The 230,686-nt window shown below is 67.3% G+C and carries 165 protein-coding genes, 14 tRNA genes and 1 other RNA gene (1 of these 180 cut by a window edge); 96 read left to right on the forward strand and 84 right to left on the reverse strand.

What is annotated here, in order from left to right:
* From pssA to AC57B5_RS27800, 4 genes are all read left to right on the forward strand, one after another.
* On the forward strand, nt 1–490 hold the 3' portion of the coding sequence (gene pssA, locus AC57B5_RS27785; RefSeq protein WP_012206663.1) for a CDP-diacylglycerol--serine O-phosphatidyltransferase. Its footprint begins 344 nt before the window's first position; 490 of the gene's 834 nt are visible here — the last part of the coding sequence; its start codon lies off the left edge, out of view; the stop codon is at nt 488–490.
* A 226-nt stretch (nt 491–716) separates the two neighbouring features.
* The gene (gene leuA / locus AC57B5_RS27790; RefSeq protein WP_492386617.1) at nt 717–2,408 is read left to right on the forward strand and encodes a 2-isopropylmalate synthase; all 1,692 of its coding nucleotides are present in this window, start codon (nt 717–719) and stop codon (nt 2,406–2,408) included.
* A gap of 99 nt (nt 2,409–2,507) precedes the next feature.
* Entirely contained in the window at nt 2,508–4,046 is a 1,539-nt protein-coding gene (locus AC57B5_RS27795; RefSeq protein ID WP_034396043.1) for a 2-isopropylmalate synthase, read from the forward strand.
* A 119-nt stretch (nt 4,047–4,165) separates the two neighbouring features.
* On the forward strand, nt 4,166–5,263 hold the full coding sequence (locus tag AC57B5_RS27800) for a serine hydrolase (RefSeq protein WP_013801508.1): 1,098 nt from the start codon (nt 4,166–4,168) through the stop codon (nt 5,261–5,263).
* Nucleotides 5,264–5,374: 111 nt separating this feature from the next.
* Here the strand turns inward: AC57B5_RS27800 and AC57B5_RS27805 are convergent, their stop codons facing one another.
* The 3 genes from AC57B5_RS27805 to aat all read right to left on the reverse strand — a co-directional run bounded on the left by AC57B5_RS27805 (nt 5,375) and on the right by aat (nt 7,859).
* Entirely contained in the window at nt 5,375–6,199 is an 825-nt protein-coding gene (locus AC57B5_RS27805) for an IclR family transcriptional regulator (protein ID WP_013801509.1), read from the reverse strand.
* 128 nt (nt 6,200–6,327) lie between these two features.
* The gene (locus AC57B5_RS27810; RefSeq protein WP_012206658.1) at nt 6,328–7,077 is read right to left on the reverse strand and encodes an arginyltransferase; all 750 of its coding nucleotides are present in this window, start codon (nt 7,075–7,077) and stop codon (nt 6,328–6,330) included.
* Nucleotides 7,074–7,859 carry a leucyl/phenylalanyl-tRNA--protein transferase gene (gene aat, locus AC57B5_RS27815; RefSeq protein ID WP_180319091.1) on the reverse strand — a complete coding sequence of 262 codons (786 nt, stop codon included), beginning with the start codon at nt 7,857–7,859 and terminating at the stop codon, nt 7,074–7,076. Before aat ends, AC57B5_RS27810 begins: the two co-directional genes overlap by 4 nt.
* A gap of 235 nt (nt 7,860–8,094) precedes the next feature.
* On the opposite strand from aat, the gene AC57B5_RS27820 reads away from it, so the two are divergent.
* Complete coding sequence (locus tag AC57B5_RS27820) at nt 8,095–8,421, forward strand: hypothetical protein (protein WP_496400710.1); 327 nt, start codon at nt 8,095–8,097, stop codon at nt 8,419–8,421.
* A 45-nt stretch (nt 8,422–8,466) separates the two neighbouring features.
* On the opposite strand, the gene AC57B5_RS27825 is transcribed toward AC57B5_RS27820, so the two are convergent.
* From AC57B5_RS27825 to AC57B5_RS27840, 4 genes are all read right to left on the reverse strand, one after another.
* A tRNA-Asn gene (locus AC57B5_RS27825) sits at nt 8,467–8,542 on the reverse strand.
* Nucleotides 8,543–8,587: 45 nt separating this feature from the next.
* Nucleotides 8,588–8,663: transfer RNA gene (locus AC57B5_RS27830), tRNA-Asn, on the reverse strand.
* A 53-nt stretch (nt 8,664–8,716) separates the two neighbouring features.
* Nucleotides 8,717–8,792 (reverse strand) — tRNA-Asn (locus tag AC57B5_RS27835).
* Between the two features lie 87 nt (nt 8,793–8,879).
* Nucleotides 8,880–9,248, reverse strand: a complete 369-nt coding sequence (locus AC57B5_RS27840) for a YbaN family protein (RefSeq protein WP_049801494.1) — start codon at nt 9,246–9,248, stop codon at nt 8,880–8,882.
* A gap of 277 nt (nt 9,249–9,525) precedes the next feature.
* On the opposite strand from AC57B5_RS27840, the gene def reads away from it, so the two are divergent.
* Nucleotides 9,526–10,065, forward strand: a complete 540-nt coding sequence (gene def, locus AC57B5_RS27845) for a peptide deformylase (RefSeq protein WP_013801513.1) — start codon at nt 9,526–9,528, stop codon at nt 10,063–10,065.
* 289 nt (nt 10,066–10,354) lie between these two features.
* Nucleotides 10,355–11,848: a nucleobase:cation symporter-2 family protein gene (locus AC57B5_RS27850; protein WP_012206653.1), complete on the forward strand. Its 1,494-nt coding sequence runs from the start codon at nt 10,355–10,357 to the stop codon at nt 11,846–11,848.
* A 76-nt stretch (nt 11,849–11,924) separates the two neighbouring features.
* Here the strand turns inward: AC57B5_RS27850 and AC57B5_RS27855 are convergent, their stop codons facing one another.
* Nucleotides 11,925–14,558, reverse strand: a complete 2,634-nt coding sequence (locus AC57B5_RS27855) for a [protein-PII] uridylyltransferase (protein ID WP_013801514.1) — start codon at nt 14,556–14,558, stop codon at nt 11,925–11,927.
* A gap of 89 nt (nt 14,559–14,647) precedes the next feature.
* Entirely contained in the window at nt 14,648–15,463 is an 816-nt protein-coding gene (gene map, locus AC57B5_RS27860; protein WP_034396030.1) for a type I methionyl aminopeptidase, read from the reverse strand.
* A 177-nt stretch (nt 15,464–15,640) separates the two neighbouring features.
* Between map and purL the strand changes: the two genes are divergently transcribed.
* Nucleotides 15,641–19,675 carry a phosphoribosylformylglycinamidine synthase gene (gene purL / locus AC57B5_RS27865; protein WP_013801515.1) on the forward strand — a complete coding sequence of 1,345 codons (4,035 nt, stop codon included), beginning with the start codon at nt 15,641–15,643 and terminating at the stop codon, nt 19,673–19,675.
* A 77-nt stretch (nt 19,676–19,752) separates the two neighbouring features.
* Here the strand turns inward: purL and AC57B5_RS27870 are convergent, their stop codons facing one another.
* Both AC57B5_RS27870 and AC57B5_RS27875 read right to left on the reverse strand, forming a co-directional pair.
* The gene (locus tag AC57B5_RS27870) at nt 19,753–20,592 is read right to left on the reverse strand and encodes a TIGR03915 family putative DNA repair protein (protein ID WP_496400711.1); all 840 of its coding nucleotides are present in this window, start codon (nt 20,590–20,592) and stop codon (nt 19,753–19,755) included.
* 15 nt (nt 20,593–20,607) lie between these two features.
* On the reverse strand, nt 20,608–21,927 hold the full coding sequence (locus tag AC57B5_RS27875; RefSeq protein WP_017404179.1) for a putative DNA modification/repair radical SAM protein: 1,320 nt from the start codon (nt 21,925–21,927) through the stop codon (nt 20,608–20,610).
* A gap of 479 nt (nt 21,928–22,406) precedes the next feature.
* Between AC57B5_RS27875 and AC57B5_RS27880 the strand changes: the two genes are divergently transcribed.
* The 8 genes from AC57B5_RS27880 (at nt 22,407) to AC57B5_RS27915 (ending at nt 33,512) form a co-directional block, all read left to right on the forward strand.
* A complete protein-coding gene (locus tag AC57B5_RS27880; protein ID WP_492386620.1) occupies nt 22,407–23,852 on the forward strand; it encodes an SWIM zinc finger family protein in 1,446 nt (481 codons plus the stop codon).
* On the forward strand, nt 23,849–25,621 hold the full coding sequence (locus AC57B5_RS27885) for a DUF5691 domain-containing protein (protein ID WP_496400712.1): 1,773 nt from the start codon (nt 23,849–23,851) through the stop codon (nt 25,619–25,621). The genes AC57B5_RS27880 and AC57B5_RS27885 overlap by 4 nt, the downstream gene beginning before the upstream one ends.
* A gap of 70 nt (nt 25,622–25,691) precedes the next feature.
* Nucleotides 25,692–26,774: an AAA family ATPase gene (locus AC57B5_RS27890; protein WP_012206645.1), complete on the forward strand. Its 1,083-nt coding sequence runs from the start codon at nt 25,692–25,694 to the stop codon at nt 26,772–26,774.
* A 62-nt stretch (nt 26,775–26,836) separates the two neighbouring features.
* A complete protein-coding gene (locus AC57B5_RS27895; RefSeq protein WP_496400713.1) occupies nt 26,837–29,422 on the forward strand; it encodes a DUF5682 family protein in 2,586 nt (861 codons plus the stop codon).
* Nucleotides 29,419–30,651, forward strand: coding sequence for a VWA domain-containing protein (locus AC57B5_RS27900; protein WP_012206643.1), 1,233 nt, complete (start codon nt 29,419–29,421; stop codon nt 30,649–30,651). Before AC57B5_RS27895 ends, AC57B5_RS27900 begins: the two co-directional genes overlap by 4 nt.
* A gap of 128 nt (nt 30,652–30,779) precedes the next feature.
* Complete coding sequence (locus AC57B5_RS27905) at nt 30,780–31,757, forward strand: DUF808 domain-containing protein (RefSeq protein WP_278535782.1); 978 nt, start codon at nt 30,780–30,782, stop codon at nt 31,755–31,757.
* A gap of 307 nt (nt 31,758–32,064) precedes the next feature.
* Complete coding sequence (locus tag AC57B5_RS27910) at nt 32,065–32,673, forward strand: hypothetical protein (RefSeq protein ID WP_013801522.1); 609 nt, start codon at nt 32,065–32,067, stop codon at nt 32,671–32,673.
* 32 nt (nt 32,674–32,705) lie between these two features.
* Nucleotides 32,706–33,512: a tetratricopeptide repeat protein gene (locus AC57B5_RS27915; RefSeq protein ID WP_496400714.1), complete on the forward strand. Its 807-nt coding sequence runs from the start codon at nt 32,706–32,708 to the stop codon at nt 33,510–33,512.
* Between the two features lie 34 nt (nt 33,513–33,546).
* Here the strand turns inward: AC57B5_RS27915 and AC57B5_RS27920 are convergent, their stop codons facing one another.
* Complete coding sequence (locus AC57B5_RS27920; protein ID WP_012206639.1) at nt 33,547–33,801, reverse strand: hypothetical protein; 255 nt, start codon at nt 33,799–33,801, stop codon at nt 33,547–33,549.
* A gap of 292 nt (nt 33,802–34,093) precedes the next feature.
* Here AC57B5_RS27920 and AC57B5_RS27925 point away from each other — a divergent pair, with 292 nt between their 5' ends.
* The gene (locus AC57B5_RS27925; protein ID WP_373861121.1) at nt 34,094–34,468 is read left to right on the forward strand and encodes a hypothetical protein; all 375 of its coding nucleotides are present in this window, start codon (nt 34,094–34,096) and stop codon (nt 34,466–34,468) included.
* Here AC57B5_RS27925 and AC57B5_RS27930 read toward each other — a convergent pair.
* From AC57B5_RS27930 to AC57B5_RS27950, 5 genes are all read right to left on the reverse strand, one after another.
* Complete coding sequence (locus tag AC57B5_RS27930; RefSeq protein ID WP_034396003.1) at nt 34,419–35,039, reverse strand: glutathione S-transferase family protein; 621 nt, start codon at nt 35,037–35,039, stop codon at nt 34,419–34,421. The two genes, AC57B5_RS27925 and AC57B5_RS27930, sit on opposite strands and share 50 nt — an antisense overlap.
* Nucleotides 35,040–35,156: 117 nt before the next feature.
* Nucleotides 35,157–36,671 (reverse strand): hypothetical protein, encoded by a 1,515-nt coding sequence (locus tag AC57B5_RS27935; protein ID WP_496400715.1) that lies wholly within the window; start codon nt 36,669–36,671, stop codon nt 35,157–35,159.
* Between the two features lie 279 nt (nt 36,672–36,950).
* Nucleotides 36,951–39,422: a TonB-dependent siderophore receptor gene (locus AC57B5_RS27940; protein WP_496400716.1), complete on the reverse strand. Its 2,472-nt coding sequence runs from the start codon at nt 39,420–39,422 to the stop codon at nt 36,951–36,953.
* 103 nt (nt 39,423–39,525) lie between these two features.
* Nucleotides 39,526–40,563 carry a FecR family protein gene (locus tag AC57B5_RS27945; RefSeq protein ID WP_496400717.1) on the reverse strand — a complete coding sequence of 346 codons (1,038 nt, stop codon included), beginning with the start codon at nt 40,561–40,563 and terminating at the stop codon, nt 39,526–39,528.
* The gene (locus AC57B5_RS27950) at nt 40,560–41,075 is read right to left on the reverse strand and encodes a sigma-70 family RNA polymerase sigma factor (protein WP_013801529.1); all 516 of its coding nucleotides are present in this window, start codon (nt 41,073–41,075) and stop codon (nt 40,560–40,562) included. Before AC57B5_RS27950 ends, AC57B5_RS27945 begins: the two co-directional genes overlap by 4 nt.
* Nucleotides 41,076–41,305: 230 nt before the next feature.
* Here AC57B5_RS27950 and AC57B5_RS27955 point away from each other — a divergent pair, with 230 nt between their 5' ends.
* The 4 genes from AC57B5_RS27955 (at nt 41,306) to AC57B5_RS27970 (ending at nt 45,791) form a co-directional block, all read left to right on the forward strand.
* Nucleotides 41,306–41,920 carry an OmpW/AlkL family protein gene (locus AC57B5_RS27955; RefSeq protein ID WP_496400718.1) on the forward strand — a complete coding sequence of 205 codons (615 nt, stop codon included), beginning with the start codon at nt 41,306–41,308 and terminating at the stop codon, nt 41,918–41,920.
* 388 nt (nt 41,921–42,308) lie between these two features.
* On the forward strand, nt 42,309–43,367 hold the full coding sequence (egtD, locus tag AC57B5_RS27960; RefSeq protein ID WP_496400719.1) for an L-histidine N(alpha)-methyltransferase: 1,059 nt from the start codon (nt 42,309–42,311) through the stop codon (nt 43,365–43,367).
* Entirely contained in the window at nt 43,354–44,652 is a 1,299-nt protein-coding gene (gene egtB, locus AC57B5_RS27965; RefSeq protein WP_496400720.1) for an ergothioneine biosynthesis protein EgtB, read from the forward strand. Before egtD ends, egtB begins: the two co-directional genes overlap by 14 nt.
* Nucleotides 44,653–44,738: 86 nt before the next feature.
* Nucleotides 44,739–45,791: a hypothetical protein gene (locus AC57B5_RS27970; protein ID WP_496400721.1), complete on the forward strand. Its 1,053-nt coding sequence runs from the start codon at nt 44,739–44,741 to the stop codon at nt 45,789–45,791.
* Between the two features lie 64 nt (nt 45,792–45,855).
* Here the strand turns inward: AC57B5_RS27970 and AC57B5_RS27975 are convergent, their stop codons facing one another.
* Nucleotides 45,856–47,145 carry an O-acetylhomoserine aminocarboxypropyltransferase/cysteine synthase family protein gene (locus AC57B5_RS27975; protein ID WP_496400722.1) on the reverse strand — a complete coding sequence of 430 codons (1,290 nt, stop codon included), beginning with the start codon at nt 47,143–47,145 and terminating at the stop codon, nt 45,856–45,858.
* A gap of 315 nt (nt 47,146–47,460) precedes the next feature.
* On the opposite strand from AC57B5_RS27975, the gene AC57B5_RS27980 reads away from it, so the two are divergent.
* A complete protein-coding gene (locus AC57B5_RS27980) occupies nt 47,461–48,639 on the forward strand; it encodes a GGDEF domain-containing protein (protein ID WP_097201730.1) in 1,179 nt (392 codons plus the stop codon).
* On the opposite strand, the gene AC57B5_RS27985 is transcribed toward AC57B5_RS27980, so the two are convergent.
* The 15 genes from AC57B5_RS27985 to AC57B5_RS28055 all read right to left on the reverse strand — a co-directional run bounded on the left by AC57B5_RS27985 (nt 48,636) and on the right by AC57B5_RS28055 (nt 65,183).
* Nucleotides 48,636–49,529 carry a 3'-5' exonuclease gene (locus AC57B5_RS27985; protein ID WP_496400723.1) on the reverse strand — a complete coding sequence of 298 codons (894 nt, stop codon included), beginning with the start codon at nt 49,527–49,529 and terminating at the stop codon, nt 48,636–48,638. The two genes, AC57B5_RS27980 and AC57B5_RS27985, sit on opposite strands and share 4 nt — an antisense overlap.
* 260 nt (nt 49,530–49,789) lie before the next feature.
* Nucleotides 49,790–50,602, reverse strand: a complete 813-nt coding sequence (locus AC57B5_RS27990; RefSeq protein ID WP_013801537.1) for a crotonase/enoyl-CoA hydratase family protein — start codon at nt 50,600–50,602, stop codon at nt 49,790–49,792.
* Between the two features lie 17 nt (nt 50,603–50,619).
* Nucleotides 50,620–51,510, reverse strand: a complete 891-nt coding sequence (locus AC57B5_RS27995; protein ID WP_496400724.1) for an SDR family oxidoreductase — start codon at nt 51,508–51,510, stop codon at nt 50,620–50,622.
* A gap of 78 nt (nt 51,511–51,588) precedes the next feature.
* Nucleotides 51,589–52,737, reverse strand: coding sequence for an acyl-CoA dehydrogenase family protein (locus AC57B5_RS28000; protein WP_013801539.1), 1,149 nt, complete (start codon nt 52,735–52,737; stop codon nt 51,589–51,591).
* 25 nt (nt 52,738–52,762) lie between these two features.
* Nucleotides 52,763–54,325, reverse strand: coding sequence for a long-chain-fatty-acid--CoA ligase (locus tag AC57B5_RS28005; protein WP_496400725.1), 1,563 nt, complete (start codon nt 54,323–54,325; stop codon nt 52,763–52,765).
* Between the two features lie 9 nt (nt 54,326–54,334).
* Nucleotides 54,335–55,417, reverse strand: coding sequence for a CaiB/BaiF CoA transferase family protein (locus tag AC57B5_RS28010; protein ID WP_099733154.1), 1,083 nt, complete (start codon nt 55,415–55,417; stop codon nt 54,335–54,337).
* Nucleotides 55,418–55,429: 12 nt separating this feature from the next.
* On the reverse strand, nt 55,430–57,085 hold the full coding sequence (locus tag AC57B5_RS28015; RefSeq protein WP_496400726.1) for a long-chain-fatty-acid--CoA ligase: 1,656 nt from the start codon (nt 57,083–57,085) through the stop codon (nt 55,430–55,432).
* 34 nt (nt 57,086–57,119) lie between these two features.
* Entirely contained in the window at nt 57,120–58,352 is a 1,233-nt protein-coding gene (locus AC57B5_RS28020; protein ID WP_496400727.1) for an ABC transporter substrate-binding protein, read from the reverse strand.
* 156 nt (nt 58,353–58,508) lie between these two features.
* Nucleotides 58,509–59,366, reverse strand: a complete 858-nt coding sequence (locus tag AC57B5_RS28025; protein WP_496400728.1) for an enoyl-CoA hydratase-related protein — start codon at nt 59,364–59,366, stop codon at nt 58,509–58,511.
* Between the two features lie 29 nt (nt 59,367–59,395).
* Nucleotides 59,396–60,424 carry a branched-chain amino acid ABC transporter permease gene (locus tag AC57B5_RS28030; RefSeq protein WP_496400729.1) on the reverse strand — a complete coding sequence of 343 codons (1,029 nt, stop codon included), beginning with the start codon at nt 60,422–60,424 and terminating at the stop codon, nt 59,396–59,398.
* Nucleotides 60,425–60,600: 176 nt separating this feature from the next.
* Nucleotides 60,601–61,473, reverse strand: a complete 873-nt coding sequence (locus AC57B5_RS28035) for a branched-chain amino acid ABC transporter permease (protein ID WP_012206619.1) — start codon at nt 61,471–61,473, stop codon at nt 60,601–60,603.
* Between the two features lie 5 nt (nt 61,474–61,478).
* On the reverse strand, nt 61,479–62,204 hold the full coding sequence (locus AC57B5_RS28040) for an ABC transporter ATP-binding protein (RefSeq protein ID WP_496400730.1): 726 nt from the start codon (nt 62,202–62,204) through the stop codon (nt 61,479–61,481).
* Nucleotides 62,188–63,012, reverse strand: coding sequence for an ABC transporter ATP-binding protein (locus tag AC57B5_RS28045; RefSeq protein WP_496400731.1), 825 nt, complete (start codon nt 63,010–63,012; stop codon nt 62,188–62,190). Before AC57B5_RS28045 ends, AC57B5_RS28040 begins: the two co-directional genes overlap by 17 nt.
* A 69-nt stretch (nt 63,013–63,081) precedes the next feature.
* On the reverse strand, nt 63,082–64,266 hold the full coding sequence (locus tag AC57B5_RS28050) for an acetyl-CoA C-acetyltransferase (RefSeq protein ID WP_012206616.1): 1,185 nt from the start codon (nt 64,264–64,266) through the stop codon (nt 63,082–63,084).
* 134 nt (nt 64,267–64,400) lie between these two features.
* Nucleotides 64,401–65,183, reverse strand: coding sequence for an SDR family NAD(P)-dependent oxidoreductase (locus AC57B5_RS28055; RefSeq protein WP_034395951.1), 783 nt, complete (start codon nt 65,181–65,183; stop codon nt 64,401–64,403).
* A 181-nt stretch (nt 65,184–65,364) separates the two neighbouring features.
* Here AC57B5_RS28055 and AC57B5_RS28060 point away from each other — a divergent pair, with 181 nt between their 5' ends.
* Together AC57B5_RS28060 and AC57B5_RS28065 are read left to right on the forward strand one after the other, a co-directional pair.
* The gene (locus AC57B5_RS28060) at nt 65,365–68,139 is read left to right on the forward strand and encodes a winged helix-turn-helix domain-containing protein (RefSeq protein WP_496400732.1); all 2,775 of its coding nucleotides are present in this window, start codon (nt 65,365–65,367) and stop codon (nt 68,137–68,139) included.
* Between the two features lie 40 nt (nt 68,140–68,179).
* Entirely contained in the window at nt 68,180–68,908 is a 729-nt protein-coding gene (locus AC57B5_RS28065; protein ID WP_043819670.1) for an alpha/beta fold hydrolase, read from the forward strand.
* Nucleotides 68,909–68,955: 47 nt separating this feature from the next.
* On the opposite strand, the gene AC57B5_RS28070 is transcribed toward AC57B5_RS28065, so the two are convergent.
* Nucleotides 68,956–69,420 (reverse strand): GNAT family N-acetyltransferase, encoded by a 465-nt coding sequence (locus AC57B5_RS28070; RefSeq protein ID WP_447915305.1) that lies wholly within the window; start codon nt 69,418–69,420, stop codon nt 68,956–68,958.
* A gap of 128 nt (nt 69,421–69,548) precedes the next feature.
* Here AC57B5_RS28070 and AC57B5_RS28075 point away from each other — a divergent pair, with 128 nt between their 5' ends.
* Together AC57B5_RS28075 and AC57B5_RS28080 are read left to right on the forward strand one after the other, a co-directional pair.
* On the forward strand, nt 69,549–71,891 hold the full coding sequence (locus AC57B5_RS28075; protein WP_496400733.1) for an FdhF/YdeP family oxidoreductase: 2,343 nt from the start codon (nt 69,549–69,551) through the stop codon (nt 71,889–71,891).
* Between the two features lie 10 nt (nt 71,892–71,901).
* Nucleotides 71,902–72,183: a hypothetical protein gene (locus AC57B5_RS28080; protein WP_012206611.1), complete on the forward strand. Its 282-nt coding sequence runs from the start codon at nt 71,902–71,904 to the stop codon at nt 72,181–72,183.
* Here AC57B5_RS28080 and AC57B5_RS28085 read toward each other — a convergent pair.
* Entirely contained in the window at nt 72,147–74,153 is a 2,007-nt protein-coding gene (locus AC57B5_RS28085) for a peptidase U32 family protein (RefSeq protein ID WP_197943911.1), read from the reverse strand. The genes AC57B5_RS28080 and AC57B5_RS28085 overlap by 37 nt on opposite strands.
* A gap of 503 nt (nt 74,154–74,656) precedes the next feature.
* Between AC57B5_RS28085 and AC57B5_RS28090 the strand changes: the two genes are divergently transcribed.
* From AC57B5_RS28090 to AC57B5_RS28105, 4 genes are all read left to right on the forward strand, one after another.
* Nucleotides 74,657–75,907 (forward strand): branched-chain amino acid ABC transporter substrate-binding protein, encoded by a 1,251-nt coding sequence (locus AC57B5_RS28090; protein ID WP_496400734.1) that lies wholly within the window; start codon nt 74,657–74,659, stop codon nt 75,905–75,907.
* Entirely contained in the window at nt 75,876–77,303 is a 1,428-nt protein-coding gene (gene tadA / locus AC57B5_RS28095) for a tRNA adenosine(34) deaminase TadA (protein ID WP_496400735.1), read from the forward strand. Before AC57B5_RS28090 ends, tadA begins: the two co-directional genes overlap by 32 nt.
* A gap of 358 nt (nt 77,304–77,661) precedes the next feature.
* Nucleotides 77,662–78,654, forward strand: coding sequence for an LD-carboxypeptidase (locus tag AC57B5_RS28100; RefSeq protein ID WP_065348046.1), 993 nt, complete (start codon nt 77,662–77,664; stop codon nt 78,652–78,654).
* Nucleotides 78,655–78,673: 19 nt separating this feature from the next.
* The gene (locus AC57B5_RS28105) at nt 78,674–79,423 is read left to right on the forward strand and encodes a sterol desaturase family protein (protein WP_197943909.1); all 750 of its coding nucleotides are present in this window, start codon (nt 78,674–78,676) and stop codon (nt 79,421–79,423) included.
* A gap of 151 nt (nt 79,424–79,574) precedes the next feature.
* On the opposite strand, the gene AC57B5_RS28110 is transcribed toward AC57B5_RS28105, so the two are convergent.
* Nucleotides 79,575–79,955: a hypothetical protein gene (locus AC57B5_RS28110; RefSeq protein WP_099733165.1), complete on the reverse strand. Its 381-nt coding sequence runs from the start codon at nt 79,953–79,955 to the stop codon at nt 79,575–79,577.
* Between the two features lie 185 nt (nt 79,956–80,140).
* On the opposite strand from AC57B5_RS28110, the gene AC57B5_RS28115 reads away from it, so the two are divergent.
* Nucleotides 80,141–82,675 carry a penicillin acylase family protein gene (locus AC57B5_RS28115; protein ID WP_496400736.1) on the forward strand — a complete coding sequence of 845 codons (2,535 nt, stop codon included), beginning with the start codon at nt 80,141–80,143 and terminating at the stop codon, nt 82,673–82,675.
* Nucleotides 82,676–82,710: 35 nt separating this feature from the next.
* Here the strand turns inward: AC57B5_RS28115 and AC57B5_RS28120 are convergent, their stop codons facing one another.
* From AC57B5_RS28120 to AC57B5_RS28130, 3 genes are all read right to left on the reverse strand, one after another.
* Nucleotides 82,711–83,688 (reverse strand): alpha/beta fold hydrolase, encoded by a 978-nt coding sequence (locus tag AC57B5_RS28120; RefSeq protein WP_496400737.1) that lies wholly within the window; start codon nt 83,686–83,688, stop codon nt 82,711–82,713.
* 103 nt (nt 83,689–83,791) lie between these two features.
* Nucleotides 83,792–84,184 (reverse strand): helix-turn-helix domain-containing protein, encoded by a 393-nt coding sequence (locus AC57B5_RS28125; protein WP_172642952.1) that lies wholly within the window; start codon nt 84,182–84,184, stop codon nt 83,792–83,794.
* 5 nt (nt 84,185–84,189) lie between these two features.
* Entirely contained in the window at nt 84,190–84,504 is a 315-nt protein-coding gene (locus tag AC57B5_RS28130; protein ID WP_013801561.1) for a type II toxin-antitoxin system HigB family toxin, read from the reverse strand.
* Between the two features lie 201 nt (nt 84,505–84,705).
* Here AC57B5_RS28130 and AC57B5_RS28135 point away from each other — a divergent pair, with 201 nt between their 5' ends.
* The 4 genes from AC57B5_RS28135 to AC57B5_RS28150 all read left to right on the forward strand — a co-directional run bounded on the left by AC57B5_RS28135 (nt 84,706) and on the right by AC57B5_RS28150 (nt 89,961).
* Nucleotides 84,706–86,034: an ABC transporter substrate-binding protein gene (locus tag AC57B5_RS28135; protein WP_016451409.1), complete on the forward strand. Its 1,329-nt coding sequence runs from the start codon at nt 84,706–84,708 to the stop codon at nt 86,032–86,034.
* A 97-nt stretch (nt 86,035–86,131) separates the two neighbouring features.
* Nucleotides 86,132–87,871, forward strand: a complete 1,740-nt coding sequence (locus AC57B5_RS28140; RefSeq protein WP_197943905.1) for an ABC transporter permease — start codon at nt 86,132–86,134, stop codon at nt 87,869–87,871.
* A gap of 6 nt (nt 87,872–87,877) precedes the next feature.
* Nucleotides 87,878–88,969 (forward strand): ABC transporter ATP-binding protein, encoded by a 1,092-nt coding sequence (locus AC57B5_RS28145; RefSeq protein ID WP_141834729.1) that lies wholly within the window; start codon nt 87,878–87,880, stop codon nt 88,967–88,969.
* Between the two features lie 83 nt (nt 88,970–89,052).
* Nucleotides 89,053–89,961 (forward strand): LysR family transcriptional regulator, encoded by a 909-nt coding sequence (locus AC57B5_RS28150; protein ID WP_496400738.1) that lies wholly within the window; start codon nt 89,053–89,055, stop codon nt 89,959–89,961.
* On the opposite strand, the gene AC57B5_RS28155 is transcribed toward AC57B5_RS28150, so the two are convergent.
* Nucleotides 89,937–90,581 (reverse strand): TetR/AcrR family transcriptional regulator, encoded by a 645-nt coding sequence (locus AC57B5_RS28155; protein WP_496400739.1) that lies wholly within the window; start codon nt 90,579–90,581, stop codon nt 89,937–89,939. The genes AC57B5_RS28150 and AC57B5_RS28155 overlap by 25 nt on opposite strands.
* A 320-nt stretch (nt 90,582–90,901) precedes the next feature.
* Here AC57B5_RS28155 and AC57B5_RS28160 point away from each other — a divergent pair, with 320 nt between their 5' ends.
* The 3 genes from AC57B5_RS28160 (at nt 90,902) to AC57B5_RS28170 (ending at nt 94,608) form a co-directional block, all read left to right on the forward strand.
* Nucleotides 90,902–92,326, forward strand: a complete 1,425-nt coding sequence (locus AC57B5_RS28160; protein ID WP_065348041.1) for an amino acid permease — start codon at nt 90,902–90,904, stop codon at nt 92,324–92,326.
* A 21-nt stretch (nt 92,327–92,347) separates the two neighbouring features.
* Nucleotides 92,348–93,442, forward strand: a complete 1,095-nt coding sequence (gene hppD / locus AC57B5_RS28165) for a 4-hydroxyphenylpyruvate dioxygenase (protein WP_063325866.1) — start codon at nt 92,348–92,350, stop codon at nt 93,440–93,442.
* A 104-nt stretch (nt 93,443–93,546) separates the two neighbouring features.
* The gene (locus AC57B5_RS28170) at nt 93,547–94,608 is read left to right on the forward strand and encodes an aldo/keto reductase (RefSeq protein ID WP_026062059.1); all 1,062 of its coding nucleotides are present in this window, start codon (nt 93,547–93,549) and stop codon (nt 94,606–94,608) included.
* A gap of 17 nt (nt 94,609–94,625) precedes the next feature.
* Here AC57B5_RS28170 and AC57B5_RS28175 read toward each other — a convergent pair whose 3' ends face one another.
* From AC57B5_RS28175 to AC57B5_RS28185, 3 genes are read right to left on the reverse strand one after another with little or no spacing between them, the layout of a single operon-like run.
* Nucleotides 94,626–95,255 (reverse strand): hypothetical protein, encoded by a 630-nt coding sequence (locus tag AC57B5_RS28175; protein ID WP_123690993.1) that lies wholly within the window; start codon nt 95,253–95,255, stop codon nt 94,626–94,628.
* Nucleotides 95,252–95,467, reverse strand: coding sequence for a helix-turn-helix domain-containing protein (locus AC57B5_RS28180; protein ID WP_013801570.1), 216 nt, complete (start codon nt 95,465–95,467; stop codon nt 95,252–95,254). Before AC57B5_RS28180 ends, AC57B5_RS28175 begins: the two co-directional genes overlap by 4 nt.
* A gap of 2 nt (nt 95,468–95,469) precedes the next feature.
* The gene (locus AC57B5_RS28185) at nt 95,470–96,018 is read right to left on the reverse strand and encodes a DUF2975 domain-containing protein (RefSeq protein WP_013801571.1); all 549 of its coding nucleotides are present in this window, start codon (nt 96,016–96,018) and stop codon (nt 95,470–95,472) included.
* Nucleotides 96,019–96,075: 57 nt separating this feature from the next.
* Between AC57B5_RS28185 and ybaK the strand changes: the two genes are divergently transcribed.
* The 9 genes from ybaK to AC57B5_RS28230 all read left to right on the forward strand — a co-directional run bounded on the left by ybaK (nt 96,076) and on the right by AC57B5_RS28230 (nt 107,311).
* Complete coding sequence (gene ybaK, locus AC57B5_RS28190) at nt 96,076–96,570, forward strand: Cys-tRNA(Pro) deacylase (protein WP_012206589.1); 495 nt, start codon at nt 96,076–96,078, stop codon at nt 96,568–96,570.
* 168 nt (nt 96,571–96,738) lie between these two features.
* Nucleotides 96,739–97,419, forward strand: coding sequence for a glycerol-3-phosphate 1-O-acyltransferase PlsY (plsY, locus tag AC57B5_RS28195; RefSeq protein WP_013801572.1), 681 nt, complete (start codon nt 96,739–96,741; stop codon nt 97,417–97,419).
* Nucleotides 97,420–97,517: 98 nt separating this feature from the next.
* A complete protein-coding gene (locus tag AC57B5_RS28200; RefSeq protein ID WP_496400740.1) occupies nt 97,518–99,050 on the forward strand; it encodes a DUF4178 domain-containing protein in 1,533 nt (510 codons plus the stop codon).
* Nucleotides 99,051–99,068: 18 nt separating this feature from the next.
* A complete protein-coding gene (locus tag AC57B5_RS28205; protein ID WP_013801574.1) occupies nt 99,069–99,287 on the forward strand; it encodes a DUF350 domain-containing protein in 219 nt (72 codons plus the stop codon).
* A 193-nt stretch (nt 99,288–99,480) separates the two neighbouring features.
* Nucleotides 99,481–101,652, forward strand: a complete 2,172-nt coding sequence (locus AC57B5_RS28210; protein ID WP_496400741.1) for a TonB-dependent receptor — start codon at nt 99,481–99,483, stop codon at nt 101,650–101,652.
* A gap of 87 nt (nt 101,653–101,739) precedes the next feature.
* Nucleotides 101,740–103,284 (forward strand): polyamine aminopropyltransferase, encoded by a 1,545-nt coding sequence (locus AC57B5_RS28215; protein WP_034395892.1) that lies wholly within the window; start codon nt 101,740–101,742, stop codon nt 103,282–103,284.
* On the forward strand, nt 103,263–105,023 hold the full coding sequence (locus AC57B5_RS28220; protein ID WP_496400742.1) for an FAD-dependent oxidoreductase: 1,761 nt from the start codon (nt 103,263–103,265) through the stop codon (nt 105,021–105,023). The genes AC57B5_RS28215 and AC57B5_RS28220 overlap by 22 nt, the downstream gene beginning before the upstream one ends.
* 180 nt (nt 105,024–105,203) lie before the next feature.
* Complete coding sequence (locus AC57B5_RS28225) at nt 105,204–106,241, forward strand: amidohydrolase family protein (RefSeq protein ID WP_496400743.1); 1,038 nt, start codon at nt 105,204–105,206, stop codon at nt 106,239–106,241.
* Between the two features lie 101 nt (nt 106,242–106,342).
* Nucleotides 106,343–107,311 (forward strand): Bug family tripartite tricarboxylate transporter substrate binding protein, encoded by a 969-nt coding sequence (locus AC57B5_RS28230; RefSeq protein ID WP_496400744.1) that lies wholly within the window; start codon nt 106,343–106,345, stop codon nt 107,309–107,311.
* A 47-nt stretch (nt 107,312–107,358) separates the two neighbouring features.
* Here AC57B5_RS28230 and AC57B5_RS28235 read toward each other — a convergent pair whose 3' ends face one another.
* The 3 genes from AC57B5_RS28235 to AC57B5_RS28245 are packed head-to-tail and all read right to left on the reverse strand — an operon-like array spanning nt 107,359 to nt 109,573.
* Nucleotides 107,359–108,348, reverse strand: coding sequence for an HD-GYP domain-containing protein (locus AC57B5_RS28235; protein ID WP_034395880.1), 990 nt, complete (start codon nt 108,346–108,348; stop codon nt 107,359–107,361).
* Nucleotides 108,349–108,388: 40 nt separating this feature from the next.
* On the reverse strand, nt 108,389–109,054 hold the full coding sequence (locus AC57B5_RS28240) for a retropepsin-like aspartic protease family protein (RefSeq protein WP_088164175.1): 666 nt from the start codon (nt 109,052–109,054) through the stop codon (nt 108,389–108,391).
* 33 nt (nt 109,055–109,087) lie between these two features.
* Entirely contained in the window at nt 109,088–109,573 is a 486-nt protein-coding gene (locus AC57B5_RS28245) for a YajQ family cyclic di-GMP-binding protein (RefSeq protein WP_012206580.1), read from the reverse strand.
* Between the two features lie 104 nt (nt 109,574–109,677).
* Here AC57B5_RS28245 and murB point away from each other — a divergent pair, with 104 nt between their 5' ends.
* Entirely contained in the window at nt 109,678–110,778 is a 1,101-nt protein-coding gene (gene murB, locus AC57B5_RS28250) for a UDP-N-acetylmuramate dehydrogenase (protein ID WP_496400745.1), read from the forward strand.
* A gap of 96 nt (nt 110,779–110,874) precedes the next feature.
* On the opposite strand, the gene AC57B5_RS28255 is transcribed toward murB, so the two are convergent.
* Together AC57B5_RS28255 and AC57B5_RS28260 are read right to left on the reverse strand one after the other, a co-directional pair.
* Complete coding sequence (locus AC57B5_RS28255) at nt 110,875–111,240, reverse strand: SPW repeat protein (RefSeq protein WP_034395872.1); 366 nt, start codon at nt 111,238–111,240, stop codon at nt 110,875–110,877.
* A gap of 98 nt (nt 111,241–111,338) precedes the next feature.
* Nucleotides 111,339–112,208: an MBL fold metallo-hydrolase gene (locus AC57B5_RS28260; protein WP_496400746.1), complete on the reverse strand. Its 870-nt coding sequence runs from the start codon at nt 112,206–112,208 to the stop codon at nt 111,339–111,341.
* 138 nt (nt 112,209–112,346) lie between these two features.
* Here AC57B5_RS28260 and AC57B5_RS28265 point away from each other — a divergent pair, with 138 nt between their 5' ends.
* On the forward strand, nt 112,347–113,246 hold the full coding sequence (locus tag AC57B5_RS28265) for a LysR family transcriptional regulator (protein WP_012206576.1): 900 nt from the start codon (nt 112,347–112,349) through the stop codon (nt 113,244–113,246).
* Between the two features lie 66 nt (nt 113,247–113,312).
* On the opposite strand, the gene argG is transcribed toward AC57B5_RS28265, so the two are convergent.
* From argG to AC57B5_RS28285, 4 genes are all read right to left on the reverse strand, one after another.
* A complete protein-coding gene (argG, locus tag AC57B5_RS28270) occupies nt 113,313–114,647 on the reverse strand; it encodes an argininosuccinate synthase (protein ID WP_012206575.1) in 1,335 nt (444 codons plus the stop codon).
* Between the two features lie 118 nt (nt 114,648–114,765).
* Nucleotides 114,766–115,083, reverse strand: coding sequence for a pyrimidine/purine nucleoside phosphorylase (gene ppnP, locus AC57B5_RS28275; protein WP_012206574.1), 318 nt, complete (start codon nt 115,081–115,083; stop codon nt 114,766–114,768).
* Nucleotides 115,084–115,210: 127 nt separating this feature from the next.
* Nucleotides 115,211–115,954: a glycine zipper 2TM domain-containing protein gene (locus tag AC57B5_RS28280; RefSeq protein ID WP_013801584.1), complete on the reverse strand. Its 744-nt coding sequence runs from the start codon at nt 115,952–115,954 to the stop codon at nt 115,211–115,213.
* Between the two features lie 127 nt (nt 115,955–116,081).
* Entirely contained in the window at nt 116,082–116,459 is a 378-nt protein-coding gene (locus AC57B5_RS28285) for an ArsC family reductase (RefSeq protein WP_063325854.1), read from the reverse strand.
* 79 nt (nt 116,460–116,538) lie between these two features.
* Here AC57B5_RS28285 and folC point away from each other — a divergent pair, with 79 nt between their 5' ends.
* From folC to AC57B5_RS28445, 32 genes are all read left to right on the forward strand, one after another.
* Nucleotides 116,539–117,861, forward strand: coding sequence for a bifunctional tetrahydrofolate synthase/dihydrofolate synthase (gene folC, locus AC57B5_RS28290; RefSeq protein ID WP_016449256.1), 1,323 nt, complete (start codon nt 116,539–116,541; stop codon nt 117,859–117,861).
* 70 nt (nt 117,862–117,931) lie between these two features.
* Nucleotides 117,932–118,855 carry an SPOR domain-containing protein gene (locus tag AC57B5_RS28295; RefSeq protein ID WP_496400747.1) on the forward strand — a complete coding sequence of 308 codons (924 nt, stop codon included), beginning with the start codon at nt 117,932–117,934 and terminating at the stop codon, nt 118,853–118,855.
* A gap of 49 nt (nt 118,856–118,904) precedes the next feature.
* Nucleotides 118,905–119,396, forward strand: a complete 492-nt coding sequence (locus tag AC57B5_RS28300; RefSeq protein ID WP_012206569.1) for a CvpA family protein — start codon at nt 118,905–118,907, stop codon at nt 119,394–119,396.
* A gap of 133 nt (nt 119,397–119,529) precedes the next feature.
* Complete coding sequence (gene purF / locus AC57B5_RS28305) at nt 119,530–121,038, forward strand: amidophosphoribosyltransferase (RefSeq protein WP_496400748.1); 1,509 nt, start codon at nt 119,530–119,532, stop codon at nt 121,036–121,038.
* Between the two features lie 219 nt (nt 121,039–121,257).
* On the forward strand, nt 121,258–122,472 hold the full coding sequence (locus tag AC57B5_RS28310; protein WP_063325851.1) for an O-succinylhomoserine sulfhydrylase: 1,215 nt from the start codon (nt 121,258–121,260) through the stop codon (nt 122,470–122,472).
* Nucleotides 122,469–123,875, forward strand: a complete 1,407-nt coding sequence (gltX, locus tag AC57B5_RS28315) for a glutamate--tRNA ligase (protein ID WP_333905499.1) — start codon at nt 122,469–122,471, stop codon at nt 123,873–123,875. Before AC57B5_RS28310 ends, gltX begins: the two co-directional genes overlap by 4 nt.
* Before the next feature lie 70 nt (nt 123,876–123,945).
* Nucleotides 123,946–124,021: transfer RNA gene (locus AC57B5_RS28320), tRNA-Ala, on the forward strand.
* 37 nt (nt 124,022–124,058) lie between these two features.
* Nucleotides 124,059–124,134 (forward strand) — tRNA-Glu (locus AC57B5_RS28325).
* Between the two features lie 44 nt (nt 124,135–124,178).
* Nucleotides 124,179–124,255 (forward strand) — tRNA-Asp (locus AC57B5_RS28330).
* A 71-nt stretch (nt 124,256–124,326) separates the two neighbouring features.
* Nucleotides 124,327–124,402: transfer RNA gene (locus AC57B5_RS28335), tRNA-Glu, on the forward strand.
* 44 nt (nt 124,403–124,446) lie between these two features.
* Nucleotides 124,447–124,523, forward strand: a tRNA-Asp gene (locus AC57B5_RS28340).
* Between the two features lie 13 nt (nt 124,524–124,536).
* A tRNA-Ala gene (locus AC57B5_RS28345) sits at nt 124,537–124,612 on the forward strand.
* A gap of 37 nt (nt 124,613–124,649) precedes the next feature.
* Nucleotides 124,650–124,725: transfer RNA gene (locus tag AC57B5_RS28350), tRNA-Glu, on the forward strand.
* A gap of 44 nt (nt 124,726–124,769) precedes the next feature.
* Nucleotides 124,770–124,846: transfer RNA gene (locus tag AC57B5_RS28355), tRNA-Asp, on the forward strand.
* Nucleotides 124,847–125,130: 284 nt separating this feature from the next.
* Nucleotides 125,131–125,499 (forward strand): hypothetical protein, encoded by a 369-nt coding sequence (locus AC57B5_RS28360; protein ID WP_224986538.1) that lies wholly within the window; start codon nt 125,131–125,133, stop codon nt 125,497–125,499.
* Nucleotides 125,500–125,716: 217 nt separating this feature from the next.
* Entirely contained in the window at nt 125,717–127,147 is a 1,431-nt protein-coding gene (locus AC57B5_RS28365; RefSeq protein WP_496400749.1) for a TolC family protein, read from the forward strand.
* 41 nt (nt 127,148–127,188) lie between these two features.
* The gene (locus AC57B5_RS28370; RefSeq protein ID WP_043824398.1) at nt 127,189–128,406 is read left to right on the forward strand and encodes an efflux RND transporter periplasmic adaptor subunit; all 1,218 of its coding nucleotides are present in this window, start codon (nt 127,189–127,191) and stop codon (nt 128,404–128,406) included.
* Nucleotides 128,407–128,410: 4 nt separating this feature from the next.
* Nucleotides 128,411–131,500: an efflux RND transporter permease subunit gene (locus AC57B5_RS28375; protein ID WP_065348134.1), complete on the forward strand. Its 3,090-nt coding sequence runs from the start codon at nt 128,411–128,413 to the stop codon at nt 131,498–131,500.
* Nucleotides 131,501–131,516: 16 nt separating this feature from the next.
* Nucleotides 131,517–131,852 carry a P-II family nitrogen regulator gene (locus AC57B5_RS28380; protein WP_012206561.1) on the forward strand — a complete coding sequence of 112 codons (336 nt, stop codon included), beginning with the start codon at nt 131,517–131,519 and terminating at the stop codon, nt 131,850–131,852.
* Between the two features lie 126 nt (nt 131,853–131,978).
* Nucleotides 131,979–132,054, forward strand: a tRNA-Ala gene (locus AC57B5_RS28385).
* A 38-nt stretch (nt 132,055–132,092) separates the two neighbouring features.
* A tRNA-Glu gene (locus AC57B5_RS28390) sits at nt 132,093–132,168 on the forward strand.
* 44 nt (nt 132,169–132,212) lie between these two features.
* Nucleotides 132,213–132,289 (forward strand) — tRNA-Asp (locus tag AC57B5_RS28395).
* 718 nt (nt 132,290–133,007) lie between these two features.
* Entirely contained in the window at nt 133,008–133,532 is a 525-nt protein-coding gene (locus tag AC57B5_RS28400) for a sigma-70 family RNA polymerase sigma factor (protein WP_043824402.1), read from the forward strand.
* Between the two features lie 151 nt (nt 133,533–133,683).
* Nucleotides 133,684–133,968, forward strand: coding sequence for an MbtH family protein (locus AC57B5_RS28405; RefSeq protein WP_034395838.1), 285 nt, complete (start codon nt 133,684–133,686; stop codon nt 133,966–133,968).
* A gap of 5 nt (nt 133,969–133,973) precedes the next feature.
* Nucleotides 133,974–134,717, forward strand: a complete 744-nt coding sequence (locus AC57B5_RS28410; RefSeq protein ID WP_319074701.1) for a thioesterase II family protein — start codon at nt 133,974–133,976, stop codon at nt 134,715–134,717.
* The gene (locus AC57B5_RS28415) at nt 134,695–135,384 is read left to right on the forward strand and encodes a 4'-phosphopantetheinyl transferase family protein (protein WP_012206557.1); all 690 of its coding nucleotides are present in this window, start codon (nt 134,695–134,697) and stop codon (nt 135,382–135,384) included. Before AC57B5_RS28410 ends, AC57B5_RS28415 begins: the two co-directional genes overlap by 23 nt.
* On the forward strand, nt 135,381–136,370 hold the full coding sequence (locus AC57B5_RS28420) for a TauD/TfdA family dioxygenase (RefSeq protein ID WP_016450666.1): 990 nt from the start codon (nt 135,381–135,383) through the stop codon (nt 136,368–136,370). Before AC57B5_RS28415 ends, AC57B5_RS28420 begins: the two co-directional genes overlap by 4 nt.
* A 20-nt stretch (nt 136,371–136,390) precedes the next feature.
* Nucleotides 136,391–141,736, forward strand: coding sequence for an amino acid adenylation domain-containing protein (locus AC57B5_RS28425; protein ID WP_496400750.1), 5,346 nt, complete (start codon nt 136,391–136,393; stop codon nt 141,734–141,736).
* Nucleotides 141,736–146,406, forward strand: a complete 4,671-nt coding sequence (locus AC57B5_RS28430; protein WP_496400751.1) for a type I polyketide synthase — start codon at nt 141,736–141,738, stop codon at nt 146,404–146,406. The genes AC57B5_RS28425 and AC57B5_RS28430 overlap by 1 nt, the downstream gene beginning before the upstream one ends.
* 8 nt (nt 146,407–146,414) lie before the next feature.
* A complete protein-coding gene (locus AC57B5_RS28435; RefSeq protein ID WP_496400752.1) occupies nt 146,415–157,487 on the forward strand; it encodes an amino acid adenylation domain-containing protein in 11,073 nt (3,690 codons plus the stop codon).
* Entirely contained in the window at nt 157,487–174,586 is a 17,100-nt protein-coding gene (locus AC57B5_RS28440) for a non-ribosomal peptide synthase/polyketide synthase (RefSeq protein WP_496400753.1), read from the forward strand. Before AC57B5_RS28435 ends, AC57B5_RS28440 begins: the two co-directional genes overlap by 1 nt.
* Before the next feature lie 210 nt (nt 174,587–174,796).
* Nucleotides 174,797–177,202 (forward strand): TonB-dependent siderophore receptor, encoded by a 2,406-nt coding sequence (locus tag AC57B5_RS28445; RefSeq protein ID WP_349614607.1) that lies wholly within the window; start codon nt 174,797–174,799, stop codon nt 177,200–177,202.
* 76 nt (nt 177,203–177,278) lie between these two features.
* On the opposite strand, the gene AC57B5_RS28450 is transcribed toward AC57B5_RS28445, so the two are convergent.
* From AC57B5_RS28450 to AC57B5_RS28470, 5 genes are all read right to left on the reverse strand, one after another.
* Nucleotides 177,279–178,313 (reverse strand): FecR family protein, encoded by a 1,035-nt coding sequence (locus tag AC57B5_RS28450; RefSeq protein ID WP_310637888.1) that lies wholly within the window; start codon nt 178,311–178,313, stop codon nt 177,279–177,281.
* Nucleotides 178,314–178,325: 12 nt separating this feature from the next.
* Nucleotides 178,326–178,925, reverse strand: coding sequence for an RNA polymerase sigma factor (locus AC57B5_RS28455; protein WP_012206549.1), 600 nt, complete (start codon nt 178,923–178,925; stop codon nt 178,326–178,328).
* A gap of 214 nt (nt 178,926–179,139) precedes the next feature.
* Entirely contained in the window at nt 179,140–180,438 is a 1,299-nt protein-coding gene (locus AC57B5_RS28460) for a lysine N(6)-hydroxylase/L-ornithine N(5)-oxygenase family protein (protein ID WP_496400754.1), read from the reverse strand.
* Nucleotides 180,439–180,449: 11 nt separating this feature from the next.
* Nucleotides 180,450–181,562, reverse strand: coding sequence for a GNAT family N-acetyltransferase (locus AC57B5_RS28465; protein ID WP_496400755.1), 1,113 nt, complete (start codon nt 181,560–181,562; stop codon nt 180,450–180,452).
* Between the two features lie 149 nt (nt 181,563–181,711).
* Nucleotides 181,712–182,677: an alpha/beta hydrolase gene (locus AC57B5_RS28470; protein ID WP_496400756.1), complete on the reverse strand. Its 966-nt coding sequence runs from the start codon at nt 182,675–182,677 to the stop codon at nt 181,712–181,714.
* Nucleotides 182,678–182,922: 245 nt separating this feature from the next.
* Here AC57B5_RS28470 and AC57B5_RS28475 point away from each other — a divergent pair, with 245 nt between their 5' ends.
* Nucleotides 182,923–184,638, forward strand: coding sequence for a cyclic peptide export ABC transporter (locus AC57B5_RS28475; RefSeq protein WP_496400757.1), 1,716 nt, complete (start codon nt 182,923–182,925; stop codon nt 184,636–184,638).
* A 21-nt stretch (nt 184,639–184,659) separates the two neighbouring features.
* A complete protein-coding gene (locus AC57B5_RS28480) occupies nt 184,660–185,514 on the forward strand; it encodes a N(5)-hydroxyornithine transformylase PvdF (protein ID WP_496400758.1) in 855 nt (284 codons plus the stop codon).
* Between the two features lie 153 nt (nt 185,515–185,667).
* Here the strand turns inward: AC57B5_RS28480 and AC57B5_RS28485 are convergent, their stop codons facing one another.
* The 3 genes from AC57B5_RS28485 to AC57B5_RS28495 form a co-directional block, all read right to left on the reverse strand.
* Entirely contained in the window at nt 185,668–186,426 is a 759-nt protein-coding gene (locus AC57B5_RS28485) for a 3-hydroxyacyl-CoA dehydrogenase (protein WP_013801611.1), read from the reverse strand.
* A gap of 131 nt (nt 186,427–186,557) precedes the next feature.
* Nucleotides 186,558–187,604, reverse strand: coding sequence for an extracellular solute-binding protein (locus AC57B5_RS28490; RefSeq protein WP_496400759.1), 1,047 nt, complete (start codon nt 187,602–187,604; stop codon nt 186,558–186,560).
* A gap of 300 nt (nt 187,605–187,904) precedes the next feature.
* Nucleotides 187,905–188,453, reverse strand: coding sequence for a phasin family protein (locus AC57B5_RS28495; protein ID WP_013801612.1), 549 nt, complete (start codon nt 188,451–188,453; stop codon nt 187,905–187,907).
* A gap of 323 nt (nt 188,454–188,776) precedes the next feature.
* Here AC57B5_RS28495 and AC57B5_RS28500 point away from each other — a divergent pair, with 323 nt between their 5' ends.
* The 6 genes from AC57B5_RS28500 (at nt 188,777) to AC57B5_RS28525 (ending at nt 195,892) form a co-directional block, all read left to right on the forward strand.
* Nucleotides 188,777–189,238 (forward strand): acyl-CoA thioesterase, encoded by a 462-nt coding sequence (locus AC57B5_RS28500; protein WP_034394994.1) that lies wholly within the window; start codon nt 188,777–188,779, stop codon nt 189,236–189,238.
* A gap of 115 nt (nt 189,239–189,353) precedes the next feature.
* Nucleotides 189,354–190,574 (forward strand): nicotinate phosphoribosyltransferase, encoded by a 1,221-nt coding sequence (gene pncB / locus AC57B5_RS28505; RefSeq protein WP_012206539.1) that lies wholly within the window; start codon nt 189,354–189,356, stop codon nt 190,572–190,574.
* A 61-nt stretch (nt 190,575–190,635) separates the two neighbouring features.
* Nucleotides 190,636–192,063, forward strand: a complete 1,428-nt coding sequence (locus tag AC57B5_RS28510) for a sodium:proton antiporter (protein ID WP_496400760.1) — start codon at nt 190,636–190,638, stop codon at nt 192,061–192,063.
* A gap of 37 nt (nt 192,064–192,100) precedes the next feature.
* The gene (locus AC57B5_RS28515; protein WP_034394999.1) at nt 192,101–193,108 is read left to right on the forward strand and encodes a 2-hydroxyacid dehydrogenase; all 1,008 of its coding nucleotides are present in this window, start codon (nt 192,101–192,103) and stop codon (nt 193,106–193,108) included.
* A 110-nt stretch (nt 193,109–193,218) separates the two neighbouring features.
* Entirely contained in the window at nt 193,219–194,709 is a 1,491-nt protein-coding gene (locus AC57B5_RS28520; protein WP_034398730.1) for a DNA recombination protein RmuC, read from the forward strand.
* Between the two features lies 1 nt (nt 194,710).
* The gene (locus tag AC57B5_RS28525) at nt 194,711–195,892 is read left to right on the forward strand and encodes an MFS transporter (protein WP_013801618.1); all 1,182 of its coding nucleotides are present in this window, start codon (nt 194,711–194,713) and stop codon (nt 195,890–195,892) included.
* Nucleotides 195,893–195,961: 69 nt separating this feature from the next.
* Here the strand turns inward: AC57B5_RS28525 and AC57B5_RS28530 are convergent, their stop codons facing one another.
* The 17 genes from AC57B5_RS28530 to gyrA form a co-directional block, all read right to left on the reverse strand.
* Entirely contained in the window at nt 195,962–196,831 is an 870-nt protein-coding gene (locus AC57B5_RS28530) for an LOG family protein (protein WP_013801619.1), read from the reverse strand.
* 243 nt (nt 196,832–197,074) lie between these two features.
* A complete protein-coding gene (locus AC57B5_RS28535) occupies nt 197,075–197,458 on the reverse strand; it encodes a monovalent cation/H(+) antiporter subunit G (protein ID WP_012206533.1) in 384 nt (127 codons plus the stop codon).
* Nucleotides 197,455–197,733, reverse strand: coding sequence for a K+/H+ antiporter subunit F (locus AC57B5_RS28540; protein ID WP_012206532.1), 279 nt, complete (start codon nt 197,731–197,733; stop codon nt 197,455–197,457). The genes AC57B5_RS28535 and AC57B5_RS28540 overlap by 4 nt, the downstream gene beginning before the upstream one ends.
* Nucleotides 197,730–198,221, reverse strand: coding sequence for a Na+/H+ antiporter subunit E (locus AC57B5_RS28545; RefSeq protein WP_013801620.1), 492 nt, complete (start codon nt 198,219–198,221; stop codon nt 197,730–197,732). The genes AC57B5_RS28540 and AC57B5_RS28545 overlap by 4 nt, the downstream gene beginning before the upstream one ends.
* Complete coding sequence (locus tag AC57B5_RS28550) at nt 198,218–200,014, reverse strand: monovalent cation/H+ antiporter subunit D (protein WP_496400761.1); 1,797 nt, start codon at nt 200,012–200,014, stop codon at nt 198,218–198,220. Before AC57B5_RS28550 ends, AC57B5_RS28545 begins: the two co-directional genes overlap by 4 nt.
* The gene (locus tag AC57B5_RS28555) at nt 200,011–200,376 is read right to left on the reverse strand and encodes a Na+/H+ antiporter subunit C (RefSeq protein WP_012206529.1); all 366 of its coding nucleotides are present in this window, start codon (nt 200,374–200,376) and stop codon (nt 200,011–200,013) included. Before AC57B5_RS28555 ends, AC57B5_RS28550 begins: the two co-directional genes overlap by 4 nt.
* The gene (locus tag AC57B5_RS28560; protein ID WP_034395005.1) at nt 200,376–203,354 is read right to left on the reverse strand and encodes a monovalent cation/H+ antiporter subunit A; all 2,979 of its coding nucleotides are present in this window, start codon (nt 203,352–203,354) and stop codon (nt 200,376–200,378) included. The genes AC57B5_RS28555 and AC57B5_RS28560 overlap by 1 nt, the downstream gene beginning before the upstream one ends.
* A 139-nt stretch (nt 203,355–203,493) precedes the next feature.
* Nucleotides 203,494–203,895, reverse strand: coding sequence for a ComEA family DNA-binding protein (locus AC57B5_RS28565; protein WP_496400762.1), 402 nt, complete (start codon nt 203,893–203,895; stop codon nt 203,494–203,496).
* A gap of 257 nt (nt 203,896–204,152) precedes the next feature.
* Nucleotides 204,153–205,328 (reverse strand): lipopolysaccharide assembly protein LapB, encoded by a 1,176-nt coding sequence (gene lapB, locus AC57B5_RS28570; protein ID WP_349614600.1) that lies wholly within the window; start codon nt 205,326–205,328, stop codon nt 204,153–204,155.
* Nucleotides 205,318–205,638: a LapA family protein gene (locus tag AC57B5_RS28575; RefSeq protein WP_199962179.1), complete on the reverse strand. Its 321-nt coding sequence runs from the start codon at nt 205,636–205,638 to the stop codon at nt 205,318–205,320. The genes lapB and AC57B5_RS28575 overlap by 11 nt, the downstream gene beginning before the upstream one ends.
* An 80-nt stretch (nt 205,639–205,718) precedes the next feature.
* Nucleotides 205,719–206,060, reverse strand: coding sequence for an integration host factor subunit beta (locus tag AC57B5_RS28580; RefSeq protein ID WP_013801626.1), 342 nt, complete (start codon nt 206,058–206,060; stop codon nt 205,719–205,721).
* Between the two features lie 90 nt (nt 206,061–206,150).
* On the reverse strand, nt 206,151–207,854 hold the full coding sequence (gene rpsA / locus AC57B5_RS28585; RefSeq protein WP_288124655.1) for a 30S ribosomal protein S1: 1,704 nt from the start codon (nt 207,852–207,854) through the stop codon (nt 206,151–206,153).
* Between the two features lie 167 nt (nt 207,855–208,021).
* On the reverse strand, nt 208,022–210,049 hold the full coding sequence (locus AC57B5_RS28590) for a bifunctional 3-phosphoshikimate 1-carboxyvinyltransferase/cytidylate kinase (RefSeq protein WP_496400763.1): 2,028 nt from the start codon (nt 210,047–210,049) through the stop codon (nt 208,022–208,024).
* A 114-nt stretch (nt 210,050–210,163) separates the two neighbouring features.
* Nucleotides 210,164–211,042, reverse strand: coding sequence for a prephenate dehydrogenase (locus AC57B5_RS28595; RefSeq protein WP_088164206.1), 879 nt, complete (start codon nt 211,040–211,042; stop codon nt 210,164–210,166).
* Nucleotides 211,042–212,142 carry a prephenate dehydratase gene (pheA, locus tag AC57B5_RS28600; RefSeq protein ID WP_013801628.1) on the reverse strand — a complete coding sequence of 367 codons (1,101 nt, stop codon included), beginning with the start codon at nt 212,140–212,142 and terminating at the stop codon, nt 211,042–211,044. Before pheA ends, AC57B5_RS28595 begins: the two co-directional genes overlap by 1 nt.
* An 18-nt stretch (nt 212,143–212,160) precedes the next feature.
* Entirely contained in the window at nt 212,161–213,270 is a 1,110-nt protein-coding gene (serC, locus tag AC57B5_RS28605; RefSeq protein ID WP_063325831.1) for a 3-phosphoserine/phosphohydroxythreonine transaminase, read from the reverse strand.
* Between the two features lie 123 nt (nt 213,271–213,393).
* On the reverse strand, nt 213,394–216,060 hold the full coding sequence (gyrA, locus tag AC57B5_RS28610) for a DNA gyrase subunit A (protein WP_034395021.1): 2,667 nt from the start codon (nt 216,058–216,060) through the stop codon (nt 213,394–213,396).
* A 229-nt stretch (nt 216,061–216,289) separates the two neighbouring features.
* On the opposite strand from gyrA, the gene ompA reads away from it, so the two are divergent.
* The 4 genes from ompA to ssrA all read left to right on the forward strand — a co-directional run bounded on the left by ompA (nt 216,290) and on the right by ssrA (nt 218,817).
* Nucleotides 216,290–216,949, forward strand: a complete 660-nt coding sequence (ompA, locus tag AC57B5_RS28615; RefSeq protein ID WP_192366470.1) for an outer membrane protein OmpA — start codon at nt 216,290–216,292, stop codon at nt 216,947–216,949.
* Nucleotides 216,950–217,033: 84 nt separating this feature from the next.
* A complete protein-coding gene (gene ubiG / locus AC57B5_RS28620) occupies nt 217,034–217,756 on the forward strand; it encodes a bifunctional 2-polyprenyl-6-hydroxyphenol methylase/3-demethylubiquinol 3-O-methyltransferase UbiG (RefSeq protein WP_043820619.1) in 723 nt (240 codons plus the stop codon).
* Between the two features lie 5 nt (nt 217,757–217,761).
* Nucleotides 217,762–218,427 (forward strand): HAD family hydrolase, encoded by a 666-nt coding sequence (locus AC57B5_RS28625; protein ID WP_013801633.1) that lies wholly within the window; start codon nt 217,762–217,764, stop codon nt 218,425–218,427.
* 12 nt (nt 218,428–218,439) lie between these two features.
* Nucleotides 218,440–218,817, forward strand: a transfer-messenger RNA (tmRNA) gene (gene ssrA, locus AC57B5_RS28630).
* A gap of 143 nt (nt 218,818–218,960) precedes the next feature.
* Here the strand turns inward: ssrA and AC57B5_RS28635 are convergent.
* Both AC57B5_RS28635 and AC57B5_RS28640 read right to left on the reverse strand, forming a co-directional pair.
* Nucleotides 218,961–219,179, reverse strand: a complete 219-nt coding sequence (locus tag AC57B5_RS28635) for a hypothetical protein (RefSeq protein WP_013801634.1) — start codon at nt 219,177–219,179, stop codon at nt 218,961–218,963.
* A gap of 97 nt (nt 219,180–219,276) precedes the next feature.
* Nucleotides 219,277–219,573 (reverse strand): H-NS histone family protein, encoded by a 297-nt coding sequence (locus AC57B5_RS28640; protein ID WP_496400764.1) that lies wholly within the window; start codon nt 219,571–219,573, stop codon nt 219,277–219,279.
* Nucleotides 219,574–220,030: 457 nt separating this feature from the next.
* On the opposite strand from AC57B5_RS28640, the gene AC57B5_RS28645 reads away from it, so the two are divergent.
* The gene (locus tag AC57B5_RS28645; protein ID WP_496400765.1) at nt 220,031–223,849 is read left to right on the forward strand and encodes an ExeM/NucH family extracellular endonuclease; all 3,819 of its coding nucleotides are present in this window, start codon (nt 220,031–220,033) and stop codon (nt 223,847–223,849) included.
* A gap of 984 nt (nt 223,850–224,833) precedes the next feature.
* On the forward strand, nt 224,834–225,160 hold the full coding sequence (locus tag AC57B5_RS28650; protein WP_496400883.1) for a tetratricopeptide repeat protein: 327 nt from the start codon (nt 224,834–224,836) through the stop codon (nt 225,158–225,160).
* A 49-nt stretch (nt 225,161–225,209) separates the two neighbouring features.
* Here the strand turns inward: AC57B5_RS28650 and AC57B5_RS28655 are convergent, their stop codons facing one another.
* Nucleotides 225,210–225,674, reverse strand: coding sequence for a ribonuclease HI family protein (locus AC57B5_RS28655; RefSeq protein ID WP_496400766.1), 465 nt, complete (start codon nt 225,672–225,674; stop codon nt 225,210–225,212).
* A 101-nt stretch (nt 225,675–225,775) separates the two neighbouring features.
* Here AC57B5_RS28655 and AC57B5_RS28660 point away from each other — a divergent pair, with 101 nt between their 5' ends.
* On the forward strand, nt 225,776–226,399 hold the full coding sequence (locus AC57B5_RS28660) for a glutathione S-transferase family protein (RefSeq protein WP_496400767.1): 624 nt from the start codon (nt 225,776–225,778) through the stop codon (nt 226,397–226,399).
* A 72-nt stretch (nt 226,400–226,471) separates the two neighbouring features.
* On the opposite strand, the gene AC57B5_RS28665 is transcribed toward AC57B5_RS28660, so the two are convergent.
* From AC57B5_RS28665 to AC57B5_RS28680, 4 genes are all read right to left on the reverse strand, one after another.
* Nucleotides 226,472–226,906 (reverse strand): YbaY family lipoprotein, encoded by a 435-nt coding sequence (locus tag AC57B5_RS28665; protein ID WP_496400768.1) that lies wholly within the window; start codon nt 226,904–226,906, stop codon nt 226,472–226,474.
* A 413-nt stretch (nt 226,907–227,319) separates the two neighbouring features.
* On the reverse strand, nt 227,320–228,348 hold the full coding sequence (locus AC57B5_RS28670; RefSeq protein WP_496400769.1) for a tyrosine-type recombinase/integrase: 1,029 nt from the start codon (nt 228,346–228,348) through the stop codon (nt 227,320–227,322).
* The gene (locus tag AC57B5_RS28675; RefSeq protein WP_141836289.1) at nt 228,345–228,575 is read right to left on the reverse strand and encodes a DUF4224 domain-containing protein; all 231 of its coding nucleotides are present in this window, start codon (nt 228,573–228,575) and stop codon (nt 228,345–228,347) included. The genes AC57B5_RS28670 and AC57B5_RS28675 overlap by 4 nt, the downstream gene beginning before the upstream one ends.
* Nucleotides 228,576–228,644: 69 nt before the next feature.
* A complete protein-coding gene (locus AC57B5_RS28680; RefSeq protein WP_496400770.1) occupies nt 228,645–230,483 on the reverse strand; it encodes a DNA cytosine methyltransferase in 1,839 nt (612 codons plus the stop codon).
* Between the last annotated feature and the right edge of the window lie 203 nt (nt 230,484–230,686).

A 230,686-nucleotide genomic window follows, 5' to 3' on the forward strand; every position in this document is an offset into this window, starting at 1 on the left:
CGCCTTTGTCTATTGCGCCTGCGCTGCACTGCGGCTGGCGCGTTTCAACGTGAATACCGGCACGGTGGACAAGCGCTGGTTCCAGGGCCTGCCTTCGCCTGCGGCGGCGGCGCTGGTCACGGGCTTCATCTGGCTGCTGGACGAGGCGGGCCTGCTGCGCGGGCAGGATGCATGGCTGAGCTGGACGCAGATCACCTGGATCATGTTCTTCCTGACGCTGTACGCGGGCCTGACCATGGTTACCAATGTGCCGTTCTACAGCTTCAAGGACGTGCACTTCAAAAAGAGCGTGCCGTTTGCCGCCATCGTGCTGATTGCGCTGGGCATTGCCATCATCAACATCCACCCGCCCATCGTGCTGTTCGGCGTGTTCCTGCTCTACGGGTTCTCGGGCTATGGCGTCTACGCCTGGCGCAAGGCCAAGGGCCAGCGCACCAGCGTCATCAGCACCTCGACCGACGAGCCCGAGGAGCGCGGCCTGCACAAGTGATGCGGCGCAGCATCTTCACAGCCTTTGTGAACCTGTGCTAAAGTCGTCCGAATGCAATACCTGTCGCTAGCTCTACTACTGATGTCCAACGGGCAGAGACAGTAGCGCGCGCGTACATACCTACTTTCACGGCCCGTTTGCACCAGCGACGGGCCGTTTTGCATTTGTGGGGTCGCTGGAGCAGGTGGGTCTTGTTTTTACCTAGACGATAGAAAGCACTTCAGCCATGTTGCAAAACCCTTCGACCAAGTACCGTCCGTTCGCTTTCGCTCCCGTGCGTCTGCAAAATCGCAGCTGGCCCGACGCGACGATTACCAAGGCTCCGATCTGGTGCAGCGTGGATCTGCGCGATGGCAACCAGGCGTTGATCGAGCCCATGGACATCGATCGCAAGATGCGCATGTTCGAGCAACTGGTGAAGATCGGCTTCAAGGAGATCGAGGTCGGTTTTCCCTCCGCTTCGCAGGTGGAGTTCGACTTCATGCGCAAGCTCATCGAGGAAAACCGCATTCCCGATGACGTGACCATCCAGGTGCTGACCCAGGCGCGCGAGCACCTCATCCGCCGTACCTTCGAAGCGCTTGAAGGCGTGCCCCGTGCCATCGTCCATCTCTACAACGCCACCGCGCCCGTGATGCGCCGCGTGGTGTTGAACATGAGTGAAGACGAGATCGTCGAGCTGGCCACCACCAATGCCCGCATGTTCAACGAGATCGCTGCTGGCTACCCCCAGACGCAGTGGACCTTCCAGTATTCGCCCGAGATGTATTCGGACACCGAACTGGAGTTTTCCAAGCGCGTCATCGATGCCGTCACCGATGTATGGCAGCCCACGCCCGAGCGCAAGTGCATCATCAACCTGCCCACCACGGTGGAGCATTCCACGCCCAATCTGTTTGCTGACATGGTGGAGTGGACGCACCGCCACATCCAGCGCCGTGATTCCATCGTGCTGTCCGTCCATCCCCACAACGATCGCGGCACGGGCACGGCCACGGCCGAGCTCGCGCTGATGGCCGGTGCCGACCGCCTCGAAGGCTGCCTGTTCGGCAACGGCGAGCGCACGGGCAACCTCGACGTGGTCAACGTGGCGCTGAACATGTACATCCAGGGCGTGTCGCCCGGGCTGGATTTCTCCGATATCGACGGCATCCGCAGCACGGTCGAGCATTGCAACCAGTTGCCCGTGCACCCGCGCCATCCCTACGTGGGCGATCTGGTCTACACCTCGTTCTCTGGCTCGCACCAGGATGCGATCAAGAAGGCCTTCGCCGACCGCAAGGAAGGCGACATCTGGGACATGCCCTATCTGCCCATCGATCCCAAGGACCTGGGTCGCAGCTATGAGGCCGTGATCCGCGTCAACAGCCAGTCGGGCAAGGGCGGCATCGCCTATCTGCTTGAAAGCGAATATGGCCTCCAGTTGCCGCGCCGCCTGCAGATCGAGTTCAGCCAGGTCGTGCAGCGCGAGATGGATGCCAGTGGCAAGGAATTGGCTGCGGCCGACCTGTGGAATCTGTTTCAGCGCGAATACGGCCTGCAATCCGTGCAGGCGCCGCACTATCGGCTGAGCGAGAACGATGGTGTGGTCAGCCTGTCGGCCGACTTGGCCGTCGAGGGCGGCAAGCGCACGATTGAGGCCGAGGGCACGGGCCCGATCGACGCCTTCGTGCAGGCGCTGAGCGAGCACAGCGGCCGCGCGGTGCGCGTGCTGGACTATGCCGAGCACGCCATTGGCGAAGGCGCCAACGCCAAGGCCATCGCCTATGTGGAACTGCGCGTGGACGAGTCCCACGTGTGCTACGGCGTGGGGGTCGATGCGAATATCGTCTCTGCCTCGTTCCGGGCCATCATGTCGGGCTTGCAGCGTGTTCCCTCCGCCGAGAATGCGGTGGCGCAGGAGGCGGTCGCCGCCTGAATTTCGTTCCCGAGCCGGTGCAGCCACAAGCGCACCGGCTTTTTTCATCGCCTGCCCGTGGGCAGGGGCTTCGCATCCACAAGAAAGACGAGACTCCCCATGACCGACCAATTGATCATTTTCGACACCACCTTGCGTGACGGCGAGCAGTCGCCCGGTGCCTCCATGACCCGCGACGAGAAGCTGCGCATCGCGCGCCAGCTCGAACGGCTGAAGGTCGATGTGATCGAGGCCGGTTTTGCGGCGAGCTCCAACGGTGACTTCGAGTCGGTGCAGGCCATTGCGCGCGCCATCAAGGACTCCACCATCTGTTCGCTGGCGCGGGCCAATGATCGTGACATCGCCCGTGCGGCCGAAGCCCTCAAGGACGCCAACCGCGCGCGCATCCACACCTTCATTGCGACCAGCGCGCTGCACATGGAGAAAAAGCTGCGCATGACGCCCGATCAGGTGCTGGAGCAGGCGCGCCAATCCGTGCGCTTTGCGCGCAACCTGATTGCCGACATTGAGTTCAGCCCGGAGGACGGCTACCGCAGCGACCCGGATTTCCTGTGCCGCGTCATCGAGACCGTGATCGCCGAGGGCGCAACCACGATCAACGTGCCCGACACCGTGGGCTATGCTATTCCCGAGCTCTACGGCGCCTTCATCAAGAACCTGCGCGAGCGCGTGCCCAACAGCGACAAGGCGGTCTGGAGCGTGCACTGCCACAACGACCTGGGCATGGCCGTGGCCAACTCGCTGGCCGGCGTCAAGCTCGGCGGCGCCCGCCAGATCGAATGCACCATCAATGGCCTGGGTGAGCGCGCCGGCAACTGCTCGCTGGAAGAGGTGGTGATGGCCATCAAGACGCGCAAGGACTACTTTGGCCTGGACGTCAACATCGACGCCCTGCACATCGTGGCCGCCAGCCGCATGGTCAGCCAGACCACCGGCTTCGTGGTGCAGCCCAACAAGGCCGTGGTGGGAGCCAACGCCTTCGCCCATGCCTCCGGCATTCACCAGGACGGCGTGCTCAAGGCGCGCGACACCTACGAGATCATGCGTGCCGAGGACGTGGGCTGGAGCGCCAACAAGATCGTGCTGGGCAAGCTCAGCGGCCGCAACGCCTTCAAGCAGCGCCTGCACGAGCTGGGCGTGGAGCTGGACAGCGAAGCCGCGATCAATACCGCCTTCGCCGCCTTCAAGGAGCTGGCCGACCGCAAGAGCGAGATCTTCGACGAGGACATCCTGGCCCTGGTGACCGAGCAGGACGCGCATCAGCAGGCCGACCCCTTCCAGTTCATCTCGCTGGCTCAGCAAAGCGAGACAGGTGAGCGCCCACACGCGTCAGTGGTGTTCAGCCGCGACGGCCGAGAGATCAAGGCCCAGTCCGACGGCAATGGCCCGGTCGATGCCTCGTTCAAGGCCATCGAGTCCGAGGTGAAGAGCGGTGCCGAGATGCTGCTGTACTCGGTCAACGCCATCAGCGGCTCCACCGAAAGCCAGGGCGAAGTGACCGTTCGCCTGCAGCGCAGCGGGCGCGTGGTCAACGGCGTGGGCGCCGACCCTGACATCGTCGTGGCTTCTGCCAAGGCCTATCTGAGCGCGTTGAACAAATTACACAGCAATGCAGAGATCGTGGCTGCGCAGGGGTAAGCACTCGCCTTATAATTTCACTTAAATTATCGAAAAGTCGCACAAGTTATTGTCACAGTGCGACTTTTTCGATTAATGTAAGGTCTAGTCACAAATTCTTGCTGCTTGGAGCATTTCTCATGCCCACCCTACGCCGTGCCCGCCTCGGTCGATTTGCTCAGGTCATGTCCTTTCTGGCCCTGAGTTGTGCTCTTGCTGCTCCGGGCGCATATGCCGCGCCCGCCAAGAAAGTTGCCAAGAAACAGGTGGCCGTGGCCCCTGTCAAGAAGAAGGCGGTGAAGGAGCGCGCCACGGCCGCTCCCCAGGGCAAGCGCGTTGCCAAGAGCGCGCGCCAGCCCAGCCGCGTAGCTGCACGCAGCGTAGCCAGCCCCATTCGCGCCGTTGCCTACGAGCCACGCCTGTCCTTCGGCCAGATGGCCGGTCTGCATGCGGTGGCCGATCCTCTGGATCTCAAGAGCAGCGTGGCCCTGGTCCTGGACCAGGACACCCATGAGGTGCTGCTGAGCAAGAACGACCATGCCGTCTTGCCCATCGCCTCGTTGACCAAGCTGATGACCGGCTTGCTGATTTCCCAGGCCCATCTGCCGATGGATGAAACCATCACCATCACGCAGGACGACGTGGATACCGAAAAGGGCAGCAGCTCGCGTCTGGCCGTCGGCACCACGCTCACGCGCGGTGAAATGCTGCACCTGGCTCTGATGTCCAGCGAAAACCGCGCTGCCCACGCCCTGGGCCGCACTTTCCCTGGTGGCCTTGATGCCTTTGTCCAGCAGATGAATGCCAAGGCCCGTCTGCTGGGCATGACCGATACCCGCTACGTGGAGCCCACCGGGCTGTCCAGCCGCAACCAGTCCAGCGCCCGTGATCTGGCCGTGCTCGTCAATGTGGCGCACAGCGATCCGCTGGTGCGCGAGTACACCACCTCGCCCGGCTATGAGGTGGCCGTGGGCCGCCGCACGCTGCAGTACAACAACACCAACCGCCTGGTGATGAGCCCCACCTGGGACATCGGTCTGCAAAAGACCGGCTACATCTCCGAGGCGGGCCGCTGCCTGGTCATGCAGGCGCAGGTGGCTGGCCGCAAGATCATCATGGTCTTCCTGGATTCGGCTGGAAAGTTCAGCCGCCTCGGCGATGCCGAGCGCGTGCGCCACTGGGTGGAGTCCATGGGGCAGGTGGCTGGAGATCCCATGATCCACAAGGTCAAGGGCTGAGTTTTCTTTCCCCTCACGACAAAGGCGCCGATGGCGCCTTTGTTGTTTCTGGTGGGCAGAGGTCTGTGTTGCCAATGGCCCCTGGCCAATGCCAACGGGGCCGACGGCTGTTCAGTGGCTGCTGCGCGCGTAGGGGTTGGGTGGCGGTGCCGCCGGGCGGGTTGCGTTGAAGCCCAGGGCGCCCGAGATCTCCTGTGCGGTGGATTGGAGCTTGGACATCCAGCTTTCGTCCAGCCGGTCGGCGGGAGCGGAGATGGACAGGCCGGCCACCAGCTTGCCCTGGTCGTCGTAGATGCCGGCAGCCATGCAGCGCACGCCCAGCTCCAGCTCTTCGTTGTCGCGGGCCACGCCATGGTGGCGTACCTTGTCCAGCTCGTTTTCCATGTCGGCCAGCCGCGTGATGCTGAAGTGCGTCTTGCCGGGCAGGCCGGTGCGCGTGGCGTAGGCGCGGACTTGTTGCGCATCGTCGGCCGCCAGGAACAGCTTGCCGTTGGATGTCAGGTGCAGCGGCGCATGGCCGCCGATGGCGCGAACCACCTGCATGCCGGAGCGCTCGCTGTAGGCGCGTTCCACATAGACGATTTCATCGCCCTGGCGCACGCTGAGGCTGACCGGCTGCTGGATCTGCTTGTGCAGCTGGCGCATGGGGATCAGGGCCGCTTCGCGCACGCTCAGGCGGGCCTTGACCAGATTGCCGAGTTCCAGGAAGCGCATGCCCAGGCGGTAGCTGCCCGATTCGGGGCGATCGACAAAGCGGCCAATGGCCAGATCGTTGAGGATGCGGTGCGTGGTGGAGGGGTGCAGGCCGGTGCGCTCGCTGATCTCCTTGAGCGATACCGCTTCCTCGCGCGAGGCCAACACGTCGATCAACGTGAACATGCGTTCCAGGACCTGGACGCTGGGCTTGGGGGAGGCCGCGTTATCGTTTTTTTTCATGAGGCGGAGTGGAGTTTCGGCATTCGGTCATTCTAGCGGCGGCCATGGCATGGCGGCATATGTGCCGCCAGCAAACAGCGGCTATGCGCATAAGAAATGTCGCTGAAAAGGCGTGGAGTGACGCTGTATCAGCGCGGCAGCTGATCCACGCGCTGCCAGCGCTCGTCAACGCGCACTTCATGGGGCAGGAAGCGCGCCTTGTAATTCATCTTCTGGCTGTCGGCGATCCAGTAGCCCAGGTAGACATAGGGTAGGCTCATGGACCGGGCCTGGTCGATCTGCCACAGCACATTGAAGGTGCCGTAGCTGGCGGGGTCGTTGGGTTCGTAGAAGGTGTAGACGGCAGACAGCCCGTCTTCCAGCACATCGAGGATGGAGACCATCTTCAGCGTGCCGATGCCGCCATCGGCTGCGGGCGTGCGGAACTCCACAAGGCGCGAGTTGACGCGGCTTTGCAGCAGGAACTGGGTGTACTGGTCCACGCTGTCATGGTCCATGCCTCCGCCGCTGTGGCGGCTTTGCTGGTAGCGCAGGTACAGCTGGTAGTGCTCGTTCGAGTAGTGCAGGCGCTGGATCGATGCCGTGAGGTCGGCATGGCGCGCGGCGGCGCGGCGCTGGCTCCGGTCGGGACGGAAGTCGTGGACCAGGATGCGCATCGGCACGCAGGCTCGGCATCCGTCGCAATACGGCCGGTAGGTGAACATTCCGCTGCGGCGAAAACCCAGTGAAACCAGCTCCGAATAGGCGCTGTTCTGGATCAGGTGGCTGGGCGTGGCCACTTGCGAACGCGCCAGCCGGCCATCGAGATAGCTGCAGGGGTAGGCGGCGGTGGCATAGAACTGCAGGGCCTGCAGCGGAAGATCGTTCGGGTGCGTCATGGTGTGCTGGCGGCAGCCGGTGATGTGTCGCCAGCCTCGCCGGACGGTGGCAGCAACGCGTCCCAGTATACGTTTTCGAACCGCCAGCGCATGGGCGGCAGCTGGCTTTGCTCGGCCACGGTTTGCAGGAACCGGGCGCGCGGCATTTCGCGCGCCCCCAGCGAGGCCAGATGCTGCGTGGCCTGCTGGCAATCGATCTGCACGGCGCCTTGGTGTCTGCACAGCGCAACCAGGGCCGCCAGCGCGATCTTGGATGCGTCGGTGGCATGCGCGAACATGGATTCGCCAAACACGGCGCGGCCCAGTGCCACGCAATACAGGCCGCCCACCAGGCGTCCGTCCACCCAGGTCTCCACGCTGTGGGCTGCACCCTGGTGGTGCAGGTCGGCATAGGCGTCAAGAATCTCTTGCACGATCCAGGTGCCATCCTGGTCATGGCGCACCGTCTGGGCGCAGTGCTGCATCACGGTCTCGAACGCGCTGTCGATGCGGATCTCGCAGCCTGGCGTGGCGCGAAAGCGCTGCAATGTCTTGCGCAGGCTGCGGTGCAGCCGGAACTGCGATGTCTGCAGCACCATGCGTGGATCGGGCGACCACCACAGCGTGGGCTGGCCTTCGCTGAACCAGGGAAAAATCCCCTGGCTGTAGGCGATGCGCAGATGCGCCGCATCCAGCGTGCCGCCTGCGGCCAGCAGGCCCGGGATGGGGTCGTTGGGGCCCCATGCCGTTTCCACAGGAGGGAAGGCCTGGTGGGGGATGAGCCATGGGAGGGGATGGGACATGATCGGGTGCGGACGGAGGAAATGGATTCGTATTCTCTGCAGCCGCAGTCTTGCACAAACCATGCGCAAGAGGGCTGCGTGGATGCGAGGGCATCGCCTGGCCGGGGTAAGTGAACCTCCTACGCGGCCTTGTCGCGCCAGGGGACAGTGCCGCCTGGCAGGCTTGGGCTATGCTGGTTCCGTCTTCTTGCGGATGCTTGGCTTTCGCTGTGAAGGCATCGAAGGAGGATGAGCGATGTTTTTCAGCAAAATCTTTGGCGCAAGCCTTGCCGAGCCGCGCTATATCCGTCGCACCCGGGCCTACCTGCAGGAAGCCCGCATGGCGATGCTGGAGCACACCATTGCCGCGGAGTACTACAAGTCCTCTGCTGACATGTATGCGGAACGTGCCGCACGGCTGGAAGAAGAGCTGCGCGCATGGGAAGAGGGTGTCGAGCAATCCCGTGTTGCCCATGGTTCGCGCCGCGCACATGCCAGGCACAGCAAGCCCGTCACCGTGGAGCCCGCTGCAACTCCATCGCCACCGAACACGCCCACCGTGGGCATGGTGCGTGCAGCCTGACCCAACAAAAAAGCCCGCATGCGTTGGCATGCGGGCTTTTTATCTTGGCTCCTCAACCTGGGCTCGAACCAGGGACCTACGGATTAACAGTCCGGCGCTCTACCAACTGAGCTATTGAGGAATATGTTGGCGTTGGGTCTTGTGCGATTGCAAGGCCACTGAAATTTGGCTCCTCAACCTGGGCTCGAACCAGGGACCTACGGATTAACAGTCCGGCGCTCTACCAACTGAGCTATTGAGGAATACACGTCTATCGACAGAGATCTTGTGCGGTTGCAAGATCTTGAAATTCTTTTGGCTCCTCAACCTGGGCTCGAACCAGGGACCTACGGATTAACAGTCCGGCGCTCTACCAACTGAGCTATTGAGGAACAAGACCTAGATTATATGACGTAAAAAACACGTCACAGAAAACTCGGGGGAATTTTTTCAGGAAGGCCGGCTGCAGGCCTTCATTCTCACGGCTCGGGCCTGAACCACAGCCATACCAGCACGCAGCCCATGGAGGTCAGCGCCACGGCCTGCACCCAGGCGGGCGGGCGTGTCCACAGCAGTATGACGGCGCACAGGCTCATCATGGCGCTGGCGCTCCATTTGGCGCGCCGGCTCACGCAGCCGCCCCGTGCCCAGTTGCGCAGCATGGGGCCGAACAGGCGATGGCGCCACAGCCAGGTGTGCATGCGCTGCGAGCTGCGCGCCGCGGCCCAGCCGGCCATGAGCACGAACACCGTGGTGGGCAATCCTGGAATGAAGATGCCGGCAATGCCCGTGGCCAGGCTCAGGCAGGCAAACAGCTGCAGCGCCCAGCGCAACGGGGCGGCCGGCATGCGGTGCAGGGGAGGGGGATCGTCATCATGGAAGGCCGGCGCCGTGCCTGCCTGCGCAGTGGCCTCGGGCTCCAGGGCCTGTGCCGTGGGTATTTGCTGCGCGCCTGCCTCACGGTCCTCTGGGGACGCGGTGGATGACTCTCTGGCGGTGCTGGGCATGCTGCGATTGTGCCAGCGCGCTGTGGCCATGGCGGCCAAGAGGTAGCCAAGAGGTGGCCGGGAGCCGGGCGGCCGCTATGCTTGGCAACCCACCATTTCCCTATAGCCTTGCACTGCCATGACTGTCCGCACCATTTTGAAGATGGGCGATCCGCGCCTGCTGCGCGTCGCCCAGCCCGTGACCGAATTCGACACCGACGAACTGCACCTGCTGCTCAGCGATTTGCTGGACACCATGCATGCAGCCAACGGCGCGGGGTTGGCCGCGCCTCAGATTGGCGTAGACCTGCAGATGGTGGTGTTCGGCTCCGGCCTGCCCAATCCGCGCTACCCCGATGCGCCCGTGGTGCCGCGCACCGTGCTCATCAACCCAGTCATCACGCCCATGGGCGAGGACGAGCAACTGGACTGGGAAGGCTGCCTGTCCGTGCCCGGAATGCGCGGCATGGTGCCGCGCTGGAACCATATCCGCTACACGGGCTTCGATGTGTTTGGCGATGCCATCGACCGCACGGTGGATGGTTTTCATGCGCGCGTGGTCCAGCATGAGTGCGATCACCTCTGGGGAAAGCTCTATCCCATGCGCATGCGTGACTTCAGCCAGTTCGGCTTCACCGATGTGCTGTTCCCCGGCATCAGCGCGGCCGAGGACGACTGAGCGGGCGGGCGCTGCCCGTATTCAAGGATCTTCGGTCAGGTCTTTGTATACAAATCGGTAGACAATTTTTCCATGCTGGCGCCGTACATTGGCACTTCCCGCCAAGGCGGGGATTGTGTGCGTTCGCCCGCCAAGAGCTGCCAAGCAGCCACCGGGCTTCGCGATGCAGGATGCAGGAGAGCGCGGCCTATCGGGGCGGCGGCAAAAGGTGCGCGGGGGCGCGCCTGCCGCCATCCGGCTGCCGCGTACTTGTCCGGCGTTCTGTGAACAAGAGGACAAGGAGACAGCGATGGAAAAAAGTTCTGGCAATGCGCCGGCCCTGGGTACAGACATCCGCCCGGAGGACGAGCAACTCGGCCTCACGGCCAACACCCTCTATGGTTTGCAGCATGTGCTGACCATGTACGGAGGCATCGTGGCCGTGCCCCTGGTCATGGCCAATGCGGCCGGCATGTCGGCGGCCGACACGGGCCTGCTGATCACGGCCTGCCTTTTCATGGGCGGGCTGGCCACGCTGCTGCAGACGCTGGGCATTCCGTTCTTCGGCTCGCGCCTGCCGCTGGTGCAGGGCGTGTCCTTCTCGGGCGTGGCCACCATGGTCAGCATCCTGCACACAGGCGGCGGCATGCAGGGCGTGCTGGGCGCCGTGCTCTTTGCCTCGGTGTTCGGCCTGATCATTGCGCCCATTTTTTCCAAGCTCACCCGGTTTTTCCCGCCGCTGGTCAATGGCTGCGTGATCACCATCATCGGCCTGTCGCTGATGCCGGTGGCGGCCCACTGGGCCATGGGCGGCAATCCCCAGGCGGCCGACTACGGCAGCATGGGCAACATCGGGCTGGCGGGCCTGTCGCTGGTCATCGTGCTGGCGCTGAGCAAGCTGGGCAATGCCATGATCTCGCGCCTGTCCATCCTGCTGGCCATCGTCATCGGCACGGCGGTGGCGGCCATGATCGGCAAGTCCGACTTTTCCGAGGTGGGCAGCGGTGCCTGGTTCGCCGTGCCCATGCCGCTGCACTTCGGCTGGCCGACCTTCAGCCTGGCGGCGACCCTTTCCATGTCCATCGTGATCCTGGTGACCCTGGTGGAAACCTCGGCCGATATCCTGGCCGTGGGCGACATCGTGGGCACCCGCGTGGATTCGCGCCGCCTGGCCGACGGCCTGCGCGCCGACATGCTGTCCAGCGTGGTGGCGCCGTTCTTCGGCTCGTTCACGCAGAGCGCCTTTGCCCAGAACGTGGGCCTGGTCGCGGTCACGGGCATCAAGAGCCGTTATGTCGTGGCCTTCAGCGGCCTGATCCTGATCGCCTTCGGCCTGCTGCCCATCATGGGGCGCATCGTGGCCTGCGTGCCTCCCTCGGTGCTGGGCGGCGCGGGCCTGGTGCTCTTTGGCACGGTAGCGGCCAGCGGCATCCGCACGCTGGCCAAGGTGGACTATCACAACAACATGAACCTGATCATCGTGGCGGCGTCCATCGGCATGGGCGTGCTGCCCATGGTCAAGCCGGACTTCTATCACCACTTCCCGGACTGGTTCGCCACCATGTTCCATTCGGGCATCAGCTCCACGGCGGTGACCGTGCTGCTGCTGAACCTGGTCTTCAACCACTTCAAGCAGGGCAACCCCGAGGAGCCTTCGGTGTTCGGCGCAGGTTCTGAGCGCGTGCTCAGCGAGGCCGTGCTGTCTGCCCTGGCCGATGGCGACCGGGTGGTCGACGGCAAGCTCTATGACCGCGAGGGCAAGGAAGTGGCCACGGTGTCGGCGCCTGCGGCTGCCATGCACTGACGGCGGCAACCACGCCAGCGCCTGGATGCAAAAGGCCCGCCCTGGTTGACAGGGCGGGCCTTTTTTCGCCGCAAGCTCAGACCGCCAAGGCCTGCAACAGCTCGGTTTCTATGAGCAGCTGGCGCTGGTTGTTCTGCAGTTCGGCGCCCTCGATCAGAAAGCTGTCTTCCACGCGCTCGCCCAGCGTGCTGACCTTGGCCAATTGCACGCTCAGGTGGTGCTGCGCCAGGATGCGCGCCACGGTGTAGAGCAGGCCGGCGCGGTCCGTGGCCGAGATGGACAGCAGCCAGTGCTGGGCTTTCTCGTCGGGCTGCAGCGTGACGCGCGGCGCAAAGGGGAAGCTTTTGACGCGGCGCGACAGGCGCCGAGGGGATGGCTCGCGCAGCGGCCCGCCCTGCATCAGCGCGGCGACCAGGTCGTTCTCGACCATGTGCATCAGCTCGCGGTACTGCTCCTGCATGGCGGGCGCGACCACCTGGAAGGTGTCCAGCGCATAGCTGTTGTGGGCCGTGTGCACGCGCGCATCCAGAATGGAGAAGGCCGCCCGGTCGAAGTAGCCGCAGATGCGCGCGAACAGATCGGGCTGGTCAGGCGCGTAGACCAGTACCTGCAGCCCCTCGCCGGCCAGGGAGCGGCGCGCACGCACCACGGGGCGGGTGGTGCCCACGTGGCGCGACAGGTGGCGCGTGTGCCAGGCGATGTCGGCCGCCTCGTGGCGCATGAAATAGTCCACGCCCAGCGTGTCCCAGAGCTTCTTGTGCGATTCGAAGGGCTGGGCTGTCAGTGCCAGCTGTACCAGGGCCTCGCGGCGGCGGGCCTCGATTTCGGCGGCAGCATCGGGCGCGCGTCCGCCCATGACGCGCAAGGTCAGGCGATAGGTGTCCTCCAGCAGCTTGCCCTTCCAGGCGCTCCAGACCTTGGGGCTGGTGCCGCGGATGTCGGCCACGGTCAGCAGGTACAGGGCCGTGAGGTTGCGCTCGTTGCCCACGCGCTCGGCAAAGGCCTGGATCACCTCGGGGTCCGACAGGTCCTGCTTTTGCGCGACCTGGCTCATGGTCAGGTGCTCGCGCACGAGGAATTCGATCAGCTCGGCGTCGGCGCGCGCAATGCCGTGGGCGCGGCAAAAGCGCTTGGCCTCCACGGCGCCGATGATGGAGTGGTCGCCGCCCCGGCCCTTGCCGATGTCGTGGAACAGCGCGGCCACGTACAGCAGCCAGGGCTTGTCCCAGCCGCTGGCCAGCTGGGAGCAGAACGGGTACTCATGCGCATGCTCGGCCATGAAAAAGCGCCGCACATTGCGCAGCACCATGAGGATGTGCTGGTCCACCGTGTAGACGTGGAACAGGTCATGCTGCATCTGGCCTACGATGCGCCGGAACGGCCACAGGTAGCGCCCCAGCACCGAGGTCTGGTTCATCAGCCGCATGGCGTGCGTGATGCCGCTGGGCTGCTGCAGGATCTTCATGAAGGTGGCGCGGTTGACCGGGTCGCGCCGGAAGGCCGCGTCCATCAGGTCACGCGCGCCGTACAGCGCGCGCAGCGTGCGCGCCGACAGGTCGGTGAGGCCCACATGGGTCTCGTACATCAGAAAGGTTTCGAGGATGGCGTGCGGCTCGCGCTCGTAGAGATCGTCGCTGGCCACCTCGATGGTGCCGGCCTTCTCGTAGAAGCGCGAGTTCAGCCGGATGCGCGGCGTGGGGCGCGGGTTCAGCCGCTCCTCGATGTTCAGCCGCAGGATCTGGCACAGCTGGGTCACGGCCTTGGCCGCCCAGTAGTAGTGGCGCATCAGCGTCTCGCTGGCGCGCATGGCCAGCTTTCGCCCCTCGGCCGAGGTGGAGCGGTAGCCAAAGGCCTCGGCCACGGCGGTCTGCTGGTCGAAGACCAGGCGGTCCTCATGCCGGCCCGCCACCGCGTGCAGGCGTGCACGTATCAGGCTCAGCAAGGCTTCGTTGTCCTCGAGCTGCCGGCGCTCGAAATCGGTGATCAGCCCCTTGCCGGCCAGGGCCTGCCAGCTGCTGCCCAGGCCTGCGGCACGGGCCAGCCAGATCATGGTGTGCAGATCGCGCAGGCCGCCGGGCGATTCCTTGCAGTTGGGCTCCAGCGAGTAGGGCGTGCTCTCGTACTTGTTGTGGCGCTGGCGCATTTCCAGCAGCTTGCCGGACAGAAAGGCGTGCGCATTCATCTGGGCCTGGTAGCGCGTCTGGAACTCGGCGAACAGCGGCTCGCTGCCGCAGATGCGGCGTGATTCGAGCAGGGCGGTCTGCACCGTCAGGTCGCGCTCGGATTCCTCCAGGCATTCGGCCAGCGTGCGCACGCTGGAGCCGATCTCCAGGCCCGCGTCCCAGCAACTGCCGATGAATTTCTCGATGCGCGAGGCCAGCTCGGCATCTGCCGTGCCGGCGGCTGGCAGCAGCACCAGCACGTCGATGTCGGAATAGGGAAACAGCTGGGCACGCCCGAAGCCGCCCACGGCGGCCAGGCAGGCCTCGGGCGGCATGCCGGCGCGATGCCACAGCGCGCGCAGCAGCGTGTCGGCCAGATCGCTCAGGTGCTGCAGCACCAGGCGCACGCCGCGCCGGCCCATGGTGGGCGCCAGCAGCGAGCCTATCCAGCGCCCGCGATCCCGGGCGTACTGCACGCGCAACTGCTCCAGCGAGTCCGGGGCAGAGGGCGCAGCGTGGGAAGGAGTGTGGTCAGTGGTCTGTTTCATGCGCGGCGAGGGCAGGGAAGGCGCCGGGAGCGGGTGCCCCGGACGCCATGCCATTTTGCCTGCGCATCACGCAAGAAGCATGCCGAGCCTCAGCAGCTCGTGGTGGTAACGAAGGGGGGCAGCGCGGGCGAGCCGGCCGACAGGGTCATGACTTCGTAGCCGGTCTTGGTCACCACCAGGGTGTGTTCCCACTGGGCCGAGAGGCTGTGGTCCTTGGTCACGATGGTCCAGCCGTCCTTGCCCAGTTCCTTGATCTCGCGCTTGCCCAGGTTGAGCATGGGCTCGACGGTGAAGACCATTCCTTCTTCCAGCACGGTGCCCGTTCCAGGGCGGCCGTAGTGCAGGATCTGGGGCTCTTCGTGGAACTTCTGGCCGATGCCGTGGCCGCAGAACTCGCGCACCACCGACAGGCCGTGGCCTTCGGCAAAGGTCTGGATGGCGTTGCCGATGTCGCCCAGCGTGGCGCCGGGCCTGACCTGCTGGATGCCCAGCCACATGGCGTCGAAGGTCAGTGCCGACAGGCGCTTGGCTGCGATGGAGCACTCTCCGATCATGAACATGCGGCTGTTGTCGCCGTACCAGCCGTCCTTGGTGATGACCGTGACGTCCACATTGACGATGTCGCCCTTCTTGAGCGGCTTGTCATTGGGAATGCCGTGGCAGACCACATGGTTGACCGAGGTGCACAGGTGCCCGGGGTAGGGAGGGTAGCCGGGCGGCTGGTAGCCGATGGTGGCGGAGACCGTGCCCTGCTGCGCCATGCATTCGGCGCCCAGGCGGTCGATCTCGGCCGTGGTGATGCCGGGCTTGATGTGGGGGGTGATGTAGTCCAGCACTTCCGAAGCCAGGCGGCAGGCCACGCGCATGGCTGCGATGTCTTCAGCGCTCTTGATGGTGATGCTCATGCCCGCAATTATCCCATTGCGCCTTCGGGCGTGCAGGGGTAAGGGGCGGCTGTCGCCATCGGGACGGCTCAGCCCGGTAAAATAGCGGCCTCACCGATTCAGCGCCTTGCAGCCAGCCCCCGGAGGGCGGGGCCGCAGGGCGCTTTTCACAAGCCTCCTCACCCAACAGGCCGCCACGTGACCTTGCATCTGACACAGTTGGAGGGTGGAAACGCTCTCAGCTCGTTCCGCGCCCAGCAGCTCCTGACCGAACTGGTCTCCATCCATCCCAAAATCACCGGCATTGCCGCGCGCTTCGTGCACCTGGTGGCCACGGACGCCGCACCCACGCCCGCATTGCAAGAGCGCCTCCAGGCGCTCTTGACCTATGGAGACCCCTATGAAGGCCCGGCCGACGGTGCCGCCCTGGTGGTCACGCCGCGCCTGGGAACGATCTCCCCCTGGGCCTCCAAGGCCACGGACATTGCCCGCAACTGCGGCCTGGGCGTGTTCCGCGTGGAGCGCATCACCGAATACCGCATCGCCTTCAAGACCGGCCTGCTGAGCAATGTGCTGGGCAGCGCGCCTGAGCTTTCGGCCGAGCAGACTGCACGGATCGCCGCCTTGCTGCACGACCGCATGACCGAGTCGGTCTTCGCCACGCGCGCCGAGGCCGAGCAACTGTTCTCCGCCCTGGACGCCGCTCCCATGGAGTTCGTCGATGTGCTGGGCGGCGGCCGCGCCGCGCTGGAGACTGCCAACCGCCAATGGGGCCTGGCCCTGGCCGACGACGAGATCGACTACCTGGTCGATGCCTTCAAGGGCCTCAAGCGCAATCCCACGGACGTGGAACTGATGATGTTCGCGCAGGCCAACAGCGAGCACTGCCGCCACAAGATCTTCAACGCCCAGTTCACCATCGACGGCGAGGCCCAGGACAAGAGCCTGTTCGGCATGATCCGCAACACGCACCAGGTCTCGCCCCAGCACACGGTGGTGGCTTATTCGGACAACGCCTCCATCATGGAAGGCCATGAGGTCGAGCGCTTCGTCGCCACCTTCGAGGCGGCCCTGGACAAGATCAAGGCGCCCAGCTACCAGAAGAAGCAGGCCGTCAACCACGTGCTGATGAAGGTGGAGACGCACAACCACCCCACGGCCATCTCCCCCTTCCCCGGCGCATCGACCGGCGCGGGCGGCGAGATCCGCGACGAGGGCGCCACGGGCCGCGGCTCCAAGCCCAAGGCCGGCCTGTCGGGCTTCACGGTTTCCAAGCTGTGGGGCAGCGAAGTGGGCAAGCCCGAGCACATCGCCAGCCCGCTGCAGATCATGATCGAGGGCCCGCTCGGTGGCGCGGCCTTCAACAACGAATTCGGCCGTCCCAACCTGACCGGCTATTTCCGCGAGTACGAGCAGCAGGTCGGCGTGGGTGCCGATGCCGTGATGCGCGGCTACCACAAGCCCATCATGATCGCGGGCGGCCTGGGCGTGATCGACTCCGAACTGACTCAGAAGATCGAGTTCCCCGCCGGCACCCTGCTGATCCAGCTGGGCGGCCCCGGCATGCGCATCGGCATGGGCGGCGGCGCTGCCAGCTCCATGGCCAGCGGCACGAACGCGGCCGAGCTGGACTTCGATTCCGTGCAGCGCGGCAATCCCGAGATCGAGCGCCGCGCCCAGGAAGTCATCAACCACTGCTGGGCCCAGGGCGACAAGAACCCCATCCTGGCCATCCACGACGTGGGTGCCGGCGGCCTGTCCAATGCCTTCCCCGAGCTGACCAACGATGCGGGCCGTGGCGCGCGCTTTGACCTGCGCGCCGTCAACCTGGAGGAATCCGGCCTGGCGCCCAAGGAAATCTGGTCCAACGAAAGCCAGGAACGCTATGTGATGGCCATCGCTCCCGAATCGCTGGCCGAGTTCACGGCCTTCTGCGAGCGTGAGCGCTGCCCGTTCGCCGTGATCGGCACGGCCACGGAAGAACGCCAGCTGGTGCTGGAGGACACGGCGGTGGCCTCGGGCGACCAGAAGTTCCCCGTGGACATGCCCATGAACGTGCTGCTGGGCAAGCCGCCCAAGATGCACCGCGACGTGGCCACCGTGCAGCGCGAGCTGCCGCCCATGGACCTGACCGGCGTGCCCCTGGAAAAGGCCGTGATCGACGTGCTGGCCCACCCCACCGTGGCCTCCAAGCGCTTCCTGATCACCATTGGCGACCGGGCCGTGGGCGGTCTCACGCACCGCGACCAGATGGTCGGCCCCTGGCAGGTGCCCGTGGCCGACGTGGCCGTGACCCTGGCCGACTACCGTGGCTTCAAGGGCGAGGCCATGGCCATGGGCGAGCGCACGCCGCTGGCCTCCATCAACGCCCCGGCGTCGGGACGCATGGCCGTGGCCGAGGCCATCACCAACATGCTGGCCGCGCCCATCGAGCTGTCCAAGGTCAAGATGTCGGCCAACTGGATGGCGGCCTGCGGCGAGCCCGGCGAAGACGCGGCGCTCTACGCCACCGTCAAGGCCGTGGGCATGGAGCTGTGCCCGCAACTGGACATCTCGATCCCCGTGGGCAAGGACAGCCTGTCCATGCGCACCCAGTGGAACGAGGGCGGCCAGGTCAAGAAGGTGACCTCGCCCGTCAGCCTGATCATCACGGGCTTCGCCTCCATCGACGATGTGCGCGGCACGCTCACGCCCCAGCTGGACGCCTCGGAAGACGACAGCACCCTGGTGCTGGTGGACCTGGGCCGCGGCAAGATGCGCATGGGCGGCTCCATCCTGGGCCAGGTGCTGGGCCAGTCCGGCAATGAAACGCCTGACCTCGATGACGCCAAGGACCTGATCGCCCTGGTCGATGCCGTCAACGACCTGCGCGCCAAGGGCCAGATCCTGGCCTACCACGACAAGGGCGACGGCGGCCTGCTGGCCACCGTGGCCGAGATGGCCTTTGCCGGCCATGTGGGCGTGGCCATCAACGTGGACATGCTGGTCACCGAAGGCGACGGCATCAGCGACAGCCGCATGGACTCGGGCGAAGGCAAGAACTGGGCCTCCCAGATCAGCGGCCGCCGCGACGACATGACGCTGCGCGCACTGTTCAACGAAGAGCTGGGCGCCGTGCTGCAGATCCGCACGGCCGACCGCGCCGCCGTGCTGCAGACCCTGCGCGAGCATGGCCTGTCCACCTGCAGCCACATCATCGGCAAGACGCGCCCCGTCTCGTCCAAGGTCGATGCGGGCAAGGGCGAGCTGCAGGTCTGGCGCGATGCCAAGTCCGTCTTCGGCGCCTCGCTCAGCGACCTGCACCAGGTCTGGGATGCCGTCAGCTGGAAGATTGCCCAGCAGCGCGACAACCCGGCCTGCGCCGACAGCGAGCACGCCGCAGCCGGCGAGCCTGCCGACCCCGGCATGCACCTGCACCTGACGTTCGACCCGGCCGAGAACCCCGCCGCACCCTTCCTGAACCTGGGCGCGCGCCCCCGCGTGGCCGTGCTGCGCGAGCAGGGCGTGAACTCCCATGTGGAAATGGCCTACGCCTTCACCGAAGCCGGCTTCGACGCGGTGGACGTGCACATGACCGACCTGCAAAGCGGCCGCGCGCAGCTGCAGGACTTCGCCGGCGTGGTGGCCTGCGGCGGCTTCAGCTACGGCGACACGCTGGGCGCCGGCATCGGCTGGGCGCGCTCCATCACTTTCAACGACAGCCTGTCCGCGCAGTTCCAGCAGTTCTTCGGCCGCAGCGACACCTTCGGCCTGGGCGTGTGCAACGGCTGCCAGATGTTTGCCGAGCTGGCCGACATCATTCCCGGTGCCCAGGACTGGCCGCGTTTCACGCAGAACCAGAGCAACCGCTTCGAGGCGCGCCTGTCCATGGTGGAAGTGCTGGAGTCGCCCAGCCTGTTCCTGCAGGGCATGGCCGGCAGCCGCCTGCCCATCGCCGTGGCCCACGGCGAAGGCTTTGCCAACTTCCGCTTCCGCGGCAATGCGGACAAGGCCATCGCCTCCATGCGCTATGTGGACAACCACGGCAAGGCCACCGAGCAGTACCCGTTCAATCCCAATGGATCGGCCGGTGGCCTGACGGCAGTGACCACGGCCGATGGCCGCTTCACGGCCATGATGCCCCACCCCGAGCGCGTGTTCCGCAACGTGCAGATGAGCTGGACCAACGGCGACAAGTCGGAATTCAGCCCCTGGATGCGCGTGTGGCGCAACGCCCGCAAGTGGCTGGGTTGATGCACTGAGCGACGCTGCAAAGCAGACAAAGGCCCTTCGGGGCCTTTTCTTTTTCTGTTTCTTTTTGGCGGCTGCCGCTACGGCGCCAGCATCTGCGCCGTGCGCGCGCGGGCCTGCTGGACCAGGGTGGAGATCAGCACCGTCTCGGGCAGGTTGTGCCAGTAGCGGCGCGGCATCTCGCGCAGCATGGCCTGCTCCTTCAGGCGCGCCGGGTTGAAGGTGCTGGCGTAGTAGGTCAGCCACAGGGCCTCGCCCGCGTCGGCTGGCGGGGCATCGCTGCGGCGCGCGCCGGGCGCCAGGCGCAGCGCATGGCCGTCCCAGTGCGCGCTGCATTGTGGCGTGAGGATGGCCCAGTGCATGTTAGCAAAGCGCTTGCAGAAGAAGGGCGCCGCCGCGCGCACGATGTGGTGCTCGGGCTCGAACCAGGCAATGTGCAGATCGGGCTGGTTCTGCCGCTGCGTGGTCCGAAAGCGCACAAAGGCGTGCATCTTGTGGATCTCGCGCGAGACGGGGCGGGCCAGGGCCTCGATGGCGCGCCAGTCCGCATCCAGCGCATCCAGCCGCAGTTCGGGCCGGGCCTGCATGCGCGCCAGCCATCGGTGGCATAGCTCGAAGCGGCCCGCTGCGCGGTGCATGCAGGCATGGCGCAGCGCGGACATCTGGGTGTCCGACAGGGACAGCCCGGCCTCGCCGGGGCCGGCCAGCCCGGCGAGTGCCGAGGCGGGCATGGCCTGCTCCGGCGCGCTGGAAAACAGGTCCACCCCCGCGCCGAGTTGCTGCCCACCCCGCGTGTCGGGCCACCGCCAGCGCACCAGGGCGGGGTCGGCGCCATGGGCCAGCAGCGCCCTGCAGGCTGCGCGAAAGCCGGGCCAGTCGTCGGGGCTGTCGAGTTCGATGGTGAGAGCCTGTGCTTGCATGGCGTGCTCCAGGCGCTAGAACAGGCTGGCCTGCAGCGCGCTTTGCACGCGCATGCCGCTGTGCCGTGCCTGGGCCTGGCTGGCCTGCGACTGAGCGATCAGCCGGGTGCGCAGCGCGGCCGAGTCGGTCTCGCCCAGCAGGGGCCGGTGGCCGTCGATCAGCACGAAGGGCAGGGCCTTTTGCACGGGGGCGCGCAGCCGCAGCAGATCGTCCAGCCGCAGCCTGCGCACGCGGCGCGCCGCCAGCAGGCGGTCCACCGTCTGCGTGCCCAGGCCCGGCACGCGCAGCAGCAGGCTGCGCGGCGCACGGTTGAGGTCCACGGGGAACTGCTGTCGGTTGGCCAGTGCCCAGGCCAGCTTGGGGTCGATCTCCAGGTCCAGCATGCCGTGGCGGCTGGCCGCCGCGATCTCGCCCGCCCCGTAGCCGTAAAAGCGCATCAGCCAGTCGGCCTGGTAGAGCCGGTGCTCGCGCATGAGGGGTGGCGCCTGCGGCGGCAGATCGCGCGAGGCATCGGGAATGGGGCTGAAGGCCGAGTAGTACACGCGGCGCAGGCCGTAGCCCGCATACAGCGTGTGGCTGGATTCGAGGATGTCGGCATCGGTTGCGCGGTCGGCGCCCACGATCATCTGCGTGCTCTGCCCGCCCGGCGCAAAGCGCGGCACGGCGGCGCGCTGTGCGGGCGCGCCGGGCAGGGACTGCGCCTGGCGCTGCTCGCGCGTGGCCGCGCGCCAGGCCTGCACATGCCGGTCCACGCCCTGCATGGCCTGGCGTATGCGCTGCCCATCCTTTTCAGGCGCGAACTGCGCCAGGCCGCTGGCCGTGGGCAGTTCCACATTGATGCTCAGGCGGTCGGCATGGCGGCCTGCCTGGGCCAGCAATTCGGGGGCGGCATCCGGGATGGTCTTCAGATGGATGTAGCCGCGAAAGTCATGCTCCTCGCGCAGGCGGCGCGCCACTTCCACCAGTTGCTCCATGGTGTAGTCGCTGGAACGGATGATGCCGCTGGACAGGAACAGCCCCTCGATGCAGTTGCGCCGGTAGAAGTCCAGCGTCAGCTGCACCACCTCGGCCACCGTGAAGCGGGCGCGCTGCACGTTGGAGCTCTTGCGGTTGATGCAGTAGCGGCAGTCGAAGATGCAGACATTGGTCAGCAGGATCTTGAGCAGCGAGATGCAGCGCCCGTCGGGCGCATAGCTGTGGCAGATGCCCATGCCGGTGACCGAGCCCATGCCCTTGCCGTCCAGCGAGTCGCGCCCCTGCGATCCGCTGGAGGCGCAGCTGGCGTCGTACTTGGCGGCGTCGGCGAGGATGAAAAGTTTGCGTTGCAGCTCCATGGCTGTATAAATATACAGTATATTTGCCTGACACGTCCGGTTTTCTGAGAGCCCATCCCCCAGCCAGGGTCTGGTCCGGCCTTGCCTGGCTGCGGGTCGAACGCACTGTCGCGCTATCGCAATGGCCAGCGGATTGCAATGGTTGCCAGTGCAATGGAATGAAACCGTTTTCAGGTGCGGAATGAGTGCTTGCTTTCAATGGGTGGCGATGTGCATCGCAGGAAATGGTGAATGCGTGTTTTCTGCGTCTTTCGCAATGCCTGAAGACTGGCATGGCTTGGTGCCATCAATGCACGCGCTGATATAGCGCAGCTGGCTGCACGCCATGGGGGGTTCCCATTCATGGGAGAGAGGTTGGGTGTTGTTGTGAATTGTTTCAAATTGCCGATAACTATTGCTGATAGGCTTTCGGGTTTGCCGGGCGGTGCCGTTTCATTCAATGCGCTCGGCGATGACAAACACTTGGAGAGGGAGCTTCGGTGTCGCGTGTATTAGGAACAGAGAGCGAAGTGCTGGCGCTGTCGCCGGACGCCTCATCCAGCAAGGCCGCCAAGGGCCTGCAATCGCCCGCCAAATGGCCCGCCATGGGCGCCAATGACGTGGCGGTCTGGGGTGAATGCCAGGGCAGCGGCAGCAAGCCCTACCAGACCCAGGTGGACCTGTCGGGGCCTTCCTTCAAATGCTCTTGCCCCAGCCGCAAATTCCCCTGCAAGCACGGGCTTGCGCTGATGCTGATGCGTGCCGGCGGGCAAGTCCCCGAAGGCGTTGATCCGCCCGCCTGGGTGCAGACCTGGCTGGACAGCCGCCAGGAAAAGGCCGAGAAGAAAGAGGCCAAGGCTGCCGCCGCAGCGGCCGAGCCGCCACCCGATCCCGAGGTCGCGGCCAAACAGCAGGCCAGGCGCGAGGACAAGCGCTGGGACAAGGTCGAAGCCGGCCTGCAGGAACTGTCGCTGTGGATGCAGGACATGGTGCGTGCGGGCCTGGCCAACCAGGCCAGCGACACGCAGATGCGCCAGCGCTGGAACAACATGGCCGCGCGCATGGTCGATGCGCAGGCCACCGGCATGGCGGCGCGCATCAAGGACTGCCGGGATCTGGTGGACAGCCACCGCGACTGGCCGCGCGACATGCTGGTGCAGCTGGGCCACTGGCAGTTGATCATCGACGCCGTTCGCCGCCGCGAGTCGCTCAGCCCCGAGGTCAAGGCCGACGTGATGGCCGCGCTGGGCTGGCCCATGGACAAGGCCGAGGTGCAGGCCAGGGGCCAGCTGGTCGAGGACGAATGGCTGGTGGCCGGCCTGCGCATGATCGAGCGCGAAGGCCGGCTCATGGAGCGGCGCGTCTGGCTGCAGGGCCAGCGCACGGGGCGCATGGCCCTGGTGCTGGACTATGCGCAGGGCGGGCGCGGCTTCGAATCGGCCTGGGTGCCGGGCCATCGCTACGGCTGCGCGCTGAATTTCTATCCGGGCCATGCGCCGCTGCGCGCCATTGCGGCCAATGGCAACGGGCCTGCGCTGCCTGCCGATGGCGCCAGCCCGCTGGCCACCTCGGCCGGGGGCGACGTCCTGCAACTGCTGGGCCAGCGCATTGCTGCCAACCCGCTGCAGGCCACGCAGCCGCTGTGCCAGGACCGGCTGCGGCTGGTGCCCGCCCAGGGCCAGTGGTTCGCGGCCTGGCCTCAAGCGCTGGATGCATCGCCGGTCGCCCCTGGCACGGCGGTGCCAGTGCAGCCCGTTCCCGTGGCGATTGACGATGCCGAGGCCTGGCGCCTGCTGGCGCTCAGCGGCGGTGCGCCCATGCAGCTGTTTGGCGAATGGGAACCCGGCCCGGCCGTGGGCCGCTGGCGGCTGCTGAGCGCCTGGCAGGCCCGCGAAGGCGAAACCGCCCAGCAATGTATCTGGCAGAACCAGGGTGATCCGGTATGAGCAACGCACAACTTTGGGCTGCGCTGCAGCAATCGGCCATGGTCGGCTCGGACCGGCTGGCCGTGCCGCCTGCGCTGGCTTCGGGCGTGGACCCGTCCGCAAGCGGGTCGCAGCAGGCCGTGCAGGCCGCGCTGCAGCCCCGCACTGACGTGGCCGGTGACTCGCCCGCCCAGCAACTGCTGCGCGCCAGCGCCGTGGCGGCCGTGTTCGAGCGGGCCGGCTGGCAGCCTGGCGCGCTGGTGCGCCTGACGGCACCGCTGGCCGTGCCGGCCGCAGCGCCTGCGGAGTCGCGCACTGCGCCTGCCGATGCGCGCCTGCACACCCTGATGGGCGACGTGCTCAAGGACGGCCCGTTCGAGCTGCAGGCCTCCATGCTGCGTACCCTGGACCAGGCCGGCCAGCGCCTGCCCCACGATCTGCTGGTGCCTGCGCTGGAGCAGGGCCGCCAGTCCGTGGAGCTGCGCCAGTGGCTGGCCCCCGTGCTGGGCGAGCGCGGGCGCTGGCTGGGCACGCTCAACCCGCAATGGGGCTATGCCAGCGGCGTGGAGGAAACCGCCGACCCCGAACTGGTCTGGCAGGAGGGCTCGGTGGAGCAGCGCGTGGCCCTGCTGCGCAGCGAGCGCGCAACCGATGCCGCCAAGGCCCGCACGCGGCTGGAAGGCAGCCTGAAGGAGCTGGGCGCCAAGGAGCGCCTGCCCCTGGTCCAGGCCCTGGCCGTGGGGCTGGGCATGGACGATGAGCCGCTGCTCGAAAAACTGCTGTCCGACCGCAGCAAGGAGATCCGCGAGAACGCCGCGCAAATGCTCTCGTGCCTGCCGGACAGCGCGCACAGCCAGCGCGTCATGGGCTGGATGCAGTCCATGCTGCAGCAGGACGACAAGGGCCAGTGGATCGTGGAGCCTCCCGAAGAAGGCCTCAAGGAATGGGAGCGCGACGGCATCACGCTCAAGCCCGACGCCTACCACCGTGGCGGCAAGAAGGCCTGGCTGCTGGAGCAGATGGTGCAGCTCACGCCCGTGTCCTTCTGGACCCGCGCCCTGGGCCTGACGCCCCTGGAAGTGATGGAGTGGAGCCGGCGCAGCGACTGGAAGTCCTCGCTGCGCCAGGGCTGGGTGCAGGCCCTGCAGTACCAGCTGGACGTGGAATGGATCGATGCCGCCCAGACCATGGGCCGCGACATGCGCCACGACGCTCTCCTGCCCGCCCTCATGGCCCGGCTGTCCCGCGAGGAACGCGAGTCCCGCTGGATTGCCCAGTTCGAGCGCGACCGGCACAAGCTCATCGATGCCATCGAGGGCATGTCCCAGTCGCTGGGCGGTGCCGAACTGCTTTCGCCCGCGTTGTCTGTGCGGCTGACCGAGGCACTGCACGTGGCCGTGGGCGGCAAGCAGATTACGGGCAACTGGCACAGCTACCGCGCCGACCAAGCCCTGCTGTCCTGTGCGCGCATGCTGGACGTGACCGCGCTGGAGCGCTTTGCCGAACTGTGGCGCAAGCCCTCGGTGCTGGATGCGCAGCCCGAGCCTGAGCCCGAGCCGCAAACCGAACCTGCTGCTGCTGCGGCAGCAGTCACGGCCACCGCTACCGCCACAGCCGCTGCAGTTGCCGCACCGGCAAGCATTCCCCTCACGCCCCAGCAGCAGGCGCGCCTCGAACGCAGCCGCGTGCGGCCCTGGGACGAGGAGCGCATGCGCGGCCATCTGGAGCGCATCGTCGATCTGCGCCTGGGCCTGCACCAGGCCTTTGTTGCCCTGCGCGGCCCGGCCTGAGCCGCGCCCGTCCTGCCGCATACCCCGAACCGAACCGAATCCAACCCTTACCCCTTCCCGGAAGCACACCATGAGCCAAGTCCTGCGCCAGCATGCCGAACAGCAATTCGCCGAAGAACTCGAAGCCCTGCGCAAGGTGGACGACCGTCCGCGTCCGCCCAACTGGAAGCTCTCGCCCTGGGCCGTGCTCCAGTACCTGATGGGCGGCAAGCTCGGCAACGGCTTTGAAGTCAGCCCCAAGTACATCGGCAATCCGCGCCTGATGGAAATCGCCGTCTCCACCCTGGCCACCGACCGCGCCCTGCTGCTGTACGGCGTGCCGGGCACGGCCAAGTCCTGGGTGTCCGAGCACCTGTCGGCCGCCGTCAGCGGCGACTCCACCATGCTGGTGCAGGGCACGGCCGGCACCAGCGAGGAGCAGCTGCGCTACGGCTGGAACTACGCCCAGCTGCTGGCCCACGGCCCGTCCGAGAAGGCGCTGATCCCCAGCCCCCTGGTCAATGCCATGAAGCTGGGCAAGATCGCCCGCATCGAAGAGCTGACCCGCATCCCGGCTGACGTGCAGGACACGCTGATCACCGTGCTGTCCGAAAAGACCCTGCCCGTGCCCGAGCTGGGCAGCGAAGTGCAGGCCGTGCAGGGCTTCTCGGTCATCGCCACGGCCAACAACCGCGACAAGGGCGTGAACGAGTTGTCCAGCGCGCTCAAGCGCCGCTTCAACACCGTCATCCTGCCTGTGCCGGCCTCGCAGGACGAAGAGGTGCAGATCGTCACCAAGCGCGTGGCCGAGCAGGGCCGCGCCCTGGCCCTGCCCGCCGAGCCGCCGGCCCTGCAGGAAGTGCGCCGCGTGGTGCAGATCTTCCGCGAGCTGCGCAACGGTCAGACCGAAGACGGCAAGACCGTGCGCGTCAAGTCGCCCAGCAGCACGCTGTCCACGGCCGAGGCCATCTCGGTCATCAACAGCGGCATGGCGCTGGCCGGGCATTTCGGCGACGGCGTGCTGCGCGCGGGCGATGTGGCCTCGGGCCTGCTGGGCGCCGTGATCAAGGACCCGGTGCAGGACAGCGTGGTCTGGAAGGAATACCTGGAGACCGTGGTCAAGGAACGCAGCGACTGGAAGGACCTGTACCGCGCCTGCCGCGAGCAGCTCTGAAGCCCGCACTCCCGCACCGCTGACCGACCGCATCTTCTGCGCATCTCCTGCGCACTTCCCGTATGGCCACCTCTGCCAATCCGCTTCATTTCTTCGGCATCCGCCACCATGGCCCGGGCTGCGCGCGCAGCCTGCTGCAGGCCCTGGAGCAGCTGCAGCCCGACTGCCTGCTGGTGGAGGGACCGCCCGAGGGCGAGTCCCTGCTGCCCATGCTGCAGCATGCCGACCTGCAGCCGCCCGTGGCCATGCTGGTCTATGTGCAGGACAGCCCGGCCCATGCCGCCTTCTATCCCTATGCCGAGTTCTCGCCCGAATGGCAGGCCCTGCAATGGGCGGCGCGCCAGGGCGTGGCCACGCGTTTCATCGACCTGCCCCAGACCCACCGCATGGCGCTGGACATGGCCGAGCAGGAGCGGCGCCGGGCCGAGGCGGCGGCAGCAGATGCAGCTGATGCAGGCGCGGATGCGGCCGATGGAGGCCAGGATGCAGATGCCGACACCGGCTCTGACTCCGACTTGGTCGCCGCTGCGGCAGACGGCAGCCAGCTCCAGAGCAATGCCGCCGAGGCCCTGGACCGCGACGACACCACGCAGTCCGTGCCGGCTGCCGACCTGGCCGTCGATCCCTCGGCACCGTCCCCGCAGGACTGGCACGATCCGCTGGACCTGCTGGCCGAGGCCGCTGGCTACCCCGACGGCGAAAGCTGGTGGAACCGCATGGTCGAGGAACGCGGCGACGGCGCCACCCTGTTCGAGGGCATTGCCGAAGCCATGACCGTGGTGCGCGCCGAGCTGCCCAACGAAGTGCGCGGAGAACGCCACGCCCAGCGCGAGGCGCTGCGCGAAGCCTGGATGCGCCAGTGCATGCGCGAGGCCGTCAAGGCCGGCCACCAGCGCATTGCCGTGGTCTGCGGCGCATGGCATGTGCCTGCCCTGCAGGCCCAGGTCACCGCCAAGGCCGATGCCGCCACGCTCAAGGGCCTGCCCAAGGCCAAGGTCCAGGCCACCTGGGCGCCCTGGACCTACCGCAATCTCTGCTCATCCAGCGGCTATGGCGCTGGCGTGGATTCGCCGGGCTGGTATGAACATCTGTGGCGCTGCTCCGAGCCTGTGCCCGAGTCCTTGCTCCAGCCCGCACCTGCTGCCGACCCGGCACGCGCCAGCACCCAGCGCACCGTCGGCTGGCTGGCGCGCGTGGCCCATCTGCTGCGCTCCAAGGACCTGGACTGCTCCAGCGCCCACATCATCGAGGCCACGCGCCTGGCCGAAAGCCTGGCGGCCCTGCGCGGCCACGCCAGCCCCGGCCTGCCCGAGCTGGACGAGGCCATCGTCACCGTCATCAGCATGGGCGAGCACACGCCGCTGCGCCTGATCGAGCGCGAACTCAGCGTGGGCGACCGCATCGGCGGCGTGCCCGCCGACGTGCCCCAGGTGCCGCTGCAGCGCGACATCGAGCAGCAGCAAAAAAGCCTGCGCCTCAAGCCCGAGGCGGCCGCCAAGGTCCTGGCCCTGGACCTGCGCAAGGACACGGACCGCGAACGCAGCCACTTCCTGCACCGCCTGCGCCTGCTGGGCATAGAGTGGGGCAGCGTCACCACCGACCAGCAGCGCAACCGTGGCACCTTCCGCGAAAGCTGGCAGCTGCAGTGGGAGCCCGAGCTGGCCGTGCGCATCATCGAGGCCAGCCGCTATGGCGGCACCCTGGTGCAGGCCGCTGCCGCCAAGGTGCGCCAGGCGCTGACGCCCGAGACCCCGCTGCCCGAGCTGGCCAAGACCATCGACGACGCCCTGCTGGCCGACCTGCCGCACCTGGTCGATGCCCTCATGCACGACCTGGCCGACCGCTCGGCCAGCACCGGCGATGTTTCCCAGCTCATGCAGGCGCTGCCGCCGCTGGCCAATGTGCTGCGCTACGGCAGCGTGCGCCAGACCGACACCCAGGCCCTGGCCACGGTGATCGACAGCATGGCGCTGCGCGCCGCCATCGGCCTGCCCCTGGCCTGCATGGCGCTGGACGAAGACGCCGCAAGACACATGCAGGCCACGGTGCTGCAGGCCCACGAGGCCCTGCGCCTGTGCGATGCCGAGGAGCCGCGCGAAGCCTGGTTCGGCGCCCTGCGCAGCATTGCCATGGGCGACGCGGGCGCCGCCTTGCTGCGCGGCGCGGCCTGCCGCCTGCTGCTCGATGCCCACCGCCTGGACAGCGAGGCCGTGGCCACGCAACTGGGCCGCAATCTCTCGCTGGGCGTGCCGCCGCTGGACGCTGCCGCCTGGCTGGACGGCTTTCTCAACCGCCAGGCCCTGGTGCTGCTGCACGACGACGCCATCTGGGGCGCCGTCGATGCCTGGCTGGCGCAGCTGGGCGAGACCCAGTTCACCCAGATCCTGCCCCTGGTGCGCCGCAGCTTCTCGGCCTTCTCCAACCATGACCGCCAGAGCCTGGGCGAGAAGGCCCGGCGCGGCCAGGGCAGTGCAGCCGTGGCGGCTGCATCCGCAGGTGCCACGGGTGCCGCAGGCGCGGCAGGCGATGGGGACGACGGCGCCTGGAACGAGGCGCGTGCCGTGCTCGCCATTCCCGTACTCGATCAACTGCTGGGCCTGAACCTGCCCGCGCAACTGCTCTCCAGCCCGCAGGAGGCCCAGCCATGAACACCGCTGCCACCGTGAACGACGCATCCCTTGCCGGCGCCGACCCGCAGGAGACCGCCCCCCAGCCCACCACCCGCCTGCAACGCTGGCGCCTGGTGCTGGGCCAGCCGTCCGAGGCCAGCTGCGGCGGGCTGGGCCCCAAGGGCAGCTCCATCGATGAGATGGACAAGGCCCTGGCCGCGCTCTACGAAGAGGACAACAAGGACGGCGGCCTTTCGCGCCGCGGCGGGCGGGGCAACTCCTCGCCCAGCGTGGCGCGCTGGCTGGGCGACATCCGCAAGTACTTTCCCAGCCAGGTCGTGCAGGTCATGCAGCGCGACGCCATGGAGCGCCTGAACCTGCGCGAACTCATGCTCCAGCCCGAAATGCTGGAGCATGTGCAGCCGGACGTGCACATGGTGGCCGACCTCATCTCCCTGGGCTCCGTCATCCCGCAGAACACCAAGGAGACCGCGCGCATCGTCGTGCGCAAGGTGGTGGACGACCTCATGCGCCGCCTGGAAGAGCCCATGCGCAGCGCCGTCTCGGGCGCGCTGGACCGCAGCCAGCGCAACCGCCGCCCGCGCCACTCCGAGATCGACTGGAACCGCACTATCCGCGCCAACCTGCGCCACTGGCAGCCCGACTACCGGACCATCGTGCCCGAGACCCTGGTCGGCTACGGCCGCAAGGTCCGCCGCCCGCAGCGCGAAGTCATCCTGTGCATAGACCAGAGCGGCTCCATGGCCAACTCCGTCGTCTACTCCAGCATCTTCGGTGCCGTCATGGCCAGCCTGCCGGCCGTCGCTACCCGTCTGGTGGTCTTCGACACGGCGGTGGTGGACCTGACCGACAAGCTCTCCGACCCCGTGGACGTGCTGTTCGGCGTGCAGTTGGGCGGCGGCACCGACATCAACCGTGCCGTGGGCTACTGCCAGGGCCTGATCAGCGAGCCGCGCAACGCCATCGTCGTGCTCATCTCCGACCTCTATGAAGGCGGTGTGGAAAGCGGCCTGCTGCGCCGCGCCTCCGAACTGGTGGAGTCGGGCGTGCAGTTCATCACCCTGCTGGCACTCAGCGACGAAGGCGCCCCTGCCTACGACGCGCAACTGGCCGCCAAGCTTGCCGCGCTGGGCGTGCCCTCGTTCGCCTGCACGCCGGATGCCTTCCCGCAGCTCATGGCCGCCGCCATCCGCCGCGACGACGTGGCGGCCTGGGCGGCAGGGCAGGGCTTCAAGACCAGCAAGTGACGCACGGCCGGTCGGCCCCGTGACCGGGCTGGCCGCCGGGCATCTCCTACATGGGCAGGACATGCCCAGGCCCCATGATGGCGCCCAGGCAAAAAGAAGTTCCCCGAACAATTCACTGGAGTAATGCGATGGCTGGTGCTGGTTTGCTGATGCTGCTGGACGATATTGCAGCGATCCTGGACGACGTGGCCCTCATGACCAAGGTGGCGGCACGCAAGAGCGTGGCCATGGCCGACGATGTGTCCGTCATGACCAAGGTGGCTGCACAGAAGACGGCCGGCGTGCTGGGCGATGACCTGGCCCTCAATGCCCAGCAGGTCACGGGCGTGCGTGCCGAGCGCGAGATTCCCGTGGTCTGGGCCGTGGCCAAGGGCTCGCTGATCAACAAGGCCATCCTGGTGCCTGCGGCGCTGCTGATCAGCGCCTTCATTCCCTGGGCTGTCACGCCGCTGCTCATGGTCGGCGGCGCCTTTCTGTGCTTTGAGGGTTGCGAGAAGCTGGCCCACAAATTCCTGCATTCGCCCGAGGAAGATGCCGTGGAGCGCGAGCGCCTGACCCAGGCCAATGCCGATGCGGGCGTCGATCTCGTCGCCATGGAAAAGGACAAGATCAAGGGCGCCGTGCGCACCGACTTCATCCTCTCGGCCGAGATCATCGCCATCACGCTTGGCACCGTGGCCGCCGCCCCGTTTGGGCAGCAGGTGGCCGTGCTGGCGGGCATTGCCCTCATCATGACCGTGGGCGTCTATGGCCTGGTGGCCGGCATCGTCAAGCTCGATGACCTGGGACTGTGGCTGGGCCAGCGTGCCAGCGCCGCGGCCCGCGCGCTGGGCCGGGGCATCGTCGCCGCCGCGCCCTGGCTGATGAAGGGGCTGTCCGTTGCGGGCACGGCCGCCATGTTCCTGGTGGGTGGCGGCATCCTCGTGCACGGCGTGCCTGCGCTGCACCACGCCGTGGAAGGCCTGGGCGAGGCCGTGGCCCAGGGCGCGCTGGGCGGCCTGTGGCGGGTGCTGGCGGTGAATGTGCTCAACGCGGTGGCCGGCATCGTGGCCGGTGCCATCGTGCTGGCGGCTGTCGAAGGCATCAAGCGCCTGCGCCGCCGCTGAGTCTCGGCAAACATCGCCGGCCGGCCCTGCAGCCGGCAAGGCACGCCACGGGGGCCGTACGGCCCCCGTTTGCATGGAATTTTCGCTTCGGCGCATCGCATTTGACTGTGGGCGCAAGCACGTGCATTTCCCCTGGAACTCCGCAAGGCCAGGCGTCCTCCTGTCCCTTGGCGGCGGCGCAATGCGTTTGCGCCTGCCGGCCGCCGAGGCTCCGTGAGCGGCCCATTGCCGCAGCGGAGCCGTTGTCGGGACCGGGCGGCTGAATTCGCATCCGCACCGGTCCCTGGGTGTTCATCAGGGGGACTTCATGATTTCCAACCTCACCAAGGCCAGCGTGCTGCGGTCCGTCATCGCCGGCTGCACGCTCGCGCAAGCGGGCAGGGCCGAGAAACTCAGCACCGAGCGCGCGCGCACGGCGCTCAACCGCATCTGCGAGCTGCTGCATCTGCCCAACGACCTGGCCGCCATCCACGCGGAGCCGCAGCTGTACCTCGAATCCCTGGCCCACTTCGAGAGCCTGCCCCAGTTCGAGCTGCGCACGCCGCTGGTGGCCAAGCTCAAGCAGGTGCTGGGCCTGCGCTCGTCCAGGCAACTGACGCCGGCCGTGCTCGCGCAGGTCAGCGCGTCACAGCTCATCAACCAGGGCGTCTCCATCATCGCCCTGGCCGATCTGCAGGAGTGGCTGCTCAAGCATGACCTGTCGCTGATGCATGGCCCGCCCATCACGGACATCGACTTCAGGGAGGCCCGAAAAGCCATTGCCTTGCTCGACGCCTTCGACTTCGACACCGAATCGCTGGAATGGCAAATGAACCACCTGGCCCGCAAGCGCGGCCGGGCCAGGAGCCGGCCTGCCCCGGCTGCCTGCGCAGTGGAATCCCTGCCTGCCGTCAGCACCACAGGGGCTGCGCCCTAATATCGGGGCTTCCCAACAAGGCCCGATACACCATGAAGTTCTCCTTGCTTGCTGCCGCGGCTGTGGCATTGCAACTGCTGGCACCGGCGCCTGCCCTGGCGGCCGACGACATCGTGTTCAAGGACAGCGCCGGCCGCGTGCTCAGGCGCAGCGACCTGGACAAGGCCGATGGCCGCTTCAGCTGGGAGCTGCCCTCCGCCACACCCGTCAGCCAGGCCGCGCGCGATGCCCATGCCTTGGGCCGCGCCGCAGGGCAGAACGGCGATTACCGCGCCGCCCTGGCACATTTCGAGACCGCCTCGAAGCTGGCGCCCCGCTGGCCCTATCCCGTCTACGACGCCGCATTCACCTACCTGCTGCAAAAGGACTTTGATGCGGCCTATCGGCATTACCGGCGCGTGGATGCACTGGCGCCCAGGGGCTTCTTCACCGCCAAGACCGCCGTGCACAGCCTGCGCATGGAGCGTGACGGCAAGCTCCCCCAAGGCACCTACCTGCGCTACCTTGCCCTGGAGTGGGAAACCGACCGCGACAAGGCGCGCCAGGCCGCGCTGGCCATGACCCGCGAGACGCCCGGCTTCGCTCCCGCCTGGAAGACGGCCGCCCATCTGGAGGACGACCCCGCAAAACGTCTCGCCCTGCTGGACAGCGGCCTGAAGGCCGACCCCGATGCCGAGACCCGCGGCTTTCTGCTCCTGAACAAGGCCATGGTGCTGCGCGAACGCAACCAGATCCCAGAGGCCATGGTGATGCTGGGAGAGCTTGCGTTAGACCCGCAGTCTCCGCTGGATGTCGAGGCCCTGGCGCGGCACACGCTGGCGCAGTGGGCGCGGCCTTGATGCTGGCACCTGCACATTCCGCCCTGCAGCCCGCTCAGCGCAGGGCGAGCTCCACGGCTTCCGCAGACAGGCCGTAGGCCTCCACGAAGACCTCGATGCGGTCCTGCGTCTGCGCGTTCACAAACGTCTCCATGCCCACGCTGTCCATCTCTCCTGACAGCATCTGGCCCGTATTCACGGGGCGGGTATCGAGCTGCTGCGCCAGCACGCAGCTGTCCTCTCCCTCCGGCTGCAGGCCGATGAGCCCCGTCTGGTTGTTGATGGCAATCACCCTGGCTTGTCTTTGCATGCTCCACCCTGTCGTCTGAATCCGTCGTTTCTGGAATGGCGAAAAGGCGTCACCTTGTGCAACGCCCCTGCCTGTCCTGGCGACTGTAGGCAAGGCTTGCGGACGGCGGTAGAGGTCCGGGGCTTGGTGGACTGCCAAGGGAAATTTACGAATGGCTTTCGGAGATGCTGGATTTTCTGTTGAATGTGGCGGATGTGCCGAGGCGGTTGCAAGGCGCTTTGACCCGGCGACCTGGAGTGGATGCACTCGACGCGGCATCTGCTGTGCGATGGCCATGCATGGCGAGGAATGCATGAAACCTTCCGAAGCGCTGGCTTTGAACCGTACCGGGATTGGCCATGTGGTCGAGTCCCACCGTGCGACCCTGATGGATGAGGCCGCCATCCAGGAGGAACTGCAGCGCCTGCTGGGCGTGTCGGTCAATGGGCTGACGCCCAGTGCCTTGCCGGAGGCCTTCCGCAGCCAGGTGCTGGCCGAGGCGCTGCCGATGTGGGCAAGGCATTGCGCGCCAACGTTCCTTCCTGATGAATCGGCAAGTGGACGGCATCTGCCGCAAACCTGCGATAGATACCTGACCAAGCACCTTCATTGCGGGTATCGCGGGCAGCCTTCCTCTCTCAGCTCCCCAGCGCCCCGCGCACGGCAGCGCGCTCTCCCATGCGCTTGAAATGCGCCTGCACCTTGGGGAAACCGGCGATGTCCACGCCGTCGCCTTCCAGCCAGCCGGCAATGGTGAACAGATAGGCGTCGGCCACGGAATAGTCCGAGCCCAGCACCCAGGGGGCATCGCCCAGGTAATGGCGTTCGATCACGCCAAAGCATTCGGCCATGTTGGCTGCCACCTTGCGCTGCATGGAGGCAATGGCCGCTTCGTCATCGGCCCAGCGGCCTGCGCGGCGGCCGTGGGCGTGGGCCACGTGCACGGTGGAGGACAGGTAGCTGTGGAAATCCTGCATGTGGGCAAAGGCATACGCATCGTCGAGCGGGGCGAGCCGGGCCTCGGGGAAGCGGCGCGCAACGTAGGCGAGCAGGGCCGGCGTTTCGGTGAGCACGCCGCGCTCGGTCACCAGGGCGGGCACGCGGCCCTTGGGATTGATGGCCAGGTATTCGGGGCTGCGCTGCTCGCCCTTGGGGAAGTCGAGCTTGATGACTTCGTGCGGCGCATTGGCTTCGATCAGGGCGATGCGGGTGGCCAGGGCGCAGGTGCCGGGCGCGTAGTAGAGCTTGAGGGTGGTCATGAAAGAGACGGGCAGGAATGGGATACGTGCAGATTCTGCAGCCGGCGCCGATGGCCGGGCCGGCCCTCCAACTTAGTGCGTATCGCACGGCCGTGCAAGCGGCATCTGCGTCTTTGCTTATGCCTGCTCGGCATTCCAACGCACGGTGCGTGCGGGCAGGTCAATGTGGATGGTGTGGCGGCCGCCGTCATGCAGTAGCAGGTCCAGCTTCCCGTCCTGGCCATCCACGAACGTGATGCCTTCAATCATGGGTGCGTCGATCAGGTCGTTGCAGTCGAGCGCGATCCAGGCATCGGTCTGCAGATCCAGCAGGCGCAGATTGGGGAAGTCGGGGTCCTCGCCATATTCGACGCAGGCCACCATGGCCCAGGGTCTGGAGACGGCCACGGCCGTGAGGGTGCTATCCGGGCTCTGCGCGCAGGCGCGCGCCTGCAGGGCATCGAGCAGCGTGGGCGCGTCGTCCAGCATGTGTGCGTAGGGAGACTCGGGTGGCACGGTGCGCACCGGCTGGGTGGCGGCCTTGGCGCGTTTTGCGCGTTTGGCAGGCTCTGCCGGTTGGATGCTGCGCCGGAGGCCCGCTGGCGGAAGGTGCTGGATTTTGCCGCCCGCAATGCCCAGAAAGACACCGCATTCGCTCACGCTCAGATGCCTGTAGTTGCGGCTGCTGCACGGGGTTTCCCAAAGCGGGGTGCCGGCGTCCGGGTCCACGGCGACAAGATAGGCCCGCTCCATGCCGTCCTCGTGCCTGTCCTGTATTCCATAGAGGACGCCGGCATGGCATTGCGGCGCGCTGACATGGGTGGGCGACAGGCACGGTCCGAAACGGTTGCTGCAAATGTCATAGCCATACATGCCCTGGCGTGCAAAGCAGAAATAGACCACGCCGTCACGATGTGCTGCCCGCTGGGCATGCACATGCCGGCGCTCATCGTCAGGTTGAACGGGAGGTGTGATGGCCAGGACTTCGCCGCTGCAAGGATGGATGCGAAGCCAGGGTGCATCGATGTCCACGTGGTCTCTGCTGCCGGGGCCGAACACGGCCCACGCGCCTGCAATGGCGGGCGAGTACAGGTTGCGCGCACTGTCCACCCACAGCACATGCTCGGTGTGCCCGTCGGTTTCATGCCAGCGCCGCAGCTCCGAGCGCTCAGGGTGGACGATCCAGCCGTAGACCGCCCCCTCCAGCACAAACGCACCCTGCAGGCCCAGCGCCAGCGTGCTGCCCTGCCAGTTGCGACGGTCCAGCAGCAGATAGCGGCCCTCGGGACTGCTCTCCTCCATCGCGACGAGCCAGCGATGCGCGTCCAGCTCCACGGGAACGGGCCAATGCCTGGCCTGCATGCCCGGCACGGCATGGAAGTCGAACAGGCATTCGCCGGTGCGGGCATCAAGCACCTGGTCGCAAAGCATCAGATGCCGCTCGTCCACGAACCACGACATGCCCTCGCTCTCGCGCATGCGGTGGTCCCAGAGCACGTTGCCGGTGGCCACATCAACGGCGCGCAGAAAGGACGTTGTGCTGTCCCCCTTGTTGCAGTACTCGTAGTAGAGCCGGCCATCGACCACGCTCATGGCGGTGTCGATGATGAAGATGCTCTTGTCTCCAATGGCCTGGGATTTGCCGTAGTGCATGCGCGCCTTTCAAAGACCTGATTGTCGCCAGCAGAGCGCGGTGTGGACTGGGCGAAATGTCAAGTCGATGGCGTCGTGCGCGCCTGAACCAATGCAGCTGCGGCGGCGCAACGCCATCCGATCCAGACGAGCAGGTCCGCGATGCGCTGTGCCGGATGGAAGCCGCACCGAGCGTGCTGCAGATGCATGCCGAGTGGGCTGTCTGTTGCTGTCCGCCAGGCGTTGTTCCAAGAGCGGGGCCTGCATTGCTCCCGCCCTGGCGGGCAGCAATGGCGGCACTCAGAACCGATAGGCCGCAGCCACACGCACCTCGCGCCCGAAGCCCAGCGCGCAGAATTGCGCGCCGCCACGGAAGGTGTTGCATTGCGTGCGGTACTGCCTGTCGGTGAGGTTGCTGAGGTTGACCGAGAAGCGCCACGGGCCGGTGGTGTAGGCGGCCATGGCGTCCCACAGCGTGTAGGCGTCGTTCATGGGGGTCTTCACGCCGTCCATGGGCAGCTCGCCAGGCGTGGCGCTGATGTGGCGCAGGCCCAGGCCCAGCTCCAGGGCGCCGCGCTGGTACTTGCCCCACAGCGATGCGGCATGGCGCGGCGTGGCGCCGGGGCGCGCGCCGATCTCGATGGCGTTGTTGCTGCGCGTGACCCTGGAGTCGAGGTAGGTATAGGCCGCAATGGCCGAGAAGCCCCCGCCGATCTCGCCCTGGGCCTGCAGCTCCAGCCCCCGGTTGCGCACTTCGCCGGTCTGCACGTCGAAGCGAGGGTTCAGTGTGGATGGCGTGCGCACATTGCGCTTGCGCAGGTCGAACACGGCGGCGCTGAGCGTGTAGCCGGCCGATGGCGGCGCGTAGCGCAGGCCGGCCTCGAACTGGCGCGCGGTCTCGGGCTCGTAGGGCCTGCCGTTGGCGTCGGTGGCCGTGACCGTGGTCAGCGGCGGCTGGAAGGAGTTGTTGAAGGACACATAGGGAGCCAGGCCGCTGGGCGCCAGGTAGATCAGGCCCAGCCGCCCGGTGACGGCGCTGTCGGTGCGGCGCACGGTGGTGATGGCGAAGGGCGCGTTGGCTGCGGCGCGCGCGTCGTAGTCGGTGTCTATGCGTGCGCTGTCGCGGCGCAGGCCGGCGCTGAGCACCCAGCGCTCGCCGAACTTGATCTGGTCCTGCACGTACAGACCTGCCTGGTGCGTGCGGGCCAGCGCGCGGTCGCTGAGGTAGTTGTCATTCCAGTTCGGCGCGATGTGGATGGGGTTGACCAGGTCCAGCGGAGCCACGGCGCCGTTGAGCGAGTAGATGCGCCAGTCGAGCCTGGAGCGGTAGTAGTCGAAGCCCACGGCCCACTGGTGCGAGACGGCACCCGTCCGGTGGCGCCCTTCGATCTGCGTGTCCATGACCCAGGTCTGTTCGGCGTCGGGCCGCACCATGGCCAGGCGTGCCATGCCGCGCTGGTCGGCCGTCAGGCCCCGGTTGCGCATCTCGCGCCGGTCGTTGCGGCCGTCCAGGTAGCGCAGGTTGTTGCGCAGCGTTAGCTGGTCGTTCAGGCGGTGCTCCAGCAGCCAGCCCACGCTGGCATTGCGCTTGTGGTGGCCAGATCCCGGTCCGCTGACGTTGATGTCCGTGGCCGACCAGCCCGCAGGCGTCTGGCGGTAGTAGGGGATGACGAAGCCGGTTTCGTCCTCCTGGTACTGCGCCAGCAGGGTGAGGCTGGTGCGCTCGCCCTGCAATGTGAAGGAGGGGGCGATGTAGCTGCGATCGGCGCGCAGGCCATTCCACTGCGTGCCCGATTCGCGCTTGAGCATGGTCAGCCGGGCCAGTGCCGTGCCCTGTTCATTGATGGCACCACCGATGTCGGCCGTGAGCTGGCGCCGGTCGTGGCTGCCGAATTCCACGCCCACTTCGCGCTGCATGCCTGCGCGCGGGCGCTTGGTGACGGCATTGATCAGGCCACCGGGCGCGGACTGGCCGTACAGCACCGAGGCCGGGCCGTGCACGACTTCCAGCCGCTCCAGCCCATATGGCTCCAGGTTGGTCATGAAGCCGTTGTGGACCATGCGCATGCCGTCGCGGTACAGGCCCGTGCCGGTCAGATAGAAACCGCGCACGGCCACGTCGTCATCGGTGACGCCGTAGTCCATGGGACGCACGCCCGTGCTGTAGCGCACGGCCTCGGCCACGCTGGAGATGGCCTGGTCGCGGATCTGGGCCTCGCCGATGATGCTGACCTGCTGCGGCGTCTCCAGCAGCGGCACATCCATCTTCATGGCCGAGGCGCTGCGGCGCGGCGCGTAGCCGGGCACGGCGCCCCAGGCGCTTTCATGCTCGGCATCGGCCAGCACGTTCACGGTAGGCAGTGCATGCTCGGCCGCGGCCCCGGGCCGCGCACGGTGCACGGCCCAGCCGCCTTCGGCCGTGCGCGTGGCCTGCAGCTGGTGCGGGGCGAGCAGGGCGGCAAGCCCTTCTTGCACGCCGCGCGTGCCGCTCAGCGCCGCCGACTGTCGGCCCTGGACCAGGGCTGGATCGAACGAGAGGGTGATGCCTGCCTGGCGCGCAAGGCTGTGCAGGCTGGTCTCCAGATCACCGGCCGGCAGGTCGAACCGGATGGACCTGGCATCCGGGGCGGAGCTCGGGCTCTGGGCCAGAGCGGTCGCTGGCAGGCCCAGCGTGATCAACAGGCCCAGCGCCAAGGCCTGCGTGGCCAGGGCCGTGGGGCGTGTGCAGGAGGGCGGATGGGCAGCGTGGCGGGTGCTGGGCAGGCTGGGCATGGAGGCAGTCCTTGAGAAACGGCAAAGGAAAAAGCGATGTCTTTGCTCCTATGCCGAACGGGCGGTGTGAAACCCGTAATGACTGCCTGAAAAAAATTCCGGATCAGGCTTTGACCAGGCGCATGGCGCTGTGGGCACCGCTGGCTGCTCCTTGTCCGCGCTCCACACGCACAGGCAGCGTGCGGGCAATGGCGGCCAGCGCACGACCCGCCGGATCCGGCCCGTCCAGCTGGAATACGCCTGAAACATGCAGGGCAGCCACGTCGTCGGCGCATTCCATGGGAATGCCGGTCTGGCGTGACAGCTCGGTCATGAAGGCGTCCAGGCGCATGCGGCGGGCGACCAGTACGCCGTCGGTCCATGCGTCGGGCACCAGGCCTTCGTCGGGCAGGCGAACAGGGCGGTGCTGGCCGGCGTGCAGCACATGGGTTTCGCCGGAGGTGGCGACGATGGCGTCCAGGGGGTCTGGCGCGGTGCCGTCCAGCGCTCTGACATGGATGGCCACGCGGCCCTCGGTGACGTACAGGCGCGTGGCCGTGTCCGGGTGTTTTTCGTGGCGCACGCCGAAGCTGGTGCCCAGGGCCTCGAAGCGGGCCAGCGGCGTTTCCACCCAGAAGGAGCGTCGGCCCGCGAGGGAGCGCGGGTCGCTGCCGGTGTCGATGAAGATCTCGCCGCGTGCCAGGCGGACCACGCGGCGCAGCAAGGTGAAATCCACCTGCACCAGCGTGTCCGGTGCCAGGTGCAGGCGGCTGCCGTCGGCCAGCAGGGTGCTGCGGCGCTCACCGATGGCCGTGTCCAGCGCGATCTGCTCGCGCGGTGCAGCCCAACGCCATGCCATGGACCCCAGCAGCAGGGCAGCGGGGCCGAGGAACAGCAGCCGCTGCAGGCTTGCGCGCCGGCCTCGCGCCGGACCTGGACCAGCGGACCGCAGCACGCCGTGGGCCAGTCCCGCCTGGCCGGCGGGCAGGGCGAACTGGGCCTCCACCGCCTGGACCTGTTGCCAGGCCTGTTCGTGCGCGGCGTGGCTGCTGCGCCATGCCTGGCAGGCGGCGCGGTCGGCATCGGTGGCCGTGCCGGAGGCCAGCCGCACGGCCCAGGCAATGGCCTGTTCCAGCGCCTGGGGGGGCTGGTCTGTGCTCACGCCGTCAGTTCCTTGCGCAGGGCAAGGCAGTGGCGTATGGCGGTGGCCATGTATTTCTCGACCGAGCTCAGGCACACGCCCAGCTGCAGGGCGATTTCCGGGTAGCTCAGGCCTTCCAGGCGAGAGAGCAGAAAGGCGCTGCGGGCCTTGGGCGGCAGGCCGGCCAGCAGGTTGTCCATGCGCACCAGGGATTCGATCAGCAGATGGCGCTCCTCGGCCGAGGGCGCCAGCGGCTCGGGCAGGCTGGCGATGGCGTCCAGGCAGGCGCGCTCCAGCGCGGCGCGGCGGGTGTGGTCCACGACCAGGCCGTGGGCGATGGTGGTGAGCCAGGCGCGCGGCTCGCGCACGCCATGCAGGGACTGGGGCTTGCCCAGCACGCGAACGAAGGTGTCCTGGGCCAGGTCGGCCGCATCGCAGGGATTGCCCAGCCTGCGCCTGAGCCAGCCCACCAGCCAGCCGTGGTGGTCGCTGTAGAGCAGGGCGATGTCGGGGTGCGAAGGCGCGGCGGCCATGGGGCGGGTTCCTGGGAATGCGGATTTGATAATGATTCGCATTCTATTTGAGCAATGGCTGCAGCCTGCCCGCAACTGGCCCGCCGCGCAATGCGTTGCATGCATCCAACGCGATCCGGCCATGCGGGGCTGCGCACCTTCGGGTTTGAGCTAGGACAAGATCGGCCACGTCCGCCCCTGATGCAATACAGCTACGGGATTTGCCCCGGGCTACTCCAAGACTCTCCATCATGAAAAGAACTCTGCTCGCCGTTGCTGCCGTTTGCACCCTGTCGTCGGGTGCCGCGTTTGCGCAGCAGGCCGAAGGCCCCTGGATGGTGCGCGTGCGCGCCGTGAATCTGGACAGCGCCAACAAGGACAGCACGGGTCTGGGTCTGTCGATCAACAACAAGTGGATGCCCGAACTGGACGTGTCCTACTTCTTCACGCCCAACATCGCGGCCGAGCTGGTGCTGACCTACCCGCAAAAGCACGACCTGCGTGCCAACGGCCTGGGCCAGATCGGCAGCCTCAAGCACCTGCCGCCCACGCTGCTGGCGCAATACCACTTCACCAATTTCGGCGCCTTCAAGCCATACGTCGGCGCCGGTGTGAACTACACCCGCTTTTCGAGCGTGAGCTTCAACCCTGCCGTGCAGGCCGCGCTGAACCCCTCGATCAAGAAGAACAGTTTCGGCGGCGCGCTGCAGATCGGTTTCGACTACGCGCTGGACAAGAACTGGTCGCTGAATTTCGACGTGAAGAAGGTCTTCATTGAAACGGACGTGAGCTCCGCCGGCACCAAGGTGGGCACCTTCAAGGTGAACCCGGTGCTGGTCGGTGTGGGACTGGGCTATCGCTTCTGATCTCCGGATCATGAGTGAGGCACGCGCTGCTTCATCCGGCAGCGCGTAGTGAGGCAAGGATGGGTACTTGGTCCGGTATGCCGTTCGCGGCATACCGGATTTTTTTCGTCCGAACCGGCGCTTTCGCCTGCTGCGGAAATGCTGCGGCGCACCACTGGACAGGTCACGAAAAAATCACGCGTGGGGGAAACTGTCCTACCCGCATGCCATGGGCAGGCGCCTAGGCTGGTGCCTCGGCCTGCCGGTGCGAGTCTTGCGAGGCTCGCTTGCCGTTTGCAGGCGTCAGTCACCATTGGCTGTCCGCCCATTGGCGACCGCGCCCTGCTGCAAGCCGGGATGCGGCATTCACCATGCTGCGGCGGGCGGCGCACAACGCGAGGCCCCCACCATGCTGTCTGCCCACGATTCGACCGTGTCTTCCTCTGCCCTGGCATCGCGCGCCCAGCGCGTGCCGCTGCCTTTGCCTTCGGCGCCGCGTGCGCCAGCCCAGGGCGGCAGGCGCGAGGCGGCCCCGGAATGGGCGGACCACGCACTGCGCGCGACCCGCGCCGAACTGCAGCACGGGCTGATGCAGCCCCAGGCCCAGGTCTCTCCCAAATACCTCTACGACGCGCGCGGCTGCGACCTGTTCGAGCAGATCACGCGGCTGCCCGAGTACTACCCCACGCGCACCGAGGCCGCCATCCTGGCCGACTCTGGCGCCGCCATGGCCGAGGCCCTGCGCGGCAGCGAGGTGCTGATCGAGCTGGGCGCCGGCAATTGCGAGAAGGTGCGCGGCCTGTGCCGCAGCCTGCGGCCCCGGCATTTCGTGGGCGTGGACATTGCGGGCGCGTTCCTGCGCCAGTCCGTGCGCCGGCTGGCCGAGGAGTTTCCGCAGCTGCAGACCCATGCCGTCACGGCCGACATCACCGAGCCGCTGACCCTGCCGCCCCATATCCCGCAGGCCGGGCGGCTGCTGTTCTATCCGGGCTCGTCCATCGGCAATTTCGACCCGGTACAGGCCCAGCGCATGCTGGGCCAGATGCGTGCCATGGTCAACGACGACGGCGGCCTGCTGATCGGCATAGACCTGCCCAAGTCCACGCAATGGCTGGAGCCCGCCTATGACGATGCCCAGGGCGTGACGGCACGCTTCAACCTGAACCTGCTCAGCCACGTCAACAGCCTGCTGGGCAGCGACTTCAACCCGGACGACTGGGAGCATGTGGCCTTCTTCAACGCCGAGCATTCGCGCATCGAGATGCACCTGCGCGCGCGCCGCCCGCTGATCGTGGGCTGGCCGCAGGGGCTGCGGCATTTCTCGGCCGGCGAGACCATCCACACCGAAAACAGCTACAAGTACCCGCTGCCCGAATTCCTGGGCATGCTGGCCTGCGCGGGCTTCGGGCCCTGCCAGGTCTGGACGGATGAGCGCCAGTGGTTTGCCGTGATCCATGCCCATGCGTGAAATGCCCGCCGTCTTCCGCTGGGTGCAGCGCTACGAGGCCGTGCGCCAGAGCACCGTGCTGCTGGCCGCGCCCCTGTCGGCCGAGGATGCCTGCGTGCAGTCCATGCCAGACGCCAGCCCGGCCAAATGGCATCTGGCGCATACCACCTGGTTCTTCGAGACCTTTGTGCTGGCCGAGCACGCGCCCGGCGTGCCGCCCTTCGATGCCGACTTTCGCGTGCTGTTCAACTCCTACTACCAGCAGGTGGGCGAGCGGCATCCGCGTGCGCAGCGCGGGCTGCTGACGCGCCCCTCGCTGGCGCGGGTGCTGGCCTACCGCGAGGCCGTGGACCAGCGCATGCTGCAGATGTTCGAGGACTGGGGCACGCAGCCGCCTGCACGGCTGGCCGCGCTGCTGGAACTGGGCCTGCAGCATGAGCAGCAACACCAGGAACTGCTGCTGACCGACATCAAGCACCTGCTGTCCTGCCACCCGCTGTGGCCTGCGTACCGGGCGCAGGAAGAGGGCGTGCCTGCGCCGCAAGAGCCCGATGGATTGCCCCCGCCGCTGCAGTGGCTGACCGTGCCGCGCGGCATGCATGCCGTGGGCCATGCGGGCGAGGGCTTTGCCTTCGACAACGAGCGCCCGCGCCACGAGGTGTTCCAGCAGGGCTGCGAGATGGCGCAGCGGCCCGTGAGCAATGCCGAGTTCCTGCGCTTCGTCAAGGATGGCGGCTATGCCCAGCCGCAGTGGTGGCTGGCCGAAGGCTGGGACTGGCGTTGCGCGCAGCAGCTGGAGCACCCGTGGTACTGGCGGCGCCAGGCCGGTGGCGTGATGGACGGCATGTGGCAGGAATTCAGCCTGCATGGCGCGCTGGCGCTGGACGGGCGCAGGCCCGTCTGCCACCTCTCTTACTTCGAGGCCGATGCCTATGCGCGCTGGGCTGGCGCGCGCCTGCCCACCGAGGCGGAATGGGAGGCGGCCCTTGCCGCGCAGATGGCGCAGCGCCCGCAGCACGGTGAGCCGCCCGGCCCCGTGCACCCGCGCGCCATGCAGCCCGGCAGCCATGCGCTGGGCGAGGTCTGGGAGTGGACCCAGTCGGCCTACACCGCCTACCCGGGCTTTGTGGTGGCCGAGGGCGCGGTGGGTGAGTACAACGGCAAGTTCATGGTCAACCAGTACGTGCTGCGTGGCGGCTCCTGCCTCACGCCGCCCGGCCATGCGCGCGCCAGCTACCGCAATTTCTTCCCCACCCAGGCACGCTGGCAGATGACCGGCCTGCGGCTGGCAAGGGATCTGGCCTGAGCCTGCCCGTGCCGCGTTGCCTGGCATTGCATCGCGCGCCGGCGCATGCAGTAGCATCGTCGGCCTCAATGATCCGAGGGAGTTCCATGTTGTTGCGTTCGCTTGTTCTTGCCATGCCGCTGTCCCTGGTCCTTGCCGGCTGTGCCACTGCGCCGCCCCAGGCACCGGCGCCCAGCCAGCCACAGGACCAGCCCCGGCCCGAGGTGCCTACCAAGGCCCCGGCCGATGCGCCGCACGCCGAACCCGAGGTCGCCAACCTCACGCCCCTGCCCAGCCTGCTGCTGATCGGCGAAGACGCTGCCGGCCGCTACTACTCCATGGTGGCCAAGGCCACGTTCACCATCGAGGCCGATGGCCGCCTGAGCCTGGCCGATCAGGGCGGCGGCCACGGCGGCGAGCCCATGGCGCCCCAGGCCGACATGCAGGACCAGAGCATGTCCACCGAATGCAAGCCCTATGGCGCCGTGGCCAATCAGCGCACCACCTGGTTCCCGTACACGGGCGTGTTCGTGCGGGGCGGCACGCTGGTTGGCGCCAGGGCTGATGGTGCGGACGTGGCCGCCAAGGCGCTCACCGAGCATGAAGGTGCCCAGATGCTCTACACGGGCAAGGATGCTGATGCCACCGAGTACTACTACGCGCCCTGCGTAGGTGCGCAGCGTGTATCCACGGGCTGGCGGCTGGACCGCTACCTGCCCGACGGTGGCCAACTGCGCGTGCGCGCCGATGCGCGCGGAGGCAAGGGCCAGACACTGGAGCTGAAGATTCCCAAGCCCTTTGCGCCCTTCGTGCTGGTGCGCTACCAGTCGGGCGCCATGATTCCCGTGCCCATGCGCGCCGTGCTGGCCACGGTGGACCTGGCCGAGCGCCGCGTGGTGATGCAGTACCAGGGCACCTATGCCGTGGAGCCTGCCATCCGCAAGATGGAGCTGCGCCTCATCGTGCCCGGCAGCCGCCCGTCCGAAGGCGAGACCGCCGCGCGCCACGCCGAACGCACCCAGGCCCAGCTGCGCGACCTGGCCCGCTGCGCCCCGCCCAAGGGCCACGCCATCGAGCCCTGCGCCAACCCGCAACGCACGCCCGATCCGCTGATCTTCTACTCCTCGCAGCAAGTGCGGGAGCGCGCCAAGCGGCGCTGACAGGCCAGGAGCCTGCCTGCAAGGGCCGGGCCGCCGCGCAGTCCGGCCCGCCCTTGCGCGGGAATCAGACCTTGGCCAGCGCCTGCTCCAGGTCGGCCAGCAGGTCGCTGATGTGCTCGATGCCCACGGACAGGCGCACCATGCCTTCGGTCACGCCGGCCTTGGCAAGCTCCTCGGCGTCCAGCTGGCGGTGCGTGGTCGATGCCGGGTGCGTTGCCAGGGACTTGGCGTCGCCGATGTTGACCAGGCGCGTGAACAGCTGCAGCGCATCCAGGAAGCGCGCACCGGCGGCGCGCGTGTCGCTGTCGCCGCTGCTGTTCCTGAGGCTGAAGGAGAGGATGCCCGAGGCGCGGCCGCCCAACTGCTTCTTCACCAGCGCGTGGTCGGGGTGGTCCTGCAGGCCGGCGTAGCGCACCCATTCGATCTTGGGATGCTTTTGCAGCGTCTCGGCGATCTTCTGGGTGTTCTCGCAGATGCGGTCCATGCGCAGGGCCAGCGTCTCGATGCCCTGCAGGATGAGGAAGGCGTTGTGCGGCGACAGGGCGGCGCCGGTATTGCGCAGCGGCACCACGCGCACGCGGCCGATGTAGGCGGCCTCGCCCAGGGCCTCGGTGTAGACCACGCCGTGGTAGCTGACATCGGGCTCGTTCAGGCGCTTGAAGCGTGTCTTGTGCTCGGCCCAGGGGAACTTGCCGCTGTCCACGACGGCGCCGCCCACGCTGTTGCCGTGGCCGCCCAGGTACTTGGTCAGCGAGTGCACGACGATGTCGGCGCCGTGCTCGATGGGGCGCAGCAGATAGGGGCTGGGCACCGTGTTGTCCACGATCAGCGGCACGCCATGGGCATGGGCCACGTCGGCCAGCGCGCGGATGTCGGTGACATTGCCCAGCGGGTTGCCGATGGACTCGATGAAGATGGCCTTGGTCTTCTCATCGATGTGCTGGGCAAAGCTGGCCGGGTCGCGCGGATCGGCAAAGCGCACCGTGATGCCCTGCTGCGGGAAGGTGTGGGCGAACAGGTTGTAGGTGCCGCCGTAGAGCGTGCTGGCCGAGACGATGTTGTCGCCGGCCTCGGCAATCGCCTGGATGGCATAGGTGATGGCGGCCATGCCCGAGGCCACGGCCACGGCGGCAATGCCGCCTTCCAGCGCCGCGACGCGCTTTTCCAGCACGTCGGTGGTGGGGTTCATGATGCGCGTGTAGATGTTGCCGGCCACCTTGAGGTCGAACAGGTCGGCGCCATGCTGGGCACTGTCGAAGGCGTAGGCCACGGTCTGGTAGATGGGCACGGCGGCCGACTTGGTGGTGGGGTCGGGCGAGTAGCCGGCGTGGACGGCCAGGGTTTCGATGCGCATGGAAGATTGCCTTTCTGGTGACGGCTTACGCAAGAAGGGCACGGTCGGGCCATTTGCCATGGGGAGCGGCGCGTTCCCGCATCCTGTTTGCGTAAGTCCTGAGGTTTTACTAGCGGAGGACGGTTGGCATTGTGGCGTGCCGGCCTCCGGTGCCCAACGATGCGTTGGTTACGAACATATACGCCGCAGCCCGGTTGCTCCTCTGCCACGCGCAGATAGGCCCGGCCTGACATTGCCAGAACCGTGAGTGAATGTGTATTTTTGTTAACGACGTGTTGTAACGTGACCTGATCGCTAGACTCCATCAGGGAGTTGATGGTGACGTTGACAGCAAGACATCTTCTGGCGCTGGCGGTGCCCCTGTGCACCTTGCTGCTGGCCGGCTGTTTCTATGTCTGCTGGCGGCATCTGCGTGCCCGGCGCGAGTTGCGCAGCATGTCCTTCGCCTTCACCGGCTTCAGCCTGGCGCTGCTGCTGCAGATCCTGGAGCGGCCTGCGGCCGTTCCCGTCAATGCGTTGACGACGGCCGCGCTGCAACTGTGCGCGGCCTGGTTCATCACCGAGGCCATGGCCATACGCCAGGGCGTGCGCCCCGATGCACCGCTGGCGGCCGGCTTTGGCGGCGCGGTGCTGGTGGTGCTGGGCTACTACGCCTGGGCCGTGCCCGATGCCCAGGCGCGCCAGCATGTGCTCAATTTCGGCCTGGGCCTGCAACTGGCCCTGCCGCTGTGGCGGCTGCCACGCAGGCATCCCTGCACAGGCTGGGACCGGCTGCTGCTGTGGGTGTTCGTGGTCTTTGCGCTGAGCTTTTTCGTCCGCACGCTGTGGGTGACGCCGCGTGCTGCTTCGGTATCGGCCAGCGCATCCGGCGAATGGCTGGGCATTTCTTCCTCGTGGATGGCGCTGCAGCTGAGCCTGCTGGTGTTCGGCCTGCTGTTTGCCATGCTCTTCCTGGCCGCAGCGGTGCGCGACACCGTGCAGGAGCTGCACGAGGAGCGCGACCGCGATCCGCTGACGGGGCTGCTGAACCGGCGCGCCTTCAAGGAGGCCGTGCAGCGCCGGCTGGCCGAGCAGCCGCAGCTGTCGGCCGCCGTACTGGTGTGCGACCTGGACCATTTCAAGCGGGTCAACGACGGCTGGGGCCATGCGGCGGGCGACGAGGTGCTGCAGCGCTTTGCGCGCCTGCTGCTGCGCAGCACACGCCAGCAGGACCTGGTTGCACGCTTTGGCGGGGAGGAGTTCGTGGCCCTGCTGCCGCACGCCGACCCGCTGGCCGCGCAATGGATCACCCGGCGCATCCAGACCCAGCTGCGCCTGATGGGCTTCAGCGCGCTGCCCGACGACATACGCATCACGGCCAGCTTTGGCGTGGCCTGGATGGCCCAGGGCCAGACGCTGGAGCAGGCGCTGGCGCGTGCCGACGCCATGCTCTACGAGGCCAAGCGTGCAGGCCGCGACCGGGTGCGGCTGGTGCCGCAAGAGGAAGAGGCCTAGCCAGGGCTTGGCTTGCCCGGTGTGACCGGCGCCTGCAGCAGGCGTGGGGTGCGGGAAGGGCGTGGCGATGAGCGCGGGGCGCTGGACTCGCGCGGTGCATGTGGCTCATGTGGCTCGTGCGGCTTGTGCGACACATGCTGCTCGTGCGACACATGCGGCTCGCGCGGTGCGTCCTGCTCGCGTGGCGCGTGGGGCCTGCGTGGTCCCCGCGGGCCGCTGGAGCTGCCGGGGCCGCGGGGTTCAGGCGCAGGCCTGGCGGGCCTGGCCGGGCGTTCGGCCACGGCCGGCTGGCGCTGTTCCCAGGCGGGCAGGGCGGCATGCACCATGGCGGCGCCGTGGGCGTCGTTGGCCGCGTAGTGGCGCTGGGCCAGGCTCAGCTGCGGTGCAGCCCAGTTGGAGGTGGAGATCTTCTTGGACTTGTGGAAGTTCTGCCCCAGCACCAGGGCCACGGCTGCGCGCACGCCCACCGAGCTGGCATAGCCGTGGCGCTTGAACACGCGGTCCAGGTCGATCACGTTGTGCAGCGCAACGCCCAGGCGCGCGGGCAGCGCGCTGCGGTCATGGTCCAGGCCGAAACCGGCCTTGCAGATGGACTCGCTGGCCAGCACGTCGGCCGCAAGCGCGCGTGCCTGCGCATGGTGCAGCTGCAGCAGCCAGGCCTGGTCGCAGGTGGCCAACTGCACCACATGGGGGCCGGTGTCGGTCTGGTGGGCGTGGAACAGCGGCTTGCTCTCGGTATCGAAACCGAGCACGGGAGCCGCCATCAGCGCGGCGCGTGCGGCCGCGAATTCGGCGTCGGTGGCGGGCACGTGGATGCAGCGCTCGGGCAGGGCGGCAAAAGGCGGCAGCAGGCGGCTGTCATCCTTGCTGGGAGCGTGCAGGCGGGGCATGGGAAAAGAGGAGGAAGCCGAGGCAAGCCGTCAAGTATGCCTGCACTTGCATGCCCCTCGGGCACCGGGTTTTTATCCCCGGTGCGTGTGGACGGAGTTGTGGAAAACTCCGGGTGTAACTTGCCGAATCCGCGCCCTGCAAGGCTTTCCACGGAATGCCTAAAAAATCAGCGCAGTGGCGAAAGGGCATCGAATAAGGGTATTTGCGGATGGCTGCGCCGGACCCCGATGCAGGGTCCGGCGGCTGTTTCAAAAGGTGTCTAAAGGCCTTGATCGTTGAATACCGGCACCCGCTTTTCCAGGCCGGCGCGCACGGCCTCGGCCTGGTTGGAGCTGCCCAGCAGGGCCTGCTGCTCCTGCGCCTCGGCCAGCAGGATGTCTGCGGGAGAGGCGGTTTCGCTGAGCTGCATCAGGCGCTTGGACGCGCGTATGGCGTGCGGGCTGCTGGCCGCGATCTGGCGGGCCAGGTGGCGCGCTTCCTCCAGCGGCGCAGCGCTCACGCGCGTGGCCAGGCCCAGGGCCACGGCCTCGGGGCCGGGCACGATGCGGCCGGTGTAGACCAGTTCGCGCAGCACATCGCCGCGCACCAGCGGCGCGGCCAGCGCGCAGCCGGCCATGTCGGGCACCAGTCCCCACTTGATTTCCATGATGGACAGCCGCGCATCATCGGCCACCAGGCGGATGTCCGCGCCCAGCGCCAGCTGCAGGCCGCCGCCGTAGGCCACGCCGTGCACGGCGGCGATCACGGGCACGGGCAGTTCGCGCCAGCCCCAGCAGATCTGCTGGAAGCGGTTGGCCATGCCGTGCGTGCGCGCGGCCAGGTCCGTCATGTCCGCCGTCTGCTGGCCGTCGGCAATGCCGGCCATGCTGCCCATGTCCAGGCCCGCGCAGAAGGCGCGCCCTTCGCCATGCAGCACCACGGCGCGCAACCCGGGCGTGTCCCGCAGCCGCGCCAATGCGTCGATCAGGGCGTCGAACATGGCGGGGTCCAGCGCATTCATCTTGTCGGGCCGGGCCAGGGTCACCTCGGCCACGCCGTGGTCCACCGATATGCGCACGCGTTCTTGGCTCATGGCTTGTCTCCTTGTGTCTATGCGGTTCTTTGCTGGCGGTCGGCCGCGTTGCGCGATTCGATGGCGCTGCGCGCATTCGCCCAGTCCTGGTCGCTCCAGCTGGCCAGCCCGGCGAAGTTGCCGCCCGTCGCCTGGTATTGTCCGCCGTCTATGGCGATGGTCTGTCCCGTCAGGTACTCGGCCTGGCGGCTCATGAGGAAGACGGCCAGGTTGGCCAGCTCGGGCATGCGGCCGTTGCGGCCCATGGGGTTGTCGGCACGCACATGCTCGCCGCCCTGCGGATTCAGCCGCGCGCTCATGCCTTCGGTGGGGAACAGGCCTGGCGCGATGGCGTTGAAGCGTATGCCCCGGTTGCCCCATTCCACGGCCAGCGACTGCGTCATGGCATGCACGCCCGACTTGGCCATGGCCGAGGGCACGGTGAAGGCTGAGCCGTTCCAGACCCAGGTGGTGAGGATGGACAGCACGCTGGCCTTGCGGCCCTCGGCCAGCCAGCGGCGGCCGCACTCCAGCGTGAGGTTGAAGCTGCCGCGCATGACGATGTTGGCCACGGCGTCGAAGGCGCGCATGGACAGGTCCTCGGTGCGGCTGACGAAGTTGCCGGCCGCGTTGTTGACCAGGCCCGTGAGCGCGCCGCCATCGGCCCAGATGGCCTCGATCATCTGCTCCACGGCCTCGGGCTGGCGCACGTCGCAGGCATGGCCCACGGCCCGGCCGCCATGCTGCTGCACCAGTTCCTGCGCTGTCTGCTCGACCACGGCGCCGCGCCGGCCGCACAGGTGGATGTCGGCGCCCATCATGAGAAAGGCCTCGGCCATGACACGGCCCAGGCCGGTGCCGCCGCCAGTGACGAGGATGCGTTCGCCCTTGAGCAGGCCGGGCTTGTAGATGAGGTCGTCGAGGGTCATGGCTGCTGTCTCCTGTGCTGCCGGGGAAGGGATAGGGGGGACTGAGGCAGCGCTTGGCGCCGCCAGGGGATCAGAGCGTCAGAGCACGCGCGAGATCACTTCCTTCATGATTTCGCTGGTGCCGCCGTAGATGCGCTGCACGCGCGCATCGGCGTACATGCGGGTGACCATGTATTCGTTCATGTAGCCGTAGCCGCCATGCAGTTGCACGAGTTCGTCGAGCACGCGGCCCTGCGCTTCCGAGCCCCACAGCTTGGCCATGGAGGCCGTGGCCGTGTCCAGCGTGCCGGCCACCAGCTGCTCCACGCAGCGGTCGATGAAGGCGCGGCCCACGGTCAGCGTGGTGGCCACCTCGGCGAGCTTGAACCGGGTGTTCTGCATGTCGGCAATGGCCTGGCCGAAGGCGCGGCGCTCGCGCACGTAGGCCAGCGTGGCCTCGTAGGCGCCTTCCATGCAGGCCAGGGCAGCCAGGCCGATGATCAGGCGCTCGTAGGGCAGGTCGCCCATGAGCTGGTAGAAGCCCTGGCCTTCGCGCCCGCCCAGCAGCGCGTCCTGCGGCACGGTCACGTCGTCAAAGAAAAGCTCCGAGGTGTCCTGGGCCTTCATGCCCATCTTGTCGAGCACGCGGCCCACGCGAAAGCCCGCGCAGTCCCGGGTCTCCACGATGAGGATGGAGGTGCCGCGCGCGCCCTGGGCCGGGTCGGTCTTGCAGACCACGAGGATCAGGCCGGCCAGCAGGCCGTTGGTGATGAAGGTCTTGCTGCCGTTGATGCGGTAGCGGCCGTCCCTGAGTTCTGCGCGCGTGCGCACGCCCTGCAGGTCCGAGCCCGCGCCGGGCTCGGTCATGGCGATGGCGCCCACCAGCTCGCCGCGCGCCATGGCGGGCAGGTACTTGCGCTTTTGCGCCTCGGTGCCGTGGTTGAGCAGGTAGTGGGCCACGATGGAGTGCACGGAGTTGCTCATGCCCGAGAGGGCGCGGCGCGCCATCTCCTCGTGGATCACGGCCTCGTGGCGGAAGTCGCCGCCGCCGCCGCCGTAGTCCTCGGGGATGTCGGTGCACAGCAGGCCCAGCTCGCCGGCGCGGCGCCAGATGGCATGGCCCACGTTGCCGCGCTGGCGTGCGGCCTCGTCCTGCGGCTGCATTTCGGTTTCCAGAAAGCGCACGGCGGTGGCGCGCAGGCTTTCCAGCTCGGGGGTGCTCCAGGAGCGTGTCAGTTGCAGTGGCATGGCGTGGCCTGGTGATTCGTGGGGGTCAGTTGATGCGGCGTTCGCGGCCCTGCCAATAGGGTTCGCGCAATTGGAATTTCTGCAGCTTGCCGGCGGCCGACAGCGGCAGCTCGGCGCGGAACTCCACCGAGCGCGGGCATTTGTAGCCCGCGATGCGTTCGCGGCAGTGGGCGATGACCTCGGCCTCGGTCAGCGGCTGGCCCTCGCGCGCGACGATCACGGCGTGCACGCGCTCGCCCCAGCGTTCGTCGGGCACGCCGATGACAGCGCACATGGCGACCTGGGGCAGCTGGGCGATGGCGTTCTCGACCTCGGCCGAGTACACGTTCTCGCCGCCGCTGACGATCATGTCCTTGAGCCGGTCCACGACGAAGAGGTAGCCGTCAGCATCCAGCCGGCCCATGTCGCCCGTGTGCATCCAGCCGTCCTTGAGCGCGGCGGCCGTCTCGGCGGGCCTGTTCCAGTAGCCCTGCATGACCATGGGGCCGCGCGCCGTGATCTCGCCCACCTCGCCGGCAGGCAGCTCGCGGCCCTCGCCATCGACGATGCGCACCTCGGCAATGGTCACGGGCCGGCCGGCCGCGCGCAGCAGGCGCTCGCGCTGCGGGCCGGGGCGGTGCTCGGCCGGGCCCATGGACACGATGGTGGGCGACAGCTCGGTCATGCCGTAGGCCTGGGCGAAGTCGGCGCCGGGCAGCGCCTGCATGGCGCGCTCCAGCAGGCTGGCGTCTATGGGCGCCGCGCCATAGAGCATGAGGCGCAGGCTGGACAGGTCGAACTCCGCCAGGCGCGGATGCTCGATCAGCCGGCGGATCATGGTGGGCACGAGGAACAGCTCGTTCACGCCGTGCTGCTGGATGCCGGCGAGGATGGCCAGCTCGTCGAATGCCGGCACGATGACCTGGGGCACCAAGCGCTGGGCCATGAGCAGGGCCAGGCCGCAGCCGGCCACATGGAACATGGGCGTGACCACCATGCCCACCTTCACATGCTGGCGCGGCACGTTGCTGGCATTGGACAGGGCGTTGATGAACAGGTTGTCGTGGCTGAGCATCACCCCCTTGGGCCGACCCGTGGTGCCGCCCGTATACATCACGGCGGCCAGGTCGTTGCCGCTGCGCAGCACGTCGGCGCAGGGCGTGGCGGCAGCCAGCAATTGCTCGTAGTGCAGCGCGCCTTCGGGCGCGGCGCCCGTGCCGCAGAACACCACGGTGCGCAGGCTGGAGGACAGCTCGCGCAGCCGGGGCACCAGGGGCGCGAAGGCATCGTCCACGAAGAGCACGCGCGTGTCGCAGTCGTCCAGCGAGTAGGCCACCTCGTGCGCGCTCCAGCGGATGTTGACGGGGTTGACCGCGGCGCCTGCCCACCAGCAGCCATAGAAGTATTCAAGGTAACGGATGGAGTTCAGGCCCATCATGCCGACGCGGTCGCCGGGCACCACGTCCAGCGCCCGCAGCAGGCCGGCACAGCGTTCGATGCGCTGCGCAAGCTGCGACCAGCTGGCCTGCTCTGCGCCGCAGATGGCCGCCGTGGCGCCGGCCTTTTCGCGGCGGCCCTTGTGGATGGCCTGGGTGAGATACATGGGCATGGGGTTTCCTCAGGAGCGGGCGTTCCAGGCGGCCAGCGTGTCTTGCAGGCTGGCGGCGCGCGGGGGGCGGGGCTGCTCGGGCACGCTGCGCGAAAAACGCGGCGCCGGCGCGGGCTGGAGCACGCCACCGGCCTCGGTGAACGTGGCGCGCGCGCGGTTGTGGGCGTGCTGGGGCGCCTCGTCCCAGTCGAGCACGGGGGCGAAGCAGGCATCGCTGCCTTCCAGCAGCTCGCACCACTGCTGGCGCGTGCGCGTGCGGAACACGTCGGCCAGGCGCAGCTTGAGCAGGGGCCAGCGTGCGGCGTCCAGTTGCGCGTCGAACAGCGGGTCCTGTATGCCGCAGCGCTGGCGCAGCTCGGCGTAGAACTGCGGCTCGATGGCGCCTATGGCGATGTATTTGCCGTCGGCGCAGGCATAGGTGTCATAGAAGTGCGCGCCGCCGTCCAGCAGGTTCTCTCCGCGCTGGTTGCTCCACTGGCCCTTGGCCTTGAAGCCGTACATGAAGGCCGACAGCAGGGCCGTGCCATCGGTCATGGCCGCGTCGATGACCTGGCCCCGGCCGCTGCGCCCGGCCTCGTGCAGGGCGGCCAGCAGGCCCACGGCCAGCAGCATGCCGCCGCCGCCGAAGTCGCCCACGTAGTTGAGCGGCGGCACGGGAGCCTCGCCCGCGCGGCCGATGGCGTGCAGCGCGCCGGAGATGGCGATGTAGTTGATGTCATGCCCCGCCGCATTCGCCAGCGGCCCGTGCTGGCCCCAGCCCGTCATGCGGCCGTAGACCAGGCGCGGGTTGCGCGCCAGGCAGGGCTCGGGCCCCAGGCCCAGGCGCTCCATCACGCCGGGCCGAAAGCCCTCGATGAGCAGATCGGCGCGTGCGATCAGCGCCAGGGCCGAGGCCTGGCCTTCCTCGCCGCGCAGGTCGATCTCGACCTGGCTGCGGCTGCGCGTGGTGATGTCCTGTGCATCGACCGGCGTGCCGGGCCGCGCGATGCGCAGCACCTCGGCACCCATGTCGGCCAGCAGCATGGCGCAGAACGGCCCCGGGCCCAGGCCCGCGAACTCGACAACGCGCACGCCTTCAAGCGGTCCTGGCATGGAGGTCTCCTTTCAGGCCGTGGGCAGTGGATGGTTCTTGTACTGCTCGCGCAACTTCGTTTTCAGCAGCTTGCCGGTGGCCGTGTGCGGCAGCTCGGCCACCTGCAGCACGTCGTCGGGCAGCCACCATTTGGCGATGCGCGTGGACAGGAAGTCGAGCATGGACTCGCGGCTGACGCTGTGGCCTGCGCGCGGCACCACCAGCAGCAGCGGCCGCTCCTGCCACTTGGGATGGGCCACGCCTATGATGGCGGCCTCGGCCACGCCGGGATGGCCCATGGCGGCGTTCTCCACGTCGATGGAGGAAATCCACTCGCCGCCCGACTTGATCACGTCCTTGGCGCGGTCCACCAGCTGCAGGAAGCCGTCGGCATCGATGGTGGCCACGTCGCCCGTGGTGAAGAAGCCTTCCTCATCGACGGGCGAGCCGCCTTCGCCCTTGAAGTAGCCGCTGGCGATCCAGGGGCCGCGCACGCGCAGGTGTCCCCGGGCCTGGCCGTCCCAGGGCTGGGGCCGGCCGTCGTCGTCCACGATCTTGAGGTCCACGCCCCAGACGCCGCGCCCCTGCTTGAGCTTGACCTTGACCAGTTCCTCGCCCGACAGCGCGTCGTGCCGGGGCAGCAGCTTGCTGACCACGCCGATGGGGCTGGTCTCGGTCATGCCCCAGCCCTGCACGACCTGGGCGCCGAACTGGTCCTCGAAGCGCTCCAGCATGGCGCGCGGCACGGCCGCGCCGCCGATGCCTATGCTCTTGACGCCCAGCGCGCGCGGGTCGATGTCGGGATGCGCATCCAGGTACTGGAACAGCATCAGCCACACGGTGGGCACGCCCTGCGAGAAGGTGACCTTCTCGTCGCGCATGAGCTCGTAGACGCTCTGGCCGTCCAGGTGCGGGCCGGGCAGCACCAGCCGTGCGCCGGCCATGGCCGCCGCATAGGGCGTGCCCCAGGCGTTGGCATGGAACATGGGCACGATGAGCATCACGGTCTCGCTCGCGTTCAGGCCGAAGGTGTCGGGCGCCAGCTCCATCAGCGTGTGCAGCACGGTGGAGCGGTGCGAGTACAGCACGCCCTTGGGGTGGCCCGTGGTGCCCGAGGTGTAGCACAGCGAGGAGGCCGTGCGCTCGTCGAACTCGGGCCAGTCGAAGTCCTCGCTCTGGTTGCCCACCAGCTCGTCCCAGCAGTGCAGGCCGGGCAGGTCCAGCGCGGGCATGTGCTCGCGCGAACTCATGCAGACATAGGTGGTGACGGTCTTCAGATGCGGTGCGAGCTTTTCCACCAGCGGCGCGAAGGTCACGTCGAAGAACAGCACCCGGTCCTCGGCATGGTTGGCGATGTATTCGATCTGCTCGGGAAACAGGCGCGGGTTGATGGTGTGCAGCACCGCGCCGCTGCCCGAGACGCCGAAGTACAGCGCCAGGTGGCGCCAGCTGTTCCAGGCCAGCGTGCCCACGCGTTCGCCAGGCTGCACGCCCAGTGACTGCAGGGCGTTGGCCACCTGGCAGGAGGCGCGGCGCATGCCGGCCCAGTCGGTGCGGTGCAGCCCACCGTCCCGGGTTTCCGGCAGGCGCGAGACGATCTCGGTGTGCGGATGAAAGCGCGCCGCATGCTCGATCAGCGACGAGATCATGAGCGGGCGGTCCTGCATCAGTCCTTGCAAGGCGGGCATGGGGTGTCTCCTGTCGTTGTCCTGAAGGCCGGGGTCACTGCACGGGCGCGTAGCGGCTGCCGTCGAAGCGCACGAGCTGCATCTTCTTGATGGGGAAGAAATCGTCCCCACCGGTCTGCAGGCTGATGCCCGGGTAGAGCATGGGCAGGTCCATCTTCAGGCTGGCGGCCTGCTTCATGATGTTCGCGCGCGTGAGCTCGTCGCCGGCCTGCCTGAGCACCTGCACCAGGGTCTGGGCCTGGGAGTAGCCGATGACGTTGAGCGAATCGTTGGGGTCGCCGGCCGGGTAGAACTGCTTCATGAAGGCCAGGTAGCCGGCCAGCTCGGGCGTGCCCTGGTTGCTGGGGTCCGAGGGCTCGCGCAGGTAGCTGGCCGTCATCACGCCGCGCGCGTTGTCCAGGCCCGCGGGCTTGAGCACCGAGCTGATGGACAGCGAGACGCTGACCAGGTAGTGCGCAGGCTTCCAGCCGATGTCGGCGGCCTTGCGTATGGACTGGGCCGCGAACTTGGGCGTGCTGATGTTGATGAAGGTGTCCGCCCCCGAGCCCTTGAGCGCCACCATCTGGCTGTCCACCGTGGGGTCGCCGACCTCGTAGGTCTGCTGCACGACGATGCGCTGCTTGGCCTGCTCGCCGAAGCCGTCGAGCACGCCCTTGAGGTAGTCCTTGCCGAAGTCGTCGTTCTGCATCAGGACGGCCACCTTGGCCTGGGGCCGCGTGGCCAGGATGTGCTGGGCGAAGGTGCGGCCTTCGAGCTGGTAGGTGGGCTGCCAGCCCATGGTCCAGGGGAAGTTCTTCGGATCGCCCCAGCGCGTGGCGCCCGTGGAGACGAACAGCTGGGGCACCTTGCGCTGGTTCATGTAGCGATGCACGGCCTGGTTGTGCGAGGTGCCCAGCGCGCCGAACATCAGCAGCACGCCGTCGCGCTCGACCAGCTTGCGCGTCTGCTCCACGCTCTGGGCGGGGTTGTAGGCGTCGTCGGCGGAGAGGTAGGTGATCTTGCGGCCGTTGATGCCGCCCTCGGCATTGATCTTGGCGAAGTAGGCCGCATGGGCCTTGCCTATGGTTCCGTAGGCCGACACGGGACCCGAGTAGGGCACGAAGTTGCCGATGCGGATCTCGGTGTCGCTGGCGCCGGTGTCGTACTTCTTCTGGGCCTGGGCCTGGGTCTGGGCCTGGGCCTGGGCTGGCGCCTGGGTGATGGCCGGCAGGGCCAGCGCCAGGCAGGCGATCAGGGCCCAGGGGCCCCGGGCGATGGTGTTGCGCATGGTTGTCTCCTGGCTTGCGGGCGCCGTGCCCGCTTTTCTTGTGGTGGCCGGTCCATGGTAGGAACCGGCCCGGCGCGCGCCCATCGTCGATTCCGACGAATGCATGTGCAGGCGCAGCAAGGTGCGTCGGGAAGGCGTGGGGGGAAGGCGCGGCGGTCAGCCCGGCTGGCGTGGCGCGAACACGGGTTCGCGCTTTTGCATGAAGGCCTGCACGCCTTCCATGAAGGCTGGCGCGCCCACCAGCTCGCGCTGGCGTTCGGCCTCGTAGTGAAGCTGCTGCTCCAGCGTGGAAGCGGCTGCGTGGTCCAGCGCGCGGCGGGCTTCCAGCACGGCGCCGGCCGGCAGCCGCGCCAGGCGGGCGGCCGTGGCCAGGGCCTGTTCGCGCAGGGCCTCGTCGTCCACGCAGGCCCAGACCAGGCCCCAGTCGGCAGCCTGCTGCGCGCCCAGCCTGTCGCCCAGCAGGGACAGGCCCAGAGCGCGCGCACGGCCCAGCCGGCGCTCGATGAACCAGGTGGTGCCCAGGTCCGGCACGATGCCCAGGCGCGGCAGGAAAGGCAGGTAGAAGTAGGCCGAGCGCGCCGCCAGCGCCACGTCGCCGGCCAGGGCCAGGCCCACGCCGGCCCCGGCTGCCGCGCCGTTGATGGCGCAGACCACGGGCACGGGCAACTGCTGCAGGTCCAGGATGAGGCGGTTGGACAGCTGGTGCATGTTGTCGGCCGTCTGCGCGCCCAGCGTGCGGCCATCGGCCTGGGCCCCGCCTTGTGCCCCGCCTTGCGCCCCGCCCATGGACGACAGGTCCGCGCCCACGCAAAACCCCCGGCCCTCGGCGGTGAGCACCAGGGCGCGGAGGGAGGTGTCCTCGCGCATCTCGGCCAGCAGTTCGCGCAGCCGCAGCTGCAAGGGCCTGCCCAGCGGATTCATGCGGGCGCTGTCCTGGAGGACGATGAGGGCGATCTCGCCGTTGTTGCCGTTGTCGCCGTGGCGTTCCATGCGGACGGCCGGACTGGAATTCATGGGGGGCTCCTGTGGGTGGGGATGGAAAGTCAGGCACGCGGCCGCTGCAGGGGCAGGCGCCGGCCCGGCCGGCCCAGCCGGTGCAGCAGGCCCATCACGCCGCCGGGCATGGCGAACATGAAGACGATGAGCACGGTGCCGTAGACGGCCCAGGGCGCGGCCTTGGACACCTGCTCGACCAGCCCCGGGATGAACATGATGAACAGGGCGCCGAACAGCGCGCCCCACAGCGTTCCCACGCCGCCCACCACCACGCCCACCAGCAGCGAAATGGACAGGAACATGGTGAAGGAGTCGGGCGCCACGAACTGCACGGCAATGGCCGACAGCGCGCCGCCCACGCCCGTGTAGCCGGCCGAAATCGCAAAGGCCATGGACTTGCAGTGCGCGTTGTCCACGCCCATGGCCTCGGCCGCCATGGCGTGGTCGCGGATGGCGCGCAGCGCCAGGCCGCTGCTGCTGTCTATGAGGTTGCGCGCCATCCAGAACAGCAGCGCCGCCACGGCCAATGCATAGAGGTAGAACCACTGGTCGGCATCCAGCGGCAGGCCCCAGGGCGCCTCGGGCTTGGTCAGCACGATGCCGCCCACGCCGCCGGTCCAGGCCTCCAGGTGGCGGTACTTGAGCAGCTGGGGCATGGCCACGCCCAGCGCAAAGGTGGCCAGCGCCAGGTACAGCCCTTCCAGCCTGAGCGCGGGCCGCCCGAACAGGTAGCCCGCCGCCAGGCTCACCAGGCCCGCTGCAGGCACGGCCAGCCAGTAGGCCAGGCCCGCGCGGTCCATCAGGATGCCGGCCGCATAGGCGCCTATGGCGAAGAAGGCGCCATGGCCCAGCGAGATCTGGCCGCTGTAGCCCGTGAGGATGTTCAGCCCCACCAGGGCCACGGCATAGGCCAGCACCATGGTGGCCTGGAACAGCTGGTAGCCCTTGGCCACGAAGACCAGCGAGCAGGCCGCCAGCGCCAGCGCCGCGATCAGTACCGTGCCCAGGGGCAGGGGGCGGCGCGCGCTGGTGGCGGCGACCAGTGCGTCAGACGAGGAGGCGGATCGTGTGGACATCATTGTTCTCCAGGGCGTTTGGCACAAAACTGGCGTGGCCCAAAAGCGAGGGACACCGAGCAAGGGCCTAAGCCGGCCGCGCCGCCCCGCCGCGAGGGTGTCTTCCCCCTCCCGCGTAGCGAGAGAGGGGGCGCCGTGCAACAGGAAGCGGCGTAGCCGCTCAGGGAGGGCATTGTTCAAACCCTCCTGACGACTTTGCGGCCCATCAGCCCGGCCGGCCGCACGATGAGCACGCCCACGATCAGCACCAGGGCCACCGAGAGCTTGAGTTCGGTGCCGACCACGTAGCTGCCCACCAGGTTTTCGAGCACGCCCACGATGAAGCCGCCCAGCACGGCGCCCGCGGGGCTGTCGATGCCGCCCAGCAGCGCGCCCGCAAAGGCATACAGCAGCACGCCGCTCATCATGTGCGGATCGAGGAAGACCACGGGCGCCACCATCATCCCGGCCACCGCGCCGATGGCGCCGGCCAGGCCCCAGCCCAGCATCAGCATGCGCCCCACGGAGATGCCCACCAGGCGCGAGGAGGCCGGGTTCTGCGCGGCCGCGCGCATGGCCAGCCCCAGCGGCGTGAGCCGGAAGAAGGCAAACAGCAGGGCCACGATGGCCAGGGCCACGAAGATGGTGCCCACCTCGTGGGCCGACATCAGGGCGCTGCCATACCAGGCGTCGGCCGGGAACGGGCTGGGAAACTCCTTGATGGTGTAGCCGAAGATCCAGCCGGCCAGGCTGTGGAAGACGATCAGCAGGCCGATGAAGACCACCACCTGGGCCAGGTCCGCCGCCTTGTGCATGGGGCGGATGATGGCGAACTCCACCGCCGCGCCCAGCACGAAGGACAGCGCCACCGTGGCCAGGAAGGCCCACCAGTACGGCAGCCCCGCCTGCAGCAGCGCCCAGGCGATGAAGGTGGAGAACATGGCCATCTCGCCCTGCGCGAAATTGATGTGGTGCGTGGCCTGGTAGATCATGACCAGGGCCAGCGCCACGGTGGCGTAGATGCCGCCCGTGGCCAGGCCGGCCAGCAACTGGTGGATGAAGGCGTCCATGGCCGCTACTCCCCGAGATAGGCCTGGCGTACCGCATCGTTGCGGCGCATGGCTTCGCTGGGGCCGTGCAGCACGATGCGGCCGGTCTCCAGCAGGTAGGCGCTGTGCGCCAGCTCCAGCGCCAGGCGCGCGTTCTGCTCCACAAGAAGAATGGTCGTGCCCTGCTCGGCGTTGATGCGCCGCAGGATGCCGAAGATGTCGCGCACCACCAGCGGCGCCAGGCCGAAGGAGGGCTCGTCCAGCAGCAGCAGGCGCGGGCGGCCCATGAGGGCGCGGCCTATGGCCAGCATCTGCTGCTCGCCGCCCGACAGCGTGCCGGCCTGCTGGGTGCGGCGCTCGCGCAGGCGGGGGAAGTAGCCGAACATGCGCTCCATATCGCCGGCCACGTCGGCGCGGGCCGCCCGCGTGGGGCGCGCCTGCGCGCCCAGGCGCAGGTTGTCCTCGGCGCTGAGCTGGGCGAAGGTGCCGCGCCCGTCGGGCACATGGCCCACGCCCTGGCGCGCGATGCGCTCGGTGCTGTGCCGGTCTATGCGTTCGCCGGCCAGGCGCACCTCGCCGCTTGTGTCCACCAGGTGGCGGCAGATGGCGCGCAGCGTGGTGGTCTTGCCCGCGCCATTGGCGCCCAGCAGGGCCGTGACGCGGCCTTCGGCCAGGTCCATGTCGATGCCGTCCAGCACGCGCACCGACCCGTAGGCCGCATGCAGTCCGCGGATTTCAAGCAGTGCCGGCATGCGCCACCTCCCTGTCCTGATCCTGCGGCTGCATTTCCGAACCCAGGTAGGCGCGGATGACTTCGGCATGGGCGCGAACCTCGCCCGGCGTGCCTTCGGCGATCTTGCGGCCGAAGTTCAGCGCCACGACCTTGTCGCTCACGCGCATGACCAGGCCCATGTGGTGCTCCACCAGCAGCACGGTCAGCCCCAGCCGGTCGCGCAGCGACAGGATCAGGTCGCCCAGGCCGGCCAGCTCCTCATGGTTGAGGCCGCAGGCCGGCTCGTCCAGCAGCAGCAACTGCGGGCGGCAGGCCAGGGCGCGCGCCAGCTCCACGCGCTTTTGCGTGCCGAAGGGCAGGTCGGCCACGCGGCGCTCTGCCACGCCCGTCAGCTCCAGCAGGGCCATCAGCGATTGCGCCTGGGCGCGGGCTTCTTCCTCGCGCCGGCGCACGCCGGGCAGGCGCAGGGCATCGCGCACAAAGCCGGCGTGCTGGTGGCTGTGCGTGCCCAGGCGCACGTTGTCGGCCACCGTCATGCTGGAAAACAGGGCCAGGTTCTGGAAGGTACGGCCCATGCCCAGCGCGGCCATGCGGTGGCGCGCCAGCGTGGCCAGCGGCTGGCCGCGAAAGCGGATGCGGCCGGCCTGCCAGGCATACAGCCGCGACAGGCAGTTGAACAGGCTGCTCTTGCCTGCGCCGTTGGGGCCGATGAGGCCGCAGATCTGGCCTGCCGCAACATCGAAACTCACGCTGTCCAGCGCGACGATGCCGCCGAAGCGCAGCGAAACGCCTTCGATGCGCAGCAGGGGCTGCGAGTCCTGGCTCATGGCTTTCCCTCCCCCCGATGGTGGGCGACCGGCGCGGGCCGCGCCGGTCGCACGGTGGCATGGCGGCGCCTAAAGACGCTCGATGATGGTGACGTTGGCCATGCCCCCGCCTTCGCACATGGTCTGCAGGCCGTAGCGCCCGCCGCGCGCATGCAGGGCGTGGATCAGCGTGGCCATGAGCTTGGTGCCCGAGGCGCCCAGCGGATGGCCCAGCGCAATGGCGCCGCCGTTGACGTTGAGCCGCGCCGGATCGGCGCCCGTGGCCTGCAGCCAGGCCAGGGGCACGGGGGCGAAGGCCTCGTTGACTTCGTACAGGTCGATGTCGGAGATGCGCATGCCGGCCTTTTTCAGCGCGGCCTGGGTGGCGGGGATGGGGGCCTCCAGCATGATCACGGGGTCATGCCCCAGCAGGCTCATGTGGTGGATGCGCGCCAGCGGCTGCACGCCCAGGGCCTTGAGGCCGCGCTCGCTGACCACCATGACGCCGCTGGCGCCATCGCAGATCTGGCTGGCCGTGGCCGCCGTCACGCAGCCGCCCTCGCGGATGGTCTTGACGCCGGCGATGCCCTCCAGCGTGGCGTTGAAGCGTATGCCTTCATCCACCGTGTGCGGCTGGCCTTCGCCCTCGGCACCGCCTTCGGCGCTGCGCGCCTGCACGGCCAGGATCTCGCGGTCGAAGCGGCCCTCGCGCGCGGCCTGCACGGCGCGCTCATGGCTTTGCAGCGCATAGGCGTCCAGCTGGTCCTTGGCCAGGCCGTACTTGCCGGCCATCATCTCGGCGCCCATGAACTGGCTGAACTCCACGCCCGGGTAGCGCTGCTGCATGGCCGGGCTCATGTACACGCCCAGGCCGGCCTTGGCGGGCAGGGCGTTGGGCGTGCCCATGGGCACGCGCGACATGCTCTCCACGCCTGCGGCGATCACCATGTCCATGCTGCCCGACATCACGGCCTGGGCCGCGAAATGCAGTGCCTGCTGGGACGACCCGCACTGCCGGTCCACCGTGGTGCCCGGCACGGACTCGGGCAGGGACGAGGCCAGCACCGCGTTGCGCGCCACGTTCGTCGCCTGCTGGCCGACCTGGCTGACGCAGCCCATGATCACGTCCTCGACCTGGGCCGGGTCGGCCTGGCTGCGGCGCACCAGCTCGTCCAGCACCTGGGCCGCGAGATCGGCCGGATGCCAGCCCGAGAGCTTTCCGCCGCGCTTGCCGCCCGCCGTGCGCGTGGCGGCGACGATGTATGCCTGTGCCATGGATATGTCTCCTGTTCCTGTATTCCTGGGGGGGATGGTGGCCCGGCCGGCGCGGGCCGGGCATCGTCGCAAGCGACGATTCCGGCCAGGGAAAACGCGGGGACGGTGCCTGCCGTGGTGCCTGGGCGGTACGCCTAACGCGGTGCCATGCGGATGGCGCCGTCCAGGCGCACGCACTCGCCGTTGAAGTAGCCGTTGGTGATCATGGTCTCGGCCAGGTGGGCGTATTCGTCGGGCTGTCCCAGCCGCTTGGGGAAGGGCACGGAGGCGGCCAGCGCGGCCTTCACGTTGTCGGGCGCGCCCTGCAGCAGCGGCGTGTCGAAGATGCCGGGCAGGATGGTGTTCACGCGGATGCCTTCGCCCATGAGGTCGCGCGCGATGGGCAGGGTCATGCCCGTGATGCCGGCCTTGCTGGCCGAGTAGCTGGCCTGGCCCATCTGCCCGTCCTGCGCCGCCACCGAGGCGGTGTTGACGATGGCGCCGCGCTCGCCGTCGGCCAGCGGCTCCAGCGTGAGCATGCCCGCCGCCGACTTGGCGATGCAGCGGAAGGTGCCCACCAGGTTGATCTGGATGATGCGGTCGAAATTGGCCACGGGAAGATGACGGATCTCGCCCGTGGCCTTGTCGCGGCTGGCCGTCTTGACGGCATTGCCCGTGCCCGCGCAGTTGACCAGGATGCGCTCCTGCCCGTGGGCCGCGCGCGCCTGGGCAAAGCCCGCGTCCACGCTGGCCTCGTCGGTCACGTCCACGCGGCAGAACAGGCCGCCTGTCTCGCGCGCCAGCGCCTGCCCGGCCGTCTCGTTGAGGTCGAACAGGGCAACGCGCACGCCTTTTGCGGCCAGGCGGCGCGCGGTGGCCGCGCCCAGGCCCGATGCCCCGCCCGTGACGACGGCGCTGATGCTTGCGTCAAGCTGCATGTGAAGGTCTCCTTGGTTGGTGCGTTGGCGGCACGCCGTTGCCTGTCGCCTTGGATCGGGACAGGGGGCGGTTCGCCACCTATGATCTGCCTTCAAGTCTAGGAATCGCCCCGTCTTGCCGCCATCGTCGAAACCGACGAAAGTGCCCGGTGCCTCACCCCTTCACAGTGCCCCTGCCTGCATGCAGCCCCCAGCGCCCACCCCTTCCTCCGGCCCCGGTCCGGGTTCCGGCTACGTGCCGCAGGCCAAGCTGAGCCCGCCGCGCGCCGCTGCCGCCCAGGTGGCCCGGCTGGCCGTTGCCGCGCGCTGGCCGGAGGCCTTGCGCGCCCGCGTGGTGCTGGTGCGCGCGCCGGCCGGCTTCGGCAAGACCACGGCCATGCGCCAGATGCGCGAGCGCCTGCAGGCGGAGGGCCAGGCCACGGCGTGGCTGACGCTGGATGCCGCCGACAACGATGTCTCGCGCTTTCTGCAGTGCCTGGGCGCGGCCGTGCGCACCCTGGGGGTGGGGCCGTCGCAAGGCGCCGGCGAGTTGTCCCAGGCCCTGCATGCGCTGGCCGGTGAGGGCCGCTCCTTTGCGCTGTTCATCGATGATTTCGAGGTGCTGCACAACGATGCCGTGCTCGGCCTGGTGCGCCAGCTCATGGAGCAGCTGCCCGAGCGCGGGCGCCTGGTCATAGGCTCTCGCGCGCTGCCGGCCCTGGGACTGGGGCGGCTGCGCACCAGTGGCCAGTTGCTGGAGATCGATGCGGCGCTGCTGCGCTTTTCCGTGGGCGAGGCCGAGGAGTTCTTTCGCCTGCGCGGCTGCCCGCTGCCGCGCGAGGCCCTGGCGCGGCTGCTGGACAAGACCGAAGGCTGGATAGGCGCGTTGTGGCTGGCCTCGCTGGCGCTGGAGCGCCATGGCCCGCACAGCGATTTCATCGAGCGCTTCTCGGGCTCGGAGCGCGCCGTGGCCGACTACCTGGCCGAGGATGTGCTGGCCCAGCAGCCCGCGTCCGTGCGCGACTTCCTGCTGCGCACCAGCATCCTGCGCACGCTGGATGCCCAGGTCTGCCAGGCCCTGGTGCCGCGCGCGGACGGCGCCGCCATGCTGCAGGCGCTGGAGCAGGCCCACCTGTTCCTCGTGCCGCTGGCCGACGAGGCGCAGGGTGGCCAGGGAGGGCACAGCTGGCGCTACCACAGCATGTTTGCCGACTTCCTGCGCGCGCAGCTGCTGCGCGAGCAGCCCGGTGAATTGACGCGCCTTCACCTGGCGGCCAGCGGCTGGTACGAATCCTGCGGCCGGCCCGTGCCCGCCATCGAGCATGCGCTGGAAGGCGGCGACCTGCCGCATGCCCTGTCCCTGCTGGCGCGCCATGCCGAGGCGCTGATGGAGCAGGGCCGCATGCGCCTGCTGTCACGCTGGTTCTCGGCCATGCCGGCGCCGCTGATGGTGCGCGAGCCGCTGTTGCAGGCCGTGGCCGCCTATGCCGACTGCTTCACGCGCGGCCCCTGGCAGGCGCAGCAGCGGCTGGACGCCTTGCGGCCCCGCATGGCCGCAGACCCCGCCGCGCAGGCGCTGGTCATGGCCCTGCAGCCGCTGCTGCTGGCCATGATGGACCGCGTGGAAGAGGCGGCGCCCCTGGGCCGCCAGGCGCTGGCCTGCCTGCCCAGCTGCCGGCCGTTCGCGGACAGCTCGCTGACCAATGCCATGGCCTACGTGGTGTCGGTGCTGGGCGATGCCGAGGAGGCCCACCGCCTGCTGGACGCAGCGCGCAGCACCCAGGCCGGCAGCCTGTTCAGCCGCATGTACACCGAGGCCATGGAGGGCGTGCTGGACCTGTCAGGCGGGCGGCTGCGGCAGGCGGCATCGCGCTTTCGCGTGGCGCTGGCCGCCACGCCGCGCAGCGCCTCCTACAACCCCACCAACGGCAATGCCTGGGCCGGCGTGCTGCATGCCGGCGTGCTCTACGAGACCAACGACCTCGATGGCGCCGACCACCTGCTCAACGTCTACCTGCCGCTGGCCCGCGACGTGGGCCTGCCCGACCATGTGATCTCCAGCTACCGCATGCGTGCGCGCATTGCCTTCGTGCGTGGCGATGTGGATGCGGCCTTCGGCCTGCTGACCGAACTGGAGTACCTGGGGCATGAACGCCAGCTGCCCCGCGTGACGGCCAGCGCGCGGCTGGAGCATGCGCGCATCTTCGTGCTGCAGGGCAACCGGGCCGCCGCGTCCGAGGCGCTGGAGCGTGCCGACGATCCCGGCGTATGGCCGCGCGTGGAACGCCTGCGCCTGCCGCCGCACGAGGTGGAGGACATCGCCATCGCCCGGCTGCGCTGGGGGCTGCACTTTGGCGACTGCCGTGCCGTGCGCGATGCCATCGCCCCCTTGCTGGCCGATGCGCAACTGCGCGGGCGCCGCCACCGCAGCCTCAAGCTGCAGGTGCTGTGCGCGCTGGCCGAGGCGGGCTGCGGCGACATGGACGCCGCAGCCGCCATGCTGGCCCAGCCGCTGCGCCACGGGGCCAGCGAAGGCTTTGTGCGCCTGATGCTCGATGAGGGGCCGCTGCTCGCGCCCGTGCTGCAGCGCGTGCTGTCGTCCTCACTATCGCCTTCACAGACGCTTTCACTGTCGCGCCGCACGGAACCGGCGGAGCCGGAGGCGGCCGCCCATGCGCAGCGGCTGCTGTCTGCCCTGGGCGAGCCTGCCGAGCCCGCCGATCCCCCCGAGCTGCAGGCAGCGGATGCTCCCCAGGGCCTGGCGCCGGCCACGGCGCTTGCCGAGCCCCTGACCCGCAAGGAGCTGCGCGTGCTGGAGCTGCTGGCCTCGGGCTACTCCAATGCGGCCATGGCCGAGAAGCTCTTCGTCTCCGACAGCACGGTGCGCACCCACCTGCGCAGCATCAACCTCAAGCTGGGCGCGCGCAGCCGCACCCAGGCCGTGGCGCTGGCGCGGGAGCTGCGGGTTTTGCGCTGAGGGGACAATCGCCTTTTTCGCGTCCACCAGGAATACCGGCATGCACCCCCAGCCGCCCGCTCTCTTCATCCATGGCTTCATCGGCAGCTTCGATGTGGCCTCATTCGATCTGCCGCATGCCGCGCCCCACCTGCTGGGCTATGGCGACTGCAGGGCCGTGGACGCCGGCCGGGTGTCGCTGCCGGCCCAGGTGGAGCACCTGCGCGCCTACATCGACACGCACATGGGTGGCGGCCCTGTCGATCTGGTCGGCCATTCAGTGGGCGGGGCCATTGCCATGCTGTTGGCGCACACGCATCCCGGACGCGTGCGCCGCATCGTCAACGTCGAGGGCAACTTCACGCTGGATGACGCTTTCTGGTCGGCCTCCGTGGGCCGCATGTCCCAGGACGAGGCCGAGGCCATGCTGGCGCGCCTGCGCGCCGAGCCGCTGGCCTGGTTGCGCGGAGCCATTGCCGAGGCGCCTGCGCACATGGCCGCCACCGCTGCCCGCTGGCTGGACCACCAGGATGCCGGCACGCTGCGGGCCATGGGACGCTCCGTCATCGATGTGACGGGCGATGCCGGCTACCTGCCCATGCTGTGCGAGGTCTTCGAGCGGCGTCCCGTGTACCTGCTGGCTGGCGAACGCTCGCGCGCAGGCTGGAACGTACCGGACTGGGCTCTCACGCAGTGCGCAGGCCAGGCCACACTGGCTGGCTGCGGCCACATGCTGGCCGCCGAGCGGCCCGAAGTGTTTGCGCAGGCAATTCGCGGTTTTCTGCGCTGAAGAGAGCCTGGCTCGCGTGGCTGTCTTCGCCACTGAGTTTCAGGCTTCTAACCCGCATTGCCCAGCGTGCGCGCATAGGTCAGGAACACTTCATCACGCACCCAGCCCAGCGACTCGTACAGCGCCTGGGCGCGCAGGTTGTTGCGTGCCGTGGTCAGGTCCATGCGTGCATGGCCCGTGGCGCGTGCATGGGCTTCGGCCGCCAGCAGCAGGGCGCGGCCCACGCCCAGGCGGCGCGCATCGGGCGCCACGAAGAGGTCGTAGAGCACGTAGATGGGCGCGGCCAGTACAGAGCAGAACGAGGGATAGAGCTGGCAAAAGCCCAGGGCCCTGCCGTCCGGTCGGCGGGCCAGCAGGATCACGGATTCGCCGCGCTCCAGCCGCGCCGTGATGAAGGCCAGCGCCGCGTCGGCATCCGCAGGTTGCTCGTAGAACTGGCGGTAGGCATCGAACAGCGGGGCGATCAGCGCGGCGTCTTCGGGGATGGCGGTGTGTATGGCTGTGGAGTTCATCGGTGGTCCGGGGCGGAGGTTGCCAGCATGGCGCAGGGCAAGGATGCCGTGCTCATATCTTTGCTGAATCTCTCCATTTGGAGATGTGATTTGACCTGGATCATGGACAGGCGGAACACTCCCGGCCCATGTCCGAACAAAAGATCGAGTTCTACAAGGGGGCCGCTGGCGGCTGGGGCGCACTGCGCAGCGTGAGCCAGGCCCTGATGCGCCAGGATATCGCCGTCAAGGGCGCCAAGACCCTGCTGTCGGCCAACCAGCCCGACGGCTTCGACTGCCCGGGCTGCGCCTGGCCCGACCGCAACCACCATTCCACCTTCGAGTTCTGCGAGAACGGCGCCAAGGCCGTGGCGGCCGAGGCCACGGCGCGCCGCGTGACGCCCGAATTCTTTGCCCGGCACACGGTGGCCGAGCTCATGGCGCAAAGCGATTTCTGGCTGGAGGACCAGGGCCGGCTCACCGAACCCATGGTGTATGACGCGGCCAGCGACCGCTACCGGCCGATCGCCTGGGACGACGCCTTTGCGCTGATTGCCCGCCACCTGAACGCGCTGCCCGACCCTGACCAGGCCATCTTCTACACCTCGGGCCGCGCCAGCAACGAGGCGGCTTTTCTCTACCAGCTGTTCGTGCGCGCCTACGGCACGAACAATTTCCCCGACTGCTCCAACATGTGCCACGAGCCCAGCGGCAGCGGCATGAAGCCGCAGATCGGCGTGGGCAAGGGCACGGTGCAGCTGGCCGATTTCGAGCAGGCCGATGCCATCTTCATCTTCGGCCAGAACCCCGGCACCAACCACCCGCGCATGCTGGGCGAGCTGCGCGCAGCCCACAAGCGCGGTGCGCGCATCCTGAGCTTCAACCCGCTGCGCGAGCGCGGGCTGGAGCGCTTCCAGGACCCGCAAAGCAAGCTGGAGATGGCCACCCTGGGCGCCACGCCCATCAGCACGCACTACTTCCAACTGCGCGTGGGCGGCGACATCGCGGCCGTCAAGGGCATCATGAAGCATGTGATCGCGCAGGACGATGCACTGGGGCATGGGTGCGGCGGCGTGCTGGACCATGCCTTCATCGCTGAACACACCACCGGCTTCGAGGCCCTGGCCGAGGACCTGCGTGCCGAGGACTGGGGCCTGCTGGAGGCCGAGTCCGGCCTGAGCCGCGCGCAGATGCAGACGGCGGCCGAGGTCTACATCGCCGCCCGCAGCACCATCGTCTGCTGGGGCATGGGCATCACGCAGCACATGCATTCGGTGGCCGCCGTGCAGATGCTGGTCAACCTGCTGCTGCTGCGCGGCAACATAGGCCGCCCCGGCGCAGGTGCCTGCCCGGTGCGCGGCCACAGCAATGTGCAGGGCGACCGCAGCATGGGCATCTGGGAGAAGCCGCCGGCCGCGCTGCTGGACCGGCTGCAGCAGGTCTTCGGCTTCGAGCCGCCGCGTGCCAACGGCGTGGACGTGGTCGAGTCCATCCGCCTCATGCTCGAAGGCAGGGGCAAGGTCTTCTTTGCGCTGGGCGGCAACTTCGCGGCGGCCACGCCCGACACGCATGCCACTTGGCAGGCACTGCGCCGCTGCGACCTGACCGTGCATGTGACCACCAAGCTCAACCGCAGCCACCTGGTGCACGGCCGCGAGGCGCTGATCCTGCCCTGCCTGGGCCGCACCGAGATCGACATGCAGGCCACCGGGCCGCAGGGCGTGACGGTGGAGGACTCCATGGGCATGGTCCATATCTCCAGCGGCATCAACCCGCCTGCGTCGGAGCACCTGCTCAGCGAGATCGCCATCGTCGCGCGCCTGGCCGCTGCCACGCTGGGCGCGCAGCGGCCCGTGCCCTGGCTGGAGCTGGCTGGCGACTATGCACGCATACGCGAGCTGATCGAGCAGGTCTTCGACGACTTCCACGACTTCAACGCGCGCGTGGCCGTGCCGGGCGGCTTCAAGCTGCGCAATGCGGCGAGCGAACGCATCTGGGAGACGCCCCGGGGCAAGGCCGGCTTCTTCGTGCACGCCGTGCCGCGCGACACGCCCGTGCACCGCGCGCGCGCCGCGCGCAGCCCCGGCGCATCGCCGGTGTTCACGCTGTTCACCACGCGCTCGCACGACCAGTACAACACCACCATCTATGGCATGGACGACCGCTACCGCGGCGTCTTCGGACAGCGCCGCGTGGTCTTCATCCATGCCGAGGACATCCGCGCCCTGGGCATGAAGGATGGCGACTGGGTGGACCTGCAGACGGTGTGGGATGACGGCCAGCAGCGCAGCGCCGAGCGCTTCAGGCTCGTGGCCTACGACATTCCGCGCGGCTGCATCGCTGCCTACTATCCGGAGACCAATCCGCTGGTGCCGCTGTCGGCTACGGCCATCGTGGCGGGCACGCCCAGCTCCAAGTCCATTCCCGTGCAGCTGGTGGCGCACAGGCTGCCTGCCGTGCCGTCTCCCGCGCTGGAAGAAATGGCGGCCTGAAGTGCAAGGCATGGAAGAACTGGCCGCCGCCATCCTGCGCGAATTGGCCACCGAGCCCGCACCCATGTCCCTGCCCAGGCTGGGCAAGCGACTGGGGCAGGGCGCCAGCGTGCTCATGCGCTGCCTGGCGCTGATGGGCGATGCGCCCATTGCCGGCACACCGGGGCCGGGCTGGGTCAGGCTGGAGCAGGAAGAGGGGCGGTGGCTGGCGGCCCTGACGGAGCGCGGGCGCTTGTGGGTGGAGGCCGAAGCCTGTCAGGCGCTGGCCGAGGGCACGGGCCGCGTGCGGTAGAACTGCATCGGAAACTCCTGCATTTCCTTGGCGTGCTGGTTGATCACCGCGCGCTTCATCTTGCCCACCACGTGCATTTCGCAGGGCTTGCAGTCGAAGCGCAGCGTGAGTTTTTCCTTGCCGTTGATCAGCTGCAGCGGCTCGGCCTTGATGGTGCCCTTGACGCCGATGACGCCCTTGGCCTGCTTGGGGCACAGACTCATGGAAAAGCGCACGCAATGCTTGGTGATCATCAGGCTGACTTCGCCTTCTTCTTCCTTGCTCTCGTAGGCCGCGTCCATGACCTTGACGCCGTGCTTGATGTAGAAGTCGTGTGCCTTCTGGTTGTAGACGTTGGCCAGATAGGTCAGCGTGTCCTCGGGGAAGGGCACGGGCGGCTCCACGGGCAGGGCGCGCGGCAGGCGCACGAAGCCGGCCTGGCGCGCGGCCTCCAGCGCGGCGACGGCGTCGCGGCGCAGCTGGTTCAGGGCCGAGGCCGGCACGAACCAGGGCTGGCTCAGCTGCAGGCCGATGTCATGCACGGAGAAGATGGTGGCGCCGAAGCGGCCCAGCTGCTCGCGCAGCGTGGCCTCGGCACGGGCTGCGTCGGTGGCGGCCTGGTGTTCCTGCGCGATGGAGGCAGTGGCGGTGAAGCCGTCCTCGTCGGTCAGCGTGAGCGCAAAGCCGTCGGGCGTTTCCTTGAGTTCGGCCCACAGGCCGATGCGGCGGTCGCTGGACTTCTTGTCCAGCGTGCGCACCCAGGCCATGTCGCGGTTTCGGTTGACCTCCAGGCCCTTGCGCAGGTCCTTGAAGCCGGCGATGGGGTCCTTGGGGAACAGGCGCCACAGCGACTTCTTCGCATCCACCGACTCGGCGCGGTTGATCTGTAGGCCCACCAGTTCCTTTTGCAGGTCGTAGTAGCACAGGCCGTCGCCGTTGTGCAGTTCGGTGTCGCGGCTCGAGGTCTCGATCTCCACGAAGTTCTCGCCCACCTTGGTGACCCAGCCGATGGCGCGGCCCGGCGTCTTGGGCGTGTCGAAGGCGCCGATGTCTTCCTTGCGGCCATTGACGAAGTAGTCGGTGAACTCGCGGTTGAAGTTCTGGTCGGGGTCGGGCGTGAAGCTGAACGTGGTGCTGCCCGAGGATGAGCGCGCCAGGGGCGTGTCGGAGAACTCGCGCTCCTCGATGATTTCGTCCAGCAGCTTGCGGTAATGGGCCGTGATGTTCTTCACGTAGCCCATGTCCTTGTAGCGGCCCTCGATCTTGAAGCTGCGCACGCCGGCGTCGATCAGGGCGCGCAGGTTGTCGCTCTGGTTGTTGTCCTTCATGGACAGCACGTGCTTTTCGTGGGCGATGATGCGGCCGCTGGCGTCCAGCACCTCGTAGGGCAGGCGGCAGGCCTGGTTGCAGTCGCCGCGGTTGGCGCTGCGGCCCGTGTGGGCGTGGGTGATGTAGCACTGGCCCGAGTAGGCCACGCACAGCGCGCCGTGCACGAAGAATTCGATGGTGGTGCGCGCCGGGTCGGTGGCCGCGCGCACGGCGGCGATCTGCTGCAGGTCCAGCTCGCGCGCAACGACGATCTGCGACAGGCCGGCGTCCTGCAGGAAGCGCGCCTTCTCGGGCGTGCGGATGTCGGTCTGGGTGCTGGCGTGCAGCTGGATGGGCGGCAGGTCCAGCTCCAGCAGGCCCATGTCCTGGATGATCAGCGCGTCGGCACCGGCCTCGTAGATCTGCCAGGCCATCTTGCGCGCGGCCTCCAGTTCATCGTCGCGCAGGATGGTGTTGAGCGTGATGAAGATACGGCTGCCGAAGCGGTGCGCGTGGTTGATCAGGCGCTGCAGGTCGCGGATGTCGTTGCCCGCCGTGGCTCGTGCGCCGAAGGCCGGGCCGCCGATGTAGACGGCGTCGGCGCCATGGTTCACGGCCTCGATGCCGATGTCGGCATCGCGCGCGGGTGACAGGAGTTCGAGCTGGTGGGGCAGGAGGGACATGGGGCTTTGTGGTGTTCTGTGTTCGTACCCGCACCGGCGTGGGGGCCGGGCGTCGGGCGCAATGCGGGGGAAACTGGCCCCCACGCTACCCTTGCTGCGCAAGGTCCGCTGCCCCCCAAGGGGGCCGCTTTTTGTCTTGGGGCGGCCCGGCGACAAAAAAAGGCCCCCACTCTTGGGGCGGTCCGGCGACGAAAACCTCGCAGCCCGCTTGCGGTGAGGCGCAGCATTATCGCCGCAGCCCCGAAAAAACGCGCGCCAGGGGGTATGCGCCCGATGCCCTGGCGGGCGGCGCCGGTTTTTGCCTATCCTTTAGGATGCGCACTGCACGGGCCAGGCCGCCATGCCGGATACCCCGGCCCGTGCCTGCCCCGCCCCGGGCCTGATGCGCGCTTTCTGCGCCAGGCCTTGCCCGGCCGGGCAGCGCCCGAGTGGGCCACGCCGCAGCGGATTTCGTTTGCCAGGGCGCCTGTTTCACAGATTGACCGTTTTTTCCAGGAGTTGCCATGCACGCCTCGATTCGCCATTTCCCGTGGGCCGGCCCGGCCCTGCTGTGCACCCTGCTGGGCAGCGGCGGCCTGGCCTGGGCGCTGCCGGGAAGCGGCCCGGCCAACGGGCAGTCGGCAGGGGCTTCCGCTGCGGCGGCTGCACCCGGTGCGGCCGCTGCACCTGCTGCACCCAGTTCAGCCGATGCGCCCCTGGTGGTGCGCATTGCTCATGCGGGGCCGGTGTCCGGCCCCATCGCCAGCCTGGGCAAGGATGAGGAAAACGGCGTGCGCATGGCCCTGGACGATCTCAACGCCAAGGGGCTGGAGATCGGCGGGCGCAAGCTGCGCTGGAAGCTGGAGGCCGGCGACGATGGCGGCGACCCCGGCCAGGCCGTGGCCCTGGCCCGGCGCCTGTGCGACAAGAAGGTGGCGGCCGTGGTCGGCCACCTGCAGTCGGGCACCACGCTGCCGGCCACATCCATCTACCACGACTGCGGCATCGTCATGGTCACGCCCGCAGCCAGCAACCCGGCCATCACCCAGGCGGGCTACGACACCACCTACCGCGTGATCGCCGACGACCGCGCCATGGTCGATGCGCTGGTCGCGCACGCCGTGGGCAAGCTGGGCGTCAAGCGCGCGGCCATCATCGATGACCGCTCGGCCTACGGCCAGGGCATCGTGGCGCTGTTCGAGGCCGAGGCGCGCGAGCAGGGCATCGAGATCGTGGACAAGCAGTTCACCGGCGACAAGGCCACCGACTTCGTGCCCATCCTCACGGCCATCAAGGGCAAGAAGCCGGACGCCATCTTCTTCGGCGGCCTGGACGCCCAGGCCGGCCCCATGCTCAGGCAGATGGCCCAGCTGGCCATGGACAAGGTGCGCCTGCTGGGCGGCGACGGCCTGTGCACGCTGCGCCTGCCCGAGCTGGCGGGCAACACGTCCCCGCTGCGCAATGTGACCTGCGCCGTGGGCGGCAGCCCGCTGGAGCGCATGCCGGGCGGCGCTGCCTGGAAGCAGCGCTACGACCAGCGCTTTCCCGACCAGTACCAGGTCTTCAGCCCCTACGCCTACGACGCCACCATGGTGCTGGCCCAGGCCATGGTGCGGGCCGACTCCATCCGGCCCGACGCCTATATCCCCTATCTGCGCCAGACCCGGCATGACGGCGTGACGGCGCCGATTGCCTTCACGCCCCAGGGCGAACTGCAGGCGCCGGTCGTCACGCTCTACCACTATGCGCAGGGCGTGCGCAAGCCGCTGCCCTGACCCCCTGTCGCCCGGACACTGTGACACCTTGACTGCCGAGCACCGTCCACTGCCGCAGGCCGACGACGAGGCCTGGATGCGCGCCGCCCTGGAGCTGGCGCGTGCCGCCGCCCAGGCGGGCGAGGTGCCCGTGGGCGCCATCATCGTCAAGGACGGCGCCATCGTCGGCCAGGGCCGCAATGCGCCCGTGGCCCAGGGCGACCCCACGGCACATGCCGAGGTGCTGGCGCTGCGCGATGCGGCCGCGCGCCTGGGCAACTACCGGCTGGACGATTGCACGCTCTACGTGACCCTGGAGCCTTGCACCATGTGCAGCGGCGCCATGCTGCATGCGCGCCTGGGCCGCGTGGTCTATGGCGCGGCCGAGCCGCGCACGGGCGCGGCCGGATCGGTGCTGGACGTGTTTGCGCTGCCGCAGATCAACCACCACACGCAGGTGACGCGCGGCGTGCTGGCCGGGGAATGCGCGGCCCTGATGTCGGACTTCTTTCGCACGCGCCGCGCCGAGCAGCGCGCGGCCCAGCCGCATCCACTCAAGGACACGTCGCTGCGCCATGCGGATTCCACCTTTGGCGGCTTTGCCCAGCCGCAGTGGCGCAGCGACCTGCCGGCGCTGGCAGGCCTGCGCCTGGCCGTGGTCGATGAAGGACCGCACGATGCGCCGCTGACCTGGCTGTGCCTTCACGGCAGCCCCTCATGGGGCCAGCTGTTCCAGCCCATGCTGCCCGGCTGGCTCCAGGCCGGCCATCGCGTGGTGGTCCCCGACCTGCCGGGCTTTGGCCGCAGCGACCAGCCCAAGAAGGAGAAGGCGCACAGCGCGGCCTGGCATGTGCAAGTGCTGCGCGAGCTGGTGCTGGCGCTGGACCTGCGAAGCATCGTGCTGGTCGGCCATGACGATGGCGCGCGCCTGGGCCTGGCCGTGGCGCAGGCCGAGCCCGCCCGTTTTTGCGGCGCCTGGCTCATGAATGCCTGGCCCGCAGGCCCTGCGCCCGATGCCTGCGTGCAATGGTTTGCGCAGGCGGCGCGCAAGCCGTCATGGCCCGTGGGCCGCGCCATGCCCGAGGTGGGCAGGGAGGCTGGCGCACAGCCGCAGGCCTGGAACCTGCCGTTTTCCCAACCCGGCCACCGCGCCGCGCTGCAGGCCTGGCCCCGGGTGCAGGCCGAAATGCCGGCGCTGCCGATGGAGTTGCTGGTGCAGTGGAGCCAACAGCAGCGCCTGTGGGTGCAGGGCGGCGAGCACGATGCGCTGATGCCCGCGCCCGCATGGCGCCAGGCTTGGCTGCAGGCGCTGCCACAGCTGCCGCCAGCGCAGCTGCGCCTATCCCCGTGCGGCCATTGGGTTCCCCTGTGCGCTGCCGGCATGGTGGCCGACGCTGTGGAATACTTCCGCCCGTAGGCCTGCGCCGCCGGCCCCTTGCCGGGGCTGCGCGGCGGCAGGTCCCCGTCTTCACTCCCCTTGCAATATGGAGCATGCCGGCCAGGGCCGGCATGGAACCACCTTGGCCACTTCGCGCAGTTCCCGCTCTTCCAGCACGCCCGGCACACCCAGCACATCCGGCACGCCCCGCAAAAAGGCAGCCGCCGCCGCGCCTGCACCCGTTGATCATGCGCACGAACATGTGCATTCCGCCGACGGCACCTGCTGTGCCCACGGGCACGAACATCCACATGGCCATGACCGTGCACAGGAGCATTCGCATGCTGCGGCGCATGACCATGGCGCTGCCCACAGCCACGATCACGATCACGGCCATGTGCATGCCGCCGATGGCAGCTGCTGCGGCCATGCACATGACCAGGGTCCGCGCCACATCTATATCTACTCGCCCGCCGGTGCCGTGCGCGACAAGGCCGGCTTCAAGCGCGGCGTGCGCCGCCTGGAGGCCATGGGCCATCAGGTGGAGATCGATGCCGACGCGTTGAGCAGCCACCAGCGCTTTGCAGGCGACGACGCCACGCGCCTGGCGGCCATCGAGCGCGCAGCGGCCAGCGGTGCCGACCTGGCGCTGCCCACGCGCGGCGGCTACGGCCTCACGCGCATCCTGCCGGGCATCAAGTACAAGGCCGTGGCCAAGGCCATCGCAGGCGGCACGCGCTTCGTGGGCCTGAGCGACTTCACGGCGCTGTCGCTGGCCCTGCTGGCCAAGACCGGCGCCACCACCTGGGCCGGCCCGCTGCTGGTGCACGACTTCGGCCGCCCCGACGACGAGGGCGGCGTGGACGACATCATGCTGGACTGCTTCAACGACCTGCTCAGCGGCCAGGGCGAGGGCGCGGGCTGGCAGATGCCGAAGATCGGCCTGCGCGAAGACGGCAAGCCTGCCGTCAAGGATTTCTACATCAGCGGCGGCGCCACGCTGTGGGGCGGCAACCTGGCCGTGCTGGTCTCCCTGCTGGGCACGCCTTACTTCCCGCAGATCAAGGGCGGCATCCTGTTCCTGGAAGATGTGGGCGAGCATCCCTACCGCGTGGAACGCATGCTGACCCAGCTGCTGCATGCCGGCGTGCTGGCCCAGCAAAAGGCCATCGTGTTCGGCCAGTTCAGCGAGTTCAAGCTCAGCTCGCATGACAAGGGCTTCAAGCTGCAGACCGTGATCGACTGGCTGCGCAGCCAGGTCAAGTGCCCCGTGCTGCAGGGCCTGCCCTACGGCCATGTGCCGACCAAGGTGATGCTGCCCGTGGGTGCGCCCGTGTCGCTGTCGGTCGAAGGGCGCGATGCGCTGATCTACTGGGGCCACGTGCACTGAGCGGCAAGGAGCGGACGGCATGCTGCAGATGTGGGAGTTCGCGGCCTACCCGCTGCTGGCGCTGATGTTCGTCGGCATCTTCACGCGCGAGGTGATCGCGCCGGCCTCGCGCAACCATTGCGACCGGCGCTGGCTGATCCTGTCCACGCTGCTGGGCCTGGGCACGCTGGCCACCACCTTGGCGGTAGGCCATCTGTTCTCGGACAGCATCCGCCGCCATGCGCTGCTGGACGTGGGCCGGCAATGGCCGGCCTGGGCCGTGGGCGCGCTGAGCTTTGTGCTGACCAGCTTTGTCTTTTACTGGTGGCACCGCGCCACGCACCGGTCGGACACGCTGTGGCGCCTGTTCCACCAGCTGCACCACAGCGCGCCGCGCGTGGAGGCGCTCACGGCGTTTTTCGCCCATCCCATGGACACGGCGGCCGCCGTGCTGCTGAGCGCGCTGTCCAGCTACTGGGTGCTGGGGGCCAGCCCGCTGGCTGCCGCCTTCGCCATCGGCCTCACGGGGGCGTTCGATCTGTTCCTGCATGCCGACATCCGCACGCCGCGCTGGCTGGGATACATCGTGCAGCGGCCCGAGATGCACACCGTGCACCACCAGTACGGCCACCATGCGCAGAACTACGGCCTGCCCGTCTGGGACCTGCTGTTCGGCACCTGGGCCAATCCGGCCGAGCGGGTGGAGCGCCTGGGCTTTGATGCCGACAAGGCCGAGCGCGTGACCGACATGCTGCGCTGGCAAGACGTGCACAAGCAGAACGCCCCCTGAGGCGCTGCGCGCCTTCCCCCTCTCGCTTCGCGGGGGGGGGCGACAGCCTCGCTGCGGGGCGGCGCGGCCGGCGTAGGCCCTTGCTCGCTGTCCCTTGTTCTTGGCCGCGCCAGTTTTTGAGGCTCTGTACGGTGGCGGTGGGGGCTGACTGCTATTCGAGATACCGGCCGTTTTCCTTGCGGCGGGCGCGCATGCCGGTGCGCAGGAAGAGCACGGTGCCGCCTTGCTCGGCCAGCGGCACGCGCGTGTCGCTGGACAGGTGGGCGTCCAGGCGCTGGGGCAGGTTCTCCAGCAGGGAGTGGATGGCGGACAGGTCGGTGTCGGCGGCCTCGGGGTGGTCGCGCACGAAGCCTTCAAGGTAGGCGCGGGCGTCGGCCTCCAGCTGCTCGCGCGTGGTGGCCAGCGAGACGTAGCTGACGCCGGCCTGGCCCGGCGCCTCGGTGCCCAGCAGGTAGCAGCCGATGTAGTCACCACGGGGCTGGCCCACGGGCGGGTCCTGGGTGAGCTTCTTCAAGAGGCTGAAAGGCCACATTCCACGTACTTCCTGTTTCTGTCGGTTGCCCTGCATCCATGTGTGCAGGGCCGGCAGTGATTGTCGCCTGAAGCCTGCGCCCTGCAGGCGCGGCTTTCTGCCGTGAGCAATGTGAGCATGTCGCGCGCGCATATGCTACAAACTGCAACACTACGATACGAAAAAAGCAGAGGGTGGGGAAAAGAATGGGAATCATGCGAATCCTGAACTCGCGGTGGTGGGGTGTGGGCGCCGTGGCGGTGGTCGGCTCGGCCCTGCTGGCCGGCAGCGCGCTGGCCATCTATGCCGTGCGCGTGCAGCCGGTGCTTGACGGACAGCTCACGCTGGCCGGGCTGGAGCAGCCCGTGCGCGTGCGGCGCGATGATGCCGACATCACCCATATCAGCGCCTTCTCGCCGCAGGACCTGTGGCGTGCCCTGGGCCATGTGCATGCGCAGGAACGCGGCTGGCAGCTGGAGTTCAACCGCCGCCTGATGCATGGCACGCTGTCCGAGATCCTCGGCCCGGCCACGCTGGATACCGACAAGCTCATGCGCGCGCTGGACATACGCGGCGCGGCGCGGCGCCAGTACGCATCCCTGCCCGCCAACGCGCGCGAGGCGCTGCAGGCCTACAGCGAGGGCATCGCGGCCTTCTACGCGGCGCTGCCCATGCGCCAGCACCCGCAGGTGCCCGAGTTCATGCTGCTGGACACGTCGCCGGGTGGTGGCGACAACTCGGCCTGGGCGCCCGAGGACAGCGTGGGCTGGGCGCTGATGATGGCGCTGGACCTGGGCGGCAACTGGGGCAACGAGTTCGCGCGGCTGGCCGCGCTCTCGCAACTGGACACACAGCAGCTGTGGCAGCTGATGCCACCCTATCCGGGCGAGGCGCCGGCCACCTCCACCGACCTTGCGGCCCTCTACCGGGGCCTGGGCGTGTACCGCCAGGAGGCACAGTCTGCGTCTGCGTCCAAGGTGGCTGCCGCCAGCGAGGCGAGCGATGCCTGGGCCCGCTGGTCCCGCGACATGGTGCGCGATGCGGGCACCAACGACGGCAAGGGCAGCAACAACTGGGTGTTGTCGGGCAGCCGCACGGCCAGCGGCAAGCCGCTGCTGGCCAACGATCCCCATCTGGGCCTGAGCGCGCCCGCCATCTGGTACTACGCACGCCTGCAGTCGCCCGCCGGCCAGGCGCAGGACGGCACGCCGCTGTCGCCCATCGACGTGGTGGGGGCCACCCTGCCGGGTCTGCCCTTCGTGGTGCTGGGGCGCACGCGCGAGGTGGCCTGGGGCTTCACCAACACCAATCCCGATGTGCAGGATCTGTACCTGGAGCAGATCGATCCAGGCAACCCGGGCCGCTACCGCACGCCGGACGGCTGGGCGCCTTTCACCGAGCGCAGCGAGCGCATCAGGGTCAAGGGCCGGGCCGATGTGCAGCTCACGCTGCGCAGCACGCGCCACGGCCCCGTGATCAGCGATGTGCAGCCCCAGTACGAGGCCGTGCTCGACAAGCGCCGCTACGCCGTGGCCCTGCGCTGGGCGGCGCTGGACACCGACAACCTCACCGTGCAGGCGGGCCTGCGGGCCAACGAGGCGCGCAGCGTGGCCCAGCTGTTCGAGGCCTTTGCCGACTACCACTCGCCCATGCAGAGCATCGTCGCGGCCGATGTGCATGGCGCCATCGGCTTCAAGGCCGCAGGCCGGGTGCCGCTGCGTGCGGCCGACAACGACCTGCGCGGCGTGGCGCCCGCGCCGGGCTGGGAGGCACGCTACGACTGGCAGGGCTGGCTGCCCTACGACCAGGCCCCGCAGGACGATGGAACGGCGCTGGGCTATCTGGCCACCGCCAACCAGCGCATCACGCGCGAGGGCTATGCCCACTTCCTCACCCAGGACTGGAGCCTGCCGTACCGGCATCGCCGCATCTCCGAGCTCATCGAGGCGAAGGACAGGCACGACGTGGTCAGCATGGCCTCCATCCAGAACGACCAGACCTCGCTGGCCGCCCGCGCCCTGCTGCCGCAAATGCTCAAGGCCCTGGACGAAGCGCCGGCCACACATCCGCTGGCCCCGCAGGCGCGCCGGGTGATGGCGCAGTTCGACGGCCGCATGGACGCTGCGCAGGCCGCGCCCCTGATCTTTGCCGCCTGGGTGGACGAACTCACGCGCGGCCTGGTGATCCCGCGCATTGGCGCCCAGACCTTTGCGGCCACCTATGGCAAGCGCGACTACCGCGCAGGCATCGAGGGCATGCTGGAACGCCGCGACGGCTGGTGGTGCGCGGCTGCAGGCTGCAGTGCCCAGGTCAGCCAGGCGCTGGACCGGGCGCTGGTGCGCCTGCAGTCCATGCAGGGCAGCGATCTGGGCCGCTGGCGCTGGGGCACGGCGCATGCGGCCCTGAGCAGCCACCGGCCGCTGGGCAGCGTGGGGCTGCTGGCGGGCATCTTCAATGTCAGCGTGCCTTCGGGCGGTGACAGCTACACCGTCAACGTGGGCCAGTACCTGCCCGGTGATGCCAGGACACCGTTCGCCAACCGCCATGCGGCATCGCTGCGCGCCATCTACGACCTGGCCGAGCCCGAGCGCTCGCTGTTCATCTACCAGACCGGCCAAAGCGGCGTGGCCCTGTCCAGCCGCTATGCTGACATGTCTGCCGAATGGGCCGACGGCCGCTACCGGCCGCTGCAGATGGCGCCTGCGCGCTGGCGCCATTCGATGATGCTGCGGCCCCAGTAGGTTGCAATAGGCCGCAGTAGCGGCGCGCGCAGGCCTCAGGTGCTGAGGAATTGCTCGATCAGCCCGGCCACGTCCGCCGGCTGGTCGTGGTGCAGCATGTGGCCCGCGTCCTGAACCACGGCCGTGCGGCAGTCCGCAATCTGCCCGATGCGCTCGTGGTACTCGGCCAGCGTGTAGCGGTCCTTCCACCACATGCCCAGGCTGTCGTCGCTGGCCTCGACGGCCAGTACCGGCGCCGTGATCGCCCGGTACAGGGCCAGGATTTCTTCCACGCGGAACAGCTGTGCGCTGATGAGCTTGTGCGCCGTGTCGCCCAGGATTTCCCAGCGGCCCTGCGCATCGGGCGCCGCCCAGTGGTGGGCCAGCCACAGCGCCTTGTCCCCGGGCAGGCGGCGGTTGGTCTTCATCAGCCTGCGCGCCACGTCCTGCACGCTGTCATAGCTCTTGAGCTCCATGCCCCCGCTGCGCAGCTGGCGCAGCTCGTCCATCCACTGCGCGTAGCGTGCGGGCGCCTGGTCGGGCCGGGTGGCCGGCATGCCGAAGCCCTCCAGATTGACCAGCCGGCGTATGCGCGCAGGCCGCGCGCCCGCGTACATCATGGACACGTTGCCGCCCATGCTGTGGCCCACCAGGTCCACGGGCGTATCGCCCACCAGGGTGTCCAGCAGGTGGTCCAGGTCGCCCAGGTAGTCGGCAAAGTCATGCCGGTCGGCAGGCCAGGCCGGCCGGCTCAGGCCGAAGCCGCGCCAGTCCGGCGCAATGATGCGGCGCCCCGCCATGAAGGCATCGCCAAAGGCATCGACCACGAACTGGTAGGAGGCCGCCACATCCATCCAGCCGTGCACCAGCACCAGCGGCGCCAGCGCGGGATCTCCATCCACGGGCCCCCACTCGCGCACGTGGTACTCCATGGTGCGCACCGGCACCATGCGCGAGCGCCAGGGGCGTGTGGGAGCGTAGATGGGCGCTTCTTCAGCGGCCGGGGCGGGGAGGGAAGAGGGGGCTTGCAGCATCCCGCCGATTATTCCGGTTTGCTGCTGTGCAGCAGTCAGGGGCGGGACAGCGGTGGCTGGGGATTTCCCGGTGCGCCAGCACGGCTCCCGGCCGGGGTGGGCATCAGCCGTGGCTTTCCGATGCGGCGGTGCGCGGGCGGGACAGCAGGCTCTCGGCCGGTATGCCCAGGTCATGAAGCCTGTAGAGCATGTTCAGCGTCAGGGGGCGGCTGCGGTTGAGTATTTCGTAGATGCGGTTGGTCTGCCCGATGTAGGGCACCAGGTCCTTGACCGTCATGCCCCGGGACTCCATGAGCAGGCGCAGCGCATCGATAGGGTCGGGGGGAGCGATGGGGTAATGCCTTGCCTCGTAGGCCTCAACCAGCGTTCCGAGAATGTCCAGCCTGTCGCCGTCGGGCGTTCCCGAGGCCGGGTCCTTGTCGATCAGTTGCGAGATCTCGGTCAGTGCTGTCCTGTAATCCTGCTCGGTCCGGATGGGGCGGATTTCCATGGTCATTCCTTTCATTGCAGGCTCTGGTCCACCGTGGCGGCATCCACCTTGTCGTACTGCGCGTGCGTGCCTATGAACTTGATGTACAGCCACTGCTGCCTGTAGGCGATGGCGGCAATCAGGCGGTAGTCGTTGCCTTTGACGTTGAACACGACCCGGTTGTTGCCCACGATGCTGGCATTGCCGATCTGGTCCTTCACGTCCTGAGGGCAGGTCCACTGCGCGCGGGTGGCCATGTCGAACCACGCCTCAAGCGGCCCTTTGGCATCCGCATGCTCCGGCCTGCTGTAGAAATTGACGAGGGTGGAGCGGGCCACGATGTGCATGGGTGGATGTTAGTCCCAAATTGGGACTGAGGCTGCTGGCATGGTCTTTGTGCTCTTTGCCGTGCTTGTGTTTTCGCGCCGGGTTAACCCGAGCGCCGCCGCCGCTGATGCACGGCATCAGAAACAATGATTGGCCGGCGGGGCCGGCGCTGCCTACAGTGGGTTGCAGATTGACCGCACAACAACCCGAAGGAGACAGCAATGCAGCAACGCAGATGGCTGACGGCCGCCATGGCCGCAGGATTGTGGGGCGCCGCCATGGCGGCCCAGGCCGGCACGGTGACGGTGCTTACCTCGTTTCCCAAGGAGCTGACCACGGCCTACCAGAAGGCCTTCGAGGCGGCCAATCCGGGGATCAAGATCGAGATCCTGAACAAGAACACCACGGCCGCCGTGGCCTATGTGCGCGAGCTGCCCGAGGGCCAGCGGCCCGACATCATGTGGGCCAGCGCCCCTGATGCCTTCGAGGTGCTGGCGCGCAACAAGCTGCTGACCGCCGCGCCCGAGACGCGCAATCCGGCCGCGCCCGCCAAGATCGGCAACTACCCGCTCAACGACCCGCAGGGCCTGTACTACGGCCAGGCGCTGGCCGGCTACGGAATCATGTGGAACACGCGCTACCTGAAGGCGCACAAGCTGGCGGCGCCCAAGGAGTGGAGCGACCTGACGCGGCCCGAGTACTTCGGCCACATCGCCATCTCCTCGCCCTCGCGCTCGGGCACCACGCAGCTGACGGTGGAGACCATCCTGCAGGGCGAGGGCTGGGACAAGGGCTGGCGCCAGCTGCTGTCCATGATGGGCAATGCCGCCGCCGTGACCGACCGCAGCTTTGCCGTGCCCGATGGCGTGAACAACGGCCAGTACGGCATAGGCATCGTGATCGATTTCTTCGGGCTGGCGGGCAAGTACTCGGGCTTCCCGGTGGACTTCGCCTACCCGGCGATGACGGCCGTGGTGCCGGCCAACATCGCGCTGATCGCGGGTGCCAAGAATGCCGATGAGGCACGCAAGTTCATGGCCTTCACCATGTCGGTGCCGGGCCAGCAGCTGCTGTTCGATCCCAAGATCAGCCGCCTGCCCATCCTGCCCTACAGCCAGCTCAAGGCGCCGGCCGGCTACCCCGTGCCGCAGGAGGTGGCGCAGCGCGCCAAGGTGCAGTTCGACGCCAACCTGTCCGAGTCGCGCTATGCCGTGGTGATCAGCCTGTTCGACCAGATGGTGACCTTCCGCCTCAAGGAACTGCAGGCGGCCACGCGCGCCATCCAGGAGGCGCACAAGGCCCTGCAGGCCAAGCCCAATGCCAAGGGGCAGGAGCTGCTGGCCCAGGCGCGCGACATCGCCTACTCGCCGCTGGTGGGCGAAGCCAATGTGAAGGACGAGCAGTTCCTGGAGCTGTTCCGCAAGAGCCGGCGCGATGTGGCCGTGTCCAAGGAGCTGACGGGCCTGGAGCAGATGTGGGCCGACAAGGCGCGTGCCAACTACGAGCGCGCGGCCAAGCTGGCCGCCGAGGCGCGCGGCCTGGCCCGGTAGGTGGCGCGGTAGGTGGCGTGGTAGGTGGCGCAGGGGCCCGGCACCGGGCGCCTGCATGCACTCCCCTTGACAGTCTCTTTCGCTGCGGAGCATTCGCATGAGCATCGATTCCATGGCGGCGCCCGCCGTCGCCCCCCTTGCTGCGCGCGCACGGCGCATTCCGTCGGGCTGGGGGCCGTGGCTAGCCTTCGCGCTGATCCTGGCCTTTTTGCTGGCCTTTCTCATCGTGCCCGTGGGCATGGTGGTCTACACCGCCTTCGTCAATGAAGGCGGCGGGCTCACGCTGGGGCATTTCGGCAATTTCTTCGGCCAGACCGTCTTCCGCGAGTCGTTCTTCAACAGCCTGGGCGTGTCCCTGGCCAGCGTGTTCTTCGCCAGCCTGATCGCCGTGCCGCTGGCCTACCTGACCGTGCGCTTCGAGTTCCGGGGCGCGCTGCTGATACAGACGCTGGGCGTGCTGCCGCTGATCATGCCGCCCTTCGTGGGGGCGGTGGCGCTGCAGCTGATCTTCGGGCGCAGCGGCTCGGTCAACCTGCTGCTGGACGACTGGTTCGGCTTCACCGTGCCCATCATGGAGGGGCTGACGGGCGTGATCTTCGTGGAGAGCATCCACTACTTCCCGTTCATCTTGCTCAACCTCGTGGCGGCCATGCGCAATATCGACGGGGCCATGGAGGAGTCGGCGCTGAACCTGGGCTCGCGTGGCTTCCGGCTGTTCCGGCGCGTGATCTTTCCGCTGGCCATGCCAGGCTACCTGGCGGGCGCGGCCCTGGTGTTCGTCAAGGTGTTCGACGACCTGGGCACGCCGCTGGTGATGGGCGTGACCAATATGCTGGCGCCCCAGGCCTATCTGCGCATCACTTCGGTGGGGCTCGATGATCCGCTGGGCTATGTGATCAGCGTGATCATGATCGCGTTCTCCATCGTCGCCCTGTGGCTGGCCGCGCGGGTGATGAAGGGCAAGGACTACGCCACGCTGCAAAAGGGCGGCAGCGCGCTGCAAAAGCGCCGGCTGTCGGCCTGGGAGGCGCTGCTGGCCTATGGCTGGATCGCCCTGGTGCTGCTGGTGGTGCTGGCGCCGCACATCGGCATCTTGCTGATGTCGTTCTCCAAGGTCTGGAGCTTCTCGGTGCTGCCCGACAGCTACACGCTGGAGCACTACGCCACGGTGTTCACCGACTCGGGCTACATGATCGGCAACACGCTGCTGTACTGCCTGATGGCGGCGGGCATCGACGTGGTGATCGGCACCGCCATCGCCTACCTGATCCTGCGCACCCGGCTGCCTGCCCGGCAGTGGCTGGACTATCTGGCCTCGGTGGCGCTGGCGATTCCGGGGCTGGTGCTGGCCATCGGCTACCTGCGCCTGTTCAAGGGCGTGAACCTGCCCTTCACCGATACGCCCATCGTCACCACCTGGGTGCTGATCATGCTGGCCTATGCGGTGCGGCGGCTGCCGTATGCGCTGCGCTCGTGCATGGCGGCGCTGCAGCAGGTGCACATCTCGCTGGAGGAGGCCGCGCAAAGCCTGGGCGCGGGCCGCACCAGCGTGATACGGCGCGTGATGGTGCCGCTGATGGCCGGCGGCATCCTGGCCGGCTTCGTCACCAGCTTCATCACGGCGGCGGTGGAGCTGTCGGCCACCATCATGCTGGCCTCGGCCCAGAGCCAGGCGCCCATGAGCTACGGCATCTACCTGTACATGCAAAGCATCTCGGGGCGCGGGCCCGGTGCGGCATTGGGCGTGCTGGCCGTGGTCGTGGTCGGCCTGGGCACGTATTTCTCGCACCGCTTCGTGGAGCGCTCGCGCGCCACCGTGCAATCGACTTCGGAGTGAACCGCCATGCACCTGGACCCTGTCTCCCTCGAATGCAGGCACATCAGCCTGAGCTACGGCAGCAACGAAGTGCTGCGCGACGTCAACCTCAAGATCGAGCCCGGCGAGTTCTTCGCGCTGCTGGGGCCTTCGGGCTCGGGCAAGTCCACGCTGCTGCGGCTGATCGCGGGCTTCAACCGGCACCAGCGCGGCGAGCTGCTGGTGGGCGGGCAGGACATCACGGGCGTGCCGCCGCATGCGCGCAACATCGGCATGGTGTTCCAGAACTATGCGCTGTGGCCGCACATGACGGTGTACGACAACGTGGCCTTCGGCCTGGTCGAGCGCCGCGAAAGCCGCGACACCATCCGCCGCAAGGTGGGCGAGGTGCTGGAGCTGGTGGGCCTGTCGCAGTACGCGCAGCGCCGCCCGGGCCAGCTGTCGGGCGGGCAGCAGCAGCGCGTGGCGTTGGCGCGCACCGTGGTGATCGCGCCCAAGCTGCTGCTGCTGGACGAGCCGCTGTCCAACCTCGACAAGCAGCTGCGCGTGCAGATGCGCGAGGAACTGCGCAGCCTGCAGCGCAAGCTGGGCCTGACCACCATCTTCGTCACCCACGACCAGGAAGAGGCCATGACCACGGCCGACCGCATGGCCGTGCTCGACAAGGGCGTGCTGCAGCAGGTGGGCTCGGCGGCGGGGCTGTACGACTATCCGGCCAACCGCTTCGTGGCGGGCTTTGTCGGCACGGCCAATGTGCTGGAGGGCGAGGTGCTGCCGACGATAGGCGAGTCGCTGGCCTTCAAGGTGCCGGGCCTGGGCACGCTGACCCTGCCGCGCCCGGCCCAGCCGCCCGTGCCGGGGCGCGCGGCGCTGGCCTTCCGGCCGCACCAGGTGCAGATTGCGGTGCGCGACGATGCGGGCGATGCCTCGCGCGTCTGGGTGGAAGGGCAGATCGAAAGCGCCGAGTTCCTGGGCGAGTTCTCGCGCTACCGCGTGCGCGTGGGCGAGGTGGCCGTGGTCGCCGACCAGGCGCACTACGCGGGCATTGCCATGTTCCCCATGGGCATGCCGGTGCGCCTGGGCATCGAGCCCACGCAGCTGCGCTACCTCGATGAGTGAACGATGAGACGGCTAGGGATGTTCCCTGAAACCCGGGCCTGCCCGGGCCGCAGGCCCTGGCGCCTGCGCTAGGCTGGCCGCCCATGGAGATGTATCAGCTGCGCGCCTACGTCACGGCGGCCACGCTGGGCAGCGTCACGCGCACGGCCGAGGCCCTGCACCTGACGCAGCCCGCCATCACGGCCCAGATCAAGGCGCTGGAAGAAGAGCTGGGCGTGGCGCTGTTCGACCGGCGCCCGGGCCGCATCAGCCTCACTCGGGCTGGCGAGGCCCTGATGGAGCCCGCCCGGCAGGTGCTGGATGCGGCAGGACGCCTGCAGGGCCAGGCCCGCGAGCTGCAGGGCGAGATCACCGGCCAGCTGCTGCTGGGCACGGTGGCCGACCCCGAGGCGCTGCGCCTGGGCTCGCTGCTGCATGGCCTGGTGGAGGCGCTGCCGCTGCTGGACATCAAGACACGCCAGGGCTGGGCCGAGGAGCTGCGCGCGCAGGTCGCGGCCGGCGGCCTGCAGGGCGCGTTCTACATCGGCGCCCACATGCCGCGCGACCTGGGCGCGCTGGTACTGCAGACACTGCACTACCGCGTGGCGGCGCCGCCCGCGCTGCGCGAGCGCGTCCTGCAATCGGGCTGGAAGGACCTGGCGCAACTGCCCTGGATCGGTGCACCCGCGCAGCACCATGAGCAGGCCCTGCTGCTGGCGCTGTTCGCCCGCCAGGGGCTGAGCCCCAATCAGATCGTGGAAAGCGATGCCGCCGCCGCGCCCGAGAGCCTGGTGCGCGCCGGCCTGGGCCTGGCGCTGCTGCGCGAGGACCGCGCCCTGGCCGCGGCCGAGCATGGCTGCGTGGCCATCTGGCCGCATGCGCGCGTGTCGGCGCAGCTGGGCTTCATCCACCCGCGCGAGGCCGAGCACGACCCGGCCCTGGTGGCCACGCTGTCGCAACTGCGCAGGGTCTGGGGGCTGACCGAGGTTCAGGCGGCTCCGCCGCCGGCCTGAGGGGTGCCTGCCTGGACGATGGCCTCGACCAGCGCATCGAGGCTGCCCTGGCGTTCCTGCTCGCCCACCTCGAACAGCTCCAGCACGCCGGTGCCGCGCAGGATGGCGAAGGCCATGGCCGCAAAGCCCTGGGGGCGGGGATGGTGGGCCGCGATCTCGGGGAAGACGTCCAGGAAGCGCGTGTAGAACACGCTGTCCACATGTACGCGGCGCGCGTCCACGCGGTCGAACAGCGAGGGGGAGGCCTTGCAGCCGAAGAACATGCTCCAGGCCGCCTGGTAGTTGGCCGCGCCGAAGATGTTGTCCCAGGCCAGGGTGACGAAGGTCTGTGCACGCTCGCGCAGGGGCAGGGCCTTGTCGGGCCAGACCGTGCCCTGGTCGCTCAGCGGCTCCATGACCTCGATGACCAGCCGCTCCATCAGCGCGTCGCGGCTCTCGAAGTGGTGCTGCAGCGCGCCCAGCGACACATCGGCGCCGCGCGCGATGGCCTGCAGCGTGGCGCTCTTGAAGCCGCCCTCGCGCAGCAGCGCCAGGGCGGAGTCGATGATCTTGCGTTGCGTTGTCTCCACACGCTCGGTCTGCGGCGTGCGTGCGCGCCGCTGCGTGGCGGACGTCGTCATGTTCTGGGCTCCAGAGGGCAAAAAAATAATAGTAGATTGTTTTTGTTTGTTGCGGGCGTTCAACCGTTGCGGGAGTGCGGCATGGCGGGTGGCAATGCGTCGATCGCCTTCGCTACTCCTTCTTCTTGGGCTTGTCCATAGGGATAAATTACAAGAAATAATAATTTATTGTTTTTTATAGTTGATACCCATCAACAAGGGGCGCACAAGGCCCCGCATTCCAACAGGCACCCCACGAGGAGACATTGCCGTGAAGACCCCCGAAGTGTTCCAACCCCTGCGCCGCCGCGCGCCTTGCTGAGAGCCGGAGCACCCCCTTGATGCACAGTTCTTCTTCGCAGGGCCATCTGGAGCGCAGGCTCAAGAACCGCCATATCCAGCTCATCGCGCTGGGCGGCACCATCGGCACGGGCCTGTTCCTGGGCTCGGCCGGCATCATCGAGCTGGCCGGCCCGTCCGTGCTGCTCGGCTACGCCATTGGCGGGCTGATCATCTTTTTCATCATGCGTTTCCTGGGCGAGATGCTGGTCGAGGAGCCCAACGCGGGCTCGTTCAGCTATTTCGCCAACCGCTACCTGGGCCGCTTCGCGGGCTTTCTGGCGGGCTGGAACTGTGTGGCGCTGTATGTGCTCGTGGGCATGCTGGAGCTGACGGCCGCAGGCAAGTTCATCCAGTTCTGGTGGCCCGGCATACCCACCTGGGTGACGGCGGCGGTGTTCTTCGTGCTGATCAACGGCGTGAACTTCATCAACGTCAAGGCCTATGGCGAGTTCGAGTTCTGGTTCGCGCTGATCAAGATCGCGGCCGTGCTGGCCATGATCGCTGCGGGCGTGTATCTGCTGGCCAACGCCGACCGGCCCGAGCAGACCGTGCGCAACCTGTGGACGCACGGCGGCTTCTTTCCCAACGGCCTGTCCGGCCTGGTGATGGCCTTCGCCTTCATCATGTTCGCCTTCGGCGGCGTGGAGATGCTGGGCTTCGCGGCGGCCGAGACCGACCAGCCGCGCACCGTCATCCCCAAGGCCGTGAACCAGCTCATCTATCGCGTGCTGGTGTTCTACATCGGCTCCATGGCCGTGCTGATGTCGCTGATGCCCTGGACCGACCTGCTGGGCCAGCTCAAGGCTGGCGGCGACACCTACAGCAGCAGCCCCTTCGTGCTGGTGTTCTCGGGCCTGGGCGAGAACACGGCCGCCCACCTGCTGAACTTCGTGATCCTCACGGCCACGCTGTCGGTCTACAACAGCATGGTCTACAGCAACAGCCGCCTGCTGTACGGCATGGCCAGCGAAGGCAATGCACCGCGCTCGCTGATGCAGGTCAACCGCCGCGGCGTGCCGGTGCGGGCCATCGTCTATCCGGCCATCTTCACGGCGCTGGCCATCGTGCTGAACTATGTGGCGCCGGCCGGCGTGCTGGAGTTGCTGATGTCGCTGATCGTGGCGGCCCTGGTGATCACCTGGACCATCATCATCGTGGCGCACTGGCGCTTTCGCCGGGCGCATGTGGCGCGCAAGACCGTGCTGGGCTTTCCCGCACCTGCCGCGCCGCTGACCAATGCCATCTGCCTGGCTGCCATGGCCCTGGTGGTGGGCGTGATGCTGCTGACACCGTCGGTGCGGTCCTCCGCGCTGGCCATTCCGATCTGGGTCCTGGTGGTCTACGGGGCCTATCGCCTCGTGTTCCGCCAACGTCCCACGCCTGTGCTGGAATCCGTACTGGAACCCGCGCACATCCCCCGTTGAAACCTTCAAGGAGAACCAACCATGGCAGACCTGTTCGACAACCCGATGGGCCTGATGGGCTTCGAATTCGTGGAATTCGCGTCGCCCGCGCCCGGCGTGCTGGAGCCGCTGTTCGAGAAGCTGGGCTTCACCCTGGTGGCCAAGCACCGTTCCAAGAACGTGCTGCTGTACCGCCAGGGAGGCATCAACTTCATCATCAACAATGAGCCGGGGCAGGCCGCCTATTTCGCGGCCGAGCACGGCGCCTCGGCCTGCGGCCTGGCCTTCCGCGTCAAGGACGCGCACCAGGCCTACAAGCGTGCGCTGGAGCTGGGCGCGCAGCCCGTGGAAATTCCCACCGGCCCCATGGAATTGCGCCTGCCGGCCATCAAGGGCATCGGCGGCGCGCCGCTGTACCTGATCGACCGCTTCGACGAAGGCAAGTCCATCTACGACATCGACTTCGAGTTCCTGCCCGGCGTGGACCGCAACCCCAAGGGCCACGGCTTCCATGTGGTGGACCACCTGACGCACAACGTCTACCGTGGCCGCATGACCTACTGGGCGGACTTCTACAGCAAGCTGTTCAATTTCCGCGAGATCCGCTACTTCGACATCTCGGGCGAGTACACCGGCCTGGCCTCCAAGGCCATGACCGCGCCCGACGGCCTGATCCGCATTCCGCTGAACGAGGAATCGCGCCAGGGCGGCGGCCAGATCGAGGAGTTCCTCATGCAGTTCAACGGCGAGGGCATCCAGCACATCGCCCTGCTGACGGACAACCTGCTGGACTCCATCGACCAGCTGCAGATGGCCGGCATTCCGCTGCTGACCGCGCCCAACGACATCTACTACCAGAACCTGGAAGGCCGCCTGCCCGGCCATGGCCAGCCCGTGGGCGAGCTGCAGGCACGCGGCATCCTGCTGGACGGCACGACCGAGGGCGGCCAGCCGCGCCTGCTGCTGCAGATCTTCTCCCAGCCCATGCTGGGCCCCGTGTTCTTCGAGTTCATCGAGCGCAAGGGCAACTACCGCGAAGGCTTCGGCGAAGGCAATTTCAAGGCCCTGTTCGAGTCCATGGAGCGCGACCAGATCAACCGCGGCGTGCTGCAGGCCGAGGCACCGCAGGGCGCCTGATCCCGACGGACGCAGCGCGCCCGCCCGGCCCTGGCCGGGTGGGCGCGCTGCCGTCAGGGTAAACACGGGCGGCCCTACACTCGGTGCCCATGAATTCCCCCTCGATGCAACCGGTGGCGCTCGGTCAAAGCGCATTGCAAGTCAGCCCCATCTGCCTGGGCACCATGACGTTCGGCGAGCAGGTCGGCGAGGCCGAGGCCTTCGCCATCATGGACCGCGCGCTGGAACGCGGCGTGGACTTCTTCGACACGGCCGAGATGTATGCCGTGCCCGCACGCGCCGAAACCTGCGGCGCCACCGAAACCATCATCGGCCGCTGGTTCGCCCAGCGCCCCGGCGCGCGCGCCAAGGTCGTGCTGGCCACCAAGGTGGCCGGTCCTTCGCGGGGCATGCCCTGGGTGCGCGAGGGCAAGGGCATGACGGCGGCCGACATCGCCGCCTCCTGCGAAGGCAGCCTGCGCCGCCTGGGCACGGACGTGATCGACCTCTACCAGATCCACTGGCCCGAGCGCAATGTGCCGGCCTTCGGCCAGCTGTACTACGACCCGTCCAAGGAAAGCTCGCAGACCGGCATCCACGAGCAGCTCGAGGCGCTGGGCCGCCTGGTCCGGGAAGGCAAGGTGCGCCACATCGGCCTGTCCAACGAAACGCCCTGGGGCGTGCACGAATTCGTGCGCCTGGCCGAGCAGCACGGCCTGCCGCGCGTGGCCTCGGTGCAGAACGCCTACTGCCTGCTCAACCGCAGCTGGGAAAACGGCATGGACGAAAGCTGCCACCGCCTGGGTGTCTCGCTGCTGGCCTATTCGCCGCTGGCCTTCGGCCTGCTCACGGGCAAGTTCGACGTGCATGCGCCCACCGATCCCGCTGCGCCGCAGGCCGCACGCATTGCGCGCTACGAGTCCGTGCGCAAGCAGCGCTGGGGCCGGCCCGAAGCCCTGGCCGCCGCGCGCCGCTACAACGCGCTGGCGCGCGAGCACGGCATGACGCCCACGCAGCTGGCGCTGGCGTTTTGCTACACCAAGTGGCAGGTGGCCAGCACCATCATCGGCGTGACCTCGGTGGCCCAGCTCGATGAGGACCTGAACGCCTGGGGCACGCAACTGTCGCCCGAACTGCTGTCGGCCATCGACGCCATCCGCTGGGAAGTGCGCGACCCCGCGCAATAGGCCTCGGCCCCGCGCCTTCAGCGGCTGCACTCGCCCTTGAGCGCAGCGGCCGCCAGCATGGGCAGGCTCAGCAGGCCCATGCCGCCGCCCTTGAACTCGCCCTTCATGCAATCGCCCTGGGCGGCCTCGCGCATGCCGCTGGCCAGCGGGTCCTCGCGCTGCGCAGGGATCTGGGGCCTGACCAGGCCCTGCCGGGCCGCCGACTGCACGGCCTCGCGGCCTGCGGCCGAGTCCAGCAGGCGGCCCATGGCCCTGGCGCTGCGCGCGGTGTCCGGGACGGCTTCGGTGTCGGCGGGCACAGGCGCTTGCGGCGCGGCGGCTGTTGTGGCTTCCTCCGTGGCCTTTGCAGCCCCTGCGCTTTGCCTTGAAGGCGGTGCGGCGGCGGCGGTGTCCGGCCGTCGCGTAGACGCGGACACGGGCGCAGGCGCCGGTCCGGGCCGGACAGCCACTGGAGCAGGAGCAGGAGAGGGGGCCGGCGTCGGCATCGGCATCGGCGTCTCGACCCAGACCACCTGAAGGCGGTGCGCCTCGGCCTGCCCGGTGCCGGGCCGCGCAATGTCCGGGGCCAGACCCTGCCACAGCAGCGCCCCGTGCAGCAGCAGCGACAGCAGCAGGCCCGCGATCAGCCGCAGCCGTCCGCTGCTCAAGCCTCGGGCCCTGCCACCCATTCCAGCAGGTCGCCGGGCTGGCACTGCAGTGCCTCGCAGATGCGCTCCAGCGTGTCGAAGCGCACGCCGCGCACCTTGCCGCTCTTGAGCAGTGAAATGTTCTGTTCGGTGATGCCGACCATCTCGGCCAGTTCGCGCGAGCGCATCTTGCGGCGCGCCAGCATCACATCGAGGTGGACGATGATGGGCATGCTCAGACGAATCCCGCGTTCTCGTCGGCGATGCGCCGCGCCTGCAGCATCACATGGGCGATGGAGACCAGCACCACGCCAAGCAGGACCAGCAGGCCATCGTGCCAGTACAGGCCCAGCGTGACGAAGCGCTGCCCTGGCGGATTGCCCATGCTGGCCGCCACCGACATCAGCGCGCGCGTGAAGGGCAGGGCCAGCGCGCCCGCCAGCACCGTCCAGGCAAAGCGCATCAGGGCGTGCTGCGCCTGCTGGCCGAAGACACGGCCCTGCAGATACTCGCCGAACAGTGTCCACAACTGGCGCAGCGCATACAGGCCGCAGCCCACGGGCAGCAGGCTGACCAGTGCGGTGCGCCAGCGCGCAGCCATGTCCAGCGGCTGGCCGGGCGGCATGCCCAGCAGGCCTTCCGCCTGGCCCGAAAGATCTTGCGGCGACAGCAGGGCGGCTGCCGGCAGGGCCAGCAGCGCGACGGCACCGAGCGCAATCAGGATGCGCGCCGCCTGGGAGTGGCGCCTCAGGGCGTTGCCCGCGGCGTGGGGCGTATAGTTCATGGCACAGCCTTGTATTGATGAATCGATAAAAAATTATTGTAAAACGATAAAAAATTCATGTCCAAGAAAAACTCTCATGTCAGCGAGACACCGGCCACGCAGCTGCTGCGCGCCCACAAGGTGGAGTTCACCGAGCACCCCTATGAGTACCTGGAACACGGCGGCACCGAGCACAGCGCGGCCAGCCTGGGCCTGGACGAGCACATGGTGGTCAAGACCCTGGTGATGCAGGACCAGGACGCCAGGCCGCTGATCGTGCTCATGCACGGCGACTGCAAGGTCTCCACCAAGAACCTGGCACGGCAGATCGGCGCCAAGAGCGTGGAGCCCTGCAAGCCCGAAGTCGCCAACCGCCACAGCGGCTACCTGGTCGGCGGCACCTCGCCCTTCGGCACGCGCCGCGACATGCCGGTCTATATCGAAGAGAGCATCCTGGCGCTGCCGCGCATCGCCATCAACGGCGGGCGCCGGGGCTTTCTGGTGCAGCTGGACCCGCAGGTCTGCGTGCAGCTGCTGGATGCACGGCCCGTGCACTGCGCGCTGGCAGAATAGATGCCCTGAAGAAATGAACATGACTTGCGCACACGGGAAGGCGGCCACCGCCTCCAACGGGTTCGCGCAGGTCCTGATGAAAAACATGTGTCGGCGATCAGGGAGGGCGGGCCATCATGGCCGGCCGGATCGCGCGCCGGCGCTCCACAGACCGGCCAAGGACTTCAATTGAACGCGCTCTACCCCCTTCTCGCCACCGTGGCGGCCTACCTGATCGGCTCGCTGTCGTTCGCCGTCATCGTCAGCCGGGCCATGGGCCTGAATGATCCGCGCACCTATGGCAGCGGCAACCCCGGCGCCACCAATGTGCTGCGTTCCGGCAGCAAGGCGGCCGCAGCCGTGACCCTGTTGCTGGATGCGGCCAAGGGCTGGCTGCCCGTGGCCCTGGTGCAATGGTTCGGCAGCCGCTTCGGCCTGGGCGACGGCACGGTGGCCATGGTGGCGCTGGCCGCCTTCCTGGGCCACCTGTACCCGGTGTTCTTCCGCTTCAAGGGCGGCAAGGGCGTGGCCACGGCCCTGGGCGTGCTGCTGGGCATCAGCGTCTGGCTGGGCCTGGCGGTGGCGCTGACCTGGCTGATCATTGCCGTGTTCTTCCGCTATTCCTCGCTGGCGGCCCTGGTGGCCTCCGTGTTCGCCCCCGTCTACTACCTCCTGTGCAGTGGCGTGGTCTGGTATGCCGAGACGCCGATTGCCGCCGCCATCGTCGCCATGGCGGCCCTGCTGATCTGGCGCCACCGCGAGAACATCCAGCGCCTGATGGCCGGCAAGGAATCCAGGCTGGGCAGCAAGAAGGCCGACCCGGCAGCCGCTGCGGCCAAGCCCGGCACGGCCAAAGGCAAGCCGCATTGACCGCCGCCACCGCGCTGCGCTCCACGGGCGCAGCTTGCGCGAATGGCGTGGCCGGCCAGCCGCGCTCCAGGCCCTCTCACCACTGACGACCTTCCCACATGGCATCGAGTCCATCGCAGCGCGTCTACCGCGCACCTTGTCCCGGCTGCGGCGCGCCCGTGGAATTTTCCAGCGCCCAGGCCAGCTACGCCGTCTGCGAGTTCTGCCGCAGCACCGTGGTGCGCCAGGGCGATGTGCTGCAGCGCCGCGGCTCCATGGCCGAGGTCTTCGAGGACTACAGCCCCCTGCGCATCGGCGCCACGGGCCAGATGCTGCGCAACGGCAAGCCCGAGCACTTCACCCTGGTCGGCCGGCTGCAGCTCAAGAGCGAGGCGGGCGCCTGGAGCGAATGGGTTGCCGCGTTCAGCGATGGTGCGCTGGGCTTTCTGAGCGAGGACAACGGCCAGTTCGTCTGGTCCTGGCCCTGGGAGGCCGAGGCCCTGCGCAACGGGCCGTTCAAGGCCTCCGACTGGCTGCTGGGCTCGCAGCGCGTGCTGGGCGGCAAGAGCTTCACGGTCAGCAGCGTGCAGAACGCGCGGCTGGTATCGGCCCAGGGCGAGCTGGCGCAGCTGCCCGAGCCCGGCACGCCGTACTGGCTGGTGGAGCTGCGCAGCGAGCAGGGCCAGGTCCTGTCCGTGGACTTCTCGGCCCAGCCGCCTGCGCTGAGCCTGGGCGAACGCGTGGTGCTGGACGACCTCAGGCTGCAGGGCCTGCGCGACGGCGCCTCGCTCAAGGGCGAGCAGGGCAGGCACTTCAACTGCCCCAAGTGCGGCGCCGTGGTGCCCGTGCGCTTCACCACCACCAAGAGCCTGAGCTGCCCCAGTTGCGGATCGCTGGTGGACCTGAGCCAGGGCATTGGCAAGGAACTGTCCTATGCCGAACAGAACGAGCCCGTGCGCCCCGCCATCCCCCTGGGCAGCAAGGGCGCATTGGAAGGCCTGCAGTGGCAGGTGGTGGGCTTTCATCACCGCATGGGCGAGGAGGCCGGCGACGACGAGAGCTTTGGCTGGGAGGAATACCTGCTGTTCAGCCAGAAGGCCGGCTTCGCCTTCCTGGTCGATTCCTCCGATGGCTGGAGCATGGCCCGCGTGACCACGGGCGTGCCCAAGCTCTCCAAGAACCGCAGCACGGCCAAGTACATGGGCCGGCAGTACCAGCTTGAATCGCGCTACACGGCCGAGACCACCTACGCGCTGGGCGAGTTCTACTGGCCCGTGCAGCGCGGCCAGACCACGCGCAATGTGGACTATGTGAGCGCAGGCGCGCAGAACAAGGCCTTTCTGGCCAGCGAGACCGAGAACGGCGAGACCACCTGGTCGCATGGCAGCGCCGTCTCGGCCACCACGCTGGCCACGGCCTTCGGCCTCAAGCAGCTGCGGGACCGCTCGCAGGTCGGCGTGATGTCGGGCAGCCGCTTCGGCCTGTGGACCATCGTCATCGGCGTGGTCATCCTGTGGCTGGTGTTCGTCATGCTGCGCGGCTGCATGTCGCGCCCGAACTGCAACCCGAACACCGATCCCAACTGCAACAGCTACACCCGCAGCAGCGGCGGCTCCTGGGGTGGCTACACCTCGGGCGGCAGCCACAAGTAAACAACGGAGAAACTGATCATGAACTTCGACTGGTTCAACCCCGCCGCCTTCTTCGGCTCGATCCTCTATGCGCTGGTGGGCGTGGTGGTGTTCTGGCTGTGCTTCATCATCATCGACAAGATCACGCCCGTGGACATGTGGGCCGAGATCGTCGAGAAGCACAACAAGGCGCTGGCCATGGTGGTGGCCGCCATGTGCCTGGGCATCAGCATCATCGTCGCTGCCGCCATCCACTGAACGGGGCCGCCTGGCCCCCCCCCCCGAACTCCCCATCTCCTGCCGACACGCAGCCCGCCTGAAAAGGTGCGGCTGCGCTGCGCATGGCGGCGTTGCTGCGTCGCAACAAATTCCTTGTTGATAGTGAGTTTGCAAATGATATTCGTTTGCATTCTAAATAGAATCGCCCCCTTCATTCGAAGAGAGGGTTTCCATGACAGACCATCAAGCTGCCCGAAGGGCAAGGCTTTCAGTGGGTGTGACCGCTGGCATCATCACCACCGCGCTGGCGGGCGCGGTCCATGCCCAGGAGGCCGCTCCAGCGATTCCAGCCGATCCGGCCCAGGCACAGACGCAGACGCAGACGCAGACGCAGACGCAGCCTCAACAGGCTCACACCCTGCCCACGCTGCAGGTCAACGCCTCCCAGTACGACCCTGACGATGTGCGCCCCGAAGGCGTGACCACGGCGACCAAGACCTATCTGGCGCCCAAGGACATCCCGCAGACCATCGATACGCTGGAGGTCAACAAGTACAAGAGCTACGGCATCAACGACCTGGCCACCATGCTGGACGGCGTGCCGGGCGTGAACACCACCTACGACATGCGTGGCGAGGGCGTGTACATCCGCGGCTTCAAGGCCGACGAGAGCGACATCTACCGCGACGGCGTGCGCGAAAGCGGCCAGGTGCGCCGCAGCACGGCCAATGTGGAGCGCATCGAGATCCTCAAGGGACCGGCCTCCGTGCTCTATGGCCGCAGCGCGGGCGGCGGCGTGGTCAACATGGTGAGCAAGCAGGCGCGCTTCGACGCCAAGAGCAGCATCACGCTGCGCGGCGGCTCCTGGGACAACGTGGGCGGCACCATCGACATCAACCGCGTGCTCAACGAGAACGTGGCCGTGCGCCTTACGGCCGACCGCGAGCAGGCCCACAGCTTCCGCGAAGGCATACGCAACCGCAACGAGATGGTCTCGCCCAGCATCCTGGTGGACACCCGCACGGGGTGGCGCTGGACCGGCCAGTACACCTATGACAACGTCTGGCGCGTGCCCGATCGCGGTCCGGTCTATGACCAGTTGCCGGCCGGCGTTTCCATCCGCAAGGGCTTCGCGGCGCCTGGCGACTACGTGGAAGATCGCCTGCGCGTGCTGCGCTCCGACCTGTCCTATGACTTCAACAACCGCTGGAACCTGCGCTGGGTGGCCAGCAAGCGCGAGGCCAGCCAGGACTTCGACCACTATTTCGCCGGCACCTACCGCGCCGCGACCGGCAAGATCACGCCCAACTACGCTTGGCAGCAGACCCGCAACACCACGCTGTCCAACACGCTGGACCTGACGGGCAAGTTCAGCACGGGCAGCATCAAGCACGACCTGCTGGTGGGCCTGGAGGCCAGCGAGGAAGAGCGCGCGCCGCGCGTCGGCCAGCCCGGCAGCACCTTCTCCTACGATCCGTTCCAGCCCATCGTCTGGCCCAGCCGTCCGGCGCAGGGCAAGCCGACCCAGGACAACTATCACAGGGGCAAGGGCCAGGCGCTGTACATGCAGGACCTGGTCAGCCTGACCGAGCAGTGGAAGCTGCTGCTGGGCCTGCGCTACGACAGCTATGACTTCCAGAGCACCAACAAGATCGCCAACCTCACGCGCAAGACCGACGGCAACGGCTTCAGCCCGCGCGTGGGCGTGGTGTGGCAGCCGGTGCGTGAGCACAGCTTCTATGCGTCCTGGAACAAGAGCTATTCGCCCTATGGCGGCCGCGGCATCCTGTCCGTGGAAACCGCTGTCGGCGCGGTGCCGGACGACGAGCCCCAGTACTCGCGCCAGTCCGAGGTCGGCGTCAAGAGCGACTGGCTGGGCGGCGCGCTGTCCACCCAGGTCTCCGTCTACCAGCTGGAGAAGTACAACATCCGCTACCGTCCCGATCCCGAGAACGATCCCTACACCTGGGCCATCCGGGGCAAGGACCGTTCGCGCGGCATCGAGTTCAGCGCGGCGGGCCGCGTGGCCAGTTCCTGGTATGTGCGCGGCGGCGTGGCCTTTATGGAGGCCAAGGTGGCTGAAGACGCGCAAAACCCCGCCAACGTGGGCCTGTACCTGCGTGACACGGCCAAGCGCAACGGCAACCTGTTCCTGCGTTATGCGCCCAAGGGCCCCTGGTATGGCGAAGTCGGCGTGACCTACACGGGCAGCCGCTTCACCAACGCCGCCAACACGGCCCTCCTGCCCGGCTACACGCGCTGGGATGCGCTGGTGGGCTGGCGCCAGGACGCCTGGACGGTGACCGTGGCGCTGTCCAACCTGTTCGACAAGCAGTACTGGCGCTCCAGCTCCATGCCAGGCGCACCGCGCAGCGTTCTGGTCAGCGCCAACTACCAGTTCTGACGGCGGCGCCCGAGGCGCTGCGCTCCTTCCCGCTTTGCACGGTGTGCGTTGCACGCGGGAAGGGGCGCATCGCGCACAATACCGGCCGTGCAAACCTCAGCCCCTCTTGCCGGCGCGCAGCCGGCGCGTCCCATCGACATCGCCCTGCTGGTCAGCGTCTTCGTGATCGCGGCCTGCGGCCTGCTTTACGAACTGGCTGCAGGTGCGCTGGCTTCCTATCTGCTGGGCGACTCGGTCCTGCAGTTCTCCACCATCATCGGCAGCTACCTGTTCGCCATGGGCATAGGCTCATGGCTGTCGCGCTATTTCGAGGACCATCTGCCCGCGCACTTTCTGCGCATCGAGCTGATGGTGGCCCTGGTCGGCGGCGCGCTGCCGGCCACGCTGTTCATTGCCAATGCCTACGCGCCCGGCGCGTTCCGGTTCCTGCTGTACGGCATGGTGTTGGTGGTGGGAACCCTGGTGGGGCTGGAGATTCCGCTGGTGATGCGCATCCTCAAGCGCAATGTGACGCTCAAGGACCTGGTGTCCCAGGTGCTGACCTTCGACTACCTGGGCGCGCTGGCCGTGTCGCTGGCATTTCCGCTGCTGCTGGTGCCCAAGCTGGGCCTGGTGCGCACGGGGCTGCTGTTCGGCTTCATGAATGCGGCGGTAGCGGTCTGGGCACTGCTGCTGTTTCGCCATGAACTGCGGCGCCCGCGCGCCCATGCCCTGGCCTGCGCTGCCGTGCTGGCCCTGCTGGGCACGGGCATCTGGGGCGCCGACCATCTGACGCGCCTGGCCGACGACCATTTCTACCAGGACCGCATCGTGCTCTCCAGCAGCTCGCCCTACCAGCGCATCGTGGTGACGCAGGGGCGCCAGGGCGCGCGGCTGTACCTCAACGGCAACCTGCAGTTCGCCCAAAGCGACGAGTACCGCTACCACGAGGCCCTGGTCCACCCCGTGATGGCCGCGCATGGCGCGCCCAAGCGCGTGGCCGTGCTGGGCGGCGGCGACGGCATGGCCGTGCGCGAGGTGCTCAAGTACCCCTCGGTGGAGTCGGTCACCCTGGTGGAGCTGGACCCGGCCATGACGGACCTGTTCAAGGACAACGCCATGCTGCGCCGGCTCAACGGCGAAGCGCTCAGCGATGCGCGCGTGCACATCCTCAATACCGATGCCTTCCACTGGCTGCAGCAGGGCGGCGATACCTTCGACGTGGTCATCGTCGATTTCCCCGACCCGACCAATTTCGCCATCGGCAAGCTGTTCACCAACAGCTTCTATGCCTTGCTGGACAAGCGCCTGGCGGCCAGCGGCTACGCCGTGGTGCAGACCACCTCGCCCCTGATCGCACGCAAGAGCTACTGGACCGTGGTGCAGACCATCGAATCCATCGGCCTGCAGGCCACGCCCTACCACGCCCATGTGCCCAGCTTTGGCGAATGGGGCTTCGTCATCGCCAGCCACCGGCCTTGGCGCGAGCCCGATGCCCTGCCTGCGGGCCTGCGCTTTCTGAGCGCGCAGACCATGGCGCTGATGTTCGACTTCCCGCTGGACATGGCGCGCGTTCCGGCCGAGGTCAACCGCCTGTCCAACCAGGTGCTGGTCAACACCTACGAGCGCGAATGGGGCAGGGTGGAGCGTTGAGCACCGGCCTCTCGCACCTGTGGAGCCGGCGCCAATGGCTGCAGGGGCTGGCGGGCGGCGCGGCCATGGGCCTGGGCCTGTCCGGCTGCACGCCAACGCCACCGCGGCTTGAAGACCTGCCCGGCGGATTCAGCGGCGTGGCGCTGGAGCGCGGCCATGCCTTGCGCGCGTTCTGGCAGCGCCTGGCCCAGGGCCTGGCGCTGCCGCCGCCGGCCGTGGTGCACCGTGCCAAGGTGGTGATCGCCGGCGGCGGCATGGCAGGCCTGGCCGCCGCGCGCGCACTGGAGCTGGCGGGAGTGCAGGACGTGGCCCTGCTGGACACGCAGCAGGCCATGGGCGGCAACAGCCAGGGCGGCAGCATTGCGGGCCTGCCCTGTCCGCTGGGTGCCCACTATCTGCCCCTGCCCGGCGACGATGCGGCCGAGGTGCAGGACTGGCTGGAGGCCCTGGGCCTGCGCCAGCGCCGCGCGGGCCGCTGGCAGTACGACGAGCGCCATCTGTGCCACAGCCCGCAGGAGCGCCTGTTCTGGCAGGGCGCCTGGCATGAGGGCCTGCTGCCCGTCGATGGCGTGGCGCCGCGCACGCTGGAGCAGTACGAACTCTTTGCGCGCAGCGTGGCCCAGGAGATGGACAGGGCGGCGTTTGCCATGCCGTCCATCCGTGTCTGGCAGCGCGAGGGCCGGCTGCCCGCCGCCCATGCCGCGCTGGACGGTCAGACCATGCAGGCATGGCTGATCAGCCAGGGCATCGATGATGCGCAGCTGATCTGGTATCTGGAGTACTGCTGCCGCGACGACTTTGGCGCGGGCCTGGCGCGTGTATCGGCCTGGGCAGGCATTCACTATTTCGCCAGCCGCCATGGCTTCTCGGCCCCGCGCCGCCAGGATGAGCGCACGGCCGAAGAGGCCGGCGACGCCGTGCTGACCTGGCCCCAGGGCAATGGCTGGCTGTCGCAGCAGCTGGTGGCCGGGCTGGGCTCCACCGACCTGCAGACGGATTGCAGCGTGCTATCCATTGCCGAAGGTGCCGACGGTGTGGAGATCGACGTCTACCACCATGGCCGCCAGCAGCACGAGCGCTGGCTGGCCGCGCGCTGCGTCGTGGCCCTGCCCAGCTTCATCGCGGCTCGCGTGGTGCGCGATGCGCCGGATTTCCTGCGCGCGGTGGCGGGCCGGCTGGACTGGGCGCCCTGGCTGGTGGCCAACATCCATCTGCAGCGGCCGCTGGCCGACCGGCCCGGCGCCGATCCTGCCTGGGACAACGTGCTGTTTGCCGATCCGAATGCGGGCGGTCTGGGCTACGTGGACGCGGGCCACCAGGGCCTGGACCGGCTCACGCCCCGGCCCACGGTGCTCAGTTACTACCAGGCGCTGGGCGACTGGCCTGACGGGCGCGCGCAACTGCTGGGCCAGCCCTTCGGCTTCTGGCGAGACCGCATCGTCGGCAGCCTGCTCGTCCCCCATCCCGACCTGCTGCACAAGGCCACGCGCATGGAGATCACGCGCTACGGCCACGCCATGGCCATTCCCCGGCCTGGCGACCAGCAACTGCTCAGCCAGGTGGCGCTGCAGTCGCTCCACCGAGGCCGCAGCGCGCAGTGCGCCGGCGAGCGCGTGGCCCTGCTGCCCACGCCGGGCACGCGCCGCCTGTGGTTCGCGCATTCCGACTGGGCCGGCTACTCGGTGCTGGAGGAGGCCTTCACGCGCGGCCACCATGCGGGCCTGTGGGCCGGCGCCTGATCTCCATACCGACCTCTTTCGTGGATTCCTGATCGCCGGGCAAGCTGCTGCCGGTTCGTCGCTGGCCGCGTCCGCCAGCGGGTTTGCCCTTGTCCGTGTGCCGTAGATGCCTGGCTATAGTTCTATTTGATAGATCTTGATTCTGTTAGATAGAACTTTGAAAAAGGCTACGAAACGCACATGGGCAACTATCTACCGGTGAGGCCGGATTGGCTGGGCCTGCACGAGGAGGAGATCCTTGAGCCATCGCTGGCCATCGTCGATGCCCACCACCATTTCTACGATCGACCGGGCTGGCGCTACCTGGCGGACGAGTACCTGGCCGACGCGGGCTCGGGCCACAGGGTCCGTGCCTCGGTCTACATGCAGGCGCTGACGCGCTACCGCACTGCCGGCCCGCAGGCGATGCAGCCGGTGGGCGAGACCGAGTTCGTGGTGCAGGCGGCGGAGGACGTGCAGGAGCACAGGCAAGGCCATGCGGCCTGCGCCCTGGCGCAGGGCATCGTCGGATATGCGGACCTGCGCGCCGGTGCGGCGGTGCGCGAGGTGCTGCTGGCCCATCTGGAGGCCGGCAAGGGGCGCTTTCGCGGCATCCGGCACCTGGCGACCTGGGACGCGGACAGTTCCCTGGTCAACCCCCTGACCGCCGCGCCGCAGGGCCTGCTGCTGGACCGGGCCTACCGGCAGGGCGTGGCGCAGTTGGCGCCGTTGGGGCTTTCCTTCGATGCCTGGCTGCTTTTTCCGCAGCTGCCGGAGTTGCTGGACTTGGCACTGGCCTTTCCGCAGACAGCCGTGATCATCAACCACTGCGGGGGCGTGGCGCGCATCGGCGCCTATGAAGGCCGGCATGCCGAGGTGTTCGAGCGCTGGAAGACCTCCATGCAGGCCTTGGCCCGGCTGCCCAATGTGTACGTGAAGCTCGGCGGGCTGGGCATGCGCATCAACGGATTCGGCTTCGAGAAAGCGGACAGGCCTGCGGCCTCGGAGCAACTGGCTGCGGCCTGGAGACCGTGGATGGAGACCTGCATCGAGGCATTCGGCGCCGACCGCTGCATGTTCGAGAGCAATTTCCCGGTGGACAAGGGTTCCTTCAGCTACGCCACCTGCTGGAACGCCTTCAAGCGGCTGGCGGCGGGCGCAAGTGCCGCCGAGCGCCAGGCCCTTTTCGAAGGAACGGCAAGCCGCGTGTACCGGCTGGGCCAGGCGCAGCCCGAATGACGCTGCATCACCGGAGCCATCTGCCTCGCCTGCCCCATCGATCCCATCTCACCCGACTCACCCGACTTATTCGTCCAACCCATCATTCCAAGGAGACCGCCATGCCATCCCTCATCTCTCGTCGCGCCATGCTGGCGCTGGCCGGCACAGCCTGCCTCGCCCCCGCCTGGGCGGCGGCCCAGGGCAAGCCCGTGACCATCATCGTGCCGTATGCGCCGGGCGGCAGCGCCGATCTGGTGACGCGCGTGATCGCGCAGTTCGCCGCGCCGGGACTGGGCTCTGCCTTGGTGGTGGACAACCGCACCGGCGGTGGCGGCGTGGTGGGCTGGAGCGCGGCCGCGCGTGCCGCGCCCGACGGCCAGACGCTGCTGACCGTGGAGCTGTCCTATGCCATTGCAGCCGGCCTGATGCCGAACCTGCCCTTCGATCCGCGCAAGGCGTTCACCCAGGTCACCACGGCGGTGAAGGTGCCCCATGTGCTGGTGGTCAACCCCCAGGTGCAGGCGCGCAGCGTGGGCGAGTTCATTGCGCTGGCCAGGGCGCAGCCCGGCAAGCTCAACTACGGCTCTGGCGGCAACGGCACCAACACCCACCTGGCCGGCGAGCTGTTCAAAAGCGCAACGGGCGCCGACCTGGTCCATGTGCCGTACAAGGGCGCGGGCGCCGTGCTGGCCGACCTGATGGGCAACCAGGTGCAGGCCCTGATCACCTCGGTCCCCACGGCGCTGCCCTACATCCGAAGCGGCAAGCTCAGGGCACTGATGGTGACGGGCTCGGAGCGCAATGCAACGCTGCCTGATGTGCCTTGTGCCAAAGAGGCCGGCATCCCCGCCATGGACATCGACTACTGGATTGGCATAGGCGCCCCGGCCGGCACGCCTGCGGCCGCCGTCGCCCGGTTGAACAAGGAATTCAACGCGGCACTGGCCCAGCCGCAGGCCAGCCGGAAGATGGCGGAAATGGGGCTGTCCGTGGTGGCAAACACGCCCGAGCAGGCCACGCAATGGGTGCAGAACGAGATACAGCGCTGGAGCGCCGTGATCCGGCAGGCGGGCATCAAGGCCGATTGATGGCCGATGGACGGCAGATGGTCGACCGACTGACGGCCGGCAGTGCGCTACAGCGGACCCGGCACCTGCACCATGCGGTACAGCGACTGGCTGCCGCGTGCGGCCAGCACGCCCAGCTGCGCCAGCGTGCGCGGGTCCAGTTCCAGCGTGATGGCGGCGCGCGCCAGTGCCGAGCGGATGCGGGGGCCGTCCTCGCCTTCATGGATGACGGGCGGGTAGAGGCTGGCGCCGTCGGCGCCGATCACGCTGGCTACCAGCGGCGGCTGCGGCGGCTCGCCACGGCGCAGCACCACGGCGATATCGCCGTTGTCCAGCCGCACGTAGGTGCCGGGCGGGCACAGGCCCACGGCGCGCACCAGCGCGAAGCCCACCTCGTCGGAGTAGCGCTGCTGCTGGGTGAGCGCGCGCAGCGACTCGGCGGCGCTGCGGCCTTCGCGTGACTTGCGCGGGCTGATCAGGGCCGCGTAGCGGTCCACCGTGCCCAGGATGCGCACCAGGCGCTGCACCGGGGGCAGTGTGGCCAAGGGCTGCTGGGGCACGGCTTCATGGTGGCGGGCCACCAGTTCCAGCCACAGCGCGTCGTTGACGAACAGACGCGCCAGCAGGGCCTGGCTTTGCAGCGGATGGCGCTGCACGGCCTGCTGCTGGGCGGGGGTCAGCGGCTCGCGCTGCAGCGCCAGTTCGTCCTGCAGCGCGTTCATGCCGATGTTCATGGTCAGCGCGCCGCGTACCAGGGTGCGGTGCTCGGTCTCGTTCAGGCGCAGCTCGCGCGCCAGCACATGGCACAGGCAGGCGCAGACCAGGGCATGGGAGGCGCTGTAGCCCACGGTGGAGGAGCAGGCGCGCTGGAACATCAGGTACAGCGCGGCATCGCTGTCGTGGGCGATCAGCTCCTGCAGCCACAGGTCGATCTGCTGCAGCTTGACCAGGAAGCCCTGCACCTGCAGCGGCGCGGACAGCAGCACGGACAGCGCGGCCTCCAGGTCGGACCACAGGCCCAGCAGGTCTTCGTAGGAATCGTCGGGGCGTCGGCTCATCGGTGGCGGGGTGCGGAAAGCGGGGCGCGTGCAGGCCGCATCAGCGCCGCTCCAGCACCATCTCGCTGCCCTGGCGGGTCATCTGGACGTGGGCCAGAAAGCTGTTTCCCAGCAGCACATAGGGCATGGCAAGAGGGGCGACCACGGCGTCCACGCCAAAGACCTCGACATCGCCCACGCGCACCGAGTCCAGCCGCAGGCTCCAGCCCTGGGCGTCGCCGTTGGCGGTGCGCATCATCACGGGCTGGCCCTTGAGAAAGGGCAGGCCCATGCGTTCGGCGTCGGACCGGCCTATGGCGACCGAGCTGGCGCCCGTGTCCACCATGTAGACCATGGTCTTGCCATTGATCTGGCCGCGTTCGATGAAGTGGCCCCGGTTGTCGGCCTTGAGCACCACGCGCCGGCCGAGCGCGGGATCGCCCGCTGCCGCGCCCCGGCCGCCCAGGCTGATGGGCGCTTCGCCCAGGCGCAATGTCTGGCGGCGGCCCTTGATTTCCACCTCGGCCGTGTCGCCCGATACCTGCAGCACGCGCACGTCCTGCAGGCTGTCGCCGGCCGCCAAAGCGCGTGGCGTGCCGCCGTCGATGACCAGCAGGGCCTTGCTGCCCAGCACGCCGCGGAGTGCCACGGACTGCGCATTCGCCAGCGGCGGAAGCAGGGCGGCCACGCCGGCCAGGCTCAGAAGTACGGCACGCAGGTGGCGCATGGGGCTTGTGGTGCAGGGGCGGATGCCGGGCGATCAGTCGCGGAAGTTGTTGAAGGACAGGGGATGGTCGGCCAGGTCCTTGCGGATCAGGGCCATGGCCGCCTGCAGGTCGTCGCGCTTGGCGCCGGTGACGCGCACGGCGTCGCCCTGGATGGCGGCCTGCACCTTGAGCTTGCTGTCCTTGATCAGCTTTTGCAGCTTCTTGCCCAGCTCGGCCTCGATGCCGTTCTTGACCTTGATGGTCTGCTTGAGCTTGTCGCCGCCGATCTTCTGGGCCTTCTGGATGTCCAGGAAGCGCACGTCCACGCTGCGCTTGGTCAGCTTGTTGCGCAGGATGTCCTCGACCTGCTGCAGCTGGAAGTCGGCATCGCCGAACAGCGTGATTTCCTTGTCCTTGAGCTCGATGGCGGCCGAGGTGCCCTTGAAGTCGAATCGCGTGCCGATTTCCTTGGCGGTGTTCTCCACGGCGTTCTTCACTTCGACGAAGTCGGCTTCGCACACGGTGTCAAAAGAAGGCATGGCAAATATTTCCTGTAAATGTTCTGAAAAAGTATCGCAGCGCGGGACCGGGCGATGCGGGCGCGGTGCCGAAGGCGTGGGGACGCGGTGCGACAATCCGGCTGATGTTAGTCGAGAAAAATGTTCCGCTGCAGCATTGCAACAGCTTCGGCATCGCCGCCCGTGCCCACACCCTGGTGCGTGTGCGCAGCGATGAGGATGTTCGCCATTTCCTGGCCGATCCGCTGTGGGGCCGCCAGCCCGTGTTCGTGCTGGGCGGCGGCAGCAACGTGGTGATCACGGGCGATGTCGATCCCGTGGTCCTCAAGATGGAAATAGCGGGCATGCGCCTGCTGCGCGAGACCGATCGCCACTGGATCGTCGAGGCCGGTGCCGGCGAGCGCTGGCACGACCTGGTGGCCTGGACCCTGTCGCAGGGCTATGGCGGCCTGGAGAACATGGCGCTGATTCCCGGCACCGTGGGCGCATCGCCGGTGCAGAACATCGGCGCCTACGGGCTGGAGCTGCAGGACCGCTTCGAGTCGCTGGATGCCATCGACCTGGCCACGGGCGAATCCTTCACGCTGGATGCCGCGCAATGCGCCTTCGGCTACCGCGACTCGGTGTTCAAGCACGCCCCGGCCGAACCCACGCCCGTGGCACGGGCGCGCATGAGCGGCGTGCCGCCGCGCGGCATGGGCCTCAAGGGCCGCGCCGTGATCACGCGCGTGCGCCTGGCCCTGCCCAAGGAGTGGAAGCCCGGCCTGGGCTACCTGGACCTGCAGCGCCGCCAGGCCGAGGCCGGCGTGGCCGAGCCCACGGCCCGCCAGATCTTCGACTGGGTCTGCGAGATCCGCCGCGCCAAGCTGCCGGACCCGGATCAGATCGGCAACGCCGGCAGCTTCTTCAAGAACCCGACGGTGACGCCCGAGCAGTGCGCCGACATCATTGCGCGCGAGCCCAAGATCGTGCACTACCCCATGGACGACGGCTCCATCAAGCTGGCCGCCGGCTGGCTGATCGATGCCTGCGGCTGGAAGGGCAAATCCATGGGCCGCGCCGGGGTGTATGACAAGCAGGCCCTGGTGCTGATCAACCGGGGCGACCGGCACAGCGTGGACCGCAGCGTCACCGGCGGCGAGGTCATGACGCTGGCCGGCGCGATACAGACCAGCGTCTACGAGCGATTCGGCATCCGCCTGGAGCCCGAGCCCGTCGTGGTCTGATCGATCGACGGCCGCACAGAAACAGCGGCCCGCAGACCATGGAGGCCTGCGGGCCGCTTTGCTTGCTTTGTATCAGCGCTTCAGTGCTTCAGCGCATCAGTGGGCAGAGTGGCTGCTGCGCCAGCTCATGTAGTCCTTGTCGGTCATCAGCACCCACAGCGCCAGCACCATGACCACCACGCCGGACACCACGGCATTGCGCATGGCGTCCATCTGGCCCGCATAGCCCAGCACCCAGGGCGAGATCACCATCCACAGCCCCAGCAGGCCTTCGGTCCATTCCTCCCACGCGCGGGGCATGAAGATGGCCCCCAGCGCAGCGGCAATCAGCGCCAGGCCGATGACCACGCCATTGGCCGTGGGCGCCATCTGGTCCTGGAACCCGAGCACCCAGGGCGAGACCGCCAACCAGGCTCCCAGCAGGACATTGATCGGGTCCTGCCAATGCTTCATGTATTTCATGGCTGCACCTCCTGCCGCCACGACGAATGAGGGCGGCAACTCATTGGATCAAGGTCGCAGCATGCAGGTTCCATGAGGATTTTTGTGAAAGTGCCTGCTTACCAGGGCATCTCGCCCTTGTTCACCTTGGCGCCAATGTCCAGCGACAGCGCCATGCCGGCCTGCGGGTAGGCCTGCTTCATGGCGCCGATCAGCTCGGCACTGTTTGCGGCCTTGGCGGCGGCGGCCTCGAAACGCTGGAGATAGTCGCGTGTATAGGCGATGGCACTGGCGTCCATGGCGGTGCCGGCCTGCATGTGGCCGGGCACGACGACGGCGGGCTTGAGGGCCTGCATCTCGTCCAGCTGCGCCAGCCAGGCCTTGCGCTCTGCGCTCTTTTGCGTGTCCGCCGTCCAGACATGCAGGTTGCCGAACACGCCCACGTTGCCGACGATGGCCTGCAGCGCAGGCACCCAGACATAGGGGCGGTGGGCCAGCGGGCCGGTGGTGCCGCGCAGCTCCAGCGCCTGGCCGTCCACGGTCACCGTATTGCCCTGCAGGGCCTCGGGCAGGACCGGCTTTCCGGGTGCATTGGCTCCCATCTTGGGGCCCCAGAAGGCCAGCTTGCCCTGCAGCTTGGACTCGATCTTCTCGCGCACGGCGGGCGTGGCCACGACCTTGGCCTGCGGGAACAGGTTCTTCAGCACCTCGGCGCCGAAGTAGTAGTCGGGGTCGGCATTGCTGATGAGGATGGTGGTCAGCTGCTTGCCGCTGTCCAGCACATTGGCGGCAATGCGCAGGCCGTCGGCGCGGGTGAAGCCGCTGTCCACGACCACGGCCTCCTTGGCGCCGGTGATCAGGGTGGAGGTCACGGCAAAGCTGTGTTCGTCGGCCTGGTAGACCTTCATCTGCAGCGGGGCGGGCGCCTGGGCATGGGACAGGCCGGCCGACAGGGCCAGGGTGAGCGAAAGCACGGTGGTGCGAAGCATGTCGATTTCCTTTGAAAAAAGCACAAGACAGAAAGCGGGTGGCAGCGCCGTGCTGCCATGGGTGGTACTTTAGTTTTTGAAATCGAGCAGATAAACCGCAGAATATGCGCTTGTTTGTTGCAGAAATAGAGCAGATCCATGGACCGATTGCTGGCGATGCAGGTGTTTGCCACGGTGGCCGAATGCGGCAGCTTCACGGCGGCGGCTGAGCGGCTGGACCTGTCGCGTGCCATGGCCACGCGGCATGTGGAGTCGCTGGAGCAGTGGCTGGGCGCGCGCCTGCTGCACCGCACCACGCGCCGTGTCTCGCTCACCGATGCCGGTGCGCAGTGCCTGCGCTACAGCCAGCAGATGCTGGCCCTGGCCGATGAGGTGCAAGGCGAGATGCGCGCCGGCGACAGCCAGTTGCGCGGCCTGCTGCGCGTGACCTGCAGCATGTCCTTCGGCCATGCGCAGATGGCGCCGGCCATTGCGCAGTTCATGCGGCTGCACCCCCACCTCAAGATCGACCTGCTGGTGGACGACGGCGCGCTGGACCTGGTGCAGCAGCGCATCGACCTGGCCATACGCATCAGCGCCGACCCGGGCGCCGCACTCATCGGCCGGCCGCTGGCCGTGTGCGAATCGGTGCTGGTGGCCTCGCCCGCCTACCTGGACGCGGCAGGGCGGCCGCAGACACCGGCCCAGTTGCAGGCCCACCGCTGCCTGGGCCATATGCGCGTGGGCCGCAATGTCTGGCAATTGGCGCGGCGTGACGACGAAAGCGATGAGCAGCAGATCGCCGTCACCACCTGGTTCAACGCCAACGAGGCCACCGTGCTGGCCGCCGCTGCCGTCGAGGGTGCCGGCATCGCCTTCCAGCCCACCTACCTGGTCCAGCCCATGCTGCAGGCCGGCCAGCTGGAACTGGTGCTGCCGGACTGGCGCCCGCAGCCGCTGACCGTGCATGCGCTGTACAGCTCGCGCCGCCACCTGCCGGTGGCCGTGCGCGCGCTGCTGGATTTTCTCGTGCAGCGCTTCGAGGGCGCGCGCTGGTAGCAGGGGCGTAAAAAAGCCGCCTTGCGGCGGCTCTTGGCAATCTGCGGCACGGTGCCGCAGGGTGGCTTATTCCTTGCCGCCCAATTGGGGCAGGGCGGTGCTGGTGCCCAGCGACAGCAGGCCGGCCTTGGCGTAGATGGCCAGCTTGTCGCGCGTGTCCATCAGGTCCAGGTTGCGCATGGTCAGCTGGCCAATGCGGTCGGCGGGGCTGAAAGGCGCGTCCTCGACCTTTTCCATCGACAGGCGCTCGGGAGCGTAGGTCAGGTTGGGCGATTCGGTGTTCAGGATGGAGTAGTCGTTGCCGCGGCGCAGTTCCAGCGTCACGGTGCCGGTCACGGCGCGTGCCACCCAGCGCTGGGCGGTTTCGCGCAGCATGATGGCCTGCGGGTCGAACCAGCGGCCCTGGTACAGCAGGCGGCCCAGGCGCAGGCCGTTGATGCGGTACTGCTCGATGGTGTCCTCGTTGTGGATGCCGGTCACCAGGCGCTCGTAGGCGATGTGCAGCAGGGCCATGCCGGGGGCTTCGTAGATGCCGCGGCTCTTGGCTTCGATGATGCGGTTCTCGATCTGGTCGCTCATGCCCAGGCCGTGGCGGCCGCCGATGCGGTTGGCTTCCAGGAACAGCTCCACGGGGTCGGCGATTTCCTTGCCGTTGATGGCCACGGGGCGGCCTTCGTCAAAGGTCACCGACACTTCCTCGGCCTTGACCTCGACTTCGGGCTTCCAGAACGCCACGCCCATGATGGGGTTGACGATGCGGATGCCGCTGTTCAGGAACTCCAGGTCCTTGGCCTCGTGCGTGGCGCCCAGCATGTTGCTGTCGGTCGAGTAGGCCTTCTCGGCGCTCATCTTGTAGCCGAAGCCTTCCTTGGTCATGAAGGCCGACATCTCGGCGCGACCGCCCAGCTCGTCGATGAAGGTCTGGTCCAGCCAGGGCTTGTAGATCTTCAGCGCGGGGTTGGTCAGCAGGCCGTAGCGGTAGAAGCGCTCGATGTCGTTGCCCTTGAAGGTCGAGCCGTCACCCCAGATGTTGACGTCGTCTTCCTTCATGGCGGCCACCAGCATGGTGCCGGTCACGGCACGGCCCAGGGGCGTGGTGTTGAAGTAGGTGATGCCGCCCGTGGAGATGTGGAAGGCGCCGGCCTGGATGGCGGCAATGCCTTCGCCGGCCAGCTGCGAGCGGCAGTCGATCAGGCGGGCCTGCTCGGCGCCGTACTCCATGGCCTTGCGGGGGATTTCGTCGTAGTCGGCCTCGTCGGGCTGGCCCAGGTTGGCCGTGTAGGCGTAGGGCAGGGCGCCCTTGTTCTTCATCCAGCGCAGGGCAGCGCTGGTGTCCAGGCCGCCCGAGAAGGCGATGCCGACCTTCTGGCCGACGGGAACGTTTTGCAGGATGGTTTCCATACGATGCTTCTCTCAATAACGATGGCGGCTGGCGTGCGGGACGCGGCTGCCGGAAAACACGGAAGGCGCCTGGGCGCCGTCAGGTCGAATGCGTCGGTCTGCCCAGGCGCTCAGGCGCTTAGGCGTAGTGGCAGATGTAGTGGTAGGCCTCGGTCACGCGGATGTCGAACTTGGAGTTCGCAGGCACCTGGAAGGACTCGCCGGCCTTGGAGGTGAGCCACTGGTCCGAACCGTCGAGCTTGTACTCGCAGGAGCCGGCCACGCATTCCATGATCTCGGCAGCGGCCGTGCCGAAAGTCAGCTGGCTGGGCAGCACCACGCCGGCAGACTTCTTCGTGCCATCGGCCAGCGTGAAGCCGTGGCTGATGCATTTGCCGTCGAAATAGACATTGGCCTTGGTGGTCAGGGTGATGCCAGAGATGGTTTCGGTGGTCATGGAAGCTGGGCAGAGGGTGGACTAAACCGCCCATTTTAGGCCAGCACCCGGCCGCTGCCCGTACGTGCTGGCCGCCGCCATGCAAAAAGCCCCTTGTCGGGGCTTGCGGGGCGAGCGCATGGCGGCCTCAGCGGCGCCAGCCATGGCGGTAGCCGCCGCGCCAGCCGTGATAGCTGGGGCGCGAGGCGTAGTACACGCCGGCAGCAAGGGCTGCACCAATCACCACGGGCGCCACATAGTCACCGGCCGAATACACCGGTTGCACCGGCTGGGCCGGGTAGTAACCACCGTCGTAGTAATTGTTTTCATAGACCACGGGCGGCGGCACGGGCGTGGTGGAGTACGCGGCCTGGGGCGGCTGGTTGGTGCTGTAGTAGCCATTGCTGCCGTAGGCGCCGCTGTTGGCTGCGGGCTGCACGCTCAGTGCGATCCAGTCGCCAGGCGGCGTGGCGGTCCGCGTCGTGTAGTTGCGGCCCGCGTACTCATAGACCACGTCGTAGGCCACGGCGCGGTTCTGGTAGTAGGTCTGGGTGGTGCAGTTGCGCACCGTCTGGTACTGGGGCTGCTGTCCCGAGGCTTCCGCCTGGTTGCCCAGCATGGCGCCGCCAATCACGCCGGCTGCCGTGGCCGCAGCGCGTCCGCCGCCGTGGCCGATGGCGTTGCCCACCACGCCGCCCGCCAGCGCACCCAGCACGGCGCCCGCGCCCGAAGTGCTGCGCTGGCCCGAGTAGACGTTCTCATCGCGGCAGACCTGCTGGGGCACGGCCACCTGTTGCGTCACCGGGGTCACGGAAAGCACCCGGCCTTGCTCCTGGGCCAGGGCTACGGTGGCAGTCGTGGCCGCCAGCGTCAAAAGAACCAGGGATTTCATGATTGCACTCCTGTTGCGCTGGCGGTACTTCCTGCCAGGCTCCATGCAAGTGTATTCCTCGGGCCCGAAAAGCAGTTTGCGGCCGCGTAAATCCACGTAATAAGCTGTTCCAGGCTTGACGGCAATGTTAGCGCTTGCCCTCGTGGGCCAGCTCTGCCCAGGTATCGGGCGCAAAACCCACGGTGATGCGGCCCTGCGGCCATTGGACGACCGGGCGCTTGATGACGCTGGGCTGCTGCTGCATGAGGGCTGCGGCCCCGGCCGCATCCTGGGCGCCGGCCTGGGTGTCGGCGTCGAGCTTGCGCCAGGTCGTGCCCTGGCGGTTGAGCAGCTTTTCCCAGCCCACGGCCTGCATCCAGGCAGGCAGTTGTGCGGCAGGGACGCCCTGTTTCTTGAAGTCGTGGAATTCGTAGGCGATGCCCTGGTCGGCAAGCCAGGCGCGGGCCTTCTTGACGGTGTCGCAGTTGGGAATGCCGTAGAGCGTCACAGTGTTTGAGGTGGTCATGATTGGTTGCAGTTGCCGCAGTCCGCGGATGGCGAGGACCCCATAAGGACACTGTCCCTGGGTAACAATAGCGCGCAGTATGCACACCTCATTTCCCACATTGGATGCATGGCTCGCATATTGCGAGCGCCTGCACCCCAAGAATATCGCGCTGGGCCTGGATCGCGTGCGCGAAGTCGCCCAGCGCCTGGACCTGCGTTTCGACTGCCCCGTGATCACGGTGGCGGGCACCAATGGCAAGGGCTCGACCTGCGCCATGCTGGAGGCCGTGGCGCTGCAGTCGGGCTTTCGCCCCGGCGTCTACACATCGCCGCATCTGGTGCATTTCGAGGAGCGCTGCCGCGTGGGCGGCGAGATCGTGAAGGCCGCCGAGCTGCTGCCGCAGTTCGAGGCCGTGGAGCAGGCGCGCGTGCAGGGCACGGAAGTGGCGCTCACCTATTTCGAATTCACCACGCTGGCCATCCTGCGGCTGATGAGCCAGTCCAGGCTGGATGTGGCGATTCTCGAGGTGGGGCTGGGCGGGCGGCTGGATGCCACGAACGTGATCGATGCCGATTGCGCCGTCATCACCAGCATCGACATCGACCATGTGGAATTCCTGGGCCCGGACCGCGAGAGCATCGGCCGCGAGAAGGCCGGCATCATGCGCGCCGGCCGGCCGGTGGTGGTCAGCGATCCCATGCCGCCGCAAAGCGTGCTGGACCATGCCCAGGCCATTGGCGCCGATCTCTGGCGCCTGGGCCAGGACTTCAACTTCTCGGGCGACAAGCAGCAGTGGGGCTGGGCAGGACGCGGGCGGCGCTATGCGGGGCTGGCCTATCCGGCGCTGCGCGGCGCCAACCAGCTGGTCAATGCATCGGGTGCGCTGGCCGCGCTCGAAGCCATTCGCAGCCGCCTTCCGGTCACGGCCCAGGCCGTGCGCACGGGGCTGGCCATGGTCGAGCTGCCAGGGCGTTTCCAGATCATTCCGGGCCAGCCCACGCTGGTGCTGGACGTAGCGCACAACCCGCATTCGGTGGCGGCGCTGACGGCCAACCTCGACGCCATGGGTTACTTCCCCTGCACGCATGCGGTGTTCGGCGCCATGCACGACAAGGACCTGGCGCCCATGCTGGCCAGGATCGCACCGCTGATCGACCGCTGGTACCTGACCGACCTGCCCACGCCGCGCGCCGAGAGCGCCGAGGTGCTGCGCCAGAAGATCGAAGCCCTGCCGCCCGCGCCGGGCGTGCCGCGCGAGATCTCGCTGGCCACCTTCGCAAACCCGCAGCTGGCGCTGGATGCAGCGGTTCTGGCCGCAGGTCCCACTGATAGAATCGTGGTCTTTGGCTCGTTCTTCACGGTGGGCGGCGTGCTGCAGGACGGCCCGCCCCGGCTGAACGCCAAGCATCTGGGCACCTGAATCCAGTGATCCGCACCGCAGGCGGCCATCGTGGCCGCTGTGGTGGCCGATCTGAACGAGTCCGCACTCCATGGCATTTTTCAATTTTCGTTGGCCCGGCAAAAAAGACGACGGTGATTCGTCGTCCGCATCGAGGCGGCCCACACGGCTGGGACAGGCGGAAAGCGTCGATGTCATGCGCCGCCGGGCGCGCCACCGCCTCATCGGCGCTGCCGTGCTGGTCCTGGCGGGCGTGGTGGGCTTCCCCCTGCTGTTCGACACCCAGCCGCGTCCGATTCCCGTAGACATCCCCATCGAGATTCCTGACCGCGACAAGGTTGCGCCCATGGTCGTGCCCGGCGCCAATGCCGTGGACGCCCATTCGCATGGCGCGGCTGCGCCGACGGGCCGCGTGTCGGCCCAGGCCTCGCTGGGTGCCGATGAGGAAGAGGTTCCCATGGGCAGGCCTTCGGCGCCGTCCATGCCGTCCGTGCCTGTGGCCCCTCCCGTTTCCCAGGTGGCTCCGGTCAAGCCTGAAGCGAAGCCCGAGGCAAAGCCGGAGCCCAAGCCCGCCGCCAAGCCTGAGACCAAACCCGAGCCCAAGCCGGAACCCAAGCCCAAGCCGGAGCAGCCGAAGCCCGAACACAAGCCCGAACCGAAACCCGAGCCCAAGCCAAAGCCTGAACCCAAGCCCGAGCCGTCCAGGAGCGACGACGCCGCCCGTGCCCGAGCCCTGCTGGAAGGACGCAGCGCGCCCGCCGCTTCAACGGCGGCCGCAGCGACGGACGAACGCTTCATCGTGCAGGTCGGTGCCTTCTCCGACGCCGGCAAGGCCCAGGAAATCCGCGCCAAGCTGGAGCTGGCGGGCCTGAAGACTTTCACGCAGGTGGTGGACACCAAGGACGGCAAGCGCACGCGGGTGCGTGTGGGCCCGTTCAACGGCCGTGCTGAAGCAGACAAGGCGGCGGCGCGCGTCAAGGGCCAGGGCCTGCCGGCGTCGGTGATCAAGCTCTGACGCGGTGACGTACATCTTGCAAAGCAGCACGGACGCACAGAAATAGCGTATGTCCACGGTGGACTGGGTTTTGCTGGCCTGCGTGCTGGCCTCGATGCTGCTTGGCGCCTGGCGCGGGCTGGTGTACGAGGTGCTGTCTCTGCTGGGCTGGCTGGTGGCCTTTGTCGTGGCCCGCATCTGGGCGGCCGACGTGGCGCTGTGGCTGCCCATGCAGGACTGGGACATGCAGCTGCGCTACGCCGCAGGCTTTGTGCTGTTGTTCGTGCTGGCGCTGTTCGGCTGGGGCCTGGTGTCCTGGCTGTCGCGCCGGCTGATCGAGGCGGTGGGGCTGAGGCCCGTGGACCGCACGCTGGGCGCGCTGTTCGGCGTGCTGCGCGGGGCGCTGCTGGCCCTGGTGGCAACGATGGTGATCAGCTACACGCCGCTGCACCAGGGGCAGTGGTGGCAGGATTCAGCCTTGGCGCCATGGCTGATGCAGGCGCTGGCTGTGGTTTTGCCACAGCTGCCGCAGGAATGGGGACGCTATCTGCCGGCTGCATGACAAGGCGCTGCAGCGCAGGAGTCGGCTGGCAGAAACAGTTTGGATAGAGAAATCGGGCGCAGGCGTGGCCAATGGGTGGCTGCTACGGCCCAGACAGCGAAGGGCGACCTTCGCAAACGGATGGAACGCAACTATGTGTGGAATCGTTGGTGTAGTCAGCACCGCGCCCGTGAATCAACTGATCTATGACGCCCTGCTGCTGCTGCAGCACCGTGGCCAGGATGCCGCAGGCATCGTGACCCAGCAGGAGCGCAAGTTCTTCATGCACAAGGCCAAGGGCATGGTGCGCGACGTGTTCCGCACCCGCAACATGCGTGCCCTGCCGGGCACGGTGGGCCTGGGTCAGGTGCGCTACCCGACGGCCGGCAACGCGACCAGCGAGGAAGAGGCCCAGCCCTTCTACGTGAACGCGCCCTTCGGCATCGTCATGGTGCACAACGGCAACCTCACCAATGCCAAGCAGCTGCGCGAGGAGCTGTCGGACACCGACCACCGCCACACCAACACCGAGAGCGACTCCGAAGTCCTGCTCAACGTGCTGGCCCACGAGCTGGCCCGCGCCAGCAGTGGCGCGCCGCTCAAGAGCGAAGACGTGTTCCAGGCCGTCAGCGCCGTGCACAAGCGCATCAAGGGCTCGTATGCGGTGATCGCGCTGATCGCCGGCTACGGCCTGCTGGCCTTCCGCGACCCGTTCGGCATCCGCCCCCTGTGCATGGGCCGCGGTGCCGACGGCTCGGTGATGCTGGCCAGCGAGTCCGTGGCCCTGGAAGGCACGCTGCACCAGCTCGAGCGCGATGTCGCCCCGGGCGAGGCGGTGTTCGTGCACAGTGACGGCCGGGTCGAAACCCGCCAGTGCTCTGAAAAGAGCGAGCTGCACCCCTGCGTGTTCGAGTACGTGTACCTGGCCCGCCCGGACTCCGTGCTGGATGGCATCTCCGTCTACCAGGCCCGCCTGAACATGGGCGAGACGCTGGCCAAGCGCGTGGTCTCCACCGTGCCCCCCAACGAGATCGACGCCATCATCCCGATTCCCGAATCCAGCCGCCCCAGCGCCATGCAGCTGGCCCAGCTGCTGGGCATTCCGTACCGCGAGGGTTTCGTCAAGAACCGCTACGTGGGCCGGACCTTCATCATGCCGGGCCAGTCCTCGCGTAAGAAATCGGTGCGCCAGAAGCTCAACGCCATCGGCAGCGAGTTCAAGGGCCGCAAGGTGCTGCTGGTGGATGACTCCATCGTGCGCGGCACCACCTCCAAGGAAATCGTGCAGATGGCGCGTGATGCCGGTGCCGTCAAGGTCTACCTGGCCTCGGCAGCGCCTCCGGTGCGCCATCCCAACGTCTACGGCATCGACATGCCCACGCGCGCCGAACTGGTGGCGCATGGCCGCACGGTCGAGGAAATCCGCCAGGTCATCGGTGCCGACGCGCTGATCTACCAGGACGTGGCCGCCATGAAGCAGACCGTGGGCAAGATCAACCCGCAGGTGCAGGGCTTCGAGGCCTCGTGCTTCGATGGCGTCTACATCACGGGCGACATCTCCGAGGACGAAGTCACGGCACTCAATGAAGGCCGCAACCGCGGCGGCGAGGAAGAGTCCAGCGACGCCTCGCGCCTGTCCCTGCCCAACGCCCAGGAAGCCTGAGCCCGAGCCCGAGCCTGAGTCCGAGCGATTAGGCTTCAGTGACAATACGGGGGCGGGCCTGAGGCCCGCCCTTTTTTGACAAATGAGCTAAAAGCGCTGGTGCTGGAGGATTGCAGGCTGCAACGCCCAGCAAGTCCCCAGGTGACAAGTGTTTCTAGCTCCTTTTTTCCGGGCACCGCCGCCATCGGCGGGCCGCGCCCGACCCCAAGGACCATCAACGTGACGAACAAGACACTTCCCGAAGGCCTGCATCCCGATACGCTGGCCCTGCGCGTGGCCGTGGAACGAAGCCAGTGGGGCGAGCACAGCGAAGCCCTGTACATGACCAGCAGCTTCGTGCAGCCCGACTGCGCAACGGCAGCGCGCCGCTTCGCCAACGAAGAGCCCGGCTACACCTACAGCCGCACCTCCAACCCCACGGTGACCAGCTTCGAGCAGCGCCTGGCCGCCATGGAAGGCACGGAATGCGCCGTGGCCACGTCCACCGGCATGTCGGCCATCTTGCTGGTGGCGCTGACCACGCTCAAGGCGGGCGACCATGTGATCTGCTCGCAGTCCATGTTCGGCTCCACCATCAAGCTGCTGGGCGGCGAGATGGCGCGCTTCGGCATCGAGACCAGCTTTGTCTCGCAGACCGATGTGCAGGCCTGGAAGGCCGCCATCCGTCCCAACACGCGATTGCTGTTCGCCGAGACGCCGACCAACCCGCTGACCGACCTGTGCGACATCGCCGCGCTGGCCGAACTGGCGCACGCCCATGGCGCGCTGCTGGCGGTGGACAACAGCTTTGCCTCGCCCGCGCTGCAGCGGCCCGCCCAGTTCGGCGCCGACTTGGTCGTGCACTCCGGCACCAAGCTGCTGGACGGCCAGGGCCGCGTCATGTCGGGCGCGGTCTGTGGCACGACGGCGCTGGTGGACAAGGTCATGGGCACCTTCCTGCGCAGCGGCGGCCTGAACCTGGCGCCGTTCAACGCCTGGGTGGTGCTCAAGGGCCTGGAGACGCTGTCCCTGCGCGTCAAGGCGCAAAGCGCCGCCGCGCTGGAGCTGGCCACCTGGCTGGAGGCCCATCCCAAGGTCGCCCGTGTCTACTACCCGGGCCTGGCCAGCCATCCGCAGCACGAGCTGGCCATGCGCCAGCAAAACGGCATGGGCGGCGGCGTGCTGTCCTTCGACGTGGTGGGCGAGGGCGCCGAACAGCTGCGCGCCAATGCCTTCCATGTGGCCGACAGCACCCTGGTGTGCTCGATAACGGCCAACCTGGGCGACGTCAAGACCACCATCACCCACCCGGCCAGCACCTCGCATGGCCGCCTGAGCGAAGAGCAGCGCCGCGTCGCCGGCATCGGCCAGGGCCTGCTGCGCATCTCCGTCGGACTGGAATACCTGGGCGACATCAAGAACGATCTGTCCCGCGGACTGGATACCCTGCAATGACACAAAAAGTACGAACCCGTTTTGCCCCGTCTCCCACGGGCTTCATCCACCTGGGCAACATCCGCTCGGCCCTGTATCCCTGGGCCTTCGCGCGCGCCACGGGTGGTGATTTCATCCTGCGCATCGAAGACACCGACGTGGAGCGTTCCACCCAGGCCTCGGTGGACGTGATCATCGAAGGCATGGCCTGGCTGCAGCTGGACCATGACGAAGGTCCGTTCTATCAAATGCAGCGCATGGACCGCTACAAGGAGGTGCTGGCCGGCCTGCAGGCCTCGGGCCATGTCTACCCCTGCTACATGAGCGTGGAAGAACTCGACGCCCTGCGCGAGCGCCAGATGGCCAACAAGGAAAAGCCGCGCTACGACGGCACCTGGCGCCCTGAAGAAGGCAAGGTGCTGCCGCCCGTGCCCGAAGGCGTGCGCCCCGTGCTGCGCTTCAAGACGCCGCAGGGCGGCGTCGTGGCCTGGGAAGACAAGTGCAAGGGCCGCATCGAATTCCAGAACAGCGAACTCGATGACCTGGTGATCGCGCGCCCCGATGGCACGCCCACCTACAACTTCTGCGTCTGCGTGGACGATATGGACATGGCCATCACCCATGTCATCCGTGGCGATGACCACGTCAACAACACGCCGCGCCAGATCCACATCTTCGAGGCGCTGGGCGCCAGCGTGCCCGTGTTCGCCCACCTGCCCACCGTGCTCAACGAGCAGGGCGAGAAGATGAGCAAGCGCAACGGCGCCAAGGCCGTCACCCAGTACCGCGACGAAGGCTACCTGCCCGACGCCATGGTCAACTACCTGGCCCGCCTGGGCTGGAGCCACGGCGACGACGAAATCTTCAGCCGCGCCCAGTTCCTGGAGTGGTTCAACCTCGACCACCTGGGCCGCAGCGCAGGCCAGTTCGACGAGGCCAAGCTGCGCTGGGTCAACGCCCAGCACCTGAAGGCCCTGGACGATGCGGCCCTGGCAGAGCTGGTGCGCCCCTTCGTGCTCAAGACGGGTCTGGACCAGGCCCTGCTCGATGCCGACGACCGCCTGCCGCGCATCTGCGCCCTGTTCAAGGATCGCTGCGAAACCCTGGTCGATCTGGCCGGCTGGGTGCGTCTGTTCTATGTGGACGCCTTCGACCGCAACGCCGAAGACCTGGCCAAGCATGTGACCGACGCTGTGGCGCCCGCCCTGGACGCCTTCGCCGAAGGCATCGCCTCGGTGGAGTGGAGCAAGGACGCCATTGCCGCCCTGATCAAGGAAGTGCTCAAGGCCCAGGGCCTGAAGATGCCGCAACTGGCCATGCCGGTGCGCGTGCTGACGCTGGGCACGGCGCACACGCCTTCGGTGGACGCGGTGCTGGAGCTGCTGGGTCGTGAAAAAATTCTGGCCCGTTTGAAAAACCGCTAAAAACCTGTCTATAATTCGAGTCTCTGATGCAAACGCAGCAACTAACAAGAAGCAGCGATTGCAGCATGAAGGGGGTATAGCTCAGCTGGGAGAGCGCTTGCATGGCATGCAAGAGGTCATCGGTTCGATCCCGTTTACCTCCACCAAAATTGAGACTTGAGTATTTACGCAAGTTCTAGGATTGACCCTATCGTCTAGAGGCCTAGGACATCACCCTTTCACGGTGAGTACCGGGGTTCGAATCCCCGTAGGGTCGCCAAGTTTGCAGCACTTGGCTCGAAAGAGCGCAAAAGCTGTCTGCCAGGAGTGGTAGTTCAGTTGGTTAGAATACCGGCCTGTCACGCCGGGGGTCGCGGGTTCGAGTCCCGTCCACTCCGCCAAAATTTGCCGCTTGGTATGTAAGCGCCTTTGAAGAACGAAGGCGCTTTTTTATCGGCGGATCATAGGCTGTGACCCTATCGTCTAGAGGCCTAGGACATCACCCTTTCACGGTGAGTACCGGGGTTCGAATCCCCGTAGGGTCGCCAAGTTTGCAGCACTTGGCTCGCAAGAGCACAAAAGCAGCCTGCCAGGAGTGGTAGTTCAGTTGGTTAGAATACCGGCCTGTCACGCCGGGGGTCGCGGGTTCGAGTCCCGTCCACTCCGCCAGTATCGGATTTTTGGGGGTATAGCTCAGCTGGGAGAGCGCTTGCATGGCATGCAAGAGGTCATCGGTTCGATCCCGTTTACCTCCACCAAAATTGAGACTTGAGTATTTACGCAAGTTCTAGGATTGACCCTATCGTCTAGAGGCCTAGGACATCACCCTTTCACGGTGAGTACCGGGGTTCGAATCCCCGTAGGGTCGCCAAGTTTGCAGCACTTGGCTCGAAAGAGCGCAAAAGCTGTCTGCCAGGAGTGGTAGTTCAGTTGGTTAGAATACCGGCCTGTCACGCCGGGGGTCGCGGGTTCGAGTCCCGTCCACTCCGCCAGATTCCTTGTGCGAGCCCAGCGTTTGCGCAGACAAGAAGCCACCGCAAGGTGGCTTTTTTGTTTCTGCCGTGCGCAGCTCGCCTGCATGGCCGCCACCGCTTGGTGGCAGGCAAGCATGTGCGAAACGCGGGCTTTGCCACAGATTTTTTAAGGGCAAACCCGGAACTTTGCCTCAACATTCGTAACAATAGATGGTGTCCCGATCACGGGACATTCACTTTCACTGCTCCCGCCTTCGTCTCGCCCCATGCGCCTTGCGCCATCGTTCCTGTTTTCCTTGCTGATGCTGTTGTCCATCTTCTGTGGACAGGTGGCGGCGTCGGCATCGTCCGATGGACTGGAAAGCGATGGCTTGCTGGCGCACCACCCCATCGTGACCATCGATGAGGAATTCCTCGAAGAACTCGCGGAAGTCGAGGAAGACGACGAGACGGAGTTTGCCGAGCTGACGGCACACGGCGGCAATACCCGCCAGCTGCTGGCCCTGCTGGCCTGTGGCGAGGACCGCTCCGCCGAGATGTACTGGCCGCCCGAGCCCATCGCCGTGCAGGTGGTGTCGCTGTGGGCCCCGCCTTCGACCTATTCCCAGGCGCACCTGTCGCCCGCTCCGGGCCAGCTGCTGCGCCCTCCAAGACCTTCCCTGCTCGGCTGACCGCATATTGCGGCGCAGGCATGCCCTGCGCCCCTTGTCGGCTGACGCATCCCACTGACTGATCACTGCTCGTGCGCGCCTTGCTGGCGCGCATGCCATGCCGTCGTCCGCGCGCTGACTGCGCACGGCCCGGCCATGCCCGTCCCCGCGTTGTCCGCAGGGGAGGGCCCATCTCTTACTCAACCCCTCGACTGTCGTTTCGCGGCAGATGCATGCCATGGTGAATCCAACGGTATTGGCGGGAATGGCCCCCGCTCGTTTTCCATCCTTTTCGCGCAAGGCCTTGCAAGGCGCGATCTGCAGCCTGCTGGTGGGCTGGAGTGCCGGTGCCTCGGCACAGGCATCCCAGCCTCCCATGACCCAGGCGGCACCCGCCGCGGCTGCAGCCGCCGAGGCCGCAGCGGCCCGCGTCCTGGTCACGCCTAAGGCCGCATCGACAGCTTCAACGGCTTCGGTGGCTTCGGCCGCCGCACAGCGCCTGCCCCACCTGAGCCTGAACGAGGTCGTTCGCGCCGTGCTGGACCACAACCCCGATCTACGCGCTGTCGAGCAGTCGCGGACCACGGCGCGCGCAGGCGTGGTCAGCGCCTCGGCGCTGCCCAATCCCAAGCTCGAATGGAACCAGGGCCGAAACAGCGCCCGCGTGCCCGGCGCGGCGGCCGGTACGGTGCAGGGCTGGGCCGTGGCGTTGCCCATCGAGAACCCCGCCGTGCGCGGTGCGCGCGTGGAGGCCGCCAAGGCAGGCGAGCAGGGGTCGGTGCACTTCGTGGCGACCACGCGCAATGCGCTGGTGGCCCAGGTGCGGCTGCGCGCCTACGAGATGGTGCTGCGCGAGGCGGAGGTCGAGGCCGCCAAGGAGGCGGTGCGCCTTCTGGAGCAGGCCCATGAGCGCGTCCGCGTCCGCGTGGACAGCGGCGAGGCGGCCCGCTACGAAATCATCAAGGCCGATGCCGAAATCATCCAGGCGCGCCAGCAGGAGCAGACCGCAAGGCTGCGCGCCGAGCAGGCGCAGCTGTCGCTGGGCCGCCTGGCCGCAGGCCAGCTGCCCGTGCGCTTCCGCCTGGATGTGTCGCTGGAGGATCCGTTGCGCATCGAGGACATGGGCGAGATCGATCCCATGGAGCATCCCGAACTGCGCCAGCTCAAGGCGGAGGTCGAGCGTGCCCAGGCGCGGCTCGACGGGGCCAAGGCCTCGCGCTGGCCGGGCGTGGAGCTGCGCTACGGCCAGACGCGCGAGCCCGACGTGCGCCTGAACACGGTGGGCGTGAGCATCCAGATCCCCTTGCTCGACCAGCACCGCGGCCCCATCGATGAGGCCGCCTCCGAGCTGGAGCGCGCGCGTCTGCAGCTGGAAGGCCGGCAGATCGAGCTGCGCCAGCAGACGCTGCAGGCCTGGAAGGAGCTGGAGATGGCACGACTGCGCACCCAGGCACTGAGCCAGGGTTCGGTGCGCGAGGCCGAGTCGGCCCTGCGCGTGGCCGAGGCCGCCTACCGCTTCGGCGAGCGCGGCATTCTCGATGTGCTCGATGCGCAGCGCGTGCTGCGCTCCATCCGTGCAGACCTGCTCGATGCGCGCTACCAGCTGCAGGCGGCGCGCATACAGCTCGAATACCTCGCGGGCCGCTACGACGATCCGTCCGCGCTGTGAAGCGCGCCGTCCCTGCCTCACACCCGAAATCAGAAACGAACATGTCCTTGAATATGCATCCGAAACCCATCGCCGCCCGCGCAGGCAGCAGCACCTTGGTGAACTCCCTGGCCCTGGCCGGCCTGCTGGCCGCAACGCTGGCGCTGAGCGCCTGCGGCAAGAGCGAAGAGGCCGAAGCCAAGGCGGCGCCCGCGGCGGCCGCTGCCCAGGAGCAGGACCCGATGGAGGTCCGTGTGACCGCCGAGATGGCTCCCAACTTCGCCGTCAAGCCCGTGGCGCAGGCGCAGATCGCGCTGCTGCAGGAGGTATCCGGCCGCATCGAGGCCAATGAGCGCCAGGTCACCCGCATTGGCGCGGCCGCCACGGGGCGCGTGACCGAGGTGCTGGTCGAAGTGGGCGACCGCGTGCGCGCGGGACAGGTGCTGGCCCGCGTGGCCAGCCCCGAGCTGACCACCGCCCAACTGGCCTATCTGCGTGCGCACTCCGCCGCCACGCTGGCCGAGCGCGGCGTGGAGCGCGCACGCCAGCTGATCGCCGCTGACGTCATCGGCTCGGCCGAGCTGCAGCGCCGCGAGTCCGAGCTGTCGATTGCCCGCGCCGAGCAGCGCGCTGCCGGCGACCAGTTGCGCCTGATCGGCATTCCCGACAGCGCCATCGCCCAGCTGCGCGACAAGGGCACGCTGCAGTCGCATGCGGCCGTGCTGTCCACAGGGGCCGGCGTGGTGATCGAGCGCAAGGTCAGCTCCGGCCAGGTGACCCAGCCCGGTGATCCGCTGTTCACCGTGGCCGACCTGAGCAGCGTCTGGGTGGTGGGCGCGATTCCCGAGCAGATGGCCAGCGGCGTGCGTGCCGGCCAGGCCGTGGAGATCGCCGTGCCCGCCCTGGGCGAGCGCGTGCTGTCCGGCCAGATCGTGCATGTGGGCGACACCGTGACGCCCGAGACCCGCACCGTCACCATCCGCACCCAGGTGGACAACACCGAGCGCGACCTCAAGCCCCAGATGCTGGCCACCATGCGCATCCAGGGCGAGGTGCGCCAGCTGCTGGCCGTGCCGGCCGAGGCCGTGGTGCGCGAGAACGACCGCGACCATGTCTTCGTCAAGAAGGGCGAGAACCACTACCGCCTCACGCCCGTCGAGCTGGGCACCGCCAGCGGCGGCATGCGCCCCGTGAACAAGGGCGTGGCCGATGGCACGGTCATCGTCACCACGGGCGCCTTCCACCTGAACAACGAGCGCAAGCGCGCAGAGCTGGAGTAAGCCCATGATCGCTTCCATGATCCGGGCCGCACTGAGCCAGCGACTCATCGTGATCGTGCTCTCGCTGGTGCTGTGCGGCTTTGGCCTGCGCGCCGCCATGAATCTGTCGGTGGATGCCTTTCCTGACGTAACCAATGTCCAGGTCCAGGTCGCTACCGAGGCGCCAGGCCGCTCGCCCGAGGAAATCGAGCGCTTCGTGACCGTGCCGCTGGAAATCGCCATGACCGGCATGCCGGGCCTGGTGGAGATGCGCTCGCTCAACAAGAGCGGCCTGTCCATCATCACCCTGGTCTTCACCGATACCACCGACGTGTACTTTGCGCGCCAGCTCGTCACCGAGCGGCTGATGGAGGTCACGCCGCGCATGCCCGAAGGCATCATCCCCGTGCTGGGGCCTGTGTCCACGGGCCTGGGCGAGGTCTACCAGTACACGCTGGACCATCCCGACGACGGCAAGCGGGCCCTCACGCCCGAGGAGCTGACCGAGCGCCGCACCATCCAGGACTGGGTGGCGCGCCCGCTGCTGCGCTCCATTCCCGGCGTGGCCGAAATCAACTCGCAGGGCGGCTACGTCAAGCAGTACCAGGTGGAGGTCGACCCCGGCCGGCTGCGCCACTACGGCCTGTCCGTGCGCCATGTGGTCCAGGCCATCGCCGACAACAACGCCAACGCCAGCGGCGGCATCCTGCCCCAGGTGACCGAGCAGTACCTGATCCGCGCCGTGGGCCTGATCCAGTCGCTGGAGGACATCGGCAACATCGTCCTCAAGCAGGATGGCGGCGTGCCGGTCTTCGTGCGCGATGTGGCCGAGGTCCAGCTGGGCCAGGAAGTGCGCCAGGGCGCCATCATCAAGGGCGGCTATACCGAAGGCGTCTCCGGCATCGTGCTGATGATGCGCGGCGGCAATGCCAAGGAAGTCGTCACCCGCGTGAAGGAGCGCGTGCAGGAGATCAACTCCAAGGGCATGCTGCCCGGCGGCCTGCAGATCGTTCCCTACTACGACCGTACCGACCTGGTCGACTCGGCGCTGTGGACCGTGGGCAAGGTGCTGATCGAGGGCATCCTGCTGGTGGTCGTGGTGCTCTTCATCTTCCTGGGTGACGTGCGCTCCAGCCTGATCGTGGTGGCCACGCTGATCATCACGCCGCTGACCACCTTCATCATGATGAACCGCTGGGGCATCTCGGCCAACCTCATGTCGCTGGGAGGGCTGGCGATCGCCATCGGCCTCATGGTCGATGCCACCGTGGTGGTGGTGGAGAACGTGTTCCACAAGCTCGGACAGGCCGGCGACAGCATGGGCGCACGCGTGCGCACCGTGCTCTCGGCCACCACCGAGGTGGCCACGCCCACCATCTTCGGCATCGCCATCATCATCCTGGTGTTCCTGCCGCTGATGACGCTGCAGGGCATCGAGGGCAAGATGTTCGGCCCGCTGGCGCTGACCATCGCGATCTCGCTGGCGGTCTCGCTGGCCGTGTCGCTGTTCCTGTCGCCCGTGCTGTGCTCGTACTTCCTCAAGGGCGGCGCGGACCATGACACGCGCCTGATCGCCTTCCTCAAGCGCCACTACCTGCGCCTGCTGGACCTGGCCACCGCGCGCAACCGCGCCACGCTGGCCGTGGCCGTGGCGCTGCTGCTGGGCTCGCTGGGACTGTTCCCGCTGCTGGGCAAGTCCTTCATGCCCACCATGAAGGAGGGCGCGCTGACGCCGCAGATCAACCGCGTGCCCAGCATCTCGCTGGACGAGTCCATCCGCATGGAAATGGCGGCGATGAAGGCCGTGGCCGAGGTGCCCGGCGTGCTCAGCGTGGTCTCCAAGCTCGGACGCGGTGAATCGCCGGCCGATCCCGCAGGCCCCAACGAGTCCGACCCCATCGTGCTGCTGGACCCCGAGTCCGACCGCACCCAGGACGAGATCGACGAAGACATCCGCCAGCGCCTGTCCTCGATCCCGGGCGTGCAGATCGTGCTGTCCCAGCCGATCTCCGAGCGCGTGGATGAAATGGTCACGGGCGTGCGCTCGCAACTGGCCATCAAGGTCTTCGGCGACGAGCTGGACGATCTGCGCGATGTCTCCGAGCAGGTGGCCCGCATCCTCAAGAGCGTGCCGGGCAGCACCGACATCCGTGTCGAGCGGCTGTCGGGCCAGCAGGCGCTCACGGTGGATATCGACCGCAAGGCCATTGCCCGCCACGGCCTGAACGTCACCGACGTGCAGGGCGTGATCGAGTCGGCCATCGGCGGCAAGGACGTGACCACGGTCTACGAGGGCGAGCGCCGCTACAACGTGGTCGTGCGCTTCCCCGAGCCCTTCCGTGGCTCGCCCCAGGCTGTCGGCGCCACCTTGCTGACCACCAGCACCGGCGCGCAGGTTCCGCTCAACAGCGTGGCCCGCATCGAACTGGTGGACGGACCCGCGCAGATCAGCCGCGAAGGCGGCAAGCGGCGCGTGGTGGTGGGCGCCAACGTGGAAGGGCGCGACCTGGGCGGCTTCGTGACCGAAGTGCAGCAGCGCATCGACAAGGAAGTGCAACTGCCCGACGGCTACTACTTCAAGTACGGCGGCCAGTTCGAGAACATGGAGCGCGCCATGGGCACGCTGCAGGTGATCGTGCCGCTGACCATCGTGGCCATCTTCTTCCTGCTGTTCGTTCTGTTCAATTCGGTCAAGCTGGCCGGGCTGATCATCCTGGTGCTGCCCTTCGCCTCCATCGGGGGACTGATAGGCCTGTTCGTCACGGGCGAATACGTGAGCGTGCCGGCATCGGTGGGCTTCATTGCGCTGTGGGGCATTGCGGTGCTCAACGGCGTGGTGCTGGTCAGCTGCATCCGCAAGCTGCGCGAGGATGGAATGGACGTGGCCGAGGCCGTGCGCGAAGGCTGCGTGCAGCGCTTCCGCCCCGTGATGATGACGGCCACCGTCGCGCTGCTGGGCCTGGTGCCCTTCCTGTTCGCCACCGGCCCCGGCTCGGAGGTGCAACGCCCGCTGGCCATCGTCGTGATCGGTGGCCTGATCTCGTCCACCCTGCTCACGCTGGTGGTGTTGCCGACCCTGTACCGCTGGTTTGACGAAAAACCGCTGGAAGCCTGATGAAGGAGACACTGCAATGACCATGAAGGAAATCCGGGCCATCGTGCGCCCCAGCCGCCTGGAGCGCCTGCGCGACGCGCTGCGTGCCATTCCCAACTTCCCCGGCGTGACGCTGTTCCGTGCCGAGGGCTTCACGGCCCCGGCCGCCATCGACAAGCGCAGCGTGAAGGAGGAGTTGACCGACTTCTCCGACAAGGTCATGGTCTGCGTGCTGGCCGAGGCCTCCATGGTCGAGCCCATCCGTGCGGCCATCACCACGGCCTGCCATTCGGGCCAGGTCGGCGACGGCCTGGTCTGGGTGGTGGACATCGCCGAGATCCACCGCATACGCGATGGGCAAAGCCTGGCCTGACCCGGGCTTGAGCAGGGCGCCGGAATGCAGGGCGACATAAAAAAGTCATGCATTCCGGAATTGCCCCAAAAACGCTGTGCTACAATTTTTGAATCGCAGCAACGAAGCAGTGCAACGTTGCAGCAAGGGGGTATAGCTCAGCTGGGAGAGCGCTTGCATGGCATGCAAGAGGTCATCGGTTCGATCCCGTTTACCTCCACCAAAAATTGAGACTTGAGTATTTACGCAAGTTCTAGGATTGACCCTATCGTCTAGAGGCCTAGGACATCACCCTTTCACGGTGAGTACCGGGGTTCGAATCCCCGTAGGGTCGCCAAGTTTGCAGCACTTGGCTCGAAAGAGCGCAAAAGCTGTCTGCCAGGAGTGGTAGTTCAGTTGGTTAGAATACCGGCCTGTCACGCCGGGGGTCGCGGGTTCGAGTCCCGTCCACTCCGCCAGATTCCTTGTGCAAACCAAGCGTCTGCACAGACAAGAAGCCACCGCAAGGTGGCTTTTTTTCGTCTGCAGGTTGCAGCAGCAGGCTGCGCTCCTTTCGCTTTTCCTGCCTGCGCACCCAGCCCTTCGGTGCCCCCGCGCTGCGCTTGGGGCATCACCAGTCCGTCATGAACCAGGCCCATCATCCATGGCGAGGGAAAGCCATGGGCGACGGGAATCCATAGGCACCGGCTGCCGATTTTCCAATGCCGATAGCCGTGTCTTCGTTTGCCTTGGCGGGACGTCTTCCAGACAGGTACGAGATGCCGATCCAGACCCGGTTTTGTCGCCGGAGCTGTTAATGCTTCTCATTTCATGTTCTGGAAAACGTTAAAGGAGCACCACTGCATGCCTTGGTCCCGGTTCAAGTTTCAGCACGTCTGCAAGGCCGCACAGCCCTTGCCGATCCTGTTCCAGGACGCATGGGCCCGGCGAGGTCGGCCGCCGCCATGAGGCCGGTATGAAGCCGGTATGAGGCCGATCTAAGGCCTGTCTCCCCAAGTCACGCCGATGCGCATCGGCGTGCACTGATGCCCTGCGGTCAGCGGTTGTGCCGCCGCTTTCCGCCTGTGCCGAGTCCCGTTCCCGTCTTTTTGCACGGGCGGCGCGCCGGCAGTCCATCGACCTGCGGTCGACATTTCCCCTTGACGTTCTTGCCTAGCTTGCGAGAGGAACTGCATCGTGTCCTTGAATCACACACATTCTTCGCTGGAAGAGGTTTTCATTGCTTCGCGTGGACAGTTGGTGAGGGTCGCGCGAAGAATTCTCAGGAATCCTGAACTGGCAGACGACGCCGTGCAGGACACCTATCTGCGCGTTGCCGAGATGCGCAGCGATGCCGAGATCGCCAAGCCCGCCGCCTACTGGACGCGCGCCGTCTGCAACATGGCGCTGGACTACCTGCGCCGCCAGGAGCGCGAGAACAGCTACCGCACCCACGGTGTGGATGTGGAGACGCTGGAGATACCGGACAGCCGCTCGCCCGAGCGCCTTTTGTTCGAGTCCCAGGCCATACGCCTGATCGACCAGGCCCTGGACGAGGTGCCGCCCAAGACCCGCGAGACCTTCGAGCTGTACCGCATCAAGGGCCTCACCCAGCGCCAGATCGCCGAGCACATGGAGTGTGCGCTGGGCCTGGTGAACGCCAGGATTGCCGACGCCTGCAAGGCCATCCATGTCCACCGCTCGCTGCTGGACCACCATTGAACGGTGCAGCCCCGCGCACGACCCGGAACCGGCGCGCACGCGGCGTGAACAGTTTCGGATTCGGAACGTCATGTTCAACAGAGGCGCAGTACCGGGTCGCCGCGATCCGGTACTGGCCTCACCGATGTTCAACCGCATAAAGGACGCCTGCATGTCTACAAGCTGCTTCGACCGCGAAGACGAAACCTTCATCGTTCTGGTCAACCACGAGGAACAGTATTCCATCTGGCCGCACTGGAAGGCCGTGCCCGGCGGCTGGACCGCCGTGGAGGGCGTGAAGGGCGACAAGAAAACCGTGCTCGACTACGTGGACGCCACCTGGACCGACATGCGGCCCAAGTCGCTGCGCGTGTGGATGCAGCAGCAGGAGCAGGCGGGTGCCGGCGCCGCGCTGCAAAGCGATACCGATACCGTGATCGAAACCGCAGCGGGCTGACGCGCATGCACGCGCCGCTGACCCTGCTGTGCCTGCCGTGCGCAGGCGCCAGCGCCACCATGTACCTGCGCTGGCGCAGGCTGCTGCCCCACTGGATCCGCATTGCGCCGGTGGAGCTGCCGGGGCGGGGCAGCCGGCTGGGCGAGCCTGCGGTCGAGGACTTCGGGCAGCTGGTCTCGCTGCTGTGCGCCGAGCAGCGCCAGGCCATGCGCGGCCGCTTTGCGCTGCTGGGCCACAGCATGGGCGCGCTGCTGGCCTTCGGCATGGCGCGGCAGTTGCGCGAGCAGGGCAGGGAGCTGCCGCTGGCCCTGGTTGCCTCGGGCAGCCCGGCACCGGCCTGCCGCGATCCCGAGCGCTTCGCGGGCAAGGGCGACGATGCGGCGCTGATTGCCGATCTGCGCAGGCAGGGCGGCACGCCCGAAGAGGTGTTTGGCAGCCCCGAGCTCATGCGCATCACGCTGGATGTGCTGGGGTCCGACTACCGCGTCTGCGAGAGCTTCGGCCATGTGCCCGCTGCGGGCCTGCCGCTGCCGGTGCACGTCTTTGCGGGGCGGCAGGACGACATCGAGGCGCCCCGCGTCCAGGCCTGGTCGCAGGAGGCCGCCGGGGCCTTCACGCTGGACTGGTTCGAGGGCGGGCATTTCTTCATCAAGCAGCGCGAAGGCGATGTGCTGGCCGTGCTGGCGCAGCGCCTGGCCGGGTCCCAGTCACTCCAGGGGGAAATCCATGCAGCTCGTGTCCGTGCGTGAGGCCATGAGCCAGGGCATCGAGGTCTTCAGGCTGGACCTGGACCTGTCGGCCGAACTGAGCGACAGCCTGCCGCACCTGACCCCCGAGGAGCGCGGTCGCGCCGCGCGCTTCGTGCGGGCCGCCGACCGGCTGCGCTTCGCACAGACGCGCGCTGCCACGCGGCGGCTGCTGGGGCGCAGGCTGGGCTGCTGCCCGGCCGATGTGCCGCTGGCGGTCGGCGTCCACGGCAAGCCCTTTGTCGACGAGGACCCGCTGCGGGCACCGCTCTTCAACGTCTCGCATTCGGGCGGCCATGCGCTGATCGCGCTGGCCGACCCCGGTGGCGTGCTGCACCTGGGAGTGGACATCGAGCAGCACAAGCCCGACCTCGATGCCGAGGTCATGCTCGACGCCGTCTGCACCGACCAGGAACGCGCCAGCGTGCGCCGTGCGCCTGATCGGCTGGCGGCCTTCTACCAGCGCTGGGTGGGCAAGGAAGCCGTGCTCAAGGCCATCGGCATCGGCGTGGCCGACCACCTGCGCTCCATAGGCATCAGCCCGGGAGGGGACGGACGGCTGGCCATCGCCTGCGCGGTCCCCGACTGGAATGGTTTTCAAGCGATGGCGCTGCCAGCGCCGCCGGGCTACGCGGCAGCTCTTGCGTGGCGCACCAAGGAATCGACATGAACGAAACCCTCCAGCGCTTCGAGCGCAAGGCCCCCGCGGGCTCGCTGCTTCCCCAGCTCATCACGCCCGCCCAGCCGGGCCAGGACCTGCTGGCTGCGCTGCCGCCGCTGCGCCGCGACATCGACGAAGCCCTGCTGACCACGGGCGGCGTGCTGCTGCGTGGCTTTGGCGTGCCCGATGTGGAGACCTTCCAGCGCTTCGCCTCGGCCTTCGGCCATCCGCTGCTCAAGTACGAATTCGCCTCCACGCCGCGCAGCGCGGTCGAGGCCTCCAGCGGCGCGGGCGTCTACACCTCCACCGAATACCCGGCCCACCAGAGCATTCCGCTGCACAACGAGCAGGCCTACACGCGCGAGTGGCCCATGAAGATCTGGTTCCACTGCGTCACCGCATCGCCCGAGGGCGGCGAGACGCCGATTGCCGACAGCCGTGCGGTCTACCGCCGCATTCCGGCGCGCATCCGCGAGCTGTTCGAGCCCGGAATCCTGTACGTGCGCAACTTCGGCGAGATGGACGTGCCCTGGCAGAAGGTATTCAACACCGAAAGCCGCGCCGAGGTCGAGGCCTTCTGCCGCCATGCGCGCATGGACTGGGAGTGGAAGGAGGACGACGGCCTGCGCACGCGCCAGCTGTGCCAGGCCATGGAGAGCCACCCCGTCACGGGCGAGATGGTCTGGTTCAACCAGGCCCACCTGTTCCACATCTCGGCGCGCGAGCCCGAGGAGCGCGAGGTGCTGGAGGAGGTCTACGGCATCGAGAACCTGCCGCGCAACACCTTCTTCGCCGACGGCTCCACCATCGGCGACGACATCTTCGCCGAGGTGCGCGCCGCGCTGGACGCCGAGACCGTCAGCTTCCCCTGGGAGCAGGGCGACGTGCTGATGCTGGACAACATGCTCGTGGCCCATGCCCGCTCGCCCTTCAAGGGGCCGCGCAAGGTCATCGTCGCCATGGCCGAGCCGCGCAGCAATCTGGACCGTTTCTGAGAACCCGGGAGGCAGCTGACATGCTGAGTGGACAAAGTGCAATCGCGGCAGCAGGCCAGGCGCCGGCCAGCCTGGTCGAGCATCTGAGGGGCCTGGCGCAGCAGCGGCCCGACGACATCTGGCTCACCGTGGCCGCCGTGCAGGACGGCCGCGTGGTCGAGCGCAGCCACAGCTACGGCGAGTTCGACCGCCGCGTGCGCGCGCTGGCCGCCCGGCTGCAGCAGCTGTGCCCCGTGGGCGCGCGCGCCCTGGTGATGATGGACAACGACGAGCACTACGCCGCCAGCATGCTGGCCTGCTTCTACGCGGGCGTGATCGCCGTGCCGGTGCCGCCGCTGGAATCGCTGCGCGTGCAGCATCTGGAGCGGCTGCTGGGCATCGTGGGCGACGCGGACGCGGCCTGCGTGATCAGCACGGCCGAAGTGATGCAGGCCCTGCCCGGTGCCGATGCGCGCTTTGCCGGCATTGCCGCCGTGGCCGCCGACCAGGTGGACCTGGCCGATGCCGACGCCTGGCGGCCCCATGCGCCGGCTGCCGACGACATCGCCTTCCTGCAATACACCTCGGGCTCCACCTCGGCGCCCAAGGGCGTGATGGTCAGCCACGGCAACCTCATCGCCAACGAGGCTGCCATCCAGCAGCGCATGGACATCGGCGCGGGCGACCGCTTCATGTCCTGGGCACCGCTGTACCACGACATGGGCCTGATCGGCGGACTGCTGCAGCCGCTGTACAGCGGGCTGCCGCTGGTGCTGACCTCGCCGCGCCTCTTCCTGGAAAGCCCCGTGCGCTGGCTGGAGCTGATCTCGCGCCACCGCGCCACCATCAGCGGCGGCCCCGACTTCGCCTACCGCATGTGCCTGGAGCGCATCAAGCCGTCGCAGCTGGCGCAGCTGGACCTGTCGAGCTGGCGGCTGGCCTACACGGGCGCCGAACCCGTGCGTGCCGACACCGTCACGGCCTTCGCGCAGCGCTTTGCCGCCTGCGGCCTGCGGCCCGACGCGGCCTATGCCTGCTACGGCTTGGCCGAAGCCACCCTGTTCATCACCGGCGGCAGTTGCGGCGCGGGCGCCACGATCACGTCCTTCGATACCGAGGCCCTGGCGCAGGGCCGGGCCGAGGAAAGCTCCGGCGCCTCGCAGACCACCCCGCTGGTGGGCTGCGGCCCTGCCGTTCCCGGCCATGCGGTGAACATCGTCGATCCGCACAGCCTGCAGGTGCTGGAGCCCGGGCGCGTGGGCGAGATCTGGGCGCACGGCCCCAGCATCAGCCAGGGCTACTGGGGCAAGCCGCAGCAAACGCAGCAGGCCTTTGTCGAGCATGCAGGCCGGCGCTGGCTGCGCACGGGCGACCTGGGCTTCGTGCACGGCGGGCAGGTCCATGTGGCGGGCCGCATCAAGGACCTGATCATCGTGCGCGGGCACAACCTCTACCCGCAGGACATCGAGCGCGTGGTCGAGGCCGAGGTCGAAGCCGTGCGCAAGGGACGCGTGGCCGCGTTTGCGGTGGAAGGGCCGTCGGGCGAGGGCATAGGTGTGGCCGCCGAGATTTCGCGCGGTTTGCAAAAGCTGGTGCCGAGGGAGACGCTGGTCGACGCACTGGCTGCCGCCGTGGCCACGGTCTTTGGCGAGGCGCCGGCCGTCGTGGTCCTGCTGGAGCCCGGCGCGCTGCCGCGCACATCGAGCGGCAAGCTCCAGCGCCAGGCCTGCAAGAAGGGCTGGGCGCAGCGCAGCCTGGAGGCCTATGCGGTCTGGGAGAACGGCGCCTTTGTGGACGCAACGGCGGACTCTGTGGCAAATGACGGTGCAGACCCAGCCGTCCCACTGCGCGATGCGACCGAGACTGCGCTGGCCATGCTCTGGTGCGAAGTGCTGCGCCGTGCCGAGCTGCCTGCGGGCGATCCGCAGTTCTTCCTGCTGGGCGGCAACTCCCTCTCGGCCGTGCAACTGGCTGCACGCGTGTCGCAGCAGTGGGGCGTGGACTTTGCGCCAAGCCTGCTCTTTGACCGGCCCCGGCTTTCGGCGTGCGCGGCTGCATTGCGCGAACTGCAGGCGGCAGGACCCGGAACTGGCATCCCTCGTCCTGGCCCTGTGGCGCGCGGCCCCGGTGCAAGCCAGCCCCTGTCCCACGCCCAGCAGCGGCAGTGGTTTCTCTGGCACCTGGATCCTGCGGGCACGGCCTACCACGTGGCGGTGGAGCTGCAGCTGGGCGGCACGCTGGATGCGCAACGGCTGCACGCGGCCCTGGAGCGCCTGGTGGCACGCCACGATGCGCTGCGCACCGTGTTTCTGCCTGCCGCCGACGGGTCGGCCCGGCAGCATGTGCTGGATAGCGGCGGCCTGGAGTTCCAATGGCTGGACCTGGACCACGAGCCGCAGCGTGCCCCTGAAGAGGCACGCCGCCTGCACGCCAGGCCCTTCGACCTGGGCAAGGGCCCGCTGCTGCGTGCGCTGCTGATGCGGCTTGGGCCGGATGACCACCGTCTGGTGCTGGTCATGCACCACATCGTGTGCGACGGCGTATCCCTGCAGAACCTGCTGGACGAGCTTGCGCAGCAATACCTCCATCTGGGTGATGCGGCTGCGGCCGCCGAGCCCGCTGCCCCCGCATTGCAATACGCCGACTACGCAGCCTGGCATGCGGCCTGGCTGGATGGCGGCGTGCGCGAGCGGCAACTGGCCTACTGGCGCGGGCAACTGGGCAGCGAGCATCCCGTGCTGGCCTTGCCCAGCGACCGGCCGCGCGCCGCGGTGGCCCGCTACTCGGCTGCCCGGCATGGCTTCGCGCTGCCTGCGCCGCTGGTGGACGCGTTGCGCGCGCGTGCCGCCGAAGCCGGCGCCAGCCTGTTCATGGTGCTGCTGGCAGGCTGGCAGGCCGTGCTGCACCGCCATACGGGCCAGCAGGTGCTGCGCCTGGGCGTGCCCGTGGCGGGCCGCCAGCATGCGGGCACGCAGGGCCTGATCGGGTTCTTCGTCAACACCCTGGTGCTGCAGGCCGAGGTCGATGGCCGCACCCCGCTGGCCCAGGTGCTCAATGCGGCCAGGCGCGCCACGCTGCAGGCCCAGGAGCACCAGGACCTGCCTTTCGAGCAACTGGTGGAAGACCTGCAGCCCCAGCGCAGCCTGGCGCATCCACCGCTGTTCCAGCTGATGTTCAACCATGTGCATGAGGACTTGCGCGGCTTCGAGCGCATGACGGGCTGCATGGCCGAAGCGGCTTCAATGCCCGGAGGCACGGCGCAGTTCGAGCTGTCCCTGGAAGTGCGTGAACGCGCAGGCGGCGCCGTGCGCGTGGGCATGGACTATGCGGCCGAGCTGTTCCTGCCCGCCACCATGGAGCGCCTGGGCCAGCACTATCTGCGCATGCTCGAGGCCCTGGCCCATCACCCCGAGGCGACTGTGGGCGAGGTGGATCTGCTGTCGGAGGAAGAACGTGCCGAGCTGGTGGCCTGGCAGTCTGGGCAGAGCGGGCAGGGCGGGCAGGGCGGCCATGCCGTGCCCGAGCTGGTCCATGCCGCCTTCGAGCAGCAGGCGCGTCGCAACCCGCAGGCCACGGCCCTGGTCTTTGGAGAAGACTCCTGGAGCTATGGCGAACTCAATGCGCGTGCCAACCGCCTGGCCCACCATCTGATCGCGCACGGTGTGCGGCCCGAGGTCCAGGTCGGCATTGCCATGGAGCGTTCGCTGGACATGGTGGTCGGCCTGCTGGCCATCCTGAAGGCCGGCGGCGCCTATGTGCCCATGGACCCCGAGCACCCGGCCGAACGCCTGCGCTATATGGCCGACGACAGCGCTATCGGCCTGCTGCTGACCCAGTCGGGCCTGGTCGCAAGGCTGCCGCCCGCGCTGCAGCCGCTGTGCCTGGCGGTGGACGCCATCGATCTGTCCTCCCGTCCGGCCCATGACCCGGGCGTCGCGCTGCACGGCGAGAACCTGGTCTACGTCATCTACACCTCGGGCTCCACCGGCCGGCCCAAGGGCGCGGGCAATCGCCACCGCGCGCTGTGCAACCGCCTGGCCTGGGGCCAGCAGCACCAGCCGCTGGCCGCGCAGGACACCGTGCTGCAGAAGACGCCGTTCAGCTTCGACATCTCGTTCTGGGAGTTCTTCTGGCCGCTGTCCACAGGCGCCCGGCTGGCGCTGGCTGGGCCCGGGGAGCATCGCGATCCTGCGCGTATCGCGGCCCTGGTCGAGCGCCATGCCGTCACCTGCATCCACTTCGTTCCGTCCATGCTGCAGGCCTTTCTGTCCAGCGGCCATGCCCCGTCCTGCACAGGACTGAAGCACATCGTCTGCAGCGGCGAGGCCCTGCCGGCCGAGCTGCGCGACCGCGCACTGGCCCTGTTGCCGGGCGCGCGCCTGCTCAACCTCTACGGGCCGACCGAAGCCGCCATCGAGGTCACCTACCACGACTGCCGCGAGCCTGGCCCGCAGGCCGTGCCCATCGGGCGGCCGCTGGGCAACGTGCAGGTGCATATCGTCGACGCTGGCCTGCAGCCCGTGCCGCGCGGCGTGGCCGGCGAGCTGCTGCTGGGCGGCCTGGCGCTGGCGCGCGGCTACTGGGGCCGGCCCGCGCTCACGGCCGAGCGCTTTGTGGCCAGCCCCTCGGCGCAGGCCGGCGAGCGTGCCTACCGCACGGGCGACCTGGTGCGCTGGAACGAGCACGGCGAGATCGAGTACCTGGGCCGGCTGGACCACCAGGTCAAGATCCGTGGCTTCCGCGTGGAACTGGGCGAGATCGAAGCCGCCCTGCTGGCCGTGCCAGGCCTGCGCGAGGCGGTGGTGGTCGCAGACGCTGCCGAAGGCGGCAGCCGGCTGGTGGCCTACCTGGCCGGTGAAGGCGCCGCGCTGCAGGACCTGGCTGCACTCAAGGCGCAGCTGGGCCGCAGCCTGCCCGACTACATGGTGCCCTCCCTCTTTGTGCGCCTGGACGCGCTGCCGCTCAACAGCAACGGCAAGGTGGATCGCAAGGCGCTGCCGGCGCCCGCGCCCCTGCCTGCATCGGGCGATGGTGCGCAGCCGTTCGAGGCGCCCGAAGGCGGTGTGGCCGAGACCATTGCCACCATCTGGCGCGAGCTGCTGCAGCTCGAACGCATAGGCGCCAACGAGAGCTTCTTCGACCTGGGCGGGCATTCGCTGCTGCTGATACGCGCGCACCGGTTGATCGAGGATGCGCTGGGCAGCGGGCTTTCGGTGATCGACATGTTCCAGCACCCGACCGTGGCCACGCTGGCCCGCCGCATCGAGGCGCAGCGCGGCGCGGGGGCGGCCCAGGAAGGACTGCAGGACCAGCAGGCCGACGCACGCGCCCAGCGCCGCCGCGCCGCGCTGCTGGGCCGCCGTGGTCTGACCGAGGAGGTGAACTGATGCGTGCTCAGGATGCAGGCTACAGCGGCGTGGAGATCGCCATCATCGGCATGGGCGGGCGCTTTCCGGGCGCGGACAGCGTGGACGCGCTGTGGCGCAACATCCGCGAAGGCCGCGAATCCGTGACGGCCTTCAGCGACGAGGCCCTGCGCCACCAGGGCACGGAACAGGCCCTGCTGGACGATGCCGCCTGCGTGAAGTCCGGCGTGATGCTGGAAGGCCTGGACTGGTTCGATGCCGGCTTTTTCGGCTACACGCCGCGCGAGGCCGGCCAGATCGATCCCCAGCAGCGCGTCTTCCTCGAATGCGCCTGGCAGGCGCTGGAGCATGCGGGCTATGACGCCGAGCGGCTGGACGCGGCGGCCGGCGTGTTCGCGGGTGCGGGCGCCAATCTCTACCTCATGCGCCATCTGCTGGGACGGGCCCAGTGGAGCGGCGGCATCGCCGAGCTGATCGCCCTGCTCAACGGCAACGCGGCCGACGCCCTGTGCACGCGCGTGGCCTACAAGCTCAATCTGCGCGGCCCGGCCGTGACCGTGCAGACGGCCTGCTCCACCTCGCTGGTGGCCGTGCACATGGCCTGCCAGTCCTTGCTGGGCATGGAGTGCGACATGGCCCTGGCCGGCGGGGTGTGGCTCAACCTGCTGCAGGGCGCGGGCTACCTGCACCAGCCGGGCGCCATTCTGTCCTCGGACGGCCATTGCCGCGCCTTCGATGCGCGCGCCGACGGCACCATGCTGGGCAGCGGCGCGGGCGTGGTCGTGCTCAAGCGCCTGGACGAGGCACTGCGGGACGGCGACACCGTCCATGCCGTGATCCGGGGCAGCGCCGTGAACAACGATGGCGCGCGCAAGATCGGCTACAACGCGCCCAGCGTGGACGGCCAGGCCGAGGCCATACGCGCCGCCCAGGCCATGGCCGGCGTCGATCCCGCCTCAGTGGGATATGTCGAGGCCCATGGCACGGGCACCACGCTGGGCGATCCCATCGAGATCGCGGCGCTGACCCAGGCCTTTGGCGGGGCTGGGGGACTGACGGGGCGTGCGCCCGGTCACTGCGCCCTGGGATCGGTCAAGACCAATGTGGGCCACCTGGACGCCGCTGCCGGAGTGACCGGCCTGATCAAGGCCGTGATGGCGCTGCGCCACCGCACCCTGCCGCCCAGCCTGAACTTCTCCACGCCCAACCCGCGCGTGGACTTCGCTGCCAGCCCCTTCCGCGTCCAGACCGCGGCGCAGGACTGGCCTGCCGGCCCGCTGCCCCGGCGTGCCGGCGTGAGTTCCTTCGGCATGGGCGGCACCAATGCGCATGTGGTGCTGGAGGAAGCTCCGGCCACGCTCCCTGCCGATCCATCGGAAAGCGCAGGGCGTACGCACCAATTGCTGCTGCTGTCGGCGCGCACGCCGCAGGCGTTGCAGGCCTCGGCCAGCCAGCTGGCCAGACATCTGGAGCAGCACCCGGGCCTGGCCCTGGCCGATGTGGCCCACACCCTGCGTGTGGGCCGCAAGCGCCATGCGCACCGGCTGGCCGTGCTGGCCCATGGAGTGACCCAGGCCATCGAGGCGCTGGACCATCCGGCGCCTCTGGTGCATTTCACGGGCAGCGTGCTCTCGCCCCAGCCCGGCCTGGCCTTTCTGTTCCCCGGCCAGGGCGCCCAGCACGCAGGCATGGCGCGCAGCCTGCATGCGCAGGAGCCGGTGTTCCGCGACATCGTGGACCGCTGCTGCGAGAGGGTGAGGACGCAGACCGGCATGGACCTGCGACCCTGGCTGCTGGCGCAGGCTGACGATGCCCAGGCAGCGCAGGCGCTGGCGCGCACCGAGGCCACGCAGCCTGCGCTGTTCATCGTCGAGTACGCCATGGCGCGGCTGTGGATGTCCTGGGGCCTGCAGCCCGAGGCCATGCTGGGCCACAGCATCGGCGAGTATGTGGCGGCCTGCATCGCCGGGGTCTTCTCGCTCGACGATGCGCTGGACCTGGTGGTCGCGCGCGGCCGCATCATGCAGGCCACCGAGCCCGGCGCCATGCTGGCCGTGGGCCTGCCTGAGGCCGCGCTGCAGGACTGGCTGTGCCGGGGCTGCGATCTGGCCGCCGTCAATGCGGCCGATCTGTGCGTGCTCTCGGGCCGGCCCGACGCCATTGCGGCCGCCGAGCAGGCCCTGGCCGGCACGGGCGTGCTGCTGCGCAGATTGCAGGTGTCGCACGCCTTTCATTCCGCGCTGCTCGATCCCGTGCTTGACGCCTTTGCGCACCAGCTGGCCAGCGTGCGGTTCAACCGGCCTGCCATGGCCTTCATCTCCAACCTCAGCGGCCGCTGGATCCGCGACGAAGAGGCCCAGGACCCCCGCTACTGGCTGCAGCATCTGCGCGGCACGGTGCGCTTTGCGCAGGGCCTGGACACGCTGCTGGACCAAAGCGACCGCATCCTGCTGGAAGTGGGCCCGGGCCAAGGCCTCAGCGGCCTGGCCCGGCGCCATCACAAGGCTGGCGCACGCACGGTGCTGGCATCGCAGGCAGCCGCCAACCGCGAAGAACTTCAGGCCGACCAGCCCGCGCGCTGCCTGGCCCAGCTTTGGGCGGCGGGCGTTGGCGCGGCCAAGGCACCGCTGCTGAACAGCGCACAGGGCGCGCGCCGCGTGCCCTTGCCCGGCTATCCGTTCGAGCGCGAATCGCACTGGGTTGCCGCCACGGTGCCGGCCTCTGAGGCCGCTCCTGCTGCTCCCGGTGGTCTGCACGGCACCGATCCCCGGGGCTGGCTGTATGCCCCTGTCTGGCAACGCTCAGCGCCCGTTGTACCGGCCGCCGCGGTACCCGCCGGCGGCTGCATGCTGCTGCTGGCCGAGGCCGGATCGACACTGGCCGAATCCCTGGCGCAGGCCTGGTCCGATACCCAGCCCGCGCCCGTGGTCCGCATCGAACCCGGTCCGCTCCATGAACGCCTGGGGCCTGCCCGCCATGCGCTGCGCATGACCGAGCGCAGCGACTGGACGCGGGCCCTGGGGCAGATAGCGGCCGAGATCGGCCCGGTGGCCTGCATCTGCGATCTGTGGAGCCTGGGCACGCTGGATGACGCACAGGCGGCTGAGCGCTGCCTGCTCGGCCCGCTGGCCCTGGCCCAGGCGCTGGAGGCCGTGCCTGCCGCATCCGCTGTGGGCGCTGCTGGCCGGCAGCAGATGCTGCTGGTCACGGATGGGCTGGAGGACGTGACAGGGACCGAATCCCTGCAGCCCGCCAAGGCCATGCTCCATGGCCCCTGCCTCGTGATTCCCCAGGAGCTGCCGGGCATGGCCTGCCGCATCGTCGATGTGCTGCCTGTGCAGAGCGGGCATGCCCAAGGGATGGCAGCGCTGGCGCAGCGCATCCTGGCCGAGTTCAGCGAGCCCGCACCGGCCTGCGTGGCCTTGCGCGGCCCGCACCGCTGGACCCGGCGTTACGAGCGCATTGCGGGGCAGACGGCACCCGCCGTCACGCCAGCTGCGCCAGCCACCGCGCCGCGCCTGCGCCGTGGCGGCTGCTATCTGATCACGGGCGGCCTGGGCGGCATGGGGCTGGCGCTGGCCCGGCACCTGGCCGAGCACTGGCAGGCCCGGCTGGTGCTGCTGGGCCGCTCGGCGCTGCCTGAACGGGGTCAGTGGCAGGCACTGGCGCAGGATGCGCAGACGGAACCTGCGCTGCGTGCCCGGCTGCAGCAGTTGCTGGAGCTGGAACGGCTGGGCGCCCAGCTGTGCCTGGTGCAGGCCGATGTGGGCAGCGAAGCCCAGCTGCGCACTGCGTTGGAACAGGCGCAGCGCGCTTTCGGCGGAATGCATGGCGGCATCCACGGCGTCATCCACGCCGCCGGACTGGCCGGCGACGGCATGCTCGCGGACAAGCGGGCACACGAGGTGATGCAGGTGCTCGCGCCCAAGCTCCAGGGCACGCGGGCCTTGCTGGCCGCACTGGCCGGGCAGCCGCTGGACTTCATGCTGCTGTGCTCTTCCCTGGCCGCCGTGGCGGGCGGCCTGGGCCGCATCGACTATGCGGCCGCCAATGCCTGCCTGGATGCGCTGGCCGTGGCCCATGGCCGCACGGCCGGCTGGCCGCTGATTTCCGTGGGCTGGGACGGGTGGCGCGGCGTGGGCATGGCGGCAGGCACGTCCATGCCCGAAGGTGTGGGCATCGCACCGGAGCAGGGCGTGCATCTGTTCGAGCGCATCCTGGCCGGCCCTGTGCAGCCCCATGTCTGCGTGTCCACCACCGATCTGGAAACGCGTCGCCATGCGGACCTCGCCGAGTTGCTGGACCAGGCCCTGCCTGCAGCAGCGACAACGGCAGCGACGGCGGGGCCTGCGCCCACCCAGGCGCGGCCCGGTGGCATGGCCGGCTTCGTGGCGCCCGAGGGCGACCTGGAGACCGGTCTGGCCGCGCTCTGGAGCGGCTTCCTGGGCGTGGCTCCCGTGGGCGCCGAGGACAACCTTTTCGAACTCGGCGGCGACTCGCTCATGGCCATACAGCTGCTGGCGCGCGTGCGCCAGGCCTATGGCGTCGAAATCCATCCTGCGGCCTTGCTGCGCACGCCCACGGTGCGGCGCCTGGCCGAACTCGTTGAAACCCGGTTGATCGAGGAAATCCAGGCGCTGGACGCCGAAGCCGAGCCCGCCCCGACCACCGCATCGCCGATTTATTCGTGAAGATCGCCATGACAGCACCGCAAGATATTCAGTCCCTGCGCGCCCGGCTCAGCCCCGAGCAGCGTGCCCAGCTCGATGCCCGCCTGCGCGGCGGCGGCAGCCCGGCCGTGCGCGCTGGCCAGGACATTCCACGCCGCGATCCGGCCAGCCCGGCCCTGCTGTCCCATGCCCAGCGCAGCCTCTGGCTGACCTGGCAGCTGGCGCCCGACAGCCCGGCCTACAACCTGGCCGGCAGCCTGGACATGGAAGGCCCGCTGGACGCGGGGGCGATGGCTGCGGCGCTGGACGATCTGGTGGCGCGGCACGACATCCTGCGCACGCGGATCACGGCCGGCGACGATGGCCAGGCGGTGCAGGCGGTGCAGGCGGTGCAACCGGACGGGGCCACGTCGCTGCAAATGCCTGTGGTCGATATGCCAACGCAGGCTGCGCTGGAAGACGCATTGGCCGGCTTCGCGCAGACGCCTTTCGCCCTTGACCGCCAGGCGCCGCTGCGCGCCTGCCTGTACCGCCTGGACGCGCAGCGCCATGTGCTGGCGCTGTCGCTGCACCATATCGCGGCGGACGGCTGGTCGCTGCGCATCCTGGTCGACGAGCTGCTGCACTGCTACGAGGCCCGCTTGCGCGCGCAGCCCCCCGCACTGGCACCCATGCCCATCCAGTTCGCCGACTATGCGGCCTGGGAACGCCAGCGCCTGGACGGCGGCGAGCGCGAGCGCCAGCTGCGCTACTGGCGCGAACGCCTGGGTCAGGAACACGCGCCGCTGGAGCTGCCCCTGAGCCTTGCGCGCGGCGCCGTGACCGGCGCGGCCGAGGGCCGGCACCGCTTTGTCTGGCCCGCCGAGCTGTCCGATGCGGTGCGCGCGCTGGCGCGGGCGCGCGGCGCCTCGCTGTTCATGGCCATGACGGCCTTGCTGGATCTGTTGCTGTACCGCCTGAGCGGCCAGCGCCGCATCCGCGTGGGCACGCCCATTGCCAACCGGGGCAAGACCGAGACGCATGGGCTGATCGGCTATCTGCTCAACCTGCAGGTGCTGCAGGTCGATGCCGCACCGCAGATGGGCTTTGGCGAACTGCTCGAACAGGTGCGCCAGGCCGTGCTGGATGCGCAGCAGCATGCCGACCTGCCGTTCGACATGCTGGTCGAGGCGCTGGCGCCCGAGCGCCTGCCGGGCGTGCATCCGCTGTTCCAGGTCAAGTGCACGCAGCAGGACGCCATGGAGCGCGAGCGCAGTGCCGCCGGCGTGCGCGTGCGCATGCAGACACTGACGGCAGGCCAGGCGCATTTCGACCTGAGCCTGGATTTCACCGACCGGGCCGAGGGCATCGAATGCGTGTTCATCCACGACACGGGCCTGTTCGATGCGCAGCGCATCGCCGTCTTCGCGGACAGCCTGACCCGCTGCGCCCGGCAGGTGGTGGCCGCGCCCGATGCCGCGCTGGCGGCCATTGCGCTGGCCGACCCGGTTGACGTGGCTGACGGCGGCGAGGCTCCCCAGGCCGCAACCGTGCTTGCGCTGTGGAATGCCGCTGTTGAACGCCAGGGCCTGGGCATGGCGCTGCGCGCCGAAGCGCGCACCGCATCCTTCCTGCAGCTGGACCGCGCGGCCAACCGCCTGGCCGCGCAGCTGCGCGCGCACGGCCTGGGTCCGGAAACCCGCATCGGTGTGCTGGCGCCGCGTTCGCCCGAGCTGGTGCTGGGCATGCTGGCCGTGCTCAAGGCCGGCTGCGTCCATGTGCCGCTGGACCCCGAGCTGCCGGCCGAGCGCCTGGCCTACCAGCTGCACGACTGTGGTGCACGCCTGCTGCTGGCGGCGCAGCCCGTGGTGTGGCAGCCGGCGATTCCTGTCTGGCCGCTGGCACTTTCCGACGACATGGAGCCTGAAGCCACCACGCTGGAGCCCGTCACGCTCCACCGCGATCAGGCCGCCTACCTCATCTACACCTCGGGCTCCACGGGCCAGCCCAAGGGCGTGGTGATCAGCCACGGCGCGCTGGCCAACTATGTGCAGGGCGTGCTGGCCCGGCTGGACCTGCCGGCCAGCGCCTCCAGCATGGCCATGGTGTCCACCGTGGCCGCCGACCTGGGGCATACGGTGCTGTTCGGCGCGCTGTGCTCTGGGCGCCTGCTGCACCTGATGGCCCCTGAGCGCGCCTTCGATCCCGATGCCTTTGCGGACTACATGCACACGCACCAGGTCGATGTGCTCAAGATCGTGCCCAGCCATCTGCAGGCCCTGCTGAACGCTGCCCGGCCCGCGCAGGTTCTGCCACGCCATTGCCTGGTGCTGGGGGGCGAGGCGACGGGCTGGGCGCTGCTGGAGCGCATCACCGCGCTGCAGCCCGCTTGCCGCGTGCTCAACCACTACGGCCCCACCGAGACCACGGTGGGCACGCTGACCCAGTCCGCAGACCAGGCCGACCGTGCAGCCGCCAGCCTGCCCATGGGCGTGCCGCTGGGCGGCACCGTGGCCCATGTGCTGGATGCGGCGCTGCAGGCCGTGCCTGCGGGCCTGCCGGGCGAGTTGTTCATTGGCGGAGCGGGTCTGGCGCGCGGCTACCAGGGCCGGCCTGCGCTCAGCGCGGAACGCTTTGTGGCCAGCCCCTTCGAGCCCGGCCTGCGCCTGTACCGCACGGGCGACCAGGTGCGTCAGCGTGCCGACGGCAGCCTCGAATTCCTGGGCCGTCTCGACGGCCAGGTCAAGATCCGTGGCTTCCGTGTGGAGCCCGGCGAAGTTGCCCAGGCGCTGCGCGAGCAGCCTTCCGTGCGCGAGGCCGAGGTGCTGGCTCTGGCCGGCGAAGACGGCCAGCTGCGGCTGTGCGCCTATCTGGTGCGCGAACCGGACCAGCCGGGCGACCATGACGGCCTGCGTGCAGCGCTGGGCGCCCGGCTGGCCGACTACATGCTGCCAGCGCACTTTGTCGATCTGCCTGCCATGCCGTTGACGGCCAACGGCAAGCTTGACCGCCGCGCGCTGCCAGCTCCTGTGCCGCAGGCGGCAACGGCTGCCACCGACGGGGGCCAAGCGCCCCAGGGAGCCACCGAGCAGCTGCTGGCCGAGATCTGGGCGCAGGTGCTGCGCACCGAGGCGCCCGGCCGCCATGACAACTTCTTCAGCCTGGGGGGCGACTCCATCCTGGCGCTGCAGATCGTGGCGCGCGCACGCAAGCGCGGCCTCAAGCTCACGCCCAGGCAGCTCATGGAGCAGCAGACCATTGCCGCGCTGGCCGCAGCCACGGGCGGTGCCGTGGCGGCCGCACCAACTGCGCCCACCGCCCCGGCAGCCCCGGCCGCTGAAGCTGGTGCAGCATTTGGCCTGACGCCTGTGCAGCACTGGTTCTTCGAACAGGCCTTTGCGCAGCCCCACCACTGGAACCAGTCTGTGCTGCTGACTTTGGGCGAGGTGCCGGACCTGGCGCGCCTGCGCACGGCGGTCGATGCCGTGGTCACCCAGCATGAGGCGCTGCGCCTGCGCTTCGCCTGCAAGAACGGGCGCTGGACGCAGTGCGTGGGTGCCACCCCCGCGCAGGCGCCGTTCGAAACCCAGGACCTGTCGGCCGAGCGTGACGCGGGTGCGGCCATTGCGCGCGCCGCCGCAGTGCTGCAGACGACGCTGAGCCTGGAGCGGCCATTCAAGGCCGTGTGGCTGGATCTGGGCGGCACGCGCTCGGGCCGGCTGCTGCTGATCGCCCACCATCTGGTGGTGGATGCCGTCTCCTGGCGCATCCTGGTCGAGGACCTGCAGACCGCCTATGCGCAGCTGGGCAAGGCCCAGGCTGTCGATCTCGGCCCGCGCACCAGCGCCTTGCGGGAATGGGCGCAAGCGCTGCAGTCGCGCGCCGCACAGTCCGCAACGCAGGCCGAACTGGCCCATTGGACCGATACGCTGGCGCAGGCCGGCGCGCCGCTGCCCGGCCACGCCGCAGGCAGCAACACCGTCGCGGACACGGTCACGGTGGAGTGCAGGCTGGGCGAGGACCTGACCGAACAATTGCTCAGCGAAGTGCCGCCGGCCTACCGCACCCAGATCAACGACGTGCTGCTGACGGCTCTGGCACGCACGCTGTGCGCCTGGGACGGGCGCGACAGCGTGCTGGTCGAACTCGAAGGCCATGGGCGCGAGCCCTGGAGCGAGGACATGGACCTGGCCCGCAGCGTGGGCTGGTTCACCACGCTGTACCCGGTCTGCCTGCGACCGGGTGCCGACGCCGAGCCGGGCGCGAGCCTCAAGGCCATCAAGGAGCAGCTGCGCGCCGTTCCCGGCAAGGGCCTGGGCTACGGGCTGCTGCGCCATCTGGCCCCCCAAGGAACGCAGCTGCCGAAGCTGCAGCCGCAGCTCACCTTCAACTACCTGGGCCAGCTGGACCAGGCGCTGGACGGTGGCCTGGGCTGGCGGCTGGCGCGTGAGCCGGTGACCGGCCAGCGCGCACCGCAATCGTCGCGGCGCGCCTGGCTGGAAGTGGTGGCCTGCATACAGCGCGGCGAGCTGGTGCTGCAGTGGCACTACAGCGCAGCCGTGCACGATGGGGCGACGGTGCAGGGTCTGGCCGATAGCTTCCTGGGCGAGCTGCAGGCGCTGATCGCGCACTGCGTGGACGGCGGGCGCGGCGTGACGCCCAGCGATTTCCCGCTGGCCGGGGTCTCGCAGCAGCGGCTGGACAGTCTGCCTTTGCCTGCTGCGCAACTTGCCGATCTGTATCCGATGGCGCCGCTGCAGGCGGGCATCTTCTTCCACAGCGTCACGCAGGAGCAGGGATCGGCCTATGTCAACCAGTTGAGGCTGGACATGCGCGGCCTTGATGCGCAGCGGTTCCGGGCAGCATGGGAGGGCGCCTGTGACAGGCACGATGTGCTGCGCACCGGATTCTTCCAGGACACGCAAGGCCTGCTGCAGTGGGTGGCGCGCAAGGCGCAACTGCCCCTGGTGCAGCTGGACTGGCGCGAAGGTCCCGGGGGCGCTGCCACGGATCTCGATGATCTGGCCAGGCAGGAGCGCGAACGCGGCTTCGACTTTGCCGCACCGCCTCTGATGCGGCTGTGCCTGGTGCAACTGGGGCCGGACAGCTTTCATTTCATCTGGACCCGCCACCACCTGCTGCTCGATGGCTGGAGCACGGCCCGCCTGCTGAGTGAAGTCATGGGCCACTATGGCGGCGCCGCCGTGCCTGCACCGGCGGCGCAGTACGGCAGCTATATCCGCTGGCTGGGCCGCAGGGACTGGACCGCCGCGCGAAGCTATTGGCAGCAGCGAATGGCCGCGATTGCCGTTCCGACACGACTGTCCGATGCGCTGGCAGGTGATGCCGTTTCCGGCTATGGCGAACGGACGACGTTGCTGGATGCCGCAGCGACGGCTAGGCTGGCCGCCTTTGCGCGCGCCGAGCGCGTGACCCTGAACACCCTGGTTCAGGCAGCCTGGGGCCTGACCCTGGCGCATTGCCTGAGGCAGACGACCGTAGTGTTCGGCGTGACGGTGTCGGGCCGGCCTGCGGATCTGGCCGGCGCCGAGGAAATCCTGGGACTGTTCATCAACACTCTGCCCATCGTCCTGGAGGTGAACGAGAGCTGCTGCATCGGCGATTGGCTGCGCGCCGTGCAGTCGTGCAATGTGCAGGCGCGGGAACACGAGGCCATTCCCCTGCACGAAATACAGCAACTGGCCGCCTGTCCGGGACAGGACCTGTTCGACAGCATCGTGGTGTTCGAGAACTATCCCGTGGATGAGGCCTTGAGGCAGAAGGGGCAGGACGGCCTGGTCCTGGGCGATCTGTCGAGCCGGGACGAGACGCACTATCCGCTGACCCTGGTGGTGAACCAGGGGAGCCGGCTGTCCATCGGCTACGGCTATGCGAAAGACAGGATTGGCGATGCTGCGGTGGCCCAGATCGCAGCCCGCCTCGAACAGATTCTGCAGGCCCTCACGGCGCCGGGTGCCGAAAGCCTGGGAGCGCTGGATCCCGTGCCGCAGGAGCAGCTGCGTGCACTGAGGGATTTGGGTGCGCCGGGGCAGGCCCCGCCGGGGTCCGGAGACATCTGCCGGCTGCTGGACGAGCAGGCACGAAGGCAGCCGGATGCCGAGGCCCTGGTATTCGGAGACCTCCGCCTCAGCTATGCGCAGCTGCACCAGCGCGCCAACCGCTTGGCGCATGGCCTGATCGGGCTGGGCGTGGGGCCAGATACAAGAGTCGGCGTGGCCACGGAGCGGTCGGCCGACACGGTCATCGGCATGTTGGCCGTGCTCAAGGCCGGCGGCGTCTATGTGCCGCTGGACCCGGACTATCCCCAGGAGCGTCTGGCCTACATGATCGAAGACAGCGGCATTGCGCTGCTGCTCACCCAGAGTGCGCTGCAAGACCGCATCCCTGCCGCGCCATCGCTGCGCCGCCTGTCCATCGATGTCCTGGCGTTCAGCTCCGAGCCCGATCACGCGCCGCAGCGGACCATCCATGGGGACAGCCTGGCGTATCTGATCTATACCTCTGGCTCCACGGGCCGCCCAAAGGGCACGGCCGTGCCGCACAGGGTGGTTTCGCAACTGGCGGCCTGGCAGATGCAGCGCCTGCCGGGCGCATTTCGCACCCTGCTGTTCGCGTCGCCATGCTTCGATGTGAGCGTGCAGGAAATCATCTGCGGCCTGAGTTCGGGCGCTACCCTGGTCCAGACCTGCGGTGACGACCGCCATGACTTCTCGCTGCTGCTTGATCTCGTGGCGCGCCAGGCGGTCGAGAGGCTCTATTTGCCGTTCGCCGTTCTGCAACTGTTTGCCGAAGCCGCGCTGGCGCGCGGCGAGTCCCTGGGCCATATCCAGGAAATCATCACGGCCGGCGAACAGCTCAAGCTCACGCGGCCCTTGCTCGACTGGTTGGACAGGCATCCGCAATGCCGCCTGGTCAATCACTACGGCCCCACGGAATCCCATGTGGTGAGCGATTTCATCGTCGATCCCTGCAACGCCGCGGAGCTTCCGCCGATTGGCCGTGCGGCTTCCCAGGCCCAGCTGTATGTGCTGGACGGCCAGCTGCGTCCGGTACCCCAGGGCATGCCTGGAGAGCTGCACATCGCGTCCACCGTTCTTGCACGGGGCTACTTCCGCAGGCCCGCCATGACGGCCGACAAATTTGTGGCCGACCCCTTCGACGGTGCAGGCGGTCGCCTGTATCGCACTGGTGACCTGGTGCGATGGAATGCCGCAGGCCAGCTCGAATATCTGGGGCGCCTCGACCATCAGGTGAAGATCCGCGGCCACCGCGTGGAACTGGGGGAGGTGGAGGCCAGGCTCTCTGCCTGTGTCGATGTCAGGGAGGCGGTGGTTGTGGCGCGGCGGGCCGGGGCGGCCGTGCAGCTTGTGGCCTATGTCTCGCTGTCTGAAGACGCAGGGTGCGGCGCGGACGCGCTGAGGCAGAAGCTGGCGCAGTCATTGCCCGACTACATGGTGCCGGGCCGCATCGTGGTGCTCGATGCCCTGCCGCTGAATGCGAATGGAAAGGTCGACAGACACCGGCTGCCCGAGCCTGCAGACCTGCCGAGGGAGGGCTATGAGCCGCCCCAGGGGGCTCTCGAAAGCGCCATCGCACGCATCTGGGAGGACATTCTGGGTGTGGAGCGGGTGGGGCGCAGCGACAACTTCTTCGAGCTGGGAGGACATTCTCTGTTGGCGCTGCGCTTGTTGGAAAACCTGCGAGCGCAGGGCATGGACGCGCAGGCGCGCATGCTGTTCCAGAACCCTGTGCTGGCCGGCTTTGCCCATGCCGTGCAGCAGCAGGGGGCGAGGCGCCGGTTCGTCATTCCCGAGAACCTGATTCCACAGGACTGCAGCGCGCTGCAGCCCGACATGCTCGGCCTGGTGGCGCTAAACGCGCAGGAGATCCGCACCATCGAATCCCAGGTCCCCGGGGGCGCGCCCAACATCCAGGACATTTACCCGCTGGCCCCGCTGCAGGAAGGCATCTTCTTCCACCATCTGCTGCAGCCGCGCGGCGATGTCTACATCGTTTCGCATGCGCTGGGCTTTCGCAGCCGGGAACTTCTCGAGGGATTCATCCACGATCTGGACCAGGTCATCGCCCGCCATGACGTGCTGAGAACGGCCATTGTGTGGGAGGGCTTGAGGGAGCCGGTCCAGCTCGTTTGCAGGCGGGCGCAACTGAAGCTGCACTGGATGCAGGACGATGAGTGCGCGCAGCTGGCTGAACCGTCCGGCGACCTGCTGCAAGGCCTGAAGAACCATATCCATGGCGGTGACTTCCGCATCGATGTGAGGCAGGCGCCCTTGATCGAGGCATTCGCGGCCCATGACGTGCCTGCCAGACGATGGCTGCTGGTCTTCGCCAGCCACCACATCGTGCTCGACCATGCGACGCTGGATCTGGCGATGGACGAGATCGCGCTGATCCAGCAGGGCCGCCATGGCGACTTGCCTGAGCCGGTGCCTTTCAGGAACTTTGTCGCCCATGCACGGCATGGCATCGCCGAGTCCGAGCATGAAGCCTTCTTCAGCGACATGCTGGGCGACGTTGACGAGCCGACCACGCTGTTGGGCATGTCCGATGTCCTGGGCGACGGCCGCGATGTCGAGGAAGTGCGCGCTTCGCTGGAGGACGGGCTCGCTGCGGCCGTGCGCCTGCAGTCGCAGCGGCACGGCGTGAGTTCGGCCACGCTGTTCCACTTGGCCTGGGCCCAGACGCTTGCGCAGTTGACGGGCAAGGACGACGTGGTCTTCGGAACCGTGCTGTTTGGCCGCATGGACAGCGGGCAGGGCGCGCACCGCTCCCTGGGCCTGTTCATCAATACCTTGCCCATGCGCGTGCGCCTGGGGTCGCGCAGCCTGCGATGCTGCCTGATGGATACCCACGGTACGCTGGCTTCCCTGCTGCACCATGAACATGCCAGCCTTGCCCTGGCCCAGCGCTGCAGCAGCCTGCCTGGCGACGTGGCCCTGTTCTCCTCGCTGCTGAACTACCGCTACAGCCGCACCGAGGGCGTGCGTGCCGAGCACCATTGGGAGGGCATGGAGTCGCTGGGGTCCAGGGACCGCACCAACTACCCGGCCACGGTAGGCGTCGACGATCTCGGCCAAGGCTTCTCCCTGGCCGTGCAGGTCATCAAGGCGATAGGCGCAGCGCGCGTGCATGCCGTGCTGCTCCAGGTCCTGCATGAAATCACCTCGGCGCTGGCCGAGCGTCCCGATATGGCCGCCTGCGAAATCAAGACCATGCCGGCCGACGAATGGGCCGGGCTGCTCGATGCCGGCTCCAACACCGAGCGCCATGCGCATCCGCTGCCCGTGCACGAACTCATGGAGCGCCAGGCCCGGCTGCGTCCCCGTGCCCCGGCCTTGGTCTGCGGTGATGTACGCCTTGACTACGGCACGCTCAACGCCCGCGCCAACCGCTTGGCCCGCCATCTGGTGCGGCAGGGTCTGCGGCCGGGTGTCCGGGTCGGCCTGTGCGTGGAGCGCAACGCCGACATGGTCCTGGGCGTGCTGGCCGTGCTCAAGGCGGGCGCAGCCTATGTGCCGATGGACCCCGAGCATCCCGCGCAACGTCTGCTGGCCATGGCGCAGGACAGCGGTCTGGGCCTGCTGCTGGTGCACGGGCATCTGCGGCCGCATTTTGCGGGGCTGGGTCCCGATGTTGCCGTGATGGCGCTCGACGGCCTGGATCTGAACACCGAATCCGATGCCGATCTCGGTCTGGCCCTGCATGCCGAACAACTGGCCTATGTGATCTACACCTCGGGATCAACAGGCAAGCCCAAGGGCGTGATGGTGCGGCACGCGGCACTGTCCCAGTTCATCCTGAGCATGCAGTCCCGCCCTGGCATGCAGGCCGACGATGTGCTTTTGGCCGTGACCTCGCTGTCCTTCGATATCGCAGCGCTCGAACTCTATCTGCCCCTGTCCTGCGGCGCACAGATAGTGCTGGCTCCACGTTCGGCGGTGCGCGACGGCCAGGCCCTGGCACGGCTTGTGGAGGCCAGCGGCACCACGGTGCTGCAGTCGACGCCGGCCGGCTGGCGCTTGCTGCTTGCGGCGGGCTGGCCTGCCAGACCTCCAATGCGCCTCAAAGGCCTGTGTGGCGGCGAAGCGCTGCATGAGGACCTGGCGCAGGAACTGCAGACGCTTGGTGTGGAGCTGTGGAACATGTATGGGCCCACGGAAACCACCATCTGGTCCAGCGCCCAGCCTGTCGTGCAACAGGCCGTCCCCGAGGTGGGCCATGCCATCGCCGACACGCGTCTGCTGGTGCTGGATGCAGGCTTGCGTCCTGTGCCAGAAGGCGTGACCGGCGAACTCTACATCGGGGGCGCCGGCCTGGCGCGCGGCTATTCCGACCGTCCGGGTCTGAGTGCGGAGCGCTTTGTTGCGGACCCATTCAGGGATGCCGGCGAGCGGCTGTACCGCACCGGGGATCTGGTGCGCTGGACGGCTCCGGGCAGGCTGCAGTATCTGAGCCGCATGGACCATCAGGTCAAGGTGCGGGGCTTTCGCATCGAACTCGGCGAGATCGAGGCCCAACTGCTGGCCCAGCCCGAAGTGCGCGAGGCCGTCGTCGTGGCCCGGCCAGACCCTGAGGGGGCAAGACTGCTTGCCTATGTGGTGGCCGCTGCGGACACGTGCATCGACGCGGCGCAGCTGCGCCAGAGGCTGGGCGAGCTGCTGCCCGACTACATGCTGCCTTCGGGCATAGGCGTGCTAGAGGCCTTGCCTCTGAACGTGAATGGAAAGGTGGACCGCCGCCGGCTGCCCGCCGTGGAGTTCGAGGCGCAGCAGGTCTACGAGGCGCCGAGCACGGAGGCCGAGCAGATGCTGGCCGGCATCTGGACCCAGCTGCTGGGCGTCGAGAAGGTGGGCCGCAACGACAGCTTCTTTGCCATGGGCGGTCATTCGTTGCTGGCCGTGCAGCTGGTGGCCCGCGTCCAGGGCGCCATGCAAGGCGACATGGAGATACGCGACGTTTTCCAGAACCCGGTGCTCAGCGACATGGCCGCATGTCTGCGGCCTGTTGCTGCAGCCACGGATGCCAAGCAGGCCTTGGCAGACATTGATTCCTTTATAGACAGTATCGAGGGGAGCCTTTGATGAACGAAATCTCGACACGCCGCATTGCCGAGCGTTTCGCCCAATTGCCGCCAGAGCAGCGCCGCATGGTCTATCAGAAGATCAGTGCCGAAGGCATGCGGATTGGGCAGTTCCCCATTCTGGCGTGCGAGGCTGCGGTCCAGGAATGCAGTGCCCTGTCCTACGCGCAGCGCCGGCAGTGGTTTCTGTGGCAGCTCGATGCCACGAGTTCGGCCTATCACATCGCGCAGGCCACGCGGCTGCTGGGTGAGCTGGATCTGCAGACGTTGCGCGCATGCTTTCAGCTGCTGGTGGATCGCCATGCCGCGCTGCGCACCGTCTTCACCGCCGGCGGTCCGGCAGGCGTGGAGCAGCGGGTTGCGCCCGGCCTGGCCCTGGACATTCCGCTGATCGATCTGAGCGGATGTGATGACGACCGGCGCGATGCCTTGGTGGACGAGGCGGTGGCCGCAGTCAACCGGCAGCCGTTCGACCTGGCCCGGCAACCGCTGTTGCGAGCTGCCGTGGTGCGCCGGCATGCGCGCGAGCATGTGCTGGTGGTGGTGATGCACCACATCGTGTCTGACGGCTGGTCCATGCGGGTGCTGCTCAAGGAGTTCCTGCAGGCCTATGACGCGATGTCGCGCGGCGAAGCGCCTGTGCTGGAGGCGGCTCCCATCACCTATGTCGACTACGCCAACTGGCAGCGGCAGTGGCTGGAGGCCGGGGAGAACGAGCGCCAGCTGGCCTATTGGCGGGGCCAGCTCGGCGACACGCATCCGGTGCTGCAACTGCAGACCGACCATGCGCGGCGCGCCGATGGCCGCTACACCGCAGCACGTTGCACGGTGCTTGCCGACGAGCCACTGACCCGGCGCCTGCAGGCGGCTGCGCAGTCCCGTGGCGCATCGCTGTTCATGGCCTTGCTGGCAGGCTTCCAGGCGCTGCTGCATCGCCATACCGGCGAGTCCGACATTCGTGTCGGTGTGCCCAATGCCAACCGCAACCGCGTGGAGACCGAGCAGGTGGTCGGCTACTTCGCGAACACCCAGGTCTTGCGCGGCCGCCTCGACGGCCGCACCACTCTGGGCGAATTGCTGGACCAGGCAGTGCGCACCACGCTGCAGGCCCAGGACCATCAGGACCTGCCGTTCGATGTGCTCGTGGAGTCTCTACAGCCGGAACGCGGCAGCGGACACAGCCCGCTGTTCCAGGTGATGCTGAACTTCCAGCAGGCGCAGGCGGCCTCTCTTGCAAACCTGCCGGGGCTTGGGCTTGAGGCCTGCGAGATCGGCGACCAGGCTGCGCAGTTCGAACTGACGTTGGACATCGGGCTGGACGGCTCCGGGCAGATGCGGCTGACCCTGATCTATGCACGAGAGCTGTTCGAGCCAGAAACCATGCGCAGAATGGCCGGCCACTATGTGGCGCTGCTCGAAGCCCTGTCCGGCGATTTGGCCCTGGCCCTTGGCGAGGTCCCGCTGCTGGACCCTGCCGAGCGGCAATTGCTGCAGGCCCGGGGCATGGGACACGACCTGGACCGTGCGCCGGCTGCCGGCGGGCAGTCGCTGATTCACCATCTGATAGAGGACCAGGCGCGGCGGCACGGCGCGGCCGTTGCCGTGACCTGCGAAGGGCAGGCGTTGAGCTACGCCGAACTCAATGCGCGCGCCAACCGCCTGGCACACCACCTCATTGCGTGTGGCCTGGTGGTTGAGGCCAAGGTCGGATTGATGGTCGAGCGTTCGCTCGACATGGTGGTTGGCCTGCTGGCCATCCTCAAGGCCGGCGGTGCCTATGTTCCGCTGGATCCCCGGTATCCGGCCGACCGGCTGGCCCATATGTTGCAGGACAGCGATATCTCGCTGCTGCTGACACAGCAGGCGCTGGCCCCGGCTTGCCCGCAGCGCAGCGGCATGGTGATGCTGGCCATCGATGGGCTGGATCTGGAGGGGGAGTCCGATCTCGATCCGGCCCTAGCCCTGCATGCAGACGGCCTGGCCTATGTGATCTACACCTCCGGCTCCACGGGCCGCCCCAAGGGCGCGCAGCTGAGCCACCGCAACGTGGCGCGGCTGCTGGACGCCACCGAGGCCTGGTTCGGCTTCGGGCCTGACGATGTCTGGACGCTGTTCCACTCCTACGCCTTCGACTTCTCGGTCTGGGAGATCTTTGGCGCGCTGTGCACGGGCGGGCGCCTGGTGGTGGTGCCGTACTGGGTCAGCCGCTCGCCCCAGGAATTCCTGGCTTTGCTGCGTGCGGAGAACGTAACGGTTCTCAATCAAACACCTTCGGCCTTCGGGCAAATCATGCACAGCCCGGCGCTGCATCGTGGCGAAGGCCTGTCGCTGCGCTGTGTGATTTTTGGCGGCGAGGCGCTGGAGCCGGCAACGCTGAAGCCCTGGTTCGACCTTTTCGGCGACCAGAGCCCCAGGCTGATCAACATGTACGGCATCACCGAGACCACGGTGCATGTGACCTACCGGCCGATCACGCGGGCGGACCTGGACCGTGGGCGCAGCGCCGTGGGCCTGCCCATTCCCGATCTCGGCCTGCGCGTGCTCGATGCCGACCTGAATCCGGCGCCCATGGGCGTGGCCGGCGAACTCTACGTGGCCGGTGCGGGCCTGGCCCGGGGCTATGGCGGCCGTGCGGACCTGACGGCGCAGCGCTTCATCGCCGATCCGTTCGGTGCGCAGGGCCGTCGTCTTTACCGGACCGGCGATCTGGTGCGCTGGAGCGCCGAAGGAGAACTGGAATATCTGGGCCGCATGGACCAGCAGGTGAAGATCCGCGGATTCCGCATCGAGCTGGGCGAGATCGAAGGCCAGTTGCTCGCGCAGCCCGAGGTGAACGAAGCCGTGGTTCTGGTTCGGCCATCACCTGCGGGTGAGCGGTTGGTCGCCTACGTGTCCGCAGCCCGGGACTGCGAACCCGATCCGGCTGCGCTGCGTGCGAGGCTGGAGGCGGGCTTGCCCGACTACATGGTTCCTTCCGCCATCATCGTCATGCCCGAGGGCCTGCCCCTGAATGCGAACGGCAAGATCGACCGCAAGGCCCTGCCCGAGCCCGATGCCCCCCAGGACCTTGGATACCAGGCGCCTGCGGAGGGCGCCGAGGCCGCCATCGCAAAGATATGGGCCGAGGTGCTGGGCGTGGAGCGCGTCGGGCGGCACAGCAGCTTTTTCGAACTGGGCGGGCACTCGCTGCTGGCGATACAGCTGCTGGAACAGGTCCGCAACCAAGGTTGGGCCGTGGAAGTGCGCACGCTGTTCCACAAGCCCCGGCTGGCCGATTTCGTCCAGGCCCTGCAGCCAGTGGCCGAGGCAGCGGTCTGCGCCGTGCGGGAGGATGCCGGCGGCATGGGCATTCCTGCAGGCTGCCAGCGAATCGAACCCGACATGCTTGCCCTGGTCCGGACAACGCCCTCACAATTGCGCGCCATCGAGGCCGCCGTGCCCGGCGGGGCGGCCAACATCCAGGACATCTACCCGCTGACGCCCTTGCAGCAGGGCATTCTGTTCCACCACCTGCTGCAGTCCCAGGGTGACACCTACATCACCTCCCACACCCTGGCCTTCGACAGCCGCCAACGCCTGGAGCGCTTCGTCGAGAGTTTCGACACCGTGGTTGCGCGCCACGACATCCTGCGCACGGCAGTCTTCTGGGAAGGCCTGGAGACCCCGGTGCAGGTCGTTTGCCGCGAGGCCAGGCTGCAGATCTCCTGGCTCGCGGAGCCAGCCAGCGGCGCGCCCGCGCAGGATCCGGAAGCGAGGCTGGAAGATGCCGCCGAGGGATACCGCATCGATTTGCGCCAGGCGCCCCTGATCCACCTGGTGGCGGCTCATGATGCCGCCCGGCAGCGCTGGCTGCTGCAGATCCTCGCGCACCACATGGTGGACGACAACACCACGCTCAAGCTGGTTGTGGGCGAAATCGCCCTGATCCAGCAGGGGAGGGTGCAGGAACTGCCTGCGCCGCTGCCGTTCAGGCGCTTTGTCGCCCATGCGCAAGCCGGCGTCGGCACGGCTGAACACGAGGCCTTCTTCCGCGCCATGCTGGGCGATGTGCAGGAGCCGACGGCACCTTTCAACCTGCTTGATATCCAGGGCGACGGCTCCCTCGTGGACGAGGCCCGGCAAACGCTGGATGCGGAGCTGGCAGTGCGGCTGCGCCGTCTGGCGCAGCGGCATGGCGTGAGTGCGGCCGCCGTGTTCCACCTCGCCTGGGCCCTGGTCGTTGCCAGGACAAGCGCTCGTGACGATGTCGTGTTCGGCACCGTGCTGTTTGGCCGCATGCAGGCAGGGCAGGGCGTTGCGCGTGCGCTGGGCATGTTCATCAATACCTTGCCATTGCGTGTGCGCCTGGGCCGGCGCAGCGTGGCCGAATGCCTGCGCGACACACAGGACGCACTGACCGACCTGTTGCACCACGAACATGCCAGTCTGCCGCTGGCCCAGGGCTGCAGCGGGCTGCGCGGCGGCGCGCCGCTGTTCACGGCCTTGCTGAACTACCGGCATGCGCAGGCCCATGACGAAGCGGCTGCGCAGACCTGGAACGGCATGGAGATACTGCACAGCCGGGAGCGTACGAACTTCCCCGTGGGCCTTTCGGTGAACGATACGGGTGACGACTTCACCCTGATCGCCCATGTGCTGCGCTCGGTGGGCGCCCAGCGAATTTGCGGCTACATGCACCAGGCCCTTGCCGGCCTGGCGCAGGCGCTTGCCGAGCATCCTGCCCAGCCGATCGCGCAGATACCGCTGCTGCCGCCTGGCGAGACGCAGCAGTTGCTGCAATGGAGCATCAACGGGCAGCGCCATGCCCAGGCCTTGCCCGTGCACCGCGAGTTCGAGCGGCGCGTCAGCGAGCAGCCGCAAGCCGTGGCCCTGGTCCATGACGGAGAAGTGCTCAGCCGCGCCGAGCTGGACTGGCGCGCCAATCGCCTGGCACACCGGCTGATCGGTCTGGGCGTCGGTCCCGAGGTGCGCGTGGGCATTGCCGTGGAGCGCTGCATCGACATGGTGGTGGGCATACTGGCCATCCTCAAGGCCGGCGGCGCCTATGTGCCGCTGGATACCGAGTACCCGCCCGAACGCCTGGCCTACATGGCGCAGGACAGCGGCATAGCGCTTGTGCTGACACAGAGCCATACACGAGGGACCTTGCCGTTTGCGGAGGCATTGCGTGTAGTCGAACTCGACGGCCTGGACCTCTCGGCCGAATCGGCACAGGCGCCGGACGTGAAGTTGCATGGGCACAACCTGGCCTATGTGATCTACACCTCGGGCTCCACGGGAAGACCCAAGGGCGCAGCCAACCGGCATGCGGCCCTGGCCAACTGCATGGCATGGATGCAGGACCACTACGGCCTGGGGCCGGACGACGCGGTACTGCACAAGGCGGCTTTTGGCTTCGACGTTTCCGCTTGGGAAATCTTCTGGCCACTGACAGCCGGCGTGCGCCTGGTCCTGGCAAGGCCCGGCGACCACCGCGATCCCGAGCGCATCGTCGACCTGATACGCAAGCACCAGATCACCACGCTCAATTTCGTGCCCCCCATGCTGCAGGCCTTTCTGGCCCACGAAGGCATTGAGGAGGAAACCCGGCTGCGCTACGTGATCTGTGGCGGCGAGGCCATGCCGGCGGAGACACAGCGCGAGGCCTTGACCCGCTTGCGCGGCGTCAGCCTGCAAAACCTCTACGGTCCCACCGAGGCGGCCATCCACGTGACGCATTGGACCTGCCGCGACGATGGCCGCAGCCAGGTTCCCATAGGCCGTCCCATCAGCGATACCCGGGCCCTGGTGCTGACCCAGGACCTTGCGCTGGCGCCGACGGGCGTGGCCGGCGAGCTGTATCTGGGCGGAGAGGCGCTGGCGGCCGGCTATCTGGGCCGGCCAGGACTGAGCTCGGAGCGCTTTGTGGCCGATCCTTTCGACGGCGCGGGAGGCCGCCTGTACCGCACTGGCGATCTGGTGCGCTGGAACGATGAGGGGCAGCTCGAATATCTGGGCCGCATCGACCATCAGGTCAAGATCCGGGGCTTTCGCATCGAACTGGGCGAGATCGAGGCGCAGTTGCTGGCTCAGCCCGAAGTCAGGGAGTCGGTGGTGGTGGCACGGCGCGGGCCCGCCGGCATGCAACTGGCCGGCTATGTCTCCCTGCACGATGCAGTGGCCTGCAATGCGGCAGAACTGCGCATGCGCCTGGGCCGAATCCTGCCCGACTACATGGTGCCCGGCACTCTCACGGTGCTCGAAAGCCTGCCCTTGACGGCCAACGGCAAGGTGGACCGCAAGGCCTTGCCCGAGTCCGAACTGACCGGTGCGCAGGTCTACGAAGCGCCGCAAGGTGAGGTGGAGCAGATGCTGGCACGCATCTGGGCCGAGGTGTTGGGCGTGGAGCGCGTGGGCCGGCAAGATCATTTCTTTGAGCTGGGCGGGCACTCCTTGCTGGCGCTGAAACTGCTGGAGCGGCTGCGCGCCCAGGGCTGGGCGACACAGGTGCGCACGTTGTTCCAGCACCCAGGGCTTGCGGATCTTGCGCAGGCACTGCGCGAGGACCAGGAACAGCAGGAACCGGCGCTGAACATCCCACCCAACGGCATTCCCGAAGACTGCACGGCAATCACCCCCGCCATGCTGACCCTGGTGGCGCTGGACGCGCAGGAGATTGCACGGATCGTCGCAGCCGTGCCCGGTGGTGCAGCCAACATCCAGGACATCTACCCGCTGGCACCGCTGCAGGAAGGCATTCTTTTCCACCACATGCTGCACCAGCAAGGCGATGCCTATGCCACGCCCAACCTGCTGAGCTTCGATACGCGCGAGCGGCTGGAAGGCTTCGTGGACAGCCTCAACCAGGTGATCGCAAGGCACGACATCCTGCGCACGGCCGTGCTCTGGGAGGGATTGGCCGAGCCCGTGCAGGTGGTCTGGCGCAAGGCGCAGGTCCAGGCCGAGTGGCTGGAGGTGCAGGCTGGCGCCGATGCGGCGGCGCAAGTGTACGAGCGGCTGGATCCGCGCGTGCAGCGCATCGAAGTGCGCAAGGCACCGATGATCCGCGCCGTGGCGGCGCAGGATGCGCCCCAGGGCCGCTGGCTGCTGCAGCTGCTGACGCACCATCTGGTGCTGGACCACACGACGCTGGAGCGCATCGTCGAGGAGATTGGTCTGATCCGCCAGGGGCGCGAGCATGCGCTGCCCCGGCCGCTGCCGTTCAGGCGCTTCGTGGCCCAGGCACGGCTGGGGGTGAGCGCCAGGGAGCACGAAGAGTTCTTTCGCGCCATGCTGGGCGATGTGGATGAGCCCACGGCGCCGTTCGGCCTGTTGGACGTGCAGGGTGACGGCAGCGGGGTGCAGGAGGCGCGCCATGTGCTGGATGCGGGGCTGGCACGCGCCGTGCGCCTTGCGGCGCAGCGCCAGGGCGTGAGCGCGGCCAGCCTGTTCCATCTGGCCTGGTCGCTGGTGCTGGGCCGGACCACGGGCAGGGACGACGTGGTGTTCGGCACGGTGCTGTTCGGGCGCATGCAGGGTGGCGAGGGGGTGGAGCGTGCGCTGGGCATGTTCATCAACACCTTGCCGCTACGCATACGGCTGGGAGAGCGCAGCGTGCAGGAGTGCCTGCGCCAGACACATGAGGGTTTGTCGGGGCTGATGCACCATGAGCACGCGACGCTGTCGCTGGCGCAGCGCTGCAGTGCGCTGGAGGGAGGCACGCCGCTGTTCTCCACCCTGCTCAACTACCGCTACAGCGCGGCGCAGGACGTGGACACCGCCGCCAGAACCTGGGAAGGCCTCACGGTCCTGGGTGGCGAGGAACGCACCAACTACCCGGTGACGGTATCGATCGACGATCTGGGCGAGGGCTTCGGCATCGTGATGCAGGCCAGCGAGTCCATTGGTGCCCAGCGGCTGTGCGTCTATATGGACGCGGCTATCGAAAGCATCGTTGGGGCGCTGGAGCAGAATGCGCAGGCCGTTCTGGGCCGGCTGGACGTACTGGGCGTCGCGCAAACGCAGCAGTTGCTGGGCAGCGGCCAGGCATCAGGGCATTTCCCCGCCAGCCATCCCCTGCACTGCCGCATCGAGCAGCATGCGCGCCGGCAGGCCCATGCGCCCGCTCTGGGTTGCGGAGCACAAAGCCTCAGCTATGGCGAACTCAACGCCCAGGCCAACCGCCTGGCCCATCGCCTGATCGTCCTGGGCGTGCGCCCCGAGTCGCGCGTGGGCATTGCCATGTCGCGCTCGGTGGAGATGGTGGTCGGCCTGCTGGCCATCCTCAAGGCCGGTGGCGCCTATGTGCCGCTGGATCCGGACTATCCGGCCGACCGGCTGGCGCACATGGTGGAGGACAGCGGCATTGCCCTGGTGCTGACGCAGGCTGCAGTGCGTACGCGCATTCCGGGCGCAGACCACTTGCAGATTCTGGAGGTCGATACGCTGGACCTGTCGGCCGAATCGGATGCCGATCCGCAGGTGCAGGTCTCGGCCGACAGCCTGGCCTATGTGATCTACACCTCGGGCTCCACGGGCCGCCCCAAGGGCGCGCAACTGAGCCACCGCAACGTGGCGCGGCTGCTCGCTGCCACCGATGCCTGGTTCGGCTTCGGCCCCGACGACGTCTGGACGCTGTTCCACTCCTACGCCTTCGACTTCTCGGTCTGGGAGATCTTTGGTGCGCTGTGCACGGGTGGCCGGCTCGTGGTGGTGCCGTACTGGGTCAGCCGCTCGCCCCAGGACTTCCTGGCGCTGTTGCGTGCCGAGCGCGTCACGGTGCTCAACCAGACGCCTTCGGCGTTTGGCCAACTGGTCCATGCGGTGGAGCAGGATGAGGAGGGCGGCTCCGGCCTGTCGCTGCGCCATGTGGTCTTTGGCGGCGAGGCGCTGGAGCCCGAGAGCCTGAGGCCTTGGTTCGATCGCTTCGGGGACGAAAGCCCCCGACTCATCAACATGTACGGAATCACCGAGACCACGGTGCATGTGACGTACCGGGAGATCACCAGGGCTGACCTTCAAGGCGGACGCAGCCCCGTGGGAGTGGCCATTCCCGACCTGGGCCTGTATGTGCTCGATGGCGGCCTGGACCTGCTGCCGCAGGGCGTGGCCGGAGAGTTGTTCGTGGCGGGCGAAGGGCTGGCACGCGGCTACCTGAACCGTGCCGGGCTGAGCGCAGAGCGCTTCATTGCCAACCCGTTCAGCGAGGCAGGCGAGCGCCTGTACCGCACCGGCGACCTGGTGCGCTGGAACGCACAGGGCGAGCTCGAATACCTGGGCCGGGCCGACCAGCAGGTCAAGATCCGGGGCTTCCGCATCGAGCTGGGCGAAGTGCAGGCCCAGCTGCTGGCGCAGCCGGAGGTGCGTGAGGCCGTCGTGCTGGCCAGCCAGGGGCCGGGCGGGGCGCGCCTGGTGGCCTATGTCTCGCTGAACGAGGAAGTCGAAGACGGGCTGCTCAAGGAGCGCCTGGGCCAGGTACTGCCCGACTACATGGTGCCTTCGGCCATCGTGGTGCTGGATGCCCTGCCGCTGACGGCCAATGGCAAGGTGGACCGCAAGGCGCTGCCCGAGCCGGAGACGGCGGGGGCACAGGAATACGAGGCGCCGCAGGGCGAGGTGGAGCAGATGCTGGCAGGCATCTGGGCCGAAGTGCTGGGCGTGGAGCGCGTGGGACGCAACGACAGCTTTTTCGAACTGGGTGGTCATTCGTTGCTGGCCCTGAAGCTGCTCGAACGCATGCGCGCCAGGGGGCTGGCGGCCCAGGTGCGCAGCCTGTTCCTTCAGCCCAGGCTGACCGACTTTGCGCAGGCCCTTGGTGGCGAACAGGCCGATGCTCGACCCGAGGTGCAGGTGCCGCCCAACGGCATTCCCGAAGACTGCACGGCCATCACCCCGGCCATGCTGACCCTGGTGGCGCTGGACGCCCAGGAGATTGCACGGATCGCCGCAGCCGTGCCCGGTGGTGCAGCCAACATCCAGGACATCTACCCGCTGGCACCGCTGCAGGAAGGCATTCTTTTCCACCACATGCTGCACCAGCAGGGCGATGCCTACGCCACGCCCAACCTGCTGAGCTTCGATACGCGCGAGCGGCTGCAAGGCTTTGTGGACAGCCTCAACCAGGTGATCGCAAGGCACGACATCCTGCGCACGGCTGTGCTCTGGGAGGGATTGGCCGAGCCCGTGCAGGTGGTCTGGCGCAAGGCGCAGGTGGTTGCTGAATGGGTGGAGGTGCAGGCTGGCGCCGATGCGGCGGCGCAGTTGCACGAGCGGCTGGACCCGCGCGTGCAGCGCATCGAAGTGCGCAAGGCACCGATGATCCGCGCCGTGGCGGCGCAGGATGCGCCGCAGGGCCGCTGGCTGCTGCAGCTGCTGACCCACCATCTGGTGCTGGACCACACGACGCTGGAGCGCATCGTCGAGGAGATTGGTCTGATCCGTCAGGGGCGCGAGCATGCGCTGCCCCAGCCGCTGCCGTTCAGGCGCTTCGTGGCGCAGGCACGGCTGGGGGTGAGCGCCAGGGAGCACGAAGAGTTCTTTCGCGCCATGCTGGGCGATGTGGATGAGCCCACGGCGCCTTTCGGCCTGCTGGACGTGCAGGGTGACGGCAGCGGGGTGCAGGAGGCGCGCCATGTGCTGGATGCGGGGCTGGCACGCGCCGTGCGCCTTGCGGCGCAGCGCCAGGGCGTGAGCGCGGCCAGCCTGTTCCATCTGGCCTGGTCGCTGGTGCTGGGCCGGACCACGGGCAGGGACGACGTGGTGTTCGGCACGGTGCTGTTCGGGCGCATGCAGGGCGGTGAAGGGGTGGAGCGTGCGCTGGGCATGTTCATCAACACCTTGCCGCTGCGCGTACGGCTGGGAGAGCGCAGCGTGCAGGAGTGCCTGCGCCAGACGCATGAGGGGTTGTCGGGGCTGATGCACCATGAGCACGCGACGCTGTCGCTGGCGCAGCGCTGCAGTGCGCTGGAGGGAGGCACGCCGCTGTTCTCCACTCTGCTCAACTACCGTTATCTGGTTCAGGATGACGGGACTTCCAGCGCATGGGAAGGCCTCACGGCACTGGGTGGACAGGAGCGCACCAACTACCCGGTAACGGTATCGATCGATGATCTGGGCGAGGGCTTCGGCATCGTGATGCAGGCCAGCGAGTCCATTGGTTCCCAGCGGCTGTGCAGCTACATGGGGGCCGCCATCCAGGCGGTCGTCGGGGCGCTGGAGCGGGCTCCACACAGCAATGCAGGGGCGCTGCAGATTCTGGGTGAGACGGAGCGGACGGCGCTTGAGCGCTGCGGCAGCAGGCAGCCATGCCTTGCGCATGCCGTGCCGCTGCAGCACGCGATCGAAGAACAGGCGCGTGTGCGGCCTGGGGCGAAGGCCCTGGTATTCGAAGCACAAAGCCTCAGCTACGGCGAACTCAACGCCCAGGCCAACCGCCTGGCCCACCGCCTGATCGCCCTGGGCGTGCGCCCCGAGTCGCGCGTGGGCATTGCCATGTCGCGCTCGGTGGAGATGGTGGTCGGCCTGCTGGCCATCCTCAAGGCCGGTGGCGCCTATGTGCCGCTGGACCCGGACTACCCGGCCGACCGGCTGGCGCACATGGTGGAGGACAGCGGCATTGCCCTGGTGCTGACGCAGGCTGCAGTGCGTACGCGCATTCCGGGCGCAGACCGCTTGCAGATTCTGGAGGTCGATACGCTGGACCTGTCGGCCGAATCGGATGCCGATCCGCAGGTGCAGGTCTCGGCCGACAGCCTGGCCTACGTGATCTACACCTCGGGCTCCACGGGCCGCCCCAAGGGCGCGCAGCTGAGCCACCGCAACGTGGCACGGTTGCTCGCTGCCACCGAGGCCTGGTTCGGCTTTGGGCCTGACGATGTCTGGACCCTGTTCCACTCCTACGCCTTCGACTTCTCGGTCTGGGAGATCTTTGGTGCGCTGTGCACGGGTGGCCGGCTCGTGGTGGTGCCGTACTGGGTCAGCCGCTCGCCCCAGGACTTCCTGGCCTTGCTGCGTGCGGAACGCGTCACGGTTCTCAATCAAACGCCTTCGGCGTTTGGCCAACTGGTCCATGCGGTGGAGCAGGATGAGGAGGGCGGCTCCGGCCTGTCGCTGCGCCATGTGGTCTTTGGCGGCGAGGCGCTGGAGCCCGAGAGCCTGAGGCCTTGGTTCGATCGCTTCGGGGACGAAAGCCCCCGACTCATCAACATGTACGGCATCACCGAGACCACGGTGCATGTGACGTACCGGGAGATCACCAAGACAGATTTGGATGGTGGCCGCAGTCCCGTGGGAACTGCCATTCCGGACCTGGGCCTGTACGTGCTGGACGGCAGTCTGAACCTGCTGCCGCAAGGCGTGGCGGGCGAGCTGTTCGTTGCGGGCGCGGGCCTGGCGCGTGGCTACCTGAACCGGCAAGGCCTGAGCGCGGAGCGCTTCATCGCCAACCCCTTCACGGACGATGGCAGCAGGCTGTACCGCACGGGCGACCTGGTGCGCTGGAACGCGCAGGGCGAGCTCGAATACCTGGGCCGGGTCGATCAGCAGGTCAAGATCCGGGGCTTCCGCATCGAGCTGGGCGAAGTGCAGGCCCAGCTGCTGGCGCAGCCGGAGGTGCGTGAGGCCGTCGTGCTGGCCAGCCAGGGGCCGGGCGGGGCGCGCCTGGTGGCCTATGTCTCGCTGAACGAGGAAGTCGAAGATGGGCTGCTCAAGGAGCGGCTGGGTCAGGGGCTGCCTGACTACATGGTGCCTTCGGCCATCGTGGTACTCGATGCCCTGCCGTTGACGGCCAATGGCAAGGTGGACCGCAAGGCCTTGCCCGAGCCCGAACTGGCGGGTGCACAGGTCTATGAAGCGCCGCAGGGCGAGGTGGAGCAGATGCTGGCAGGCATCTGGGCCGAGGTGCTGGGCGTGGAGCGCGTGGGCCGCAGCGACAACTTCTTCATGCTGGGCGGCGATTCCATCCTGAGCCTGCAGATCGTGAGCCGGACGTACCGTGCTGGCTGGCGCATCACGCCCCGGCAATTGTTTGAGCGACAGACGGTGGCCGAACTTGCGGCCGTGGCAGAACGTGCGGACCAGGGTGCGGCGGTGGCCGTGGCCACATCGGCCGGGCAGCGTGGCCGTCTGGTGGACTTTTTCGATGCACAGGTCCTGGCGGGCCTGCCGTTCGCCCAGGACGATGTGGAGGATGTCTATCCGCTCACCCCGACGCAGGAAGGCATGTTCTTCCATGCCATGGAGGCGCCGGGAACCGGGCTGTATGTCAACCAGCTCGGGGTGGACCTGTCCGGGGTCGATGCCGAGCGCCTGGCCCGCGCCTGGTCGGCCATGGTGCAGCGTCACGCCATGCTGCGCACAGCCTTTGTCTGGCAGGCTGGCATCCAGCGACCGCTGCAGGTGGTGCTGCGCCAGGCAACGGCAAAGTTCGTGCAGCATGACTGGCGTGGGCTTGATGATGCGGTCGAGCGCGCGGACCGCCTGGGCAGGGAGGAGTTGCGCAGGGAGACCGACTGGCTGGCTCCGCCGCTGGTCCGCATCCACCTGATCCGCATCTCGGACACGGGTTACCGGCTGCTGTGGACCCAGCACCACATCCTCTCGGACGGCTGGAGCGATTCGCGGCTCTGGGGTGAATGGCTGCAGAGCTATGCGGGCGAGCAACTGCCCGCACAGCCTCCCGCCTACGGGGACTTCCTGCGCTGGCTGCAGCGGCAGGATGCCGAGGCTGCCAAGGCCTTCTGGCAAGGGGAGCTGGCCGGGCTCGAGGGGCCGGTTCTGCTGGCCGACCCCCAGCAGCGCACCGGCAACGACGGCTATGCCAAGCTTTTCACGCGGCTGGATGCGCAGCGGACAGCCGCCCTCGTGCGCCTGGCCCAGCGCGAGCGCGTGACCATGAACACCCTGGTGCAGGCCGTTTGGTCGCTGGTGTTGCAGCGGCAGGCCGGCAGCCGGCAGGTCGTCTTCGGCGCCACGGTGGCCGGCAGGCCTGCAAGCCTGGAGGGCGCCGAGCAGATGCTGGGCCTGTTCATCAACACCATTCCGATCGCCGTATCGGTGCGCGCAGGCGTATCCATCGGTGAATATCTGCGCGCGGTTCAGTCCGGCAATTTGCGAGCCCGGGAGTTCGAGCATTCGGCACTGGCCGACATACAGCGCTGGGCAGGATCCGCAGGTCGGCCCTTGTTCGACAGCATCATCGTTTTCGAGAACCATCCGATGGACCAGACCATGAAGCGCCTGGACCAGTTCGGGCTGGAATTCGGTGCCGTGGCCGGCAGCGGCCTGACCGGCTACGCCATGGATTTGCAGGTCACCGTGGGTGAGGTGCTGGAAATCGAATACTGCTACGCGCGCCAGTCCTTCGACGAGGCCCGTGTGGCGGACATGCGGCAGCTGGTCGAGCATTTGCTGCACCAACTGTTGGTTCTGGATGCGGACCAGCCCCTGGGGCAGATGGGGTGGCTGGGCGCTTCGCAGCATGCCGGCATGCTGGCACTGGGCCGCTTCGAACCGCTGGCTCCCCAGGGACCGCGCAGCACGGTGCATGCGCTGATCGCGCAGCAGGCGAGCGCGCGGCCCGAGGCCATCGCCTTGCGGATGGGCGATGCGCACATGAGCTATGCACAGCTCGACGCACAGGCCAATCGCCTGGCACGCCATCTGGTGGAGCTGGGTGTGGGACCCGACAAGGTGGTCGGGGTGGCGCTGGAGCGCTCCATGGACATGGTGGTTGCCTTGCTGGCCGTGCTCAAGGCGGGTGGTGCCTATGTGCCGCTCGATATCGCCTATCCCTCCGACCGGCTGGCCTTCATGCTCCAGGACAGTGAGGCCATGCTTCTGATCAGCCAGAGCAGCGTGCTGCCCCGGCTGGCCGCGCTACAAGTGCCGACACTGCGCATGGAAGACGTGCCCAATGGCCAGCTGGAGGCGCACGGCTTGGCGCCGCGCTGCGACGCCGATCATCTGGCCTACGTGATCTATACGTCAGGCTCCACCGGGCTTCCCAAGGGCGTGGCAGTGTCCCACGGCCCGTTGGCCATGCACTGCCTGGCCACGGCGCAAATCTATGGGATGACGCCCGCATCTTGCGAGCTGCACTTCATGTCCTTCTCGTTCGACGGTGCCCATGAGCGCTGGCTGACGCCCCTGTGCGTGGGAGCCAGCCTGGTGCTGAGGGACGGCGAACTCTGGACGGCCGAGCAGTCCTATCAGGCGCTGCAACGCCATGGCGTGACCACGGCGGCCTTCCCGCCTGCCTACCTTGGCGAGATCGCCGATTGGGCCGCGCCGCGCGACGATGTTCCCGAGGTGGAACTCTATGTCTTTGGCGGAGAGGCCATGCCCAAGGCAGCCTACGACAAGGTGTCCACCCATCTGCGGCCGCGCTGGCTGATCAACGGCTATGGACCCACGGAAACGGTGGTGACGCCGTTGATCTGGCGCACCGGCGGCGATCAACGCTTCGAGTGCGCCTATGCACCCATAGGCAGGCCCGTGGGCGAACGTTCCGTCTACGTGCTGGACGAGGACATGCAGCTGTTGCCGGCCGGCAGGGTGGGCGAGCTGTATATCGGAGGCTACGGTCTGGCGCGCGGCTATCTCGGGCGCAGTGCACTGACCGCCGAGCGGTTCATCGCCAATCCGTTCGATGCGCAGGGCGGGCGCCTGTACCGGACCGGCGACCTGGTGCGCTGGATGGATGACGGCAATATCGAGTACATAGGCCGTGCCGACCATCAGGTCAAGATCCGGGGCTTCCGCATCGAACTCGGCGAGGTGGAGAAGGCCGTGCGCGCGCTGGCCGGCGTTGCCGATGCCGCCGTGGTTGTGCAGGAGGCTGCCTCTGGCCGTCAACTGGTGGCCTATCTGGTGCTGGACGGCCTGGCAGCGGACAACCGTGCAGGTCAGCGCATGCGCCAGCAGCTTTCCGAGCGCCTGCCGGACTACATGGTGCCGGCGCATTGCGTGCCGCTGCCCGCCCTGCCTCGTCTTGTCAGCGGCAAGCTGGACCGCCATGCACTGCCCCTGCCCGAGGCCAAGGGTGCGAGAGCTTTCGTGCCGCCCTCGACGGACGAGGCCCGTGCGCTGGCCAAGGTATGGCAGGAGGTGCTGGGCGTGGACCGGGTGGGCGAGACCGACAACTTCTTCGAACTGGGCGGAGATTCGCTGCTCAGCCTGAAGATGCACGCCAAGGTGCGCAAGCTCGGCAACCGGCGGCTGGATTTCAAGCTGCGCGATCTGTTGCAACGGCCCACGATCGCCGGCCTGCTGGGTCTGGGCGCCGAACAGGAGACACGCGCTGCAGGCCTGATCGCTCTCAATGCCGTATGCGAGGGGGTGCCACCGCTTTTCTGCATCCATGCGGGCTTTGGAACCATCTTCGACTACCAGCCGCTGGCCAGGGCGCTCAACGGCGTGCGGACCGTGTATGCGATCGCCTGCCGCAGTCTGTCTGCGCCAGACCACCTGGACCATTCGCTGGAACAGATGGCCGATGACTACTGCCGCATGGTCCGCGCCGTTCAGCCCAGCGGGCCCTACCACCTGCTGGGATGGTCATTGGGCGGCAGCCTTGTGGCCTTGATGGCATCCCGGCTGGAGGCCCAGGCCCAGACGCTGGGACTGCTGGGACTGGTCGATCCCTTCGTTCCCGAGGCCGGGCAGACCTCGTCCGATGACTGGTGGCCGGATTTCCTGGCCTTTGTGAGCCACCTGCTTCCCCACGCAGATATCGATGATGTGGCCGAGGTCCGCACCGTCCCCCAGCCCAGCGCCGACCTTCTGGCGGGGCCTCTGGGACGTGCTGCGGCCCGCGCGGGAGCGAATCTGGCCGAAGGCAGCGTGCCTATGGAGGGGGCCGATCTGGCCCAGACCTTCATGACGGCGCTGCATCTGAAGCACCTGTCATTGCAGACCGAGAGGCTCAGGCCAGTGGCTGGCATGGCTCAGCTGTGGTGGAGCGAGGGCCGGAACGTCAGCGACCGCACCAGGTTGCGACAGCAGCTGCGGCAGGATGATGTGCAGGGTACGGAAATCGATGCCGACCATTTCTCCATGCTGCGGGATGCCGGCCTGCTTGCGCAATTGTTCGAGCTGCTGGCCTGCGAGTTCGAGCCAGGATGATCCGCGCCGCCCCTTGGCCTTGCTGTTGCCGCGCCAAGGGGGCTGCGGGGCCGCAGTGCCTGCTTGATCCGGTCGTTGCCCCGTTACAGATTGTCTCCGTTTTTGGCGCGCGTACGTCTTACAGGCCAGGATGTGTTGGTTCAGGCACCAGGCTGAATGCGCATCTGGTTGGTAATCAATCTTGTTCAATGAATCTGAAGCCCGTCAATCATGTGTCCTATGCCTCGTCAACATCTGCTGAGCATTGCTCTGGCCGCCGCCTTCGGCTCGGCCTCGCTTTGGTCTCCTCTTGCTGCTGCCCAATCGCCCGGGCAGAGTGCTGCCCAGGTCTTTGAAATCAACATCCCGGCGCAGTCGCTCGCCTCCGCGCTCAATGAGCTGTCGCGTCAGACCGGAGCCCAGATGTTCGCTGCCGGCGATCTCGTGACAGGGGTCCAGTCGCGGGCGGTGTCCGGCAAACTGAGTTCGGAGCAGGCCTTGCGTGAGATGCTTGCAGGGACTTCGCTGGAGGCCACGAAGACCGCAAACGGCGGTTTTGCGGTGCGTCGTTCCGCGGGCACGCCAAGTTCTGCATTCACCTTGCCCACGGTGACGGTCACGGACAGCGAAGCCGCAAGCGGCCCGCTCAAGGGCTATGCCGCCAAGCGCAGTGCAACCGGTACCAAGACCGATACGCCGACTCTGGAAACGCCGCAATCCATCACCATCATCGGCGCCTCGGAAATAGAAACACTCAAATACCAGAGCCTGCAGGATGCGCTGGGATATGCCGCAGGCGTCAACCGTGCCGAGGGTCTGGACAGAACCACGGACAGCCTGTTTCTTCGAGGATTCCGCACGGACGGAATTTATCGGGATGGCACGCTGTACACGGTAAATATCTATAACGGAAGACAGGAGCCGTACGGACTGGAGCGCATTGAACTGCTCAAGGGCGCGTCCTCGGTACTTTATGGATCGGTCGCTCCTGGCGGGGTGATCAATACGGTCAGCAAGCGGCCCACGGCTGAAACTATTCGTGAACTGAATGTGGAAATTGGCAGTTTCAACCACAAACAGGTTTCAGGTGACTTTTCAGGATCGCTGGACAAGACTGGAGAGCTGACCTATAGAATAACGGCCCTGCAGCGTGATAGCAATACGTTCATAGACCATACCCCGGATGATAGAACGTACATTGCCCCCTCCCTGAAGTGGCAGCCCAATGCGGCAACCTCGCTGACCTTGCTCATGGAGTATCAGAAAGACCGCACTGCCTACGTCAACGGCCTGCCGGGACCGGGAACGGTGCTGCCCAATCCCAATGGCAGGATTCCTCCGGAAAGATTCACGGGCGAGCCAGGCTTCGACAAGTACGGGCTGGAGCGATACTCCATTGGCTACCTGCTGGAGCATGCATTCTCGGAACGCCTGAAACTCAGGAGCAGCATGCGTTACTTCGATGCGAATGTGACCTACCGGAGTGCAGCGGGATGGGGACTGAGCAGCGACCAGAGATCGCTTGTGGGACGCGCAGCACAGACGCGCTGGGACAGGTCTTCTGCCTTCGTGATGGACAACTCCCTGGAGTACAAGTTGGACCAGGGCAACGTCCGGCACACGATATTGGCTGGCTTCGACTACACGTTGCCAAAGCATGAGTCTGAGCGCTACAGGCAGTCATTGCCGAATCTCGATGTTTTCAATCCGATATATGGAGGGCCTTTCGGGCCCATCAGCCGGGTTGATGGCTCATGGAAATCGGATATGAAACGTCTGGGTGTTTATGCTCAGGATCAGATAAAGATATCCAATAAATGGGTGTTTCTGGTCGGCGGGCGATATGACTCCGTTCGCTACAACGAAAGCAGTTTCTTCACGGGTGAGTCCATTGCAGACAATGAGAAAACCACAGCATTTACCGGGCGCCTTGGCCTGGTTTATCTGGCAGAAAACAATGTCGCTCCCTTTGTGAGCTTCAGCCAATCGTTCGAGCCCACAGCGGGTCGGGACCGCCTTGGCAGCCGCTACAAGCCCACCAAGGGCGAGCAGGTTGAAGCGGGTGTCAGATACCAGCCCCGTGAAATGAATGCTACGTTCTCTGCCGCGGTATATCAACTGACCAGAAACAATTTGCTGGTAGCCGATCCCCAGGATCCCACCGGAAGTTTCGGCATCCAGGCCGGAGAAGTTCGCTCGCGCGGCTTTGAGCTGGAGGCGCGGGGATCTGTGGGACGCAATGCCAACATCATTGCCGCCTATGCCTATACGGATGCGCGCACGACTGAGGCCAGCCCGCTGCAGCCAGGCGAGGTCGGCAAGAGGCTGGTCAATGTGCCCTACAACCAGTTGTCGCTTTGGGGTGACTACAGCTTTGGTGACTTCGGCCTGCCGCAGCTCAAGGTCGGACTTGGTGCACGCTACATAGGCCGCACCCGTGGCATGGCGCACAGCGTTCCCGTGTCGGTTCCCGCGTTCACCGTCTTTGATGCCATGGTCAGCTACACCACAGGCCCGTGGCGCCTGGCCTTGAATCTGACCAACTTGACGGACAAGACCTATGTCTCCGGTTGCACCTACGGCTGCTTCTACGGCGAGCCCCGCAAGGTGATCGGCACGGCCACCTATCGCTGGTAAGCGGGCATGGGCCATGGGCCACGGCTGGAGCGATCCGGCCGTGGCCTTTTCTTTGTCGGGGAACCGAAGGCGTCGTTCAGAGCGCCTGCAACTGCACGCCGCCACCGGCCTGCGGGCGCACCCTCAGCGGCAGGATGGACGGCAGCACGGCCAGCAGGCCGGCCGAGTCATTGGCGCGAAAGCGCCCGGTCAGGCGCAGCGCGGCCACGCGCGCATCGGCGGCTTCTATGGGCTGGGTGCGGTAGGCGTTGACCGTGGCCAGGGCCTCGGCCAGCGGGGTGTTCTCGAAGACCAGCCAGCCCTCGCGCCAGGCGGACAGCGTGGCGGCATCGGCCTGGCGCACGGCCTCGGCCTGGCCGTTGCGGATGTCCACGATCTGGCCGGGCAGCAGGTCCAGCGTTGCCGCCGCCGGGCCCGTCGCATCCTGCGCATCCCTGCCCAGCACCCGGACCCTGACATGGCCATGCTCCACGCCCACGGTGACGGGGCCACCGCGGTCGCGCACGGTGAAGACCGTGCCCACGACCTCAATGCGCGCCTCGCGCGTGATGACCTCGAAGGGCCGGTCGGGATCGGGGGCCACGTCGAATCGCACTTCGCCCCGGGCCATCGACACGCTGCGGCGCTGGCGGTAGAGCGTCACGGCAATGGCGCTCTGGGGCGCCAGTTCCACCAGGCTGGCCTGCAGCGGCAGCTTGCCGTCGGCCAGAGTGATCTTGAGGATTTGCGAGTTGCGCGTGGCGTAGGCCGAGGTGTGTATGGGCTGCTGCCAGTACCAGTAGGCGCCCCGGCCCGCCAGCGCGCCTGTGCCCAGCAGCCCGGCGAAGGACAGCAGCAGCTTGCGGCGCCGGACAGCCTGGGTGGAGCGCGAGGCCCGGTCGGCCAGCAGGGCGGTTTCCTGGAACTGCTCGCGCAGGCCGCCGGACATGCCGCCCAGCAGGTTCCAGCGCAGGTGCGCCTCGCGTGCGGCGGCATCGTGCCGGGCTGATTTCCCGCGCCATTCGCCCAGGGTCAGGCGGGCCTGGTCGGCCACCGGGTCGGGAGCGATTTCGCTTTGAACGATCAGCGTCAGCGCATGCTCGACCATGCGCTCGCTAGGTGCACTTGCCATGGAAAGGGGGAGTCAGGATGCGTCGTCGGTCAGTGTACTGTTGTCGAAATCCATGGCGCTGCCCAGCGCATGGTCCTCGATCAGTTCGGAGCGCAGCTGGGCCAGCACGCGCGAGCAGTCCAGCGTGGCACGCACCATGTGCTTGGCGACGGCCATTTCGGTGATGTTGAGCTGATCGGCGATTTCCGCGCGCGTGTAGCCATGGGCGCGAAAGAGGATGAAGACTTCGCGCCGGCGAGGCGGCAGGCCTTCCAGCGCCTGGACGACGCGGTTCAGGATCTGGCGCTGGGCGGCCAGGGTTTCGCTGGAGGGCGCACTGTGCTGCACCACCATTTGCTGGCGCGTCCATTCCTGGGCGGTCTTGCGCTTGCGCGCGTCGTCGATGCACAGATTGCGTGCCACGCGAAACAGCAGGGCGCGTGGGGATTCGATGCCGGCGTCGGGCAGGGTTTCGGCCTTCTTGCCGCTGCGCAGGCCCAGGGCGTGCACATAGACCCGCTCGAAGCTCGATTGCGCGATGTCGGCCGCATAGTGCGGATCTCGGAGATCGCGCGTGAGCTGGCGGCGCAGATCGCCATAGTGAGCCACGAGTTCCTGGATCAGGTCACGCATCCGGATACCTGCCTTTCCGCAAGGGCGATGGGTTGGAACCCCTGGGTCCGTACAGAGAAGGGCCTACCGGATGCTGCAACCCCGGCCAGGGCCGGGGCGGTGCAGCAGCGGGTATGGGATTCAGCGGCGCAGGTGATTCAAATTCAAATGCAAATGGTTTGCATTCAAATTATGGCATGGGAGATCCCTGCGCCATCATGCCCTGTGCGATCTTTCAATCCTGCAGCGCCAGCTGTTCTGTGCGCGCAACATCGGGTCTTTGGGCTTGCGCTGCCAGCAGGGCTTCACCGATTTCGCCGGTGCGCACCGAAGTGACGGACAGCAGGGTGTCGCTGAGGCCGTGGGAGCCCTCGCAGGCGCCCTGCAGGAAGATGGCGGGGCGAAAGTCCGGCGTGGTGTGCACCTGGTAGTCGCGGCTCACGGAGAAGTCGCCCAGGTAGGGGGCCAGCGGGTCCAGCAGGGTCTTGTGGTGCTCGCGCGCATAGCCGGTGGCCAGCACAACCACGTCGTAGCGCGATGCATGGTCGATGCCGCTGTTGAGATCGCGCAGGCCCAGGTGGATGCCGTCGCTGGCGGCGCGCACTTCCTGCACCTCGTGGCGGCGCAGGAAGCGGTGGCGCGTATCGCCGACGACCTTCTGTTCATAGAACACCTTGAAGATGCTCTCGATCAGCTCCAGGTCGGGACAGGCGTAGTTGGTGTGCCAGAACTCGCGCAGCAGGGCGCCGCGCTCGTCATGCGGGCGGCTGTAGACATGGTCCACGAAGTCGGCGTTGAAGATTTCGTTGACGAAGGGGCTGTCGTCCGAGGGGCGGATGGAGCGGGCGCGCATGACCAGGTCGATCTCGGCCGTGGCGTAGCGGCCGTGCAGGTCCATGAAGATTTCGGCGGCGCTCTGGCCCGCGCCCACGACGGCGATGCGCAGCGGCCTGGCATGCTCGGCAATGCTGCGCAGGTAGGCGCTGGAGTGGAAGACGCGCGCATCGCCGCGCAGGGGCTTGAACTGCTCGGGAATGCTGGGCGTGCCGCCGATGCTCATGACCAGGTTCTGGCCCACGCGCTCATGCACGTTGCCGGCCGCATCGCGCGAGCGCACGCGCAGCAGCTCCACCTTGCCGTCGCGTTTTTCAGGCAGCACCTCGATGACTTCCTGGCCGTAGACGCAGCGGTCCTCGAACTTGGAGGCGGCCCAGGCCAGGTAGTCGTTGAACTCGTGGCGGCTGGGAAAGAAGGTCTTGAGGTTGATGAAGTCCTGCAGCCGGCCCTTCTCGTGCAGGTAGTTGATGAAGGTGAAGCGGCTGGTGGGGTTGCGCAGCGTGGCCAGGTCCTTGAGGAAGGACACCTGCATGTGGGCCTGCTCCAGCAGCATGTCCCGGTGCCAGGCGAAGCGCGGCTGCTTTTCGATGAAGACGGGGTGCATGGCCCGCGCGGCGGTTTCGCGCTCCTTGAGGGCGATGGCCAGGGCAATGTTGGAGGGGCCGAAGCCGATGCCGATCAGCGGGTGGGTTTGCATGGAAGGTCCTTTCATTGGGTCGATGCGTCCAGTGCGTCCGGCGCGGCTGCGTCGGTCTGCGGTATCCACAAGGCGTCTGCGAAAAAGCGTTCCCTGAGAAGGACTCCCAGCACGGCGCGCTTGTGCGGGAAGTCGAATTCCTTGACCAGCGCATAGCCGCAGCGCGGCAGGCTTTTGCGCATCTTGCGGTTGTCGGCGCGCGGCTCCACGACGATGCGCTGCGTGCGGCAGTCGTCCAGAAAGAGGTAGTGCGACAGCGAGGGCAGCCAGGCCGTCAGGTAGGGCTGGCCACGAAACCGCGCCTCCCCCACCAGCGCATGCCAGCCCCGGTCATGGTCGCCCGCGTCATAGAAGGGGGCAATGCGGTCTTCCTTGGCCCAGTAGGCCTCGAAGTAGCCGAAGGGCTCGGCGTCGAAGCAGCCGATGAGGCCGAGCGCATGCGGGTCGCCGGCCATGCGCTGCAGGTAGGCGCGGTGGTGGGCAAGGTCGCCGCTTTCCTCCCAGAAATGCGCGACGACCGGGTCGTTCATCCAGCGGTGGATGAGGGGCAGGTCGGCCTCGGGCTCCACGGTGCGAAAGCTCAGCGTGCGGCCCAGCCAGGGGATGAAGCGGCGGTAGACCTCGCCGCGCGGCTTGTGCAGGCGCACGGGGTGGCGCCGGCCTTCGCTGATCGTGTAGTGCAGGGCATAGGGCGGGCGCGGGCGGGGCAGCCACAGGGGCTGCTGCCACAGCACGCTTCTTGCCACGCACGGGGCCTGGCCCGGCTGCACTGTGGCAATGCTGTCGCGCAGGCCGGGCGGCAGCCGGGGCAGGGACAGCTCGATGGCTTGCGCATCGGGATGCAGGCCAAAGCCGGCCTGCAGCGCGGCCAGCAGTTCATCCGCTTCGGGCATGCCCGAGCAGGGTCCCAGCCATTGCAGCTGCATCAGGCCTGGCGCGGCCGTGGGCGACAGGTTCCAGAGACTGTGCTTGCCGGGCCTGCCGGCATCCACGGGCCCCGAACGTTCCAGGCGCAGCCGCTGTCCATCGCCGAAGACGCTGATCGTCTCGGCGCCGGCATGCGCAAGGTAGCTGGCGCCGGAGGCGTCTGGTGACGGTGTAGCGGTGGCTTCGACTGGACGCACGTGGACTCTTTCAGATGGAGTGCCCCGCGTGCGGGACACGGGTCGGGGCTCGGGCAAGGGCACAAGGGGCACAAGGGACACGAGGGACACAAGGCAGCCTCATGACCGGGATGACGCGCAGGAGCGGCAAATGTTCATGCCAGGGCCGTTCATGCCAGGGCCGGGCTGCGGGCCGCCTGGAAGGCATGGGCCAGTGCCTTGCAGAGCTGGCCGCGCAGCACCTCGGTCTCTTCGGTGACGGCGCCCAGCCGCGCAAAGTCATGGACCATGCCGGCGTAGATCTGCAGGTCCACGGCCACGCCGGCGGCCTGCAGCCGCTCGGCATAGCGCTTTCCTTCGTCGATCAGCGGGTCGTACTCGGCCAGCACCATCAGCGTGGGGGCCAGCCGGCCCAGGTCGGATGCCTGCAGGGGGGCAAAGCGCCAGTCCTGCCGGTCCGCATCGCTGCGCAGGTATTGGCCGAACATCCAGGCCAGGGTGTCACCTTCCAGCAGATGGCCGGTGGCCAGGCGCGCATGCGAGTCACTGTCCTGCTGCGCTGCCGTGCAGGGGTAGAGCAGCAACTGCAGCAAGGGCTGGGGCATGCCCGCGTCGCGCGCGGCGACGCACAGGGCCGTGGCCAGCGTGCCCCCGACGCTGTCGCCGCCAATGGCCAGGCGCTGCGCGTCCAGGCCATGGCGGCCGCCGTGCTCCAGCAGCCAGGCCAGGGCGTCCTCTGCGTCGAGGAAGGCGGTGGGAAAGCGGTGCTCTGGCGCCAGCCGGTAGTCGATGGCCAGCACATTGCAGGGCGTGCCCAGCGCCAGGCTGCGGCACAGGCTGTCATGCGATTCGAGCCCGCCCAGCACGTAGCCGCCGCCGTGAAAGAACAGCAGGCAGGGCGCGGCTGTGTGTTCAGGGGCTGCGCGGTAGAGCCGGGCACGGATACGCGCGCCGTCGCGCGTGGGCAGATCCAGGTCCTCGGTGGGCAGATCGTCGCCCGGCAGGTCCAGCGCCAGCGTGGCGTTGTCGTAGGCGGCGCGCGCCTGCGCTGCCGTCATCTGGCTCATGCGCGGGCGGCCGGATGCCTGGGCGTTGGCGAGTTCAAGAAATGCTTGCAGGTCGGGGTGGAGAGCCATGGCGTCCTTCGGGTGTGCGGCAGACAAGGCAAAGCGGGCCGGTGCAGGGCATGGCGCCCGCGCTGCCCCTTCTTCGTGATGACGCAGGGCGGCGGAATTTGTTCATCGCCTGGGCGGTGAACATTTTTGGCGCACGCACGTCTTGCAGGGAGTAGGGAGCGCTCGTCGTGCGCCGCGCTCCAGGAAACGCCGGGCCGCGCCGGCATTGCAAGGTCATGCGCCCATGGGCGCCAGAGGAATCCCTTATGGAAAACGCCAGCCGACCGCCCTCCGAGGTACTGCGCCTGCTCAGGCCCTTCCTGCCGTGGATGGCGCTGTCCGTGGTCACGGGCATTTGCGCGGGTGGGGCCACGGTGGCGCTGCTGGCGACCATCAACCAGGTGCTCAACCGCCCCGGTGGGCTGGCGGGCGGGCTGCTGCTGACCTTCATCGCCCTGTGTGCCACCGTGCTGGTGTGCCGGGCCACGTCGGACATGTCGGGCAATTTCGTGGGGCAGCGCCTGGTGGCCCAACTGCGCAAGGAGCTGGCCGGCAAGATCCTGGCCGCGCCCATCGATGCGCTGGAGCGCTACCGCACGCACCGCCTCATGCCCGTGCTCACGCAGGACGTGGACATGATCAGCGACGTGGCCTTCGTGCTGGCCTCCAACGTGATTGCCCTGGCCATTGCGCTGGGCTGCCTGGCCTACCTGGCCCTGCTGTCTCCGCCGCTGTTTGCCATGCTGGTGGTGGCGCTGGTGCTGGGCGTCAGCCTGCAGGCGCTGGCGCAGTCACGCGGCGTGGCGGGGTTCTGGAAGGCGCGCGATCACGAGGAAGTGCTGCATAAGGCCTACCGCGCCATCAGCGAAGGCGCCAAGGAGCTGCGCATGCACCGCGCGCGCCGGGGCCGCATCTTCGACGGGCAGATTGGCTCCACCGTGGATGCCATCCGCCGCATCAACAGCCGCGCCATCAACACCTATGTGCTGGCCACGGCCTTCGGTTCGGCGCTGTTCTTTCTGTTGATTGCCCTCATCCTGGGCTGGGCCGCGCTGCGCACCACCGAGCCCGTGGTGCTCAGCGGCTTCGTGCTGGTGCTGCTGTTCCTCAAGGGTCCCATGGACCAGATCGCAGGCGCGCTGCCCAACCTGGGCCGTGCCAAGGTGGCGCTGCAGCGCATTGCAGACCTGTCGGCGCGCTTTGCCAGCCCCGAGCCGCACCTGCACCTGGACAGCCCGCCCGGCGAGGTCCGCCTGGACCACGGCCTGGAGCTGCGGGGCGTGCGCTATGCCTTCGATGCGCCCGAAGGCGGCAAGGCCTTCGAGATCGGCCCCATCGACCTGAAGCTGGGCAAGGGCGAACTGGTCTTTGTGGTGGGTGACAACGGCTCGGGCAAGACCACGCTGATCAAGCTGCTGCTGGGCCTGTATGCGCCCCAGCAGGGCGAGATACTGCATGACGGCCAGCCGGTCACGGCCCTGTCGCGCGACGACTACCGCCAGCTGTTCACCACGGTGTTCTCGGACTTCTACCTGTTCGAGGACCTGGTGGCCGGCGGCGAAGAGGGCCAGGCCGCCGCGCTGCCCGAGGCCGCGCTGCCCTACCTGCAGCGGCTGGAGATCGCCCACAAGGTCAGCGTGCGCAACGGCAGCTTCAGCACCATCGACCTGTCCACCGGCCAGCGCAAGCGCCTGGCCCTGGTCCACGCCTATCTGGAGGGCCGGCCCGTGCTGGTCTTCGACGAATGGGCGGCCGACCAGGACCCGAGCTTCCGCCACCTGTTCTACACCGAGCTGCTGCCCGAGCTGCGCGCCAGGGGCCACCTGCTGGTGGTCATCTCCCATGACGATCGCTACTTCCACCTGGCCGACCGCATCGTGCGCATGGAGGCCGGCCGCATGGTCCTGCCGCAAGACGGGGCGCAGCCGGTGGCGGCTGCATCGGCCAGTCCCGCCAGTCAAGGCGCGCTGGCCGACATCTGAATTCCTGCTGAATCCACGAACATGGCAAAGACAAAACTCGTCTACATCTGGTCCCTGAGAAACGCCGCCGCCGACCAGGCCGGCCAGCACATCGCCTACAAGGGCGCAACGCGCTACATGAAGTCGCCGCTCGAATACCTGGGCGAGTTGCTGGACACCAGCCCGCTGGGCGATATCTACAGCCTGGAGGCCGTGATCCACGACGACGACGAGGCCTCGCCGCGCGACCGCGAAAAAATCGGCGACTACGGCTTCAGCTACCAGCCGGGCGGTCGCTGGTTCTATCCGCCGGACCTGCGCATCCAGGGGCGCAGGGTCAATGACCTGCTCATGGCCGTGCCGTCCTCCTACCGGCGCCTGCCGCTGAACGATCCGCAGCGCGCCGCGGGCAAACAGATGTTCGAGGCACAACTGCAGGACAGGCTGGTGCAGCTGGGTGCCGAGCTGGTGGTGCTGGACGGCCTGCTCGTCATCCTGGACCGGCTCGTGCGGCCCGGGGCCCTGTTCCACCGCAGGATTGCCAACATCCATCCCGGCATCACGCGGCTGGAGTCACCCTATGAACGCCGGGGCGCCTGCGCCACGCTGGACGCGCTGCATGGCGCGCAGGGCTACAAGATCGTGGACTGGAAGACCATGGAACAGCGCCCGGTCCCGCCCCTGTTCAAGACCGGCGCATCCTTTCACTACGTGGACAACGGCATCGACTCCGGCGAAGTCATCGCCGACGTGCTGGGCACCGACATCGATCCCGAAGACACCATCCTCGAACTGCGCTGGAACAATTTCCAGCACAGCCTGTTCCCTGCATTGCGCAAGGGGCTGGAGATGATGGCCAGAGCGCCTGCAGACACGCCTGCAGACACCACGGTGTGACAACGCGCGTATCTCAAAAACCGGCACGGCCCAAAGCGAGGGACACCGAGCAAGGGCCTATGCCGGCCGCGCCGCCCCGCCGCGAGGGTGTCGTCCCCCTCCCTCGCGAAGCGAGAAAGAGAGGGGGAAGCGGCGCAGCCGCTCAGGGGGTGCTTACTTCGGCGCCAGACGAATGGCCCCATCCAGCCGGATCACCTCGCCATTGAGCATGTCGTTGTCCAGAATGTGGCGCACCAGCTTGGCATAGTCCTGGGGCGTGCCCAGGCGGCTGGGGAAGGGCACGCCGGCGGCCAGCGCGTCCTGCACTTCCTGCGGCATGCCGAACAGCATGGGCGTGCCGAAGATGCCGGGGGCAATCGTCATGTTGCGGATGCCGTTGCGCGCCAGGTCGCGCGCAATGGGCAGCGTCATGCCGACCACGCCGCCCTTGGAAGCCGCATAGGCCGCCTGGCCGATCTGGCCGTCGTAGGCCGCCACGCTGGCCGTGGAGATCAGCACGCCGCGCTCGCCCGTGCTCTCGGGCTCGTTGGCCGACATGGCGGTGGCGGCCAGGCGGATCATGTTGAAGCTGCCGATCAGGTTGACCGTGATGGTCTTGGAGAACAGCGCCAGGTTGTGCGCGCCGTTCTTGCCCACGGTCTTCTCGGCGGGCGCAATGCCTGCGCAGTTGACCAGGCCTGCCAGCTTGCCCAGACTGACGGCCTTGTCCACCACGGCCTGGCCATCGGCTTCCTGGCTCACGTCGCATTTGACGAAGACGCCACCGATCTCGCGCGCCACGGCTTCGCCCTTGTCCGCCTGCATGTCGGCAATCACCACCTTGCCGCCCTCGGCCGCCAGCATGCGCGCCGTGCCTTCGCCCAGCCCGGAGGCGCCGCCCGTGACGATGAATACCCGGTCCTTGATCTGCATGGAATGTCTCCTTGGTTATCTGACGTTGACGTAAACGTAACTCTCAAATTATGCATGCAGCCCCGGCCGCAGCCATGCCGCGCCCAAGAAAAAGCCCGGCAGTGCCGGGCTGGTGATGGGCGCGATGGGGGTTACTGGAACCCGGCGCGGTCCAGCATTTGCTGGACCTTGGTCATGTTCTTGCCCACGGCCGTGATCGGGATGGTCTCGCTCTTGAAGGGCTTGCCGCCGGTCATTTCCTTGAGTGCGGGGTTGTCCAGTTCCACGCCCTTGGCTGCGGGCCACTCGTTGTTGCCGTTGGCAAAGTAGTTCTGGGCGGCGGGGCTGGCCAGGTACTCCAGGAACTTGACGGCGTTGTCCTTGTTCTTGGCATGGCGTGCCACGGCGCCGCCCGCGATGTTCAGGTGCGTGCCCCAGCTGGACTGGTTCGGGAAGACCACGCCGATCTTGCCGACCACGGCCTGGTCCTCAGGCTTGCCCGAGCGCATCATGCGCGCCAGGTAGTAGCTGTTGGTCACGCCGATGGTGCATTCGCCCGAGGCCACGGCCTTGATCTGGTCGGTGTCGCCACCCTTGGGCGGGCGGGCCAGGTTGGCCTTCATGCCCTGGATCCAGCCCTCGGCCTTCTGGTCGCCCATGTGCTCGACCACGGTGCCGAACAGGCTCAGGTTGTAGGGATGCGAGCCCGAGCGGATGCACAGCTGGCCCTTGAACTTGGGGTCGGCCAGCGATTCGTAGTTCTGCACGTCGGCGGGCTGGACCTTGGCCTTGTTGTAGACGATGACGCGGGCGCGTGTGGACAGGCCGAACCAGCTGATGCCATCGGCCGTTGGCTGGGCGCGCAGGTTGGAGGGAATGGCGTCTTCCAGCAGCTTGGAGTGGATGGGCTGGAACAGACCATCGACCTCGCCGCGGTACAGGCGTGCGGCATCGACCAGCAGGATCACGTCGGCCGGCGAGGCCTGGCCCTCGGCCTTCAGGCGCGCAATGATGCCGGCGTCGTCGCCGTCCACGCGGTTGATCTTGATGCCGGTGGCCTTGGTGAAGCCGTTGTACAGCTCCTCGTCCGTGGAGTAGTGGCGCGCGGAGTAGAGGTTGACGACCTGGGAGTCGGCAATGGCTGTGCCGGCAGCCACCAGGGCGCAAGCGGCAAACAGGGCTTTCCGGGATTTCGACATGAAGACAGGCCTCTCTTTGTTGGCAAAGCGCGATGATAGGTCAAACGCGAATTGTTCTTAATAAAGGGTGGGGCCCGTCTAAGGGCTTGTGCGCGGTGGTCCCTGGTGGGCCGCGAGCCCTGGCGCGCGAAAAGCGCACGAAAAAAAACCCAGTCCAAAGACTGGGTTTGAAAGGATCCAGAAACGGGGGTTTCAAGAGGATCCAAGGAGACAACTGGTCAGGTCTTTCGACCCGGGATGCGTGCAATTATGCGGGTAATCACTGATTCTTGCACGCAGCCCCGTTGTAAGACAGCGTGATCAACGCTTGCGGGTCTGGGCCGACTGGACGGCTTCGTTGGCGGTGTTGGTCACGGCCGTGAAGTTGGCTTCCGCCAGGTCCGAAGCCTGCTTGACGGCCTTTTGCACCGACTCGAAGGCATTGTTGGCAGCCGACACGGCGCTCTTCATCACGGCAACGGCGGTTTCGGAACCGGCGGGTGCGTTCTTGGCCGTGGTGTCCACCAGGGCGCTGAAGTTCTTTTGCAGGTCGGAAGCCTGGCTTTCGAAGGTCTTGGCCAGTTCGGCGCCGGTGCCGCTGGCGATGTCGTACAGGTGACGGCTGTAGGCAGCGGTCTTTTCAGCCAGGGGCTGGAACAGGTTGGCCTGCAGCGACAGCAGTTCCTGTGCGTCCTTGACGCTCAGGACAGCCTGGGTGTGCTGGGCAGCTTCGGTCAGTGCGGCGCGCGAGGCGGTCACATTCAGTTCCACCAGCTTTTCAACGCCTTCGAAGGCCTTGCTCGTCAGGCCGAACAGGGTTTCCAGGTTGGCCTTTTGTGCGCTCAGGATTTGGTCAGGGGTCAAGCTCATGTCAGTCTCCAGAAAAACGGACCACAGGGGTCTCGGGTTACGGGGAATTGCCTGCGCTGACCTGACTGAGTGTCATGTTGCAGTGCAGCATGGGTCTTATTGTAGGGATTGCAAAAAAGGAATCAAGTACCTGATGCTGCGGTGCAGCAAAAAAATTCGGAAAGCTGTGGGTTTTTTGTAAGTCTTTGATTTTGAATTGGTTTTATGTCGGTTTGACGACATTTTTCAGTTGGCATGCTTACTCGCCTGGCGAGTGATTGGCCGCAGTGCGCGTCGTGATGGCGACAGTGGCCGGGGACATGGCGCATTCGGCCGGCGGCACAATGGCCGCCATGAATGAATCGCCCCCGAGCCGCCCCGCGCCGCAGCCCCGTTCGGCCTATGCGGCATTCCGACGCATCAGCACGCGCTGGTCGGACAACGATGTCTACGGGCACGTCAACAACGTCGTCTATTACAGCTGGTTTGATACGGCGGTGAATGCCCATCTGATAGAGCAGGGCGCGCTGGACATTCATGCGGGCGAGACGATAGGACTGGTCATAGAGACCCAATGCAATTACTTCGCCCCGCTGGCCTTTCCGCAGGAGGTGGAGGCCGGCATCCGCGTGGCCCGCATCGGCGGCTCCAGCGTGCGCTACGAGGTGGGGCTGTTTGCGCAGGGTGAGCCGCTGTCGGCCGCAGCCGGGCATTTCGTCCATGTCTATGTGGACCGGCAGACGCGCCGGCCTGCCCAGATTCCACAGGCGCTGCGCCGGGTGCTGGAGCCGTTGCTGCGCGGTTGATGGCGTTCGGGGCGCATGCAAGGCGCCCGCTCGCAGCGCGGCGGCGTGTGGATGGCCTACACTCGAAAGCTGTCTGCCATCTGACCGCTTGGGCGCTTACCGCCCGGCTCTGTCCATGATCATCACCAGCCTGCTCGATACCGACCTGTACAAATTCACGATGATGCAGGTGGTGCTGCACCAGTTCCCCGGGGCACAGGTCGAGTACCGTTTCAAGTGCCGCAATCCCGGCGTGCAGCTTGCGCCCTATGTGAACGAGATCCGGGCCGAGATCCGCTCGCTGTGCAGCCTGCGGTTCCAGGATGCGGAGCTGGCCTACCTGAGCTCGCTGCGCTTCATCAAGAGCGATTTCGTCGATTTCCTGAGCCTGTTCCACCTCAACGAGAAGTGCGTCACGGTGCAGGCGCTGCCCAATGGCGAGATCGACATCACCATCCGCGGGCCCTGGCTGCACACCATCTTGTTCGAGATTCCCGTGCTGGCCATCGTCAACGAGGTGTACTTCCGCAACACCCAGCCGGTGCCCGATTTTCCCGAGGGCCGGCGCCGGCTGGATGCCAAGATCGCGCTGCTGCAGCAGCCGGGCCTGGAGCAGCTCAAGATTGCCGACTACGGCACGCGCCGCCGCTTTTCGCGGGCCTGGCATGAAGAGGTGCTGCGCGTGCTGTGCGCACGCCTGGGCCGGCCCGGCGCATCCGCGGAGTCCGAGGGGCAGTTCGCGGGCACCAGCAACGTGCTGTATGCCATGAAGCTGGGCGTGCGGCCCCTGGGCACGCTGGCCCATGAATACCTGCAGGCCTGCCAGTCCCTGGGCCCGCGCCTGCGCGACAGCCAGATCTTCGGCTTCGAGTCCTGGGCGCGGGAGTACCGGGGCGACCTGGGCATTGCGCTGTCGGACGTCTACGGCATGTCGGCCTTCCTGCGCGATTTCGACCTGTACTTTTGCAAGCTCTTCGATGGCGCGCGCCATGACAGCGGGGATCCGTTCGAGTGGGGTGAGCGGCTGCTGGCCCACTACCGCGCCAACCGCATCGATCCGCTGACCAAGACGCTGATCTTCAGCGACGGCCTGACGGTGCCGCGCACCATCGAGCTGTTCCAGCGCTTCCACGGGCGCTGCCAGCTGGCCTTTGGCATCGGCACCAACCTGACCAATGACCTGGGCGACGCGCCCGACCATGTGCCGCTGCAGATCGTCATCAAGATGACGCGCTGCAACGGCCAGCCCGTGGCCAAGCTCTCGGACACGCCGGGCAAGAGCATGTGCGACGACGAGAAATACCTGGCCTATCTGCGCCAGGTGTTCGAGATCGCGGCGCCCGCGGCACAGACTTGATCGCTGCGCGGCCCGCTGCCAGGAGGGGACAGTGAATACAGAACAAAGAGGAGACGGGACCATGAAGGCCTTGCGTGGATTGTTGGTGCTGCTTGTCGCCTGCGTGCCCTCCTGGGCCCTGGCGGCCGAGATCGATGGCGGCCAGCTGTCGGTGCTCTGGGGTGTGCCCTTTGCGGGCATGCTGTTGTCCATCGCCCTGGTGCCGCTGGCGGCGCCACATTTCTGGCACCGGCATTTCGGCAAGTTGACGGCGGCCTGGGCGCTGGCCTTCCTGCTGCCCTTTGCGGCGGTGTTCGGTGCGGGCGCGGCCCTGGCCAACCTGGTGCATGCGCTGCTGGCCGAGTACCTGCCCTTCGTGATCCTGCTGACGGCGCTGTACACGGTGTCGGGCGGCATCTATGTGCGCGGCAATCTCAAGGGCTCGCCGGGGCTGAACACGGCCATCCTGGCGATCGGCGCCGTGCTGGCCAGCTTCATGGGGACCACGGGCGCATCGATGCTGCTGATCCGGCCGCTGCTGCGCGCCAACGACAACCGCAGGCACCAGGTGCATGTGGTGGTGTTCTTCATCTTCATCGTCTCCAATGCCGGGGGCTCGCTGACGCCGCTGGGCGATCCGCCGCTGTTCCTGGGCTTTCTCAAGGGCGTGGACTTCTTCTGGACGGTGCGCCACATCTTCACCGAGACCCTGTTCCTGGTCGGCGTGCTGCTGGCGCTTTTCTACGCGATCGACACCTGGCTGCTGCGCAAGGCCGGCGAGGCGGAACTGCCCGATCCCACGCCCAGCATCGACGCCTCGGGCCGCGCCAGCCGCCTGGGCTTCGATGGCAGCGTGAACTTCGCGCTGCTGCTGGCCGTGGTGGCCCTGGTGCTGATGAGCGGCCTGTGGCGCACCGATGCGGGGCTGGTGCTGGCCGGCACGCATGTGGGCCTGCCGGGGCTGGTGCGCGATGCGGGCCTGATCGTGGTGGCGCTGCTGTCCCTGCGGCTCACGCCGCGCAGCGTGCACCAGGCCAACGAATTCGGCTGGGGGCCGATGCAGGAAGTGGCCAAGCTGTTCGCGGGCATCTTCCTGACCATCATCCCCGTGATCGCCATGCTCAAGGCGGGCACGGGCGGGCCGTTCGGCGCCATCGTGGGTGCCGTCACGCGCGCCGACGGCACGCCCGATCCGCTGATGTACTTCTGGGCCACGGGCCTGCTGTCCTCCTTCCTCGACAACGCGCCGACCTACCTGGTGTTCTTCAACACCGCAGGGGGCGACGCCGCGCAGCTGATGACCACGATGGCCTCCACGCTGGCGGCCATCTCCGCGGGCGCGGTGTTCATGGGTGCCAACACCTATATCGGCAACGCGCCCAACCTGATGGTCAAGGCCATTGCCGAGGAGCGCGGCGTGAAGATGCCCAGCTTCTTCGGCTACATGGCCTGGTCGCTGGGCATTCTGGTGCCGCTGTTCGTATTGATGAGCTTCATCTGGTTCCGCTGAAGAACCGCCTCCCGCCAAGACAAGGAAAGAGACAGACATGGCAAGCAAACCCCGCATCCTGATCGCCCGCGCCATCCCGCCCGAGGTGGTGCGCAAGCTGGAGCAGCACTTCGAGGTCGAGTCCAACCAGGACGACGTGGTCTGGAGCCCGCAGGAGCTGGCCGCGCATCTGCAGGACAAGGACGGCGTGCTGACCACAGGCTCGCAGACCATCGATGCGGCACTGCTGGCGGCCTGCCCGCGCCTGAAGGTCGTGGCCAACATGGCCGTGGGCTACAACAACTTCGACGTGCCCGCGATGACGGCAGCGGGCGTGCAGGGCACGAACGCGCCCGACGTGCTGACCGAGACCACGGCCGACTTCGGCTTTGCCCTGCTCATGGCCACGGCCCGCCGCGTGACCGAAAGCGAGCACTACCTGCGCGCCGGAAAGTGGAACTCCTGGCGCTACGACCTGTTTGCCGGCTCGGAAGTGCACGGCAGCACGCTGGGCATCATCGGCATGGGCCGCATCGGCCAGGGCATTGCCCGGCGCGGTGCGCATGGCTTCGGCATGAAGGTGGTTTATCACAACCGCTCGCGACTGTCGCCCGAGCTGGAAGCCGAATGCAAGGCCGGCTACGTGGGCAAGGACGAACTGCTGGCCATGGCCGACCATGTGGTGCTGGTGCTGCCCTACACCAAGGAAAACCACCACACCATAGGCGCGGCCGAGATCGCCAGGATGAAGCCCACGGCCACGCTGATCAACATCGCGCGCGGCGGCATTGTCGATGACGCGGCGCTGGCCAGGGCGCTGCGCGACAGGACCATTGCCGCCGCCGGCCTGGACGTGTTCGAGGGCGAGCCCTCGGTCCATCCCGACCTGCTGACCGTGCCCAATGTCGTGCTGACCCCGCACATCGCCAGCGCCACCATGGGCACGCGCAGCGCCATGGCCGAGCTGGCAGCCGACAACCTGATCGACTTTCTGAGCGGCAAGGGCCCGCGCACGCCCGTCAACCAGCCCGAGGCGGCGGCCGCAGGCGCGCGCGCCAAGGCCTGAGTGCCGTATCCCGACAATCGCGGGAAGGCAGGCGCTGGCCGCTTCCCGCTGCATGGAGCTGAAGCAAGATCTTGACCCAGATATCCGGAGTGTGGTGGGCGGCATGGGCCGTGCTGCTGTTGGGGCAGGCGGCCGTGATCTGGCTGCTGTGCAGGCGCTCGGCGCAGCGCGATGACGGGGTGGCGCCGCAGCAGTTGCTGCAGGCGCTGCAGATGCTGGATGTGCGGCTGCAGCAGCTCGAGCGCGGCGCCCAGGCCACGCAGATGGCCGTGGCCAAGAGCGACGGCGGGCTGGACCGCGTGTCGCAGCAGCTGCAGGCCCATCTGGCCCAGGCCCAGCTCGATGCACAGGCCGCGCGGCGCGAGCAGGGCGAGGCGCTGGCAGCCTTTCGCATGGAACTGGGCCGGCTCACCGTGCGGCTGGCCGCCGACAGCGCCCAGGCCCGCGAGGCCCAGGGCGAAAGCACGCAGCGCTTCAACGCCCATGTGCAGGAGCGTTTCGAGGCGCTGGCGCAGACCACGCGCAGCACGCTGGACTCCCTCAAGAACGACATCCAGCAGCAGCTGGGCGGGCTGGCGCAATCCAGCCAGGTCCATGCCGAACAGCTGCGCGGCACGCTCAACGAGCGCCTGGCCACCATCCAGTCGGACAACGCGGCGCGGCTGGAGGAGATGCGGCGCACGGTGGACGAGAAGCTGCATGCCACGCTGGAGCAGCGCCTGGGCGAATCGTTCAAGCTGGTCAGCGACCGGCTGGAGCAGGTGCACAAGGGCCTGGGAGAGATGCAGACACTGGCCGGCAGCGTGGGCGATCTCAAGCGCGTGATGACCAATGTGAAGACGCGCGGCACCTGGGGCGAGCTGCAGCTGGGCGCCATCATCGAGAACGTGCTCACACCCGAGCAGTACGCGCGCAACGTCAAGACCGTGCCCGGCAGTGACGACATGGTGGAGTTCGCCATCCGCCTGCCCGGGCGCAGCGACGAGACGCCGGTCTGGCTGCCCATCGATGCCAAGTACCCGGTCGAGCAATACCAGCGCCTGCTCGACGCCCAGGATGCGGCCGACAAGGCCGCCATTGCCTCGGCCGGCAATGCCTTCGAGGCATCGATCAAGTTCGAGGCCCGCAAGATCCATGGCAAGTATGTGAGCCCGCCCCACACCACGGACTTTGCCGTGCTCTACCTGCCCACGGAAGGCCTGTTTGCCGAGGTCATGCGCCGCCCCGGCCTGGTCGAGGCCGTACAGAACGGCTGCCGCGTGATGGTCACCGGCCCGGCCAACCTGGCGGCCATGCTCAGCAGCCTGCAGATGGGCTTCAAGACGCTGGCCATCGAAAAGCGATCGTCCGAGGTCTGGGCCGTGCTGGGCCAGGTCAAGACCGAGTTCGCCAAGTTCGGCGAGGTGGTGGATGCCACGCGCAAATCCATCGATGCCGCCGCCAAGCGCTTCGAGCAGGTGGGTGTTCGCACGCGCGCCATCCAGCGGCAATTGCGCGATGTGCAGGAGCTGCCCGCGCCGGCCTCGAGCGCAGGGCTGCCCGGTCTGCCGGACGACAAGGACACGGCGGCAGGCATGGAGCCAGGGTCGGAGCAGGACTGAGATGAATCTGGCGCTGTTCAAAGTCATCATGGCCCAGGTCAGCGTGCACGCCACCATGGCCGGCATGCGGCTGGCCGCGCCTTTGCTGGCGCTGCAGCAGGGCTACAGCGCGGCGGCCGTGGGGATCTTGCTGGCGCTGTTTGCGCTGACCCAGGTGTTCCTGGCGCTGCCGGCCGGACGCTTTGCGGACAAGCACGGTTTTCGCAAGCCGTTTTTCCTGTCCATGCTGGCGGCCAGCGGCGGCTGCGCGCTGGCGCTGGCGTTTCCGGTCTATCCCGTGTTGTGCCTGGTGGCGCTGCTGACGGGCGGAGCCAGCGGCGCGGTGGTGATTGCCGTGCAGCGCCATGCGGGGCGGGTCACCCACGATGCGTTGGCGCTCAAGAAGGTGTTCAGCTGGCTGGCCATAGGGCCGGCCATCTCCAACTTCATCGGGCCTTTCAGCACCGGGCTGCTGATCGATCACGCGAATTTTGGAGGCGAGGGCAGCACCATGGGCTACCGCGTCGCCTTCGGCCTGCTGGCCCTGGTGCCCGTGCTGGCCTGGAGCTGGGTGCGCCACACGCAGGAGCTGCCGCCCGTGCGCGCGCCCATCGGCGGCCCCAAGCAGCATGCCTGGGACCTGCTGCGCGACCGCAACTTCCGCAACCTGCTGCTGGTCAACTGGCTGCAGTCGGCGTGCTGGGATGTGCACACCTTCGTGCTGCCGCTGCTGGGCCATGAGAAGGGGTTGAGCGCCTCGGTCATCGGCACGCTGCTGGGCATTTTTGCCGTGGCGGCCGCCGCCATCCGCCTGGCCATGCCGCTGGTGGCCGAGCGCCTGCGCGAAGGCGCCGTGATCTCCGGCGCCATGGCCATCACCGCCTTCGTCTTTGCGCTGTACCCCTTCATGGACTCGGCACTGACCATGGGCGTGTGCTCGGTGCTGCTGGGCTTTTCGCTGGGCTCGGTGCAGCCCATGGTCATGAGCATGCTGCACCAGATCACGCCCGAGCACCGCCATGGCGAGGCGCTGGGCCTGCGGCTCATGGCCATCAATGCCTCCAGCGTGGCCATGCCCGTGCTGTTCGGCTCGGCGGGGGCGCTGATCGGCGTGTCTGCGCTGTTCTGGGTTGTGGGCGCAGCCGTGGCCTCGGGCATCCGCACGGCCTGGTTCATGGGATTGCCGCCGCGCAAGCCGGAATGAAAAAGGCGACCTGCGCCTTGGTGCGCAGATCGCCTTGCGATGCGGTGGCGGCCTGCCGGCCGCTGCGGCTTACCAGCCGCCAGCGTGGAACTGCTTGATCAGCGCCCAGGCCTCCACCGGATCATCGGTATAGCGGAACAGCTGCAGGTCCTTGGGCGAGATCGTGCCTTCCTCGATCATCAGGTCGATGTTGAGCAGGCGCTTCCAGAACTCGGTGCCGAACAGGATCACGGGCACGGAATGCGTCTTGCCGGTCTGCATCAGGGTCAGCACCTCGAACAGCTCGTCCAGCGTGCCGAAGCCGCCGGGGAAGGCCACCAGGGCCTTGGCGCGCATCATGAAATGCATCTTGCGCAAGGCGAAGTAGTGGAACTTGAAGCTCAGGTCCGGCGAGATGAAGCGGTTGCCGTTTTGCTCGTGCGGCAGCTCGATGTTCAGGCCGATGCTGGGTGCGCCCACATCATGGGCGCCACGGTTGGCCGCCTCCATGATGCCGGGGCCGCCGCCGGTGCAGATATAGAGGCGCTCCTCGGGCGGCTGGTTCAGGCTGTCGGCGGCCACGATGCGCGTGAAGGCGCGGGCCTGCTCGTAGCGGTGGGCGTTGCGCACGGCGCGCTCGGCCACTGCAATGCGCTGTGCATCGCCGCTGGCCTGCGCGTCGGCCAGTTGCTGCTCGGCCTGCTCCAGGTCCACGAAGCGCGCGCTGCCATAGACCACGACGGTGTTTTCTATGCCGCGTTCGATCTGCGCCAGGTCGGGCTTGAGCAGCTCCAGCTGCATGCGGATGCCGCGGGTCTCGCGGCGGAACATGAATTCCGGGTCCGCGAAGGCGAGGCGATTGGAATTCTGCTGCAATGCCATGCCGTTGTGCGCCTGGTTGTGAAGGGCCGACCAGCCGTTGGCCAGATCGGTATCGGTCAGGGGGGAAGAGATTTGCATGAACCCTCGTACACAGAAAAACCCAGGGCGGCCACGCCTGTGGCCGTTCCATCAAATGCGTTGCCAGCGCAGATGATGACTGCACTATACGCTCACAAACTCATAGCCGCGGGGCTCGCGTATCCGTTGCTTTGCGCATTGACGTGGCCGGCGGCAGATTCGTATGCTGAGCAGTTGGGCAGGGCTTTGGCCTGGGGCCCGCCACCGGCAATGGGCGGGCATTTTCAGGCGCCGCAAGCGATTTCAGACGTCCGGGTGCTCGGCCGGTTCGTTGCGCACGACGGTGCTCAGCGGCGGCGGCACGTCCTGGCCCGCACGGCGCGCGCGGAACAGGGCTGCGCGCATCAGGAAGATGGTCGTGATGGGAACGGTCACCGAGATGAACACCGCAATCAGCAGCGCATGCACGGCCAGGCTCTGGCCGCTGACGGAAAAGTAGATCCAGGTGGCATGCATGATCAGCCAGCAGCCCATGGTGGCGATGATGGAGGGCGCATGCACGCGCTCGAAATAGCTGCCCAGCCGCCACAGTCCCATGGAGCCCAGGAAGGCGATGATGGCGCCGCCCAGCGCCAGCGCGGCAACCAGGATCTGGCACCACAGCGGCAGTGTGGTCTCCGGCGTCATTCGATCACCTCGCCGCGCAGCAGGAACTTGGCCATGGCGGTGGAGCCCACGCAGCCGAACAGCGCGACCAGCAAGGCCGCCTCGAAGTAGCTTGTGCTGTCGTAGATGATGCCCATGAGCAGCATGGCCAGCATGCCGTTGAGGTACATGCAGTCCAGCGCCAGCACGCGGTCCTGGGCGTGCGGGCCCTTGAGCAGGCGCAGCACGGCGCAACCCATGGCCGCGACCAGCAGGCCCAGCGCGAACATCAAAGTCCAGTGGAACCAGGGCATCATTCGAAAATCTCCATCAGGGGGCGCTCGTAGCAACGCTTGACGTGCTGGACGATCTCCTCGGGATCATCGACCTCCAGCACATGCAGCATGAGCTGCGAGCGGTCGCGCGAGATCTCGGCCCAGGCCGTGCCGGGCGTGATGCACACGATCATGGCGAGCACGGCCAGGCCGTTGGGGTCGCGCAGTTCCAACGGGATGCGCACGAAGTTGGCCGGGTGCTTGCGCATGCCCGGAAACAGCATGAACCGCACGACGTTGAAGTTGGACAACGAGGTGTCCCAGACCACGCGCAGCGCCAGGCGCAGGATGGTCAGCGGATGGCGCACCCGCACGGGCAAGGGGCGCAGGCCGCGCAGCAGCAGGGGCAGCAGCAGGCCCAGCAATGCGCCGAGCAGGATCTGTCCACTGCTGAACGAACGGTTGAGCAGCAGCCACAGCAGGAACAGCGCCACCGACAGCAGCGGCGCGGGCAGCAAGGTTTTCATCATCGGGAATCCTCCGTGCCTGCCGTCGTGCCTGCATCGCCTATGCCTGCGGGTATGGGCGCGCCACTGGCCTGGGCCGCTGCGCGTGCCGCGCCTTCAGGGCCGGCTTCCAGGCGGGCCTTCTTTTCTGCCGGGCTGGGCTCGGGCTGCGTGCCCATGACGGAGCGCACATAGACATCGGGCGCCAGCAGCGCATCGGCTGCGCGCTGTGTGTAGCCCATCAGTTCGCCGCCGCGCATCGTCAGTGCCACGCAGCAGGCCAGTAGCAAGGCGATGGGCAGGCCTTCGACCACGCGCAGCGAGGGGGAGTTCTGCTCCTCGGTCGCCCAGAAGTGGCGTATGCCGGCGCGCACCAGCGACAGCAGGGCCAGCAGCCCGGTGATGATCATCAGCGCCACCAGCACCCAGCCGGCCCAGCCGGCCTGGAAGCCGCTGGAGTTGCCCAGGCCCAGCGGGTTGAGCAGGGCAGACAGCATGGCGAACTTGCCCACGAAGCCCGACAGCGGGGGCAGGCCGGTAACCACCAGGGTGGCCAGCATGAAGCTCAGGCCGATGAAGGCAGCTGCGGCGGGAATGGCGCGGCCGATCAGCACCTCTTCGGATTCGTCAAGGTTGAATCCCTCGGTGGGAAGCAGCTCAGCGTTGAGGAAGGGCGCCTCGTCGTCTTCATAGGGCTCGCCCGCGTCGTCATCCACGCGCCAGCGGTCCACCACGTCGGCAATCAGGAAGAGCGCGCTCACGGCCAGGGTGGAGCTGGGCAGGTAGTACAGCAGCCCCGCCGTCAGCGCGTTCTGGCCAAAGCCCGTGGCAGCCAGCAGGGTGCCTGACGACAGGATGGCCGCAAAGCCCGCGATATGCGTCAGGCGCTGCGAGCCCAGCATGCCCAGGCCGCCGAAGGCCATGGTCAGCATGCCGCCGACGATCAGCCAGGTGCTGCCGAACAGGGCGGAGGAGCCGGCCTCGGAGCTGAACAGCAGCGTCCACAGCCGCAGCACCACGTAGACGCCCACCTTGGTCATGAGCGCAAATACGGCACCGACGGGCGCGGTGGCCGCGCTGTAGGCCGGCACCAGCCAGAAGTTCAGCGGCCACATGGCCGCCTTGGTCAGGAAGGCGATGCCCAGGATGGCCGCTGCCGAATGCAGCAGCCCGCGGTCGGCACTGCTGATCTGGGGAATGGCGCGCGCCAGATCGGCCATGTTCAGCGTGCCGGTCAGGCCGTAGAGCATGGACACGCCGATGAGGAACAGCGACGAGGCGGCCAGGTTGATGGCGATGTAGTGCAGGCCCGCCTGGATGCGCGCCCGGCCCGAGCCATGCAGCAGCAGGCCGTAGGAGGCCGCGAGCATGATCTCGAAGAACACGAACAGGTTGAACAAGTCCGCCGTGAGGAAGGCGCCGCTCAGGCCCATCAGCTGGAACTGGAACAGCGAGTGAAAGTGCATCCCCGCGCGGTGCCAGCGGGCGCTGGAGAAGATCAGCGAGGCCAGGGCCACCGTGTAGGTCAGCACCAGCATCATGCCGGTCAGGCGGTCCAGCGCCAGCGAGATGCCGAAGGGCATGGGCCAGTTGCCCGGCATGTAGACGCCCAGGTTGACGGGTGCGCCGGCCTGGTCGGTCCACAGCATCAGCAGCACGGCCACGCCCAGGCCCAGCACGGTGGACACCAGGCCAAGGGCGAACTTCACGCGCTGGCGCTCCTCGCGCAGCAGCAGCATCAGCGCTGCCGAGAGCATGGGCAGCACGATGGGCGCCAGCATCAGGTGCGGCATGAGACGGGCGGTCAGCTCGTTCATGGCATCTCCTGCTCGGTGCGGGAATGGGCTCCGTCCACATGGTCGGTGGCGGTGGTGCCGCGCGAGGCCAGCAGCACCACCAGGAACAGCGCCGTCATGGCAAAGCCGATCACGATGGCTGTGAGCACCAGCGCCTGGGGCATGGGATCGGCATAGTGCGCGAGATCCTGCGGTACGCCGGCCCGCAGCACAGGCTCCTTGTCAATGGCCAGGCCCTGGCGGCCCATGCTGAAGATGAACAGGTTGACCGCATAAGACAGCAGGGCCAGCCCCATGATGACCTGGTAGGTCCGTGGGCGCAGCAGCAGCCACACGCCCGAGCCGGTCAGTACGCCGATGGCAATGGCAAGCACGACTTCCATCAGAAACCTCCTCGCGCCAGGGCTGCGGCGGTGGCCTGCTGCACGGCGGCTTCGGCCTCCTCGGCCTGTTGTTGCTGCTCCTCCAGCAGGCGGGCGTGGTAGCGGTGGCTGCGCACCGATTGGTGGGCGATGGCCGTCAGAATGAGCATGGTCGCGCCCACCACCAGTGAGAACACACCGATGTCGAAGAACAGGGCGCTGGCGAGATGCACGTCGCCGACGACTGGCAGGGTCATGTGGAAGGTGTGGCTGGTGAGGAAGGGATAGCCGGCCACGATGGAGCCCATGCCGGTACCCAGTGCGAACAGCAGGCCGACACCGATCCATCGGCGCGGGAAGATCGGCAAGTGGGCCTCGACCCACTGCGTGCCGGAGATGATGTACTGCATCAGCAAGGCGACCGAGAACACCAGGCCGGCGACGAAGCCGCCTCCGGGTTCGTTGTGGCCGCGCATGAAGATGTAGACCGAGACCAGGGCCGCGAAAGGCAGCAGCAGGCGGACCAGCACGGCGGGCACCATCAGGTAGCCCACGGCCGTATCGCCGGCATTGCGCGGATTGAACAGATCGGTCTGCAGGTCGCCTGGCACGTAGCGCTGCTGTTCGGGCAGGTCCAGCGTCTCGCGCGCCGGGCGAAAGCGCCGCAGCAGGGCATAGACCACCAGGGCCACGATGCCCAGCACCACGATTTCGCCGAAGGTGTCGAAGCCACGGAAGTCCACCAGCATGACGTTGACCACATTGGTGCCGCCGCCGTCGCTGAGCGCATGTTCGAGGAAGAAGGTGGAGGCGCCGTCATAGAAGGGGCGGCTCATCATGGCGAAGGCCAGCCAGGCCATGCCGCCCCCTGCCACCAGCGACAGCAGCAGGTCGCGCATGCGGCGCGAGCGCGCACGCAGCTCGGCGGACAGCACGGGAATGTGCAGGCTCTTGTCGCGCTTGGGCATCCAGCGCAGGCCCAGCAGCATCAGCACCGTGGTGGCGACCTCGACCACCAGCTGGGTCAGCGCCAGATCGGGCGCCGAGAACCACAGGAAGGTCAGGCAGGTGCACAGGCCGGCACCGCCCAGCATGATCAGCGCGGTCAGCCGGTGGTACTTGGCCTTCCAGGCCGTGCCCAGGGCGCAGAGAATGCCCACCGACCACAGCAGCACGAAGGCGGGCGACAGCGGCAGCATGCCCCGATCGCCCAGCTTGATGCCCTGCAGCCACAGCGGCAGAACGCCCGCCAGCACGGCGGTGCAGACCAGCCACAGCATCTGCCACTGCAGGCGCATGGTGGACAGGCGCCGGCGCGACCAGCGGCCCAGCAGGGACAGGCGGGCCAGCAGGTTCTCGAAGATGCGCTGGCCGCTGAGCGTGCCCACCAGCGGTGCGGTATCGATGTGGCCGGCCTGGCGCTGCCAGCGCAGCAGCATGTACAGCAGGATGCCGCCAATCAGGGCGACCAGGCTCATGATCAAGGGCATGTTCCAGCCGTGCCAGATGGCCAGGCTGTACTCGGGCAGATCGCCGCCGACCACGGGCGTGGCGGCCGCTGCAAGGAAGCTGCCCACCGCCCATGCCGGCAGCATGCCCACCACCAGGCAGGCCAGCACCAGCAGCTCGACGGGCACGCGCATCCAGTGCGGCGGCTCGTGCGGCTCGTGCGGCAGGTCGGTGGCCTTGGGGCCGAAGAAGACGTCGATGGTGAAGCGCAGCGAATAGGCCACGCTGAACATGCCCGCCACCGTGGCGGCCACCGGCAGGGCCGTGCGCACCCAGGGGGCAGCGTCCAGGTAGACGGTCTCGGCGAAGAACATTTCCTTGGACAGGAAGCCGTTGAGCAGCGGCACGCCCGCCATGGCCGCACTGGCCACGCAGGCCAGCGTGGCCGTGATGGGCATCATGTGCCGCAGGCCCGAGAGGCGGCGGATGTCGCGCGTGCCGCTTTCATGGTCAACGATGCCTGCGGCCATGAACAGCGAGGCCTTGAAGGTCGCGTGGTTCATGATGTGGAACACCGCAGCCACGGCGGCCAGCTTGCTGTTGAGGCCCAGCAGCAGCGTGATCAGACCCAGGTGGGAAATCGTCGAATAGGCCAGCAATCCCTTGAGATCGTGCTGGAACATGGCCAGATAGCCACCGATGAGCAGCGTTGCAGCGCCGGCTCCGCCCACCAGCCAGAACCAGGCATCGGTGTCACCCAGCACGGGCCACATGCGCGCCAGCAGGAATACACCCGCCTTGACCATGGTGGCGGAGTGCAGGTAGGCCGACACCGGCGTGGGCGCGGCCATGGCGTGCGGCAGCCAGAAGTGGAAGGGGAACTGCGCGCTCTTGGTCAGTGCGCCCAGCAGGATCAGCACCAGGGCGACCAGGTACAACTGGTGGTCGCGCACCTGCTGGCCTGCGATGAGCACATTGTCCAGGTCATAGCTGCCCACGATGTGGCCCAGCACCAGCATGCCGGCCAGCATGGCCAGGCCGCCCGTTCCCGTCACCGTCAGCGCCATGCGCGCGCCCCGGCGTGCATCCTTGCGGTGGTGCCAGTATCCGATCAGAAGAAAGGAGAAGAGGCTGGTCAGCTCCCAGAAGAAGGCAATCTGGATGATGTTGCCCGACAGCACCACGCCCGCCATCGCGCCCATGAAGGCCAGAAAGAACGAGAAAAAGCGCGGCACGGGATCGGCCGGCGACATGTAGTAGCGCGCATAAAGCACCACCAGCGAGCCTATGCCCAGCACCAGCATGCAGAACATCCAGGCAAAACCGTCCATGCGGATCACCAGATTCAGCCCCAGTGCCGGCAGCCACTCGATCTCCTGGCGCAGCACCTCCCCATCGGCGATCTGGGGGAACAGCAATGCCGTCTGGATGGCGCAGCCCAGAGCAATGACGCCGGCCAGCGTTGACTCCGTATTGCGCGCATTGGCGGGCAGCATTGCGGCAATCAGGCTGCCGATGAAGGGTAGGAGGATGAGGGTGATCAGGGGCATGGGCGGTTCATTTTACGGGCAAGGTTTTTTGCTTCGCTATGAAAACCTGAGCATGTTTCGGGCTATGGCCGCGCATACCCCGAGGGTAGTACGCATGAAAAACCCGCCGAAGCGGGTTGGATAGAGACAGTTGGCGTACTCAGGAGGCCGCGCCGGCCTTGGCCGGCGTGGCCGGTTTGGCGGCCTGGTCCTTGGTCGGCTTGGCGCCTTTGGCTGCCTTGTCCTTGGTGTCCTTGGCCGCCGTGTCCTTTGCATCGGGCTTGGCTCCCTGGCCCTTGTAGCTGGCGCCATTGACCGTCAGGCCGTCACCCGAGAACTTGGCGGCGGTCGGTTCGCCCACGCCTTTGACGCGTGCAATGAAATCGGGCCAGTCCTTGAAGGCGGAGGATTTGCGCTCCTCGAGAATGCGTGCCGACATGGCCGGGCCAATGCCCTTGATGGATGTCAGTTCGGCTTCATTCGCCTTGTTGACCTCCACGGCAGCCAGGGCCATCACGGACCACAGCAGTGCAATGAAGCCAGCCATCAGTTTTCTGAACATTCAAACCTCCTGATCCCAAAATGTTGAGGGCCGCAACATTGCGACCCAGAGGCATCTTATGCAGGGCCTTGGCGTGCGGCTAGGCGGTGAAGGGGGCCAGCAGGCCCGTGCAGGCATGGCCGAAAGTGTGCAAAGTCAATGGCCATGCGCCTGCCAAGGCGGTTTCTAGGAATACTCTGAAAATACACCGTCCATGCCGTGTTTGCCAATGGGGGTGACGCGATGCAGGGGGAGCTGCTTCTCGCGCCTGCCCTGCATCACAGCTCCTCGACGCGGCGGGCCGGATAGCTGTCCCAGCTCTGGCAGCCGGGGCAATGCCAGAAATGCTGGCGTGCCTCGAAGCCGCAGGCCGCGCAGCGGTAGCGGGTCAGCGGCTTGGCCGCGTGGTCCAGCGCGCGTTGCACGGCCGGGTGGTATTGCTCCTCGGCCAGTTTCTCGCCTGCCAGCCACTGCGCGGCAGCCACCAGGGAGGGCTCCCTGTCCAGATGCTGGACCAGGCGTGCGCGTCCCGGTGCCCTGGTTTCACCAGCGTTGCTCTGTTCTTCAATCTGAGCGTCCAGCGCGACCAGCGCCTGCAGCAGATCCAGCGAGGGTGCCTGCTCGTACTGCTGGCTGAGCAGTTGGTGGATGTGCTGGCGCTGGCCCGTGGCGGCGGCAATGTCCACCAGCAGCTGAGCCGCCAGCGGCAGCGAAGCCGGGGACTGCTCGGCCAGGCTTTCCAACGTGTGCAGGGCCTGGGCCGATTGCCCCATGCGGTGCTGCAGCTGCGCGTGCTCCAGGCGCGGGCGTGCGGCCTGTGGGGCGGTGGTGATGGCCTGCTGCAGCCGCTGCAGTGCCTCGGCCTGCTGGCCCTGGGTCAACAGGGCCTGGGCGTCTTCGCAGAGGTAGTGGGCCAGGCGGCCGCTGAAGTCGCCCTGGTTGGCTTCCTGCATGCGGCGCGCAATGGCGGCGGCCTGTGTCCAGTCGCGCGAGCGTTCGTAGATGGCCAGCAGGGCAAGGCGGGCTTCGGCCTCGAAGGCCGTGCCTTCCAGGCGGCGCAGCGCGTCCTCGGCACGATCGAGCAGGCCTGCCTTCAGAAAGTCCTGGGCCAACGCGTGCTGGGCGCGGTCGCGGTCCACGCGGCTGAGGTCGCCGCGCGACAGCAGGTGTTCGTGCACGCGCACGGCGCGGTTGTATTCGCCACGGCGGCGAAAGAGGTTGCCCAGCGCGAAGTGCAGCTCCGAAGTGTCGGGATCGTTCTGCACGGCTTCGATGAAGGCGTCGATGGCCTTGTCCTGCTGCTCGTTGAGCAGGAAGTTCAGGCCCTTGAAATAGGCCTTGGGCGCCTGGCGGTTTTCGGCGCGAATCTGCCTCAGGTCCCAGCGCGAGGCCAGCCAGCCCAGCACGAAGGCGACGGGCAGGCCCAGCAGTATCCAGCTCAGATCAAATTCCATGCACGTCGCCCGGCAGGATGGGGGATGGGGCGGGCTTGGGCGCCGTGGCTGCTGCCGATGCCTCGGCCGCTGCAGGCACCGTGGCCTGGGTCGAGCGCGCGGCGTTGCGGTGCTTGAGCCAGCGCGGCACCATGCCCAGAACGCCCACGATCAGGCCCAGGGCGAAGGCGGCCAGCACCACCAGTACCAGCGGCGCAGTCCAGGAGGTGCCGAAGAAGAAGTGCACCGTCGCGTCCTGCTGGTTGTTCAGGGCGAAAGCGAACAGCGTAAAAAAAATGGCCGCCTTGAGCAGCCACAGGAAGTACTTCATGTGTTCCCTTGTGTGACGGGAACGATTCTAGAGCCTGGCGGAGAGGGCGGCTGCGGCGCGCGCAGCCGGTCAGCCCGCTTTCAGGCGGCAGGGCCGGTGCCTGTGCCGGAGCCTGTGTTGTCTGTATCGATGGCTGCACCGGGGCGCAGGTCCACGGCTTCGCGCAGGGCCTTGCCGGGCTTGAAGTGCGGCACGCGCTTGGACGGAATGTGGACGGCCTCGCCACTGCGGGGATTGCGGCCCATGCGGGGCGGGCGATGGTTGACCGAGAAACTGCCAAAGCCGCGGATTTCGATGCGATGGCCTCGCACCAGGGCATCGCTGACGGCGTCAAGAATCGTCTTGACGGCCTGCTCGGCATCGCGCTGGCTCAGTTGGCCAAAGCGGGCGGCGAGTTCTTCGACGAGATCGGATCGGGTCATCAAGGATAGGAATCAGGGGTTGAAATGGCGACGGGCGCCCGGAGGCGCCCGTCGCATCCGACCTTCAGCGGTCAGCAGACTGGCTGCTGATTACTTGTCGGAGTTGTCCAGCTTGGCGCGCAGCAGGGCGCCCAGGCTGGTCGTGCCGGCGTTTTCCTTGGCCGACTGAGCGGACAGGGAAGCCATGGCTTCTTGCTGGTCGACCTGGTCCTTGGCCTTGATCGACAGCTGGATGTTGCGGGTCTTGCGATCCACATTGACCACCACGGCGGTGATTTCGTCGCCTTCCTTCAGCACCGAGCGGGCATCTTCCACGCGGTCCACGGCGATTTCCGAAGCACGCAGGTAACCGATGATGTCTTCGCCCAGGTCGATTTCAGCACCACGTGCGTCCACCGTCTTGACCTTGCCCGACACGATCTGGCCCTTGTCGTTCACGGTCACGAAGGTCGTGAAGGGATCGCTGTCCAGCTGCTTGATGCCCAGGGAGATGCGCTCGCGCTCGACGTCCACGGCCAGCACGATGGCTTCGACTTCCTGGCCCTTCTTGTAGTTGCGCACGGCGGCTTCGCCGGGCTCGTTCCAGGACAGGTCGGACAGGTGCACCAGGCCGTCGATACCGGCAGCCAGACCCACGAACACGCCGAAGTCGGTGATCGACTTGATCGGGCCCTTGACGCGGTCGCCGCGCTTGGTGTTCTGCGCGAACTCTTGCCAGGGGTTGGCCTTGCACTGCTTCATGCCCAGCGAGATGCGACGCTTGTCTTCGTCGATCTCCAGCACCATGACTTCGACTTCGTCACCCAGGGTAACGAGCTTGGTCGGAGCAATGTTCTTGTTGGTCCAGTCCATTTCGGAGACGTGCACCAGGCCTTCGATGCCGGGTTCCAGCTCGACGAACGCGCCGTAGTCGGCAATGTTCGTGACCTTGCCGAACAGGCGGGTGCTCGAGGGGTAGCGGCGCGAAACGCCCATCCACGGGTCGTCGCCCATTTGCTTCAGACCCAGCGAGACACGGTTCTTCTCGGTGTCGAACTTGAGGATCTTGGCGGTGATTTCCTGGCCAGCCTGCACGACTTCCGAGGGATGACGCACGCGGCGCCATGCCATGTCGGTGATGTGCAGCAGGCCGTCGATGCCGCCCAGGTCCACGAACGCACCGTATTCGGTGATGTTCTTGACCACGCCTTGAACGATGGCGCCTTCCTTCAGCGTTTCCATCAGCTTGGCGCGCTCTTCGCCCATCGAGGCTTCGACCACGGCGCGGCGGCTCAGCACCACGTTGTTGCGCTTGCGGTCCAGCTTGATGACCTTGAACTCCATCGTCTTGTTTTCGTACGGAGTCAGGTCCTTGATCGGACGGGTGTCGATCAGCGAACCGGGCAGGAAGGCGCGGATGCCGTTGACCAGCACCGTCAGGCCGCCCTTGACCTTGCCGGAGGTCGTGCCGGTCACGAATTCGCCCGATTCCAGGGCCTTTTCCAGAGCCAGCCACGAGGCCAGGCGCTTGGCGGTGTCGCGCGACAGGATGGTGTCGCCGTAGCCGTTTTCGATCGAGCCGATGGCGACCGACACAAAGTCGCCCACCTGGACTTCGATTTCTCCCTGGTCGTTCTTGAATTCGTCGATTGGCACGTAGGCTTCCGACTTCAGGCCAGCGTTCACGACGACGAAGTTGTGCTCGACGCGCACGACTTCAGCGGTGATGACCTCGCCAGGACGCATTTCCGTGCGTTGCAGCGATTCTTCAAACAGGGAGGCAAAAGATTCAGACATGTATTTCCTTGCCCGCAAACAGGTTTCCGCCGGCACTATTGCCAGGCGTTTCTAGGACTGTTTGCGGAGGTGTTGTGGGTTCAACCACGGTGTTGGAGTCTATGGACCTCGGGCCGTACATGGGGCGGTGCCGCCGTGTCTGGGCCCGGAGGGCGGGTTTGCCGACCGTGCGGCGCAACTGGCAATCAGTCGCGGCCGAACGGCTGGCGTTCCTGCCACCACGAAAGCACCTGTTCTGCCACCTCTTCGATGGAGAGCTCGGAGCTGTCAAGCAGCATGGAATCCTGGGCGGGCTTGAGCGGTGCGACGCTGCGGTTCATGTCCCGCGCATCGCGTGCTTCAAGGTCAGCCCGAAGGGCGCTTATGTTAGCGGCAATTCCTTTGGAAATCAACTGCTTATGCCGGCGCTCGGCGCGACAGGCGGCGGAGGCCGACAAATAGACCTTGAGGGGAGCATGGGGAAAGATCACCGTGCCCATGTCGCGGCCGTCGGCAACCAGCCCCGGAAGCTGCTGGAAGGACAGCTGCAGGTCCACCAGCGCGTCGCGCACGGCAGGCAGGGCCGAGACACGCGAGGCGTTCATGCCCGACTCCTCGCTGCGCAGCAGGAGGGTGACATCCTCGACACCCAGCCAGATGCGCTGCTCGGCGTCAAAGCGCACGGGCAGCTCGCGCGCCAGCACGGCGATCTGCTGGGCATGCGGTTCGTCCAGCACCAGGCCGGCGCGCGATGCGGCCAGCCCCGTGAGCCGGTACAGCGCGCCCGAGTCCAGCAGGTGGTAGCCAAGAGCCTGGGCGACCTCGGCGGCAATCGTGCCCTTGCCCGAGGCCGTGGGGCCATCGATGCAGATCACGGGAATGCGCGCGCGGGCCGTCTCGCAGACCGAGAACAGGGCCTCGAAGTAGTCAGGGAAGGTCTTGGCGACGCACTTGGGGTCTTCGATGCGCACGGGCAGGGCGGCCGGGTTGAAGGCCGCCAGCGAGAAGCACATGGCCACGCGGTGGTCGTCATAGGTGTGGATGCTGGCCGCACGCCATGCGGCGGTGGACGCGGGCGGCGTGATGCGGATGTAGTCCGCGCCCTCCTTGACATCGGCGCCCAGCTTGCGCAGCTCCTTGGTCATGGCCGCGATGCGGTCGGTTTCCTTGACACGCCAGCTTGCGATATTGCGCAGCGTGGTCGTGCCATCGGCATACAGGGCCATGACGGCCAGCGTCATGGCGGCATCGGGGATGTGGTTGCAGTCCAGGTCGATGGCCTTGAGCGGCCATGCGCCACGGCGGATGCGCAGCCAGTTGGGGCCGCCTTCCACCTCGGCGCCCATGGCGCGCGCGGCCTCTACAAAGCGGATATCGCCCTGGATGGAGTCCCGTCCCACGCCGAGGATGCGGATGCCTTCGGCGCTGTCCGAGGCGATGGCGCCCAGTGCGATGAAGTAGCTGGCCGACGAGGCGTCTGCCTCGACATGGATCTCGCCCGGCGAGCTGTAGCGGCTGCCGGCCGGGATGGTGAAGCGCTGCCAGTTCTCGTTGTGCACGGCAATGCCGAAGCGGGCCAGCAATTCCAGCGTGATGTGGATGTAGGGCTTGGAGATCAGCTCGCCCACGACTTCGATGGTGATGTCGCGTGTGTTGGCCAGCAGCGGCAGCGCCATCAGCAGCGAGGTCAGGAACTGGCTGGAGACATCGCCACGCACCTGGATGGGGCTGTGCGGCAGCTGCGAGAAATCGGGCTGGCGAATGTGCAGCGGAGGAAAGCCGTCGTTGCCCAGATAGTCGATGCGGCAGCCAAGCTGGCGCAGCGCATCGACCAGATCGCCGATGGGGCGCTCATGCATGCGCGGCACGCCGCTGAGCTTGAAGTCGCCGCCCAGCACGGACAGGGCTGCCGTCAGCGGCCGCATGGCCGTGCCGGCGTTGCCCATGAACAGCTCGGCACTGGCGCCAGAGGGCAGGACGCCGCCCAGGCCGGTGATGCGCACGGGCTGGCCGAGGGTGATGGTCGTGGGCTCCACCGTGCAGCCCAGTTGCTGCAGGGCCCGGAGCATGACGCGCGTGTCGTCCGAGTCGAGCAGGTCGTGGACCACGGTCGTGCCCTGGCTCAGTGCCGCGAGCAGCAGCACGCGGTTCGAGATGCTCTTGGAGCCCGGCAGGCTCACCGTGCCCTGCGCGCGGGAAAGAGGGGGGATATCGAGGAAGGCGGTACTGAACATGGCAATTCGGATGCAAACAGGCTGTCGGGAGGCATTGCGGCCGCGCCGGCCGCAATGCACAGGAGCGCTTTGGGTGCGCCGGGCTTGCGTCTGGCGCTTGCCCTGCGTTGTGCGTCAGCGGCGCGGAGCGCCCATGCGCCAATGGGCGCGCGCGGCGCTGGCCAGGGTCAGGTGGTCTTCAAGACCTTGTCCGTCACCGGCCTGGATCAGGGATTCGAGTTGCTGCAGCGCCTGCTGGAACTGGCGCGACTGTGCCAGAACCTGCTCGCTGTTGGCCAGCAGCACATCACGCCACATTTTGGGATCGCCTGCGGCAATGCGCGTGAAGTCGCGGAAGCCGGGGCCGGCCAGGGACAGCACGTCGTCGGAGTCGGGCTGGGTGATCACGCTTTGCATCATGGCGAAGGCCAACAGATGCGGCAGGTGGCTGACCGTGGCAAAGGCGCTGTCGTGGGCTTCGGGCGACATGGCGCGCACGCGGCAGCCCAGCAGTTCCCACAGGGAGCGGGCCTTTTGCAGGTGGTCGGTCAGCGTGCGTTCGGTGGGCGTCAGGATGACCTGTGCGCCCTTGTACAGCTGGGGGTCGGAGTGCTCGACGCCCGAGACTTCCTTGCCTGCAATGGGGTGGGCCGGGACGAAAGAGCCGAGCTGGTCGCGCAGGGCCGAGCGGGCGGCATGCACCACATCGACCTTGGTGGAGCCCACGTCCATGATCATCATCTCGGGCGTGACCAGGTGCTTGATGGACTTGAGCGTGGCCTCGGTCGCCGCCACGGGCACGGCCAGCAGCACCAGGTCGGCACCGGCGGCGGCCAGCAGGGCGGAGGGGGCCTCCACATCGATGACGCCCATCTGGCGAGCGCGTTCGGTCGTCGAAGGCGACTTGCTGTAGCCCACGACGCGCTTGACCAGCCCTGCCTGCTTGAGCGCCAGGGCGAACGAGCCGCCCATGAGGCCGCAGCCGATCAGGCCCAGTTGTTCAAAGGGCTGCATCACTTGGATACCGGGTAGGTGCCCAGCACCTTGTAGAAGGCGCACAGGCCGCGCAACTCTTCCAGCGCGCTGGCCACATTGGGCTGTGCCGGGTGGCCTTCGAGGTCGATGTAGAAGTAGTACTCCCACTGGCCGGTGCGCGCGGGGCGCGACTCGAAGCGCGTCATCGACACGCCGTGCCTCTTGAGCGGCACCAGCAGGTCATGCACGGCGCCGGGGCGGTTGGGCACGGAGATGATGATGCTGGTGCAATCCTGGCCGCTGGGCGAGGGCGTGGCCAGCGTGTGCGGCAGGCAGATGACGGCGAAGCGCGTGCGGTTGTAGGCATCGTCCTGGATGGCATGCGCCACCACATGCAGGCCGAATTGCTGGGCTGCGCGTTCGCTGGCCAGGCCGGCGATGTTGGGATGCAGTGCTGCCAGGCGAGCGCCTTCGGCATTGCTGGACACCGGGCGGCGCTCGGCATGCGGCAGGTGCTTGGCCAGCCAGCCCTGGCACTGTGCCAGGGCCTGGGGATGGGCCGCCACGACTTCGATGCCCTCGGTCGTGTTGCTGCTGCGAAGCAGGTTGTGGCGCACCAGCAGGCTGACCTCGCCCACCACGTGGCAGGGCGTGTGCAGGAACATGTCCAGCGAGCGCGTGACCACGCCTTCGTTGGAGTTCTCCACGCCCACCACGCCGTACTGCGCGCTGCCTGCGGCCGTGGCGTGGAACACCTCGTCGAAGCTGTTGCAGTACATCAAATCGGCCGCGCCGCCGAAGTACTGGATGGCGGCTTCCTCGCAGAACGTGCCCGCCGGGCCCAGCACGGCCACGCGCTGGGGCGACTCCAGCGCCAGGCAGGCCGACATGATCTCGCGCCAGATGGCCGAGACATGGCCGTTCTTGAGCGGGCCGGGATTGGCGGACTCGATCTTCTGGATGACCTGGGCCACGCGGTCCGGGCGGAAGAAGGGCGTGCCTTCACGCTTCTTGACCTCGCCGACCTGCTCTGCCACGCGGGCACGTCGGTTCAGCAGGTCCAGCAGTTGCTGGTCGATATCGTCGATCTGCACGCGCAGATGCGCCAGATCGGGAGAGGCTTGGGGTGTGGTGCTCATGGGCGGGAGTGTGGTCGGTCAGGCGTTGCGCTGTTCGAATTCGCGCATGTACTCCACCAGCGCCTGCACGCCAGCGATGGGCATGGCGTTGTAGATGCTGGCACGCATGCCGCCGACGGACTTGTGGCCCTTGAGCTGCAGCAGGCCGCGTTCCCGGGCTCCGGCCAGGAAGGCGTCATTGCGCGATTCGTCGCGCAGGAAGAAGGGGATGTTCATGCGCGAGCGGCAATTGGCAGCGACCTTGTTCACGTAGAACGAGGACTGGTCCACGTACTGGTAGAACAGGTCGGCCTTGGCGATGTTGCGCGCTTCCAGGGCGGCCACGCCGGTCAGGCCGCCTTCGGTCTGGCGCTTGATCCATTGGAACGTGAGGCCTGCGATGTAGATGCCCCAGGTCGGAGGCGTGTTGTACATCGACTGGTTGTCGGCCACGGTCTTGTAGTCGAAGGCCGAAGGGCAGGCCGGCAGGGCGTGGCCCAGCAGATCCTCGCGCACGATGACCAGGGTCAGGCCGGCCGGGCCTAGGTTCTTCTGCGCGCCGCCGAACGCCAGGCCCACGCGGCTCCAATCGACGGGGCGCGAGGCCACGTGCGAGGAGAAATCAACCACCAGCGGAGCATCGCAGCCCAGCGCCTTCAGGTCGGGCAGCTCCTGGAACTCCACGCCATGGATGGTTTCGTTGCTGCAGATGTGCACGTAGCTGGCGCCACGGCTCAGTTGCCAGCTCTCGGGGGCGGGCAGGGCGGTGAACTTGCCCTCCTCGCCGCTGGCCGCGATGTGCGCGTCCGCCACGTACTTGCGTGCTTCCTTGGCCGACTTCTGGCTCCAGCTGCCGCTGAGCACGAAATCCACCGTGCCTGCGCGCGACAGGTTCAGGGGAACGATGGCGTTCTCGGCCAGGCCGCCGCCTTGCATGAACAGGATCTTGAACTCGGGCGGTACGGCCAGCAGCTCGCGCAGGTCGGCCTCGGCCTGTTCATAGATGGAGATGAACTCCTTGCCGCGGTGGCTCATCTCCATCACGCTCATGCCGGACCCGTGCCAGTCGAGCATTTCGGCGGCTGCCTGCTGCAGCACTTCGGCGGGAATGGCGGCGGGGCCGGCGGAGAAGTTGTAAGGGCGGTTCATGGAGTTCACTGTCAAGTCACGCGCAGGCGCCAGTTCGGGCGGTGCCTGCAACTGTCAAAAATCTGAGCCGCCGCTGGGGCTGCGCTCCCGGTGCGGGAGGCAGTCCCAGCGGCGGCTGGGTCATCAGGCGGGCTCGCCCGTGCCTTCGGCAGCGGCTTCGTCGCCGCCCGTGGCCTCCTCGCCCGTGGCCTCGTCCTCGACTTCGTTGGCATCGTTTTCAACGATGCGCTGCAGGCCGCCGAGCTTGGCGCCTTCGTCCAGGGAGATCAGCGTCACGCCCTGGGTGGCGCGGCCCAGCTCGCGGATTTCCGAGACACGGGTGCGCACCAGCACGCCAGTGTCGGTGATCAGCATGATTTCGTCATCGGCATGCACCAGGGTGGCGGCGACGACCTTGCCGTTGCGCTCGGACTGCTGGATGGCAATCATGCCCTTGGTGCCGCGGCCATGGCGCGTGTACTCCACGATGGAGGTGCGCTTGCCGTAGCCGTTCTCGGTGGCCGTGAGCACGCTTTGCGACTCGTCCTCGGCCACCAGCATGGCGATCACGCTCTGGCCTTCTTCCAGGTTCATGCCCTTGACGCCACGCGCGTTGCGGCCCATGGGGCGCACGTCGTTTTCGTCGAAGCGCACGGCCTTGCCGCCGTCGCTGAACAGCATCACGTCATGCTTGCCGTCGGTGAGGGCTGCGCCGATCAGGAAGTCGCCCTCGTCCAGGCCCACGGCGATGATGCCGGCCTTGCGCGGGTTGGAGAACTCGTCCAGCGCCGTCTTCTTCACGGTGCCCATGCTGGTGGACATGAACACATAGTGGTCGGCCGGGAAGCTGCGGTACTCGCCCGTCAGCGGCAGCACCACATTGATCTTCTCGCCATCCTGCAGCGGGAACATGTTGACGATGGGGCGTCCACGCGAGCCGCGCGAACCTGCGGGCACTTCCCAGACCTTGAGCCAGTACAGGCGGCCGCGGTTGGAGAAGCACAGCAGGTAGTCGTGCGTGTTGGCGATGAACAGCTGGTCGATCCAGTCGTCTTCCTTGGTGGCCGTGGCCTGCTTGCCGCGTCCGCCGCGCTTTTGCGAGCGGTACTCGGACAGCGGCTGGCTCTTGATGTAGCCCGTGTGGCTGAGCGTGACCACCATGTCGGTGGGCGTGATCAGGTCCTCGGTGGACAGGTCCTGCGCGCTGTACTCGACCGTGCTGCGGCGGGCGCCGACCTTGCTCTGTCCGAACTCGGCCTTGATCTGCTTGAGCTCGTCGCCAATGATGGCCGACACGCGCTCGGGCTTGGACAGGATGTCCAGCAGGTCCTCGATGACGGACATCACGTCCTTGTACTCGGCGACGATCTTGTCCTGCTCCAGGCCGGTCAGTCGCTGCAGGCGCATCTGCAGGATTTCCTGGGCCTGGGTTTCGGACAGGCGGTACAGGCCATCGGCCTGCATGCCGAATTCGCGCTCCAGTCCGTCGGGGCGGTAGTCGTCGGCGTTGACCACGCCGCCATCGGTGCGGGTGCGCGTCAGCATCTCGCGCACCAGCTTGCTGTCCCAGTTGCGCGTCATCAGCTCGGCCTTGGCCACAGGCGGCGTCGGCGCGTTGCGGATGATGGCGATGAAGTCGTCGATATTGGCCAGCGCGACCGCCAGGCCTTCCAGCACATGGCCGCGCTCGCGCGCCTTGCGCAGCTCATACACCGTGCGGCGCGTGACCACTTCGCGGCGGTGCTGCAGGAAGACCTCGACCAGATCCTTCAGGTTGCACAGCTTGGGCTGGCCATCGACCAGCGCCACCATGTTCATGCCGAAGGTGTCTTGCAGCTGGGTCAGTTTGTACAGGTTGTTGAGCACGACCTCGGGCACTTCGCCGCGCTTGAGCTCGATCACCAGGCGCATGCCCGACTTGTCGGACTCGTCCTGGATGTGGCTGATGCCTTCGATCTTCTTCTCGTGCACCAGCTCTGCCATGCGCTCCTGCAGCGTCTTCTTGTTGACCTGGTAGGGCAGCTCGTCAACGATGATGGCCTGGCGCTGGCCGCGATCGATGTCCTCGAAGTGGCACTTGGCGCGCATCACCACGCGTCCGCGACCCGTGCGGTAGCCTTCCTTGACACCGTTGATGCCATAGATGATGCCGGCCGTGGGGAAGTCAGGCGCGGGAATGATCTCCATCAGCTCGTCGATGGTGGCCTGAGGCGTCTGCAGCAGGTGCAGGCAGGCATCCACCACCTCGTTGAGGTTGTGCGGAGGAATGTTGGTGGCCATGCCCACGGCAATGCCCGAGGAACCATTGACCAGCAGGTTGGGCAGCCGCGCGGGCAGCACCAGCGGCTCGCGCTCGCTGCCGTCGTAGTTCGGGCCGTAGTCCACCGTCTCCTTGTCGATGTCGCCCAGCATCTCGTGGGAGATCTTGGACAGGCGGATTTCGGTGTAACGCATCGCCGCCGCGCTGTCCCCGTCCACCGAACCGAAGTTGCCCTGCCCGTCGACCAGCATGTGGCGCAGCGAGAAATCCTGTGCCATGCGCACGATGGTGTCGTACACCGCGCTGTCTCCGTGCGGGTGGTACTTGCCGATCACGTCGCCGACGATACGCGCCGACTTCTTGTACGGCCGGTTCCAGTCGTTGTTGAGCTCGTGCATGGCGAACAGCACGCGCCGATGCACAGGCTTGAGACCATCTCGCGCATCGGGCAGCGCCCGGCCCACGATCACGCTCATTGCGTAATCGAGATAGCTGCGACGCATCTCCTCTTCGAGGCTGATGGGCAGGGTTTCTTTAGCAAACTGGGTCATGTGTGGCGATACTCTGACGGCGGGAAAAGGCCCATTTTAGGTCGAATGACGTGTAGCAGCCGAGCAACATAACCCTGGAATTCCGCCGCTGTCCTACTTGTTGGCGCCCGCTTGGCGGTCCGTCTGCTTGTGACGTATGGCACAATCAATTCAACGTTTTTGGTGATGGTCACTGATAACGTCCACAGATTCGCAGCCCTGCTGCGGCTTTTTCCCCAAGAGGAGAACCATGAAGAAACTGAACAAAGTGGCGATGTTGTTTGCCTCTGCCGCCCTCGCAACGGCTGCTGGCGCACAAGTGAAGGCTGCTGACGGTGGCAAGACCATCGACAACTGGCAAAACGGCACCAGCGAACTGGTGTGGAAGAACGGCACGAACGAACTGTGCTGGCGCGATGCCAACTGGACGCCCGCCACTGCAGCAGCTGACTGCGACGGTGCCCTGAAGCCTGTGGCAGCCGCTGTGGCTCCTACCGCAACGCCCGCTCCGGCAGCTCCCGCCCCGGCACCGGCTCCCGCTCCGGCCGTGGCTTCCAAGGTGACCTTCTCTGCTGACGCTTTCTTCGACTTCGACAAGTCGGTTCTGAAGCCCGAAGGCAAGGCCAAGCTGGATGATCTGGCCTCCAAGGTCAAGGGCATCAACCTGGAAGTGGTCATCGCCGTCGGTCACACCGACTCCGTTGGCTCTGACGCCTACAACCAGAAGCTGTCGGTTCGCCGCGCTGAAGCTGTGAAGGCTTACCTGGTGTCCAAGGGCATCGAAAAGAACCGCGTCTACACTGAAGGCAAGGGCGAAAAGCAGCCCATCGCCGACAACAAGACCAAGGAAGGCCGCGCAAAGAACCGTCGCGTGGAAATCGAAGTGGTCGGCACCCGCGCCGCTCAGTAATCTTTCGATTGCTTCCCGCAAAAGCCCCGGCAACGGGGCTTTTTTTATGGCCGAACGGTCGTCGCAATCACCGACAATCGAGCCATGAGCAACGCAATCAACGTCAATGCCGACCCGGCGGAGCTGGAGAAATTCTCCAGCCTGGCCCATCGCTGGTGGGACCCGGAAAGTGAGTTCAAACCTTTGCATCAGATCAATCCGTTGCGCCTGGACTGGATTGATGCGCAAGCTCCCTTGAAGGGCCGCAGGGTCCTTGATGTCGGCTGCGGTGGCGGCATCCTCGCCGATTCCATGGCCCGCAAGGGGGCGAGAGAGGTGGTGGGCATCGACCTGGCCACCAAGGCATTGCGTGTGGCCCAGTTGCATGCGCTGGAAACGGGTACTCCGAACATCCACTACCACGAAGTCAGCGTGGAACGTCTGGCCGAGGAGCAGCCGGGCTCCTTTGACGTGGTGACCTGCATGGAGATGCTCGAGCATGTGCCCGATCCCGCTTCCGTGGTCTCGGCCTGCGCCGAGCTGGTCAAGCCTGGGGGCTGGGTGTTCTTCTCCACAATCAACCGCAGTGCCAAGGCCTTTGGTCTGGCCATTGTGGCGGCTGAGTACCTGCTCAAGATGATTCCCAAGGGGACGCATGAGTACGCCAAGCTGATCCAGCCCAGCGAACTCGCCATGTTTGCCCGTCAGGCTGGCCTTGACCTGCAGGCCAGCAAGGGTCTGCAGCACAACCCCATCACCGGGCGCTACTGGCTCAGCGCGGACACGTCGGTGAACTACATGCTGGCAACGCGCCGGGCAGAAGGGTGAGCCGCATGTGGCAAGAAGTCCGAGCTGTTCTGTTCGACCTGGACGGCACCTTGATCGACAGTGCACCCGACCTGGGTGCGGCCGCAGACAGGATGCGCATTGACCGTGGCCTGCAGTCGCTTCCCTATGAGCGGTATCGGCCCATGGCGGGCGCCGGGGCACGGGGGATGCTGGGAGTGGGCTTCGGGCTCACGCCTGACTCGCCGGAGTTTCCGGAGATGCGCGAGGAGTTTTTCCGCAACTACGAGCAGTGCATGACCGAGCGCACCTATGCGTTCGATGGTGTCCCGGAGCTCATTGCACAGCTCCAGGCGGCATCCATGCCCTGGGGAGTGGTCACCAATAAATCCATGCGTTTCACCGATCCGCTGACGCAGCAGATGCCGCTTTTCGCGAGCGCTGGTGCCATCGTCAGCGGTGATACCACGCCCCACGCAAAGCCCCATCCAGCACCGTTGCTGGAAGCTGCCGCGCGTATCGGCCTGCCTCCGCAGTGTTTTGTCTATGTGGGTGACGATGAGCGCGACATCGTTGCAGGCAAGGCCGCAGGCATGAAGACCGTGGCGGCCTGCTACGGCTACCTTGGCGCAGCGGGCGATACGCTGCAGTGGCAGGCGGATGCGCAAATCTATTCTCCGCTGGAGCTCTTGAAACTGCTGGAAAGAGGCTAAGATAGGAGCCTTGGGGCTGTCCTGGTTTCGACGTGGGTTCGGGACCGGTGTGGTGCATGTCGAGCTTGAGTGACGCTCGTAAATCTCCATTCAAAAAACTAACTGCAAACGACGAACGTTTCGCACTCGCCGCTTAAATCCGGTGAGCCTTGCAACAGCACGCTGATGGGCTGGGCAAGGGGGTAGCAATACCTCCCGGCTGCAAGGGAATTTACATCAGCTGGCTGCGTGCTGGGCTTCTTAGTACGTGGCAAGATCCAAGGAAGCTGGCATCCCGGGTAGCGTGCGCCTGCGCGACTTGGGAGGCGAGACTCAAAACAGAACGCTAAACATGTAGATCTGCCCGGCGAAGGCTTGCGGACGCGGGTTCAATTCCCGCCAGCTCCACCATCCAAGACACCGCCACACACTGATGACCTCAGCGTGTGGCGGTTTTTTTTTGCCTTCAACTGTCCTGCGGTGCCGTCGGAATCGCACGGATTTCGCACGGGCTGCGGGAACGGGTTCGGCAAGGAGGCTGGCCCAGGGTTGATTCAGCTGCTGCCCATGTCGGGCATGGGCTGTTGCGACAGTTCCTGGATCAGCGTGAGGCGGAAATGCGCCAGGGCCTTGGCGCCGTGCTGTATGTGGTGCAGGTCTGCCACCCCGCCGATGCCCGAGACCAACAGCTCTGGTTTGTTGGACAGGATGACTTCTATGAAGTGGTCAGCCAGTTCTGCTGCCAACAGGGTTTCTGTGCTCTGTTTGCTCATGTGCGTTTCCTCCTTGTGTTGGAAATCGCATGGTATGGCAACGCGGCGAAATAGGGGGCGCCGACTGGGAGGCATGGCCGGCGCCCGGTGTCGATTCTCAGATGGCGAGGCTTGCGCGGTCCTTGCCCTCTATCCACTTGGGCGGCTTGCCGCGGCCTGTCCAGGTGGCGCCGGTTTCTGGGTTGCGGAATTTGGGCTCTCCCACGCTGTGCTTGCTGGCCTTGCCGGGCTTGCTCTTGGCGGAGGGGAAGACGTCTTCCTTCGTCAGGCCATATTGCTGCACCATCGCCTTTGCTTCAGCGATCGCGTCGGTTTTCGCATTCTGGATGAGTGCGTCGATTTTTTTCTCAAGCTCGGCTTTTTGTTGCAGCAGGGCCTTGTAGTCGGATGTCATGGCAATGATGATTTTCAGTGGGAGATGCGCGTGTATATCACGGGTATGAATATTTTGTAAGTTATCAGTAAGAAAAAGAGTGTGCGAATGCAGGAACGGTCACCAGCGACGTGGCGCGTTCAGAACAGGTGATGGGGATGGTTGGGGCGGCGAGGTGCGCCCAAGAAAAAGGCCAGCGGCTTGCGCTGGCCTGGGAATAAAGAGCCGGTGCTTTTTGAAAGCTTCCTGGGGGAATGAGAGGGAGGGAGGAGGAAATGCCCCAGACCCGGCAATGAAACGGTGCAGAAACTGAAGGCGATGATGCCTGCCGTGCGCAGGTCGGCCGATGGGTGAGAGGCGAGTCTGCACGTAGGACGGGGGAGCATCTGCCGAGTCACAGGCTGGTCATCTCCATGCGCGATAAACCGGGAGTTGCGCAACCATGGGGGGGAGCGCATTGTTTTTTTATTGCGCATCCATGTCCATTGCTGCCACGCTGATTCCATTTGTTTTCAACCCGGCCAATCCGATGAGTGCGCCATTGCAGCGCCATCGTTGGCGCCTGTATGGTGCGGGCCTGCTTCTGTCGGCATCTGCCGGGGTATGGGCGCAGGTTCCCTTCAACGGCACCTACACGCAGGATTTCGACACCCTGGCCGCGTCCGGGGCGGGGCTGGCCTGGGCCAATAACAGCACTTTGCCGGGCTGGTTTCTCTTCAACAAGAGCCTGGCATCCATCACCTCTTACGTCGCTGGCAATGGTGCCTCCAACACCGGCAGCTTCTACAGCCTGGGGCTGAGCACGGACCGTGCCTTGGGGGGCGTGGCATCAGGCGGGGCCTACTTTGGCAGCCCGGCACAGGGCGCCGTAGCGGGTTGGATTGCGCTGGCAGTGCGCAATGACACGGGTGGCTCGGTCGATGGCATCACCTTGCGATTCAACGGCGAGCAATGGCGCAACGGTGGCAATACGGAACGGCAGCCCATGGTGCTGGAGTACGGCATGGGAGCCACCTTTGCCGACGTGCCTGAATGGCTGCCTGCCGGCGCGAACTTCAATTGGCAATCGCCTGTTGCCACTGGCACTGCTGCCGCCGTGGACGGCAATGTGGCCGGGCGGGTGAACAATGTGGGAGGGGATCTGCGCGGCCTGGGCTGGGCGCCAGGTGCCACGCTGTGGCTGCGTTGGGTAGAGCTCAATGATGTGGGCAACGACCACGGCCTGGCCATTGATGACGTCTCCATCACCCTGGCGCTGCCGGACACCACGGCGCCCACGCTGCAGGCAAGCATTCCCGCGGCGGCGGCGACCGGGGTGGCGCTGAATCCCGAAATCAAGCTGAGTTTCGATGAGGCGGTGAAGCCCGGTAGCGGCAGTTTCGAACTGCGCCAGGGCGGAACGGTGGTGGCAACGCTGCAGGCTGGCGATGCGGCGCAGGTGAAATTCAGTGGCTCGACCATCACGCTCAACGCGGGTGTGCGGCTGGCGGTCAATACGCCCTATAGCCTGGTTTCCGTGGGCGAGCCGGTGTTGGATACCTCGGGCAATGTGTGGACCGGCACGACGCTGGGCTTCACGACAGGAGACGAGCCGCCGGTCACCAGGATTTCTGCGGTCCAGGGCTCTGGCGATCAGTCTCCGCTGGTGGGGCAGAAGGTGACGGTGAGTGCCGTGGTGACGGCCTATATGCCTGGACTGAGCGGCTTCTTCGTGCAGGAAGAGGCGGCAGACTCCGATGGCGATGCTGCTACCTCGGAAGGCATCTTTGTCTACTACGGCAACGCCAATCCTGGCGTGGATGAGAGCACGGTGGGCAAGCTGGTGCAGATTTCCGCCTCGGTGAGCGAGTTCCGCAATCAGACCCAGCTCAGCGCCATCACGGACTTCGTGGTCCGCGGCGCGGCGGCCTTGCCGGAGCCGGTGCGCATCGCACTGCCTGTCAGCGACATGGGGCAATGGGAGCGTCTGGAAGGCATGCGTGTGGAGGTGGCATCCGCCACCGCAGGCGGCAAGCTGGTGGTGAGCGACAACCGCACGCTGGGCCGCTACGGCAATGTCACGCTGTCTGCCGATACGCCGTTGGCGCAGTACACCGAAGTCAACGCTCCCAGCGTGGCGGGCTATGCAGCCTACGTGCAGACGCTGCAGCGCAGCCAGATCATTCTCGATGATCGCTCGGGGGCCCAGAATCCCGAGTTCGTGCCGGGTCGTGGCGGCTTGCCGCTGTCGGCGTCCAACACGCTGCGCGCTGGCGATGGCGTGGACCGCGTCATCGGCGTGCTCGACCAGTTCTTTGATGCTGCCGCCAGCGAGCCCTATCTGACCAGCTACCGCGTGCAGCCCACGCAGATGCCGCAGTTCACGGGGGCCACGCGACCTTCAGCTGCCGAATTGCAGCAGGCCGTGGGGGCGGCCACACTCAAGATCGCATCGGCCAACGTTCTCAATTTCTTCAACCTGACCGGTGCCACAAGCGGCTCTTCCCAGGTGATGTTCAACACGCCGCTGGGCAACCAGCAGGGCATTCGCGGTGCCAACAGCATTGCCGAGCTGGACAGGCAGCGCGCCAAGATCGTGGCCAATCTGCTGGGGCTGGGCGCCGATGTGTATGGCCTGATGGAGGTGCAGAACAATGGCTTTGGCCCAGGCAGCGCCATCCAGGATCTGGCCGACGCCTTGAACGCGAGTGCGGACAAGCCTGCCGGCGCCGTGTATGAGGTGGTCAAGGCTCCCTTCAGTGAGGCTGCAGGCACGGTGCCAGGTGCGGGCACGGATGCCATTACCGTGGCCATCGTCTATCGCAGCGACCGTGTCACGCCGGTGGGCAGCGCAGCGGCACCCAATGTCTCTACCTACGATGCCTTCAACCCAAGCATCGGTGGAGCCCGGGTGCCGATTGCGCAGACCTTTGCCGTGGGCGGCAGCACGGAGCAGTTCACGCTGGTGGTGAACCATTTCAAATCCAAGGGCAGCGTGCTCGGTGGCGCGGGCAATGCGGACGTGCTCGACGGCCAGGGCGCCAACAACGCGGCGCGCGTGAAGACGGCCCAGCAACTGAGCAACTGGCTGGCAACCCGGCCCACAGGCGCGACCAGCCCCCACTTGGTGCTGGTGGGCGATTTCAACGCTTATGCGAAGGAAGACCCCATCACCACGCTGGAGGCCGGCGGCTATGTCAAGGTCTCCCAGGGGCTGTCCTATGCATTCGACGGAATGTGGGGTTCGCTGGACCATGTGCTGGTGAGCGCCAGCCTGCAGCCCAGCGTGGGGCGTGCGGTCAAGTGGGCCATCAATGCCGAGGAGCCCGAGGTGCTCGACTACAACGTCGAGTTCAAGTCGCTCGATCAGCAGGCCAGCTTCTATGCGCCCACCGCCTATCGTTCCAGTGACCACAACCCCATTCTCCTGGGCCTGAATTTCGGTGGCCAGGCGCCATCGTTCAGTGGCGTGCCTGCCAATGCGCAGGCGGTGGTGGTGGGGCAGGCGGCCGATCTGGCGGACTTGGTGGTGGCCGATGCCGACAGCCCCGTCGTCACACTGTCCATCGTCGCCAGCGGCGGACAGGTGCTGGGCCTGGAGGATGTCGATGCTGCACAGCCCGGCATTCAACTGCGCGGCAGCCCCGAACAGGTGTCGCAGCAATTGCGCGCCGCCATGTACATGGCTTCGGTAGCCGGCCCGGCCAGCCTGCAACTGAGCGTGAGCGATGGCGTCCATGCGGCTGTGACGGCCAGCTATCCGCTGCTGGCGACCGCAGCCGGCGCGGTGGACCCGGCCAATCGATTCAACATCTCCGGAGCAAGCCAGATTGCGGTTGCGGGCGAGGTCGTGGGCGGTGGTGCCAACTGCCGCCTGGCTGAGCCGCCGCAGGTCATGGCGGCACCGGGTACTCCACGTCCTGGGGCGGTGGTGCCACACGGGCTGTTGAAGCTCAACACCGATGGCTGTGATGCGGGTGCGCTCGTGACGGTCAGGCTGACCTATCCGAACGATCTGCCCAGTGGTGCTGAATACTGGAAGTGGGGCCGCACGGCAGATAACACCACGCAGCACTGGTACCGCATACCTGCAACGCTGCAGGGTCGCGTCGTCTCCTTCGTGCTGCGCGATGGTGGCCTGGGCGATGACGATCTGCTGGCCAATGGCCGTGTCGAAGACCCTTCGGCCCTGGTGCTGCCTGCAGCAGTCGGTGGCGGCACGCCGGCGGCGATTCCGTCACTGAGCGAGTGGGCGGTCGCGCTGCTGAGCCTGATGATGGGTGGGCTGGCCATCCGTCTGCGCCGACGCAACCCTTGATGCTGCCGTGAAAAGGCCCGGTCTGCACCACGTGCAGGCCGGGCTTTTTGCTTTGGGGCAGGGGAAACTGCGGACAGGCATTTGCCCGACTGCGTGCAAGAGGGATGGGTGGGAGAGGATCTTGGTGTGCAGCCGCAGGCCGATGCTTGATGATGGCCGGGCTGGGTGCGAAGTGGCGCGTCTGCTGCTGCGGACGCCGTCTCGGTGCAAGGAATGAGAGAGATATCCAGAAACGATCGTGCTTGAAAAAGAGCCTGGCTAACCGGCATACCGCTGGCTGGCAAAAACGACTGCAGGCTGAACTGGCCTGACGAGTCGCCCCACGATGAAACTGAACTGCTGCAGCACCATGAATGCTGCAGCATGGGTTGAATGATATACGCAAACAAGAATCATTCTCAAATAAACCCAGAACTTCTCTGGAATTAGAAAAAGCTTGTGTTTTGCGGTTTTCGCCTGCTGGGCTGGTATCTGGCGTGGTGCCGCTCAAGAAAAAACGCCCCGGCTGCGGAGGCGGCCGGGGCGCTGAATGGAGCGTTCCATGCGATCAATCCAGGAAGGACACATGCTAGGGGTTTTGAATGAGAGCGCTTGCGTCTGCGTCTCCGGTCCTTCCTGGTTGTCAAGTGTAAATTGAAACAAGGTGCTTGATGGGGTCAAAGCAGCCGAAGTTGCATGCATCTGAGCCGTAAAGCTGTTTTTTTGTACTCCGATGCAACCGCCTCAAGCCCAATGCGCCGTGCAATGCAAAAAGCCCGCTGTGGAGCGGGCTTTTTTTCTGGGAATGTGGACGATGGCTCTTACGCGACCCTCGTTTTACGGCAGAACGTCTCTGCGGCTGTCACCGTTGTTTTTTTCGTCGTAGTGCACGACGCGCCGGCGTGAGATACAGCATTGCCTGCGCAGACAACCACGGGATTATAGCAGAGGCAGAATTTGCCGCTGGAGCCATGGGCCTGTGTTGCCGCTGAAAGGGGTTTGAAGATGAATGAAATGACGCAAAGGCTTGAGGTCCTGCTCGCATCCGGCAAGGACTCGGCCCTGCTGCGCTGTACCTTGGGCAAGACCTATCTTGAAAACGAGGCGCCTGGGGTGGCTCATTCACACCTGGAGCGGGCCACTGAACTCGATCCCGGCTATTCGGTGGCGTGGAAGCTGCTGGGCCGGGCATTGCTGGCGCTGGGTGACGCTGCTGGAGCACGGCGGGCGTGGAATACGGGATTGGCCTGCGCGCAGCAGAAGGGGGATGCCCAGGTCGTAAAGGAGATTGGTGTGTTCCTCAAGCGCCTGGACAGGCAGCAGGCGGCCTGAGTCGAGACCCTGCGAAAGGGTGTGTGTGGGTGCGGGTGCGGAGCGGGATTCACGCCTGCAAAAGAGCTTCCCTGGCCAAGGCGTCGGCCTCGGTGTTGCGGTGGCGGGGTATCCAGCGCAGTTGCACGTGCTCGAACCCGGTCAGCATGGTGCGGGCCTCGTCAAAGAGGTCTGCCAGGCGCGCGATGGGCTTGATGGGGCGTGGCGATGGAGTCAACTGCTCCACCAGGATGCTGCTGTCCGTGAAGATGCTCAGGCGGCGCGCCTGCAGGGTTTGCAGGGCCTGCAGCGCGGCCATCAGGGCGCGCAGTTCGGCTTCGTTGTTGCAGCCTCGCTCGGGGCAGGGCTCGGACAGAAGGTGGCGGCGTCCGTCGGGTGCGGTGATGACGGCGCCCATGGCCATGCGTCCGGGGTTGGGTACGGCGCTTGCATCGATGTAGGCAGTCCAGAGGTCGGCATCTGAAGGCGCGGGGCCGCAGGCGCTTGGGCGTGATGAGGGCTTTTCCAGGGGCATGCCTGCATCATGCGGCAGTGGTGGGGGTTCGGTCGCATTTCTTGTCGGATGGCGCCGGACAATGCAGGTCTGCAAATCACCGAAACCGAAGAAGGCAGCGAATGATCAGGATTCTGGGCAAGTCATCGTCCATCAATGTGCGCAAGGTGCTGTGGCTTTGCGTGGAGTTGGGAATTTCTTTCGACCAGGAGGAATGGGGTTCATGCTATCGATCGACGCAGGAGCCTGGATTTCTGGCGCTCAATCCGAATGCGATGGTTCCGGTGCTGCTTGATGGACCGCTGGTGCTGTGGGAGTCCAATACCATCTGCCGCTACCTGGCGGCCCGCCATGACCGGCAGGACCTGCTGCCGGCAGCGCCCGCCGAGCGCGCGCTTGTCGAGCAGTGGATGGACTGGCAGGCCACCGAGCTGAACAATGCCTGGCGCTATGCCTTCATGGGATTGGTGAGAAACAGCCCCGAGCACCAGGACCCCGTGCAACTGGCCGGCAGCATCGCGAACTGGCATCGCCACATGCGCATTCTGGAGGACCAGTTGTCGCGCACCGGCGCCTTTGCTGCTGGCGCGCAATTGAGCCTGGCCGATATCGTGCTGGGCCTGTCCACGCACCGCTGGATGTCGGCGCCCATGGAGCGCCCTGAATTGCCTGCAGTCCGCGCCTACTACGAACGGCTTTGCGAGCTACCGGGCTTTCGCCTGCACGGCGCCAACGGCATGCCTTGATGGTGGTCTGGCGCCCTGCGTGACAAAGCCCGCCAGGTTTTCTGCGGGCTTTGGTTGTTCAAGGGGTGGGGGTCAGGGGGCGACGCGCACCAGCATCATGTCGGCCTTCGAGCCTGCACCACGGGTCAGGACCGGGTTGACGGTGTCATTGATGAAGATGAGTTGGTTGCCCTGGGTAATGCGTGAGGTGACCGTGTACTGCGCGGCAGGATTCAGGCGGCTGGGCTCGACGGGCAGCTTGAAGCTGTAGGGCGGCTTGAGGCCTTCGAGCCGCATGGACTGCTGGGATATCACCGGGGCGGGAGCATCGGCGCGCGAGGTGTCCTGCAATTCGACGACCAGCACGGCATCGGGCGCAAGCGGAGCGGGCTCCCTCAGGTCGACCGTTCCCATGACCGCAGTGACGGGCGCATTGGGCGCCGGCTGGGTCTGGGCGCATGCACCCAGCAGTGCTGCGGACATCACGAGGGCCAGGGCTGTGCGGCGCTGAAGGCTGTTGGAATTCATTGGAGCTCCTTCTTGATTTGGGAGTCCCAGTCTGGCCTGGCGCGGCTTGCGGGGCTGTAGGAGCAGGCTCAACACAAGCTGCTGCCATTTCCCAAAGTCGCATGGGCCGATCTACTGGCTGGTTGCCAGTCTTGGAGGCAAGGGTGTGAAAGGTTTGTGCCCGTGCTGCGGGCGCTGCGCTGGCGACGCTCGGTTGAACACTTGCGATCTGGACAGACAAAAGCCCCTGGCTCTTTCGAACCAGGGGCTTGAATCATTTGGTCGGAGCGGCGGGATTCGAACTCGTGACCCTCTGCTCCCAAAGCAGCCGGGCGAACTAGTGGAATCAACGACTTGCGCTGTTTTCTTCTAACGCGCACATCTGCAAGGATGGTGATTTTCCATAGGCAGCGCAGAGGCGCGTTAGAAGAATTTCAGCGTGTCGCGTCCACCTTCAGCGCGCGTTTGTGGCGCACATAGTCGGCGGTCTGGGACTGGGTGGAGTGGGCGCCCATGCGCTGCGCCTCCATGATCCCGCGCCCACGGTCCACATCGGTCAGGGCCTTGCCGCGGAGGTCGTGGAAATGGCAGTCCTTGACGCCTGCCCGCTTCACTGCCCGCTTCCAGGCAGTGGACGCGCCCGAGTAGGTGTAAGGCTGACCCTGCAGCGTGCAGAACACGAAATCAGGGCTTTGGTTGGGGAGCGCTCGCAAGCGGTCCACAACGTCACGCAGGCGCTGCGTCCATGCGATCAGGACCTGGGCGCCGGTCGAGCCCTCGGTTTTGGCTGGCTGGAACGCGATGCCCTGCTTACCCACATCGCTCCACCGCAGGGTCAGCAGGTCGCCAATGCGCTGCCCGGTCAGGTATGCCATGTCGATCAGCGCGCAGATCGTGTGGCCGGAGCGCGTGCGCTTGCCGTCGTCCCCGTACATCACGGCAACTTTGATGCGGCGCACCTCGGAATCCGTGATGTACCGCGTGCGCGCCTTCACGGACATGGTCTTGAGGCTGTCTACCGGGTTCGTGCCTGGCGGCCGGTAGCCTTTCTCTTCGGCGAACCGCATCAGCTCTCGCAGCATGGAGCGGTAGGCGTTGTAGGTGCGCGGCTTGTCGCTGAAGTGTTTCAGGAACTCCACGATGGCCGGCGCGGTGACCTCCTGCGCGCGAAACTCCTGGAACGATTCGGAGATCGTGCGCGTTTGGTAGGCGTCGTTGGCCTGCGTTTTCACGCTGTGCCTGCTGCCAACCTCCGCGAGCCAGTCCGCGATCAGTGCGGCCATGCTGTCCCGGGCCTGGTCTGCCTGCTCCATATCGGCCAGGGCGCGGTACAGAGCAGGCAGGCCGTCACGGATAGTGGACAGGCGCGTCCAAATCCGCTTTTTCCCTTCGGCGCGGACATGCCAATAGGCGCCGCCCTTCTCGTAGACGCGCTTCGGCAGGTCGCTGCGGCGCGGGCTCATGCGGGCCTCCGCATCTGCGGCGGCCGCACGCGCGGAGCTGTGGACGGCGCTGGGCCAGCGCATACGGCCAGGTAGTGGTCGCGCTCCAGCAGCACCTTGCCCGTGCGCTCGCTGATGCGGGCGCGGAAGAACCCGCGCTTGTGCAGCGCCTTGAGCTGCATGGACGGCCATTGATAGTGGGTGAGCTCCCTGATTTCGTTTTCAGAGAGAGTCAGGCTGATGCTCATGGTGGGCACCTTTCTGGAAATAGAGCGGCCCGCGTGAGGCGGGCCGGGGTTGTAGGTGGAATCGTTTGGTCAAGCCGCGCGGCGCAGTTGCCAGGCCGTGGACTCGGGGGAGTTGAGCGAGACGATTTGCTGCATGGGCACGGGGCTCACTGAGTTGCCCTCCATCCGCACTTGGGCCGTTTTCGTCAGGGGCTTGCCGGAGGCCGTCCGGTCGATGACGTAACCAGGGGGGAAGTCCTGGGCGTTGTAGAGCTCGCGTGGCACCAGCATGCACAGAGTGATGTCCACGATCACCCAGGGCTCGCCCTTGAGCCAGACAGTCACGAGCGCCAGGCGGTCGCGCGTGGTGATCGTGGTCATGGGATCGCGCAGATCCGCCCACTGGCCGCCGCTGGCGTGGTAGCGCATCAGGAAGGCGGCGCAGCGCAGGGCGCCGGCCTCCTGATCGGGCGACAGGTGGTACTGGATCAGGGCATGGTGCTCGGCCCCGGCCGTGACGGTGGGCACGGGCTCGCGCATGTCGCGGCCCACGCTGTTTCGGCGCAGTGTGCACAGGTGCGCGGCGATCAGCTGCTGCTGGCTGCCGCTGGTGGTCACGGTCGATACAGGGTCGCGCAGGTCGCGGGTCGGCGTGCTGTTGAACCCGCCGTTGGCCTGGACCATGAACGCGGATGCCAGGCTCTGCCCGCCGCCGCTGGCCGTCACGGTGCCCAAAGGACCTTTGATGTCGTTGGCACCGTGGCTCCAGCGCTTGCCGCCATCCTTGCCCTCGCCGTGCCCGGCCTGCACTAGGTATGCCGAGCTGACGGCGTGCTTGATGCCGCCGGCCACGGCAGTGCCCAGAGGTTGGGACAAGTCGAGCACGCGCGGTGCCTGGCCCTTGGCTTCGCCGTATCCCATCTGGATCAGGGTGGGCGACACCAGGGCGCGGCAGCCACCTTTTTCCGTGGCGATGGTGCTCATGGGTCGGTCGAGCTTTTCGATTTTCCCGCCGTGGGCCATGTTCACGATGAACGGCTGGGGGCTGTTCAGCACGAACTTGTCCAGGCCATACGCGATCCGCCGCATGGGGGCCGGCGCCAGTTCCTTCTTGCGGCCGAAGATGCTTTGCCCGGGGATGCTCCAGTCGATGCATTCGGCTGCCTGGCGGAATGGCTCCTGGCCCGCCTTCGGATTCTTCCAGTGCGTCTGCGCTGGCCACACGATGGGCAGGCCGCCGCGGCGGGCGATCAGGTACAGCCGCGTGCGGGTGCTGCGGGAGCCTAGGGTGGCGTTGCAGATCACCCGCCATTCGACCTTGTAGCCCAAGTCGCGCAGGGCATGGATGAAGTGGCGCCAGTTGCGGCCCTTGTGCTTGGGGTCCGGCACCAGGAACTGATTGCCGCGCGGCAACACCTCGCCGAGTTCGGCTACGCGGAAGGTGGCTGTGCCCGTGGCGGGGTCCGTGGTGCGGTCCAGCGTGATGGCGCGGCAGGTGGCTGGATCGCGCTTCGCAATCAGCGGGGACCACTGCATCATCTGCTCGACGTTCTCCAGCGTGATGACATCGGGCTGGGTCTTGCCGGCCCAGCGGATGACGATCCATGCGAGCGACCGGATTTCCCCGTTGCGCGGCTGGCCGCCCAGGGCCTGACTGTGGTGCGTGCAGTCGGGCGATGCGTGAAGCAGGCTCACAAGCTCGCCGCGTGTCACAGCGAGGGGGTCCACTTCTCGGATGTCGGAACGGTAGTGCCTGGTCTGCGGATGGTTGACCTCGTGCATGCCGATTGCGTCGGCATCGTGGTTGATGGCGGCATCGACCGGGCGGCCGATGGCCTGCTCGATGCCTGTCGATGCGCCACCGCCGCCGGCGAAAAGGTCGATCACCAGCTTGGCCGCGAGGGGCAGGAGAAATTGAGGGGTAAGCATGCGGCTCCTTGAAATTTGGGCCAAAAAAAAGCCGCTCGCGGCAGGGCCGGGCGGCTTCGAGGGAGATCAAAAAAGCCCGCGTTGTGCGGGCTCTGGTTCGGGTGGTCGTGTGGCACGGCCCTTGGTCGCGGGCGGGGGCGTGGCCCATGAATGGGTCCAGTTCTTGGGTGGCTCCAATAACACAAAAAAAGCCCGAGCGGGTT

It is taken from the genome of Delftia sp. BGA-UO-ETr-SB1 (assembly GCF_059567865.1).

Coding starts and splice junctions, on each gene's coding strand:
- leuA (WP_492386617.1), top strand. CDS start 717: ATGTTGCAAAACCCTTCGACCAAGTACCGTCCGTTCGCTTTCGCTCCC.
- AC57B5_RS27795 (WP_034396043.1), top strand. CDS start 2,508: ATGACCGACCAATTGATCATTTTCGACACCACCTTGCGTGACGGCGAG.
- AC57B5_RS27800 (WP_013801508.1), top strand. CDS start 4,166: ATGCCCACCCTACGCCGTGCCCGCCTCGGTCGATTTGCTCAGGTCATG.
- AC57B5_RS27805 (WP_013801509.1), bottom strand. CDS start 6,199: ATGAAAAAAAACGATAACGCGGCCTCCCCCAAGCCCAGCGTCCAGGTC.
- AC57B5_RS27810 (WP_012206658.1), bottom strand. CDS start 7,077: ATGACGCACCCGAACGATCTTCCGCTGCAGGCCCTGCAGTTCTATGCC.
- aat (WP_180319091.1), bottom strand. CDS start 7,859: ATGTCCCATCCCCTCCCATGGCTCATCCCCCACCAGGCCTTCCCTCCT.
- AC57B5_RS27820 (WP_496400710.1), top strand. CDS start 8,095: ATGTTTTTCAGCAAAATCTTTGGCGCAAGCCTTGCCGAGCCGCGCTAT.
- AC57B5_RS27840 (WP_049801494.1), bottom strand. CDS start 9,248: ATGCCGGCCGCCCCGTTGCGCTGGGCGCTGCAGCTGTTTGCCTGCCTG.
- def (WP_013801513.1), top strand. CDS start 9,526: ATGACTGTCCGCACCATTTTGAAGATGGGCGATCCGCGCCTGCTGCGC.
- AC57B5_RS27850 (WP_012206653.1), top strand. CDS start 10,355: ATGGAAAAAAGTTCTGGCAATGCGCCGGCCCTGGGTACAGACATCCGC.
- AC57B5_RS27855 (WP_013801514.1), bottom strand. CDS start 14,558: ATGAAACAGACCACTGACCACACTCCTTCCCACGCTGCGCCCTCTGCC.
- map (WP_034396030.1), bottom strand. CDS start 15,463: ATGAGCATCACCATCAAGAGCGCTGAAGACATCGCAGCCATGCGCGTG.
- AC57B5_RS27870 (WP_496400711.1), bottom strand. CDS start 20,592: ATGCAAGCACAGGCTCTCACCATCGAACTCGACAGCCCCGACGACTGG.
- AC57B5_RS27875 (WP_017404179.1), bottom strand. CDS start 21,927: ATGGAGCTGCAACGCAAACTTTTCATCCTCGCCGACGCCGCCAAGTAC.
- AC57B5_RS27885 (WP_496400712.1), top strand. CDS start 23,849: ATGAGCAACGCACAACTTTGGGCTGCGCTGCAGCAATCGGCCATGGTC.
- AC57B5_RS27890 (WP_012206645.1), top strand. CDS start 25,692: ATGAGCCAAGTCCTGCGCCAGCATGCCGAACAGCAATTCGCCGAAGAA.
- AC57B5_RS27895 (WP_496400713.1), top strand. CDS start 26,837: ATGGCCACCTCTGCCAATCCGCTTCATTTCTTCGGCATCCGCCACCAT.
- AC57B5_RS27900 (WP_012206643.1), top strand. CDS start 29,419: ATGAACACCGCTGCCACCGTGAACGACGCATCCCTTGCCGGCGCCGAC.
- AC57B5_RS27905 (WP_278535782.1), top strand. CDS start 30,780: ATGGCTGGTGCTGGTTTGCTGATGCTGCTGGACGATATTGCAGCGATC.
- AC57B5_RS27910 (WP_013801522.1), top strand. CDS start 32,065: ATGATTTCCAACCTCACCAAGGCCAGCGTGCTGCGGTCCGTCATCGCC.
- AC57B5_RS27915 (WP_496400714.1), top strand. CDS start 32,706: ATGAAGTTCTCCTTGCTTGCTGCCGCGGCTGTGGCATTGCAACTGCTG.
- AC57B5_RS27920 (WP_012206639.1), bottom strand. CDS start 33,801: ATGCAAAGACAAGCCAGGGTGATTGCCATCAACAACCAGACGGGGCTC.
- AC57B5_RS27925 (WP_373861121.1), top strand. CDS start 34,094: ATGAAACCTTCCGAAGCGCTGGCTTTGAACCGTACCGGGATTGGCCAT.
- AC57B5_RS27930 (WP_034396003.1), bottom strand. CDS start 35,039: ATGACCACCCTCAAGCTCTACTACGCGCCCGGCACCTGCGCCCTGGCC.
- AC57B5_RS27935 (WP_496400715.1), bottom strand. CDS start 36,671: ATGCACTACGGCAAATCCCAGGCCATTGGAGACAAGAGCATCTTCATC.
- AC57B5_RS27940 (WP_496400716.1), bottom strand. CDS start 39,422: ATGCCCAGCCTGCCCAGCACCCGCCACGCTGCCCATCCGCCCTCCTGC.
- AC57B5_RS27950 (WP_013801529.1), bottom strand. CDS start 41,075: ATGGCCGCCGCGCCTTCGCACCCCGACATCGCCCTGCTCTACAGCGAC.
- AC57B5_RS27955 (WP_496400718.1), top strand. CDS start 41,306: ATGAAAAGAACTCTGCTCGCCGTTGCTGCCGTTTGCACCCTGTCGTCG.
- egtD (WP_496400719.1), top strand. CDS start 42,309: ATGCTGTCTGCCCACGATTCGACCGTGTCTTCCTCTGCCCTGGCATCG.
- egtB (WP_496400720.1), top strand. CDS start 43,354: ATGCCCATGCGTGAAATGCCCGCCGTCTTCCGCTGGGTGCAGCGCTAC.
- AC57B5_RS27970 (WP_496400721.1), top strand. CDS start 44,739: ATGTTGTTGCGTTCGCTTGTTCTTGCCATGCCGCTGTCCCTGGTCCTT.
- AC57B5_RS27975 (WP_496400722.1), bottom strand. CDS start 47,145: ATGCGCATCGAAACCCTGGCCGTCCACGCCGGCTACTCGCCCGACCCC.
- AC57B5_RS27980 (WP_097201730.1), top strand. CDS start 47,461: ATGGTGACGTTGACAGCAAGACATCTTCTGGCGCTGGCGGTGCCCCTG.
- AC57B5_RS27985 (WP_496400723.1), bottom strand. CDS start 49,529: ATGCCCCGCCTGCACGCTCCCAGCAAGGATGACAGCCGCCTGCTGCCG.
- AC57B5_RS27990 (WP_013801537.1), bottom strand. CDS start 50,602: ATGAGCCAAGAACGCGTGCGCATATCGGTGGACCACGGCGTGGCCGAG.
- AC57B5_RS27995 (WP_496400724.1), bottom strand. CDS start 51,510: ATGACCCTCGACGACCTCATCTACAAGCCCGGCCTGCTCAAGGGCGAA.
- AC57B5_RS28000 (WP_013801539.1), bottom strand. CDS start 52,737: ATGCCACTGCAACTGACACGCTCCTGGAGCACCCCCGAGCTGGAAAGC.
- AC57B5_RS28005 (WP_496400725.1), bottom strand. CDS start 54,325: ATGCCCATGTATCTCACCCAGGCCATCCACAAGGGCCGCCGCGAAAAG.
- AC57B5_RS28010 (WP_099733154.1), bottom strand. CDS start 55,417: ATGCCAGGACCGCTTGAAGGCGTGCGCGTTGTCGAGTTCGCGGGCCTG.
- AC57B5_RS28015 (WP_496400726.1), bottom strand. CDS start 57,085: ATGCCCGCCTTGCAAGGACTGATGCAGGACCGCCCGCTCATGATCTCG.
- AC57B5_RS28020 (WP_496400727.1), bottom strand. CDS start 58,352: ATGCGCAACACCATCGCCCGGGGCCCCTGGGCCCTGATCGCCTGCCTG.
- AC57B5_RS28025 (WP_496400728.1), bottom strand. CDS start 59,366: ATGAATTCCAGTCCGGCCGTCCGCATGGAACGCCACGGCGACAACGGC.
- AC57B5_RS28030 (WP_496400729.1), bottom strand. CDS start 60,424: ATGTCCACACGATCCGCCTCCTCGTCTGACGCACTGGTCGCCGCCACC.
- AC57B5_RS28035 (WP_012206619.1), bottom strand. CDS start 61,473: ATGGACGCCTTCATCCACCAGTTGCTGGCCGGCCTGGCCACGGGCGGC.
- AC57B5_RS28040 (WP_496400730.1), bottom strand. CDS start 62,204: ATGCCGGCACTGCTTGAAATCCGCGGACTGCATGCGGCCTACGGGTCG.
- AC57B5_RS28045 (WP_496400731.1), bottom strand. CDS start 63,012: ATGAGCCAGGACTCGCAGCCCCTGCTGCGCATCGAAGGCGTTTCGCTG.
- AC57B5_RS28050 (WP_012206616.1), bottom strand. CDS start 64,266: ATGGCACAGGCATACATCGTCGCCGCCACGCGCACGGCGGGCGGCAAG.
- AC57B5_RS28055 (WP_034395951.1), bottom strand. CDS start 65,183: ATGCAGCTTGACGCAAGCATCAGCGCCGTCGTCACGGGCGGGGCATCG.
- AC57B5_RS28060 (WP_496400732.1), top strand. CDS start 65,365: ATGCAGCCCCCAGCGCCCACCCCTTCCTCCGGCCCCGGTCCGGGTTCC.
- AC57B5_RS28065 (WP_043819670.1), top strand. CDS start 68,180: ATGCACCCCCAGCCGCCCGCTCTCTTCATCCATGGCTTCATCGGCAGC.
- AC57B5_RS28070 (WP_447915305.1), bottom strand. CDS start 69,420: ATGAACTCCACAGCCATACACACCGCCATCCCCGAAGACGCCGCGCTG.
- AC57B5_RS28075 (WP_496400733.1), top strand. CDS start 69,549: ATGTCCGAACAAAAGATCGAGTTCTACAAGGGGGCCGCTGGCGGCTGG.
- AC57B5_RS28080 (WP_012206611.1), top strand. CDS start 71,902: ATGGAAGAACTGGCCGCCGCCATCCTGCGCGAATTGGCCACCGAGCCC.
- AC57B5_RS28085 (WP_197943911.1), bottom strand. CDS start 74,153: ATGTCCCTCCTGCCCCACCAGCTCGAACTCCTGTCACCCGCGCGCGAT.
- AC57B5_RS28090 (WP_496400734.1), top strand. CDS start 74,657: ATGCACGCCTCGATTCGCCATTTCCCGTGGGCCGGCCCGGCCCTGCTG.
- tadA (WP_496400735.1), top strand. CDS start 75,876: ATGCGCAGGGCGTGCGCAAGCCGCTGCCCTGACCCCCTGTCGCCCGGA.
- AC57B5_RS28105 (WP_197943909.1), top strand. CDS start 78,674: ATGCTGCAGATGTGGGAGTTCGCGGCCTACCCGCTGCTGGCGCTGATG.
- AC57B5_RS28110 (WP_099733165.1), bottom strand. CDS start 79,955: ATGTGGCCTTTCAGCCTCTTGAAGAAGCTCACCCAGGACCCGCCCGTG.
- AC57B5_RS28115 (WP_496400736.1), top strand. CDS start 80,141: ATGGGAATCATGCGAATCCTGAACTCGCGGTGGTGGGGTGTGGGCGCC.
- AC57B5_RS28120 (WP_496400737.1), bottom strand. CDS start 83,688: ATGCTGCAAGCCCCCTCTTCCCTCCCCGCCCCGGCCGCTGAAGAAGCG.
- AC57B5_RS28125 (WP_172642952.1), bottom strand. CDS start 84,184: ATGACCATGGAAATCCGCCCCATCCGGACCGAGCAGGATTACAGGACA.
- AC57B5_RS28130 (WP_013801561.1), bottom strand. CDS start 84,504: ATGCACATCGTGGCCCGCTCCACCCTCGTCAATTTCTACAGCAGGCCG.
- AC57B5_RS28135 (WP_016451409.1), top strand. CDS start 84,706: ATGCAGCAACGCAGATGGCTGACGGCCGCCATGGCCGCAGGATTGTGG.
- AC57B5_RS28140 (WP_197943905.1), top strand. CDS start 86,132: ATGAGCATCGATTCCATGGCGGCGCCCGCCGTCGCCCCCCTTGCTGCG.
- AC57B5_RS28145 (WP_141834729.1), top strand. CDS start 87,878: ATGCACCTGGACCCTGTCTCCCTCGAATGCAGGCACATCAGCCTGAGC.
- AC57B5_RS28150 (WP_496400738.1), top strand. CDS start 89,053: ATGGAGATGTATCAGCTGCGCGCCTACGTCACGGCGGCCACGCTGGGC.
- AC57B5_RS28155 (WP_496400739.1), bottom strand. CDS start 90,581: ATGACGACGTCCGCCACGCAGCGGCGCGCACGCACGCCGCAGACCGAG.
- AC57B5_RS28160 (WP_065348041.1), top strand. CDS start 90,902: ATGCACAGTTCTTCTTCGCAGGGCCATCTGGAGCGCAGGCTCAAGAAC.
- hppD (WP_063325866.1), top strand. CDS start 92,348: ATGGCAGACCTGTTCGACAACCCGATGGGCCTGATGGGCTTCGAATTC.
- AC57B5_RS28170 (WP_026062059.1), top strand. CDS start 93,547: ATGCAACCGGTGGCGCTCGGTCAAAGCGCATTGCAAGTCAGCCCCATC.
- AC57B5_RS28180 (WP_013801570.1), bottom strand. CDS start 95,467: ATGCCCATCATCGTCCACCTCGATGTGATGCTGGCGCGCCGCAAGATG.
- AC57B5_RS28185 (WP_013801571.1), bottom strand. CDS start 96,018: ATGAACTATACGCCCCACGCCGCGGGCAACGCCCTGAGGCGCCACTCC.
- ybaK (WP_012206589.1), top strand. CDS start 96,076: ATGTCCAAGAAAAACTCTCATGTCAGCGAGACACCGGCCACGCAGCTG.
- AC57B5_RS28200 (WP_496400740.1), top strand. CDS start 97,518: ATGGCATCGAGTCCATCGCAGCGCGTCTACCGCGCACCTTGTCCCGGC.
- AC57B5_RS28205 (WP_013801574.1), top strand. CDS start 99,069: ATGAACTTCGACTGGTTCAACCCCGCCGCCTTCTTCGGCTCGATCCTC.
- AC57B5_RS28210 (WP_496400741.1), top strand. CDS start 99,481: ATGACAGACCATCAAGCTGCCCGAAGGGCAAGGCTTTCAGTGGGTGTG.
- AC57B5_RS28220 (WP_496400742.1), top strand. CDS start 103,263: ATGGGGCAGGGTGGAGCGTTGAGCACCGGCCTCTCGCACCTGTGGAGC.
- AC57B5_RS28225 (WP_496400743.1), top strand. CDS start 105,204: ATGGGCAACTATCTACCGGTGAGGCCGGATTGGCTGGGCCTGCACGAG.
- AC57B5_RS28230 (WP_496400744.1), top strand. CDS start 106,343: ATGCCATCCCTCATCTCTCGTCGCGCCATGCTGGCGCTGGCCGGCACA.
- AC57B5_RS28235 (WP_034395880.1), bottom strand. CDS start 108,348: ATGAGCCGACGCCCCGACGATTCCTACGAAGACCTGCTGGGCCTGTGG.
- AC57B5_RS28240 (WP_088164175.1), bottom strand. CDS start 109,054: ATGCGCCACCTGCGTGCCGTACTTCTGAGCCTGGCCGGCGTGGCCGCC.
- AC57B5_RS28245 (WP_012206580.1), bottom strand. CDS start 109,573: ATGCCTTCTTTTGACACCGTGTGCGAAGCCGACTTCGTCGAAGTGAAG.
- murB (WP_496400745.1), top strand. CDS start 109,678: ATGTTAGTCGAGAAAAATGTTCCGCTGCAGCATTGCAACAGCTTCGGC.
- AC57B5_RS28255 (WP_034395872.1), bottom strand. CDS start 111,240: ATGAAATACATGAAGCATTGGCAGGACCCGATCAATGTCCTGCTGGGA.
- AC57B5_RS28260 (WP_496400746.1), bottom strand. CDS start 112,208: ATGCTTCGCACCACCGTGCTTTCGCTCACCCTGGCCCTGTCGGCCGGC.
- AC57B5_RS28265 (WP_012206576.1), top strand. CDS start 112,347: ATGGACCGATTGCTGGCGATGCAGGTGTTTGCCACGGTGGCCGAATGC.
- argG (WP_012206575.1), bottom strand. CDS start 114,647: ATGGAAACCATCCTGCAAAACGTTCCCGTCGGCCAGAAGGTCGGCATC.
- ppnP (WP_012206574.1), bottom strand. CDS start 115,083: ATGACCACCGAAACCATCTCTGGCATCACCCTGACCACCAAGGCCAAT.
- AC57B5_RS28280 (WP_013801584.1), bottom strand. CDS start 115,954: ATGAAATCCCTGGTTCTTTTGACGCTGGCGGCCACGACTGCCACCGTA.
- AC57B5_RS28285 (WP_063325854.1), bottom strand. CDS start 116,459: ATGACCACCTCAAACACTGTGACGCTCTACGGCATTCCCAACTGCGAC.
- folC (WP_016449256.1), top strand. CDS start 116,539: ATGCACACCTCATTTCCCACATTGGATGCATGGCTCGCATATTGCGAG.
- AC57B5_RS28295 (WP_496400747.1), top strand. CDS start 117,932: ATGGCATTTTTCAATTTTCGTTGGCCCGGCAAAAAAGACGACGGTGAT.
- AC57B5_RS28300 (WP_012206569.1), top strand. CDS start 118,905: ATGTCCACGGTGGACTGGGTTTTGCTGGCCTGCGTGCTGGCCTCGATG.
- purF (WP_496400748.1), top strand. CDS start 119,530: ATGTGTGGAATCGTTGGTGTAGTCAGCACCGCGCCCGTGAATCAACTG.
- gltX (WP_333905499.1), top strand. CDS start 122,469: ATGACACAAAAAGTACGAACCCGTTTTGCCCCGTCTCCCACGGGCTTC.
- AC57B5_RS28360 (WP_224986538.1), top strand. CDS start 125,131: ATGCTGTTGTCCATCTTCTGTGGACAGGTGGCGGCGTCGGCATCGTCC.
- AC57B5_RS28365 (WP_496400749.1), top strand. CDS start 125,717: ATGGTGAATCCAACGGTATTGGCGGGAATGGCCCCCGCTCGTTTTCCA.
- AC57B5_RS28370 (WP_043824398.1), top strand. CDS start 127,189: ATGTCCTTGAATATGCATCCGAAACCCATCGCCGCCCGCGCAGGCAGC.
- AC57B5_RS28375 (WP_065348134.1), top strand. CDS start 128,411: ATGATCGCTTCCATGATCCGGGCCGCACTGAGCCAGCGACTCATCGTG.
- AC57B5_RS28380 (WP_012206561.1), top strand. CDS start 131,517: ATGACCATGAAGGAAATCCGGGCCATCGTGCGCCCCAGCCGCCTGGAG.
- AC57B5_RS28405 (WP_034395838.1), top strand. CDS start 133,684: ATGTCTACAAGCTGCTTCGACCGCGAAGACGAAACCTTCATCGTTCTG.
- AC57B5_RS28410 (WP_319074701.1), top strand. CDS start 133,974: ATGCACGCGCCGCTGACCCTGCTGTGCCTGCCGTGCGCAGGCGCCAGC.
- AC57B5_RS28415 (WP_012206557.1), top strand. CDS start 134,695: ATGCAGCTCGTGTCCGTGCGTGAGGCCATGAGCCAGGGCATCGAGGTC.
- AC57B5_RS28420 (WP_016450666.1), top strand. CDS start 135,381: ATGAACGAAACCCTCCAGCGCTTCGAGCGCAAGGCCCCCGCGGGCTCG.
- AC57B5_RS28425 (WP_496400750.1), top strand. CDS start 136,391: ATGCTGAGTGGACAAAGTGCAATCGCGGCAGCAGGCCAGGCGCCGGCC.
- AC57B5_RS28430 (WP_496400751.1), top strand. CDS start 141,736: ATGCGTGCTCAGGATGCAGGCTACAGCGGCGTGGAGATCGCCATCATC.
- AC57B5_RS28435 (WP_496400752.1), top strand. CDS start 146,415: ATGACAGCACCGCAAGATATTCAGTCCCTGCGCGCCCGGCTCAGCCCC.
- AC57B5_RS28440 (WP_496400753.1), top strand. CDS start 157,487: ATGAACGAAATCTCGACACGCCGCATTGCCGAGCGTTTCGCCCAATTG.
- AC57B5_RS28445 (WP_349614607.1), top strand. CDS start 174,797: ATGTGTCCTATGCCTCGTCAACATCTGCTGAGCATTGCTCTGGCCGCC.
- AC57B5_RS28450 (WP_310637888.1), bottom strand. CDS start 178,313: ATGGCAAGTGCACCTAGCGAGCGCATGGTCGAGCATGCGCTGACGCTG.
- AC57B5_RS28455 (WP_012206549.1), bottom strand. CDS start 178,925: ATGCGTGACCTGATCCAGGAACTCGTGGCTCACTATGGCGATCTGCGC.
- AC57B5_RS28460 (WP_496400754.1), bottom strand. CDS start 180,438: ATGCAAACCCACCCGCTGATCGGCATCGGCTTCGGCCCCTCCAACATT.
- AC57B5_RS28470 (WP_496400756.1), bottom strand. CDS start 182,677: ATGGCTCTCCACCCCGACCTGCAAGCATTTCTTGAACTCGCCAACGCC.
- AC57B5_RS28475 (WP_496400757.1), top strand. CDS start 182,923: ATGGAAAACGCCAGCCGACCGCCCTCCGAGGTACTGCGCCTGCTCAGG.
- AC57B5_RS28480 (WP_496400758.1), top strand. CDS start 184,660: ATGGCAAAGACAAAACTCGTCTACATCTGGTCCCTGAGAAACGCCGCC.
- AC57B5_RS28485 (WP_013801611.1), bottom strand. CDS start 186,426: ATGCAGATCAAGGACCGGGTATTCATCGTCACGGGCGGCGCCTCCGGG.
- AC57B5_RS28490 (WP_496400759.1), bottom strand. CDS start 187,604: ATGTCGAAATCCCGGAAAGCCCTGTTTGCCGCTTGCGCCCTGGTGGCT.
- AC57B5_RS28495 (WP_013801612.1), bottom strand. CDS start 188,453: ATGAGCTTGACCCCTGACCAAATCCTGAGCGCACAAAAGGCCAACCTG.
- AC57B5_RS28500 (WP_034394994.1), top strand. CDS start 188,777: ATGGCCGCCATGAATGAATCGCCCCCGAGCCGCCCCGCGCCGCAGCCC.
- pncB (WP_012206539.1), top strand. CDS start 189,354: ATGATCATCACCAGCCTGCTCGATACCGACCTGTACAAATTCACGATG.
- AC57B5_RS28510 (WP_496400760.1), top strand. CDS start 190,636: ATGAAGGCCTTGCGTGGATTGTTGGTGCTGCTTGTCGCCTGCGTGCCC.
- AC57B5_RS28515 (WP_034394999.1), top strand. CDS start 192,101: ATGGCAAGCAAACCCCGCATCCTGATCGCCCGCGCCATCCCGCCCGAG.
- AC57B5_RS28525 (WP_013801618.1), top strand. CDS start 194,711: ATGAATCTGGCGCTGTTCAAAGTCATCATGGCCCAGGTCAGCGTGCAC.
- AC57B5_RS28530 (WP_013801619.1), bottom strand. CDS start 196,831: ATGCAAATCTCTTCCCCCCTGACCGATACCGATCTGGCCAACGGCTGG.
- AC57B5_RS28535 (WP_012206533.1), bottom strand. CDS start 197,458: ATGACGCCGGAGACCACACTGCCGCTGTGGTGCCAGATCCTGGTTGCC.
- AC57B5_RS28540 (WP_012206532.1), bottom strand. CDS start 197,733: ATGATGCCCTGGTTCCACTGGACTTTGATGTTCGCGCTGGGCCTGCTG.
- AC57B5_RS28545 (WP_013801620.1), bottom strand. CDS start 198,221: ATGATGAAAACCTTGCTGCCCGCGCCGCTGCTGTCGGTGGCGCTGTTC.
- AC57B5_RS28550 (WP_496400761.1), bottom strand. CDS start 200,014: ATGAACGAGCTGACCGCCCGTCTCATGCCGCACCTGATGCTGGCGCCC.
- AC57B5_RS28555 (WP_012206529.1), bottom strand. CDS start 200,376: ATGGAAGTCGTGCTTGCCATTGCCATCGGCGTACTGACCGGCTCGGGC.
- AC57B5_RS28560 (WP_034395005.1), bottom strand. CDS start 203,354: ATGCCCCTGATCACCCTCATCCTCCTACCCTTCATCGGCAGCCTGATT.
- AC57B5_RS28565 (WP_496400762.1), bottom strand. CDS start 203,895: ATGTTCAGAAAACTGATGGCTGGCTTCATTGCACTGCTGTGGTCCGTG.
- lapB (WP_349614600.1), bottom strand. CDS start 205,328: ATGGAATTTGATCTGAGCTGGATACTGCTGGGCCTGCCCGTCGCCTTC.
- AC57B5_RS28575 (WP_199962179.1), bottom strand. CDS start 205,638: ATGAAGTACTTCCTGTGGCTGCTCAAGGCGGCCATTTTTTTTACGCTG.
- AC57B5_RS28580 (WP_013801626.1), bottom strand. CDS start 206,060: ATGACCCGATCCGATCTCGTCGAAGAACTCGCCGCCCGCTTTGGCCAA.
- AC57B5_RS28590 (WP_496400763.1), bottom strand. CDS start 210,049: ATGTTCAGTACCGCCTTCCTCGATATCCCCCCTCTTTCCCGCGCGCAG.
- AC57B5_RS28595 (WP_088164206.1), bottom strand. CDS start 211,042: ATGCAGCCCTTTGAACAACTGGGCCTGATCGGCTGCGGCCTCATGGGC.
- pheA (WP_013801628.1), bottom strand. CDS start 212,142: ATGAGCACCACACCCCAAGCCTCTCCCGATCTGGCGCATCTGCGCGTG.
- serC (WP_063325831.1), bottom strand. CDS start 213,270: ATGAACCGCCCTTACAACTTCTCCGCCGGCCCCGCCGCCATTCCCGCC.
- gyrA (WP_034395021.1), bottom strand. CDS start 216,060: ATGACCCAGTTTGCTAAAGAAACCCTGCCCATCAGCCTCGAAGAGGAG.
- ompA (WP_192366470.1), top strand. CDS start 216,290: ATGAAGAAACTGAACAAAGTGGCGATGTTGTTTGCCTCTGCCGCCCTC.
- ubiG (WP_043820619.1), top strand. CDS start 217,034: ATGAGCAACGCAATCAACGTCAATGCCGACCCGGCGGAGCTGGAGAAA.
- AC57B5_RS28625 (WP_013801633.1), top strand. CDS start 217,762: ATGTGGCAAGAAGTCCGAGCTGTTCTGTTCGACCTGGACGGCACCTTG.
- AC57B5_RS28635 (WP_013801634.1), bottom strand. CDS start 219,179: ATGAGCAAACAGAGCACAGAAACCCTGTTGGCAGCAGAACTGGCTGAC.
- AC57B5_RS28640 (WP_496400764.1), bottom strand. CDS start 219,573: ATGACATCCGACTACAAGGCCCTGCTGCAACAAAAAGCCGAGCTTGAG.
- AC57B5_RS28645 (WP_496400765.1), top strand. CDS start 220,031: ATGTCCATTGCTGCCACGCTGATTCCATTTGTTTTCAACCCGGCCAAT.
- AC57B5_RS28650 (WP_496400883.1), top strand. CDS start 224,834: ATGAATGAAATGACGCAAAGGCTTGAGGTCCTGCTCGCATCCGGCAAG.
- AC57B5_RS28655 (WP_496400766.1), bottom strand. CDS start 225,674: ATGCCCCTGGAAAAGCCCTCATCACGCCCAAGCGCCTGCGGCCCCGCG.
- AC57B5_RS28660 (WP_496400767.1), top strand. CDS start 225,776: ATGATCAGGATTCTGGGCAAGTCATCGTCCATCAATGTGCGCAAGGTG.
- AC57B5_RS28665 (WP_496400768.1), bottom strand. CDS start 226,906: ATGAATTCCAACAGCCTTCAGCGCCGCACAGCCCTGGCCCTCGTGATG.
- AC57B5_RS28670 (WP_496400769.1), bottom strand. CDS start 228,348: ATGAGCCCGCGCCGCAGCGACCTGCCGAAGCGCGTCTACGAGAAGGGC.
- AC57B5_RS28675 (WP_141836289.1), bottom strand. CDS start 228,575: ATGAGCATCAGCCTGACTCTCTCTGAAAACGAAATCAGGGAGCTCACC.
- AC57B5_RS28680 (WP_496400770.1), bottom strand. CDS start 230,483: ATGCTTACCCCTCAATTTCTCCTGCCCCTCGCGGCCAAGCTGGTGATC.